We start from the raw sequence: 230,686 nt of genomic DNA on the forward strand, positions 1-230,686 counted from the left end.
AGTGTTTATTAGTTCCACCATTTTTTCTGGATTACTACAAATTATTGTACATTGTATATATGCTGAAAAGAATTTTTGAACACCTTTCATCGTCTGATTACGTACAAAACTCATTACAAGTGCATACATTACATATTTAATATCAAAAAATATCCACACTATTGTATATATTGTTATATCTTGTATTAAAAAAACTGTTGGTAGATTATATTTAAACTGCTTAGTAATAAACTTACCTGTTATATCCGTTCCACCCGTTGAAGCTCCAGCAACCAACAGACAACACATAGCTAATCCCGAAATAATTCCACAGAAGATTGCGGCTACAAGAGAATCTCCAAGGTTAACAGGAGTTATTATCTTAGGTAAATTGTTAATTAAAAAAGATGAGATACTAATTACTAATCCTGTTAGTATTACAAATTTTCTCCCAATATATTTATAGCCTAAATAAAATAATGGGACATTTAAAACAAATTGTGCAGTCCCTATTTTTATCCCAGTTATTTTATTAATTACTAAACTTAATCCTAATGCACCACCCGCACCAATATTATTAACAGGTATTAACAACCCAGCATAAATTGAGAATAATACTGTTCCTAGTATTATTAGAAATATATCTTTTGATTGTTTATGTTGATCAGTCGTATAAATCGTATCCGATAATTTCATGTTATCCTTATCCTTTATTTTTTATCCACTATATATTTTAATACAAATTAAATTTTAAAACAATTAAAAATCAACTATCTCACATGAAATATTAATAAATAATTCATTTTATCAACATTTTGTGTTAAAATTTAAGTAATAGATTTTTCTAATTATTAAAAAATTGAGAATTTTGGGAGTACATCACTTACATATTTGCCCCCAATTAAAAAGGAGCTATTTATGATTAAACTCTATAATACATTGACAAAACAAAAAGAAATTTTAAAAACAATAGAAGAAAATAAAGTACGAATGTATGTTTGTGGACCGACTGTATACAATTATATTCATATCGGTAATGCACGTCCTATTATAGTTTTTGATGTTGTACGAAAATATTTAGAACATAGTGGATATGAAGTAGATTTTATCTCTAACTTTACTGACGTTGATGACAAGATTATTAAAGCAAGTAATGAAGAAGGAATTTCTACTAGTGAACTTACAGATAAGTACATCAATGCTTTCTTTAAGGATTACGATGCATTAGGATGTAAAAGAGCAACAAAAAATCCTCGAGTTACAGAATATATGCAAGAAATAATCAAATTCATAGCTAAATTAGTTGAAGAAGGATTTGCTTATGAAGCAGACGGTGATGTTTATTTCAGAACTCGTAAAAAAGAAGACTACGGAAAATTAAGTAAACAATCTATCGATGATTTAATTAGTGGTGCTCGTATTGAAGTTGGAGAACACAAAGAAGATCCCCTAGATTTTGCACTATGGAAAAAAGCTAAACCAGGTGAAGTTAAATGGGATAGTCCATTTGGAGAAGGTCGCCCCGGTTGGCACATTGAGTGTTCTGTTATGGCTAAAGAAACACTGGGCGAAACAATCGATATCCACGCTGGTGGTCAGGATTTAACATTCCCTCACCATGAAAATGAGATTGCACAATCAGAATGTCATAACCATGCATCATTTAGTAATTACTGGATGCACAATGCATTTATAAATATTGATAATGTTAAAATGAGTAAAAGTTTAGGGAATTTCCGTTTAGTAAAAGATATTATTGCTGAAATTGATCCAATGGTACTTCGTTTATTCATGTTGACAGTTCACTATAGAACTCCAATTAACTACACATTAGAAAATATTGAATTAGCAAAAACAAACTTCGAAAAAATTAAAACTTCATATCAAAATCTACAATTCAGATTAAATAACGAAATGACTGAAGAAAAATTAGATACAGAAGTTGTAACATTAGTTACAGAAGAACTAGATAAATTTGAAGAATATATGCAAGATGATTTCAATACAGCGAATGCTCTTTCTTCATGGTATGAAATCGTAAGAATATCTAATTCTTATACAGCAAAAGAAACTGTTAATAAAGAAACATTAGAATTAATTAACGCTGCATTTGAAACATATAGTTCAATTCTTGGAATAAATGTAAAAGAAGATAATACACTTGATAGTGAACACATCGAAAGCTTAATTGCTGAACGTGAAGCTGCTCGTAAAAACCGTGACTTCGCCTTAGCTGATAAAATTCGGGATGACTTAAAAGAACAAGGAATTATCTTAGAAGATACAAAACAAGGTGTACGATGGAAAAAAATATAACATTTAAATTTACCGAAAAAAACTTCGCTAACCCTAACCAAATGCAAGCTTTAACCCTTGCCTATATTGGAGACAGTATTTACGATATTATGAGTAGAGAATATGTTATGAAAAATCACTTAGGAAAAATAAATGATCTTCATAAAACAGTTTCTACAATCGTATCTGCCAGAGCCCAAGCAAGTTTTATGGAAAACATACTAAGTAATGGAATATTAACTGAACAAGAAGAAAAAATTTATAACCGTGCAAAAAATCAAAAAAACAACTCTAAAGCAAAAAATGCAAGTATTATGGAATACAAACTTGCTACTGGACTAGAGGCAGTATTCGGTTATTTATACTTAGAAAAAAACTTTGAAAGATTGGAGGAAATGTTTAACTACATAATTAGACTATATGAAGAAAAACAATAAACACTATAAAGAATTAAGACTGAAAAACAAAGAACAAAAATCTCAAGTTCAAACTGCTGAAGTTGATTTAGATAAAGAAGTAATTGCTGGGCGTAATGCTATATTAGAAGCAATTAAATCAGGTCGTGAAATTAATAAAATTTTATTCCAAGAGGGTATAGAAAAAGGAAGATTGAAATCTATTTTCGCCATTGCAAATGAGAAAAAAATCATTTGTCAAGAAGTTCCAAAACGCAAGCTAGACAATTCAACTACTGAACGTCATCAAGGAGTTATCGCCTATGTTGCGCCATACTCTTACTTTGAACTTGATGAAGTAGTAAATAACTTAGAAATTAATAAGGACACTACCTTACTTATTTTAGATCATATTGAAGATCCACATAACCTTGGTGCAATAATTCGAACTGCTGAAGCAAGTGGTGTTAAGGCAATAATAATTCCTAAACGTCGTGCCGCTGTGGTTAGCCAAACTGCGGTTAAAGCTTCTGCAGGAGCAATCGAACACATGCCTGTTATCCGTGTATCAAACCTAACTGACGCTATTAAAAAATTAAAAGAAAAAGGATTCTGGATTGCTGGAACAACATTAGCTGAACGTTCTGAAGATTATACAAAAATCGCAAAAGATGTACCTTTAGCTATCGTTATTGGTAACGAAGGTGAAGGTATGAGTAAAGTTGTTACTAACGAATGTGATTTCTTATATCACCTACCAATGTTAGGAAAAATACAGAGCTTAAATGCCTCTGTAGCAGCTGGTATAATAATGTACGAAAGAATTAAATCTAATGATTAAAATATTAGAATCTAAAGAAGAGCTTGACCCAAAAGTCATAAATTTTCAAAAAAGTGTATATGGTAACTCATAGATGCAGTGGTTTATTGATATCTAAATTCGCTTTTTAAAAGCTTTTTAGATATCTAATAAACTGTGCGGGGGTGACTCGACAAAATCGATTTCTCTGAAATCACAATTTTTGAGTCACTCCCTTCGCATAGAAGTATTCGTTAAAGAACAAAATGTTCCTATTGAACTAGAATTAGATGAAAAAGATCATAACAAAAATACGGTTCATATTGGATATTTTAGTGATGATAAACTTATCGGAGTCGCACGTCTTATCGATATGGATAAAGATGTTATTCACATCGGACGCGTTGCTATTGATAAAGAATACCGTGGACGTGGAATTGGCCGTGAACTTATTAATGGATGCGAAAATATCACCCAGCAAATTTTAAAAAGAAAAATAATTATCGAACTAAGTGCTCAAATTCAAGCTGGGAAGTTTTACGAATCATTAGGTTATAATCAAGTTAACGATACAATCTATTTAGACGCTGGTATTGAGCATGTAGATATGAGGAAAGAAATTAATTAAATTATCAAAGGAGGACTTTTTATGAAAAAACAATATTTATTTATTGATGGTTATAATTTACTTTTTCGTATGAAAGAATATGACTTAATAAAAAGCTCTACCTTTCCTACAGAACGAGATATTCTAATTGATATGCTTCGCGAATATGCAGGAGGTAACAATTATATTGTGTACTGTATATTCGACGCTTATCTAACACGTTCAAAAGAATATATTAAAGAAGAACCACCTATCACTATTGTTTATACAAAAACTGGTGAAAGAGCTGATCAATGGATAGAAAGAAAAACTAGAGAGCTAAGAATTGATCATTTCATCGATATAATAGTTGTAAGTGACGATCATGATGAACGTGACACTACTCTTGGCTACGGAGCGATTTTACGTGATTGTCATATGTTTATAAAAGAGTTGAAAGATAGAAAACAAAATGTTTCTAAAATAACAAAAAAACATAATTCACGAGAATTAAAAAATAGACATATCCGCATGAGTGATAATGATAGAAAAAAACTAGAAAATTTCATAAAAAATGGTAGATTCTAAATATAAAAACAAAGAGATGGACTAATTAAAAATCCATCTCTTATTTTAATATTTTGAAAAATTCCTTCTCAAATCTAACTAAAGCTAATTTCAATTTTCCCTTTATCTGACACTGCTGTTATCTGTTTATCTTTAATTTCTTTTGTGTTCTTATTATAATTTATTTGATAATCTTGTTTATTTCCTTTAATTTTTGCGAAAATATCTCCAGATTCTGTGATTAAATCCATAGAATTCACTTTAGTTTGGTCTACTATAATCTTTGTATTATTTTTAGTTTCAATAATCGCTTTATTTATAGTATCCTTTGTAATCTGTACCTTTTTATTATCAGTAGCAATTTTAAGATTACCTATCTCAGCTCCATCAACTACTACCTCGTCATTACTATTAATAATTAAATTTTCTACATTTACAAATATTTTTGAAGTTGCATCTCTATTTTCCAGACTTATATTTTTATATACTTTATTAGGAAGATATACATTAAGGCTATTATCACCTAATTCCTCTGCGAAAGCAGTAATATCTAATAAATTATTATCAATAAAATACTTATAATTTCCTTTGTACTTTCCTTGTATTAAAATCGTCTCATTATCGTGATAATAAACTTTAACATTGTTTTTCAATGTGTTAATTTTAATACTATCTATCCCTTTCTTCCCAATCCATTCACTAAAGACTTTATTAGAAGATTCTTCAGAAATATTTTTTTCTTGCTTATCATTAGTATCATTACTGAATCTCACACAACCTGTGGCTATCGACACAGTGAATATTCCAATAATTATTGTTTTTAATATTTTTTTCATAATAATCCCCTCCTATGTTCAGAATACTCCTATAAAAATAGAAAGTCAATAAAAAAAATGATTGACCTAGAAAAAGGCCAATCATTTTTTTATAAAATTATCTCATTGTTACGAATTCTTCAGAACCTGTTGGGTGAATAGCTACTGTGTTATCGAAATCACGTTTTGTTGCCCCCATTTTAATAGCAACAGCAAAACCTTGAATCATTTCATCTACACCATAGCCAATTCCATGTAATCCTACAACTTTCTCCTCTTCACCAAGAGTAATAAGTTTCATAAAACAAGGTTGTCTGTGGCTAGTTATTGCTGAATACATTGGAGTGAATGATGACTTATAAACTTTAATGTTTTCTTCACCAAATTCTTTAATAGCTTGCTCTTCTGTATATCCAATAGAACCAATCGCTGGGTGTGAGAATACTACTGTAGCAACGTTAGTGTAATCTAAGTGTTCTTCAGGTTTATTATTAAATAATCTTTCTGATAATCTACGTCCTGCAGCAACTGCAACTGGAGTTAACGCTAAGCGCCCTGTTACATCACCTACTGCATAAATTCCTTCTACATTAGTATTTTGGAATTTATCTGTAGGAATAAATCCACGTTCATCAAGTTCTACTCCTGCAGCTTCTAAATTAAGATTTTCAGTTAATGGTTTTCTACCAATTGCCCAAATTAATAGGTCAACTGTAGTTTCACGTCCGTCTTCAAGCACTAAAGTAACGCTGTCATCGTCATTTTTTACAACTTTTTTAGGAATAGCATTTGTGTGAAGAGTTGGTCCTTCTTCATTTATAACTTTTACTAAAGTATCTACTATATCTCTATCAAAAGTTCTTAAAGGACGATCACGACGTACAAATAAATGAGTATCTACACCTAAACCGTAGAATACACCAGCAAGTTCAACCGCAATATATCCTGCACCTACTACTGCAATACGTTTCGGTAATTGTTTTAATGCAAAAACTTCATTAGAAGTAACACCATACTCTGCTCCCTCAACATTAGGAATAGTTGGTTGTCCACCAGTTGCTATTAAAATATGATCCGCTGTATATTGTTCACCATTTACCTCAACTGTATTTTTATTAACAAATTTAGCATATCCTCTTACTAAATCTACTTTGTTATTATTTAATCCACGTTCATAAGAACCATGAATTCTATCGATATAAGCAGAACGATTACCTACTAATTTTGAAAAATCAAATTCTAAATTTTCAAAACTAAATCCGTAGTCATTAGCATATGATTTTAAACTCTCAGAGATTTGTGACGCATGCCACATAACTTTTTTAGGAACACATCCAACATTTACACATGTTCCACCTAATTCATTTCCTTCTATTAACAATCCTTTTACACCGTACATTGCAGCTCGGTTAATTGAAGCTATTCCTCCGCTTCCTCCACCAATCGCAATATAATCATAATGTTTTGCCATGTTTTCACCTCTATAATATTGTATAGCTTTTATCAACTAAAGATTAGCATTTATATAATTATATCACATAAATCTAATCTCTATATCTCATATTATGCAACATTTAACAATTAAATTCAATATATATGCTTACATTTGTAATCAAAATTGAAAATGAAAACTTAAACTGAAAATTAGAAGCTAAGCATTCTCCATGCTAACAATTAATTTTTGTGATATAATCTTAGTCATAAATGAGGTGATTATATGTTTAATTATATAGAAAAATTAGATTCTATAGAACAATTTAAAACTTTGAAAGAAGAAAATGAAAAGATTGTCTTTGTATTTTCTGCAACGTGGTGTCCAGATTGCATCATGTTAGACCGTTACTTAGAAGAAACGATAAACAAGTTTCCTGAAATAAAATTCATCTACGTTAATCGTGATGATTATCCAGAAATAGCTCAAGCTCTTGATATTTTTGGTATTCCTTCTTTTGTAGGTTACAAAAATAATGTAGAAGTTAGTCGTTTCGTATCAAGACTAGCCAAAACTCAAAAAGAAGTAGAAGAATTTTTAGAGAAAATTTAATATCACTAAAAACTCCTATATAGATTTTTCTATATAGGAGTTTAATCGAACCCAAAAATCATTACTAGACCATTGTAGTCCCTATTTCTTTATCATAGTATATCCCCATTTCTCCTAGTTTTATTAACTGAATAATTAACTAAATTTAATAGTTGTTTTACACAAAGTTGGAATTTGAGATGAAAAATGGTACTCTTAATCCCATACTACTCCATAAATAATTATATTATTGTATTAATAATTATTCTATATCTTCACTTGATTTGATTAATACTTTTATCTCTTTTCCCGACATTACTGCTTCGAATGCTTCACGAGTTTCTTCTAACGGGAATATTTTAGTAATCATCTTATCTGTTGCAATTTTATTATTTTCTAATAAGTCTAATGCTAAATTCCATGATGATGGTTTTTGAGATCTTGATCCAATATAGCGTATTTCCCTTTGAATAATACTTTCTTGATCAAGTTCATTTATTTTTTTAGCAAATAATCCAATTTGAACAAAATCTCCTTTTTTCTTAATAAGTGGTAAAGCATTATTTACTGCAAATACTGATCCTGAACAATCAAATATTTTATCAACACCATATCCCTCTGTTTCTTTTAATATAACTTCTCTTAAATCATCAACTAAGCTGTCTACCGTTACATCAATTCCTATTTCTTTAGCTAAATCTAATCGTGGCTTATCTTTTGTAATTCCTGTAATTATAACTTTTGCTCCATTAGCTTTAGCTACTTGTGCTGCTAATAACCCTATCGGCCCTGGTCCAATAACAAGAACAGTTTCTCCATCTTTTATCGATGTTCTTTCCATAACAGAGTGCGTACAACATGCTAATGGCTCAGTTAAAGAAGCTGCTCTCAAGCTCACTTTTTCTGGTAGAACATGACAACTTTCTTCTCTTGACAATACATATCTTGCCATACTACCGTTAGCCTGTGTACCTATTCCTTTTCTATTATCACATAAGTTATAATCTTTCGATTTACAGTATATACATTGTTCACAAGTTTCAAAAGTAGTTTCACTAGTAACTCTATCTCCAATTTTCACATTTTTAACATCTGCTCCTACTTCAACTACGACTCCCGAAAACTCATGACCCAATGTGACTGGTAATCCTTTAGCATTATATTCACCTTTGAAAGTATGAATATCTGAACCACATATTCCGGTGTATGCTACTTTAATCTTTACCCTATCACCATATACTTGAGGTTCTTCAACATCTAATAATTCTAAATTATCATAACCTGCTTTTGTTTTTACTGCTGCTAACATATTATTATCCTCTTTTCTTATAATTCTGGAAGAATAAGGATTTTCCCAAACGGTTCTGTTCTTCCTAATATCATTTCAAAAGCTTTATCAACATCTTTCAATGTAAATTTATGTGTAATTAAGCTTTCTACATCAATTTTATTTTTAGAAATTAATTCTATTGCATTAGTCCATTCTCTTCCTGGGAACGGCGCTGAATAGGAATTCCAAGAACCTTTTAAAGTCAACTCTTTTCTAAATATGCTCTCAAATGCTTTTTCTTTAAGTGTTACATCTTTATAAGCAATTCCTAAATACCCAACTTTACCATGCTTCCTAGTTAATAATAAAGCTTGCTCCTGTGTAACAACACTACCCGCACATTCTAAAGAAATATCTGCACCTTTTTCATCAGTATATTCCTTTACTTTTTTTTCTAAATCTTCAGATAATGAGTTTATAGTCTGAGTAGCTCCCAACTTTTTAGCTAATTCTAATTTTCTATCATCAATATCAACAACTATCACTTTCCCAGCTCCTGCAGCCTTAATTGCTTGTAAGACTAACATTCCTATAGTTCCAGCGCCTAATACAACAACACTATCTCCTAGATTTATATCTATTCCCATAACTGCATGCATTACAACTGCTAATGGTTCAATGAAGCTTGCTTTAGTATATTCTAAATCTCCTATTTTCAAAAGATTTTCCTCAGCTATAATAGAATATTCTGCAAAACCACCAAATCTATGTGATCCAATCATAGTGTAATTTTCACACATTGAATATAAGGATTGTTTACAATACTCACATTCATTACATGGCATAAAAGGAACACAGACGACTCTGTCACCTTTCTTAAATTTTGTGACCTTATCTCCAAATCCAACTACTTCTCCACAGTATTCATGACCAATTACTGCTGGATACCCATATTTCCATTTAGTTTGCATCTTATGAATATCTGAGCCACATATTCCACAAGAATGAACTTTTATTCTTACATCATTTTCACCTAACTTATGCTCCTCTATTTCTTTATATTCAAATTTTCTATGCTCGTACATAACCGAAGCTTTCATTTTATATACCTCTTTTTTCTAATTAATACGGCACCATAATCAACTACTTTCTAATAAAGATTATAGAACTATGGTGCCATAGAAATTTATTATTAACAATTATATTTTAATAAAATAATTGTGAGAATTTTAGGATAACCCAGTTAAAGAAGTTACCACCCATGTCTAATGAACTTAAACTTGTATGTCCATGACTATATTGTTCTAATCCTTGCATCATTTGAGTATGAACCCCGATGAAGTCTGTTGCCATAAGTAATGATAAAGCAATTACCACTGTTCCAGCTAGTACTGAGTGGAAGATATTCCCTTTTCTACTTGCTACGATGAATGATACGTAGAACGGAATAGTAGCTAAGTCCCCGAATGGTAAAACTTTGTTACCAGGAATAATAATTGCTAATAGTAATGTAATTGGAACTAAGATTAATCCTGTTGATATATTAGATGGATGTCCAATTGAAACCGCAGCATCAAGACCAATGTATAGGTCTCTACCTTTATAACGTGTTTTCATAAAGTCACGTACAGATTCAGAAATTGGAATTAAACCTTCCATTAATAGTTTAACCATACGAGGCATTAATAACATGAATGCTCCCATCGCAATACCAGTTTTTAATACTAAACCAACATCTCTCCAGTTAACTAATGCTTGTAAAATCATACCTAAGAATGTACCTACTACCATTGGTTCACCAAAGATACCAAAACGTTTTTGAATTGTTTCAGAGTCTATATGAATATCTTTAATAACTGGAATTTTAGCTATCAGCCAACCAATTGGAATACCTACAAATCCGAATGCTGCTGTAGATCCTGTTGGTAATGAGATACCTTTTAGACCATATACATCTTGAACCATTTTTTGAGTTCTATCTGCCATTAATAATACCATTACTTCATATAGAACAGCACATAAAATACTGAATGACCATGAACCTCCTGATACTATGTATCCTGTTGCTCCAGCTGCAATAAAATGCCAGTAGTTCCAAATATCAATATCCAATGTTCTAGTTAGTTTTAATGCAATCATAATAACGTTAACTAAAGCACATATAGGAATTAAAATTGCTGCTACAGGTGATGCCCAAGAGCCTGCCGCTGCCCCTGGCCAGCCAACATCAATAGTACTTAATGAAATACTATATTTTTCTACTAATTGCTCTGTAATAGGGCCTAAATTAGTAGTTAAAATGCCCACAACTAGGTTAATACCTACAAACCCAATCCCTATAGTTAGTGCACTACGAACAGCTTTACCTACAGGTACTCTAAATATAATAGCTAAAATAAAGATTGCTATTGGTAAGATAACAGTAGGTCCTAAACCTAATATATAATTTGTTATATCTAATAATTTTTGCATAACTTTTCTCCTTTATTTATTTTTTAATTATCTTAAGTGACTTAAAATTTCTTCATCTAACTCTTCTTCACCGATCCCCATAATATAATTAGTTGCAATTATACTAGGAATTGAGTAGGTAGTTGGTAAAATTGTAGTTGAAACTATCAAATCCGCTTCATTTTGCAAACTAGCAGCTTCTGCTATTTTAATTTGTTTAATATCTACATCAAGATTATGTTTTTTTATCAATTCTTCAACTCTAGATACAACTATTGTTGATGTCGCTATACCTGCACCACATGCAATTAATACTTTCTTTGTCATTTTCTTAAATCTCCTTATTTTTTATAATATTTAAAATTTGCTTTTTATCAGTAACCTGTATGATTTTATTATAAAAATCTTCATCAGAAAATTTTCTTATAACACTTGATAGTACTTTTACCTGATTTTCATTTTTACTAATAAGCAGTAACAGAAAAACATTTACTTCAAGATTTTTTGAATTCGTAGCCATATCCCTGAATATTACGCTCTGTTTAGGTTTTACTACGGCTATTGCATCTTTTTTTATATATTTTGAATCTGTATGAGGAATAGCTATACAATATTTAGGAAACTCAAGCCCTGTTGGAAATATTTTTTCTCTTTCTATTACAGATTCTATATAGCCATCATTTATATATTTTTTATTGTTTAATTCTTTTGAAACATTATTTAAAACTTCCAAAAAGTTATTTCCCTCAACACCCAAATATATATTATCTTCCGAAAACAATTCATCTAACATATAAATACCTCCTTACACATATTTTGAAATCTCTTCAAATTTTTTTTTATTACTCTTTAATATTATATTTCTTTTATTTTCTATTAAAAGATTTCTTACAATATTTCTAGCCTTATTTTCAGCTTCTTTATCATTCTCTTTTATCAAAATAAACAACACATCATCTTCAAAATCATCTACTCTTACTACTATATTTTCTTTAATATTATTATTTACTAAATGTGGTAAATAAAAATTTTCATCTACCTTAATACAACCTAATTCTTCTCTAGTTTCCAAATCCTTCAAAAATATTTGCTTTGAAAATATCCATGAATTACTTTCTAAATATCTTGCTACATCAATATATATATCTTCTAACCTTACTTTTTTTTCATTATTAAACACTCTAAACTTCATCGCCATTACCATACACCTTTCTGTTAATATTCTGAATATCTTCATCATTTAGCATAACATTTACGAAAACAGCATCTTGTTTACTTTCTAATTTTACTGTAGATATTATAAAACTAATTTTACTTAAATCATAAAATTTTATATCTTTAGTAGATACAACATCTACTACTTCTATATTTTTAAGCTTATCTTCTATCCTTTTTTTTAAAAATAGAGATGTACCAAAACCACTATTACAGACTAATACTACTTTTGTCTTTAAATTATTCAATTTTAATATTGATTCAGTATATACAGTTAAATACGCTATCTCATCCTCACTTATTTTTTCTGATAATATTTTTCTTGCCAACACACTCACATCAGAAAACTGTTTCGAATAGTCTTCTTTTATTTTATTTAACAAAGGATTTTTAATGTTAATTCCATATTTTAATCGTCTCATTAATGCTCTGATATGTAGTATAAATAAATAATAAATATTATCTCTGTTTTCATTTACCTTATTATTTGTATTAGAAACAGCTTTTAGAAATTCATTAACAATATTTTCAAGTTCTTCTTTCACCTCAAAATCAACATCATTATTTAAATTCCCTACTCCCATACTAACGAGATACTGATAGATGTAATAAATTTCATTTGGTGGTAAACTTATGAAGAATTCATTTTCAATATCAGCTGCTATACTTTCAGCTTCATAATAAAATTTTTTATCAGTTATATTAGGAAATCCATTATTTTCTAAATAATTTTCACTATTTATCCTTTCTATTGCAATAAGTAAATGAACTACTAAATTAATATAATATAAATCACCTATTGTATACGGAAGATTTTTTTCGTGTTTCGATATAATTCTTTCAACTGTTTCTATTTTTCTAAAATCAAATTTAGAAGATAGTTCTTTTAATGTATTTTTTTCAATTCTATCAGAATAATATACTTCTGCATTTTCATCTTCTGTAAATGAATAATCTCGAATCAAATTCATTATATTTTTTCTAATATTTTTCTCATCTCCAATTATTTTAGTTCCTAATCTCGTTTTTTCTAATTTTATATTCTCATTAGCAAGTCTATCTTCTAAATAATTTAAATCATTTACTATACTCGATTTCCCCACAAAGTTCATTTCAGCTAGTTCTTCAATAGAAGTATAGTTTTTTGAATTTATTAATAAATAATATAATATATTAACTCTGCGTTCTTCTAAAGAATACTTAACTAATTGTTTCTGAGGAATTTTTTCAATGAGAAAATTCGAAAACAACATTTTTATTCCACTACCTTGTTTTTTTAATAGTTTAACCTCTTTTACATCCTTAACTATTTTTTCTATATCCCTGTAAACAGTTTTAGTAGATATCCCCATTTTTTCTGCAATAACATGTACAGGTAAGAAATCTTCTGCTTCTTTTAATATCTGTAACAATTCTACTTGGCGATTTTCTAATTTTCTTATCATCCTCATCCCTCCCTATTTATATTATAATACGTTTTCATAAAAGACAGAATACCATTTAATGTCTATATTAATATGGACATTAAATGGTTTTCTACTGATATACACCAATTATTATTGTATTAATATCAAGTAAATAATTATTTTAAAAAGATAATATCATATTATTTATATTATTTTTTTAAAATTTTAAAAATTGATCTTTATACAAAAATAACACTAAACAATTTTATTATACACATTATATTTTTTAATATAAGAGAAAATTAAATATATAACTTTTAAACAAAATAAAAAGATGCCTATCTCTGCTGAGCAGAGATAAGCATCCTTTTTATTATCTCATATTTAATACCATTCTTTTTATCTCAAGTAATACAATGGTCCTAAAATTTTTCTAATATTTTCTGTTGATTCAAATTTTATATCCAATGCATCATCAACAGTTTTTATTTTATTATTTTCTATCATCTCTTCAAGTGAAGATGGAACTACACTTAATTTATATACTGGTGTTATCTTTAAATCTGATGTAGGTACAACATTATACAAATCATTTTCTTGAATTTTCTGACCTGCAAATATTTCTCTAGTACCTTTGTCCATATTTACTTTTACAGTTTTATTTGCTATAAAATGAGATAATGAGTAACCTGATCTAGGAACTACTAATATTTTATTATTTTTTGTAGCATCACCAATACTATTGAATTCATCAACACGTAGTATATTAGATGAATCTTTTGAAAAATTAATATTACCGGCAAAAGTATTCTCAAATTCTACATTAAATAACTTTCTATAGACCGCATTAAATTCAATATCTTTTCCTTTTTCAGTTACAACTGCACCTAACTCATTAGTTTGAAGGAGTTTATTTTTAGATACTCTAATTTTCTCAGAATTTTCTCCAGCAATTAAATAATCACCATTCGCCTGCCAACCTAAAAATTCTTGATCCGTAACTCCTGTAGCCGTAGGTAAATTAGCCATACTATCTATTCTTGAACCAACTAGTACATCTTGACCATCTGATAAAAATTTATCTATTCCTCTTCCTACGAATTTGACATTAACCCATTCACTCTCTACTTTTTTAAAGTAAATTTCTATAATAGTTTCAGAATTAATGTATTCATCATCATTTATAACTTTTTTATTAGATCTAAATAGTACTTCGTATCCTGTACTTGGTTTAATTTTTTTACGTAGCTCAGATAACAATTCTCCAATTTTTTTTGTTTCAGGCCATTCTATATCTTTATCTCTAATACTCTCATCAACTTTACCAAAACGTTTATTATAATCATCTTGTCGTATTTTAAGAGTATTAACATTTTCTTTGTAATTAGCCTTAATAATGATACTATTATCAACCTTCTCCTCGGACAAGTCCTTTACATCTTTAATCTTAGAATTATCACTTGCATTATAAATAGAATAACTCTCTACATGATACTTCTCTTTACTAAAGAACTTAGTATCTATTTCACTTAATTTTTGACCAGTTAACAAAGTTACTTCTTTTTTTGAACTTCCATTATCTAATACTACCTTAGTATTATATTTAGCTTGGATTTTTATATTATTTCCTAATACCTGTGAACTCACTATTTCTTTATCATCAAGATAGAAACCAGAAAATTCATACTTAGCATCTTTAGATGTGATTTCCTTGATATCATTCTCTTTAACAAAACTTGAAAAAGTTGTTCCTTGTTTTATTAAATATTCTTTATTATCTTTTTTCAACTCAGATGGATATTCCACAGTTACTTTATTCCAATAATCTTTATCTTGAGCTAATTTTACTTCGATTTTCTTAGCTAGATAAGGTAATTCAATATTTTCCGAATTCGACTCTTTTCCATCAATTAAAATAACAGCTTTCCTGTAACTATAATATTTATCCGGGTTATAATACTGTTCAATCTCATATGGATAAACTGCAATCTTATCTTCTTGGGGAATATTTCTAAGTTCAATATTCCTATTTACTACTTCTTTGTTACCTTCACTTACTATTAAATTAATATTTTTCTTAGTAAAATATATTTTACTAGATTTTGAATATTCTAAATTCTTAATACTGCCATTATTGTCAATATCATAAGTCATTACATTCATTATTATTCTAGTATTCGGAGCAAAAAGTTTTAGTAAACTTTTATCAACTATTTTCCCGTTACCGCTCTTTTTCAATGGTAGTCTAAAAAGCTCATTTGGGATATTGTTACTATCTAACGAATAAAAAATTAAAAAATTATATGAATTTTTTTTATAGCTAAGTAATTCAGCGTTGTATTCAAGTTCATCCATATTACTCTGAATAACACTATTTTTTATTACAGGAAGAGAATAATTTCTATTATTATTGAATATATCAAAATTAAATATATTTTCTCTAAAAACTGTATCCGTTACTGTCGTATTGTAATCTGTAAAATAATCAGCCTTAACGTTAGAATGATTAATAGTTGCCATTCCTAAACCTAGTAAAGCAGATCCTATCAATTTACGATATTTCAATATTTCTCCTCCTTTCAACTGTATACTAATACTTATTATATCACATTCTTTAATAACAATTATATAAAAAATTGTTTAAATAAAACTAAATACATTTATATTCAAATATAAATCACTCGCACTAATTTAACTATTTAAAATAAACAAAATCTCTTTAAAAATATAATATCATAAAATTGACCCATAAGTGAAAAACACTTATAGGTCAACTTTTTTTTCAAAATGTTATATTAAGCTTCGCTTATATTTTCTAACATTATTTGATCATTAGATATACTAACTTCATCATATTCGTAGTCATCAGCAAAATCGTACGAATACTCCTTATATAGGAACATCTCGTTAGAGTAATCTAAGAATTCCTCTTCAGGAACAGAAAACTCTACTTCGTTATAACTTTCATCAGCATAATCTGATAAAATTTCATCTTCATAGTCTATTTCAGTATTGAAGTCCTGGGAATATTCATCATCTTGCCCATACCTGGGATCCGGCGACTCCAAACTAGATAAGTTCATTGTATACATAATCAATCTCCTTAAATATCTTTTTTTATTAATAATATTATACAAAATAGTCTATCATTTTACAAGTAAAAACTATAGTTTTTCCAAAATATTTTTTCTAATTTCTGCAAACGCTTCAACACTTGTTCTGTAGCGGATTAATTCTCTGTCACCTGTGAAAACTACCTCTTTTGCACTCACTTCTCCTTTAGAATAAATACCAATATATGCTAATCCTACAGGTTTTCCACTTTCATCACTATTAGGACCTGCAATTCCAGTAGTAGCAACTGCAAAATCGGCACCTAATCGGTTCGCTACTCCTAATGCCATCTCTTTAGCTACTTCCTCACTAACCGCACCAAACTTCTCTAAAGTTTCTTCATTCACTCCTAAAGTATTAATTTTTGACTTATTTGAATAACAAACTACACCTTCTAGGAATGATTCTGAAATTCCACTTTTTTCTACTAACATAGAAGAAATCTTTCCTCCAGTTAAAGACTCGGCTACTGATATAGTAAAATTATTTTCTATAAGAAGATTAGCTACCACATTATTCATTTCTGTTTGTGTTCCTGAAATATCTTCATCTCCTACAAGATATATGTACTCTCCTACTCTTTTCTCAATCTCTTTCAATTGTTCGCTTATAAGTTGTTCACATTCATTCTTATCTTCATCGCTAGCTGTTATACGAAGTAGCACTTCTCCTGTTTTAGCATAAAGTGCTAACGTAGGATTTGTTTGATTATCCATTATATCTTTAATTTTAGTTTCTAATAAAGACTCTCCTATACCATAAAATCTTACGTATTTAGATATAAAATGCTTATTACTAAATTTCTCTAAATATGGTTTTACACTTTTCTCAAACATATCACGCATTTCTCGTGGTGGTCCTGGTAATAAAATTATTCTTTTATTATTTTCCTCAATTATTATACCTGGTGCAGTTCCACAAAAGTTTTCTAATACTATTGCCCCTTCAGGAATCATTGCTTGTTTTTTATTATTTTCCGTTATAATATTTCTTCCTGATCTTGTAAGTCTTTCTAATATTTTCACCCATGAATACTCATGGAAATAAAAATCTCTACCAAAGTATTCTGCCACACATTCTTTTGTTATATCATCATCAGTAGGTCCTAAGCCACCTGTAATAATAACCGTATCATTTTCTAAAAATGCACTCTCTAAAGTTTTAATTAATCTCTCTCGATTATCACCTACAGTTGTTTGTCTAAAAACTCCAAACCCAAGAGCCGCCAACTCTTTTGATAAATAAGCTGTATTTGTATTTACTATATCACCTAATAATAATTCAGTTCCTACTGACACTAATTCAACTTTCATAATATTCGCCTCTCAATATTTTCATTATTTCTTTCAATTATATTCTACATCAAATTCATTAAAAAATAAATTATATAATCTCTTCTTATTAATTTCTCAAAATAAAAAGAGTATGATTATAAGAACTTTAAAATCCTTATAATCATACTCTTTAATTATTATTCTCTATTTGTATATGATTGATGAAGTTCTAATTGATCTCCCATTAGTTCATCAACAGTCACCATTTCAAATCCTTGTTCAGTTAAGTACTGTAATATCGATGGTAATGCATCAATAGTTGTTTGGTGAATATCGTGCATTAGGATAATTGAACCAGGCTGAGCTTTTCTAACTTCTTTCATTATAGAAGCAGTATTACGTTTTTTCCAATCTAGTGTATCAATATCCCATAAAATAAATGATTGATCGACAGCAGCTTGAATTGCACCATTTATTGCTCCATATGGAGGTCTCATAACATGAACATCTTGTCCACTTGCTTTTTTCAGTGCTTCAGTTGTATCATTAATTTGTTTTTTCGCTTTTTCTAGACCTATACTTGGTAAAACTGGATGATCCCAAGAGTGGTTACCAATTTGATGCCCTTCGACAACAACTTGTTTAATAAGATCTTCATTTCCTGCGACAGAACGACCTACCATAAAGAATGTACCTTTAGCTTTATATTTTTTCAATAATTCTAATGCTACAGGTGTTGTCTGTGGATTTGGTCCATCATCAAATGTTAATGCAACAGCTTTTCTATCTCTTTTCTTAACATATTCTTTATATTTATCTAAATCTTCTCCTTTTAGATAGCTCTCCGTTATATACTTGTGTAAGTCAGCCATAGGCACTTCTACTGAACTAACTTCTCCGACTTTAGGATCTATATTTATATTAAATTTAGAATCACCGTAAGTGAATTTCCAATCAGCCATATCTTGATCACGTAGTTTAACAATAGCATCTTTTCCTTCTGCTTCAGAAACTCCACGAACTTCTAATTGTTTTTGTATTTTAAATAAAAACTTCTTCTTAGCATCATCTGGAGAAGAAAATAGACTAGATAAGGTGAAAGGTTTCCCATCACTCGTATGGAAAATACTAGAAATATTAGATTCTGTTGCAGCTTCTACTTTTTTATCAGAAACTTTATGAGTAACTTTCTCAACACTTAATTCTGATACATTAGCAAAATTACTTTCTTTTTCTTTACTTCCGTAGAAAACAATTTCTTTAATATCTTTATTAAAGTCTAATTCTCCTTCAACTAATCCTTTTGTCTCTTCATCCAAACGTGATTTTATTTCATCTGAATTAGAAGAGTTTGAGTTTGGATAATAAACTTTTACGAATTTATCTCCTAACCACCCGCTTTTCGCACTGCTATCTTTTGCGAAATCTGATTTATCAGTAGCTTCCACCGTATCTTTAACCTGCGATTTAAAATTGTACTCTTGCCATTTTTGGTAAGCAGGTTCACCGTAGAATAATAAGAATGTACAAATAGCTATAAATAAAATACCTAAAAAGACACCTACTTTCTTCATTATTCTTATTCCCTTCTTTAAATTATTTTCTTATCACATTTTAAAAGATATAGGGAATTAATCTCGTTATAAAGAGTTCACTATATCCTTCCAAACTAATAAAAATTATACATTAGTATTATACCTTAAACTACAGAATTTCTCCAGTATATTCATTAAAAATTACATTAATAATTTTATATAACAAAAAGACATCAATCAACAGACTGACATCTTTTCCTTATTATTTGTTTTGCATTCTACGACCTTTTTTATCGAAGAATTTCTTATCTGTTCCTCTACGTTCATTACGATTTTTCTTATCTCTATTATCTGAACGTCTGCGTCTATCATTTCCTCTATTTGATCGTCTTCCACGCTCTTGTTTTCGTGGTAATGGTTTTTCAAATGATAGTTCTACATCAACATCTTTTTTATCATTGATTAATTTACTTAGTAGAATAGTGATTACTTTTTCTGCATTTGTTTCAGCTAACAATTTATTAGCCAAGCTATTAAATTCAACATGGTTATTGTCCATTTCCGAAACAACTTCATCAAATAATCTGTTATGGCGAGCTTTCTTCACTTCATCTTGTGAGTAAGGACGTAACATTTTCATTCTTTCCCCACGAGAATTTTCAATATCTTTCAGATAAGGCATCTCTACTGGATTCAGGAATGTAATTGCAACTCCAGACTTACCTGCTCGACCAGTTCTTCCAATTCTATGAGTATAACTTTCTACATCTTGTGGAATATCAAAGTTATATACATGAGTTACATCACTAATATCAATACCACGAGCTGCTACATCTGTTGCAACTAGAATTTGTAATGAATTATTTTTGAATTTACGTAGTATTTCTAAACGTTTAGATTGAGTTATATCTCCGTGTAATCCTTCAGCTAAGTATCCCTTAGCAATAAGTGCACTTGATAATTCATCAACACGACGCTTAGTTCTACCGAATACAATTGCCAAGTTAGGATTTTGAACATCTAAAAATCCAATCAACGTCTCTAGTTTTTCATTTTCTCTAGCGATTGTAGCATATTCAGTAATATCTGGTTTTAAATCTTCATCACTGATAGTTTTTATTAGTTTATAATCTTTCATGAAATCTTTTGAAAGTTCCATAATTGTCTTAGGCATAGTCGCTGAGAACAATAGCGTCTGATGTCTTGATGTTATTTTTGATAAAATAAATCTAACATCCTCTATGAATCCCATATTTAACATTTCATCCGCTTCGTCTAATACTAGATGTGTTAGTGAATCTAATTTAATTGTCCTTCTATTAATATGATCGATAACACGACCTGGTGTTCCTACTATAATTTGAGGACGTTTCTTCAAATCTTGAATTTGTCTTTCAATACTTGTTCCACCAAAAACAATGCTAACTTTTAATCCTTTTGCTCGTGACATAAGGCGAAGTTGTTCACCTACTTGTTGAGCTAATTCTCTAGTTGGGGCAAGGATTAATGACTGTAATTGATCACTTTTCCTTACTGTATCTACTAACGGTATTCCAAATGCACCTGTCTTTCCTGATCCTGTTTGTGCTTGTGCTAAAATATCAATTCCTGATAATACATATGGAATTGTTTCTGTTTGAATACCAGTTGGAGATATGAAATTCATGTTTCTTAGTGATTGAACTGTCTCCTGACTAACCCCTAATTCTTCAAATGTTGTCATTTAATTCTCCTTAATTTATCCAATTTTATATACTGTCTTATTTATATAACCTGTTAATTATAGCATGAAAATAAAAATTAATAAAGGGATAAGGGTAATCATAAAACTATACCAAAAGAGTAACTTAAAAAATAGGATTTTAAAGAAATAGAATTTCGGAGTCCGTCACTTAAGATTTATTAGATATCTAAACATCTGGTATAAAGCTAATTTAGATATAAATAAACAACCTCTTTTATGTATTGTTAAATGGATTTTCTAAAAATTTACGGCTTCCGAGTCAATCTCTTTAAAATTCACAAAAAAAGATTAGATAGTTTTTTTCTATCTAATCCTTTTATTACATATTATTGTTTGTAATTTCATCAATTTTCTTAGCAATTTCTTTTATTGCTTGTTTTGATTTATTCAACTTATTAGTATAGATTAATAACATATAATCTTTATCACCAAATACTATAGCAGTTTCATGATAATTAGCCTCTATAGCCCCATACTTACTAGCTATTTTTTTATTCGGTATTCCATCTTTTATTACTTCCCCAGCTTCAGAATCTTCTAGGTACTTAATTAACTTCGAATACTTATCACGTTCATTGTAAAGTTTTGCCCAAACTACCTCCATCATTGCCGGTGTTATTCTATTTTTTTGAGCTTCTTCCTGTGATAAATTCACACCTAAGCCATCCAAATATTTCACCAATAGATCAGCTGCAGTAGCACTATTCCCTACAAGCATATTTGTAGCTGTATTATCCGAGTACTGTATCATATTTTGAATAACATAATCTAATTTGTAGCTATTTTTCTTCTTATTATTGGTGATTTCTCCATTTCCTTCTTCTAAATGGTTCTCATTATAATATATATCAGCATCTTCTGATACTTCACCATTTCTTATGCGGTCATATATTCTCATAGCATATACTACTTTTATTGTACTTGCGGCTGTAAAGTATTTGTTTTCTTCTTGTCCATATTTATATCCCGTAGAAAAGTTCTTGTAGACAATTCCTATCTCATTGTCTCCTTTATATTGCTCTAATATGCTATCAAACGCTTCATTAAGTTCTGTCTCACTAAGTTTTGTATTTTCAGATGTTGATTCTTCTTGTTGATTTTCTTTATTTTGTTCTTGTTGTTGAGCTAATTCTTGCTGCTTAGCCGCATCCTTCTTTGCCTTAAGATGTCCACCCGCAGAAAATACTCCATATACAACCAAAATAACTGCCATCGATTCAATAACAAACTTTAAAAATCTCTTAAATTTTCTCTTCACTACAATAATCACATCCTTTTTCCGCATATTTTCTACGTTTCTTCTACTAGTTTACTACATATTAACTATTTTCTCAACAGGAAACATGGAACTTCAATATCCCTAATAATGTTTATAAAAAAGATACGACTCAAGTAATCTAATTTCGAGGAAATCATGATCTATGAGTCGTTCACTCTCTTTACAAATTATACTTTCGTTTTTAAATAAAAATTCTGTTCTGAAATTTTTGAAAATCCAATATTTTCATACATATACTTAGGCGTATCATTAGCATCAGCTACTAAAAGAACATTCTCTTTACGTTCACTCTTTATAGCGTGAGTAATAATATGCTTAGCTAGCCCACGATTTCTGTATTCAGGTGCTATATATAAATTATCTATCTCAAAGAAATTACTCTTAACTATTATATTAGCTGACCCTACTATTGTTTCTCCATCTTTTGCCACAAGTTGCTTTATATTTTCAGATCTAATATCTTCGTATAATAAACCTTGATTATGTTCGGCCCACTCTTCATTGCTAGCCTCTACATCTATTTTATACTGAAACTTCAAATATCTATTTAAATCAACTTTTTGAAGATATTCTACCTGAAATTCACTTAATTCTGGTTCTACGAAGTCTTTAATATTTAAATAATATAAAAGTAAGTTAATTTCACTAAAGCCTTCTTTCTTTAAATATCTTTTAAGCTTCCAAGATAGTTTTACATTTTCTAATGCAGCCAAATGAATAAAATTAACACCTTTATCTCTAAAAAAGTTTCTACAAGATGCAACATAATATTCAAGTTCATCTATTGAAGTTGGCTCTTTTTTCATCAATAAATAATTCCCACTAAAGTATAATTTTGACTTTAACGTTTGGTAAATTACATAACTATCAGTTTCAACTACCGACTTAGCTCTAGTATATATATCTTTAAAACTATAATCCATAACTAACACCTCCTATCCTATCTCTAATTTTTTCTTGATTCTAATGATGATGACCATGTGGTCCATGATGTTGCTCGAAATGACTGATTATATCTCTCACTCTTGCACTTCCTGTTAAGTCATAAACATTTCTTAAAGTTTCTACATATGTTGGTTCATCATGAAGTACTTCAAAATAAGTAACAACTTCTTCCTCAACAAAGTCAATATAATCCTCTTCTTCAGATAAAGCATTTAAAGCAGCACCTAAAAGGATTGGATCATCTTTTATCAATGAATTATCATTATATAAGTCATAGATTTTTTCATATTCAAATAGTGATTTAAGAGCATTTATAGTAATAAATAAAGTTTGCTCAGAAATTCCTTGAGAAGATAAGACTTCTTGCATAAGTGTACGAATGTTGTCATATTGTTGATCATCTTTATATAAAGAAATTAAATGTAAGTATGCACTAATCGCCATACCTTGTAACTCAATATATTTTTCTAAATATTCCTTAGCTTCATCACCTTTAGACATATGCCCTAAATGTAAGTATGCTTCAGTGAAGTCAGGATCTAAAGCAATAGTTTTTAATAAGTGCATTTTTGATTTTTCCAAATTCTGAATTTGATTATAAGCAAATGCTAATGAGAATAATATGCTTGCATCTTCATATCCTCTACCGTTTTGATTGTAAAAGTCAATAGCTTCTTCAAATAATCCTAAAGCAAATAAATTATCAAATGCTGTTTGGAAATTTTCTAAAGATGGCTCTTCATAGAAAATTCTTTCACTCAGATTTTTTGCTTTATCTTCTCTACCTGTTGCTAAATAAATACCAACTAACTCTTTATCGATAGCACGAATTGCCTCATTAAAATCTGTTCCAGCTCTTGCAGCCAAGAATTTATCCTCAGCAATTTCGTATAATTCATCTTCTAAATATATTAAACCTTCTTGATATAGAATTGATGGAGTTTTTGGTGAATTGTATAATACTACCAAAGCATCATCTTTTCTATCTAAGTATAATAAATTGTGAACATAACCTTCGATAGCTGTATCATCTTCTCTGTTTTGTTCATAAATAACTTTAGACAGCTCTAAACACTCATCAAATAATCCATAATCTAAAAGTATTGTACGAAATTCTTCTTGTTGTTCTCTATCTAGTGCAGTAAAATCAATATCTTTTAATTCTTCTAAAAATTGTTGTAAATCCATTTAATTATCTCTCCTTGCTAACTTATTCATTATAAAAGTCAATTCATTTTTAACTGAAATTTCTATTTTATCTATACTATTTTGTGCTTTTAGCAAATAACGTCTACTTATATCAAGAGTCTCTGATAAAATTTTCTCATTATTTTTTATATAATCAATAATTTCCGTTTTCTCTTCAGTACTCGTTTCACCAGTAAAGTTACTAAATAATTCTGAGTTTTCTTCTTTAGCAAGTAATGCAGGTAATGTGATATTCCCATTCATTAAATCCTGCCCCACTTCTTTACCAAGATTCTCAGCTCCACCAGCGAAATCTAAGTAATCATCAATAATTTGATAGCTCATTCCTAAGTAATAACCATACGAAAATGCACTTTTAATGTTTTCATCAGAAGCTTTAGAAACAATACTACCAGCAACGCAAGCAAATGCGATTAGAATCGCTGTTTTTCTCTTAATTTTCTTTAGGTAATCTATTCGTCTAGTTTTAATGTTGTATAAACCATCGGCTTGAATAAGCTCACCGATGCAAAGTTCCTTAAGAGTCTCAGCTAAATAATTATGAATTCTCTCATCACTAAACTTCGCAACCTCATTTAAAACTATCGCAAATAAGTAATCCCCTACATGTAGAGCAAATTCATTAGTATACTCTTTATTCATTGTAATACTACCGCGTCTCGTATCAGCATTATCAATAATATCATCATGAATAAGACTTGCAGTATGAATTATTTCAACTATACTAGCCATTCGAATTATATCTTTTCTATTCAATTCAAAATTTCCTAATTTAGCACACATAAGTAAAAGAAGGACTCTTACCCTCTTTCCACCATTTAAAAAATATCTTTTTATAATCTCATTTAATCTATCATCATCACATTTTGTAATATCTAAGATATCTTCTAAAACATCATGTACCAACATATCATACTGTTTTAACATTCTATTCTCCATCATTTTTATACAAAGACCACGGTTTTACTATCAGTTTCCTGGAATTCAATATCATAAAAACTAAACCATGTCTTTATTATACTTAAATAAAATTCTTCCTCACTCATCCTTTTAGTAACAAATTGAAAATATCCTACTTTCATAGTATCGGTTAAAATACTTAATTTATCCAACTCATCTTTCAATATACTATAATACTCAAAACTATAATAATCTCCAAGTAATATCGATTTTGATTCGATATTATCATAATTAGATCTATGATTATATATTGAACTTAACGCACAAAAAATAGCAGTATTGTATTTTTCATTATTAAAATTATATTTTTCTATAAAAGGAATAATATTTAATTTTTCTATTAATCTCTCATTATAATTATATTTTATCATAATAAATCCTTCATTATTTGTCTTTATAAATTATACCACAATATCCCAATTTATTGAAATTTGATAGTCTAAATTCCAGATGAAAAATTTAACATATTGGTTATCTACTAAAATCATAGAAAAAGAGTAACTTTAAAATCATGATTCTTCGAAAATCATTATCTTAAAGTTACTCTCTATTAAATTTTTCAAACTTAAATACTATTTATTTAGTTACACTCTTTCTACAATTGACTCTTCATCACTATTTTCTAATATTCTTATTGTATTTAATTCATTAATTAAAATTAAAAACATCACGAAAACAAGAATTATCTTAGTATAGATATTATCCATTTTTTCAATAATCATACCTAAAAAGACATAACAGATCATACTATTTATCCAATTAGATTTCTTCATATACTTTGAATTTTTAAAATTAATATATATATACTATATAAACCTATTAATATTTGACAAAACAATAAAATATTACTAACCATGAAGTCACCTTTTCTTTACTCATATATTTTAATAATTAGATAAATATCTATAGGTAACTAACCGTTTCTTGATATTCCTCAGGTCTTTCTTTTCTAACAAATAGCATAATCGCTACGATAAAGTAGAATAGATATACCGGAATTAATACCCCTACTGTCCCAACAGCTACTACTATTGCTAATAATAAGAAAAGTATTCCAGATAAAATACGTTTTTTCATTAAGAAGGTCGCTAATAACGCTACTACAACTAATACTGCTAACAGAACTGAATACATTTTTAAACCTTGAATTGTATAATCAAGTATTTGTTCAGCTGATAAGTTAACCCCATTTAAGTTAGCCCCATTAGGATTTTTTTCTAGTTCTGACTTAAATAAATTTAAAAACTCAGGATTATCTTTTAAAACTGAAATTTTAAAGAATGAGCTATACGCTAAAATTCCTGTTAAAACTATTAAAATGACATTAGCAATCCATGCTAACACTTTCTCCACTGTTCTTTTGAATGGTTTCATAATAAAACCCTCCTTCTATAAAATTAAAGGATTTTCCTTTTTCTAATTATAACATAAAACGTTCTCATAATATATAACAAATTACCTGAATTAGCAAATTTTACACCTGAAATGATGTTCTTAAAAATTAACTAATTAAGGATTGCATTTATCCCTTTTAATCTTTTACTTCACTTTTATTAAGATACTTTTTATTAAATATTATATGGCATGACGATACAAAAATGAACAAACTAAATAAATATAATAGACTTTTTGTAATTTGATAATCATCAATCGTTAATATAGCGACACCTAAAAGAGTTATTACCTCGACACAGTAAAATATAATCGCTATAATTCTGTGAATTCTATCTAACTTTTTTAGTGATTTTTTCGCATCACCGACAATCCCAATTAAGTAGTCAAAAAATACATCAAACATCATTTCTTCCCCTTTATTTTCCTCTATAAAAACTGATTCTCTTTCAATATTATGAATCTTTAATATCTTTCTATTTATTATATAGGTTATAGCATTATTATTTTATAATTACAAATTTTTCTATAATATTTATTATTGATGAACATATTAATTTAAAACAAAAAATAATCTCCCAAACCTCATTGGCTTGGAAGATTAACTTTTATTATAATCTTTCATCAAGTGTAAAACGCATTTCTATTTTGAAGATTCCATCTTCTGGTGCATATGCTCGAATTGTTTCTTTGTGTTTTTCTGCAATAAGTTGTGCCATAGATAATCCTATACCGTATCCTTTTATTGCGCTGTTTCTTGACTCATCTAAGCGATAAAAACGCTCAAATACTTTACTTAAATCACCTTTCTTAACCTCAGCTTTATTAGAAACTTTCAAAATAGCATATTTTCTATTTTTCTTAAGACTAACTGATATACTGCTGTCTTCTGGTGCATATTTAATAGCATTTTCTAATAGTATATCCATCAATTGTACTATTGAAGCTTCTTCTCCAAAATAGTACAGATTAGAATCTACATCTGTAACGATATTTTTTTTCTGGAAGTTTGCTAATTCATCAAAATCTTCTATTCTCGATTCCAATGCACTTGTCAAATCAAATCTTGATCTTTCTACAGTATCCTTTTCTTCCATTCTACTAAATACTACTAAACTATTAACTAAACTAGTAAGACGATCTACTTGATTATGTATATTTTGCGTCCATTTTGAATCACCATTCATCATCTCTAATACATCAGCGTTAGAACTAATTATAGCTAACGGTGTTTTCAGTTCGTGACTCGCACCTGTTATAAATTGTTTTTGTTTTATGTAAGTTTCTTGAATTGGTGCTATTACTCTTTTAGATACTAACACGATTAATACAAATACTGATGCTATAACTCCAATAGAAATTAATAAACTATTTTTTTCAAATGAATGTTGCGAATCTAATTCGCGTTGGCAATTTAAAAATAGTATTAAGTTTCCTACATTTGTTTCAGCTTTTAAGAATCTATAGCTACCAATGAATCCGCTAGTTTTTCCTTCCTTTAATGCTTCAATAACTTTACCTTGCAAAGCATCTTGATCAGGTATTAAAGTATCATCACGATATGTTTTAATTATTCTCCCAGAATCATCAACCTTCGCAATAGAAAAACCATTATAATCTGTCGTACTAGATGAATTTTTTGTAATTATTAAATCATCTCCATCTTCTGCGAAAATTTTAATCAATGCCTGAGATCTAGAAGCATCTAATAGTGTTGTGTCGATTCTCTCCTCTAATTTATAATAATTTATAAAGTTTAACGCAATAGCCAAAATAGCTATTACCACAGCTACACTCCCTACAGCCGTTGTAATAAATTTTCTTCTAAGACTCTTAAACATCAATCATCTCCAAAGTATAACCAACATTTCTAGTAGCTTTAATATGGATATTTGCGTCTAAAGCTTTTAATTTTTTTCTTAGATATGAAATATTAACCCAAACTACGTTAATTTCAGACTCACTATCATATCCCCAAATTCTTTCTAAAAATTGTTCAGTTTGAATCACATTTCCAGGATTTCTCATCAACATTTCCATCATTTGATATTCTTTATTTGATAGTCTCACTTTGTCTTTTTCTGTAGCTAATTCAAACGTATACTTACTTAAACTTACATTACCTAATTCTAATACATTACTAGTGAATGTCGCCTGTCTTCTAGTCATAGAACGAACTCTCGCTAATAATTCCTTAGTTACAAATGGTTTTGTTAGATAATCATCTGCACCACTATCTAATCCATACACCTTATCTTCAATCTCTGATTTAGCTGTAAGTAATAATACTGGTGTACTTTTTTTATTCTCTCTTAGTTTTTTCACCACAGTTACTCCATCCATCTGCGGCATCATAACATCAAGAATTGCACCATCATAGTCATCTAACATTAGATAATCTAATGCATCTTGTCCGTTATTTACTACATCAACTGAGTAATTGTTGTGTTTTAGCATTGCTTCAAGAGCGTCTGCTAAGTCTCTTTCATCTTCGGCTAATAATAACCTCATCGTCTTCCACTCCTCACTATATCTTTCCATCATATACAATTTATATCATAATAATTATACAAAGATTAATTAAAATAAAGTTTAAACAAAAATTTTAGTTTGAATTATTATGTAAATTTCCTTAAAATATATGAATTTATAACTATTATTAATTCTACTTATAATAACTACTTTCACTAAAATTCATTTCTATCTATATAATATATTATACCAAAATATAGCTATTATTTAATATTTTTCTTACTATTTATAAAAAATATTTGTTATAATAACTTTATTGTATACATTTTACTCCATTTTGCCTAGATATGTCAAAAAAATTGGCTAACGCTTTCTTCGTTAGCCAACAACATTATTTTCTTCCGATAAGCAGTCCACTTTGTATGTAATCTTTCATACCTTTTCCATATCCCCATTTTTCTGCATACTCATCTGTTACATCAGAATTAATGATTTGAAACTTCGTAAATCCTGCTTTTTTAATAATATCTACCATCTCTTCTTCCAGAAGAGCACCCGCCACTCAAGTGCAGTGCATCTGTTGAGAATTTTTCCACTCTAATGGTAACTCCTTTTTCAAGATAATATCAGATATTACAAACATACCATCTTCTTTTAAAATGCGATATATTTCATCATATACTTTTTGCTTGTCAGGCTCAAGGTTGATAACACAGTTACTAATAACTCTATCAACTGATTTATCTTCTAAAGGAATATTTATTAGTTCTCCTTTAATAAATTCAATATTATCAAATTTCTTGTTATCCCTAACTTTCTTAGCTTTTTCTAACATTGAATCTAATCTATCTAAACCATATAGTGTTCCTACTTTTGGATTTTTCATCTTTGTAATGAAAATATCCATTCCAGCTCCACACCCTAAATCAATTAAAGATTGTCCTTCCTTAATTTTCAAGTGGTTAATTGGATTTCCACAAGAAAGCCCCATATTTATCTCATCGGGAAATTCATTAATAATTTTTTCATCATATCCTAGTGATTTACTAAGTTGTTTTGGATCAATTTTTGTCTTTTGTTTATTTTTAGAAATATTATCATAAAAGTTATCAACTGATAATCTTATTTTGATATTACTATTCATTTTATCACCATCCCTTCATATTAAATAGTTGCTTGAATCAACTGATTCAAGCAACTCTCACTTATTCTTTATTTTATCATAGAAGTTTATTTTTTTCTATAATTATAGTTTAACGATTTCTCTATATCGGAATGTTGGATTTGGACGTCCAGGAATTAATGCATTTAAAGTTTCTTCTTTGTATCCCACTACGTTAAACACTCGTTCAACCTCTTCTTTTACAATTTCAACTAATTTGTCTGGGTGAACTTCTACACGCGCATTAACTGTAAGGAATACTTTCTCACTAGCATTATCTAATTTACGTAGTGTTGCAGTTTCTTTCTTACCTACAATATTTCCTACTAAGCCTTCTTCTTTACCTTGTAGAAGGAATTTTACATGACCTACGTTTAGATTTAATGAGTCGAATTTTTCTCCTAAGTTAGCTAAAAATGCAGTAGCTAATGTTTCAAATGATTCTTCTTTTTCGATAGCATAAGTTCCATTCAACCATCCGAATAATGCTTCTCCATAAGCATAAGTATCGTAATCTACTTCTACAATTCTTCTTCCTACTTCTTTTTCACTATTAATAATGTAATCGAACCACGCGTCTAAACCTTCTCCAGTTTTTACACTTGCAGTTAGAACATTTTCATTATTAAATTCTTTTTTAGTTTTTTCTACTAAATCAGCTAATTCTTCTTCTGATAATAATTCAACTTTGTTAATTAAGATAACATCCGCTTCTTCGAATTGTTTATAAATAATATAATCTCCAGGATTTGAATGATCTTTTAGTACAGCTTTTAAGCGAGTTGGATCCGCTAATGCTGTAAGTTGTTTCAAGTTAACTTGTTCATTGTATTTTTCTTTTAATGGTTGCATAATAGTTGCTGATAAGTCAGTACAGCTTCCTACTGGTTCAGCTAAAATAATATCACTGTTATTTGCTTCTTGTAGGTGAGCAATTGCATTAGCAAAGCCACCAAAGTTACAGCAGAAACAACTTCCACTTACTTCTTCAACGATGTCATTATTAGTTTCTAAAAATGAAGTATCAACTAATTCACTCGCTTGGTCGTTTGTAATTAATCCTACTTTACGTCCTTTTTCGTTTAAACGTTTCGCAACTTCCCATAGAAGACTAGTTTTCCCCGCTCCTAAAAATCCACCTACTAAAATTAAATCTGTTTTGTTTGTCATAATTCTTTTCTCCTCTAACCTTATTATATTATTTGTTTAATTCATTTTGTCTTTTTAACGCTGGTTCTAATACTTTAGTAAATAGGTATCCAGCTAATACTCCACCAACTATTGGTCCTAGTATATAAACCCAGAAGAAACCACCGCTGGCATCTGGAAATGCTGCTGATCCCCAACCAAATGCCCAAGCTACTAAACGTGGTGCAAAGTCACGAGTAGGGTTCATACCAGCTTGAGTAATTGTCGCTAATAAACATAGTAATGACCCAACTGTTAAACCTATTTGTACAGGAGCCATGTTATCACTTGGTCTACCTACATTAGCACCTTCAGTAAATAAGAATATAATTAAAACTAATAAAAACGTTCCAAGTGCTTCTGCAGCAAATGCCACTGGCATAGAAATGTTATAACCACCCGGTTGATTATAATACTCTCCGAACATTTTCGCAGTAGCAACTGATTCAAATGTTCCACGTACTATATTCTTTTTAGCTTCAAACTGAGCTATAGATGAGCTATAAATTCCATACATTACTAATGATCCTAGTAATGCTCCGATGAATTGTCCAGCAATATACGTCGGTAATCTTTTAGCACTCATTCTACCTGTAAGAACCATTGCTACTGATACTGCTGGATTAAAATGAGCATTACTTAAATTTCTAGTCATATATATACCAAAAGTTACCGCAAATGCCCATAACATACCAATTTGGAACAAACTTTGATGTGCATCATATAATACTGCTGCTGCTACAGAACCCGTTCCAAAAAGAACTAATATAAATGAACCAATAACTTCCCCCAAGAAGTCATTTTTTAATGAATATTTCTCCATGAATATCCCCCTTAATTTATTTCTATAAACATATTATAACAATATTAAAACTATATTTGAATAATTATTTTTTAATTTACGATGTATATACATCATAAATTCTAACTTTTATTTTATATTTTATATATTCTAAAACATAAAATAAATAAAATAATATTAGTTTATTATTATTATTAAATCTGTAAATAACCCCCTTTATTTATTTATTTTGTTTAGAAAATATTATTCTAAATATTTTTAGAAATTCTGTCTTGCTTCTTATGATAAAAAAATAAGCCCTAATTAGGACTTATTTTTTAAAAATTATATTAAATTATTGTATTCTTCTTCTGTTAAGTAACTTGAAATTGCACCTGTTTTTGTAGTTGTTAAACTAGCGTAGTTTGTCGCAAATTTAGCCATTTGTGCTAAATCTTCTTCAGAAATATTATTTAGATCTTCATGATTTAATAATTTTGATAAGAATGAACCTGCGAACGCATCGCCTGCCCCAGTAGTATCAACTGCTTTTATATTAGGTATTTCAGTCACTACTTTATGATTTTCATAATAAACTTCCGCACCATGCTCTCCTTTAGTATAAAGAACAACTTTCATGTGACTGAAGTCTTTTTTCAATGCTTCTTCGATATTAGTAGTTCTAGTTAGGAATTCTAATTCGTTATCAGCAACTTTTATTACATCAACATAAGGTAAGAATTCTTTAATAGTTTCAAGATATAATTTGTGATCATCCCAAAGATTGAATCGTAAATTAACATCAAAAGAAATTAACACTCCAGCTTCTTTAGCCTTTTTTAGTAACAAGTGATGACTATCTTTTGATTCTTCTTGAATAGCGATACTTGCGAAATGAATTGCTTCAATTTCAGATAAATCAACTTTTTCAACATCTTCTTTACTAATTCTTAATGTTGATGAACCTTTAAAGTAAAAACTAAATGAACGGTCTCCAGTTTCATCTAAAGAAACAAATGCTAATGGTGTAAAACTATCAGCTTTACGACTTACATATTTACAATCTACACTCTCATTTTTTAAAGTATTTTCTAGAAAATCACCAAAACCATCTTGTCCCAATGATGTTAATAAATAACTCTTATGTCCTAGTTTTTGTGCCACGCAAGCCACATTAGCTACACATCCACCAGCCTCTTTTTTAAACGATTTTACTTTATCGATTGTACCTACACCTTCTCCAATAAAGTCAATTAGCATTTCTCCTATACATAAAACTGCCATTTTAGTTCTCCTCTCTAATTTCAATTGCTCCAAGTTCTTTTGCTAAATAATCAGTGGCTAAGATATTAACATTATGATTTTCTGGATAAAATCTTGTTGAAAGTGCAAAAGATCCCTCATTTGCGAATAATTCAATAGATGAACTATCAAATACTATTTCCACATTTTCTAAATCCAGTTTATATTTTCTATCATCTCTTCCATAACCACTAGTTCCAAAAGATACTTTCAATTCTTTATTGTCATAGCTTACTTTAAAATCATCTACGCTAATTTCAAACTTATCACCATGTTCTTGTTTATAATACCATGTATTTTTGTTAAAGTCATTAGTTTTAATATCGTTACCTAATAAATCTTTCACCGATTTGTGTAACGTTTGTCTAACTTTACCACCTTTGTAATTTACTACACGTGGAACAGTTAGACAGTTTTGATAACCAAACTTCGTAGTTGGATTAGTATAGCTACTATCTGGTACATACATCCAACCGATAAGCACACGATTATCATCTTCATCTAGAAATGTTTGCGATGCATAAAAATCATGTCCATAATCTAGTAATGTGAAGTTATCTAATTTATCAACATTCTCAATTCCCTCTTCAACTACAGAATATCCAATTTGGTACATATTCCCATAATTTGGATACATTCTTGTAATACCTTGAGGTGAGAACATAAAAATTTCTTTTCCATCTACTTCGAAATAATCTGGACATTCCCACATGAATCCTAGATTTTTTTCTGAGTAAATAGTTTTATACGGTTTAAGAGTATCCTTATCGAATACTAATAAACATCCATAATCATTGCTATCTCTAGCTCCAAGAACTAAATATTTTTTTCCATTTTTTTCAAATATTTTTGGATCCCTAACATGATTTGACATATTAGGATAATCATCTGTAGTTAACAGACATTTTTTCTCAGTAAAATTAATTCCATCTTCCGTTTCAAAAGATATGGTATTATGACCACGTCCTTCATGAACGTAGTCATAATCACCTTTATATTTCACATTTCCTGTGTAGTAGAAGACTAATTTCCCATCTTCTATATTGGCACTCCCTGAATAAACACCACTTTTTTCTTCTTCTATAGTTGGTGTAAGGAATACGCCACGATCTTCATAATTTTTTAGGTCACTACTAGTATAGTAATACCATAGTTTTAATCCACCTTCTACTTCATAAGAATATTGGTGAAAAATATGATATTTACCTTTAAAGTAAGCTAATCCATTCGGATCGTTTAGCCAACCTTTAGTAGGTTCTAAATGAAGATTTTGTTTCCAGTTATTAGCTAGCATTTACAAGTTCCTTCTTAGTTTTGAAGAAGTATGCTGTTACTGAGAATGAAACGATGAATGATAATGCTAAACCAATACCAAATGTTGACCAATGGTTTGCAGGAATTGATAAGAATCCTGGAAGACCAGCTGCACCTAATGCTGATGCAAATACTTTGTTTAATCCAATCCATGCACTTCCTACTGCACTTCCTGCAATAGCTCCGTAGAATGGATATCTAAGTCTTAAGTTAACCCCGAACATAGCTGGCTCTGTAATACCTAGTAAAGCAGAAATACCAGATGCTGATGAGATTGATTTCATTTTTGTGTTTTTAGAGAATACTAATACTGCAAGAACCGCTGCACCTTGAGCTACGTTAGACATAGATGCGATTGGGAAAATAAATGTTAATCCTGTTGCAGCTAGTAGTTGAGTTTCGATAGCTGAGAAACTTTGGTGTAATCCAGTAATTACGATTGGTGCGTAGAATAAACCGAAGATTGCTGCTCCTACGAATCCGCCTTGCATGTATAACCACTGTAATCCTTGACCAAGTAAAGTACCAGCTTCACGAAGTACTGGTCCCATCCATGCGAATGTTACGAATCCTGTTACGAATAATGAAATTAATGGTGTAGTTAAGTTATCTAACCATGATGGAGTTACACGACGTAAGAATTTTTCGATTGTAGCTAATAACCAAGCAGCCGCAAGAATCGGTAATACAGTTCCTTGATATCCTACTTTAGCGATCTTAAATCCGAATACATCCCAGTACCCAAGAGTTGTAACTCTTTGAAGACCTTCTACAGCTTGACCACTTTGGTTAACGATATCTAAAGCTGGTGCAAGAAGTTGGTTTGTAGATGGATCTAATTTACCAAATGTATAGAAGTTCATTACATCTGGGTGAACCATTAACATCGCAAGTGCTGCCCCAAGATATGGGTTACCACCAAAACGTTTAGTAGCTGAGAAACCAATTAATACAGGTAAGAATACGAACGGCGCATTAGCAAATACGTTAACCATGTCTGCTAGACCTGCGATACCTGGGTTAGCTTCAATAACTGATTTACCAGTGTAGAATAAATCTTTAGCTGTTAATACGTTATTGATACCCATTAAAAGACCACCAGCAACAATCGCTGGAATAATTGGAACGAAAATATCACTTAACATTTTTACGAAACGTTGAAGTGGATTTCCTTTTGGTTTTTTAACAGTTTCAATTGAATCTTCTTCACTATTTGATGCAGCACCTTTGAATACTTCATTATATGCTGCGTAAACTTGTTGAACAAGACCACTTCCAAAGATTAATTGAAGTTGACCATTGTTAAAGAATACACCTTTAACACCTTCGATATCTTCTAATTTTTCTTTATTATATTTTTTTTCATCGTTTAATTCTAAACGAAGACGAGTTGCACAGTGAACAACAGAGCGTAAGTTTTCTTGACCACCACTATGTTCAACAACTTCTTTAACAACTTTTTTTAAGTCCATAGTTCTTTCTCCTTTTTTATTTTTTAATTTTATATAACAACTTTTAACATTCACCAAAATATAAATGGTAACGTTACTTTTTTATTGTACACCTCTTACTATCAAATTGTCAAGAGAAAAAAGTAACGTTACCATAATTTTTTATAAATAGTAGCTTCCTTGCTTCAAAGTATTATTTTTGTTATAATCTAATAACTATAAAATAGGAGGCTTATATGGATTTTTCAATTAAAAATCTATTTACTAGTGTTTCTACAAACATTAATCGATATAAATTCACATACATTTCAATAGCTGCCATAATTCAACTAATTCTTGTATGTGGTTTATGGTTAATCGCTAGAGTTTTTCAACTAGCACTTACTCTAGCAGGTGAAGAACATCTTGATAATAATAATATTCTTCACATATTAACTAATCCCTATAGTTTTATAATTCTCAATTTTTTAATACTTATCGTAGCATTTTTTATGTTTATAGAATTTTCTATACTTACATTTACAATATACGGACAACTAACAGATAAGAAATATTCATATCGAAAAATCTTAAAGAATGCATGGAATAAAACAAAAAATTTGGCAGGTTTTCAAACTCTATTTTTTATAATTTATTTCATAATTACTATTCCTACAGTAAATATAGGTGTAAGATCCGTTCTTGCTAAAAATCTCTTCATTCCAAAGTTTATTAGCAGTGAAATAATGAAAACAAATAGTGGTTTTATCATTTGGGGAATAATAATGATTGTTTTCGCCTATCTCAATCTTAGGTTGATTTTTACATTACCCCTAACTGCTGTTGGTGATGAGAATATACTCGATAGTATTAAAAGAAGTTGGGAACTTACAAAAACCGGTAAAAGAAAACTTGTATTCACTATTATCTTATTTGAAATAATATACATCATTATTGCAGTAATTTTAATCGGTGTTATCACCTTCTTATGTATTTATATTGACAAAGATGGTAATAATCCTATAGTTCAAACCTTATTTTTCTCGGCAATAAGTGCAATTATATTCTTTCTTGGAGTAATTTCAAAAGTAACGGTCATAACTTCATTAGTAACTGTACTAATAGATCAAAATGAAATATCAGAAGAACTAGTAAATAACCTTAACGAAAATAAGAATAAATCGAGATTAGTAGCAACCTTTACTACTATAATAATTATTCTTGCTTCTATTATTAATGGTTTTAATATTTATGGAAATGGAGTCAACAAAAATAGTGAAACAATCGCTCATAGAGGTTATGTCTATAAAGGTGTAGAAAATTCTATCGAAGCTCTTGAAGGTGCGGCTGAAGTCGGAGCTAATTACGTAGAATTAGATATATTGCTAACTAAAGACAATAAATTCATTGTCATGCATGACTATAACCTTAAAAGACTTGCAGGTATTAATAAACGAGTTCAAGATATGAACTACGATGAAGTTGTTGGTCTACAAATAAAACAAGGAGATCATACTAGTAAAATACCTTCTTTAGAAGAATTTGTAAATAAAGCTAAGGATTTAAATATGAATCTAGTAATAGAACTAAAACCTCATGGTGGTGAACCAAGTAACTACGTCGACATCCTTATTAAAGAGATAAAAAGATTAAAACTTGAAAATTATAAATTCATGTCACTTAATTCTAAAGTTATGGAAGAACTTGAAACAAAGGCACCAAATTTAGAAACTGGTTATGTAATCCCTCTTCAATTTGGAAACTTTCACCAAACTAGCGTCGACTTTTTCGTAATAGAAGACTTTTCATACAGAGATCGTCTAGTAGAACAAGCTAAAAAACAAAACAAAAAAGTTTTTGTCTGGACAATAAATGATCCAGCTTTAATTACTAGATACTTACAAAGCCCTGCAGATGGTATTATTACCGATGAACCTGAACTTGTAAAAGAAGAAAAAAATATCTTAGAAAATAACTACTCATATTACGATAAAATACTAAGACTTATTAATATATAAAAAATATCGACTGAAATCTGATTATTTCAGTCGATGATTTTTTTTATTTTATACTAATTTTACAAAATATCTCAATGTTCTAATTAGTTGTGCAGTGTATGACATTTCATTATCATACCAAGAAACAACCTTAACCATTTGATTTTTGCCCTGTCCAATAACTTTTGTTTGTGTAGCATCAAATAATGAACCATAACTCATTCCTATTATATCTGAAGATACTATAGGATCTTCCGTATATCCATATGATTCATTAGCTGCTTTTTTCATTACTTCATTAATTTCTTCCACAGTAGCATTTTTTTCAATAGTTACAAATAATTCTGTTAACGAACCAGTTGGAACGGGTACCCTTTGAGCTGCTCCATCTAAACGTCCATTTAACTCTGGAATAACTAATCCTATAGCCTTAGCAGCACCTGTAGTATTCGGTACTATATTTTCTGCGGCTGCTCGTCCACGTCTAAAATCCCCCTTGTTATGAGATCCATCTAAAGTATGCTGATCTCCTGTATATCCGTGGATAGTTGTCATTAAACCATGTACAATACCGAAGTTATCATGTAATACTTTTGCCATTGGAGCAAGACAGTTTGTAGTGCATGATGCACCCGAGATTACAGTCTCTTCTCCAGTTAGTATTTCATGATTAACATTATATACAATAGTTTTGACATCTGAGCCTCCTGGTGCAGAAAGTAGTACTTTTCTAGCTCCCGCTCTTATGTGTGCTTCAGCTTTATCCTTACTGTTAAAACGTCCGCTACATTCTAGAACAATATCTACACCTAACTCATTCCATGGTAAATTTTCTGGATCTGGTTCTCCAAAAACCTTAATTTCTTTACCATTTACGATAAACGCTCCCTCTCCTTCTTCTACAGTCCCTGGAAAAGGTCCTTGCGTTGTATCATATTTTAACAGATAAACTATTTGATTTATCGGTCTCATTCTTGATCTATTGACAGCTACAACCTCAATATCATCTGCGTGCTGAGCTTGAATCTGTCTTAAGACCAATCTCCCAATACGACCAAAACCATTAATAGCAACTTTTATTGTCATGTGTTTTTCCCCCTGTTAATTATTTTACTCCTATAAGATAACTCATATGCTCATCCCTTTTACAACCTGAATTTCTTTTAAGTAAAATTATATGACAAACTAAACTTTTTAATTCATTATTTAATTGTGATTATCTATAAGAAATCTTATAGTAAGCGTTTCAAAACACCTAATTTCAGTATAGCATATAAAATTCTATATTTCAATCGAGAAAATACAAATCATTATTCTTCAAATAAAAATAATACTAATTTTGTTTTATTATCATTTCATAAATCGTTTTCAACGTTAATTTAAATATTTTATATTAAAATATTTAAATTATAAATTTTAAAAAAATAATTTCATATTGAAATTTCCTAATTAATAAATTATACTTATAGTTATAGACAATAAAAGGAGCTATATTTATTATGAAAAATAAAAAATTTGTTATGACTATTTCATCAGTATTAGCTACTGTTGTTCTTGCAACAGGTTGTGCACAAAAAACTGAAGAAAAAAAAGAAGAAAATAAGAGTGGAGATAACAAGATAACTCTTACTTACGATCAACTTAGATCTCGCGAAAATACAATGGGAGCTTTATGGTATCAAAATGCAGCTGAAGTAGATGCATTATACCAACAAGGTTACAATGTTGCTACTAATAAGTTAAAAGAACTATTAAAACAGCCTACTGATAAACCATATTCTATCGTCTTAGATATTGATGAAACAGTATTAAGCAACATACCATTCCAAGTAAAAATGGTTAAAGATGGAACTGCATTCAATCCAAAATTATGGGACGAGTGGGTTCAAAAAGCAGAAGCTACACCAGTGGCTGGAGCTAAAGAATTCTTACAATTTGCTGACAAAAATAAAGTTCAAATTTACTACATTTCTGACAGAACTGATGCACAAATAGATGCTACAATTAAAAACCTTGAAGCACAAGGTCTTCCAGTTCAAGGACGCGATCACCTAATGTTCAAAAAAGAAGGTGACAAGTCTAAAGAAGGACGTCGTCAAGAAGTTATTAAACATACTAACCTAGTTATGTTATTTGGGGATAACTTAGTTGACTTCGCTGAATTCTCAACTAAATCAGAAGCTGATAGAGATAAAATGTTTGAACAATTAAAAGCTGAATTTGGGGATAAATTCATCATCTTCCCTAACCCTATGTACGGATCATGGGAATCTGCAGTATACAAAGGTGAGAAAAAAGACGGTAAAGGACAATCTGAAGCTCGTCTAAATGCACTTAAAGGATACTAATCTTATATAAAATTAACAATTTAGAGTGTCTTAATATTATCTAATAAAAGATAATATTAAGACACTTATATTTTTTTCTATTTTTTAATTCTATATCCTTGATTGATAGCGAATATCAGAGTATAATTAAGTAGCAAAGCATATAACAGCTTATTTATTATTCATTAAATTAGGAGTCAAAAATGAAAAAGAAAAATCTAAAATACGTTCTTATACCAGCATTTGCAGCTACTACACTATTTCCTGTCTTAGCAACCGATAACCAAGCCCATGCTAATGAAAACAGTGATACAGTATCTGCACCAGTTAATAATACAGCTAGCAATAACGGAACTTCAACTACTGAAACCCCAACTTCTAACACTGCTACAAATTCATCTTCAACTGCAGATGTAAAACCTAATGTAGATAGTAGTAATAATGAGGTTTCTACTACTAATACTGAAGAAAACACATCTTCTAAACCTACAATCCCATTTACTATAGCAGAGTATAAACAAAAAAGTGCTCTTGAACTTGCTAAATTAATTCGTGAGAAAAAAGTAACAAGTACAGAGTTAGTTGATCTAGCATATAAAGTTATTTCAGATGAAAATCCTAAATTAAATGCTGTACTCACTACTGAAAATGGAAAAATTCCTAAAACTATTATCGATGAAGCATATAGAACTGCTAAAGAAATAGACGAGAGAGTAAAAGCAGGTAATCTTGCCGCTAATCCTGTAAACTGGGAAGAACAACCATTTTTAGGAGTTCCTACATTAATTAAAGGATTAGATTTACTAAAAGATGGTGATGCTTCTAATGGTATCTATTTTAATAAAGGTAAGGTCTCTAAGTTTAGTGGAGCTGTCGCAAAAGAATTCGAAAAACTTGGATTTGTAATACTTGGACAAACTAACTACCCTGAACTAGGAACTAGAAATATCACAGATTCTAAATTATTCGGACCTGCTGGTAACCCTTGGGATCCAAGTCGAAATACAGGTGGTTCTTCAGGAGGAAGCGCAGGTGCTGTAGCAAGTGGAATGGTATCAATTGCAAGCGGTAGTGATGCTGGTGGTTCAATTCGTATCCCTGCTTCATGGACAGGTTTAATTGGTTTAAAACCTACGGGTCATGTAGTAAAATTCCCTCTAGTAAAAACTATCGAAGATGCTAAGGCATATTTTGACAAGACAACAATCAACAAACCTAAAACACTAGAAGAAGTTCCAACTGATTTGAAAAAATTAAAAATTGCGTATTCACTTAAAACACCATTAAGAGATGTTGAATTAAGTGAAGATGGAAAAAAGGCCGTTCTTAAAGCTGTTGAATTTCTTAGAAAACAAGGCTTCACTGTAGAAGAAATAAATGAATTCCCTATTGATGGTTACGAAGGAATCAGAACTTATACAATTGGAGCTATTGGTGGAGCATACACTGCTCCCGCAAAAGTAGCTACTGAAGATAATAAACGCGATTTAGATCCTGCAACTTATGCACTAGGAACATCGTCATATAAAGTTAAGACTGTTAACACTGATATTTCTTCTGCAAAACCAATGTCGGAATATATAAATCAAATGAACGAATTTTATAAAAAATATGATTTATTCTTAATGGCAACGAATGCTGTGACAGCACCATCTAACGATAAAAAAGTTGACCCTTATGTAGATCCAGAGGTTGAAGAAAAGCTTTATAATATTAATCAAATAAAAGATCCAAAAGAGAGATTCAATCTACTAGTAAAACAATGGGAACCAATGATGAGAAGAACACCATTTACATGGCTATTTAACTTAACAGGAAATCCTGCTATCTCTTTACCAGTTTATAAGAGTGAAAATAATCTTCCTCTTGGAGTTATGTTTGCCGCAAAAAATAATTCAGAAAAAATACTTCTGGAAATGGGACAATTATTCCAAGATAATAATCAATTCATAATGCATCCAAACATTAGAAAAACAGTTGTTGCCGAAAATGGAAATAAAGTAAGAGAAAATGAATATGGTACAAAATATGAATATTCAATTCCTAATGAATCTCCTGTTGCTGATGCTCTTAAACCTTTCACTGGTAAAGTTGACGGACTTTCTGAAAATGGTAATAAAGTAGTTGTTGATAATGACGGTAATGTTTCTGAGTTCAACACACCTACTGACGCTCCTATTGCTGAGGCTCTTAAACCTTTCACTGGGAAAATCGATGGACTTTCTGAAAATGGTAATAAAGTAGTTGTTGATAAGAATGGTAATGTTTCTGAATTCAATACTCCTACTGACGTCCCTGTTGCTGAGGCTCTTAAACCTTTCACTGGGAAAATCGACGGACTTTCTGAAAATGGTAATAAAGTAGTTGTTGATAAGGATGGTAATGTTTCTGAGTTCAACACACCTGCTGACGCTCCTGTTACTGAGGCTCTTAAACCTTTCACTGGGAAAATTGATGGACTTTCTGAAAATGGTAATAAAGTAGTTATTGATAATGACGGTAATGTTTCTGAGTTCAACACACCTGCTGACGCTCCTGTTGCTGAGGCTCTTAAACCTTTCACTGGGAAAATTGATGGACTTTCTGAAAATGGTAATAAAGTAGTTGTTGATAAGGATGGTAATGTTTCTGAATTCAATACCCCAACTGAAGTTCCTGTTGTTGATGCTCTTAAACCTTTCACTGGGAAAGTTGACGGACTTTCTGAAAATGGTAATAAAGTAGTTATTAATAAAGATGGGAATGTTTCTGAATTCAATACTCCTACTGATGCTACTGTTACCGAAGCTCTTAAACCTTTCACTGGTAAAATTGATGGACTTTCTGAAAATGGCAATAAAGTAGTAGTTAATAAAGATGGGAATGTTTCTGAATTCAATACTCCTGCTGACGCTCCTATTGCTGAGGCTCTGAAACCTTTCACTGGAAAAATTGATGGACTTTCAACAAATGGAAATAAAGTTGTTGTCGATAAAGATGGTAAAGTTTCTGAATTTAGAAACCCAGAAAGAGCACCTAGTGTTCCAAAACTTCCAGAACTAACTATTAACAAAGAAACAACAACTGTTGTAATTAAATCAAAAGATCAAAATATCAGTGTAGAACTAAACTCTAACCATGCCGAAGAAATCAGTTTTAAAGCAACTGATATTACTAATAAAATAGATTTAGAAGAATTAAAAGCAAAAATAATAAATGATAAAAATAATGGAATTAATAATAAAGATGAAATTTCATCTATTAGGGTTGTTGATTTAGAATTACAAAAAGATAATAAAACAGTTAAACTAAATGTACCAAGAACAGTACATATAGCTTTACTTCAGAATGAACAAGATAAAGAAATACTTGTATATCACTTAAAAGACGATAATTCTATTGAATTAATACCTTCAAGTACTACAGGTGGAAATTTACAATTTACTGTAAATCACTTTAGTAAGTTTGCTATTATAGCAAAAATTAAAACAGCATTAGCATCTAATGAAAAAGATATTAATACTTCTGCAGTACAAGAAGAGAAAAAATTCACAGTTATAAATGCAAAAGGAGCAAAATCAACTCCTAAAAACCCACCAAAAACACTTCCTAAAACTGGAGAAACTACTAATAAAGCTTTAACTTTATTGGGAATTTCATTATTCGCTGCAACTATACTATTAAAACGTAGAAAAAATAGCTAATACACTTTTACCTCGGGCTGACCCAAAAATTATAAATTTTAACAAGGTGTATATGAAAACTAATAGACGCAGTGGTTTATTGATATCTAAATTTGCTTTATAAAAGCTTTTTAGATATCTAATAAACTGTGCGGGGGTGACTCGACAAAATCGATTTCGAAATAACAATTTTTGAGTCACTCCCAGTTATCTCTTTAAAATTATAAAAAAAGATATAGTTCAAATGAAAGGTTGTATACTAAATCCGGGGCATGGAAAAATTCCAGCCCCGGATTTCAATTTTTATATACAAAAAGACAAATACCCAATATAATTAAAGTGTAGAAAAATAATTAACTAAGAAAGGATATTTGTCATGTCTAATTTTATCACAAATTTACTATTAATAAAAGACCAAAATATAACTATGGATGATAAACTTGATTTAATTAATGTAGACGGTCAAGATACATTCGTATTTCATGGGACTTTATCATACAATCCAAAGTGTTGTACAAACTGTGGTTGTATAAAAGAAGGAAATAATATAGTTAAAAATGGATTCACAGATCCATTAAAAGTAGCTTTATTAAAGATATCAGAATGCCCTACATATCTACGATTAAAGAAACAACGCTTTAAATGTAAAGAATGTAATTCTAAGTTTTGTGCTGAAACATTATTTGTACAAAAACACTGCAGTATATCTAAAAATCTTATATTTCACATTATGAAGAATCTTTCTAAGACAATATCATTTAAAGATATAGCTGAATTAAGTAATGTATCAGTATCTACAGTAGTAAGAGTAATGAAATCATGTAGAGAAGCCGTAGAAATTAAGACTCATTCAAACCTACCAGAACACCTATGTTTTGATGAGATAAAGTCAACTAAAGACAGTAAAAATGGAATGAGCTTCGTATTCTTAGATGCTAAAACACATGATTTTATAGATATTGTAGATGGAAGAACTCAACATATATTAAAACAGTACTTTATGAGATATCCAAGGAAAGTAAGAAAGAAAGTAAAAACAATCTGTATAGATATTTACCCTCCTTATATGAATATGATTAGAGAGATGTTTCCTAACGCTAAAATAATTATAGATAGATTCCATATGGTACAAAATATTAATAGAGAATTAAATAAAGCTAGAATAAAACTAATGAACCAATATAAGAATAAAAAAAGTTCTACTTACACTATTTTAAAGAACTTCTGGAAAGTAATATTAGAAGATAGAGATAAAGTAAATTCAACAAAAACATTCTATTCTAGAAGCTTTAAACGCTATGTAACTAGAAAAGAAGTATTAGATTATATATTAGCTATAGATGATGAATTTACACCTAGCTATGAGAGAGTGCATGAGATAAGAGAAGCTATTAAGGCTAAAGATTCTGTAGAATTAGAGAAGTATATAGATATGGATACTAGAGGATTATCTAAAGGTGTATCTAAAGCTATAAATACTATGAAAAAGCACAAAGAGTATATGCTTAATGCTGTTAAATATAAGTATTCTAATGGTCCATTAGAAGGATTTAATAATAAAATAAAACTACTAAAGAGAGTATCTTATGGATATTCTAGCTTTAGTAATTTCAGATTACGCATTTTAATTATGTCTAGATTATTTGTTTCTGAGTATAAAAATAATGTCAAACTTAAAGAAAACAAGAAAAAATCTAAGCAGCAAAATGCTGCCTAGATTTCATTTCCTATTTTTCTCCATGCCCCGAATTTGACAAAGAGCCAAATGAAATGAACTATATCTTTTTCTTTACTTTTCAGATACTTTCAGACGGGCACAAGCTTTAGCTAAAGCTAGTTCTGCACGTCTTACATCAAGACCATTTTCTTTTTTAGCAAGACGTTCTTCCGCACGTTGTAATGCTCTTCGAGCACGTTCAACGTCAATATCTTTATCTAATTCTGCTGTTTGAACTATAATAGTTACTTCGCCTTTATGTGTTTCCACAAATCCTTCACTTACAGCTAAATATTCTTCTCTGCCATCAGGAAAAACTACTTTTAATGGTCCGACTTTTAATGATGCAACCATTGGAACGTGGTTGGCCATTACCCCAACTTGTCCACTTGTAGTCCCTAATACAACCATAGAAGCCTCTTTTGCGCTATAAGCTTCTCCATTAGGAGTAACAATGCTTACACTTAAAGTATTCATTTATTTACCTCCTATTTGTATTATACTTCTACTCCTAGTTTACGAGCTTTTTCTAATACGTCTTCAATACCACCAACTAGACGGAATGCATCTTCTGGAATATGGTCATATTTACCATCTAAGATTCCTTTAAATGCTTCTACTGATTCAGATACTGGAACATATGATCCAGGTTGACCAGTGAATTGTTCTGCTACGTGGAAGTTTTGAGATAAGAAGAATTGAACACGACGTGCTCTATCAACTGTTTTCTTATCTTCATCACTTAATTCGTCCATACCTAAGATAGCGATAATATCTTGTAATTCACGATATTTTTGAAGAGTTCTTTGAATTCTAGTCGCAACTTGATAGTGTTCTTCCCCTACAATTTCTGGAGCTAATGCTCTTGATGTAGAAGCTAATGGGTCAACGGCTGGATAGATACCCATCTCTGTTAATGAACGCTCAAGGTTTGTTGTTGCATCTAAGTGAGCGAATGTTGTAGCTGGAGCCGGGTCAGTATAGTCATCGGCTGGTACATAGATCGCTTGAATAGATGTAACAGATCCTTTTTTAGTTGATGTAATACGTTCTTGTAAACGTCCCATCTCAGTAGCAAGTGTTGGTTGGTAACCAACGGCTGAAGGCATACGTCCTAATAACGCAGAAACCTCAGAACCTGCTTGTGTGAAACGGAAGATGTTATCGATGAATAGAAGTACGTCTTGTCCTTCTTCATCACGGAAGTATTCCGCCATTGTTAATCCTGTTAATGCTACACGCATACGAGCACCAGGTGGTTCGTTCATTTGTCCGAATACCATGGCTGTTTTGTTAATAACACCTGAATCTTTCATTTCATAGTAAAGGTCATTACCTTCACGAGTACGTTCACCTACACCAGTGAATACTGAAAGACCACCGTGTTGTTGTGCAACGTTATTGATAAGTTCTTGGATAAGAACTGTTTTACCAACTCCCGCACCACCGAAAAGACCGATTTTACCACCTTTAATATATGGTGCTAGTAAGTCGATAACTTTAATACCTGTTTCAAGAACCTCAACGTGTGTTGATAATTCTTCGAATGTAGGAGCTTCTTTATGAATTGAATCTTTACGAACTTCTGCTCCTGCTTCTTCACCGTGGTCAACTGCTTCACCTAATACGTTGAACACACGACCTAATGTGTAGTTACCAACAGGAACTGTAATTGGTGCTCCTGTATCTACTACTTCTGCTCCCCTATTTAATCCATCAGTAGATGACATCGCAATTGTTCTAACTACGTTATCACCAATTTCTAGAGAAACTTCAAGAACTAATTTTTCTTTTTTTCCATCACCTTTTTCTATAAATACTTCTAAAGCATTTAATAGATTAGGCATATGCCCTGATTCGAATTTTACGTCTACTACAGGTCCCATAACTTGGAGAATATAACCTTTATTCATATGTTGTTTGCTAACTTAATAGCTTCTCCTTTCTCATTACTATTTTGTTGCTGCTGCTCCACTTACAATCTCTGTAATTTCTTGTGTAATTGCAGCTTGTCTTGCACGATTGTATTTAATCGTAAGTGTATCAATAATATTTCCTGCATTATCAGTTGAGTTTTTCATTGCTGTTTTTCTTGCAGAATGTTCACTAGCCTTACTATCTAATATACTTCCGTAAATCATACTTTCAGCATATTGTGGTAGTATTACATCTAGTACTGCTGCCTCACCAGGTTCAAATTCATAAGCTCCTGTAGGTTGCTCATCAGAATTTGCGAATTGATCTGTATTTTCTATAGGAAGAACTTTACTTTCAGTTACAACCTGTTGAATCATACTAACAAAGTGATTGTAATGTATGTAGATTTCATCATATTCTTTATCTATGAAATAACCTACAACTTTATTAGTAATTTCCTTAACCTGTGTGAAACTTGGCTCATCTGGTATATCTCTATAACTATCAACTACATTATAGCCATTTTTTCTGAAGAATTCTGCACCATAGTTACCTATAGCTACAATTCCATATTCGCTATCATTATGTCTTTCGTTAACAGTATTAACAAAGTTTCTAATGATATTAGAATTGAATCCTCCACATAAACCACTATCACTAGTAATTACCACATAAAGAGTTTTCTTAGCTTCTCTTTTTTCTAACATAGGATGCTTGATATTAGCTCCTTTACCAAAAATTGTTCCCATCACTTCTTGCATTTTTTGCATGTAAGGATTGAATCTTTGTGTGTTAGATTGTGCTTTTAAAAGTTTAGAAGTGGAAACCATTTCCATCGCTTTTGTAATATGACTAGTTTTCTTTGTAGAATTGATTTTGTTTTTAATATCTCTTAGTGACGCCAATTAGTTCACCACCTTTACTCTACTACTTCTCATCTTAAGCAAAAGTTTTTTTGAATGCAGCGATTACTTCATCCATAACTTCTGTTGCTGGTAAGTCTTTTGTTTCTTTAATGTGCTTAACTGCTTCATTTTCATGAGCATCTAAGTACGCATATAATTCTTGTTCAAATCTGTGAATATCTTTAACTTCAACATCATCTAAGAATCCGTGTGTTAAAGCATAAAGAATCATAACTTGTTTTTCTACTGGAATTGGTTTGTGTAAGTCTTGTTTTAGAACTTCAACTGTACGTTTACCACGTTCTAGTTTTTCACGAGTTGCTGGATCTAGGTCAGAACCGAATTGAGCAAAGCTTTCTAACTCACGGTAAGATGCTAAGTCAAGACGTAATGTACCTGATACTTTTTTCATAGCTTTAATTTGTGCAGATCCTCCTACCCTAGATACTGAAAGCCCTGCGTTAATCGCTGGTCTGATACCTGAGAAGAATAAATCTGATTGTAAGAAGATTTGTCCATCAGTAATTGAGATTACGTTTGTTGGAATATATGCAGAAATGTCACCTGCTTGTGTTTCTACGAATGGTAGTGCAGTGATACTTCCTCCACCAAAATCTTCATTTACACGAGCTGCACGCTCTAGAAGACGTGAGTGTAAATAGAATACGTCCCCTGGGTAAGCTTCACGACCTGGTGGTCGTTTTAATAGTAATGATAACTCACGGTAAGCTGCTGCTTGTTTTGATAAGTCATCATACACGATTACTACATCTTTACCATTAAACATGAATTCTTCCGCCATAGCAACCCCTGCATAAGGTGCAATGTAAAGAAGTGGTGCTGGTTGAGATGCTGATGCTGTAACTACGATAGTGTAGTCTAATGCACCATGTTCTTTAAGTGTTTCTACAACACTACGTACTGTAGATTCTTTTTGCCCAATTGCAACATAGATACAAATAACATCTTGTCCTTTTTGAGCTAAAATTGAGTCGATAGCTACTGCAGTTTTACCTGTTTGTCTATCCCCGATAATAAGCTCACGTTGTCCACGTCCGATTGGTACTAATGCATCGATCGCTTTAATACCAGTTTGGAAAGGAACTGATACAGATTTACGTCCCATAACCCCAACTGCTGGAGATTCAATTGGACGACGTTTTGTAGTATTTACTGGACCACGTCCATCAACTGGTTGTCCTAATGGATCAACTACACGTCCTATTAATTCTTCACCAACAGGAACGTCCATAACACGTCCAGTACGACGAACTTCGTCTCCTTCTTTAATATCAGTTGTTGGTCCTAAAATTACGATACCAACATTAGTGTCTTCAAGGTTTTGAGCAAGACCCATAACCCCTGTTTTAGTGAATTCAACTAACTCACCACTCATTATTTCATTAAGACCGTATACACGAGCTATACCATCCCCTACTTCTATAACTGTACCGACATCTGTTGACTTAACTTCAAACTGATAATTTTCTATTTGTGATTTTAGTAATGAACTAATTTCTTCAGCTCTAATAGCCATTTATGTCCCTCCTTGTTTCAACTTCTTCTAGATTGTAGAAATTTTTGACTTTATAGCGTTTAATTTTGCTCTAACACTAGCATCTACTACTTTGTTATTGTAAGTAAGTTTAAGCCCACCTAGAAGACTCTTGTCTACAAGGTTATTAAGTTCTACTTTTTCTAGTTGTAACTCATTTTTAAGTTTTTCTTTTAGATTTTCTAACTGAACTTCAGTTAGTGGCGAAGCTGATTCAACTTTTACAACAACGCTATTTGAATGTTTATTAAACAATTCAGTAAATTGCTCTAAAACAAAATTTATTAATGAGATTTGCAGATTTCCTGCTAAGATTTTCACAACATTTACAACATATTTATTTACTCCTGCAAATGACGCTTCAATCAAGTTAATTTTTTTTATTTTTTCTAAATTAGGGTTGTTCATCAATGTAACAAAATCAGAGTTTCCATTAATAACTTTTGCAACTTCTGGTAACTCATTAGCTACTTGTTCTAATGCGTTATTTTCTTTTGCAACTTCAAATAATGAATATCCAATTTTATTAGCTAATACTGACTTACTCATTATTTCACCCCTACCTCTTTAATGACTTTATCAACATATTCACTTTGTGTTGAGTCATCTAATTCTTTTTCTAAAATTTTCGAAGCTACAAGCACTGATAAATCAGCAATTTGTCTGTTGATTTCTTCAAGCGCTCTTTTCTTCTCATCCTCAATATCTCTTTGAGCATTTACTTTTAATTGTTCTGCTTGTTTGCGAGCTTCTTCAAGAATAGCTTGTTTTTCAATCTTAGATTGTTCGCGAGCATCTTCCATCATAACTTTAATTTCTTGTTGAGCATTTTTTAATTTTTCTTGATTTTCTTCAAGTAAAACTAATGCTTCTTTTTGATTTCTAGCAGCATCATCAAGTTGACCTTCAACTAATCTTTGACGCTCATCTAACATATCAATAAGTTTGTCCCAAGCAAATTTTTTCAGTAATACTAATAAGATTAACACAGCTATTATGTTAATAGCCATATTTCCTAGATTAAAACCTTGATGAGAAGCGTGTTCAGTAGCTAAAAATACTAAATTTTCCATTTACTAACTGCTCCTATTTTTCTTAGTTATTTTATTTTATTACTAAAATTAACTATTTTGCTAAAATGATGAATGCAATAACTACTGCTAAGATAGGTACCGCTTCAACAAGTGCGAACATTACAAATGCATTAGATTTTAATTTAGGTTCAACTTCTGGTTGGCGAGAAACACCTTCCATAAATTTACCGAATAAATATCCGTTACCAATACCAGCTCCAATCGCTGCTAATCCTGCTGCTAATCCTGCTCCAATTAATTCTACCATAATTATATTTTCCTCCTTGGATAATAAATGAATTTTATTAATTATTAATTTTTACATAAAATTGTGTACTTATTTGAATTAATGTTCATCACTAATTTTATGTGATATATAAATAAATGATAATACCGTAAAGATATATGCTTGGATAAATCCTATAAATAGAGAGAATCCTTTCCATACTACTAAACCTGTAATACCTGCGATAGCACCGAAGACACCTGCTGTTGTTAGTGTCGCTAAAAGTGCTAACAGTACTTCCCCTGCATAAATATTACCGAATAAACGCATTGAAAGTGTCAATAAGTTTGTAAACTCTTCGATAACTTTAAACGGCGCAATACCTATACCCGAAGAAGTATATGTACCAAAGTAATGTTTAGTACCTTTATACTTAATTCCTGCATAATGAGTAAACACAATAACTAATAATGCAAGAGAGAAAGTAAATGTTGGATCGGCTGTTATAGAATTCACATATACAACTTCATTGTAACTAACTTCTATAAGCACACCAATCGTATTTGCTACAGCAATAAGTGAAATAAGTGTTAACGCTGTCGCCCATAATCCTTTACCATATTTTTTCCAACTAACGTTACCCTTAATTACATTATCACTAACGAAATAAGCAAGTAACTCAGCTGCATTTTGACGTTTACTATCTGGTCTTAATTTAATTCTACTAGTTAGAAACATCACTATAATAAAGGTAAGCAACACTGTTATTAAAGTTGTGATTACACTAGGAATATTAACCGTTATATCATAGCCAAATAATTTGGTAATAAGATATGTATGTTTTTCCATATATTCCCCTCACCTCTTTTCTTAAGTATCTTTTATATTTCTAAATCTGTTGTAATATAAAATTAGAAATACTTAATACATATTATAATATTATTTTATAATATTTGCTAGCGATTTCTTAAATTTTATATAAATTGTTTAAAAATATGTTATTAATATTTTATTATTTTGTTCCGAAGATTCTGTCTCCAGCGTCTCCTAGTCCTGGTACGATATACCCATGATCATTTAGTTTTTCATCTAATCCTGCGATATAGATATCTACATCTGGATGTGCATCATGTAAAGCTTTTACACCTTCTGGTGCTGCTATTAAACACATAAATTTAATATCGTTAACTCCACGTTGTTTTAGTGAGTCAATTGCAGCAATAGCTGAACCACCAGTTGCTAACATTGGGTCAACAACGATGAAATGACGTTCTTCTGGATTACTTGGTATTTTTACAAAGTACTCATGTGGTTGAAGCGTTTCTGGATCACGATACAAACCTACATGTCCTACTCTTGCTGATGGAATTAAATTCATTAAACCATCAACCATTCCTAATCCTGCACGAAGAATTGGAACAAAAACTATCTTTTTACCTGCAAGACGTTTACAAGTAGTAGTTTGAATTGGAGTTTCTACTTCAACATCCTCTAATGGAAGATCCCGAGTAATTTCATAAGCCATTAAAGAACCTACTTCATTAGTAAGCTGTCTAAAGTCTTTAGAACCCGTTCTCTTATCTCTAATAAAAGATAATTTGTGTTGGATCAATGGATGATCAAATACATGAACTTTTGACATAATTATAGTTCTCCTTTGTTATATTATTATATTTATTTTACTCTAATTATTTCATTTTAACAAGGGATATCCGAAAATATTTTACCTCCTTTAAAAAATATTTTTTTATTAAAACTCTTATATTACTAGACTTCTATTATAGAAAATATTACAATAATAAAAACAAGATAAACGGAGACTTTAACATGCAAAGAAAAACATTTTTAGGGATATTTTTACTTACTAGTATTTTCTACTATATTATTCCACTACTTTTTTTGAAATTCTACAATGGCACTAGTGATAAAGCTGGTTTCATTTTAATATTGGTTTATGGATTCACTTCATTTGCTATAACACTATTAATATCATACTTTATTCAAAGAACTATATTTATACCCGTATTAAGTACTATTCTAGCACTTCCTTTATTTTTCATCTTTAATTCAAGTGCTCTAGTTTTATTACTTATTATAATAGTTTTTTCATTTATAGCTTATGGTCTATCATCATTATTTAAATAATTAAGGAGAGCATATGACAATATTCAAACGTAATTTAATAATAGCTACAGGTATATATTTACTTTTTTATCTTACACCTATTTTAGCTAATCCTTTTATGGCTTTAAATTTATTAGAAGCAGCTATAGTTGGAATCTTAATTTTCGGTGGATTTTATTTAAGTTATATATTCATGTATACAAACAAAAGCAAACTCGATGAACGTACTAAAAGTACAATAATTACAATTTTAGTACTATTAATAGCATTACTGATATTTTTTAATCCTTTTAAATTTCCAACATCATTCAATATTATTATAAATAAATACTTAGCAATTCTAATTCTGATCTGACCCCAAAAAGTTAGACTTAGGATAGCGTAATAGTTATAATGACTGTTACGCTATCTTTTTTATATTTATACAGTCATATGTTTTATTCTATATTGCTTAGGACTTAACCATCCTAGTTTCTCTTTTATTCTCTCTTCATTATAGTATTTTATATATTTTTCAATAGCTAATTTCAGTTCCCTATAACTATTATATGTTGTTCCATAGTATATCTCTTGTTTTAATATTCCGAAGAAATTCTCCATTATCGAATTATCCAAACAATTTGCTTTTCTAGACATACTTTGGTAAATACGTTCTTCTTTTAACCTTTTCGAGTATGCCTTCATTTGATAAGCCCATCCTTGATCAGAGTGGAAAGTTCTCCTATAAGGGGATTTAGCTGTGACTTTAATAGCTTTTTCTAGCGCATCCATTATATTTTTAGCTGATGGGCTCTCACTTATACTATAGCTTATTATCTCACCATTATACATATCCATAAATGGATCTAAATAAAGTTTCTTTACTACTAATTTACCTCTCTCATTAACTTCATAATATTTAAATTCAGTTGTGTCTGTAGTGATTTTTTGATGTGGAATATTAGTATTGAATCGTCTTCTAATTCTATTCTTAGCTGTTTTTCCAATTTTCCCTTTATATGAATTGTATTTTCTACTTTTTCTAGTGAATGATGTAACCTGTAAGTCTAATTTTTGTATAATTCTTTGAACTTTCTTTTTATTTATTATATATCCTAAATTACGTAACGCACCATATATACGTCTATAACCATAATCTTTGTTATTCTTTCTTATTTCTAATATTTTCTCTTCAATTTCTTTATCTGGATTAACTCTATCGAATCTCTTCTGCCAGTACATATATGTTGCTTTTGGCATTTTCGCATATAAAAGAAGGTCTTTAAGTATGAATTCTCCTCGGAGACTGCTTATAATTCTCGCCTTCTTTTCATTTCTGCTTCTTCCGCTAAACGCAGTCTCCTCGCTTCTTTTAAAAATGCATTTTCTATCCTTAGTTGTAGTAATTGATCTTCTAATTCTTTTACATATTCTTTAGATATATTATCATTTGTGGTTTGACTTGTTGTTTCCTTACTTAACTTTTTAGGTGATTTAGCCATTAAGATTTTCCGACCTTTCCTTCGCTCTCTCAATGCATCAGGACCAGCTACTCTAAAGCGATTAACCCAGTTACAAATAAGTGCTGGATTATTTATACCTTCTTGTAAAGCTAAGTCATTGTATGAGAGTTCACTTGTTAAGTATAATTCTACAACATATATCTTTTTTTCGAAAGGATATTCTTCATTTTTTCTTGAACGATATAATCCATCATCTCCATATTTCTTATATTTGGCAACCCAAATTTCAATATTATTATGAGATTTTATATCATACTTTTTCGCTAACGATCTTATGCTTATGTTTTCATTTATATACTCTAGTACGACTTTCTTTTTAAATTCAAAATTATATTTAGTCATAAAAATACCGACCTCCAAAAAGTTAGATTTTTTGGTCTAACTTTTTGGGGTCGGTACATTCTTTTACTTGTATTAATATTTATAATAATACTAGCGAAAAAAATGGATAATTCTGTAATAGTAATTTTACTTTTTGCTCCGTCAATTATCCAAGGATTATTTATGAGACTTTCATATAAAGCAATGCTTTTCTACGTTGCAAATCCTAACTTCAATCTATATTTAATAGCGGCTATTTTCATTGGATACTATATTTATAACAATAGAAAGTAATCAATTAAAAAGGAATAATTAATCGTTTAGAACATCCCATATAACTATAAAAAACTGATAACCTAGATTTTCTTTCTAGATTATCAGTTTATTATTTTATTAATTATCTATCTCTACTTTTAATACTTTACCTGATACTGCATCTACTACTACATCATACTCTAATCCATTAGCACGTGCTTCTACTTTGTACACGTATAAAGATGATCCATTATTTTTCGGCGCATAGTCATCTTCGTATTTAGGTTTAATTTTTACAAAGTTAATATTTTGCTCCGATACTGATATTGCCTCTGCTACAATTGAGCGAATCTCTTGTTGTGACTTAGCATTTTGTTGTGTATTGTTGTTATTTCCGTTGTTATTTGAATCTGTTTGATTTCCTGTATTCAACTTAATATTTGAGTAAGCATCTTGAATTTTACTTCTTTGTGCAGTTTCATATTTATCATATGCATAGGCTCCTACTCCACCAGTCACCACTACAACTAATGCTCCGATAATTAATGGTTTTAAAAAATTTCTTTTTGTTTTTTTAGGTTGTTCATTATATTGGTTTTCATATTCGATATTTTCTACATAAGTTCCTTCAATTGTTTCGATTTCGTTATTATTTATATTTTTTGTCATTTTTAATTTACCTCTTTTTCTTTATATTTTTATTATATCTTCGTTTTATGAACGTTAAATGAAGATTTCATTTTTATTCTTCTCTTTCGATATTTTTATTATATCTTTATTTTATGAACGTTAAATGAAGATTTCATTTTTATTCTTCTCTTTCGATATTTTTATTATATCTTTATTTTATGAACGTTAAATGAAGATTTCACTTTTGTTCTTCTTTTAAGATATTTTTATTATATCTATGTTTTATGAATCTTAAATGAAGATTCATATTAATTTATAATTTTCTAAAATATAAAAAAGGAGTGACTCAAAAAAATCGATTTCTACATTACGATTTTCGAGTCACTCTTCCTCATTTTTTTTAAAGATTAACTACAAATTTTGTTCCTTTTGGTTTATTATCTAAAACAGCTATTTTACCATTATGTAATTCTACTATTTTTTTCGTTATAGATAAACCTAGCCCTGAAGAGTTATCTTCTGTTGTTGTCCTTGATTTATCTACTTTGTAAAATCTATCCCAAATATGTTTTTTCTCATTATCATTTATCCCTATTCCGTCATCTGTAACTTCAAGTATTATTCTATTTCTTTTTGCTAAACAAACTTTTACTTCTGTTTCCGCATATTTCAAAGCATTAGATAATAAGTTATCTATCATTCTCATAATTAACGCTTCATTAGCATTTACTATTATATTTTCTTCTATATTTAATGATAATTTTATATTCCTATTATCAAATAAGATTTTATAGTCTTCCAAAGTATATTTTATTCGATCCGACAAATTTAGTTCTTCTTTTGGAATCTCTAAACGACTATCTAATCTAGCTAATTCTAAAATTTGATTTATCATAGAAGTCATTCTCTTACTTTGTCTTTCTATAACATCAAAAGATTCCTTTGCATCTTCCACAGAATCGGTATACTTAGCTCCATATTCACTTTCTGCCATTATTACGGAAATCGGTGTTCTAAGTTCATGTGATACATCTGAACTAAATTGACGTTCTCTTTTCGAAGAATTCTCTAATGTTTCTAACATTTCATTAAAAACTTTACCTAATTTATGCACTTCATCCGCACCATCTTTTATAGTAATTCTTTTACTAAGGTCATTACTCTTTGCGATAGCATCAGCAGTTTCAGTCATATCTCTAACGGGTTTTAATGAACTCCTAATAATTAAATATCCACCATACATTATAACTATTATAACAAACGGGCTTCCTATACTTATTATTAATGGTAATATCCAACTATTAATATTATTAGTAATTTGTATTACTCCTCGGACATATTTTCCATTTCCTAAGCGCGCAGAACTTGTTTCTAAATCATAATACAGATATTTATTATTAGTAACATCTTTATACTCGGAAATAACTCCTAGACTAAAATCATTAACTTTAAAATTTCTTGGCACAGCCCCTGCAACAAGGTTCCCATCTTTATCATAAACAGATAACGTAACACCATCCTCAAAAGGAGTAAACTTATCTCTTCCAGTAGAAATTTCTGTTACTTCTTCTATCAATCTTTTCTCACTATTTTTTCCTACTACACTATCTCTAACTAAAAATGTCCCAACTATCAATGATCCTATTAATAAAACTATAAATGTTGTATACCATAAAGTGATTTTGAAAGTTAATGATACTTTTCTAAATGGAAATATCGATAATTTCTTGATTCTATTTAACAAAGTATCCTAACCCCCTTTTAGTGTAAATAATAGTCTTATCTGTACCGTTATCTAATTTTTTTCTAATATTTTTTATAATAACATCTACAATATTAGATGCCCCGTCATAATCATAATCCCAAACGTGGTTAAGAATTTGATCGCGACTTAGGATACTCTCTTTATTTTTCATAAGATATTCTAATACCTCATATTCCTTACCAGTTAAGCCAATATTTTGACCATTTCTTAACACTTGTTTCTTCGAAATATCCAAAACAACATCATCTACTTGGATAACATTAGTTGCTAAACCATAGTTACGTCTCATCAAAACTCTTATTCTAGCTAATAACTCATCAAACTCAAACGGCTTAACTATATAATCATCTGCTCCGCTATCAAGACCAACGATTTTATCTTCTAAAGTATCTTTTGCTGTTAACATTATAACAGGTGTATTATTTTTACTCTCACGAAGTCTCGCTATAAACTCATAGCCATCAACATTTGGCATCATTATATCTGTAATAATCAAATCATACTCACTATAGCTAACAAAATCCAGAGCTTCTTCACCATCAAAACAACTATCTACACTATAATTATTTTTCTTTAAATGCTTAGTTATTATTCTATTCAAATCGCGTTCATCTTCAACAACAAGTATTTTCATAACAATCTCCTCGTACTAAATTTCTACTATATTTTACTTAATTAATATGTAAATGTAAAGATAGTGACTCAAAAATCGTAATTTCGAAGAAATCGATTTTATCTAGTCACTTTCCGCAGTGGTTTTTTGGAGTCAACTCCTTTATAATTTCATTTACTATACATTCTAAAATAAAAAAATGAATCTAAAATGAAAAAAGACACCTATTCATAAATAGATGTCTTAGACGTAATAGCCAAGATTTCAACCTGAGCCTCCTCCATCAAGGCGTACTCACTCTATACTACTCCTTACGTCATTTTTATTATACCATATTAACTTTTTTCTTTCTATGTTAAAAAAGTTTGTTTAATATATAAAATATCAACGGAAAGTAAAATAAATAGAGCCTTGATTTCAAAGGCTCTATCTACTTTTATTCATTCTCTTCTAAATTATAAAGTAATTCATACAATGCTTTCGCATCCAGTTTTTCTTTTTCTTCTTTACTAATATCTCGAACTAACTCCCCACGATGTAGAACTATTATTCTGTTCCCATATTTGACTGCATCTTGAATATTGTGAGTTATCATTAAAGCTGTTAAGTTTTTCTCTTCAATCTTTTGTCGAGTAAGCTCCATTATTTTCTTCTGAGTTTTTGGATCTAGTGCAGCTGTATGTTCATCAAGAAGTAAAAGTTTTGGAGTAGTCATAGTTGCCATTAAAAGTGCTATAGCCTGACGTTGACCTCCAGATAATAGACCCATTTCACTATCTAATCTGTCTTCAAGACCTAAATCTAAAGTTGCTAATAACTTTTTAAATAGTTCTCTATCTTCTTTAGTAGTTCCTGGTTTAAATCCTCTCACTTTACCACGGCGAAGTGCTAAGGACATATTTTGTGCAACAGTCATACGAGGAGCTGTCCCATCTAAAGGATTTTGGAAGACTCTACTGATAAATCCTGCTCTCTTATGTTCTACTATACTACTTACATCTTTTCCTTCAATTAAAATCTCACCACCATCTAGTGAAAAAGAACCAGCAAGTGCGTTAAGAAACGTTGATTTCCCCGCTCCATTTCCTCCAAGAATAGTAATGAAATCACCATCTTTGATTTCAAGACTAACATTTTTCAAAGCATGTTGTTCTCTAATCGTACCTGGAAAGAACGTTTTATCTATTTTATTAATTTTTATAAATGACATGATCTATACATCCTTTCTCTTAGCTTTTAATTTTAATTGAGGCAATGTTAAGAATATGGCAATAACTAGTGCTGAAACTAATTTAAAATCATTAGCACCGATAATATTAAGTTTTAACACTCCAACTAATAATAATCTATAGATAATTGCTCCACAAATGACACATATCAATCTTGTCGTAAAAGTCACATCCTTGAAGATTACTTCACCTATAATAATTGCTGCTAAAGCTACTACTATAACTCCAATTCCGCTGTTAACATCAGAATAACCATTATTTTGTGCTAAAATTGCACCAGCTAAAGAAATAATTCCATTAGCAAGCATTAATCCTAAAATCGTCATCGATTTAGTAGAAATACCTAGAGCAGTTGCCATTTTTTCATTATCCCCCGTTGCAATTAAACTCTGACCTAATTCTGTTGAAAAGAATAAAGACATAGCGAAGATAATTAATCCAGAAAGAATAATTCCAACAAGTACAGTATCATAATGAGTTGGTAAGTTTAATCCCTGAATCTTACTAAAAATCGTATCTTTATTGATTAAACTTAAATTTGGTCTTCCCATAATTCTAAGATTCACCGATAGTAATGCAGTCATTGTTAAAATCCCAGCAAGTAAACTTGGTATCTTACAAACAGTAATTAAAAATCCTGTAACAAGTCCCGCTAACATTCCAGCTACTATTGAAATCAATGTAGCAATAATAGGATTAATACCATTATGTATACAGATTACACATACCGCAGCTCCTAATGGATACGCACCTTCAGTCGTCATATCTGCAATATTTAATACTCTAAAACTAATAAATAATCCAAGCGATAATATCCCCCACAGCATCCCCTGTGAAATCGCGGAAACAAATAAATCCATTTTACACCTCTTTTTTTATTTTTCCCTAAACTAATTTTATATAATTTAGAGCGACTCATAAACAACTATTTAGAATACTGATTTTATGAGCCGCCCCTTTAATTTATTTACTGCCTAAAATAGTTTGTTAATAATATAATATCAATAATATTATTTTTTATCTACTACTTTTGCTTTATCTTTAATTTCTTTTGGAATTTCAATTCCTAATTGTTTTGCTTTTGCTTCATTTAGATAAATTACACCTTCATTAGCAAGTACGATTGGCATATCTTTAGTGTCTGCACCTTTTAATACTTTAGCAACAACTTTAGCTGTTTCTACACCGATTTGATATTGGTCAACACCTAGTCCTAAAAGTCCTCCGTCAGCTACCATTGTGTCTGCAGATGGGAATACTGGAATTTTCTTAGCGTCTGTTACTTTTACTACTGTTGCCATTGCACTAGCGATTGTGTTATCGATTGGTACAAAAATTGCATCAGTTTGTGAAGCAAGGCTTTCTGTTACTTGTTGAATATCATTTGTGTTTGCTACTGTTGATACTTTAACTTCTAATCCTAATTCTTTAGCTAATTTTTCAGCTTCTTGAGCTTGTTTTACAGAGTTATCTTCACTTGCTGTGTATAGAATACCAACTTTTTTCATGTTAGGTAATACTTTTTTCATGATTTCAAGTTGTTGTTTAATTGGAGTTCTATCACTAACACCAGTAATATTGTTTCCTGGTTTATCTTCAGCTTTAATTAATCCTGCTTCAACTGGATAAGTAATACCACCCATAATGATTGGTTTATCTTTAGTTGCGTTTGATAGAGATAAAGTAGCTGGTGTTGTAATACCTACTAAGATATCGTTGTTATCTGTAACTAATTTTTGACCCATACTCGCTAAGTTACTTTGATCACCTTGAGCATTTTGAAGATCAATTTTTAAATTCTTACCAACTTCATATCCTTCTTTTTTAAGTCCATCTTCTAAACCTTTATAAATTTGGTCAAGCGCTGGGTGACTAAGTAATTGAAGTACCCCTACTTTTACCTCTTTATTATCAACTTTTTTAGTATCTTCACCTTTCTTACTTGAGAAGTAACCATAACCTAATACACAAACTAATAATACCGCGAATGCTACAAAAATTTTATTTATTTTCATTTTAATAATCTCCTTTTTTTCTTTAATAATATTTTTTGTAATCAAATTTTAGAAGCGTATCTATAGAAAAAGACCACTAGCATAATATCTAGTGGTCCCTCGACATTTTTTTAATATAAAAAACCACCTAGATATTTCTATGTGGTCTCATTTTTTCATCACAAATAATCCACATAGATACTTACTTCTCACCTGAGAGTCGTATCTATGTTAAAAAGAAACAAGATCGACTCAGTATCTAGTGGCTTTGCCAACGAATATTTAATTGTAGCGTGTCAACTTGATACAGTTTCATAAATCTTTTTTCTCCTTTACGTTTAATTCTTGTTTACATTATAGCAACAGTTTTTTTTATTGTCAAGATATTTTTCTAAAAAAATTAAAAGATTCTGACAATTTATCTAAAATTATTCATACCTTTGAATTTTCAGCTTGTAAAGAAAATAGTAAATACAAATATTTTCAAAAGAATATTAAAAAGATATTAATAGTGTTTTATGTATATTTGCTGTACTATAAAAACTAAGGTGTTTTCTCAATATTTTTTGAAACTTATGAAAATAATTCGTTTTCATAGCTAAAATATTGATATTTAAATATTAATACACATATAGAAACTTTCAGACTACTGTTATACAGCCATTTATTATTAATTATAATAAATAGTATTTTACATGAAAATAAAATTGAAAATATATCATTTTCATGAAAATTTACACTTGAAAATACATTTTCAGAGGAGTATGATAGATATATGTTATTAAAAAATAAGTTAGGAGAATTTTTATGGATAGCCAGATAGCTATAGAAGAAAAAGACAAATTATTTAATAAAGGATTTATAACAATAACTACAATTAATTTTATCGTATTTTTAATTTATTACTGTTTCGTAGTTATTACAGCAAAATACGCAACGTCTCAACTAGGTGCTACTGCTGCTCAGGCAGGATTCGCCGCTGGTATTTATATTATCGGTACACTTGTTGCTAGACTTTATATTGGGAAAAAATTAGAAATTGTTGGGCGTAAACAAATTTTACGTTTTGGAGCGTTAATCTATTTAATCACAACAGCAGCTTACCTAATTTCATCTAACATTGTTATTTTAGATACAGTTCGTTTCTTAAATGGATTTGCTTATGGGACTATCTCTACTGCAGCTAATGCAATAGTTACAACTTACATTCCTAAATCTCGTAACGGTGAAGGTATTAACTACTACGGATTAAGTACAAGTTTAGCAGCTGCAATCGGACCATTTATTGGTATGTTATTACTTCCTATTACAGGATTTAATGCAGTTATTATTTTAGCAATCGTATTATCTGTAGCAGTTACAATTGCTTGTTTCTTATTCCCAGTTCAAAATATCGAATTAGACGAAAAACAAAAAAAATTATTAAACAGCTGGGCTTTAAATACATTTATTGAATACAAAGTATTATTCATCTCTACTGTAGCATTCCTAGTTGGTTTAGCTTACTCTAGTGTATTAGGATTCTTATCTATCTACGCTGATAGCTTAAACTTATCTACTGCTGGAGCATTCTTCTTTGTAGTATATGCTCTTATCGTTACAGTTACTCGTCCATTCGCAGGACGCGTATTCGATGCACGTGGTGAGAATGCAGTTATGTATCCAAGTTTTGTATTCTTAACATTAGGATTATTAATGTTAAGTTTCACAAACGGTAGCTTCATGTTATTATTCTCTGGTGCTTTAATCGGTTTAGGATATGGAACATTCATGTCAAACGGACAAGCTGTTTGTTTAAAACTTGTTGATTCTACTAAAGTAGGTATTGCATTATCTACATACTTCATCGGATTAGACCTTGGTCTTGGATTTGGACCATATGCACTAGGTACTGTTCAAGGAATCTTATCATACAGAGGAATTTACATCCTTTGTGCAATAGTAACAATTGGAGTAACTGTTCTTTACGCTATGTTCTACAAAGCTAAAGAAGTACCAGTGTTAAAAACTAAAACTAGTCGATAGTAATATTAAAAACTTTAAAAAGTAGTCCTAAATTAAGGGCTACTTTTTTTATAGATATTTATTATTAATAACAAAAGGGAGTGACTCAAAAATCGTGATTTCGTAGAAATCGATTTTGTCGAGTCACCCCCGCACAGTTTATTAGATATCTAAAGAGCTTTTACAAGGCGAATTTAGATATCAATAAACCACTGCGTCTATATATTCTCATATGAACTTTGTTAAATTTTAAGACTTTTGAGTCAACCTCTTTTATTTTTCTGGATAACGTCTTGCGACATCAACTAACTTATCTTTTATAATCTTTTTAGGGTCTTCATTAAGATGATAACACATTGCTAGAGCATAGATTAACACATCTGCTAGCTCATCTTTTATCTCTTGTATATTATCTCCCTCTTCACTCCATTGAAAATGCTCTAATAGTTCTGCCGCTTCTATCGATATACTTTTAGAAAATCTTTCTAAAGTATCGTACTCTCCCCAACCTCTTTTTTCTTGAAACTCAGTTATTATAGTTTTTAATTCTTCCATCTTTTTACCTTTAAATTAAGCTGTTGTTTGTTAAATTATTATATAAATTGTAAAATTCCGCTAAACTTAGAGTTTCACTTCGTCTTCCAGGTTCAATATCACTGTCTACACAAGCATTTTGCAGATCTTGTTTCTTATCTTTACCATAACTTGAAATTAAATTATTAAGCAAAGTTTTTCTACGTTGTACAAAACATGAGCGCACGAATTTAAAGAATTTGGCATCAGTTTCAAATTCGCGAGTTTCTTTTGTCATGATTTTTACAACAGCACTCTCAACATTCGGTGCAGGTACAAATACTTTTTTCGGTACAGTAAATAAATACTCAACATCTGTATAGTAATTTAATAAAATTGTTAATGAGTTATAATCTTTTGTTCCTACCTTAGCATTTAATCTATTAGCAACTTCTTTTTGCATCATAACTACATAACCATCAATTTTCTCAGTGTTCTCAATTAAATGAGTTAAAATCGGTGTAGTAATGTAATAAGGTAAGTTAGCTACTACCATAATTTTTTCACAATCTGACATCTTCTCAGCAATTATTTTATCAACATCGACTTTTAAGATATCGTTATTGATAATCTCAACATTAGAATAATCAGCAAGTGTCTCAGATAAAATTGGTAAAAGTCTACCATCAATTTCAAACGAAATTACTTTTTTAGCTTTTTTAGCTAATGCTTCTGTAAGAGAACCTATCCCAGGCCCTATTTCTATTACTCCTATATTTTCATTTACTCCTGCTCCATCAACGATTCTATTTAAAATATTCGCATCTATCAAGAAGTTTTGTCCTAAACTCTTCTTAAATGTAAATCCGTGTTTTTTTAGTATTTCAAAAGTGTTCTTAGGTGTTCCTATCATTATTTCAATCCTTTACTTATTTTTTCCATCTCATCTAATAAACGTTCTTTAGAAATATTATACATATTAAGTTTATTTAGTAGTTGTTTTGCATTAGTATATCCTATATTTAATCTTTCACAAAGTTCTTCTCTTAGGACTTTTGACGTAGTTCCTCCTACTAAACCTAACTCTATCAATATTTCATTACTTATATCATTTTTCACCTCATCCATCGGTGTATAATAATTTTTTATAGCCGCTATAATATCTTCTTTGCTCGCAGCTTCTATTCCAATTTTCCCTTTACTATCAACGGCCTTTTTATTTGATATATATGCATGTTTTGCCGTAGGGATATTTTTTTCTATTATACTTCTAATTCTTTTCCCCGCATAATCAGGATCTGTTAGAACTATTAATCCTCTTGTTTTTTCTAAAAAGATTAATCGTTCTATTTTTTTCTTAGTAAGAGCAGAGCCATTAGTTTCAAATGTATCGCAATCTATTGCTTCTTTAACCCTATTGGTATCATCTCTTCCTTCTACTACTATTATTTCTTTGATTTTCATTTTATTATCCTTTAAAAAATTCATCAGTCTATTATAACATATTTAGACAAATTTTGCTCATGCTAGTATGAATATTTCAAATAGTTGTATAGTTCATGCGTAATTTCATGGTGAACTTTATACTTATAACCTCCGCAAAGAAATTTCTTTTTTAATTCAAACTTCTCTTTAAGCTTAATTTTTTCTCGTGCTTTTCCTTTTTTACACACTAGTATTTCCCAATGTTTTTCAAACTTAACTAAGTAGCAATCGTAAGTCCTATCTTTTCCATATTCTCCCCAAAAATATAGGAATCCAACAAATTCAAATAGTATATGCCACCATTTTACTGTTTTTCTTCTTTCCAACAAATAAACTTTCTCACTCTTAATAAGATAATTATATAATTCTTCCATAACTCCCACCTCTTTATACTAATTATAACATAAAAAAATCCTTTGCAGAAAATACTGCAAAGGAAAGTTTATTAATGTATATCTTTTTTCTTAAAGTTAGCTCCACTTACTTCACTAACTGTTCCAATCGATAGAAAGGCATTCTTATCATTTCTAAATACAATTTTTTTCAGTTTTGATTCTTCAATACGAGTGATTACACAAAAGATAATTTTTGTTTCTTGTCCTGAATAACCGCCTTCTCCGTGTAATAAAGTCACTCCACGACCAAGTCTATCTTGAATTTCTTGACTTATTACTTGGTAATTACTTGTAATAACCATAACCGATTTAGAGTCATTTAGCCCCTCAATAACGATATCCATAACTTTAGATGCGATGAAATAACTTATCATAGAATATAATGCAGCTTCCCATGTGAAAACAAATCCAGATGCAATAAAGATAACAACATTTATTCCAAGAACCATCTCACCTACAGAAATTGGTAACTTTTTAGTAGCATAGATTGAGAACATCTCACTACCATCTAATGTACCACCATTTCTAATAACTAGCCCTACTCCAATTCCAAGTATAATCCCTCCGAATATACAGGCTAAAAATGGATCTGTAACTAGTGGTGGAATGCTATGGAAGTATGATGTAGCTACAGAAAGAATAACAATACCAAAAATAGATGCTATCGAAAATCCTTTACCTATCTGTTTATATCCTAAATATAAGAATGGAATATTTAAAAGAAAGATAAATAATCCAAGTGGTAATCCTAAATAATGGCGGGCAATAATAGATACCCCAATCACTCCTCCATCTAGGATATTATTAGGAATTAAGAAAAATTCTAATCCTGCTGCAAAGATCAACGATCCTATAACTATACTAATATATTTCTTTAAAAATTCTAATCTACTATCCATTGAATCTCCTTTTTATTTTATTTTTTGACAAATAGGACAAAAATGACTAGAACGACCTTTTATTGTAACATTTTCAACATCATGACCTAATGGACAAACCTTCTTACCATAAATTTGGTGGAAATTCTGCATATTCCCTTCCCCACCATCTGTATGTACATAGTCTGAAATTGTAGACCCCCCCTCTTTTATCGCTAATTCTAAAATATCAACTAACTCTTTAAATAGACTTTCTTTTTTCTTTTTAGAAAGTTCACTCGCCTTAGTTAAAGGGTGTATTTTTTGACGATACAATACTTCACAATCATAAATATTACCACATCCGCAAAATACATTCCCTTCAAGAAGCAATGCTTTAATAGATTGATCTTTATATTTATTCTCATCTAATTTATCTAGAAAATACTTTTTAGCTTTTTTATCAAACGGTTCTGGAGCCAGATTAACAAAAGGTTTAAATTTCGTTACATCTTCTATGTATCTAAGTTCACCAAATCTTCTAATATCACTGTAGATTAATTTTTCACCAGTCGATAATTCGAAAATCACATGTTGATGTTTGAAATAGTTTTTATTAGTAATTTCTGATATGTCTTTTACTAAAAAAAATGCTCCTGTCATTCCAAAATGTGTGATAATATATCCTTCATTTAATGTAAAATATAAATATTTCCCTCTTCTAGATAATTTCTCTATAGTTTTACCTTTTACATTTTCTGAAAAATAATTTATATCCTGCTTCACTATCGCCATTTTATTCAATTTATGACTTTCTGTTACAACATTTGAATATTTCATATCTAGAATTTGCTTATTTATTACCACTTCTTCAAGTCCAAATTTTATATTCTCTACCTCAGGTAATTCTGGCATAATATACTCCTATTTTTATACTTACATTTTTATTTTAATATAAATATTTGAAAATATCAAAAATTTCCCACTTTTATTTTTCTAATTTTCAATATTTATCCCCAATTTTCACCTTTATTATGGCAACAAATTGAAATTTGTAGTATAATAAAAAAGTTATAATGTATAGAAGGGATTATATTAAATGAAAGAAAGAATATCTAGAAGAGATAGAATCAGTTCTGGATCAAGAAATGATAAACGTTCTCCTAAAAAAAGAAGTTTAAAAAAAATAATATTTACAGTTCTAGCATTGCTGTTCTTAGGAACAGGAGCTTTTGCAGCATACACGTTCTTCAACTTCTATAATTCAACTCAAAAAGGATACAAAAAAGTTGATTACTTAAAAGAAGTTGATCCTAACTTTAAGAAATTTTCAGTATTAATTTTAGGAATAGATATGAACGATGATCGTAAGGCTCAAGGTCAAACACGAGCAGACAGTCGAACAGACTCTATGATTTTAGCAACTGTTAACAAAGATAAAAAACGTATGGACATGGTTAGTATTCCTCGTGACTCACTTGCTTTAATGCGTGAAAAAAATGACGAGAATAATGATAGTGCATACTTCTATGATAAGATTACTCATGCTCATGCTTATAATGATGTAAAAGGAACAACAAACGCAGTAGAAAACTTATTAAATACACCTATCAACTTCTACGTATTAATAAACTTCAAAGCTTTTGAACAAACAGTCGATGCCTTTGGTGGAATTGATTTATACGTACCATTCGATATGGATGAACAAAACGCCAATGGTGAAGAAAACACTGTTAAATTGAAAAAAGGATGGCACACTCTAAACGGTGAACAAGCTCTTGCCTTTGCTCGTAGTAGATATTACGATAGTGATATCGAACGTGGTCAACGTCAGCTTCAAGCTATTCACGCTCTTATCGATAAAGCAAAAAGCTTAAATGCTTTAACTAAAATCAATGATGTAATTAATATCGCAGGTGATAATGTAGAACATAACCTATCAACGACAGAAATCTCTTCAGCGATAAAAATGTTCTTTAATGATGATATTCAAATCGTTTCACACAGAATCGATGGATATGATGTAATGTATAACGGTGTATATTACTACTATCCTCGTCCACTATCTCTATTATACGCATCATCTGCACTGAGAGATAATTTAGATTTACCATTACCAAAAGCGAAAGACTTACTAAACATTTACTATCAAGGTCATATAAGTATAGGATTAAAAGAATATAGAATAAATGATTTATTACCAAAAACTATATATCCTCAAGTTGGACTTACAATAATGTCACCAGAAGACTTACTGGCAAATCTTCCTGAAAGACTTACTAAAAAAGATTTAAAAAATGATATTACCGTAAGCAATGAAAACAGACCTGATGAAAATGGTAATACTGAAAACAATGCTAACAATAGCAATGAACAGCAAAATACTACAACTGGTGTCGGTACAACAAATGCTAATCAAAATACCGGAGTAAATAATAATTAAGAATAAATAATATCCCATCAAAACTAATTTTGATGGGATATTATTTATTTATTTGAAAATTTTACATTTACAGTTCCAGTAGAAGAAGATGTAAACAGCGTTTTCTTTTTATTAGAACCATTTGTGAAATTAGATTCATTATCGTTTAATTCAGCAAGAATATTACCAGTTGAAGATTTTAGAGAAATAGAGTTATTTGCTGTAAGATTGAATAATGAAATATCCCCTGTATTGGTTTCTAAATTAATATTATCTGTTGATTCATTAGGTAAATTATTTAATGTTATATTTCCAAGTTTATTAGATATATTGATATTTTTTATAGTTGATGATGATAAATCAATATCTCCAGTATTATTATCAATATTTAGATTGCTAATACCGCTAATATTATTTAGTTTTATGTTTCCAGTAGCAGTCTTTATTTTTAGAGAATTATTTTTACTATTTAAGTTATCTATATTTAAATTTCCAGTTGCTAAATTAATATCAGCATCTAAAGCTGAAATATTAGTTATATATACATCACCTAGTTTACTATTAATTATAAGAGATTTAATATCTAGATTCTTGATAAAATAATCTCCTATTTTATTAACTGAATTGATATCGATATTAGAAGATTTAGGTATTTTTATAATAAGTTTTCTTTTTTCAGTAAAGAAATTAAAATTAATACTCACAATATTTTCATTTTCTTTTATAGATAACTTATTTCCTGTGTGCTCTATATTAACTTTACGTTCTAGAGCAGTATAGTATTCTATTTCTATATTTTTAGAAGCAGTATTCTCTTCTATTGTTACATCGGAATCAATGATATCTATATCTAAGTTTTTAACATCATTAACTGAGACAGTATAATTCTTTTTCTCAGAATTAGAAGAAAATCTAGGTATATTACCATTATTTAAGTATGTTGCAAAACCTATTAGTATGAAACCAGTAATTATCAGGCTAAAGGCGATTTTAATAAATTTATTCATTGATATACACCTCTTTTTTGAAAACTTTCACAAACATTTTTTTGAAACTCCAACCATTTTTCCTTACTTTTTTTAATGATTTTAATAAATAATAAATTCCTATTAAACCAATTCCTGTAATAATAAAACCAAAGCCTAAAGTATCTAAACAATAAGCTATGTTCTTTTCATATATAAGGTAGAAGGGTGCTTTAAATATAAGAGCAATCCCCCCAACGAAAAATGAAATTACAGCAAGTACCAAACTGAATATTAAAGACACAAAAGCTATAAAAAAGCTAGCTACTAAAGAAAAAATAGTAATCCAAATAGGGAAAAGTAGTATAGCAATAATTATATTAGCTGCTGAGGGTGTTTTTTGTGGTATAAATCTCCATACTAATTTTTTCTGTCTTTTTTTTATATTATGTTCATCTAAAATTTGGCCAACAATATCGTCTATATTACCTAATTGCGATACAGCTTGTTCTTCGCTTAATCCTTCATCAACACGATCGTCAATCATTTCTTTGAAAAAATTAAGAGTCTTATATACTTCTTCCGAAGATAAATATATTCTTAATTCATTTTCCAAAAGAGTACAAAACTGTTTTTTATTCATGTTGTTCATCTCCTAAAATATATTTATGTGCATTACTAATCACTTGCCAGTCAATAAGAAATTCTTGAATTTTGTTAAGACCAATATCTGTGATTTTATAATATTTTCTTAGTCTACTATTGTGTTCTACAGAATAAGAAGTAACACAATTATTCGCTTCTAAACGTTTTAAGATAGGATATAATGTTGATTCTGATATTGGAATTACATCTGATACATCTTTTATAATTTTATAACCATATGATTCGGAATTACGTAAAGTAGCGAGGACACAGATTTCCAATAATCCTCTTTTTAATTGAGATTCCATACAAATATCTCCTTTCATATTATACTATACATTACATAGTATAATCTGTCAAGTAGTATAATGAGAAATACATTCTAATTATTGACATTTTATTTATAATACATCATAATTAATATAGTAAATTTAGCAAATTATAAATTATAAAGGAGGTACTATGGCGAAAAAATTTATTACAATCAAAGAAGATTCATACGATGAATTTGTAGAGAAAAAATCTACATTCATTACTCATCTTATAAGAATTAGTAGCGAAGAAGAAGCACGAGAGTTTATTCAAAAAATGAAGAAAAAACATTATGATGCTACACATGTTTGCTCATGTTATGTAGTTGGTGATAATAACGAAATAACTCGTGCTAATGATGACGGAGAACCTAGTGGAACTGCTGGCGCTCCAATGCTAGACGTACTAGTAAAAAACGAAATAAAAAATGTCTGTGCTACAGTTATCAGATACTACGGTGGAACTAAGCTAGGAACTGGTGGTTTAGTTCGTGCATATGGTGGTGGAGTAATTAACGCGCTAAAAAATGCAACATTAGTAGAAAGAAAAGATGCTTTTGAAGTCAGATTAGAATTAGACTATAGTCTAAACGGAAAAATAGAATATGAAATTGGAAAAACTAATTTCATCGTGAACAACTTAGAATACACTGACAAAATCATTTATACAATTTATGTAATGCAAGAAGACTACGATAGCTTTGAAAATTGGATTGCTAACCTAACTAACGGTCAATTCAAAATTCTATCTTCAAAAGAAAAACAACTAGAATTTGATATTAAATAAAACTAAGAAGGAATCAGAAACCATATTAAACAGTCTCTTATTCCTTCTTAGCTTATTTTTTATTCTTTCTCGAAAATTCTTCTATCCACTCTTTTAACACAGAGATACCCTTCTCTACTATCTTTTCTTTATTATTGAATGCTAAATCCAAGCCCTCTACTCTTATAACTTTAACTTTGTCTATTCCTAGGACGCTAAAAATTCCTCTCACATATTGAACTGCAAAGTCTAGATTAGTATATTGGATATGTTTATCAGATTCTCCCCCACTAGTAATGACAAAGGTTATTTGTTTATTAGAAGGATCTAATCCTATTAGAGACTCTACCTCACATTTAAAAGTTTCATTTACTATCATTATATTGTCGACATAATCTTTGAATTTTGATACTACATTAAAATTGTGAAGCGGCATATAAATAAACACTGCTTCAGCACTTTTCCATTGTTCTAACAGTTCTTTTTGTCTAATTTTATCTTTCTGTTCTCTATCTGTTAATAGTGCTCCCTCATAATTAAACATAAACTTATCCATCACGGGAATGTGAGTACTCGGATTATATAAATTTATCTTTTCGATATTGTTAAAACCTTCTTCTATTAATTTTTCTTCACCAATTTTTGCTAAAATATTAGAAATTCTATGCTTTCCATCAAAATCTGGATGACACATAATCTGTAAAATTTTCATACTTCACCTCATAAAATAAAATATTATAAAAAATGACTTCTTATCTAACATCAGATAAGAAGCCATTTATATTATTTAAATTCTGAATAAATAGTGTTTATAGTTTTTTCGTAATCATCGTTATGAACACCAACGATAATGTTAATCTCATCATTAGTTTGTGAAATTAGTGCAATATTTACTCCAGCTTCCCCTAGTGCTTTAAATAATCTGCCAGATAGTCCTTTTGTATTTTTCATTTTTTCCCCAACTGTAGCAATTAAAGAAATCTCATGAGTTACATTTACCTCATCCGCATCTAAAACAGCTTTAATTTTTGCTACTAGCTCATGAATAAATGGTCTAACATTACCTGTTTCAACAACTACAGAGAATGAGTCAATTCCACTTGGAATGTGCTCGATACTAACATTAAAGTCTTCAAAAATTTTAAGAGCTTTACCAATTAATCCAACTTCATTTGCCATGTGACGTTTTTTAATAGTAATAATAGAGAAATCTTTTTTCCCTGCAATACCTGTAACTATTTGTTTCTCATCTAGGTGTTTATTATCTGAGATAATAGTTCCTTCTGCTGTTGGATCATTTGTGTTACGAATCTGGATTGGAATGTCTTTATCACGAACTGGGAAGATTGCTTCTTCATGAAGAACACTTGCACCCATATATGAAAGTTCACGAAGTTCTGTATAACTAATTACTTTAATCTCATGTGGATTGTCAATAATACGAGGATCTGCCATTAAAATTCCAGATACGTCAGTCCAGTTTTCATAAACACTCGCATTAGCAATATTAGCAACAATCGCTCCACTAACATCTCCTCCACCACGAGTCATAATTTTAATTTCCCCATTTGGTCTACTTCCATAGAACCCTGGAATAAGAAGACGATCATATTCTTTTACAATTGCATCAAAAGCTGCTTGAGTTTTTTCAAAATCAATCTCACCTTGGTAGTTGTAGAAGATTAAGTCTTTAGCATCTACAAAGTGATATCCTAAATACTCTGCCATTAATAAAGCTGTTAAATATTCACCACGGCTTACTAAATACTCTTCATCAATTCCTTTGCTGATTTCAGATTTTAATTTAGTAAGTTCACCTTCAATATCAAATTTTAAGTTTAATTCATTTTTAATAGCAATAAATTTATCTTCAATCATTTTAAAGATATTATCAAAATTTATATTGTATTTAGTATGTGCATAGCATAAATAAAGTAAATCTGTAACCTTATTATCTTCTTTATTCGCCTTACCAACAGCACTCACTACAACAAAACGACGTGCATCGTCTAATTCTACAATATTTTTAACTTTTTTAAATTGTTCGGCACTTGCTACCGAGCTTCCTCCAAATTTTGATACTCTAACCATCGTAACTCCTTTTTCTAATTCATGTTATTTGTATTTTTGTTACTAATATATATTATATAACTATCTGTAGAAAAATCAATAAATTTTCTGAAAAATCTAACATTTATTTTTAATAATCACTTTATTCCTTATTTTTAATTATTTATGAAACTTAGCAACTACAAATTTACTATCTTTCTCTTTTACTTCATCAACTAAAGAACTTAATTGTTTTAATGAAATTTCTTTTGTTTTTACATAGTAGTTTTCTCTATATTGTTCAACACTCTCTACTAATTCACCAGATAATTCAACTGATGAACGTACTAAGTAATTTCTTCTAGTTAATTCTTCTGAATAAGATAAATCATTCTTAATTACTACATCAACTCGAGTTGAACCTTCATTAATATCAACTATATCTTGAACAATAGCATTTCCTGTTGGAAGTTTTCCAGCTCCTTGTCCATAAAACTTTAGTTCTCCGATAAAAGAACCATCTAAAGTAATAATATTATTGTTTAAAGGTACAGCCGCTTCTTGAGATTCTTTTCCAAATATAGAAAGCATTACAGAAGTCTCATACTCCCCATTTTCTACATTTGTTTCTCCAATATATTTAACAGCTAGGTCATACTGTTTTAAATAGTCTATATCATTTTTTGTAATATTTCTCATAGAGTATGTAGGAAATTCAGGTTTAACGTGAATATCAAAAGCAAGTGCATTACTTAAGATTATTTTGTTCACAACATCCCCACCGTCTACATCAGCACTTGGATCAGCTTCAGCATATCCTAAATCCTGAGCAGTTTTTAAAGTAGAATCAAATTCTTGATCATTTCTATACATATTATCTAAGATATAGTTACTTGTACCATTAAAAATACCATATACTCGTTTTACTTCATCAACACGTCTAGTTCTTTCTAAGTTTACAAGCCATGGAATTCCTCCACCAACACTAGCCTCAAAAATAAACTTAACATTATTCTTCTCAGCTAAAGCAACAAATTCATCTAAATGCTTCGCAGCTACTGCTTTATTCGCAGTAACAACATGTTTACCATTTTCTAAAGATCTTTTAATGAAATCATACGCAGGATTTAATCCACCTAAGCACTCGACTACAACCGAAATTTCTTCATCATTTAAAATTTCATTAAAATCGTCTGTAGCAAGATGCATCTTATCACGACTTCTTGCGAAAACACTCTTTACTTCAATTTTATCTAATTCTTCAGTTTTACCGTTAGTAATAATATCATATACCCCACTACCAACAGTTCCATATCCTAAAATCGCAATCTTCATAATTATTTTCTCCTAAGTTCATTATTTATTTTCAATTATATAGTTAAAGTTTATCAAGTATTTTATTTATGTCAAATAAATCAATTTGAAAATTTTCAAAAAATTTCAATTTTTTGATTATTTCGACTGTTTTTATAACTTATTTTGGTGTAAAATTATAGTTATAAAAATTAATTAAGTTCTTTTTGTAAAAAACACTTGTATTTTTATAGAGAACATTGTATCATATATACAACGATAAAGCAAGGAGATTTTAAATGATTTACGAAAGTACAAGAGATATTAATAGAAAATTAAATCCGAGTGAAGCTATTCTTCAAGGTTTAAGTGAAGAAGGTGGACTTTTCGTTTTAAGAGATTTAGGAAAAAATAAATTAGATTTAGAGAAATTAATCGGAAAAAGTTACTATGAAGTAGCTGAAGCCGTGTTACGTCTTTTCGTAGACTTTAGCGATGAAGAAATTAAAAAATGTGTAGAAGAAGCTTATAGAGGAAAATTCTCTCACGAGAATATTACCCCTCTAGTAGAATTAAAAGATAGCTACGTTCTTGAATTATTCAATGGACCTACTAGTGCATTTAAAGACGTAGGTCTTTCACTTCTTCCACAACTTACAAAAACGGCACTTACAAAAGTAGAAGACAAAAATGACATTCTTATCTTAACAGCGACTAGTGGAGATACAGGTAAAGCAGCACTAGAAGGTTTTAAAGATGTAGATAGAACAAAAATTATGGTCTTCTACCCTAACGATGGTGTAAGTACAGTACAAAAAACACAAATGCAAACTCAAGAAGGTAAGAATACAAAAGTTTGTGCAATTCACGGAAACTTTGATGATGCTCAAAGTGGGATTAAAGAACTATTCGTTGATGAAGAATTCAAAAAAGAATTACTTTCTAAAAACATTAAGTTATCAAGTGCAAACTCAATCAATATCGGGCGTCTTATCCCTCAAGTAGTTTACTATGTTGTTTCTTACTTAGACTTAGTAAATACAAACAAAATTAAATTAAATGATAAAGTAAACTTTGTAGTACCTACTGGAAACTTCGGTAATATTCTAGCTGGTTACTACGCTGAACAAATTGGTTTACCTGTAAATAAACTAATCTGTGCAAGTAACAACAATAATGTACTTTATGATTTCTTAACAACTGGTGTTTATGATAAGAATAGAGACTTCTTAAAAACAGTATCACCAAGTATGGATATCTTAATTTCTAGTAACTTAGAACGCCTGCTTTACTACATTAGTGGTTGTGATAATGCATATATTGCTAAACTTATGAAAGACTTAAAACAAGCTGGTCGCTTTGAAGTTACAGGTGAAGTATTAGCTAAGATAAAAGACAAATTCCAAGCTGGGTTTGCTGATGATGAACAAACTAAAGAAACTATTAAAGCTATCTATGAAAAAGATAACTATCTATTAGATACTCATACTGCAGTAGCTTACAAAGTTCTTCTTGATAATTTAGATAATGAGCATGCTAGTATTGTATTATCAACAGCATCTCCATATAAATTTACAGAAAGTGTCTACTCTTCTCTATTCGAAACTCAAGGTGAGGACGAGTTTACTCTTATGAATAAACTTCATGAACAAACAAAAGTTGTTATCCCTGAGAATTTAAGAGATCTTGACAAAAAAGAAATTAGACACAAAGATGTAATTAATAAAGAAGATATGAAGAAATACATCTTAGAGAAACTAGGTGATTTATAATGATAAGTGTTCGTGTACCTGCCACTTCTGCAAACGTAGGATGTGGTTTCGATAGCCTTGGTGTTGCTTTAACACTTTACACTACTTTTAAATTCGAAAAATTAGACAATGGTCTAGAATTCGTCGGATTTGAAGAACGTTTTTCAAATGAAAACAACCTAGTTTATCAAACATTACTAACTACACTAAAAAAATTAAACAAAGAAATTTCAGGTGTTAGAATATCAATCGATAATGATGTACCTATTAGCCGTGGTTTAGGTAGTAGCTCTACTTGTGTAGTCGCTGGAATATACGGTGCGTACTTACTAACTGATACACCTATTGATAAACAAGAAATCTTTACAATAGCTAATGAAATTGAAGGTCATCCAGATAATGTTTCGCCAGCTATTTTCGGAAGTCTAAGTTCATCTTGTACTACTGATAGTAAAGAAGCGGTAACTGTAAGATATGAGGTCGATGAGAGATTTAATTTCCTGGCGTTAATTCCAAACTTCGAAACTTCTACTGAAGAAGCTAGAAAAGTAATGCCAAAAGAAATTAAGCTTCAAGATGCAATCTACTCATTATCACGTATCGGATCGGTTATTAAAGCATTTGAAACTTATGACTTAGAACTTCTTAATAAGGTTATGGGGGATAAAATCCACGAACCTTACAGAAAAGAAATAATACAAGAATATCACGAAGTTAGAGAAATTTGTGAGAAAATTGATAGTTCAGCATTTTTCATTTCTGGAAGTGGTTCTACACTTATGAATATAGTTAGCGATACTAACAATATTGAAAAAATAAAAACTGAACTTGCTAAATTAAAATATGACTGGCAAGCAATTTTACTAAAAGTTGATAAAGAAGGAACAGTAGTTCTAAATTAATATGTTAATAATTTTTGAACTTCTTCTTTTATTGCAGAGAAGAAGTTCATTTTGAAATAATTTTTATACAAATAAAGGAGAGATTTATTATGCAAAAATCAAGAGTAGCCGTATTAGGGGCAACAGGAATGGTAGGACAACGTTTATTAGTATTATTAGAAAATCACCCATACTTCGACGTAGTTAAATTAGCAGCATCACCTCGTTCTGCTGGTAAAAAATATGGAGAACTTATGGAAAGTCGTTGGAAATTAGATCACGCTATTCCTGAATACACAAAAGAGTTAGTTGTTGAAGACTTATATAAAATTGACGAAGTTTCTGAAGGAATTGATATGGTATTCTGTGCTATCAACCTTGATAAAGAAGCTTTAATTAAACTTGAAGAAGACTATGCTAAACGTGAAGTTGTTGTTGTATCTAACAACTCTGCAAACAGAAACAAAGATGATGTACCGATGATTATCCCAGAGATTAACTCTGCTCACCTAGGTGTTCTTCCTGCGCAAAGAGAACGTCTTGGAACTAAAAAAGGATTCATCGTTACAAAACCTAACTGTTCAATTCAAAGTTATGTTCCTATCTTTGAAGCAATTAAAGAGTACGGTGTTAAAGAAGCATCTATCTGTACTTACCAAGCTATCTCAGGAAGCGGAAAAACTTTCAACGAATGGCCTGAAATGATCGAAAACATCATTCCTTACATCGGAGGAGAAGAAGAGAAAAGTGAAAAAGAACCACTTAAAATCTTTGGTAAAGTAGTTGATGGAAAAATCGTTCCAGATGATTCTATGAAACTATCAGCTCAATGTATTCGTGTTCCAGTTCTTGATGGGCACCTTGCTTGTGTATCATTCAATTTAGAAAATGACCCAGGATTAGAAACTTTAGTTGAAAAAATCAAAAACCATGTTCCTGAAATTGCTAAATACGACTTACCACTAGCACCAACTCCATTCATTAAATACTATGAAGAAAACGATCGTCCACAACCAGTTCTAGATCGCGATAACGAAAAAGGTATGCAAATTACTGTAGGTCGTCTTCGTGAAGATAACCTATTTGATTACAAATTCGTAGGACTTTCTCACAACACATTACGTGGAGCAGCTGGTGGAGCTGTATTAACTGCGGAACTAATTAAAAAACTAGGATACTTAGATTAATTGTCTATTAGTATTCCTTAATACCATTATAAATATTATTTTAAATTATCCAACAAAGGACCTTTACAATAAACCAATAAATCACCCTCGAAATATATCGAGGGTGATTCTTTATTTTAGACTGATGATTAAATCTTAGTCTTCTTTTTTTCGTTTTCTGATTGCCGCTGCAATTCCTGCAAGTAATACACTGAATCCTGCTGCCGCTGTGTTAGATGTTTCGCTACCTGTGTTAGCTAAACGTTTAACTTGTGCTTTAGGAGTAGCTGCTGTTACTTTTCTGAAGATGTGACGTACATTTCCATTTTCGTCTACTACAGTTCTTACGAACTCGTATCCTTCAAATGTTCCTTCACCTTTAGCTCCATTTTCAGATGGTTTTAATGGGTTACCATTTTCATCTGTCCATGTTGTAATTACTGTTGCTGGTGTTGGAGTTGTTACTTTTTCGTATACATGTTCTACATCTCCGTTTGGAAGAGTCTTAGTTTCTACAAATCTGTATCCTGGGATATCTTTCTTAGGTGTTGTTCCTTCTTCTGTTGGATTTCCTGGAATTTCTTTTCCTTCTTTATCCTTGAATGAAGTTGTTACTTTTTCGTATACGTGTTCGATATCTCCGTTTGGAAGTTTCTTAGTTTCTACGAATCTGTATCCTGGAATATCTTTCTTAGGTTGTTCACCTACTTCTGTTGTTGTTCCTGGGATCACGTTTCCGTCTTTATCTTTGAACACTGTGTTTACTTTTTCGTATACGTGTTCTGTATCTCCATTTGGTAGTTTCTTACTTTCTACGAATCTGTACTCTGGGATGTCTTTCTTATCTACTGTTCCTGGCTCACTTGGATATTTCGGAATCTCATTTCCTTCTTTGTCTTTGAAGAATGTATTTACTTTTTCGTAGACATGTTCTGTATCTCCGTTTGGTAATTTCTTACTTTCTACGAATCTATACTCTGGGATGTCTTTCTTATCTACTGTTCCTGGCTCACTTGGATATTTCGGAATCTCATTTCCTTCTTTGTCTTTGAAGAATGTATTTACTTTTTCGTAGACATGTTCTGTATCTCCATTTGGTAGTTTCTTACTTTCTACGAATCTGTATTCTGGAATGTCTTTCTTATCTACTGTTCCTGGCTCACTTGGATATTTCGGAATCTCATTTCCTTCTTTGTCTTTGAAGAATGTATTTACTTTTTCGTAGACATGTTCTGTATCTCCGTTTGGCAGTTTCTTACTTTCTACGAATCTGTATTCTGGGATGTCTTTCTTATCTACTGTTCCTGGCTCACTTGGATATTTCGGAATCTCATTTCCTTCTTTGTCTTTGAAGAATGTATTTACTTTTTCGTAGACATGTTCTGTATCTCCGTTTGGTAGTTTCTTACTTTCCACGAATCTGTATTCTGGGATGTCTTTCTTATCTACTGTTCCTGGCTCACTTGGATATTTCGGAATCTCATTTCCTTCTTTGTCTTTGAAGAATGTATTTACTTTTTCGTAGACATGTTCTGTATCTCCATTTGGCAGTTTTTTACTTTCTACGAATCTGTATTCTGGGATGTCTTTCTTATCTACTGTTCCTGGCTCACTTGGATATTTCGGAATCTCATTTCCTTCTTTATCTTTGAAGAATGTATTTACTTTTTCGTAGACATGTTCTGTATCTCCGTTTGGCAGTTTCTTACTTTCTACGAATCTGTATTCTGGGATGTCTTTCTTATCTACTGTTCCTGGTTCACTTGGATATTTCGGAATCTCATTTCCTTCTTTGTCTTTGAAGAATGTATTTACTTTTTCGTAGACATGTTCTGTATCTCCATTTGGCAGTTTTTTACTTTCTACGAATCTGTATTCTGGGATGTCTTTCTTATCTACTGTTCCTTCTTCTGGATCAAATCCTGGAATTATATTTCCTTCTTTGTCTTTGAAGTAAGTCTTAACTTTTTCGTAGACATGTTCTGTATCTCCATTTGGCAGTTTCTTACTTTCTACGAATCTGTATTCTGGGATGTCTTTCTTATCTACTGTTCCTGGTTCACTTGGATATTTCGGAATCTCATTTCCTTCTTTGTCTTTGAAGAATGTATTTACTTTTTCGTAGACATGTTCTGTATCTCCGTTTGGCAGTTTCTTACTTTCTACGAATCTGTATTCTGGGATGTCTTTCTTATCTACTGTTCCTGGCTCACTTGGATATTTCGGAATCTCATTTCCTTCTTTGTCTTTGAAGTAAGTCTTAACTTTTTCGTAGACATGTTCTGTGTCTCCATTTGGCAGTTTTTTACTTTCTACAAATCTGTACTCTGGTACTTCTTTCTTGCCTACTGTTCCTTCTTCTGGATCAAATCCTGGAATTATATTTCCTTCTTTGTCTTTGAAGTAAGTCTTAACTTTTTCGTAGACATGTTCTGTGTCTCCATTTGGCAGTTTTTTACTTTCTACAAATCTGTACTCTGGTACTTCTTTCTTGCCTACTGTTCCTTCTTCTGGATCAAATCCTGGAATTATATTTCCTTCTTTGTCTTTGAAGTAAGTCTTAACTTTTTCGTAGACATGTTCTGTGTCTCCATTTGGCAGTTTTTTACTTTCTACAAATCTGTACTCTGGTACTTCTTTCTTGCCTACTGTTCCTTCTTCTGGATCAAATCCTGGAATTATATTTCCTTCTTTGTCTTTGAAGTAAGTCTTAACTTTTTCGTAGACATGTTCTGTGTCTCCATTTGGCAGTTTTTTACTTTCTACAAATCTGTACTCTGGTACTTCTTTCTTGCCTACTGTTCCTTCTTCTGGATCAAATCCTGGAATTATATTTCCTTCTTTGTCTTTGAAGAATGTATTTACTTTTTCGTAGAAGTGTTTTGTATTACCTTTTTCATCCGTTTCAGTCTTAATAACTCTATATCCTTCTATTTTCTCTTCTGGATACTTGCCATCTTTTGTAGGGATTAACTCTGTTTCTTTTCCATTATTTTCTACAGTAACGTATTTAGTTTCTGGACGAACAGTCGGTGTATACGTTGCTTTAATAGTTCTTCCATTTTTATCCTTACGAACTACCTCTACTGCAGTTGCTGTTCCCACATAATCTTTTTCTGGTGTAAATGTTACTACACCTTCATCATTAATAGTATATGTCCCTTGACCTGAAATTACTTTTTCTTTAGTTTTATCTTCGAATGTAGGAGGTACTGTAGTATCGATATCCCCTTTAAATAATGGAGTATTAGACTGAGGTTGATTTTTAGCACCTTCTGATATTACATTTTCTGTAGTAGTTTTTCCTAGTACTGTCGGTGTATACGTAGCTGTTACTAATGTTCCATTTTTATCTACACGTTTAACGGTTACTCCTGTTGCTACTCCTACAAAATCATTTTCTGGTGTAAATGTTACTTTACCAGTCGCATCGATAGTGTATATACCTTCTTTTGGTATTACAACTTTTCCTTCTTCATCTGCACCTTCAAGTCTTGGAGCAACATTTTCATCGATTGGAACTTCTACTTTTTCATTATTAATAGTTGTACTTCCCGCTTTAAATACAGGTGTTCCAAATTGTTTTTCTCCTTTATCCCCAATTGATGTTACATCCTTAGATGTTGGTGTTACACCTTTAACAGTTGGTGTATATTTAGCATTAACTGATGTACCATTTTGATCTTCACGCTGAACTTCAACACCGTTCGCTACTCCTGTAAACTGTGGCTCTGGCGTAAAGGTTACTTTACCATTTTCATCAATTGTATAAGTCCCCTCATTTGGCACTTTTATAGATTTTTCATCTATCGGTAATCCTGTCTCAGGATTCACTAATTTAGGTGCTTTAGTACTAAGTGGTACCTCTACCTCTTCACCATTAATCATAGCTTTTCCTGCCGTAAATATTGGAGTCCCTTCTTGAGGTAATCCTTGAACCCCTATTGATCTTACTGGAGTTGATATTGGTCTAACAGGTACTATTGTAGGTGTATATGTTGTTGTCACTTTTGAACCATTTGTATCTTTCACCTGAATAGTTACTTCTCTAACTTCTCCCGTATATGTTTTATCTGACGGAGTAAATACTACTAAAGGTTTATTATCTACTACATTTATCCTGTAAGTCCCTATTTCTTTTAATCCATCTGAAGATTTTGCTGGAACAGAATCTCTCTCCTGTCCATTTTCATCTAGCAACTTAAAGGTACTACTATCTAATGGAACTTCTTTATCTACACCATCAATAGTCGTTTTACCGGGTTTAAACAATATTTCTTTCGTTTGCTCCTTCCCTTGTATATCTTTTGAGACAGCGGGTTTTGCCGTTGGAGAAACACCTAAAATATGTGGAGTATATGTTGTTCTTACTTTTGTTCCATTCTCATCTTCAGCTTGAACATCAACTGGTAATACAGTTCCTGTGTATGTTTTATCTGTTGGTGTAAAGATTACTTTATTAGTTCCAGGAGTAATACTATAAGTTCCTACTTGTTTTACACCATCTTGTTTTACACCATCATTTGCATAAGCTGGAACTTCCGTTACTTCTGTTCCATCGCTACCTATTAACTTACTTGAACCAACTTTAATCGGTACAGATTTCTCTACATCTCCAATTACTGCTTTTCCTCCGGTAAATGTCACTGTTCCTTCTTGAATTTCTCCTTGAATTCCAGTTGAAGTAGCAGGCGATGCTTGTGGTTTTACTCCCACAATAGATGGCGTATATTTTGTTTCAACTTTAGTTTCATTTATATCTTTTGCTTGGACACGAGCTGGCACAACTGTTCCAATATATGATTTATCTGTAGGAGTAAATGTTACAATACCAGTACTAGAGTCTACTGTGTATTTTCCTACTTCCTTGTTCCCTTCTCCTAATGCAGGAGTCTCTGTTACTTCATCACCATCCGAGTTTAGTAATTTAATTGAATTTTCTTTAATTGAAACTTCTTCATGACCTTTCTTAAATATTGGTTTCCCCGTTTGAACTTCACCTTGAATTCCAGTTGAAGTAGCTGCTTCAGCAGTTGGACTAACAGCAATTACTGTTGGTATATATTTTGCTCTTGCTGTTGATAAAGAAGGAACTCCATCTTTATCAAATCCCACAGGTCCTGTCAATTCTACAGTAACTCCTCCTGCAGTACCTTTAAATGATAATAGTGGTTGAAATTTCACTTCTCCAGTCTCAGGTACAATTGTATATGTTCCCTCATTCTCTACAGTGATAGAGGTTTCATTAATTATACTTCCTGATTTTGGATCTACTAACTTAGCTATATATTGAGTACTTGGACTAACTATTCTCTCTGCTTCTCTTCCTGCATTTACCTTGAATAACGGTATTCCTTTTTGTTCTTTACCTTGAAGTCCTGTTGTCTCTTTCGAATGCCCCGTCATTTCTTTTGGTTCTACAATTGGTACATATACTGCATCCATAGATTTATTATTTCCTGCAGAATGCCCCCCGTTATTAGTGTTTGTTAATACATCCCCATCTGTTACTGCTTCCCAACCAGTACTTTGTCCATTTGCATCTACAGCACGTAATACAACTCCACTTGCTTTCCCTACAAATGCTGGATCTGGCGTAAATGTAACAGCTGTATCCGAAACTTCATATGTACCTTGTCCTGGAACATTTAGGTTAGTAACAAGTTGTCCTGTTTCATTAACAATTCTTACCCCACCTTGTGCTGTTTTAGTTGTTTCAGCAGTAATAGAATTTCGTTCCTGTGTATAGTCTATTTTTCCATATGAATTAAATGTAACACTACCATTTTTAGACCCTAAGTCTCCCGGCTCATCACCTTTATTATGACTAATATATTCAAAAGAAATTCTTTGTTTATCACCTTGTTTCCCTGTGGTTTCCTCATAATCCCCACGTGGTGGATTAGTAACCTGGACTTGATTATCCTCTACCTCTCCTGAATATGCAATCCCTGTTGGATTTTCAACTTGAGTTCTATCGGTAGCTATACGTACCCTGAATTTTATAATATCATTATTTTCATCTATTACATGCGTATTATGGAAAGTAAGTTCAACTATTTGATTATTACCTGTTACTTCTTTGATATCCGATTCTTCACCTTGATCAAACTTACCATTATTATTGAAATCAATGAAACCACGAACATAAGCTTTTTCTAATGGACCATTAAAATTTTCATTACCATTAGCTGAAGCCTTTATTTTGATTTTATGTGTATTATTTGGACCTAATATTGGTCTTATCGCAGATAATCCTGTCTCTTTATTTCTTACAATAAAATCCGAAGGCATTAACTGATCTACACCTTCATCAGCATAATCTGTCTCATCATCAGAATTTTCTCCAGATATATTTCTTCCCGGAGTGGATTCAGGATCAGCTTTTACTGTTCCTAGATATGGCTGTTGAATCTGCTTTTCTGCTCCTGTAACAGAATCTAGTGTCTTAGTTTTTAAATAATGCTCTACTTCTCCATACGATTCTGGTAAATCTCCATAATCAGAAATTTTAATTCCCAGCATAGATGATTGCTGTCCTGTAGTCAGCAAATAGAAACCTACTTCTGTTACATTACTTGAGGATACAATCGGCGTTGCTCTTCCATCTATATTTGTATATCCACCAAATACTTGAGATCCTAATCCTGCCGTAGCAGAGTCTGGCGTAGCAAACTTTCCAGCAGCCAAAGCATCTACAAACGCTTTATCTCCAAGACGTTCCATACTTCTTAGATCAAATAGTCTATTAAACTTATTTAAAGGTAGGTAATGTTTAGCTTGCCCATGCCCTATCAAAGCAAGAAGATCCCAAGGTGTACCATTAGTTGTATAAATTTCAGTTTCATGCTCCGCAATTTGTTCCCCTGAAGTCATAACAATACTTGGTTTTATAAGTTTCCCATTATATTTAGCTTCTATTGTAAATTTTACACCAGCTACAGTTCCATTCTGACCGTCACCATTAGCACCAACACCACCAATTGTTGTTTTTGCTTTTCCAGTATCCAATCCTGATTTTTTAGTTTCTGACCAATATCCTTGAGGCACACCGCCTATACCAGTTACTGTTGGCCTCCCATTATTTGCATCTACTCTATTTTCTCCATCCGGTTTATAGCTATTTTGATATACGGTCCCTGCCACACGTCTTTTATATACATCAGTAGCATCAAATGGTTTTAATTCTTTTACAGTTAATTTAACTGTATATCCTGGGATTATTTCTTTTTCAAAAACTGATCCTACTTGAAGTTGACCATTTTCTTTAAGTTTAGTCCATGCTTTCTTATCCCCAAAATCTAACCATTGAATCTGTCCATTAAGATTCTTAATTTCAGCACCATTTCTTTCCTTTGTTTTAATTGGAATATCTGTTAATGAAGTGTATCCATGATCCGCTAACCATTTTTTCCCTGTTTCTGTAGATGCATCCTGCAAATATTCAGTTTCAACTTCTGCTAATGCCACATCGAATTTGCCGTTACGTTTAGCTCCAGCGTTCTCTAATTGAGTATAAACAGCTTTGATAGAGTTGCTTAATTCTGCTAAACTTTTAGCGATTTGTTCTGTAGTCGCTTTGTCGTTTCCTAATAATTCTTTAGCTACTTTTAATGCTTCTTCGTTTTTCACTACTGCAGCTTGTACTGCTGGTTTTGCTTCTACTTTTAAGTCTTTTTTGCTTAATTCAGTTTTAGCAAGTGTGTTAGTTACTTCTGCTTCTGAAGCTACTTGAGTTAATTCTTTTTTAGCTGCTGCTACTTCTTTTTCTTCTTTTGTAGCTTTTGCTTCTTTTTCTTTTTGATAAGCTTCTTTTTTCTCTTCTAATTTTTTGTCGAAAGCTTGAGTTTTAGCTTCTGTTACTACTTGGCTTAAAGCTTGCACTGCTTGTGCTTGTGCATCTACTTCTGCTTGTGTAGCTTCTTCATTAGCTAATACAGCTTTAGCTGTTGCTAATGCTTCTTTTGCTGCTTCTACAGCTGCTTTGTCAGCATCTTGAGCTGATTTTAATTTTTCTTCTAATGTTGCGATGCTTGCTTTTAAGATTTCTTTCTTAACTTCAGCTTTTGGAGTTTCTGCTCCTACTTTTTCTGCTACTGCTGCTGCAACATTTTCTTTTGTAGTTTCTACAACAGGTTTTGCTTCTGCTTTTGGTACAGCTTCTGCTTTTCCAGCTTCTTTTGTTGTATTATCTACAATTGTGCTGTTTGATACTTCTTCAGCAGCTTGTACTGCTCCAGCACCAAAAAAGATACTCGCACCGATTACTACTGATGCTGTACCAACTTTAAACTTCTTGATAGAATAAGATTCTACTTTAGTTCCTTTTTTTACTTCGAATAAATAACTATTATTTTTACCTATCATATATTTCCTCTTTAAATTCAATATAAATAATGATATACATGAATAAACATTTCAAAAAACATATTACTTATACTAAATATAACTTCCTTATAAAATTTTTATAAAAATAAAAAAAATAAAATAATCAATTTTATTTTTTTTTATCAATCCCAAAATATAATTTTAATTAAAATAACTAAATAAAAACCACTCGAAAAGATTAATGAAGACACTAACAAACTAGGGCCAATTATTATTTTACATAATTTAACTATATTTGTCTAGAGAAATACATTTATAGAATTAATAAATATTTTTAAACCTCTACTTATACATGATCTATATTTTTTATAAGAAAGCTAGTTATAACCACTTTAAAGTTAAAAAACTATAATAGTCTTCATAAAAATTTTCTACATTATATATAATTAATATCCATAATTTTATATTATCTAACCTAATAGATTTAGAATCTTTGTCAAGTTCGGGGCATGGAGAAAAATAGGAAATAAGATCTAGGCGGCATTTTGCTGCTTAGATTTTTCTTACTTTCACTAAGTTTAACATTATTTTTATATTCAGAAACAAATAATCTAGACATAATTAAAATGCGTAATCTGAAATTACTAAAGCTAGAATATCCTTATGATACTCTCTTTAGTAATTTTATTTTATTATTAAATCCTTCTAATGGACCATTAGAATACTTATATTTAACAGCGTTAAGCATATACTCTTTGTGCTTTTTCATAGTATTTATAGCTTTAGCCACACCTTTAGATAATCCTTTAGTATCAATATCTATATACTTCTCTAATTCTACTGAATCTTTAGTCTTAATAGCCTCTCTAATCTCATGTACTCTCTCATAGCTAGCTGTAAATTCAGCATCTATAGCTAATATATAATCTAATACTTCTTTTCTAGTTACAAAACGTTTAAAGCTTCTAGAATAGAATGTTTTTATTGAATTTACTTTATCTCTATCTTCTAATATTACCTTCCAGAAGTTTTTTAGAATAGTGTAAGTAGAGCCTTTTTTATTCTTATATTGATTCATTAGTTTTACTCTAGCTTTGTTTAATTCTCTATTAATATTTTGAACCATGTGAAATCTATCTATAATTATCTTAGCGTTAGGGAACACCTCTCTAATCATATTTATATAGGGTGGGTAAATATCTATACAGATCGTTTTTACTTTCTTCCTTACTTTTCTTGGGTATCTCATAAAGTATTGTTTCAATATATGTTGTGTTCTACCATCTACAATATCTATATAATCGTGTGTTTTAGCATCTAAGAATACGAAGCTCATACTATTTTTACTATCTTTAGTTGATTTTATTTCATCAAAACATAGGTGTTCTGGCAAGTTTGAATGAGTCTTAACTTCTACTGCTTCTCTACATGATTTCATTACTCTTACTACTGTAGATACTGATACATTACTTAATTCAGCAATATCTTTAAATGATAGTGTCTTAGAAAGATTCTTCATAATGTGGAATATAAGATTTTTAGATATACTACAGTGCTTTTGTACAAATGATGTTTCAGCACAAAACCTAGAATTACATTCTCTACATTTGAAGCGTTGTTTCTTTAGTCTAAGGTATGTAGGGCATTCTGACATCTTTAATAAAGCTATTTTTAATGGATCTCAAAATCCATTTTTAATTATATTATTTCCTTCTTTTATACAACCACAGTTTGTACAACACTTTGGTTTATATGATAAAGTCCCATGAAATACGAATGTATCTTGACCATCTACATTGATTAGATCAAGTTTATCCTCCATAGTTATATTTTGGTCTTTTATTAATAGTAAATTTGTGATAAAATTATTCATGACAAATAGCCTTTCTTAGTTAATTATTTTTCTACACTTTAATTATATTGGATATTTGTCTTTTTGCATATAAAAATAAAAAACCCTAAGGACACCTCCTTAGGGTTTGGTAATATTTAAATTATTTAACGTCTAGAACTTGTCTACCTTTGTACATACCAGTTTTTCTATCAACACGGTGACCCATTACGTAGTTACCAGTTGTTGCATCGATAGTAATTGATGGTGCAGATAGTTTTTTGTGAGTTCTTCTTTTTCTTTTAGCTGTTTTTGATGTTCTTCTAAAAGGAACTGCCATAGTTAATTTCCTCCAATTATTTTAAATAATTCTTATTGTTCTTTAAATAATCCATTAAGAGCTGCAAATGGTGATTCTTTCTTTTCTTTAACATCAGTTAAAGACTCTTCAGAAACTAATTCCCAGTCGTTACCAGAAACCATCTCAAGCTCTTCTTCATCAGAAGTAGTTATTGGAATATTTAAAATTATAAGCTCATTCACTAAAGGTGTTAAATCAATATACATATCCATTAAATTAACATCGGATATCTCTTCACCTGCAAATACAGATTTATCAACGTATTCTTCTTTCTCTTCGACTTCAAATGGAACAACAACTTCTTTTAGTGTTTTTCCTGAAATCATTTCGAAGTTACCTTTAATTAATAGATCGGCATAGATTTTATCTTGTCCACCTCGAGTTAATTTTCCACTAACAACAACGTCTCTAATATCTTTTAGAGAGCTATCATAGTGTGCTACTTTAACATTTATATTTTCTTCAAAAACAAAAGTATCACTATTATTTTTGAATAACGAAGATCTTAACCATTTCATTAAATATCACCTCATAAACACATTATTTATTATATATCTTTTAGTTTGAGATGTCAACAAAAAAAGTTGACTCTTTTAATATTTTTTAATTCATTATATATTTCAGTATATTTGCTAACGACATAATGAATCCTACAAAAATCGTTAACTTAGCTGTTAGCACCATATACGGTGCCATTGTTTTTTTGTGATTGTTCGCACTGAAACCTTTAATTATTTTTATCGCTAAAGGAATAGTAACGAGCACTAGCAGATTCCACCATGAAGCATATTTAGTAACTATAAATAAAATATTTAGTAAATATACCACGATGAAGCTACCTGCCATTGTTTTAATCGCATTATTTCTTCCAACTAATATTGCATAGGTTCTTCTTCCAGATTCTTTATCATTATCTAAGTCACGTATATTATTCGCTAATAAAATAGCTCCTATCATGATGAATAAAGGCAATGAAACGACAATAATATCAGCATTAACATATCCGGTTTGGAAATAAAACGATAAAGCTATTATTATTGTTCCCATGAAGAATCCAGAGACAACTTCTCCAAACGGAGAATAAGCTATCGGATACTTTCCTCCAGTATAAAAATATCCAGCAAGCATACACACTAGACCAACCACTAGTACATACATACTAGTCATAAAAGTTAATATTAACCCCAGTACAAATGCTAGTGCATATAATACTAAGGCTCCTACCATAACCTCTTTAGGTCTTAGATTCCCCTTCACTATCGAACCAGATATTCCTTCTGAATCGACCTTGTCCAATCCATGTTTGTAGTCATAATACTCATTGAATAAATTAGTCGCAGCTTGAATTAACAAGCATGCTAGTAAAAACAATATAAATTTTAAAATTGAGAATTTACTCTCATATCCCAATGCATACGTAGCCCCGAACAAAACTGGTGCTATCGATGCTGGATAACTATGTGGTCTTGTACACATAAAAAATTCTTTTAATTTACTTTTATTCACAACATCCTCCTAGTTATCTTATTACTTTGAATATTATATCATATATTTCTCTTCGATGTTATTAAAATTCTTTCCCTATTTATTCAAACAACGAATTATAACGTTTTCAATTTTTATGGTATAATTAAAAAAGAAATATTATTATACATGGAGGAACTCATTATGAAAATTGCATGGATTGGAACAGGAGTTATGGGTGAGAGCATGGCTGGACACTTATTAGATGCAGGTCATGAACTTTTCGTCTACAACAGAACAAAGAGTAAAACTGACAACTTAGTAAAACGTGGAGCAACTCTTCTTAAAGAGATTAAAGATGCATCAGTATTTGCCGAAGTCATATTCACTATGGTTGGTTACCCTAAAGATGTTGAAGAAGTATATTTAGGTAAAGAAGGATTAATTACGACAGCTAAAAAGGGGCAAGTCTTCGTAGATATGACTACTTCTTCACCTACACTCGCTGAAAAAATCAGTGTCGAATTTCTAAAAGTTGGAGGATACGCACTTGATTTACCAGTTACTGGAGGAGATATCGGAGCAAAAAATGCTACATTGTCTATCATGGCTGGTGGGGACAAGAAAGTATTTGAAAAAATCGTTCTTCCATTAGTTGAAAAACTAGGTAAAAACATTACTTATTTCGGAGATGCAGGAAAAGGGCAATATACAAAACTTGCTAATCAAATTGCTATAGCTACTACTATGATTTCTGTTGCAGAAAGTTTCAAATTTGCTAAGGAAGTTGGTCTAGACTTGGACTCGTTCTTCAAAACAGTATCAACAGGTTCAGGCGGAAGTTTCTCAATGACTTCATATGGACCACGTATCCTAAACGGAGACTTCAAACCGGGATTTTTCACTCACCACTTTATTAAAGATATGAAACTTGCTTTAGAAGAATGTGAAAAAATGAATATCAAACTCCCTGGACTTGAGACAGCCTACAAAATTTACAACGAATTAGAAGAAGAAGTTCGTAACACAAACGGAACTCAAGCAATTTCTAAATGGTATAAACTATAAAAAAGATGAGTTGATCGCCTAGATCAACTCATTTTTAATATATATTTTTCCTCCAAGTTTTAACGCTTTTGAATCTTTTGCGTGTCCAACCTCTTGAGTTTTTGCTACTGATAAAGAAGATGGTATATACTCCTGAATAATTTCAAATATTTCTTCAACAGAAAATTCTTTTTCAATTTTTGTGAAAGTTCCTATTAATAATCCTGAAATTTTATCAAATACTCCTAGTTGTTTCAATTGAGCAAGATGTGTTAGTAAACCTTCTATTGAGCTACCCAATCCTTCTATGAAAAGCACCTTGTTTTCTACTTTTGGAAAATACTCTGTCCCAGCTAATTTCAAGAAGCATCTAATATTTCCTCCAACAATTTCACCTTCAATTTTTGTTCCTTGTAAAAATCTCCAGTTAACATCAAATAAAGAGTTTTGTTTCTTCAAAAATGTATTCTCAAAACTTGTTCGTATTTCTTCATTTTCTATAATATTTAAAATCTGATATAAATAATTTATCTTATCTGTTTTGCATACTAATGCATTTAACACTGTAGTTAAATCACTATATCCAAAAAATTGTTTATAGTTTTCTTTTATTACGTCATAATCTATATATTCCAAGACATCATTAGCAATATCTCCACCAGAAATATCAAAGATTGCTTTAATCTCATTATTTCTATAAAACGACATTAGTTCATCCGCTCTAAGTTGTGGACTTGCGGCACGCCCATACTTATCTCTATAGATATATTTAGTAAAGACAGGTACTAAACCCATCTCAACTAAAATACCCTCTAATTTTTCTAATCTCGCTTTATCTTCAATTTTTTTTCCGTTTGAGCAAACTACTAATGCTATTTTATCATTTATATTTAATATCATACCTTACTAGTCTTCCTTATCATATATATATAGTAAAAGACAGGACTTAATCCTATCTTCTACTTTTTATAATATTTTTATAACCTATTTACTTACGCTTTCTACATAATATTTAGATCTACTTTGTCCGCCTTCATATTTTTTATTATTTAGACGTAGTACCATTTGTCCTGATTGTCTTCCACCACTTGAGGTATCAATTAAAGGTACGATAACTTTATCACCTTCTATTTTAAATTTATCTGGTGTTGCAGGAGATATTGGATTCATTCCTCCGATTCCACCAAATACAGCAAGGTACATCTTATCTTTCTTGAAGTAAACAACTTCTCCGTTTCCAACACTCTTATTGTATTTGGCTTCATTTCCTTTATAACTATCATCAATTTCTTTATATTTAGCATATTGTAATGATGTTACTTTTTTATAAACTTGTTCAGCACTAAATGTTTCCGCAGAAGCAGTATTATAAATATCTGTTATTTCTGCTAATGACATTGGCACAACATTCATACCTAGTTGAGCATCTCTTACATGTTTACTGAAATCTGATAAATAACCAAATAATCCAATCATATTATCTATACCTCCACCTAAACTAACGCTAAAGTATTTATCAGCAATAGCTTTTGCAGCATCTTTATCATGGTCTTTGTTATTTACGTTTATGTTATTCCATTTTAACTTATCATTACCATTAACTTTAGAACCTATCTTATCTAAGTCATCTCCTGTTGATGTTAATTTTCCACCATCAACTTTATAAGAACCGATAATTTTATTTACATCATTAACTTGACGATTAGCATAATATCCACCTAAACGGAAATAGATTACATCATATCCTTCACTGTTATCTACCGCATAACTTACAGTCGGTGCATATTTTTTCAAGATATCAATTACAGCTTGTGATAAGTGTAATTCTGAATTAAGAGCATCGATATCATTTAATGTTGAAAGTTTTTCAATAATTATTGTAGTCTCTTTATCCAATTGTTTTCCATCTACACTTCCTAAGTTAGCACTATTATTAGTTGTACTTCCTTCTTGCATTTCTTCGTATTTGATAATTCCAAACACACATATTACAGCCGCAACGAAAACCGCAGCAAAACCTAATATATATTTTATTCCTTTGTTCATACTTTCTTTTCTTTCTATAATTTTTTTCTTTAATTATCTTCTCTATCAAACGTAGGGACGTAGAAATGTCTTCCTTCTAGTCCAAATAATTTATCACTAAATGTTCCAGGCTCTACATTCGCTAAGTTTTTCTCAAACATCATCATTCTAGCATCGATATTATCAATAAAATGAATAATCTCCGCTTCTTTAATCATAGGTAGTTTTGGTGAACCAAATTCATACTTACCATGATGCGCAAGAATCATATGTCTAAGTAATGTAATTTCTTCAGCTTCAATACCTAATTTATCAGCCATTCGAGCTACTTCATCACTCATAATAACTATATGCCCTAATAGCTCACCTTCTAATGTATAAGAAGTTCCTACAGGTCCACTAAGTTCTATAGTTTTCCCTAAATCATGTAAAATAATACCACTATATAATAAATCCTTATTTAACGATGGATAAATTCCCACCAATGCTTTTGCTATTTTCAGCATTGTTGTTGTATGGTAAATCAGTCCTGAATAAAAATCATGATGCATTGATTTAGCCGCAGGGTAACTTATGAATTGTTTTTTATATTTATTTAACAATTCAATTGTTACTGTTCTTAAGTTCTCATTACTTATTTCTTTTAAGAAATAATTTAATTCATTTATCATTACATCTTTTGGTACTGGTGCTGTTTGAATATAATCTTGTATATCAATGTTGTCATTTTCTGTAGCCATTCGATAATTTTTAATTTTCAACTGTAGTTTTCCACGATAATCTAAAACCGTCCCTTCTACATAAACCATCTTACCAGCTTTTAAGTTTTCACTATCTTCTTCTTTAACTTCCCAAATTTTCCCATCAATGCTACCAGTTTTATCTTTCAGATATAATGTTAAATACGGTTTCCCACTTGTCGCAATTCCACGAATTACATTATCCAATAATAAAAACATACTAATCTCTTGATCAGTCTTAAAATCGCTTATGAACATTTCCTCACTCCTTCTTTTGTATATTATATATCCATATTATATTTTACTTTGTATTACAAAAAAATTCAAATAAATATAGTATAATACTCTATAAAATAGAAAAAAAGCCCAGAAATTTCTGAGCTTTTCATCTTATTAGTCAAATAGATCTTTTGCTTTTCTACTTACCTTATCCAGGAAGCTTTCCTCTTCTTCAACTTTTTCATTATTTAATTTAGCAAGTTCTAAGTATAACTCACGTTCTTTTGTTGATAGGTTTTTAGGAATTTCAATAGATACAACGATATAGTGATCCCCTTGACCATATCCCATAACGCTTTTAACACCTTTACCTGCTAGACGGAATTTACGTCCGTGTTGTGTTCCTGCTGGAACATTTAGTTCAATTTCACCTGTTAATGTACGAACATCAACTTTTGTTCCTAAAGCAGCCTGTGCTGGAGAAAGTTTTAATTCAGTGTAGATGTCATCATCTTCTCTGTGGAAGTATGAATCCTCAGCAACGATTACCTCTATGAATAAATCACCTGCTGGACCTCCATTTTCTCCTGCTCCACCTTTACCACGAAGGCGAACACGTTGTCCTGAACTAATTCCTTCTGGAATTTCTACTTCGTATTCTACTTCACGGTTATTATATCCTTTACCGAAACAATGAGCACATTTATCTTTAATGATTTTACCTCGTCCTTGACATTCAGAACATGTACGTTGACTTTGCATACGTCCGAATGGAGTATCTTGAATTACCGCTTCTTGTCCACTACCATTACATCTGTGACAAGTGTTTACAGATGAAGAATCTTTCGCTCCACTTCCGTGACAGTGGTCACATTCTACATCTTTACGAATTTTAATAGTTTTTTTCGTACCGAATACGGCATCCTCAAAACTTATACGAATTCGGTGTAATAAGTCTTCTCCTTGACGTGGGGCATTCGGATTACGACGTGATCCTCCACCACCGAAGAAACTTGAGAAAATATCTCCAAGGTCATCAAAACCACCTGAGAATCCAGAGAAACCTCCACCGAAGCCACCAAATCCACCTTGACCGGCTCCACCTTCAAATGCTGCGTGACCAAATTGATCATATTGAGCTTTTTTAGTATCGTCACTCAGTACTTCGTACGCTTCTGAAATTTCTTTGAACTTATCTTCAGCGCCTGGCTCTTTGTTGATATCTGGGTGATATTGTTTTGATAATTTACGATATGCTTTTTTAATTTCAGCTGCACTTGCGCTTTTACTTACGCCAAGTACCTCATAATAATCTCTTTTAGCCATCTTAATCTCTCCTATAATTATTTAACAAAGGGAGTGACTCAAAAATCGTGATTTCGGAGAAATCGATTTTGTCGAGTCACCCCCGCAAAGTTTATTAGATATCTAAAAGCTTTTATAAAGCAAATTTAGATATCAATAAACCACTGCGTCTATGAGTTCCCATATAAACTTTTTCAAAATTTATAACCTGTGGGTAACTCCCTTAGACTATTTATTTAATTATTTTTTCTCAGTGAAGTCTGCATCGATTGTATCATCATCGTTGTTAGATGAAGTTGCTCCTGCATCTGCTCCTTGAGCTCCAGCTGCAGCATTAGCTTGCTCGTAAAGTTTCATAGTCATTTCTTGAACAGCTTTGTTTAATTCATCTTTAGCAGCTTTAATTTCTTCTAAGTTATTGTTTTTAATAGCTTCTTTTAATGTATCGTTTTTAGCTTTAATGTTATCTAATAAGCTTTGGTCTACTTTATCTTTAGCTTCTTCTAATGCTTTATCTGCTTGGAATGAAAGTTGATCAGCTTCATTACGTACATCAGCTTCTTCTTTACGTTTAGCATCAGCGTCAGCATTAGCTTCTGCTTCTTTAACCATTCTATCGATATCTTCATCTGTTAATGAACTACTTGATTCAATAGTAATTTTTTGTTGTTTTTGAGTTCCAAGATCTTTAGCTGTAACATTTACAATACCATTTTTGTCGATATCGAATGTAACTTCGATTTGAGGTACTCCACGTGGTGCTGGTGGTATATCTGAAAGTTGGAATCTTCCAAGAGTTTTGTTGTCAGATGCCATTGGACGTTCACCTTGTAATACGTGGATATCTACTGCTGGTTGGTTATCTGCAGCTGTAGAGAATATTTGTGATTTAGAAGTTGGGATTGTAGTATTTCTTGGAATTAATACTGTCATAACTGATCCCATTGTTTCAATACCTAATGATAATGGAGTTACGTCTAATAATACTACGTCTTTAACGTCCCCTGTAATTACTCCACCTTGGATAGCAGCACCCATAGCTACTACTTCGTCAGGGTTTACTCCTTTATGAGGCTCTTTACCCATTTCTTTTTTAACAGCTTCTTGTACTGCTGGGATACGAGTAGATCCACCAACTAAGATTACTTGATCGATCTCACTTGGATTTAATCCAGCATCTTTAAGAGCTTGACGAGTTGGAATTAATGTTCTTTCTACTAAGCTGTGAGTAAGTTCATCAAATTTAGCACGAGTTAATGTGTTTTCTAAGTGAACTGGTCCGTTAGCTCCAGCTGAGATGAATGGTAGTGAAATTTGAGTTGAAGTTACACCAGATAAGTCTTTTTTAGCTTTTTCTGCTGCATCTTTAAGACGTTGCATTGCCATTTTATCTTGTGATAAGTCAATAGCTTGTTCTTTTTTGAATTCATCTACAAGGTAGTCGATAATAGCTTGGTCGAAGTCATCTCCACCTAGTAAGTTATCTCCTGATGTAGCTAATACTTCGAATACTCCATCTCCTAATTCTAAGATAGATACGTCGAAAGTACCACCACCTAAGTCGAATACTAATACTTTTTGATCTACATCTGTTTTTTCTAATCCGTATGCTAATGCTGCTGCAGTAGGTTCGTTGATAATACGTTCTACTTCTAATCCAGCGATTTTACCAGCGTCTTTAGTTGCTTGACGTTGAGCGTCGTTGAAGTAAGCTGGTACTGTGATAACAGCTTTAGTTACTTTTTCACCTAAGTAGGCTTCAGCAGTTGCTTTTAAGTTTTGTAAAATCATTGCTGAGATTTCTTGTGGTGAGTATTTTTTACCATTTACATCTTCTTTGTAATCTGTACCCATGTGACGTTTGATAGAAATTACTGTGTTAGGGTTAGTAATTGCTTGACGTTTTGCTACTTCCCCTACTTGAATTTCATCACCTTTGAATGCTACTACAGAAGGTGTAGTTCTGTTACCTTCTGGGTTAGGGATTACTTTAGCTTCCCCACCTTCTAATACTGATACACATGAGTTAGTTGTTCCTAAGTCGATACCTATAATTTTTGACATATTCTTGTCCTCCTTAAATTTATAATAACTATATTTTCAAATTTATTTGTTAAAATGATTATTTCACTCTAACAAAGTCTTATATTACTTTTTTAAATGCTTTTCAGCTTTACACTGAAAATATTCTACGCAGTGGCTACATACCAATCATTTCGTTGCTACGCTCCTCATTCTTGGTGTAGCTGTGCGATTCTTACTCCTAACTTTTTTCTTCACCTTCTAGGTTCCAAAAAACTAAGGATTAATAATTACGAGTTAACCTTAACCATTGCTGGTCTGATTACTCTATCTTTTAGTTTGTAACCTTTTTGGAATGTATCTAAGATTACTCCGCTTTCTTTGTCACTTTCTTCTCCTTGCATTACTGCGTGGTGGAAGTTTGGATCGAACTGAGCATTTTCAGTTTCTACTAGTTCAACACCTTCTGATTTAAGTACTGCTTGTAATCCTTCGTATACCATTTGTACACCTTTTAAAACTGTTTGTACTTCTTCATTAGTTGACTCAACTTGTAAAGCACGTTCTAAATTGTCCAAACTTGGTAAGATTTCTGTAATTACTTTTTGACTCTTATAAGCATTTATAGTTTCAATTTCTTGATTCTTACGTCGTTTAAAGTTTTCAAATTCTGCGTAAAGTCGTAAGTATTTGTCTTCTGACGCTTTTACTTCTTCTTGCAGTTTTTCAATTTGTTCTTGCAATAACTCTTCTGCAGTTTTTTCAACTACTTCTTCAGAGTCTGTCGTTTCTTCAGTCTCAACAGTTTCTTCTGCTGTTACTTCTTCTTGTAGAGTTTCTTTTTGTTCTTCAGTAGCCATCTCTACCTCCTAATTATTTTAAATTATTATTTAAATTATCACGAACACAAGCTATAAGTGTCATGATTTTCGAATAGTCCATTCTCTTTGGTCCAAATACGGCTATTACACCTTGACCTTTAGATGTGTTATAACTACTAGACACTAATGAAAGATCATCTATATTCCCAAGCTTAAGCTCAGTTCCTATTTTAATAGATGGTTTGTCTGTTACTTCATTATTATCTAGAAGCTCGACTATCTTATCATCTTCTAAGAGCGATACTACTTCTTTTAATTTTTCTACATTGTCTATATCGGGTTGTTTAAGTAAATTGTACTTACCCCCTAATGCTACAGTCTTTTTAATTTTATTTTGCAACAATCTGTTTAAAGCTACCACTATCATATCGTAGTTGTTAACTTTATTCTTTAGATATTTTTCTAACTCACCGTGAATCATTACGTGAGCTGTTGCCATATCCACATCATAGAAGTAACTTTGAAGAAGTTTATTAATCTCCCCTATATCTTCTGCGGTGAAATCTGCATCAAGTTTATAGTTTTGTTGGAATACCTCTCCTATATTTGTTACTAAAATAACGAGAATACTACGACTACTCAGAAGAATAACCTCTATCTTATTAATGCGCCTATCCGTTTTTGTCGGGGCTAGTATCACCGCCGTACAATCAGTTAAGTCCGATAGTACTATTGCATTTTTTTCTAGATAGTTATTTTCTGAGACTATATCATCACCAGAAAGTTGTTTAAGTTTTTCATTCTCACTATTCGATAGTTCATAATCTTTTTTTATATAATCTACATAATAGCGATAACCTTTTTCCGAAGGTACTCGACCTGATGAAATATGAGTCTTTTTAATCAATCCTTCTTTTTCTAACTTACTCATATCATTTCTTATCGTTGCCGAACTGAAATCAATATTTTGAGCAATTTGCTTAGAACCTACAGGTTGATTAGTCGTAATAAAATTTTCGACTATAGATTGAAGAATGAGTACTTGTCTATCTATTAACATCGTCATCACCTATTCTCCAATTTTGTGTTTTAGCACTCTAAGTATCTGACTGCTAATCACATATATAATAATATCATTAAGGTCAAAATAAGTCAATAGGTTTTCGAAAAGTTTTTTGACTTTTTTTGACTTTTGTTTTTTATGCAACAAAAACTTGAAATAACTGTTCTTGTAATTTTAATTTATATTATTAAATTAAAGTTAAAAAGTAAATCAACGTTTTAACTTATTATTTTCACTTATTATTTTAGTGTGATATAATAGATACTAATACAATAGAATAAGAGGTGTTATAATGAAAAAAATATTAAAATTCTGTGCCTTACTTTTATCTTTTGCACTATTATTAACAGCTTGTGGTAGCGAGGAAAAGACAAAAGTTTATACAGAAACAAGTAATAATCAAGAACATGTATCTACTATTTATTATAAGGGCGATACAGTGAATAAAGTCATTACTGTTTCAACTCTAAATGATAATGTTTCAAACCTAGATAGCGCTCTAGAAACAGTCAAAAAATCTTTTTTAAAGAAACCAAATTTCGATGGATATACGCGCTCTGCTGAAATTAAAGATGGAAAAATTGTTCTTACTACTGAAACTGACTACAATAAACTAGATTTTGAAACATATAGAGGAAGAATCCATCTATCAGGTTCTGCCACACTTGAAAATGAAAGAAAGTTAAGTAACGTAGAAAATAATCTTAAAAAAGAAGGAGCTACTGAGAAAAAATAATACAAATTATATTAAGGTGAAAAAATGAAAAAAATATTAAAATTAATTACACCATTACTTGCAACACTATTCTTGCTTACAGCGTGTTCTAGCGAAAAAACAAAAGTATATACTTCAACTTTTAATAATAATCAAGAAAATGAAACAACTATTACTTATAAAGGTGACGTTGTAAATAAAATAAAAACTGTAGCTAATATTAAAGATCTTGGTACAGATACAGAGTCTGCTTTTGAATATATCAAAAAAACAGTTAATGAAAAAAACAAAGATATCAAAGGTGTTACATACAATGTAGAAAGAAAAGGTGACAAGGTCATAATCACTTTGAATTTAGACTTTGACAAAATAGACTTCGATAAAGATAAAGATCGTCTAGAATTTAAAACTTCTTCTTTAGATGAAGCAAGAAAATTAAGTTATGTTGAGGAAAATATCAAAAAAGAAGGCGCTACTGAGAAAAAATAATACAAATTATATTGAGGTGAAAAAATGAAAAAAATATTAAAATTAATTACACCATTACTTGCAACATTATTCTTACTTACAGCATGTTCTAGTGAAAAAACAAAAGTATATACTACAACTTTTGGAAATGGTCAAGAAAATGAAACAACTATTATTTATAAAGGAGATGTTGTAAACAAGATAATAACTATATCTAATATTAAAGAACTTGGAGCGGATAGTAATTTTGCTTTTGAATCTATCAAAAAATCAATTGATGAACAAAATAAAGATATCAAAGGTCTTACGTATAATGTAGAGAAAAAAGACGACAAAGTAGTTATTACATGGGATTTAGATTTTTCTAAAATAGATTTTGATAAAGATAAAGATCGTCTACATCTTAAAGGTTCTTCTTTAGGTGAAGAAAGAAAATTAAGCTACGTTGAGGAAAATATCAAAAAAGCTGGTGGCGTAGAGAAAAAATAACAATTTATTAGCGTTTGAAAAGTTAGAATTAATAGTCTAATTTTTTGAACGCTTTTTATTATATAAGTAAAAATGGTTTTTATTCTCAGCTTTCTTGTATATTCAGAGAAATTCTTGTATAATATTAAACGAAATACAGTGAGGTAAATAAATTTGGAACTTATAGAACTTAAAAAAGAATTGGAAGAAGTAAATAAACAAATATCAGAGTTCAAAACTTCATTAAAGATAGAAGAAAAAGAGCAAAGAGTAGCTGAAATTGAAAATATGATGCTAGAGGCTGATTTTTGGAATGATAGTGAAACAGCCAGTCTATTAGTTACAGAATCAAAAAGTATAAAAAAAGAACTTGATGAATTTAGTGAAATGATAGACTATCTAGAACACTCTGAAGAGATGGTTGAATTTCTAAAAGATGAAGATGACGAAGAAATTTATCAAGATTTACTAGAAACAGTAGTCAACCTTAAATCAAGCGTTGAAGATTTTAGCTTTAGATTATTATTCTCAGAAGAATACGACAATAATACTGCTATTTTAGAAATACATGCTGGGGCTGGCGGTACTGATGCTACAGACTGGTCAGAATTAATGTTACGTATGTATGAAAGATTCTTCACAAAGCAGGGGTTAAAATACAGCTATTTAAACTATCAATCTGGTGATATCACTGGTGTTAAATCAGCAACTATAAAAGTTGAAGGTGACTTTGCATATGGATTACTAAAAGGAGAAAAAGGTGTTCACCGGGTTGTTCGTATCTCACCTTTTGATCCGTCTGGAAAAAGACATACATCGTTCGCTTCAATCGATGTAATTCCAGAATTTAACGATGATGAAATAAATATCGAAATCAATAATGAAGATTTAAAAATAGACACATACAGAGCTCAAGGGGCTGGTGGACAACATATTAACACTACAGATTCAGCGGTTCGTATTACCCACCTTCCTACTGGCATCGTAGTTCAATCACAAGCTGAACGAAGCCAAATTAAAAATAAAGATGCTGCTATGAAAAACTTAAAATCAAAACTTTATCAACTTGAAATAGAAGAAAAAGAAAGAGAATTAGCCGCGATTCGTGGTGAACAAAAGGACATTGGTTGGGGTTCTCAAATTCGTTCTTATGTATTTACTCCATATACAATGGTAAAAGATCACAGAACAAACTACGAAGTATCTACAGTAGACAAAGTAATGGATGGTGAAATAATTGATTTTATCGATGCTTATCTACATTACAATATGAAAGAAAAAGAAGTACTATAGAAAATGGACCTACCGGTGTGAACCGATAGGTCTATTAATTTTTATTTCTTCTCATCAAATCTTTCTTCTATAAGTTTTTCTTCTGTTTTTTTCAAACTTACTTTTTCATTTCCTACACCTACACCTGGTAACCCTGATAGTTCATGGACATTTGCAATAGAATAATCAACCGTTACAGTTTCTATAGCAACTTTATCTTGATAATCAACCTTGTCTTCTAAACCTTTTATATCTTTGTATCTTTGACCAAGTTTCTCAGCTTGTTGTTTAAAGGCTTCTTTTGTTGTTTTTAATTCAGAATAAGTAATAATATTTTTGGCTGTTTGTTTTGTTACAACATCACCTTTATAATAAAGTGTAATTTCCATTTGTACACCAGGTTGTTTCTTAACATAAACCTTACTACCTTCTTTTTCAGAACATCCGACTAAAAATACTAATAAAAAAACTGATATAATTTGTAATATCTTTTTCATTTTATAAACTCTCCTATCCTTTAGATAACAATATTATACCACAGTTTAAAAACAATGCAAATGTTATTAAAAAAGCGATACAAAATTGTATCGCCTTTTCTAATTATAGTTTTTCGTATTCAGCTGGTACATCAAATGGATTTTCTTTATTAATATGATCGTAGAACATAACTCCATTTAAATGATCAATTTCGTGTTGGAAACAAATTGCTGGTAAGTCTGTTAAAGTTAAAGTAACTTTCTCATCATTTTCATTATAACCAACTACTTTAATTTTTGAATAACGAGGAACATATCCTTTAATTTCTTTATCTACTGATAAACATCCTTCTCCACCAGCTAAGTAACATTTTGCAGCTGAATTTGAGATGATTTTTGGATTATATAATGCATAAGAAACTGTATCTTCTGGGAACTCCTCATCTGGAATGTGCACTGCGATCATTCTTTTTGAAACGTTAATTTGCGGTGCCGCTAATCCTATCCCTGGTTTTAATCCTAATTTTTCTGCTTTCTCATCATCTTGAGAAGCTATAACATATTCTAATAATCCACGTAAAATAGCTTTATCTTCGTCTGAAATCGGACTTTTTACTTCTTCAGCACGTGCTCTAAGTGTCGCATGTGGATCAATAATTATATCTTTAGTTGTTATCAATTTTTTTCTCCTTTATTTCTAATTATTTCTCTCGATCTTTCATCCTTATTTTATTATTTCATAAATAGCTCAGAATGTCAAAGTTTCCTACCCGACAGTTTTTTAAAATTCTTTTTTACGAAACATATTAGTATAATTTTCAATCTTTGTTTTAGAATTTTCTGAATTTTATTTTTGTGTTTTTCTATATTTCATGATATCATAGTAATATTGATAATTTATAAATAAGTTTTTTAGGAGGCTGTATTATGACTTTTGAAAATTACCAATATACTAGACCAGATACTGATCAAATAAAAAAACAATTAGAAACATTAATAGAAAAATTAAATTCGGCAAATACTGTCGAAGAAACTTTAGAAATTTTTAACGAATACAACAAACTTCGTAATAGCGTTGAAACATTAGCTCAGTTAGTAGAAATCCGTGCAACAATCGACACTACTGATAAGTTTTATGAAGCTGAAAGAGATTTTTGGGATGACTTCAATCCTGAATTAACTTCTCTTCTTAGCAAATTCGACAAAGCAATATTCGATTCTAAATTCAAAGAAGAATTAAAAAAAGAAATTGGAGAACACTACTTTAACCTAATTGAATCTTCTCTTAAAGTATTTAGTGATGAAATCATCGAAGACTTAAAAGAAGAAAATAAACTTACTTCTGAATATACTAAGCTTACTTCAAGTGCTAAAATTCCATTTGATGGTGGAATTCACAACTTAAGCGGTATGGCTAAATATACTCAAGATGCAAACCGTGAGACTCGTCTATTAGCAAGTCAGGCTGTTGCAAAATTCTTCAAAGAAAACTTAGAACAATACGATAGCATTTACGACCGTATGGTTAAAGTTCGTACTCGAATTGCGAAAAAACTTGGTTTTGATAACTTCGTAGAAGTTGCTTACCTTCGTCTACGTAGAACTGACTACAATGCAAAAGACGTAGCAAACTACAGAAAACAAATTTTCGAAGAAATCGTACCTATAGTTGAAGAACTTAAAAAAGCACAAGCTAATCGTCTAGGACTTGAAAAACTTTCATTCCATGATGAAGGTGTAACATTCAAATCTGGTAACCCTACTCCAAAAGGTGACCGTCCTACACTTGTTGATTATGCTAAAACAATGTATAAAGAATTATCACCAGAAACTGATGAATTCTTTACATTTATGACTGAAAACAACTTATTAGACTTAGATACAAAACCAGGAAAAGCTGGTGGTGGTTACTGTACATTTATTCCAGATTACAAAGCACCATTTATCTTCGCTAACTTCAACCAAACTCCACATGATGTTACGGTCTTAACTCATGAAGCTGGACATGCTTTCCAAGTTTTCCAAAGTAGAAATCATATGCCAGATTACGTTTGGCCAACATTCGAAGCTTGTGAAATTCACTCAATGAGTATGGAATTTTTAACATGGCCATGGATGAACCTATTCTTCAAAGAAGATACTGATAAATTCAAATACTACCACATGACTACAGCAATTAAATTCTTACCTTATGGTGTTACTGTAGATGAATTCCAACACGAAGTATACGAAAATCCAGAATTAACACCACAAGAGCGTCGTATGAAATGGTTAGAAGTAGAAAGAAAATACTTACCATCACGTTACTACGAAGAAATTCCAGAACTTGATGAAGGATTATTCTTCTATAGACAAGGACACTTATTTAGTGTACCATTCTACTACATTGACTATACTCTAGCTCAAGTCTGTGCCTTCCAATTCTGGAAAAAAGCTAACGAAAATAGAGAAAAAGCATGGGAAGAATATCTACACCTATGTAAACAAGGTGGAACTAAACCATTCTTAGAATTAGTTAAAGAAGCAAATCTAGAAAATCCATTCAAAGACGGAACTATTTCTAATATTGTGCCAGAGCTTAAAAAATACCTTGACTCTGTAGATGCTACAAAATTCTAAACCTTATACTTAAAGGGGCTAACCCAAAAGACCTAAATTTTAACAAAGTGTATATGAGAACTCATAGACGCAGTCGTTTATTGATATCTAAAATCGCTTTAGAAAAGCTTTTTAAATATCTAATAAACTGTGCGGGGGTGACTCGACAAAATCGATTTCTTCGAAATCACGATTTTTGAGTCACTCCCTTAAACATAAATAATCATTGATTTAGGAGGAAAAATATGAAAGAAAAGAAAATAGCTGCATTTTTTGATATTGATGGAACTCTATATAGAGATTCTCTAATGACAGAACATTTTAAAAAATTAATAAAATATGAAGTTGTAGATGAAAGATATTGGATAAACGGTGTAAAAGATACATACATCAACTGGGATAAACGTTTTGAAGATTATGACAACTATCTATTCGGTGTATCTGAAGCTTACGTTCAAGCAATAACAGGTCTTCATAAAAAATATATTGATTTCGCTACTGAACAAGTAATGAAACTTAAAGCAGATCGTGTTTATAAATTTACTAGAAATATTATTGAAAAACATAAAAAGAATGGTCATTTAATTATTTTCATTTCTGGTAGTCCTGACTATCTTGTTGAAGCTATGGGGAAAAAACATCATGCATTTCTTGCGATTGGTAGTAAATATATTATAGAAGATGATAAATTTACAGGTGAAGTAATTCCAATGTGGGATGCAGATAGTAAAAACAATATGATTGATAAATTGGTAGAAGAATATAACATAGATCTTTCTGAATCATTCGCTTACGGAGATACTAATGGGGATTATAATATGCTAAGACGTGTCGGCAATCCCGTTGCAATGAATCCGAGTCGTGAACTTCTTAGTAAAATCAAAGAAAACAAAGAGCTAGCTGAAAAAGCTACTATTTTAATCGAAAGAAAAGATGTTATTTATAAAACACGAGCAACTATCGACATTGTTGAAATATAAAACACAACAAGAGCCTGACCTAATCGTCGGACTCTTGTATTTTTTATTCTATTCAATCATTTTCTTCAGACTATTCTTCTGAATCTTTCCACACAAATAGTGCTCCAACACTGTTGATAATGTAGAAGATATATTTACCAACATTAGCAAAATTCCCTTGAACAATTGCTTTTGTAAGTTGAACAAAATTATATAGTAACCAGAATGGCCATTGTGTCGTTAACTTGAATGTATTTAATCCATTACCCATTAATGAAAATGCAAACGCAATTGTAGTAATATACGCAAGAGTACTCATTTTACCATGATATCCAATGTAGTTTGTCGCATAAGAAAATACAAATGAAAGAACTGCAATTGCTGTTAATACTGAATATAATTTCGCTTTAGACATTGTATTTGGTTTGTCTGTAGACTTATTCCACACATAGATTGCACCTAGATAGATTAAAAATGTCACTGGATATGTAATAATTGCCGCCTTATTTCCTAAAATATAATCAATCACTCCCGATAACACTGCATTAATAATACCTAAATAGTTTCCAAGCTTACTTAATTTTCCTGTAAATCTTGTCGATAACATCGAAATACCAACATTAATAACAGAAATAAGTCCAAATGGTACAAGTGCAGTCCACGGTCCCCAATCAACGAATTTATCCAATCTCGTTGCTAAATAACCTGATGCAATAGCTATGCTAATTACTAAAATAACTCCTAATAAATCAAACCATTTTGATGTTGCAAATATTTTTAACTTTTGTTTCATAAAGTATTTTATTCCTTTTTTTAATTATTACATTTTTATTATGTAATCCTAATTTTTTAGGTTCTTAGTAACTTTTTTATACCGCTTACTAAAAATCTTATTTTCATTATACATCAAACATTTTCAACTTTCAATAAAATTATTTTCACGCTTTCACATAATTATTATATAACATAAATAATTTCTTAATAGATACTGACTACATTTCCTCTATTAAAGTTTTTAATCTAATACATAAAAATCATTTATTTTTTTACTTCATTAGAAATTTTTTTATTTTTATCATAAAACTTTTATTTTTTAAAAAATTTCTTTCTAATTACTTTACTTTCTAATTGATAATGATTATAATTTATAATAGAACAAATATTAATCATGAAAGTGAGTTTAAATTAATGAAGAAAAATAAATTATTTTTAGCACTAATGGCTGGAACTATCGTAATTAGCGGATGCTCTGCTAAATCAGAAAAAAAAGAAGAAAATAAATCAGCACAAGTTGATACATCAAAAGGAACAAAAGAACAACTTAAACAAGCTACTGAGCTTTACAAAAAATTCGTAGAAAACCAAGTGGATACTCTACTTAAAGACACAGAAAAATTTGCTGAAACTATTAAAGCAGGAAATCTGGAAGAAGCTAAAAAACAATACCCACTTATTCGTATGGCATATGAACGTTCAGAACCAATTGCAGAAAGTTTTGGAGAATTAGATGTTAACATCGACTTCCGTCTTGCTGACTACTTAGAAGAAAATAAAACTGAAGACGGATGGCGTGGATTCCACAGAATAGAAAAGATTATGTGGGAAAAAAATACTACTAAAGGTACTGAAGAATATGCAGACCAATTAGTAAAAGACGTTAAAGAACTAAAAGCAAAAGTTGCTACTGTTGAAGTTACACCTGACTTAATGGTAACTGGAGCTGTTGACCTACTTAACGAAGTTGCAACACAAAAAATTACAGGTGAAGAAGAAATCTTCTCTCACACTGACCTTTACGACTTCAAAGCTAATATCGAAGGTGCTGAAGAAATCTTCAAAATCTTTAAACCTTTAATCGAGAAAAAAGACAGCAAATTAGCAAAAGATTTAGTTGAAAAATTCGCTACAATCAACAGTCTATTAGATAAATACAAAACTGATGACAAAAATTATAAACTATATACTGACTTAACAAAAGAAAATACAAAAGAACTTTCTGAAGCAGTAACAAAATTAGGTGAACCACTTTCACAAATGGGTGTAATTTTAGACGAAGAGGCTAAGTAATATGGAAGAATCTGGTAAAAAATGGATTGACAAAAAAATAACAAGACGTGATTTCCTAAAGAAAGCAGGAATGACTGGAGCTGGTGCCGTTGTCGGAGCCTCTGCTCTTGGAGGATTTTTCGCTAACAAAGCTGAAAATAACAGAGTTATTGCTGATGGAGACGAAAAGATTACATTCTACGGTAAACATCAAGCTGGTATTACTACTCTTATGCAAAAATGTGTTTATTTCGTAGTATTAGATTTACACTCTACTAAACGTGATGATGTTATTGAGATGTTCAAAGAATGGACAAAATACAGTGAAAAATTAATGAACGGCGAATTAGTCGAACCTGCGCTTAAAAACCATTATTTACCACCAAAAGATACTGGAGAAACGGTAGGACTAAACCACTATCGTTTAACCCTTACATTCGGAATTAGTCCAAGTTTTCTAAAAAAAATGAACTTGGAAAATAAAAATCTTGAAGAGTTTAAAGACCTACCACCTTTTGCTAGGGAACAACTTAAAGAAAAATATACTGGTGGAGATATATGTATTCAAGCATGTGCAGATGATGAACAAGTAGCCTTTCACGCTGTTCGTAACCTAGTTAGAAAAGCTCGTTCTACAGTAACTATGAAATGGAGTCAATCAGGTTTTGCTGCAATTGGAAATCGAGTTGAAACACCTCGTAATCTTTTTGGATTTAAGGACGGTACTGCCAACGCTACTAAAGAAGAACAATTTGATAAAATCGTATGGTGTGATAAAGATAACTGGATGAAAAATGGAAGTTATATGGCTGTTAGACGTATTCAGATGCACCTTGAAACTTGGGATAGAACAAATTTAAATGAACAAGAAAATACCTTTGGAAGATATAAAGAAAGTGGTGCTCCTTTCGGTGAGACTGATGAATTCGCACCTATAGACCTTAACAAAAAAGGTCCGGATGGAAAACCTTTAATACCTGTAACTTCACATGTCCATTTAGCTCATAAACCTGGTGTTGAATTACTTAGAAGATCGTATTCTTATTCAGACGGCATAAATGAAACTACAGGTCAATTTGACTCAGGTCTCCTATTTATTTCTTTTCAAAAAGATCCAAAACAATTTATTACAATTCAAAACAGCTTAGGAACTGAAGATAAAATGAATGAATACATAACTCATATAGGTAGCGGCCTATTTGCATGTTTTGGAGGAATTAAGGAGGGTGAATATATTGGCCAAAAACTTTTTGACTAAAATTATTTTAGCCTTTATCGTGATTCTTAGTTTCAGCTCACCGTATTTAAAAACTATTGTAGCTAAAGAATCGTATAGTAATCCTTTCATAAAAATTACAGATGCCAACACCGCATTAACAAACAATGATAAAGATAAAGCTAAAAAATTAATAGATGAATTTAAAACAGAATTTGAGTCTACAAAAAATTCAGATTCTGAAGCTGGAAAAAAAGTTAAACAAACATTAAAATCAAACGACATCAACGAAGATCAACTTAGAGAATTATCAACTGCCCTACTTGCTTTTGAAAATGAACAAAATCCTCTTGATGTTGAAGCAGAAAAGAAAGCTTTTAAAACAAAACTCTTTCCTGCTTTTGATAAATTAGAAAAAGCAATTGATACTAAAAATGTAGAAACTATGAAAGCAGAGTATGTAAAATACAACGCTGCTTGGGTTAGAAATGAAGGTATCGTAAGAACACTTGAACCTGCTTACTATGGAAAAGTCGAAACAACAATGTCATTTCTTCGTAGTTCAATGGAAGTTGAACCTTACGACTATCAAACTACAAAAATGTATTTAACAGATTTAAAAAACTACCTTGACGATTTTCTAGCTGGTAAAAAACTAGAACAATCTTCAGATGTAAAAACACTTGAACAAGGTATAAAACTTCTAGAAGAAAGTTACTCAGCATTCAAAGATGGTAACAAAGCTCAAGGTTCTCAAAAAATGAAGAAATTCATTGAAGTTTGGCCTGTTATCGAAGGAGAAGTCCGTACACGTAACGCTTCGTTATATACTAAAGTAGAGAGTGAAACTCCTATAATAATGGTTAAAGGTAACGAGCAAAAATATCAAGACCAACTTAAAAACTTGATTTCAGAGCTTTCTAAAATCGATACGAAGTCTAACTATACTGCATTAGGTTCTATGCTAATTTTACTTCGTGAAGGTGTGGAAGCACTTATTATCGTTCTTTCATTAGCCAGCGCCTTAAAAGCAGCAAAACAAAGAAAAGGTTTAATTTGGATATACGCAGGAGCTGTAGTAGGTATTCTTTCTAGTATTCTTGCAGCTGTAATCTTAAAATATTCATTCCCAGCTCTGTCATCTGGTACTAACAGAGAAATTATCGAAGGTGTTGTTGGTATCTTCGCAGTAGTAATGATGATAGGTATCGGAATTTGGCTACATAGTAAAAGTTCTGTTAAAGCATGGAAAAAATATATGGACACTAAACTAAATCTAGTACTTTCAACTGGAAGTTTCATATCTATGTTCACACTTAGCTTCCTAGCTGTATTTAGAGAAGGTGCCGAAACTATTCTATTCTATGCTGGTATCATGCCACTTATTTCAACAACTAACTTATTAATCGGTATAGTGCTTGCTGTTGTTGCATTGATTATTATCGGTATAATCATGGTAAAAGCTTCAGGAAAACTTCCTATCAGTAAAGTATTCCTAGTACTATCTTGGTTAATCTATATTCTAGGATTCAAGATGCTTGGAGTAAGTGTACATGCTCTACAAATAACTGATATTGTTTCAAATCATATTATAGACTACTTACCTACTATCGAAATCTTAGGAATTTATCCTAGTTACGAAGTAGTAATAGCTCAACTAATTTATATCGTCGTTGTAGCTATTAGTATATTCTATGAAAAATCTAAAAATAAATAGGTAACAAATGATGAAATATGGAGATAAAATATCTACCGTAGATCATCTAACTGAACTAAGAAAGAGACTAATACTAAGCCTTGTGTTTTTTATTGTCTCTTTCATAGTGAGTTTATTATGGTCTGCGGATATTTATAAATTTTTAACTAGTAATTTTAATAATAAATTGATTGTTCTTGGACCTAATGATATACTATGGATATATCTAACACTCGCAGGTATTTGTGCCTTCACTTTTTCGATACCATTTATCTGTTATCAAATTTTGGCATTTATAAAACCTGCACTAGAAGAAAAAGAAGCCCGTGCATTACTAGCTTATATACCAGCTGTATTCATTTGCTTCATAGTAGGTTTAATCTTCGGGTTCTTTCTAGTAACCCCAGCTATTTTAAATGTGCTTCTTTCTATTGGTGATGACTTGTTCAATACACAATTAACAGCTCAAAATTATCTATCGTTTGTTATTAATACTACGATTCCGATAGCAATACTTTTTGAATTCCCTGTTGTTGTAGCATTTTTAACATCATTAGGTATTCTAACACCATCATTTTTAACACGTAATAGAAGATATGCATATTTTATACTAATCGTAATAGCTGTTGTTATTACACCCGCTGACTTTATCAGCGACATCGTTATGTCTATACCATTAATTTTAATTTATGAAATTAGTATCGTTATTAGCAAGTATATTTACAACAAAAGAGGTGAAAAATAATGGGATTTTTACGTGATATCGGGGCTCCTGGAGTTATAGTTCTTATTATAGCTGCTCTAATCATCTTCGGTCCTAAACGTCTACCTGAACTTGGAGAATCAATAGGAAAAATGTTTACATCATTTAAAAAATCAATTTCGGGACTGACTGAAGAAGAAAACTCAACAAAACAAGACGAAAAAAAAGAAAACTAAAAATAGACTTTACAATATGTTTAAAAGCATATCTGTAAAGTCTATTGTTTTGTCTTTATTTTGATAGTTCAGTTAAATCATATGGTGTTTGTTGATAAACTTGGTTTAACCAGTTGTGATAGAATAAGTAAGCTACACCTCTCCATCTATTTTTAGGAGTTTTTGTATCATCATTTCCTGGGTAATAATTCACCGGAACTTCTATTGGTAGATTACTATTTTTATCACGAACATACTCATTGTGAAGTGTATCAGCATCATATTCAATGTGCCCTGTCACAAATACTTTTCTTAAATCTTTAGTTGCTGCAAGAAGTGTTCCAACCTCTTCTGATCTAGCTAGTACATCAAGCTCAGAAATAGTAGGAAGTTTTTCTTCCTCTATCTTAGTATGTCTAGAATGAGGAGCTAAGAATGTATCTGTAAATCCTCTAGTTAGTGTGTGATTTTCTATAAGAACATCGTGTTCAAAAACCCCAAATATCTTATCATCAACTTGCTCTTTTTTTACACCAAAATGGTAATATAAACTTGCTTGTGCAGCCCAACATATATTTAATGTTGAAAATACATGCGTTTTACTCCAATCAAAAATTTGATTTAACTCTCCCCAATAGTTTACATCTTCGAATTCTAAATGTTCAATTGGCGCTCCCGTAATAATTAGCCCATCATAATAGCTGTATTGCACTTCATCAAATGTTTTATAGAATTTTTCTAAGTACGATTGTGGCGTATTTTTTGCCACGTGACTAGTAGTATGTAAAAATTCTACTTTGATTTGAAGTGGAGAATTCCCTAAAAGCCTTAATAACTGACGTTCTGTTTCTTCTTTCTTCGGCATTAAATTCAAGATTAGTATTTTTAAAGGTCTAATATCTTGGTTTTTCGCCCTATTTTCCTCTATTACTACTACCCCTTCTTCCAATAATTTATTTTTCACTGGTAATTCATTTTGTATACATATTGGCATTGTCTATCTCCTTAACTACTCTTTTTCTTAAATAAAAAAACTCGCCACTATTACAAACTTATGTAATAGGGACGAGTCTATCGTGTTACCACCCATGTTCGTGAATATATTTATTCACCTTTATCGATACGTGTTCATATCGTTGTGCTGTATCGCGCACTTACGTAATTACCTATTAGATAATTATTACTCCGAGACCATTTTCAATTATATCTTTTCTTACTTTCTTCCACCAACCGAAAGTTCTCTGCTTTGAATCAATTATAACCTACTTATCTCTTCAATGTGTTTCATATTAGTTTACTTAACATTATAAAGAATTTAACACTATTTGTCAATAGAAAGCGCCTTAAAAATCTTAAAAGCAAAGAAATCTATGATTCTCCATTACCGATGAATTATTTATTAAATTCAATAAGTTCAAACTTTTCTCCATCATAGTCAAGAACACTAACAGAAGTATTTACTATTACTCCACGCCCTACATCTTTAATACCTTTTTGAGTTAAGAAAGAGCGAATTAATCCACCATGACATACTGCCAACATAGTTTTATCTGGGTGTTCCTCATATTTTTCTTTAAAGAATGCTTCTACTCTGTCTGCGGCATCTGTATCTAACTCCATACCTCTTGTTTCACCCGCTTTAAGACCAGCACCATATTCAGCAAAAGATACGCCTTCATATTCTCCATATGATTTTTCTATTAATCTTTTATCTTTGATTACTGATAATTTCTTATTATCTTCACTATTTGAATTGTCTAGCATATATCTCGCTGTATCATATGCTCTATCTAAAACACTACTATAAGCTATATCAATATCATATCCTTCAATTTTCTTACCTGCAGCAATCCCTTGACGGATTCCTTCTTTATTCAATGGAATGTCTGTATGTCCTTGAACTAATTTATTTTTATTATAATCTGTTTCTCCGTGTCTCGCTAAAATAATACGCATGATCTCATCTCCTTACTAAAAAATAGGGAGCGGCCAAATAAAATCAATTTTTATAAAACTATGATTTCTTAGCCGTTCCCTTAATAATTTTAAATATTAAATTTCTCTAATATATAGTCTTTTCCGTCATAGTGCAGCACGTTTAACGCTGTGTTGTTAATCAACATATTAGATTCAGGATATAATCCTAATGTACGTAAAAATATACGAATAAATGCACCATGACAAACAACTAAAATTGTTTCATCTTTGTGATTTAAATATTTTTCATTGAAAAATGAACTTGCTCTTTCATAAACATCTTCGTCTTTTTCTATAGACTCTAAACCAGATTGAGCTTCTAATGCTGAAAAATATTCATCAAAAGTACTCTCTTCGAAAACACCGAAGAATTTCTCTATTAAACGAGCATCTTCAGTAATTTCTTTATCTATATTAATCTCATTGTTAGAATTATCAAGCATAAGTCTAGCTGTCTTTACAGCACGTTTTAACGGGCTACTAAAGGCAAAATCAATGTCATACTCAGTTAACTTTTGACCTGCATTTCTCGCTTGACCTCTACCAGTTTCATTTAATTCAATATCACTATGTCCTTGAATTAATTTATTTTTGTTATAATCAGTTTCACCATGTCTTACTAATAATATTTTCATGATTTTTACCTATTCAAAAATGAAATCTTCATCTTCAATTGATTCAACATTCATACTTACAACATATCCATCACCTTTAACACTGAAGAAGTCATGGTTTTTAGTGTTAGTATTCATTGCATTTTCAATGATTGGATTAATTTCTTTATCTTCGAAGTATCCAGGGTATCCTAAGTTAGCTAAAGCACGGTTAGCATTATACTCTACGTAGTCTTTAACATCTTCATATAGACCAATCTCGTCGTAAATATCTTTAGTATATTTTAATTCATTTTCATATAAATCTAATAATAATTTATACATTTCTTTCTCAGCACGCTCTTGCTCTTCTGGAGTTAAAGTTTTGAATAATTCTTGTGCATCAAATCCAGTAAAACTTCCGTGAATAGTTTCATCTAATAAGATTTTACGGATAATTTCTCCAGATGTCGTTACTTTACCTTGCCCAGCAAGATATAATGGATAGAAGAAACCACTATAGAAAATATAACTTTCTAAGAATACTGAAGCTACACGAGCCATATATAAGTCATAAGTTGGAACTTCTGGTTTAAATAACTTCATATAATAATCTTCAATTAATTTCGCTTTGAATTGAAGCTCTGGATTACTTGGAACCCATTCGTCTAATAAGTAATCTGTTTCTTGTGAAGGGATTAATGATGTAAAGATTGTTGAGTAACTTTTCGCGTGAATTTGCTCCATCATTCCCATAAAGCTGTACACAGCTTGTTTTCTCATATCTTCAGTATGTAGAGATACAAGTGGCATACCTTTATCACCTTGTTGAGTATCAAGACCAGTTAAACCAGCTAATACTTTTTTGTAAGCTTCGCGTTCTTTATCATTTAAATCTTCGTTCCAGCTCTTAATATCTTTTGACACTTTAAACTCAGTATCAACCCAAAATTGAGCAATATTTTGACGCCAATACATAAATGTTAAATCATCTTGTTTATTCCAGTTTACAGCTTTCATAATTAGTAATTTTTCCTCTCTTTTCTATATAGCACATGAAGTACATTCTTCAACAGAAAGTAGTTTGTTTCTTGTGTAATATAGTGATTTCAATCCTTTGTGATGAGCATAAATATAATATCTAGCAAGTTCTCTTGTTGTGATATCAGAATTTACGAATAAAATCACAGAAATACCTTGGTCTACGTGTTCTTGAATAACTGCCATTAAATCAATAAGTTTCATTTGATCAATAGTAAATGCAGATTTATAGAACCATTGAGTTTTTGGACTTAAGTAAGGCATTGGGTAGAATGTTTCAGCATTCCCATAACTTCTACGTTCAATTTTATCAACGATCGGTAATACACTTGATGTTGAGTTTTGAACATAAGAAATACTTTGTGTTGGTGCAATCGCCATTCTATATGCGTGATATAGTCCATTTTCTTTTACTCTATTTTTTAGACTTCTCCAGTCTTCTCTTGTTGGAATATGAATTCCTTCAAATAACTCTTTTACTTTATCAGTTACTGGTAAGTAGTCATTTTCAATATATTTAGTGAAGTATCTACCATTGTAGTAATCTGATTTTTCAAAATCTTTAAATGTTTCATTACGTTTTTTAGCAATTTGCATTGAACGTTCTAATGTATAGTAATTCATCATCATGAAGAATACATTTGCGAAATCTTTTGCTTCTTCACTCTCATAAGCGATTAGGTTTTTAGCTAAATATCCATTTAAGTTCATTGCTCCTAATCCAACAGAGTGGAACTCATCATTAGCTTTTACTACACCTGGTGCATTTTTAATCTTAGTAGAATTACTTACGAATGTTAATGCATCCATACCTGAGTAGATAGATTCTTTGATTTTTTTACTTTCCATTACATTTACAATGTTTAATGAAGCCAAGTTACAAGAAATATCACGTTTAATAATATCATCTTCACCGTAGTCTTTGATTATTGAAGTTTCTTGTAATTGGAAAATCTCAGTACATAAGTTACTCATTTTAACCTGTCCAATTTCACGAAGTGCGTGATCTTTGTTCGCGTTATCTTTGAACATTAAGTATGGGTACCCTGATTGTAATTGAGTTTGTGCGATTAAGTTAAGCATATCACGAGCATCGAATTTACGTTTCATGATGTTTTCGTTCGCTACAAATTCGTCATAATATTTAGCAATATCAATATCATCAAGGACTAATCCATACTCTTCATAAATTGAGTGAGGTCCAAACATATAGAAATCTTTGTTCTCACGAGCTAAATCGAAGAATAATGATGGTACGATAATACCTGTAGAAATTGTTGGAAGACGTAATTCTTCATCGGCATTAACCTTCTTAGTATCTAAGAATTCTAATACGTCATAGTGGAAAATGTTTAAGTAAACAGCTCCAGCTCCTGGACGTTGTCCTAGTTGATCAGCATATGCAAAACCTTGTTCTAAAGATTTAGCTACAGGAATAACACCTTTAGCTACCCCTTTAATACCTTTAATACTCTCACCACGCGCACGAAGTTTTGACAAGTTAATCGCAACCCCTCCACCAATTTTTGAAAGTTGTTTAGCTGTAGAATCGATGTAGTTAATTGAGTTAAGTGAGTCACCTACTTCTAATAAGAAACATGATACTAACTCACCACGACGACTTCTTCCAGAGTTTAAGAATGTTGGTGTCGCTGGTTGTAATCTTTGCTCAAGCATTGAAATCATAAGCTCTTTAGCTAAAGCAACATCTCCATCAGCTAAATACATGGCAACGATGAATACGTGTTGATTAAAGTTTTCTAAATATTGTTTTTTATCATTTGTTTTTAATGCATAATCTTTATAGAATTTACTTGCTGCCATGTAACTTTTGAATTCGAATTTAAAGTTTGCAGCTAATTCTAGACATTCTAGGATTTCATCTTCAATATATTTATCAAAGATATTATAGTAGAAATTCTCCTCTACTAGATATCTAAGTCTTTTCATTTCTGAACTAAATTTTACAGTTCGAAAGTCTACTTCACGAAGAAATTCTTCTATAGCTTCAACATCCTTTTCTAATTTGAAAAATCCATTGTCGCCTCTTTTTGTCACTTCATTATTTAGTTCAATATGGTTAAATTTCTCCATTCTTTACACTCTCCAAATATATTTTTTTAAATTTTATTAAGTCTTTTGTATTACCGTGTAATTCTATTTTCATAAGTAATGGTACATTATACTTCTCGCTAATCGTCTCTGAAGCTTTAGCAAATCTATTACCCCAGTTTTTATTTCCACTACCTACTACTCCTTTTAAGTGCTTGTGATTAGTTTCTAAAAACTCTTCTACACCATCAGGAACTTGTCCAAAACCGATCGTAGGCGTTATTAAAATATAATCAAAATCAACTTCATAATCGATATCAAATAGGTCAATAACATCCTCTTCGGGAATCTTACACATATCTACAAATCTCTTGCAATTTCCAGTTAATGAAAATACAATTATCTTCATTCTCTCTCACGCTCCCACAAAAATATTTCCAAGATTATTTCCTGGAAATTTAAGACTTATATTAATTATACACTTTATTTTATTATTTTTCAATCATTATTTTTCCCATGAACAGGCTTCAAATCTTTTTTGGAAATTTGTATATCTATTTAATATTTCGGAATACTATTAGTAACTTTACACACTACAAAGATTAAAATCATTATAAGAAAAAATTTTTTTTTCCTTTTATTTTTCTCAATTTCACATAAAAAAACTTTAAACAAAATTACCCTGTTTAAAGTTTTCTTCTATAATATGTTTAGTTTATTCTATCGCTTTTTCTTCTCGCAAATTCAGAAAAATAGAATTTATCAACTCTATGACGACTCTCTGTATAATGTAGGAAATCTGTTCCTTCTGTGTATACATCACTTCGTAAAACTGCAATATGTTTGTGACCATTCAAATCAATATATGTTGAATCTTCCTCATTAGCAGGTTCAATTTTAAAATCCTTATTTCCATAAGAAATCTTAATACCTAAATCCTGTTCTAAATACTCATATAACGATTCCTCAACGCGATTAGTAGGAAGGTCTCCTATTGTATTCTTTCTTATATAATCTTTGTCTAATATTACTGCTTCTCCATCAACGATTCTTTGACGCACCAGATAGATTAGTTTTTCATCTGGCTTAACTAGACCAAGTCTTACTAAAAAATCTGGAGCATCTACTTCTTTATTCACTAACACTTTAGTCGTAGCTTCAACATCTTGATATTGACGGCGTTCTTTAAAACTTAATATCCCCGTAACAGGTAATCTAAATCTGTGAACATCTAGTACAATAGATCCCTTACCTTGAATTTTGTGGATATAACCATTCTCTAATAATAGAAATAATGCTTTTCTTATAGTTTCCCTAGAAACATTATATTCTCTTGCGAGTTCATTTTCACTTGGTAAGAGAGAGTTAGACCTGTATTGCCTATTCTCTATTTTTTCTCTTAGCTCTAAATAAATCTTAAAAAACTTATTCATGATTTCCCCCAAAATAAATAACTATATGTGTATATTTTACCATAATTCATCTAAATATTAAATGTTTTTTACTCAAAAACTTTTATAATTCTTACTATTTTTGTTAAATTGTGTAAATATGTAAACCAAATATTGTATAAACCTAATTACTTCAGCTATATTTATGTGTTATAATGATAATTGGAGGTGTAATAATGAGAAAACATATTATACAATTTCTTATTGTTTTAGAAAATTTTTCACTATTTATTAGTGGGATACTCGCCATAATATTTTACAATTGTTTTAATTTATATTTTTATAAAAACTTCTATCAAAAAGAAAATTTAGCCCCTAAAATAGGAACTACATATGAAGAATTAATAACAAATACCACTAATTTATTAGATTATCTTAATCATAAAGCAATGTTAAATCTTGATTGGTATACAGATAAAGATATACTTCATATGCAAGACGTTAGGACACTATATAGTTTAAGTTACAAAACAATGATATTTTTTATAGTAGTTTTTACTATTTCTACTATATTACTGATAATACTTTGTAAGAAAAGAACTGTTTTCTATATAACAAATACATTTAACAAAGTACTACTTGCATTTATTATAGTAATAGGTATCCTATCTTGTATTATTTCATATAATTTTACATCTTTTTGGATAAAATTCCATCAGTTGCTATTTTCAAACGATCTTTGGTTACTTAGTCCTGATGAATCGAACTTAATTCAAATGGTGCCTGAAGAATTCTTCATAAGTCTTATTACAACAATAATCTTACATATCTTTATACTATTTATTTCATTGTTTATATTAAATACTATAGTAAAAAAAAGAATAAAAAATAATTAATCTTAAAGATGATATTAAAAATTTAATTTCTTATAATTATGTGATATAATTAATTTTAGTTTCAAATAAATAAATTACGAAAGGATAAATTATGGCTCAAAATGATAAAAATGTTGTTACTGAAGATAAAGTAACATTTAGATTATGTGATGATTGCCTTGGTGTAAATCTTAAAACTTTGATTCCAAAACTAAAAAAGAAAGCACCTAATGCAGAATTTATCATAGGATGTCAATCTTATTGTGGACCTGGAAGAACTCAGACATTCACGCTTGTTAATAGTAGAATTTGTATAGCAGATACTGAAGTCGAACTGATGCCTTTAGTTGATGAAAAACTTAGAGATCGAATGAGTGCCGAAGACGAAGAAAAATACAGAAAACGTCTTGAACGTCGTCTAGAACGTACTTTCTACTTCATTATACCTGAAAATATAACGATTAAAGTTGGTGAAGAAGTAGATGTCGATAAAGAAGGCGTGATCGCTCGTAAAGCAGGAAAATCTTATCTTGATGATCTTATTATCGAAGGAGAAGTTGATAATACTAAACCTGGAACTTATGAACTTGTATATCGTGTTAATATCGATAATAAAGAACATAAGAGAAAAAGACTTATCACTGTTGTTGATGAAAACGTATAATCAATATTCATGAAATTATCAAAATATAAACCTAGAAGTTAAAAGCTATACATACCGCTACTTCTAGGTTTTTTCTCTATTTTCATGAAAAATATTTATACTGTTTTTTTGAAAATAACGTTTACTTTTTTTGTAAATATGATATAATATAAGTAAAGAAATAGAAGTCGGAGGTTATGATCATGGAAAATAAATATTCTAAAATTTTAGTCGCAGTAGACGGTTCAAAACAAGCTGAATGGGCTTTTAAAAATGCCGTTGCCATTGCTCAAAGAAACGAGGATGCAGAGTTATACATCGCGTCTGTTATTGATGCGACAATCGCAACTTCTGGTTTATCAGATCCCTACATTTTCAACTCTTTCTACAAACGTACTAAAGAATTAGTTGATAGCTATGTAGAATCTGCTAAAGAAGACGGATTAACTAAAGTATTCGGTATTGTTGAACAAGGTATTCCTAAAATTGTTCTTAGTGAAGATATTGTTGACGAAAAAGGTATCGATCTTGTAGTTTGTGGATCTTCTGGTTTAACTGGATTCAAACGTATGCTTATGGGATCAGTGTCTGAAGGTATCGTTAGATATGCTAAATCTGACGTAATCATCATTAAACAACGTTCTATCCCAGCGGATTTCGAAGCAACTATCGCTAAAAAATTCCAAGAAGAACAAGAAAAATAAGCATCTCTAAATTAGATTTAGATTAATATATTTTAATTTAAATTCATTTAAAATTTTTCCTTTTTATAATGAACGACGCATACATTATATGCGCCGTTCGTTTTTTATTAATATATCTTCTTAACTTTTAAACTATTATAATTCAAAGCTGCAAGTTGCACAGAATTCGGTCCAAAATACTTAGTATAATCATGAAGTTGCTGCTTATCATCATAAATATAAACTCTATCTCCGATACTTTCTTCTTCACCTATTTCTACTACTAGGTGACTCATCATCGTTGAGTAAATATTTCTCTCTTTACCATTAATTATACAAGTTTGCCCTTTTAATCTATCTCTTAGTATTCCATCACCATAACCAATATTAACAACCCCAACCTTCTTCTTAGCATCCGCTATATAAGAATTAGAGTACCCAATACATTCACCTTTATTCAAGGTTACTATATTAATTATTTCACCATAAACAGTAATTGGATTTTTTATAATCAAATCTTTTAAGGCCACTGGATTTTCCTTCACATTATAAGGCATAGCTCCATAAAGAATAATCCCTAATCTCTGATGTGTTGTTTTCTCAAAAACACCATCTCGTAAAAACGAAGCACTATTTTGTAAGTGAATTACTTCAAAATCATGATGTTTCTGTGCTTCATCAAGAACTTTCAATACCAATTCTTTTTCTTTTTCATAGAAACCATCAAACTCATCAGCAAATGAAAAATGAGACCAGAATCCTTTTAATTTTAGGGTGTTTTCTTTACAGAAATTTATAATTTCTAGTACTTCTTCCAGATTTCTTGCTCCAGCACGTCTCATACTACCCGCAAATTCCAATTGTAACGTTAAGTCTCTAACATTTTCAAGATTTTCTTTTAAATATTCAAGACTCGCTATATTTATCTCAACATTGTATTCTCTAACTAAATCAAAGTTATAAGTTGGATTTAAAAGAAAAATATTAGCATCTTCTCCTAATGTTTCTCTTATTACTTTACACTCTTCTTCTTTAGTCGTTGCAAAGTAATTTATCCCTACTTCTGAGTATAATTTTACACATTCTCTTAAATTTAAATTATACGCATTATTTTTAACTACAGCTATTATGTCCTGTGATCGTTCTTTTAAATTTATTGCATTTTGTCGTATGTTATTATAATTTAACTCAATTGTTGCCATAAAAATCCTTTCTTAGATAAAAGGGAGTGACTCAAAAATCGTGATTTTAGAGAAACCGATTTTTTAAAGCCACCCCCGCAAATTTCATCAGATATCTAGAAACTCTTATAAAGTAAATTTAGATATCTATAAACCACTGCGTTTATGAATTTTCATATAATCTTTTTAAATTTAGGACCTTTAAATCAGCCCTTTTTATATTACTTAAAATCAACAAAGTTATTTATTGTAATATCTCAATATTCCTAGGTAATATTTAACCCCTACTTTTAATATTTTTTCATCGAAGTTGAAAGTTGGTGTATGTAATCCTGAAACATAGTTTTTCTCTTCATTTCTTAAACCTAAAAAACTATAGTTTATAGGAGATAATCTACTAAAGAATGAGAAATCTTCCCCGTATAGATAAGCTTCTTCTAATTCAATATAATCAATGTTTTCTTTTTCTATAACTTTTTTAATTACTTGATAAGGAAGTTCATCATTAATTACCGCTGGATATCCTTCAGCAAAGTCAACACGAATACTTGCACCAGTAAGATGTTCAAGCCCTACACGCGTATTTTCAATTGCAGCTTTGATTGTAGCTAAATCTTCCATACTGTATGTTCTAATAGTTCCTTCTAGGTATGCATTCTCCGCAACAACATTCATAGCATCTCCACCGTACATTTTACCAATATGAATAATATTAGTATTACGAGCTTTTGTATGTAATGCATTAAGTTTTAACATCTCTTGGAAAAACATTGTAGCCACATTAAGAGCATCGATTCCAGTATTTTTTAAACCAACATGAGCTGCACGTCCTTTAATATAAATTCTATATTCATTAGCACTAGCCATGATTTCCTTTGGTTTAGAAACTATATGCCCTTCTGGATAATCAGGATTCATATGCAGGGCATAACTTGCTAAAATATTATACGGTGAAAAATCAAAATCATTAATTAATAAATTACCGCCACCGAAAGTCTCTTCAGCTGGTTGAAATACGAAAATACTATTCACCTTCGTACTATTATTTTTGTAATAATCAGCCGCTTCTATAACACTTCCTAAAAGCATAGTAGTATGTCCATCATGTCCACAAGCATGCATCACACCATCGTTATTAGATTTAAAATCAACATCATTTTCCTCTGTAATAGGTAATGCATCAATATCAGCTCTAAATAAAATCGTATCTTTAGTTTCTACGCTTGCTTTAAAGATTACCACCAACCCTGTCTCAAGAGTTTCTTGATATTCTATACCATATTCATTTAAGACACTAGCGATAAATTCTTTAGTTTTATGCTCTTCCAAAGATAACTCTGGATTTTGGTGCAGATGTCTACGCCATGATGTTAAATTCTCTTCAGTAATTACTTTCATCTTCTCTTCCTACTTTATTATAAGTTTCTTAATTCTGCGATAATATCTACTTTTTCTTCAGCAACTTCACTACGTGTTTTGATTACTCGCGCAGGAACTCCCGCTACTACATCTCCACTAGCTACATCTTTTGTTACTACACTTCCAGCTGCAACAACAGCGTTGTCTCCGATTTGCACACCTTCTAAAATAACAGCATTAGCTCCAATAAGAACATTGTTACCTACGCGTACTGGTGTAGCGTTAGCTGGTTCAATAACTCCTGATAACACAGATCCAGCACCAACGTGAGAGTTTTCTCCAACTTCCGCACGTCCACCTAAAATAGCATTCATATCGATCATAGTGTTTTTACCAATTTTAGCACCGATATTAATAACAGCACCCATCATAATAACCGCATTATCTCCGATACTAACGTGTTCGCGAATTGAGCAACCTGGCTCGATACGAGCGTTAAACTGAGTTAAATCAATCATCGGCACACCACTATTACGGCGGTCATTTTCTACACGGTGATTTAGTACTGCAGCTTTATTAGCTTCGTAAAATTCCACCCAATCAGTGAAATCCGCAAAAATAACTCTTGAGTTCCCTTCACCATAAACTTCTAAAGTTTCTGGAAATTCTACATCAGCGCTAAAATTAACATAAACTTTAACCGGTGTTTTCTTTTTAGATGTCGCTATAAATTTAATAATCTCTTCTGTTGATTTCATTTCTTTCTCCTATTATCTATATGATTTTTTTTCTATTTTATATCTAATTTTTACATATGTCAAACTAACTTTATTATAATATTCTTTGTTTAAGTAGAATACCCATCCACTTTCTTCATTAATCTAGTAATAAACTCTCAATTATACCTGTATGACTCATTTGAGTCGCTTCTGACTTTATTATTTAATACCTAATACATCTTTCATAGAATATAATCTAGGTTCTTCTACACCATTAAGCCACTGTGCAGCTGTAACAGATCCTTTTGCGAACATTTTTTTACTTAGAGCTGTATGTTTAATCTCGATTACCTCATCTTCTCCAGCAAAAATCACTTCATGTTCCCCTACTATAGTTCCACCACGAACCGCGTGAATTCCAATCTCTTTTTCTTGGCGTTTCATATCCCCGTGACGACCATAAATTCTATTATAATCTTCTACGTCTTTAACCGCATCTACTAACATTTTTGCAGTTCCACTAGGTGCATCCACTTTTTTATTATGGTGTTTTTCAATAACTTCGATATCATATCCTAGTAGTAATTCACTAGCTTTTTTCACTAATTCTACTAAGACATTTACTCCTAAGCTGTAATTCCCTGCATAAACTACACCTACTTGCGTAGCTAGTTCATCGATTAATTCCAATTCTTCTGGAGTGTGTCCAGTTGTCGCAATTACAACTTTTGTTGCTGTACGTTTTGCATATTCAACTAATTCAGCAGTTCCAGCATGATGTGAAAAATCAATAATCACATCTGCAATCTTTTCTAATTCTTCATATGAAGTATAAGTAGGAAATTTCTCTTCTAATAATTCACGGCCTACACCTGCAACAATTTCTAAATCAGTACTATCTTGAATATAGTTTTTTAGAACTTGTCCCATCGTTCCATTATAACCACTTAATAAAACTCTCATTTTTACTCTCCTTGTAATGAATTAAGTTTTACAATCTCTTGCTCTAATTTTGTTGCTAATGTTGGCGCAACGTGTGTCATTGGTAGACGATAGTGACAAGCTGATTTTCCAATTAATTCTACACATTTTTTAACTGGCATTGGGTTTGGTTCAGCAAATAACATGTGGATGAAGTCTAAATATTTAAGTTGTAATTCAAACGCTTTGTCCACTTGTCTCTCTAAAGCATATTTACACATTAAGTGAGTTGCTTTTGGATAAATATTAGCTAAAACAGAGATTGTCCCTTTACCACCAGCTAAAATAATAGGTACATTGATGTCATCATTTCCTGAGTAAATATCAATTTTATCCCCTACTAAGTTTCTAACTGCTAAAGTATGAGCGATATCCCCTACAGCATCTTTGTACGCCACGATATTTTTGTGTTGAGATAAGTGTAAAATAGTTTCAGGCGCCATAACTTGTCCAGTTCTTCCTGGTACATTGTAAAGAACGATTGGTAAATCAACACTATTCGCGATTGCTTCAAAGTGTTCGATTAAACCTTGTTGGCTAGTTTTAATATAATAAGGTGTTACTACTAATAACGCATCTGGTCCTAATTTTTCAATTTCTTTGCTTAATCTAATTGAGTGAGCTGTATCGTTAACCCCACTACCTGCGATAACAGGTACACGTCCTGCTACTCTATCAATAGCGAATTTAATTACCGCTACTTGCTCATCGTCAGGCATAGTTGAACTCTCACCAGTAGTTCCCGCTACGATAATCGCATCTGTACCTTCACTAATTTGGAATTCAATTAATTCTCCAAAAGTCTCATAATCTACACTTCCATCCTCGAAAAATGGTGTTACTATTGCTACTCCGCTTCCTGTATAAATTGTCATAATCTTGTTCTCCTTGTTTCTATCTTTTATTGTTTTTGTATTAAAATTAAATATCTTGTCTAATTAAATCTTCTAAAGTCTCACCTTTTACTACTAGGCGACTAGTTCCATCTTTTACAAACACAACCGGTAATTTTGGTAATCTATTGTAATTGCTACTCATACTGTAGTTATACGCTCCTGTCGATGATACTAATAGTAAGTCACCTTGCTCAGCTTTAGGTAATTTCGCATCCATTACTAGCATATCTCCAGATTCACAACACTTACCAGCAACTGTATAAGTTGTATCAGCTTCTTCATTCATCTTGTTGGCTAACATCGCTTCGTATTTTGCTTTATATAATGCATAACGAGGATTATCTGCCATACCACCATCAACGAACACATATTCACGACCTGCAAAAGTATTCTTAACTCCACCAACACTGTATAATGTGCTACCAGCATTACATGTTAAACTTCTACCAGGTTCAATAACTACCTTAGTTAAATCTAAACCGAAATTATCACTTTCACGTTCAACTACTTCTATATACTCTCTTAAAAATTCAGCAAGTTCAAAAGGTCTATCTTCTTCAGTATAATAAACTCCGAAACCTCCACCTAGATTAAGAACACTTATAGTTAAACCTAATCTTTCTTGAACTTTTTTCGTGAATTCCATTACTACTTTTACTGCTTCGAAAAATGAAGTTTTCTCGAAAATTTGTGATCCGATATGTGAGTGGAATCCTACAAAATTAAGATTACTTTGATTATTAATATCTGCGATTAACTCATAAATTGTTTCATCGTATACTGAGTAACCAAATTTCGAGTCATCTTTTGCTGTTTTGATGTATTCATGAGTATGAGCGTCGATTCCTGTATTAATTCTTAATAATACGTCTACTCTATTTCCACTCTCTCTTACGATTTCATTAATCATTTCATATTCATAGTCATTATCTATGACGATAGTTCCTACACCAACTTCAAGAGCATATTGTAGTTCCTCGCGAGTTTTATTATTTCCGTGGAAATAAGCTTTCTTCATATTATATCCAGCTTTGTACGCTGTATGAATCTCTCCGAGTGACACTACATCAACACCTAAGCCCTCTCTACTAGCAATTCTCAACACCTCTAAACAACTAAAAGCTTTCGATGCAAAAAGAACTTCTGTATTGAACTTCGAACTTTTAAAGTTATTAATAAAAGTTCTACATTGGTTCACTAGCATATTCTCATCATAGATATAAAGTGGTGTCCCGTATTGAGCCTTTAACTCACTAACTCCAACTCCCGAAATATTCAGTTCACCATTTTCTACCGTCATACCATCAAATAATCTCATTACTTTCTCCTTCATAAAATGTTATAAAAAATAGACTACAAGAACAAAAGGTCCTTGTAGTCTAGCTTATATTTCTATCCTATTCCTCTTGCCCTTATTATAAAAAGCTCACCATGAAGAAAATGGGCATTTTCTAATGACAGTGCTATGCCTATTCGACATAACCCCAGTGAAATTAATCACTTCGGCGATGCTACCTTTTAAATTAGTCATCGCGGCCTCTTTTTATAATACTTATCTATTTACGTTGTATAAATAATATCATGTTTTAAAACTATTGTCAATAGTTTTCAGAAAATTTTTATAATATTCTAGTTTTGGTGTTTACATATACACAATTAGTATTGGTTGTAATTACTCTTTAAAACAACTATAATATACTCATATTAAAAGAAGATTGCACAATATACTCTTCTTAATATAAAAATAAAGGATTATAAAATATGATTGAATTCACAAAAAATGACGACTTAAATAAAATTATCAATGACAATGACATAGCGATTATTCAATATGGCACTGCTACATGTATGCCATGTCACTCAATAAAGAACAGAATTACTACATGGCAAGAAGATCACAAAGACGTCGTAGCATACTACATTTCATTAGAAGAAAATATGGAAATTGCTGCTCAGCACGGTATCCTTTCTTCACCTACTGTAGAAGTATATATCGAAGGAAGACTATCTATTCAAAAAAGCGGCTACTTTAGTCTAGATGAAATTCTAGAAAAAGTTAGCACTGTAAGTGAACAAATGAAATAAAAAATAAGAGCGATTCAAAGTTATTTTTTTCGAATCGCTCTTATTGTTAATTATTAATTATTTTGCTAATATATCTACAGGTTCTTCACCCAGTAACAGTTTTACATCATTAATGTCAACAATTCTAAAACCTTTAATTTTTGATTCCAATTGCCTTACTGACTTAGTCACCCTAGATGTATCAACAAGTAAAATTCTCTCAACTCCAGGTAAAGCTTTTTCTGCTCTCTTAAGGAAGATTTCAACATGTTCAGGATGAAGATATGAATTTCCTCTATAAGATTTTATCTCAATAACATATTTCTTACCATTTTTTTCAAGACATAGATCAAAATCCCTACTTCTATTTTTCAGTTCTTGAACATCATAACCAACTTTTCTAAATGCATATGCAAGTAATAACTCTTTCCCAATTGGCGAAGCTAATTTTTCTAAGGCTACAAGTAATGGTTTTGGTTTAATCTTAATAATAGCTTTCCTCAACCCCTCAGGATCTTTTGAAGAGAGTTTCAGATTAAATCCAATTATATAATCTTCTACTATAGCAAAATGTCCATGTGCTATAGAGTTTCTAATAGCTGTTAGTAAAGCATTAATTTTTGAAAAAGTAGTATACTTCGCAACTATTATTTTTTGACAATTAGGACAAATATTCCCCTCAAAAAATTTCCAATCATCATTACTTATTACATCCTTCGAACCTATCCACTTCACATCACGACTTTCATTCATTCCCATTTGATCCATAACATAGGTAAATGAAAATTCATCATATATCTTATCAGAAACTAATTCATTTTTAATAGATTGATATGAATCAATATTAGGAGTATACCAAAGTAAATTTTTTATTACCTTATCCATATCATCTGAAAGCTTAATCGGTCTAGGGCTGTGTTCTATTTTATAATCTAGCTCTTTTCTATTGCCGCAACATCTTTTAAACATATCCTTCTCCTCAAGTTAGTAATAATTTGAAATCAGTTTATATCAATTTTATTATAGCATATATCATATACATAAAAAAAGACACGTATAGATTATATAAATGTTTTTAGGAAGGAATACTAAGGTTTTAAAACCTAAAGATTTTTGATTAGCTTTTGTCTCTCATTTACATAGTCTTAAAAATATAATTTTAATTCTAAATATTGTAAGAATATCTTTTCTGACAAGATTTCTAGTGCTATAATAAAAGTAGGCTACTAGCCCGGAAGGGAGGTGTTTATATGGTTGATATATTCATCCAAGTTCTTGTTGGGCTATTTGTGGGAGTTATTCTCCTATTTATAGAATATTTTTATTTCCTAAATGATAAAAACAACAAGAAATAGTAGTCTTATTTAGGCACGACGTATATGTATCACTTCATGTATGAATATATATTAGCCTATTAAAATGAGTACGCTAATACATATAAAAAAGCAACTGAAACACCACTTCAGTTGCTTTTCGTGTTTATATGTGAATATATTCATCCAATTCACTTACTTACATTTTAACACGTCCATTTTCTTCTTGTCAATTAATTTGAAGGAAAGGATATAGTAAAATTATTACAAATAATTTATTCTACAACTACTATAATTTCTACGAATGTAATGAGTTAAGAAATTATTAGTAAAGTCAATATACCCGACTACCCTTACTTTTCAAATACTAATATAAATCTATATTAATTTTGTTAGCTAACTTTTACTATATTATCTTATTATCTTTACTCCACAACAAACCTACTCCATAATTTATAGACTTGTTTGATTTCCTTAGTTTCTAAGTTCCAAGTTCTCAATTCTTCTTTTATTAGTTCTGGAAATTTTCTACTTATATCTCTTAATGCATTCCCTACTGATTTTCTTACATATTCACTAGCATCTTCTTTTAATGCTGCTATTCTTTTTATTGCTTCTTGTGGATTTTCTTTGAAATAAGGTCTACTAGTCCATATTCGTAATCCTTCTGTGACAGCTCTTCTAATATTAGGATTATCGGAGTTTAACCACTCGTCAATTATAGGTATTGAATTTTCATAACCTTTATTTTTACAATATTCATCAAATGATTTCGCTAATACCTCTTGTACTCTCCAATTGTCATCTCTAGATACTTCATCTCTCATAAAAGTTAAAATATCACTATCATCAGATAAGTATCCAAAGAGAAATACACCGTACATTCTAACTTGATATACTTTAGACTCATAGGATAAGAAAGCTAACTTCTTAATATAAACTCTATCGTTATTTTTATAGTCAGCTAAGGCTCTTTTCTCTTCTTCCTTGAATCCACTCTTTATTAACGAGAACTCTTTCTCTAGGCTTTTAATATATTCTTTCAAATTTATTCACCACCATATTATTCCTAAAAAAAGCATATAGAATGTAAAACACTCTATATGCTTAAGGATGAATTGCTAAAATTAGTTGTTAGCTTTTAAGAAATCAACAGTTTTTTGGATTACTAACTCCCCACGTAAGTCTTCAACACTAATACGTTGTTTGATTCCTTCTTCAGTCATGTTGTACATAGTAGCAAGTTCTTTAACTTCTGCATCGATATCAGCGTCTGTTACTTCAACTTTTTCTACTTCAGCGATTTCACCTAATACGAATGAAGTTTTGATTTTGTTTTCTGCGTCAGATTTCATTTCAGCTTTAAGTTCAGCTTCCCCTTTTCCTGTGAATTGTTGGTATAAATCAAATGATAATCCTTGACGAGATAAGTTTCCAGTGAATTGTTCAAACATAGAGTTAACTTCTTGTTCTACTAATTTTTCTGGTACAGAAAGTTTTGCATTTTCTACAGCTGTAGAAATTACTTTATCAGAATAAGATTTTTCTGCTAAGTTTTCTTTTTCTAATTTGATTTCTTCTTTTAATTTTTCTTTGTATTCAGCTACTGTTGAAGCTGCTTCTTTAGAGAATTCTTTAACGAATTCGTCAGTTAATTCTGGTAAAACTTTTTCTTTTACATCGTGAACTGTAACTTCAAATTTAGCTTCTTTACCAGCTAGGTCAGCTACTTGGTAGTTTTCTGGGAATGTTACGTTAACAACTGTGTCAACTGGTGCAACTTTTCCTTCTAATTGTTCTTCGAATCCAGGAATGAATGAACCTGATCCTAATTCTAATTCGTAACCTTTAGCTTCTCCACCTTCGAAAGCTTCATCTCCGATAAATCCTTTAAAGTCGATAACTACGATATCACCTTTTTTAGATTCTCCTTCTTTGATTTGCCATTCAGCTTGACGGCTTAATAAGCTATCTAATCTTTCTTCTACATCAGCATCAGTTACTTCTACTGAGTCTTTTTCTAATCCAAGGTTTTTGTATTCACCTAATTCAACGTTTGGTTTAACAGTAACAACTGCTTCGAATTTAACACCTTCTTCTTTGCTGATTTCTTTAACATCGATATCAGGCATAGCTAATGGTGAAACTTCTAATTCGTCGATAGCTTTAGTGTAAGCTCTTGGTAATACATAATCAACTGCATCTTGGTATAATGCTTCTTCACCGTACATTTTGTTGAATACGGCTCTTGGTAATTTACCTTTTCTGAATCCAGGTGCGTTAACACGTTTAACTGCACGTTTGAATGCTTGGTCTAATCCTTTCGCAAATTCTTCTTTTGTTGCTGAAAAAGCGATAACTACTTTTCCATCTTCTTTATTTAAAATTTGTGACATTTATTTTTCCTCCAAAAATACTTTTAAGCATCATCAAAAATGTTAGTATAAAAATACTAAAAACTCTTGATTAATTATATAGTAAATAGCGTAAAAAGTCAATAATTACACATCTAAATTATTGTTTTCAAAAGTAATTTCCATACTTTCAAAAAATTTTCTAACTATAGATAATTTAATACTAAATTACAAAAAAATTGTAATACTTCTTGCTTTTTTATTATCTACCTACTATTTTTTTACTAAATTCTTTTATTAATTTATCATTCTCTCTAAAGTTTGGGTAATATTTTCCTAACAATGCATAAAATCTAGGTGTGTGATTCGTTTCTAGTAAATGAGTAAGCTCATGAACAACTATATGTTCTAAACACTCAATCGGATATTTTACAAGTTCATAGTTTATCCAGATTCTTTTCGCTTCAATATTGCAAGTTCCCCAGCGTGTTTTCATCTTTTTAATTCTTAGTTGTTCAGCGCGGACACCCATGATTTTTTCGTATTTATTACTAAACTCTAAAGCTTTGTTATAAAGAACTTTTCTCAGATAACTTGTAACTATTTGTTCTCTGTCTTGATCTTTATCCTTTATAACTAAAATGATTTTATCATCGGATAATCTTACTACATTCTTATTTCCTAATTTTACTTCTAAAACAAATTCTTTTCCGAAAATAATATGTTTTTCACCAGTTACATACTGTTTCATAGTATAGTCATTCATTAATATATTGTTTCTTCTTAATTTAATTTCATCGATATTGTCTCTAATTAATTTTTTAATAAGATAGTTAGGTGTTCTTGGCGGGGCACTTACTACTACATCAGCGTTTTTTTCGACTTTTAAATAAATGTTTTTCATATTTTTTCTGTATTTAATCGTAACGACTAAATCATCCACATTTATTACTTTTTTCATACTACCCCTCCTCATATTATTATTTTAATTCACAACCTACTAAAGCAGTCCCAACTCGAATATGAGTCGCTCCTTCTTCAATCGCAGTTTTATAATCATTACTCATACCCATAGATAAAAATTCACACGGTGCATATGGCAATTCAAGTTCTTTTACTTCATCACGAAGCTGTCTTAATTTTCTAAAACAATTACGCAACACATCTTCATCATCAACAAAAGGCGCCATTGTCATTAAACCTACAACTTTAATTTTTGAATATTGTTCTAATGATTTTATAAAATCTACTGTTTCATCCGCTGTTAATCCATGTTTACTTTCTTCACCAGAAACATTAACCTGCACGAAACAATTGATTTCTTTTTCCGCACGTTTTTCGATTTCCTTTGCTAAGCTATCTCTATCTAGAGCATGGAAATAGTCAACCTCGTTAATTACATCACGTACTTTTCTAGTTTGCAAACTTCCTATTAAATGCCAAGCCTTATCAGAATATTTACTTTTTCTCTCAACATAATTTTGAGGACGATTTTCAGCAAAATCTGTAATTTTCGCTTCTATCGCTTCTTCAACTCTAGCATCTGTAACATATTTAGTTACAGCTATTAGTTTCACTTCATCGGCATTTCTACCGACTTTTTCACAAGTTTCAGCTATTTCTTTTGTTATAGTCTCAAAGTTTTCTCTAACGTTCATTTTCTCTCCTACTTACTCTATATTTAATTGCTATATTATAATTATAACATGATGATAATTATTTTGTTATTAATTCAATAAAAAAAGACACCTATTAAATAGATGTCACAACAAGTAGTCGGACGGAGTCGCACCGCCATTTCTCTTTTCAGAGCGTATTCCTTATTCAAACCACAGCCCTACTTGTTACCCTAATTATATCAACTTTCTTTTCTCTATTCAAATTATTTCTATAGTATTCTACTATACTTTTTTTATTAAAAAATTGAAAGTAACAAGAAAACCTTATTACTTTCAATTTATTTTATTATTTTTTAGGTACTAGTTCCAATACTTTATCCTTAGGAACATTTCCTATAGATTCACTCGTATATTCTCCTTTTACCCATTTTTCTATTTGGTCATCATAATTATCACTCAAGAAATGACCACTTTGACCAGGTCCTACAATATGATGTCCAGTTTTAGCCTCAAAGTCATAAACAAATCTCCAAGAAGCACCGTGATTTACAAGTCCTTCTTCGTTTTGTTTCGCTGCTTGAACTGTAACTTTAGAACCTGAAATTGGATATTCTTTCGGATTTAAAAAGAATGCTAACAGTGCTGAAGATTTAGAAAGTGGATGTCTGAATCCTAATTTATGCGCCTCTCCCCATTTCCATTTAGATACGTTTGTTCCATATTTCCCTTCTAGTTCATTTATAGTTTCATTTAAACTATTAGTTAATACTTCTTGAAGACCATTTTTCTCCTCAATAAGATTTACTTTTTTACCATTTATGCTATCTCTAAGTATCTTATCTACATAACTTTCTTTATGTGGCATAAATTTATATACATCTGCTGCCATCTTATCTTTTAGTATATAAGATTGGATTTTTTTCGTCCACAGATCGAAAATTAAAGGAGCTGCTTCATCTTTCTCATCTACATTATTCCATGATTTTAGTTTATCAACTATTTCTTTTTTAGAAATTTTATCAACATTTATATTTTTTAAAAAGTTTGATAAAAACTCTTGAGAATATAGATTTTTTGTATCCATTTGAAGTTTCTTCATATCATCAACTGTTAAATTATTTTTCTTTGATAATACCTCATCGATTCGTGCTTTTCTAAATGGTTGTGCCCAAACATTTGATGTGTGATAATCAGTTTTCACAGTTTCAGTGTTTGCTGTCGCTATAAAGCCTTCTTCTGGATTAACAAGCTTCGGCAATTTATCATAAGAGATATATCCACTCCAACCATAATCACTACTATATCCTGGAACAGGAAGATTACCATCACCTTTTTTCCTAATCGGTACATTCCCATTTGATTTATAAGCTATATTTCCATCATTATCCGCAAAAACAAAGTTTTGAGCAGGTGCTTTGAATTTTTCCAATGATTTCTCAAATTCTTGCCAATTTTTCGCTTTATCCATATTTAAGATAGCTTCTAGTTCTTGTGTAGATTCAAGTGCTGTCCACTGCATTGAAAAACTCGTATCTTTATTTCCTAATGGTTTCAACAGTTGATCAATTATTGGACCATGCTTCGTATTGACAACCTCAAAATCAACAGCATCTTTTCCTTTTACTTTTATTGAATACTTATCAACTTTAGCATCATAGTATTCATTATCATACTTAAATTTATACGGATTATTCTCTTGTCGTTTTTCAATATAAAGGTCTTGAACATCAGGTCCAAAATTCGTAACTCCCCATGCGATATGTTCATTATGACCAAGAATAATACCCGGTACCCCTGGGAAAATAACCCCTGAAACTTTGTTATTCGGTGTTGAAAGCGACATCTGATACCAAACTGATGGAGTGCCTAATCCTAAGTGAGGATCATCTGCTAATAATGGCTTACCAGATTTAGTTTTCTTACCAGAAACAACCCAATCATTGCTACCATTTTCCATCGGTGGTCGCTCAGCCCTAGCTGTATTCTTATCTATACTCACATCTATACCTTGATTTGCTTTTATAATTTCTTCAGTATCTTTATTTTTTGAAAAACTTTCAGGAAGTATCTGTTTTAGATTTTCTTCACCTAAATTGTTTAATATCCAATTATTAAATCCTAGATGATCCCAGTGTCCACCTAAATCATAAGCCATATACTTCCCAACTGTTAATGAATCAATAGGACTCCAATTTTCCGGAGAATATCCTAATAAAGAAAACTCATAAGGTAATTTATTATCTCTCTTAGCTTCTTCAATAAATGCATTTACTCCTTGAGCATAATTTTCTAATATTTTTTTAGCTTCTTCTGAGTAATCCTTATAAGATTCTTCTGCTGCTTTTCTTAAAGAAAAAACTAGAAATTTCTTATCATTTTCTAATGCTGCTTCACCAACTACTTCAGAAAGTCTACCACTCGCTTGTCTTCTCGCTAAATCCATCTGAAATAATCTATCTTGAGCATGAATATAACCCTGAGCTTTGTATAAATCATTATCATTTTCAGCTTCAACTGTAGGAATTCCATTTTTATCTCGAGATATTTTCACACTCTTGTCTAATATCTTTAATTCTGTCTTCCCTTCTACTGTCGGTAAAGATTTATGAACAAAGTAATAACCATAACCTCCTACCAACAATAGCAAGGTTACTAACACTATTGCTAATCTTTTTAAAATCTTAATAACTTTATTTTTCATAAGTCCTCCTAAAAAATAAATTATACTAAGAATTATATTAGCTTTATCAACTTTTTGCAAACTGATATTTCCTAAAAAAACTCTAAATAAGTATAGTATTTTTTTTACTTTTATTTAATAATTATTATTTGATAGATACTGTCTATCTCTAAAGAATACTAGCAATATAGACCTAATGTATTTAACTTTACTATTTACCTAATAATGAATTTTCTTGTCAGATTTCTTGATATTTTTTAATATTTTACTATCTCATTACTTCAATATACTTATATTTTTATAAAAATTTCATAAAAAAATTTCCGAAGAAACTGAATTCCTCGGAAATTACGCTTCACGCTTATATTTTTCTGAATTTCTTATTAATATTATTCTTAATCCCAAGAAGAAATATATTATACAACTAATAAATAATATACCTAAACTAAAGATCAATAATAAAATACTATACACTAAAAATAGGAATGCTACAATATTGTGATTGATTCCTTTTTTTAGAATCACAAATAATAATAGTAAAAACAAAACTATTAAAAGTGCGAAATATACCCAAGCCAGTTGTCCCATCACCTGGAAGATAAAGTGAATATCCTTCGTAGAAACATTGGCACTATCTTGAGTAAGACGCGTTTGTTCACGAATTTGATCAACTATCTTATTTCTTAAATACTCGTTTCCTACATATCCTCGAAATAGATTAATCATCCCACCAACAAATGCAATATATACAATATAAACTATACTAGAGATAAGTAATAATATCTTCTCTAATTTATCAAAATACATTAATTCTCACCTTTATTTTTGCAGTTAGCACAAGTTCCATAAAATGATAACGAGTTATCTTGAACCTCAAAAGAATATTCTTTTTTCATATATTCAATAAGTTTATTAAATATTGGGTTAGATACTTTTTCAATACTATTGCAGTTAGTACATATTAAATGATGATGAAGTTCGTCATCTACAGATTGTCTCAAATGATATTTTGAAACACCATTACTGAAAGATATTTTCTCTAAGATTTTTAATTCATAAAAAATATCTAGAGTTCTATAAACGGTAGCTATACCAATGTCTGGTGTCTTTTCTTTCAGAATAAAATACAGTTCCTCTGCACTAAGATGTTTATCTTCATTTTCTACTAAAATCTCTACGATTTTCTCCCTTTGTGGAGTTAATTTATATGGAGATTTTTGAATAATTTTAATTATTTCATCATAAATACTCATATACTATTTCGCGCCTTTCCTATTTTTTAAGTAAGCTAATGCAAGCATAGTCTTACTATCAGTAATAACATTATCATCTAAAAGCTTGAATGCTTCTTCGATTTTATATTTTCTTAAATTAATAAATTCATCATCATCTGGATCAATTTCTCCAGCATATTCTAAATTGTCAACATAGTAGATCGTGATTAATTCAGAGCTATATCCTAATGCTACGTGAATATCGCATAGTTTTTCCAGTCTTTCTTCCTCTACTACATATCCAGTTTCTTCACGTAATTCTCTAATTGCAGATAATTTCTTATTATCTTCACCTGGTTCTAGTTTTCCTGCAGGAATTTCTAAAGTCACTGCTTCTATAGCTTTTCTATATTGTTCAACAAGAACTACTTCATCATTTTTTGTTAAAGCTAATATTGCTACAGCACCCCTATGATTTATCAGCTCACGTTTTGAAGTTTCTCCATTAGGCAAAGTTACCGTATGTACTTCTACATCTAAAACTTTCCCCTTAAATATTTTTTCAACTTCAATAGTTTTTTCTTCTAAATTCATTTCCACAATCTCCTCTACATTTTTATAAACTATATTCTTCCAGATCATGTGCTATCTTCACATTACATTTATCATGCAATGATTCTATAGCCTCTTTTTCAATATTTCTATCATATCTAGCACTAATATGTGTCAGGAATAAACTCTCAACCTTACTTTGTGCTATTATTTTCTCAATATCTAAAATACTTAAATGATAGTTTTTTCTCGCATGGTGTGCATCTTCTTTAAGTAAATAAGTGCACTCTGAAATAATAATATTACTGTTTTTAACAAACTCCCCTAAACCATCAAAGTATCTAGTATCTGGTATAATCGAAATCTCTTTTTCAGGCTTATCTTCAGATAAAAATTCACTTGAATTATACATTATTCCATTAAATTCAAAAGTATCTGCTTCTTTAATTTCTCTATAAAATGGTCCTGGCATAATCCCTAATTCTTTCAGTTTGTTTGCATCCAAGCTCCCTTTTTGTTTTTTGAATAAAATTTTATATCCAAAACATTCAATATTATGAGCTAAAGGATAACTAAAAACAGCTACAGATTTATTATCTATTATACACTGTTCACTAGAAATTTCAATATATTCTACGCTATAAGAAAGTGAACAATGTGTGAACAACAAATTGTTTTCTATAAAATCTTTAATACCCACTGGTCCATATATAGTAACATCCGAAGCATTTGTGTCTAAAAGGAAACTTCTAGATGATAAAAACCCTATTAATCCAAGGACATGATCTGCATGAAGATGGCTTATAAAAATTTTAGTTATTTTTGTTGGCTTAATATTTGTTCTTAAAATTTGATGCTGTGTCGCTTCTCCACAATCAAACATCCAACACTCTTTCAATTCTTGCATAAAATTAAAAACAAAGCTCTGTGTATTTCTAAATTTTCCAGGAAGCCCTGCTCCTGTACCTAAAAATTGTACTTCCATCGTATTCCTCAATTCAATTTTCTAAAATAATAGTGGCCTAAAAAGAAACCAATTTAAGCCACCTTATGTAATTTATAGTTTAACTACAAAAATCTGCGCATCTTGTAGACATGTAATCACATGCTCTACTCCTGCTGGGATTTCTAATAGTTCAAATTCATTTACAGTTTCTACTTCTTCTTCAAAAGCTACTGTAATTTTCCCACTAATGTTTAGTAATAAAATATTTTTATCATTACTATATGAGTCTGTTTGGTTCCCTGTTTTCAGATTCATGTGCACTACTTGATATCTATCGTTTTCTAAAACAATTCCACCTAACAATGCATTTTTATCTAATTTTATTTTTTTCATAGTCTTATCTTCCTTTGCGTTTGTATAACCCATCTTCTTCAATCATAATTAATTTATTCTTGAATAGTCTTCCTACAGCACGTTTAAAGCTTCCTTTACTCATTCCAAATACTGCTTTAATCTCTTCTGGATCAGATTTGTCAGTAAATTCGCAATAACCATTATTTTCAATATAGTCCATTATAGCTTGACCATCGCTATCCATTCTTTCGTGTGCACGAGGTAAGAATGAACCGTTGATTTCACCATTATCTTTAACTCCTATAACACGTAGAGTAACTTTCTCTCCAAGGCGTGGTTCTTTCTCACGTTCACTTTCATGAACGAAAACTTTGTAACCATCTTTTGTTAGTAAGAATGTTCCTACACGCATTAAACGATAAGGATAAGCTTCAATATCCTTGTTCTTCATACTCTTAGTAGCCTTTGAATATAATGATGCTACGATAGTTTCTGTCGCTAAACGAGCGAATAATTGTCCGCTGAAATCACGACGAAGTGTAATAAATAGCTCATCCCCTTCTTTTGGCCATACACTTCTTAACTTAGGTAAATCTTCTCCTAAAAGTGGGATTTCACGAGAGAACCCAATATCAAGCCCTATCCTATCTTCCTCAACTTTTACAACTTTACTAAATGCATAATCACCATAAGTTACTTCTGGTATATTTGGTGTAGCGAATAATTTCCCACTACGTGAAGGATATACGAACATTGAATACTCTTCTCCAATTTCGTAATCATCTAAACTTTCAACGTCAGATTCGTTACAGCTTATTTCTTCATCATTCGGTCCTTTAAAAACTAATGATGAACTTTTCTTTTCTACTAACTCTAAGAAATGAATTTCTCCAGTAATAAATTTTATATCTTCTCTTTCCATCAAGTACCTCTTTCTTTTATTTTTGTTAAATGGGAGTGACTCAAAAATCGCGATTTTGAAGAAATCGATTTTGTCGAGTCACTCCCGCAAAGTTTATTAGATATCTAAAAAGCTTTTATAAAGCGCATTTAGATATCAATAAACCACTGCGTCTATGAGTTTTCATATGAACTTTGTTAAATTTTAGAGCTTTTGGGTCAGCCCCTTTCTCATAAAAAAAGGCTGATACCTAATATCAACCTTTAAATTAATCGGTAAAAGTAGTATCAGGGCGTACTTACTTAACCATATTTTTTATTTGTTTTAATTGATTTACTCTTATTTCCTTTGGAAGGAATCTTCTTATTTCATCTTCATTATACCCAACTTGTAATCTCTTATCATCAACAATGATAGGTCGTCTAAGCATTCCTGGATTATCTTGAATAACTTTATATAACTCCTGAATAGACATACTTTCGATATCCAAGTTTAATTTTTGGAACGTTTTTGATCTAAAGGAAATTATATCTTCTGTTCCGTGCTCTGTGATAGATAAAATGTCTTTAATTTCATCTGTTGTTAGAGCTTCTGAAAAAATATTTCTTTCCACAAAGTCTATATCATTTTCTATAAGCCAAGCTTTTGCTTTTCTACAAGAAGTACAACTAGGCGATGTAAACAACGTAACTACCACCAGCACTCACACTCCTTTATAAAAATAACATTAATATTTTTATAATTCTATATACTACTATATTATACTACATATATTATCGTTTTACAATATACTATTAATAAAAATATTTTAATTTGTCAACTAAAAACACTTATTTTACATTGTTTCACGCTTGACTATCCTTGTAAACACAAGAATAATGTTACACCCTTACATTTTTTATTTGATTAGTTAAAATAAATTATATAATAATAAACTCATAAAACACTTCTTTACATAATCTAACTATCATATTATACAATCTAAAACTAAAACATAAATAAAATCTATCAAAATTCTCTAATTTTTCCCTAAAATTATTATCTAGAGCGGCTACTTTATACCTTATACTGAAATTGACAAAGTATTTTATGTGTGTTATCATAGACATATGCCAGCATGGCGGAATTGGCAGACGCACTGGACTCAAAATCCAGCGATGGCAACATCGTGCCGGTTCGACCCCGGCTGCTGGTATATCATTAAAGACAAGGTTTTTAAGCCTTGTCTTTTTTATTATTTATACTTTTTTCGGAATAAAAGTTACTAGAAATAACTTAGTAAATTTTTTATTAAACTATCTCAACGGATAATAATCTAAATAATATATGTATTATGAATATTAACTCAACAATTGAATTAATAAAAAAACCCATAATAATCCAACTTGGAAAAGCTGCTGGTAGTATTGCAATTGAGGCCACGAAAAATAAATTGAATATAAAAGTATAATAGCAAATTGAAATCAACCTGTGCCAAAGCGATTCATAACCCTTATATTTCTGATCATATAGCAGAATTCTCAACGAAGAAGAAAATATTATCGCAATTGCTGATAAAATAAAACCAATAATAACTGTCAGTATTGTAATTATGGATTCAGTTTTTATATAAAAAAAACTACTTGAAAAATAAGATACTAATAAACATACAACTACTACAATCAAAGATACATTTCTATCCTTTTTACTTAGCCCTATCATTAGCAAGCTCCTTAATCTCTCTTTGAAGATTTACTTTAACATCTTCCGCATCAAATTTACCTGAATTTTTTTCTGCACTAATATCTATTTTCATAATAAAATTTTCTTGATTATAAATACATTCAAATCCCTTCTCGTCTTTACCTCGTATTAACAATCCACTAAGAGCATACCTATCTTCTTCCTCCATTAGTTCTTTTATTAATTTTATAGGACGAAATCTATGTGAATTAGCTTTTATATCTAATGTTAAATCTATATCATCTGTTACTCCAGTTAAATCTACTAAGGCAGTCTTTTTTTTCGAATCCGTTGAAAAAAGATTATTTTGAGTTGAAAATTTAATTTCCTCAACTGTTTTAATAATATCTAAAAAGGTATCTTTCCCCTTATACATACCTTTTAATATATAATTATTTCCTGTAATTTTATGTATAATGTGTTCAAAATGTTTTTTAAATCGTATATCTGATAAATACAATAAATTTGTTTTAAAATCATAATATACAAATAATTGTTTTAATAATTCAATTTCTGTTTCTTTTCTAGGGTTTTCTCTTTTCACTTTTGAGTTTATATCTATAACAAAATCATCTCTAGGTTCTGCACTTCCTGACTCAATAGCGAAAAACACACCATCCCCTTCTCTTCTTACTAATATATGATCTATCCCTTTTGGTGAATCCTCATTCTCATCTAACTCTTCTGGGAAATCTTCTTTATTTGGATACTCCCATCTTAGTCCAGAGTTTATATTTTCTTTTAATAATCTCCAAATCGAAAAAGTAATTGTAGCCATACTTATTCTCCTTTATTTTTTATTATATTATATCATTTTTTTAACAGTAAATCATTAGATTCAATAAATACACAATAGTTTAATATAAATTTACCCATATATTATCTTCACTTACTTTTTATACAGATAATTTTCTCAGCGAATTTATAATCTTACATATCACTATTTTGCTTTACAAGATACCTTTACTATGGTACTATTATGTATAACAAGATAGCGTGAATTTTTAGCCTTTATACTAATAACTAAAAACTAAGAAAGGAGGTTTCAAAATGGAAATTAATACTTCTCAAATACTAAAAGGCACATTAGAAGCATGCATTTTACAGCTAATTAAAAACAAAGAAATGTATGGCTACGAGATAACTGAACAACTCTCCAATTATGGACTTGATATGGTTGCTCAAGGAACTATATACCCCCTACTATTAAAACTAGAAAAAGAGAATTTAGTTACTAGTTATTTGAAAGAAAGTAACTTTGGACCTCCGAGAAAATATTATTCTATTACTGATCAAGGTAAAGAATATATAAATTCATTTAAAGATATATGGGGAAATATAAGTACAACAATTACAGAGATTATGAAAGATAAATAATATAAGCAAGGAGGATGCATTATGAATACAGCTGACCTACTAAAACATAATAATGAACTCAGACTACAACTTAATGAAGAAAATAAGAAATATTATGAGGAGCTTCTAGTCGCTTGTCGGATAAAAAATACTGCGAAAAATGAATCTGCTCTAGAAATTCAATTACTAGAAATATTACAAGATTTGATTTTATATCAAAAACAAGGAAAGAGCTTTATCGATGTTTTTGGAAATGATATAAACAAATTATCTTCATCAATAATTGCAGAACTACCAAAGGAAAACAAAATGAAAATATTTAGATTTTCTTTAGTTTATCTTTTAATTCTGATTATTAGTTCTTTAGCACCTTCAATATTTTCTAGAACTATCCAACCAATTCTAACAATATTATCTATAGTAGTATTAGTCTTAGGTTCTTTGATTTGCTTATACCTACTAATTTATAAAAAAACAGATAAAAATAAGTGGTTTATATATATTTCATCATTAATAATATTTGAAGTATCATTTGGTCTAATACCTATCTTAGATAAATTGGGAATAATTCCAAAGTACCTTTCTCAAAAAGTAACAATATCAACTAACTTCTTATACATCTATGGAATTTTTAGTGCACTTTCTTACATATACATTTTTTTAACTTTCAAAAAATACTACTCTAAAAAGATATAATAAAACTACCCGACTAAATCTTTAGTCGGGTGTTCCTTCGTTAAAGTTCACCTAAGAGAAATAATTTTAATTCAAAAATAACATTTTTTCTATTGAATAATTTTTTTAAACCTGTTATAATGGTAAAACATTATTTTAGGAGGAAGCCATGAATAATTCGATTTTCGATAAATTAAAACGCGCTGAACAAGGTGCCAAACTTAGTATTCTGTCATATTTATTGCTGACCGTTTTAAAACTTTGCGCTGGTCTGTTTTTTAAATCTTCAGCCTTAGTTGCCGATGGTATTAACAACGCTACCGATGTAATTTCATCAGTATGCGTACTTATCGGTTTGAAAATTTCTAGAAAACCAGCTGATGAAGATCATTTATACGGTCACTTCAGAGCTGAATTAATTTCAACATTAATAGCTTCATTCATTATGTTATATGCAGGAATCGAAGTAGTAATGTATGCAATAAAAAAAATTATTTCAGGAAGCTACGAGCAACCTAGCCTACTATCTGCCGTTGTCGCTTTTATAGCGAGTGCCATTATGCTTGGGGTTTATTTCTATAATATTCGTCTAGCTAAAAAAATCGGAAGTAAATCTCTTAAAGCTGCAGCCCTTGATAATCTTAGTGACGCTTTTGTTTCTATCGGAACATTAATAGGAATCATCGCTACATATATCGGACTTCCAATAGCTGATTCAGTAGTCGCAATAATCGTCGGATTACTTATTATTTACACTGCTGTTAGTATTTTCAAAGAATCTACACACGTTCTTACTGACGGCGTTGATACTGAAGTGATAGATAAGGTTAACGATATTGTAAATGATATTAAAGGTGTAACATCAATAGTAGATACGAAAGGTAGAACTCATGGCTTACTATACTTTATCGATATTACTGTTACAGTTGAACCATCATTAAATGTTAAACAAAGTCACGACATTACCGTAAAAATTGAAAAAGCATTATCTAAAGAATTCTATTATTGTGAAACTTTAGTACACTTAGAACCGCATGGTATTGCTTGCCATTCACATTAAAATATTTCAAGATGAAATTGTACTTCTTTTAACTTAAGTTACTTCTAGTATAATTTCATCTTTTTTTACTGCACCGATGTTTGACAAAAACAAATACTAAAAGTATAATTATTGTACGTATAAAAGTATTTTTAACTATTAATTATCTTTTAATTAAATAGTATAAAATACTACTTAAATATAAAATTGGAGTTTTTAAATTTATGACGCACGCAAAAGCAATATTCTTTGGTGAACATGCAGTCGTTTACGGATACAAAGGAATTACTATTCCACTTCCACAAATGAATGTAGAAGTCACTTTAGAAGAAACAGATACAATTCAACAAAGAGATGAAATTCTTAGCTTCATCGCTGATTCATGTGGAATTGATAATAAAACAAAAATTAATATTACTAGTACCATCCCTGTAGGGCGTGGACTAGGTTCTTCTGCTGCGCTGAGTATCGCTATTGCACGTGCAAAAAAACTCCCAAACGTTAGAGAAATAGCTAATAAATGTGAGAAATTTATCCACGGGAATCCTAGCGGTATTGATGTAAATCAAGTACTTAGTGACACTCCCCTTTTATTTTCAAAAAAAGACGGAGCTAGTGAGTTAAATTTTAATCTAAATAGTTATTTACTGATTATCGATACTGGTGTTGTTGGAATTACTAAAGAAACTCTAAAACACATAGCTGATAATTATGTTGAATACGAGAAATATATTACTGAATTAGGTGGAATCACCAATTTAGTAATCGAACCGTTAAAAAATAAAAACATCGATCTTGTCGGACAATATATGTATAAAGCTCATGATTTATTGCGAAAACTTGGAGTAAGTCACGCGAGCAACGATGAAGTCGTAGAAATTTGTAAAAACAATAATGCAATCGGTGCTAAGCTAACTGGCGGTGGTGCTGGTGGATGTTGCATTAGCCTTAGTAAAACAAAAGAAAATGCGTTAGAAATTCAAAACGCACTAAAAGAGAAAGGATATTCATCATGGATAGTTACAGTTTAGGTTATGCTAATATTGCCCTAGTTAAATACTGGGGGAAAAAATCTAAAGATCCTGTCTTACCTTATAATCCTAATATTTCTTTAAGATTAGACAATCTTTTATCAAAAACAAAAATTGAGAAAAACGATAATAATGTTGATGAATTTTATATCAATGACGAAAAACAAAGCCAAGAAGAAGTCGATAAAATGATTAAATTCATCTCTAAATTCACACCAACTGAACGTGAAGCTATAACTATTAGAAGTTATAATACTGTTCCTACTGCTGCTGGGCTTTCTTCAAGTTCTAGCGGAACTATGGCATTAGTACTTGCTTGTAATGAATATTTCAAATTAAACAAAACTACTAAAGAATTAGTTGAAATAGCTAAAGAAGGTTCTGGTTCTTCATGCCGAAGCTTCTATAAACTTGCTGCTTGGCTTGAAGATGGAAGTGTTGAAGAGTTAGAATGCTCTCTAGACTTTGGAATGATGGTTCTTGTTGTTAATGAAGATAGAAAGAAAATTTCTAGTCGTGTCGCAATGGAGCGCTGTGTTCAAACATCGACAACATTCGATGCATGGGTAGAAAAAGCTAAAAACGATTTTGTATTAATGAAAGAAGCTCTAAAGGAAGCTGACTTCGAGAAAATTGGTGAGATTACAGAAAGTAACGCACTAGCTATGCATGGTACAACTTCTACATCTACTCCAAGTTTTTCATTCTTAACTGAAGAAAGCCATATGGCTATGGATATCGTAAAAGAATTACGTTCTAAAGGTCATAGATGTTACTTCACTATGGATGCTGGCCCAAATGTGAAGGTGTTATACTTAAGGGAAGATCAAGACAAATTATATGAGGAAATTTCAAAATTATGGAAGAAAAAAATAATTTTGTGCATGGAGTAGCATACGGTAAACTCTATCTCGCTGGTGAATATGCGATTTTAGAAGATTACGCTTCTGCACTAATAACAAGTGTCCCTAAAAAAATTACAGTATTTGTAGAAGAAAGTGATAAAACTACTATATTCGACACAATTAATAAAACTTCTGTTGGCCTTTTTGAAGAAAATAGTAACTTCACACTAGTTCAACAATTTATCCAATTTTTAACAGAATATACAATTAGTAATAAGACCTTCGCTTTAACTATTTTCAATGAACTTCATAGCGATGATAAAAAATACGGTCTAGGTTCATCTGGTGCTGTTCTTGTCGCTATAGCTCGTGCAATCTTATCATTTGAAAATATCCCTTATAATAATTTAACTATTTTCAAATTAGTCGCCCTATTTAATATTAAACATAATCTAAGCGGATCCATGGGGGATGTTGCTGCGAGTATCAACGATGGAATCACCTTCTATCAAAAATTTAATGCCGAGTTCGTTAATGAAATGATTCACCAAGACAAAACTGTTAAAGAAATAATTAACACAAATTGGGATGGACTTCTTATTGAAAAAATACATCCTAAAGCTGATTTAAGCATCTTAGCGCGTTGGACTGGTGAAGCTGTTGATACGAAAGAGCACGTTAAACTTTGGAAAGAACATAAAGATAATTACAAAGAAGAATTTAGAGTTTTTGTTGAAACTTCAAATACTCTAGTTAAAACATTGAAAAAGAATTTAAATGAAACAGATGCATCAAATGCATTAAATACAATAAATAAACTTAGAGAAAATCTATTATATTTAGAAAGTTTCTCTAAAATACCAATGGAAACAAGTACGATGAAAAGCTATATTGAATCACACTCAGCTGGTAAGCAAAGCGGTTCTGGAAGTGGTGATTTTGTACTAGGATTCGAGAAAAGTAACGATAAGTATCAGCTACAACTGAACTTAGAAAGATTATAATACACTACGAAAGGATTAATTATGAGAAAAAAAGATCATATTAGATTAGCGCTTGCTGATAAAACAAAAGTAACTAGCTTGGACTCATACGCAATTGATTACAACAGTATTCCACTTTTTGGATTAGATGATGTGGACACTTCGACATCAGTTTGTGGAGATCGTTGGGAATATCCATTCTTCATCAATGCTATAACTGCTGGTGGAGAAGATTGTAACAAAATTAATCAAGATTTTATGGAAGTTAGTAAAAAATGTGGAATTAATTTTTTCCCAGGATCATATTCTCCAGCTCTTAAGAGTAAAGAAGACGAAGAAGCTTATCCTAAAGGTTATTCGGTAAACTTAGGTTTAGATAAAGATCCACAACTTGTTTTAGAAGCAATTGAAAAATCACAAGCAAAATACATTCAACTTCATACTAATCCTCTTCAAGAAATCGTTATGCCAGAAGGTGATCATAACTTCGAAAGTTGGTACGCTAACCTAAAAGAAGTCAGCTCTAAATCTCCTATTCCTGTAATCTTAAAAGAAACAGGTTTTGGTATGAACGAAGCGACTATCAAACTAGCTATCGATTTAAATATACCAGCCGTTGATATCAGTGGTATGGGTGGAACAAACTTCGCAAGAATCGAAAATGGTCGAAGAACTGATAAATCAACTTACCTTGAAGCAATTGGCTACACTACTGCAGAAAGCTTAGAAATCGCCTACTCTTATAAAGATAAAATCGATATTATCGCAAGTGGAGGTATTCGTAATCCACTAGACGTTGTAAAATGTCTAGCATTAGGAGCTAAAGCGGTTGGTGTTTCTAAAATTTTCTTAGAAATTCTTGTAAATGAAGGAAAAGCTGCTCTTATTCAAGAAATTGAAAAATGGAAAAAAGAAGTTAAGTTCTTAATGATATTAATGAACGCTAGAAATATAGCTGAATTAGATAAAAAAATAAGAAAAGTAGAATTTTAAAAAAATAAGATTCCGTCCGGCTTGGATGGATTCTTATTTTAGTTTATGCGGTATCTCTATACTCAAAACTACTACTTTTGAGACTCTTCTAGTGCTGATAATCTTTTTATTGCTTTATTTAAATCGTCTTGTAGAGCATTAATTTTATTTTTATTCTTTTGATTTTCAGCAATTAAGTACCAACATGAAATTAATAACATAATATTTAAACAAATTATTGCAAACATACTATTCTCCTAATGATAATAATTAAAATAAGAATAACACAATTTTTCACTTTTAACAAGAGTAGGCCTACTCCATTATATAAATATAAAAAAAACCTCATCTTACGATGAGGTTCTTATTTTTAAATAAATCTAAAAGAGGGAAAGTTTTTTAGATTTTATTAATAAATTGCGTGTTAATTACCAATTATTAATATTTACGTTTTCTAGCCGCTTCAGATTTTTTCTTACGACGAACGCTTGGTTTTTCATAAAACTCACGTTTACGAACTTCTTGGATAGTTCCGTTTTTAGAAACAGCACGTTTGAAACGACGTAGTGCATCTTCTAGTGATTCATTTTTACGAACTACAGTTTTTGACATTGGATTTCCCTCCCTCCGATACTACAAAATCTTAATTTAATACTTAATTAAATGTTTAGAATGTAAAATAAATACAAACATTCTATCATTAAGACCGCTCTTTAAGCAATCTACTTACATATTGTATTATATTCTAACGTTCTTGTCAACCTTTAATAGCAATTTATTAACATATTTCTACGAAAATAACCTTTTCATTTATACATTAATGATACTATTTTTCAGATAACCAATTTTTAAATTCTTCAATAAAATTAGCATAACCTTCTTTATTTTTATGACTAGGTACTTGAGCTAAAAATACTTGATTTGGCAATTTAGTTTGACCTTTTTTAGTTATTAAAATAATAGCTTTTTGTTGTGAGGCATTTTTAAACATCTCATCAGGTAAAGTAATTACCGCATTTAAATTAATATCTTCTTCTAAGAACTTCTTAAAATTATCTTCAAGCTCAAGAACTTTCTTAGGTACTACTAATACCCCTACACCACTATCATTTAAGTAATTAGCCGCTTGTTCAATGAATAGTAAGGCATTCAAGCTATATCCTTCAGCACTGCAAAGTTTATAGTTTAAACTGTTATCCTCATCAGCATAATATCCAAAAGGCACATCACTGATAATGACATCTTGCTTTTTAATATTTAAAGGCTTAAGCGCATCTTGATTAATGATCTCAACATTAGTTTCTAATAAATTGAAAATATTTTGTTGTAATCTAGCATAGTTATTATCAACATCTACAGAAGTTAACTCATAGTCACCTTTTGATAAGGCAGCTAAGTTGATTAAGAAGTTCCCACTTCCACTAGCAAAATCAGCTACAGAAATCTTCTCGTTATTGTATAAACACTCTAAAATGTGAGATGCATACATAGTAATAACTTCTGGTGTAATATCGTAACTAGGATTATTCAACTCTTTAAGAGCTTTTAAAAGTAAAAACTGATAAGCTTTTTTAATATCCTCTTTAGAGAAATTGTCGACAATATCAAAATAATCTTCATCATTCTCCAAAGTTAAGTAATTCACTAAAGAGTCAAAATACAACCCTCCACCTTTATTCTCTTCTACCTGTTTATCTATCTTAAAAAATAATTTTTCTAAATCTGACATGGTTCCTCCTATATATTAGTATTCATTTATTTTTTTCTCAGTAAAAACATACAATAACTCTCTTAACATCTTTTTCTCAATATTCTTTAAATAATTATCATCGAATTCACGAATTATTATTTCATACATTTTTTCATTTTTAAAGAAGTTTGAATATGAAGTGATTTTTTCTGATCCTTTCTTTATTTCATAAATTTTTTGTAATTTTTCAATAATAAAGCTAAATAAATCTTCTAATTTCAAAATTAAATCATCTTTGGGATAATCCGTAAATAATAGCCCTGTTAAATTATCTTTATATACCTCTTCACTAGTATAATCGATTACTTCTCTTTTTTGTTTTTTTATTAAGTAACAAACTATAGCTAGTATTGTCAACTTACCATTCCTCATTATACCTATAGTATCAAGATCATTCATTTCTTTAATCTCTCTATTTGAGTATTCAGTATAAATATTACCTAATCTTACTAAATCGTATAAAGTATCAAAATCATGATCTCTTACAAACACTTGTGTATATAGTTTTTTTGATGAAAAAATTGTATTTTTACTATTTCTTGCTAAGCCAGGTTTTTGAAGAATACAAGATAATATCAATTGTCCTATATATTCGTTGGTTACACGTTGCCATTTTTCTCTTACTTTATTATAATTCTTAGCTTTTACTCCTCGCTTTATTTCTATTGCTAACGGATATTTATTACTTGCTGCACCACGTTCCAACTTTAATTGTTGTAAATCGTTAGATTTTAAATCGCGCAATTTTATAGGCTTTTGAGAATTTGACGCCTCTGAAATTTTACTTATAAAATTTTTAGTCTCTTCACTGATCAAATCTGATTTCACAATTTTACAAACTAAAGAAAAGTCATGTTTCCCGTCTATTAATTTACTTTTCCCCAGTTTAGTAGTTGTTTGCGCACCATTTATAATAGAAAAATTGTATAATTTTATTTTATCACCATCTTTTCGAAAATCTTCACATCCTATTGTGATTCCATTATTATAGAACCAAAAATTATCTTTATCATTTTTTATTGTTTGTTCTATTCCTTCATCTACACTTTTATCAGCTACATGCTCCCTTAGATTATAACTAAACAATCCATTTTCTGAATGCTTTTCATATAACGATTTTATAGATGTTGCTTTTACATTTACTATTATTCCATTCTCACCATATGCTAACATATCATTTTTATTACCATTATTCAAAAATATCTTTATAGCATCCTCTTCAACTAAGTCCCTATCTGAATAAGATATTACCTCATGTCTATTAATATCCTCTTTATCATAAATTGTAATATCAAAAGATGAAAATTCTTTTTTATTTTTTAATTCATCTATTTTTTTAAGAATGCTCTCATTTAATTTTGTATTAGTAAATAAAACAAATTCAATATTTTTATCATTATCAAGACCATCATATGCATTTTTATAAATAGATTTTAATTTTTTTGAATACTGGGCATAACTTTCATTTTCAAAATTTTCAACTGTATTTTTTATTTTATAAAAAACATTACTAATATCTTCTATAGTTAAATTCTCTGATGACTTCCCTTGAATCAAATACATAACTTCATCATCTGTATAAATAAAGTCAATACCACCATCTCCAGTTCCATCAGTAAAACCTGTTTTTATGTCAATTTTTCCTATATTACCTTTATAATAGAATAAATTCACCATTTCTAAAGTGAATAAATACTCCTCTGTTTGTTTCCCTTCCGCCAAATTCAAGTCTTGACACAAACTTAATATTTTTTCCTTTCTTTGTTCCATACTAATTTTCTCCTCATATCATTTTACATAATTATATCATATTTTACAGTATGTGTATTATTTATTATATCTCTTTTATGGTATTGCTTTGGAATTATTTAATGGAGAATAAAAGATAATATCTCAATCATTTTAAAATCCACAAACTAACTAATACTTAGTTTTTATTTAAAATATATTGCAGTATAATAAACTATTTTATTCACTTTTCTTCCGTAAAAAAATCATTTAAAAGATTTATATCCTCATTCTCATAATATTCTTGATATAATTTTTCTAATACTAATTCATCTTTTATATTTTTCTCAATATAAATCATCGCTTTAATAAATTCTTTATAATCTGAATCCATTATGTTATCTATAATTTTTACTATCTCTAAATATTTCACAATATTTCTTCCTTTAATTTTTATATAATAGATCCTAGCATTTATTTATTCAAGTGTCAAAACATAGAAAAAACAGGTTTTACAAAATTTAGGACTGATTTTTTCCATGCCCCGGATTTAGTATACAACCATAAAAAGAAAGATTTATATAATCAAACTTAATCAATATCTCCAAGCATTTTCTAGGAAATAATAAATACATTTGATTATATAAATCTTATTTTAAAATTATCCGAAAGTAAGCTAAAGCGTCAAACTTCTGTCTAAACACTTTTATTTTAATACTTTTATAAATCTTTTCTGAACTTTATCACAGGTATACCCGATATGTTCATAGAATTTATGTGCTTCTTCACGTTTCAATGCAGAATTTAACCTAATAAAGCTAATATTATTATCTACATTATAGTTTTCTAACTTACTCATAAGTTCTCTACCTATTCCCCTTCCTTGAAAATCAGGATTAACAGCAAGTCCTAAAATATTTAATCCTAGATCACTATAGAAACTTTCATACATTTGAGCATGAACAAATCCTATAATCTTCCTTGTGTTTTCATCTTCATAACCGATAATAATATGTTGTTTCTTGTCATTAGTTAACTTCACTATTTGTTTTTCTACATTTTCAACATCTACATCGTAACCTAATGCTGCTTTACAAATTTCTGCTACTTCTCGTGCATCTTCTATATTTATTTCCCTAAACATATACTCACCTTCTGGTTTTATCAAATATTATTTAACGTGCAACTTACTGCAACTTAAATTCTAATTTACTTCGCGACTTCTATTAAAGCTTGTTTGACTAAATCAAATTCTCTAGTACGAAGAGTTCTCATATCAAAAATTAATTCATTATCTTTAATTCGTGTAATAATAGGTATTTCTACTTCTAAAAGTCGTCTTTCTAATTCTGTAGCACTTAGTCTTGGATGTTCTAATTTTACCACAACACTTTCTAAGTAACTTGCTGGGTAGCTTCCTCCACCGACTTCTGCCTTATCTTCAGCTATTGTAATCTTGAAGTCTAAGTCACTAAGTCTTGTTTTTAGGACGTCTGCTTTACCAAATAAACGCTCTTTTGATAATGAAATCATGTGTAATGTAGGAATGTGTTCTAACGCTTCTTTCTCGTCTAAGTATAGTTTTAATGTAGCTTCTAATGCAGCTAAAGTCATCTTATCTACACGTAACGTACGAGTAAGCTGATTCTTTTTCATTTTTTCTATATATTCTTTTTTACCAACGATAATACCTGCTTGTGGTCCTCCTAGCAGTTTATCACCGCTGAAAGTCACTATATCAATACCACTATCAAGCACTTCTTTTACAGTTGGCTCGTATGGTAATCCATATTTAGAAAAGTCTACGAACTGCCCGCTTCCTAAGTCGTTTATAGACACTAGTTCGTTCTCACGAGCAAGGTAAGATATCTCTTCATTAGATACTTCTTTAGTAAATCCTACAATCTTATAGTTACTAGTATGAACTTTTAACAATGCTCCTGTATTGTCATTAATAACATTCTCATAGTCTTTCAAGTGTGTTTTGTTCGTAGTCCCTACTTCGATAGGTGTTCCACCACTTAGTTTTATAATTTCAGGAATTCTGAATGCTCCACCAATTTCTACCAGCTCTCCACGAGAAACTACTATTTCCTTGTCTTTAACTAGCGTATTTAATGTTAATAATACTGCAGCAGCGTTGTTGTTAACTACAAGTACATCTTCTGCACCTGTTAATTTTTTGATAATATCAATAAGGTGAACATAACGACTTCCACGTTTTTTATTATCGATATCAAACTCAAGATTAGAATAGTTAAATGCTACACTCTCAATATTTTCTTTAATCTTCTGACTTAATAAACTACGCCCTAAGTTTGTGTGTAAAATTGTCCCAGTTGCATTTATAACTCGGCGTAAAGAATTTCTATCTTCTTTTTTTACTATTTGTGTAACTTCTACTACAATTTTCTCTAAACTTGGAACTTCGAATAATTCTTCATTTAGTATTTCTTGTTTAATTCTATCAATATATTCTTTTATCGCTGATTTCACCGCTACTTCTGAATACTCATTTATCAATGATTTTACTTCATCTATTAATAAAATCTTATTTATTGCGGGAATTTGTGATAATAATTGTTTTGACATAATAATTCTCCTAAATTTCTTTTGCTAATGTTTTTATAGCATTAATAGCATAGTCTACTTCTTCTTCAGTATTCATACTAGAAAAAGAGAATCTCACTATACCTTGTTCTTTTGTCCCTAGTGCCTCATGCATTAGAGGTGCGCAGTGTGCTCCAGGTCTAACAGCAATATCATATTCTTCAGCAAGTACGTCTGCAACATCCGAAGCTGAAATACCTTTAAAATTCAATGAAACTACTGCTGTACGTTCTTTTGCAAAATCTCCATAAAACTCTAAACAGTCTAAGTCTTTTAATTCGTTATAGAATTTGTTCGCAAAGTCCATTTGTTTTTTATAAAGATTTTCTATTCCTTGTCTATTTATATATTTTATTCCCTCATGTAATCCTAAGATTCCTGCTGTGTTAAGCGTACCTGCTTCTAAGCGCAGTGGATATTCTCCTGGATGCTTCTCATCAAAAGTTCTAACTCCACTTCCGCCAACTTTAAATCTCTTAATTTCAGGTTCTTTAAGTCTTACACATAGACCCCCAATACCTTGTGGTCCGTATAAACTTTTGTGTCCAGTAAAACATAGGACATCTATTCCTAGTTCATCTATATTAATAGGAACTACTCCAGCAGTTTGCGAAGCATCAACAACTGAAATAAGATTATGTTTTTTACAGATAGCAGCAACTTTTTCCAAGTCTACTATATTTCCTGTAACATTCGAACCATGAGTGATAGCGATCATTTTTGTATTAGGTTTGATAGCTTTTTCTAACTCCTCATAGTCGATTAATCCTGTTTTTCCAGCTCTAACAATCGTATAATCACATCCAATTGTTTCATGAGCTAAATAAACTGGTCTTAATACTGAATTATGTTCCATTGAAGTCGTAATTACATGATCGTCTTTTTCTAATAATCCTAATATTGCTATATTTAGACTTTCTGTAGAATTACTCGTAAATACTACTCTATCTTCATCTTTTAAACCGAAAAATTTTGCAATATCATTTCTTGCTTCAAACACTTCACGAAAAGCGTTATTCGCTTCATAATAACTACCTCTTGATGCATTTGCATATTTCGCCGATGATAGCACTTCGTAGACTTTGTCCGCAACTTCTTTCGGCTTTTTAAGCGATGTTGCACCGTAGTCGAAATAATAACTCATATCCCTTACCTTACCTAAGCCACTTTTATACTATGACTTAACTCCCTTCTTTATTTATTTTTTCGCTAATACTCTATAGTTTTCTACACGTCTAGTTATTCCTAGCTTATCGATATATTCTAGAATAGCCATAGAATATTTTCTACTAGAACCTGTCATATCTCTAAATTCGGCTAATCCCATTTGTTCATTCACACTAAAGTGTTCTTCTACTTTTTGAATAGCTTCTTTTAATACATCTGCATGTAATACTAAATCTGCATCTAGTCTGACTATCGTATTATCTATTAGAGATTCTAATATTTCAACTTTCGGTTTTTCTCCGTTAGTTAAATCTTTAATAGTCGGTGGTGTGAATCCTCCTTCTAGTAAAGCCTTCTCTATTCTTTCTTTTTCAGCCAATTGTTTCTTATCGTAATTAACTACGAAATCTTTTTCAGCTACTAAGTTACCTTCTAATCGAATTTCGTTGTTTTCTATAAATAGATCAAGCATCTCTAATGTTTCTTTTTGAGAAAGTTTAAACTTAGAAAGCACCTCAATTTTAGGAATACCCACTTTCAATTTGAATCTATTGTGATATTCTACTAATAATTTTTTCAGTTTTTCTAATACTTCTTCATATTTTTTCTTATGAATATATCCTAATTTAGTCTCATAAACTGTAGCTGTTTCTACTAATTGTGCTATTGACTCTACTACCTCTTCTTCTGGGAGTTGTAAATCTTTTACGATACTGTCTTTAGAAACTAAATAGTTATTGTGAGATAGTATGTAGTTAGCTATTAAATCTGATGTATTCCCTTCAAGTTGCACTTTAAGTTTTTCAAGAATTTCTTCATTAAATCTACTATGTTTTTTCGGACTAGCATCAAGAATTACCCCTCCACCTATTGTAATCATTGGTGAATAAGTACGAATGATGAATTTATCATAATTTTTAACCGCTATTTCATCTTCAAGTCTAAGTTGAGCAAAACTACTCTCTCCTGCCTTTAATAAGTCTGTTCCAAGTGGTACAACCCTTGCCATGACTTCTTCAGTACCTATGTATACACGTACTCTATCCCATAATTCAAGATTATCTCTCTCATCATTGATTAATTTAATCTCACTATCTAGCATATAAGTTTTTGTTAATGAATCTGCAGTCGCTAAAGTGTCTCCACGTTTTACATCATCAAACTTGATATTCGCTAAGTTTATCGCGGTTCTTTGACCTGCGTAGGCTCTTTCTACATCTTTTGCGTGAACTTGTATATTTCTTACTTTTGTTTTTATTCCTTTTGGATAAATAACTAGTTCATCACCTACATTTACTACACCTTCTGTAAGAGTTCCTGTAACAACAGTTCCGAATCCTTTTACCTGGAATGAACGGTCAACATTAAGTCTAGCATTTTTCTCAATATTTTTCGCTTCGATATCTTCTGTTTTCTTATCAATCGTTTCTAAAAGTTTATCTAATCCTTTTTTACTAATTGAGTCTACTTCTATAATTGGAGAGTTCTCAAGAACTGTTCCAGCGATGAATTCTCGGATATCTTCTTTAACAAGTTCACGATATTCTTCTTCAACTAAGTCTATTTTCGTCATTACGATAATGTAGTTCTCAATTCCTAGTAACGTTAATATATCAATATGCTCTTTTGTCTGAGGCATTATACCTTCTCTTGAGTCAACTAGTAATAATACTAAGTTTATTCCACTAACTCCAGCTAACATATTTTTTATAAATTTTTCATGTCCTGGAACATCAACTACACCACATCTTTTTCCACTTGGTAGATCAAAATAAGCAAATCCAAGATTTATCGACATTCCTCTGTCTTTTTCTTCTTGAGTAGTATCTGTTTCAATACCACTTAGAGCTTTTATCAGGGTTGTTTTCCCGTGATCTATATGCCCTGCAGTACCAATAATTACATTGTTGTTCATACAATTCACCTTTACACATTATATTAAGAATAGAGATTATGCGAGAGAACTTTACAAAATAGATTTTAAACTTTCTCTATAATAACCTCTATCCAAAATTTTATTTTAATTTATAATCTTTTAATTCTGTTATTATTCTTCTGATTCCAGCTTTTCTAGAATAATACAAACCACGATATTCGATTTTTTCATTTTCTAACATTTTTACAACATTATCGAAATTATCCCAAGCTGTTTTTAGCATAAATCCACAACCTACACCTATAGATGGATGTGTTGGAATAAGTGACGCTCCCATTTCTCTTTCTAGACAAATATTATCCGCCTTTATTGAATCGTGTGTACTATTAAAAACTACTAATCCTTCTTCTACCATGCTTCCTCCTACGGTTGAATTACTTTGTTAGCTTTTCTCATGTCTTCTACGATGAAGTACATATTCGTTGGATTCCCAACTGCTAAATCAATTTTGTGATAATCGATACATGCTCCACAGCAAACTATCTCTACTCCACCCTCTTCTAGTGTTTTTAGCTCTTCTAGTACGTGACTTCGAGTTTTATCTACTAAAATTCCACCATTATTGTAGAAAATAATTTTTTTAGGAAGAACTTCTTGTTCACCTAAAGCATAAAGATATGCTTTAATTAATCTTTTACCTAGTTCTTCACTACCGTGTCCCATTTGATCTTTGTTAATCACAACGATATAGCTGTCATCTTTAACTACTGGTAAAGCTTCTAATTGCGGAGTTTCTTCTCTTGTAATTTCAACTTTGAAGCCACCTTCAATATCAGAAACTTTAAACTCATAACTATTTTTATCAGCAAATTTTCTAAGACTTTCTACACTGTCTTCAGTTTTTACTAATAAAGTTACTTTCGTATCTTCTTCTAGTGCACGTGTAGCTTGAGTCACAGGAACAACACATTTATCACATAATGTATCCACTACTACACCTTCGCTCGCTTCTCCCTTAGAAATAGTAACGATATATTTATCTTTTGCTTCTTCTTTCACCGAGAAATTGAACCCTAATTGTGTAGCCATTTTTTCTAAGTTTTGAGTAGCTATAAAATTGTCTACGATTGTTTCTACTACATCATTTTCTAGTAATAATTTTTTTGTTTGAATAACTGGCATCGGACAAGCTAAGCCCTGTGCATCTAAAATTTCTTTTTTCATACTTATATTCTCCTAATGTTTTCTGAGTTATTTAATAATAACTGCCTTTTCTTGTTTTTCTATAACTTTTCCTACTATAGCACTCTTAATTTCGAGAGTGTTTAGTTTTTCTAATAACTCGTACGCTTCACTTTCTGGTAAACTTATTAAAAGTCCTCCAGATGTTTGTGGATCATACATTATTTCTTCTAATGCAAAGTCTTTAATCTGATATTCTACATTTGGCTCAATGAATGTTCTATTAAGTTGCCCCCCTGCAGTAATAACAAATTCATTTGCACATTTATAAGCTTCTTCGATATATGGAATATCTTTCGAATATACTTCTGCTGAATGTTTGCCATCCAACATTTCTACAAGATGTCCTAAAAAACCGAATCCAGTAATATCTGTACAACTGTTAACATTAAAATCTTTCATCATTTGAGCAGAATATTTATTAAGTGTTGTCATTTGTTTAACGCTTTGAGCAAATGCTTCTTCTGAACATTCTTTTACCATGTGAGCTGTATTAATAATACTTACTCCTAATGGTTTTGTTACGATTAATAAATCTCCTACTTTACAATTGTTATTTTGTAATATTTTATCAGGATGAACAATTCCTGTTACTGATAATCCATATTTTGGTGTAGCGTCATGAATAGAGTGCCCTCCTGCAAGAACCCCTCCTGCTTCATGAACCTTTTCCGCTCCACCTTTTAGTATTTGATGTAAAATTTCTAAGTCTATATTCTCTGGGAAAGCTACTATATTTAATGCTGAGATAACTTCTCCACCCATAGCGTAGACGTCACTTAGCGCATTAGTCGCTGCAATTTGTCCATATAAATATGGATCATTTATCATTGTTGTAAAGAAATCTAATGTTTGAATAATCGCCTTATCTTCGGAAATTTTATAAACGGCTGCATCATCCGAAGATTCATACCCAACTATTAAATTTTTATCTTCTTTTTTTGGAAGGTCTTTTAGTATATCTGATAAGGCTCCCGGCCCTATTTTCGAGTTTCAACCTCCGCAAACTATCATGTTCATTTTCTTCTCTGACATATTTACCTCCTATACTACTACTTATCTATAATTATACTACTTCACACTATAATTTAAAAGTATTATTTAGTTTTTTAATGTAAATTATCCTTGTTCTATTAGACATCTAGCAACCTGCTCTCCGTTAACTCTCCGACTTTTAAATACTCATGAATTTATAGAATTTTTCTGTAGTTTCTTTACTTTTTTCATCTGTAATATGAGTGTATGTATTCAATGTAGTTGTTATATCTTTGTGACCTAATCTATTTTGAATTTCTTTCGCACTCAAGTCACTTTCAAATAATAAAGTTGCGTGAGTATGGCGGAAACCGTGCGGGGTTATCTGTTTTAGTTTTGGAAAATCTCTGTATATCCTTAGTAACATACCATTAAAATAGTGTCTTGAGTTTTTTATAAATATTCCATTATTAATACTTATAAAGTTATCTAGTTCTCTATAACTCTTCAATTCTTTAATGGTTTCATCATCAAGAAATATAATTCTTTCACTTGATTTTGTTTTAGTCGTTGAGATTTTCGACTTACTTCCGATATTCATCATATTTTTACTAATAGTTAATGTTTTTTTCTTAAAATTAATATCTTTCCATGTTAAAGCCCTCAACTCTCCTAAACGAATACCAGTAAAAGCTAGTATGCGAAAAGCTACATAAGTTTCACTTGAATAATTTTCCTTAACTATTTTTAAAAACTGTAACAATTCTTTTTTAGTGTAATAATTCTTTTTCTTTTCTTCTATCTTCTTAGGTACTTTAGTTAATTTCATATAGTTGGTAGGTATTATCTCCATCTTAACAGCATAATCTAAAATTTGAACTATAGTACCTTTTATTAAAGTTACATAGCCTTTTTTATAAGTTTTTGAAACCTCATTTATAAAGTTTTGGCAATATGGCAACTTAATATTAATGATTTTTAATTCTTTAAAAACTGGTAGTATCCTTTTATCTAGAATAGTTTTTATAGTATGATAGCTACTTTCTTTTACTTGTGTTTTGTGTTGTTCTTCCCAAAGTTTGTACACATCACCAAAAGTAATATTTTCACTTCGTAGAAAGTTACTACCATTTAAAAACTCGTTCTTAGCCTTAACTATATAATTTTGTGCTTCTCTCTTTGTTCTAAACCCTTTTTTAGAAATTCTTTTTTCTTTTCCTGTGTAAACATTTTTACCAAGGTATTCATTTTTTACCTCGTAATATTTTTTATTGTCTTTACTGTTAATGTATTCTTTTATCATTTTCTCTCATTCCTCTCACTAGTGCCAGTAGTTTTATAAATAAATGAAAATGTTAGCTACATTATGTAAGATATGATATAATGAAATTATCTTTATTAGATGTATTCAAAACATCATTTTCAATTAAAATCACTGGTTTAATTCAGTGATTTTTTTATTTTGTCAAATAAAGTTAGCTTTCTCATAAAAAAACACCTTATATTTTAAATGATACAGCCTTTAAAAAGATTTTTAGGGTTATTACTCCAAAAGATAAAGAAACCTTTCAGAAGCCGTTTAAATGGCTAATATAAGAATGTAGTTTACATAACTATATAAATTTGTGTTTATATGCTATTTTTTCTTAAATCAAGTAGCAAAACACAAGAATACCGCTTCTTTCTCCAGTTAAGCAACAGATTTACTAAAAATTCAAGTGGTTGTAAAATATTAGTTGATAACCATTAGAGATATTGATAATGGAAAAAATCTCTAAATTTTCCATTTTGAGTTACTAAATTATTTCCATAATGGAAAAATCACCTGTATTTTCCATTTTGAACTGTAAGCTATTGATTTACTGTTCAAACTCAATTTTAACAATCTATCATACTAATGTATTTTTCAAGTTCTTCAATTTCATAATTCGCTATTAAGTCAGTTAAGTAATCAGCATTGTTATTAATATGATATTCATCAAAACTATTGTAGTACTTTTCTCTATCTGTAAATTTAATATTTACAGGTAGCAATCCATGTTTTATTAATTCAAAATTAAGAAGAAGTCTTCCTGTTCTTCCGTTTCCGTCTATAAAAGGATGAATACTTTCAAATTCTAAATGTAACAATGCTATAGCTTTAATAATATGATGTTCTTGTTTCCACTCCTCATATTTAACTAGCAATTCATCAATATTACTTTCTATTTCTTGCGGTTCGCTAGTCTTATGACTAGAACCTAATATTTGAACGTTAACACGTCTAAATACTCCTTTATTCTCTCTATCATGCATTAAAACCAAGCTATGTATATCTTTTATAACTTGTTTTGTCAATGGCTCGTTAACAATATCTAGAATATAATAAAAAGCGTCCTTATATCCTATTACCTCTAAATGCTCACGTACCTTTTTACCTTGAATGGTAATTCCTTGTTGTAGTATTAAAGCCGTTTCCCTTAAAGTAAGAGTGTTTCCCTCAATAGCGTTAGAGTTATACGTATTCTCTATAATAAAATTTTCTCTTAGCTTTTCAAGTTCAGTCTTGTTTAAAGGTCGAAGCTTTGCTATTTTCTCCTGTAACTTATCAATCTTATCAAACATTGTTTCACTTCCTTTTAAAAATCTGTAGTTAGTTTCACTTCATATTACTATAATCAGATACTAATACCGTTCTATCTATTCCATTTTACCTAATATAGGGGCTAGATACTTACAATCGGGCTTTTCAGTTATCTTAGATATGAAGTAAGAATTATCATAGTTTAAGATGAAGTATTGTGCTTCTGTATTTAGTGGAACATCTTCTATACATGGATAATGAGCTAAATAATATAGTGTATCTTCATTTTCTATAAATATTCCTGTAATTCCTTTAAAGCCTTTTATATCATACTTATTTTCTTTTAATACTATTGTTGTATCTTGAATTTCATGCGATTTACTTATATAAGAATATAAATTATCTTCACTTGAAACCTCAACAGTTGTTAGTTTGTTCAATTGAAATACTACTAAATTTGTTTTTATAGTTAAAAAATGATTTTCCATTTCTCTTCTAAGAAATTCATTCAACATTTTTAAACAAGGGAAATACAATAGTTTAGTTTCTATATCATCGCTACTAGAAAGTTTTAAAAGATATTCTAAATATAAAAAGGGGCTTGTAACCTTTTTATTCTTCTTAAATTCCTTATTATCTGTACTAATATCTTGACTATCCATCATTATAGCCAGTTGAAAATTTACAAAGTAGGATGTATATTTTTTTATACATTTCTCCGCTACTTCTTTATTGTGTACTATTTTATTTCTTAGTTTACTGTATTCTTCTGAAACTTCACTAATAATACTTTCTAGTACTGAATTAAACGCTTTTTCTATGCTAGAAATATCATTTATTGATATTTTACCAATATTAATACTATTAATATTGTCTATGTAGATTAAGCAAGCTTCTTTTAATTCATAACTTTCAAAAATAGAAGTATATGGATACTTACTATTCATCAATAGTACTTCAATATTATTTTCTAAAAACTCATCAATAGAACCGTACAACAATTCATTAACCGTAATACCTGCTATTTTGCTGATATTTACTAACCTTTCCTTATTAGGCAATGCCTTTCCATATTCCCACGCTTGAATATTTCCACGGCTTGCCCCAAAAAAATCACCAAATTTCTCGTAAGTATAGCCACCATTTATTCTAATCTGTCTAATCCTTTGACCTACAGCTATTTTATTTATTATGATTTTCATTTTTTCAGCTCCTTTATATTGATTATATTACATTTACCAAAAAAAATAAAGAATTTTTACCAAAAAAATACAAAATATTGCTTGACATTTTTAAAAGATGGTAATATAATAAAATTAAAGTTACCAAATAACGACTAAAAAAATAAAACAAAAATATCATATTATATTTTTTTTTATTAGTTATTACCTAAAAAATACAAAAGGTGGTGAGAAGATGAAGCTTACTGTAAATGTTGAGAAACTACAAGAGTTATTAGCTTTAAAAGGGTATAATAAATATTCTTTTTCTCGTGCTAGTGGTATTAGTGATGAAACACTAAGAAAAATATTAAAAGATGAAGTATCTAGCCCAAAAATGGCAAAACGTATTTCAGAAGCTCTTGAAATCGACTTAACGGAAGTATTTTCGTTAGCATGAAAACAAGATACTACAAATAAAAAAGCTTTGCATTAAATTAAAATGCGAGTCAGTCTAAATAAAAAATTCTTATCTAAAACTATTTGTTAAATCAAACAAATGGAGTGTTCAAAATGAGCAAATGGAAATATTCAAAATGAGCAATTCTGAATTGTTCAAAATGAGCCAACCAATACATAAGAATAAAAAAGAGAATAAATAAAGATATATATAACATCATTCATCATAATATATATTATATATAGGGTGGACAAAATAGGAACATCGAAGTAGACAAAATGACCACTTCACAAGTGGACAAAATGACCATATCTGAAATGGACAAAATGACCACACCTATACCAAATAATAAAAAATAATAACAATGATTTATATTATATCATCATTCATCATAATATATATAGGGGGTGATTTGACTGAATGAGAGATAAAAAAAGAACCTTATAATAACTAAGAACAACGACCAAGAAGACTAGTTATATAAAGGTTTAAAGAAAGCTATTTATTAATAATAACTTACTTTTATTATATCGTAAGAACCCTTATTAGTAAATAGCAAATCTCAAAATAAATATAGCTATCTAAATTTGTTGAATAGATTTTCTAATGAGTTTAAACCTACTCTACAGATTTAAAGAACACGTTAGAGTTTATATAAACATTTATTTAGCGAACAGTATTTATTTTGAAAAGAATAGAATTACTATACTCTATTCATCTATTTAATTTAATAAGGGCTTTTTGTCACGCCCTAGAAACGAGGTAAAAGACAATGACAAACACAAATATAATAAAAATTGATGGCAATACAGTAGAGGTAATAAGTGAAACATTACATATTACTGATATTAATAATAAAACAGAGTGGACTAGCGTTGAACTTGTAGACGTTATAAACCATTTTAGAACTCTAGACGGAAAGAAAACAATGTTACAGCATAAAACTTTACTTGAAATTATACGTGATGAATTTAACGAAGAAATCAACGAGCAAAATTTTCTGCCCGTTAACTTTTATACAGATAAAAAAGGCGAACAACGTCCAATGTATAAACTTTCAAATTCACAAGCCAAACAGATATTAGTAAGAGAAAGCAAAGCTGTAAGGCGTGCGGTTATCAACCTACTAGAGTACCTAGAGCAACATAACGAGCATAATCTTAATGTTTTAAATGAGCGTGAAGCTTATTTATATGAGCAAGGCTTAATTATTGATACTGTTGATAAAATGGCGGATTTGATAAAGAAAACTAAAGAACTTAGCAATAAAAAAGATATTTGCCAAAGAATTATCAATCTTATCAATGCTAGTCAAAGTAGTGTACCATTGCCAACTAGAACGCATTACACTACTACTTATAATTAAAAGGCGGTAAAGTATTATGAAACAAACAAAAATGAATAACGAGCACAAAGAAATGTACATTAATACTTTATGTTTAGCATTGGTAGGGTTTCCGTTAGTGTATGCTTTCACCTACATTATAGCCCGATTTATGGACGTATTTTATTAAAGAAAGGTAACAATAGATTATGGAAGTTGTTTTAACTGAAAATCAAAGTTTGAAGATTAAAGAGCAAATTGCTAATTTAATCAATGAAGTTATACAGGAAAAAATGAACACTATAAACCCCGAAAAAAGATACTTTACACGTACCGAACTACAAAAGTACCTAAGTATAGGAGCTAGTAGCATGGAGCAACTACAAGCGTTAGGGCTTCATTATGTAAAGGTTGGTAATAGACATTTATTTGATATTCAAGAAGTATATGATATTTTTGAAAATCACAAAGTAAGATAGTTAGCTAGAAGATATGAAAGTATCACTACAAAATATTAATAGATTATCGAAAGATATTCTGTAATTGGCATAGACCATTTACGAGATAAAACAATTTTAAAAAAAATAAAATAAAGTTCCAGTAGTTTTATAAGTAAATGAGAATGTAGCTATTTAAAGCACGTATGAGCCTTTTAAAGTATTTCTTAGGTGAAATCATATCAAAGGAAATTTAACGGCTTGTACGTGCGTTTATTTTAATCTACACAAGCATTTATTTAGAATATCGCTTCTCTACTTGTACTAGTGAAATAAAATGAAGCGAAGTAAAATTTATTCATAAGGAGAAAGTAAAATGAACAAATTAGAAAATATAACAAAAGGCGGTTTAAACAACCTCCAAGAGAAAGCTAACCATATCATGAGTGAACATAACTCAACACCTAGTAATAATGAGGAAGTTTACAAACAGTATCTAGCATTACTAGATTTTTTAAAAGATTTTCTAACACTAAGCCCTATCTTAGAAACAACTATTGAAACGGCAGTTAAGATACAAGATAGTGAAGTATTTAGAAATAAGATTATCGATAATGAAATTGATACTTTGAGAAAAACTCTAAAAGAATATGAGGTTAAAGATTTGAATGATAACTCAACAGAAATAGAGCTATTAAAATATCATTTTCATAATATTATCGACTTTAGAATAAAAGTTTTGGATAAGGTCAAAGAAACTTATTCTAAAAATGAAGATACATTAATAATTAAATTTTAAGAGGTAAAACCATGGAAATAAAAGACTTTAAAGAACACGTACTTAAAACTTTGTTAGAGTATGAACAGCTAAACAAAGAATTACAAACAGTTAGAGAAACTTATATTACAGCCTTATCTAATTTTTACAAAGATAATAGAGTATTTTTTTGTACAGATAAAGAGGAACTTGTAAGAGAATTTTTTAACAGTGAAATTTTTAATCAAGCCCACTTTTTAACAATTCATAAATCACTAATTAATGAAGTTGAAACAAATGTGAAAATTAAACACACTGAACTTGTAGAAGCGTTCAACATGTTAGATAAGTTATGGGAGAGAAAAGAAAACTAGCTTGTATTAGCTAATATTTTGCTTGTTAAAGCTCAAGAATAAATAAAATGGTATATTTTCACCAAAAAAGAAAATAAACAGCTTAGAAGTCGTTTAAATAATTCTGAATTTTAAGTACAGAAAATTTATTTCTTGTGTACAAGTCGAGATTAGACAACTTAAACGATATTGTAAGCTAGAAAGGAACAAATACAATGTATTACGTAGAACCGTTAAAGAACAAGGAAGATATAAAAATCCTTGATAGTTATTTTAAACAGCAAAATTCTAGAAATCACTTGTTATTTAACTTAGGTATTAATACACCTATGAGAGTTAATCAATTAGTAAAGTTAAAGGTACGTGATGTGCTAGATAAGGAAGAAATAACAGTAACAGTTGGTAGAAAGGTCATATCATTTCCGTTAGGTAAAAAACTACAGAAATTGATAAAAGATTATTGTTTAGATAAAGAAACTAATGACTTTCTTTTTAAATCTTTGAGACTAAAAAGAGGTTATAAACCACTAACAGAAAACTATGTAAACAAAATTATAAAAAATGCAAGTCAAGAATGTAATATAAATAATATTGGTGCTAGTTCATTGCGAAAAACATTCGCATATTTCTATTATGAGCGAACTAAAGATATTCGTAGTTTAATGAAACTACTAAACCACCATGACCAATATTTTACTTTGCAATACATAGGAAAAAACGAGCGTTTCTATAATGAAAATTTCATAGAATGGGAAGAACTTTAACTATAAAAATAAAAAATATTTTTGTTCATTCCTCTTGTAGGTGATATGTGGAATAAAAATAAGTAAAAGTTGTTGAATATCTTGAAGAGAAAAGAAAAAACTATATATATAGCTATGTGTCACTTTATAAGATATGGTACATAGTGAACGACTAAAATATATATTTTTAATATTTGTCAGTCAGTCAATCAACAGTCAGTCAATCAATAATAATGCTAGCTAAACTTATTTCATTAATTGTTAAAATTGATTTTATATCTATTGGAACAATAAAAATAAATTCAAGAAAGGAGTTGTTACTTTGATTTATACACAAACAGGAACAGTAACAAACAAACTTAAAAAAGTAAAAAGTCAGTCTTCCCCTTTTGATACCTTAGCAATAACACCAGTAGACATCATAGGAGATAACGAAGACAAAGAGCATTATAAACGTTATAAAGCTACTCAATTCGTAAGTGGTGAATTTAGCGAGGAAGAACACAAGCCGATAATCAGAAATAACGAGAATTTATATTATAGAGATTTAATAATAATCGATATTGATGAAATAGAGCTTAACAGTACTCAAGCAATTAATTTAATTGAACGTGAACTACAGGAATTTAAATATTTATTGTATGCTACTCTTAACCATACAGAAGAAAAACCACGTTTTAGGCTTGTTTTAGAGCCAACAAAGAAAATGAATGAGAGTGAGTATAAAACTACTATAATTCATGTTATGACTTTGTTAAATATGAATTTTGATGAACATAGTTTCACATGGTCACAACCGCAAGGAGCACCGATAACCACTAAGAGTAATAGTAATAACTATATTTTCATCAAGAACGTACAAGGAAATAAATTTCCAGTACAAAAACAAGAACAGGTTTATATTAATGAGAATAAAAATATATTAATTTCTCATGATATAGCAATTAAAGGAGTATGTGAGTATGTAGCAAAAAATAGTTCTAATTTACAAAGTAGAACTAATTTTCTTTCTTGTATTATGGTACTTTGTAAAGCCGTTTTAAACAAAGAAATAGAATATAGTACGGGGCTTGAGTGTAGTAGACTGTTAGCAACTATTCCTAATAGTTTTCCAAAATGGGAGCAAGAAAACCAACAAATTTTCATTGATGAATTAAAAAGGTCAAAAGGTAATGTTAATTATTTTAAAACGCCATACAACTTTACTGATAGATTTTTATATAAATTCGATAAGAAGCAAAATAACAAAAGTAACGAAAAAAAGAAAGGAGATTTTACATTGTTTGATTTAATGAATACAATAGAAAATTTAAGAGAAATTAAATTTAATGAGGTGAAAGATTTAATAGAAATCAAGAGAGAGGGAAAATTTGAAACACTAAACAATAAAGATATAAACTTATTAAGGCTAGATTTATCAAAACTGAAAAAAGTTAATTTTTCATCAGAGGATATTAAAACCGCATTATATGGAGTAAGTGATAAAAATAAATATCACCCTATAAAGCAACTTATAGAGCCTGTAGAATGGGATGGAATAGAACGAGCGGAAACATTTTTTATAGACTGTTTAGGAGTTGAAGATAACGCAGTTAATAGAGAGGTTTCTCGAAAATGGCTGTTAGCTTGTATTACTAGACTGTACAAAAAAGGGTGTAAATTTGATGAAATGTTAATATTATTCGGTGGTCAAGGTATTGGGAAAAGTACTACTCTTGAACGTTTAGCACTAGATACATTCTATACAAAAGTTACAGGTAAATTAAACGATAATACCATTTTACAAACTTCACAAAGTTGGCTGGTTGAATTAGACGAGTTAAGCACCTTATTAAGAACACCTACACAAGAGTTTAAATCGTGGTTATCTTCAAGAAAAGATACTACTAGAGCACCATACGAAGCCCAACCAACAGATTTTTATAGAGGGTTTGTAGTCTTAGGTACTACTAATGATAACAAGATATTAAAAGACCATACAGGTAACAGAAGATTTTGGATATTAGAGTGCAATGAAGATAAAATTAAAAAATCAATTTTCAACGTAGAAGAAAAAGAAATACTTCAAATATGGGCGGAAGTCAAAACATGGTATAATAAAAATGAAAGTCTTTTATTAAGTGAAGAAACTAAAAAGCTAATGGAAGAAAAAACAGAAAACTATGTTATACCTATTCCATATACTGATGAAATAAAGAATATTACTAATATAAAATTTCCTCGTAACTGGAAAGAAATTGTACATGGTAAACACAAGTTTAGGTTACATAGATACGTTTCAGATATGTTAAACGCTGGAACAAGTACAGAAGATATTTCTCAAGATGTATTACTAGATGATATTACTACACAAGAACTTTTCTTCTTACTAACTGGAAACTACAAAACAACTTTAAATGGTGTACAAGCTACTAAAGATTTTAGTAATGTTTTTAGTAAACTGGAAAATTGGAGATATTCTAAAAATATTGCAAGAGGAGAAAAAAGTAATTTAAGAGGTTATAAGAGAACACCTTAATAATGGCAATTAAAGACATTAAAAAATAAGCTAACGCCATTGATAAAATGTTGTTATATCAACGATAAATGACATTAGGGCGTTAAAAGCATTATTCCTATATATATAATATAAATAATAAATATATATATTATATAGTATATATTCCCTCTAAGTAGAAACAAGATAACGCCAGTTAATGCTACAATGTCCTAAGCCTTTTATATCAACGATTAATAGAAAGCGTTAGAATAAAACTCAAACGGTATTTTTAACGCCCACTATAAATATCTTGAAAATTAATATGTAGTAACTAGCAAATATTACACATTAATCCTCTTGAATAAAGAAAGATATTACACAATTAATAAAAATAGTTCTTCAAGAGTATTTTTCAAAAATTTACAATGATATATTTTAGAAAGAAAGCTAATCAAGTTAAGATAACAAGATTAGTTTTCTTTATTTTGCTATTATTTTAAATGCTAACAGCTTTTAAGAGGTAGAAAGGTATAATTGTACCAAAATAAAAATAGAATGCTTATACACCGTTAAAATGGCTCTTGATTTTAGGATAAGAACTTGAAACAGAAAAATATATAGTATATCATTAGATTATTAAAAGAGAGAGGTTAACTCATTATGAATGATAACTCACCGAAGCAATATGATATTGAATGTTTAGAAGATATACATGATTTAATAATAATGAATGAGTATGAAGAAAGAAAAGCAAATAATGAAGTTGAATATATATCTTTTGAAGAGATGAAAGAAGTACTTGATATATAGAGATTATTGCAAAGAACAAGTACTGATTTAAGTTTTTATTTCTTACTATATTTAAGTAAAAATTCCTTGTAATTACACAAAATATTATTTACAATAAAGGTATAAGATAACATTTTTAAAAGGGAGTAGATTTATATGTTAGAATTAAAAATATTTTATAGAACTGGTGTAGAAACATTTTATTGTACAAATTACAATGCTATGTTAGATACAATATCAGATGAAGTTAGTAAAGATATTATAAATGACTTGCTAATATACATTGAAGATATTGTTTTACTTGAGAATAAGGGAGTTATGAACGAGAAACTTTATAATAAATATTTACGTAGACTAAAAGAACAGCAATACAAAGAAATAATATTACTATATCTTGAGAAATTAGGGTTAGATTATGAGATTAATAAATTAAAACGTTCTGAAAGTAAATAACAGAAATTAGTAATAGCTATTTGAAATAATTTTAAATTATTAGAAATGAAATCAGATGAAGATTAAAAAAATTCTAGTAATTAAGATTAAGTCAAATAGCCCTTTTTTTATCATCTTTAAATACGTAATTTAATTTATAAGCACTCTAGAGCCTTGATACACTTGACTTTTTAAAAATACTCTCCGAAAACTCTCCGAAGTTAGAGAAAAAAACCTATTTTTTGGTGAAAATTATTTTAGAAACTGAAAAGCAAAATAGAAATATTTTAAGATAAACAAATTTAATTGTTAGTAAAAATATACACATTCAAAAGCTAGATATTTTAAATACTGGTATGTGCATTTTTTACACATACCATACTACATTATTTATTTAAAGTGAATTAATAGAGATTAATATAAATCGCATAGAGCTAAGTTAATATAGGTTGGTGCATTTTGCACTAACTCTATTATTTAAGTTGGTGTATTTTGCACTAACAAACAAAATATTAAACCCTCTGTATACCTTTTGTATACCCTCTACTCTACATACAAAACCTAGCAATTATACAAGGTACATTTAGTATACTGGAGTATACAGGAGCTTTCTTATTCTACCTAATTTTAATAAAAGGTATTTATCTTTAAAGAATATCTAAATAAGAATTAGAAGAGTACAGATATTCAAGGGAAGTAATATTATATGGTGGTAATTGTGTACACTACATTAATGCTCAAGATAGCTAAGTACATATACTAATATCATATACAAGTAATTAAGATTATGTATAGAAATCTAAATAGGTTGATTAATCGTATCAGATACTAGAGGATAAGCAACACTAATATATATTCATTCGGTTATATCATATCATTATATATTCATAGATAGCTAACTAATGTAGATTGATATGTACTATACTATTGGGCTTATTCCAGTTACCTAATCACCTTATACCATATGGCTATATACTTGATACAAGTATCATGATTGAATAGGTTTGTTATAAGTGATAGATAGATAGATACATCAAGTAAGTAGTGATAATGAACTAAGATGTAAAGATAGTGTGATAGTAGATTAGATTAATATGTTATCAATGAATGTAATATGATTATGAAAAGAATAAATAAAAGATTAAATGATTTAAACAAAAGAATAAATATTAATTAGTTTAATTGTATTTAACATTAAAGATAAAAGATTGAAAGATACAAAGGCATGAGCCAAGCCAAGGGCTAAGGGTAGCATAAAGATATATTACTACAAAAGGTATGAGGTGTACTTCCCTTAATTGAGAAGACCGCCCCCCCTATTAAAAATCTTGAAAAATAAAAAATCTTAAAGACCAACCTGCCCTCATTCATTCACAATAGCACGAACTCATTAACGATTATTGGAAAAAATCAAGACAAAAAAAAGAACCTCTCACTTAATTTTGAGAAGTCTTCCAATGTTTGCTAAACTTATTACTACAGTAATTATAAACCATTAAAAATAAAAAATCAATAGTTATTCTTTCTTAAAATTCATCATAAAAAATATAGAAAAATGTAGTTAAAAATACTTACTATAAATTTAATAAAAAAAGAAAAACGCTAAGGGGGGCAACCCAAAGCGTAATAAATAAGCATATATCTGCAAAGATGGGCGACCTGTACCGTCCATCTTCCTTAAAATTATTATAACATATACTTCTAAAGAATAAAAGTTATAATGTAGTTACAAAAAATAAAAAAGCCTAGTGCCACAAACACTAAGCAAAAATAGAATTCATTCTTTAAGCGAGCATGTTCCCGCAAAAAATATTATAACATAGCTCTACAAAGAAAGTAAAACGATATACTAGAAATATTCAAAATTCTTGTTAAACTACTTTAATTTCATAATAAAAAACAGATAGTGAAATACTACCTGTTGTCTCATTTATTTATAGAACTACTGGCACTTATTTTATGTGTTTTTGTTTCCGAAAACTCTCCGAACTCTCTCCGAAAACTCTTAAAATTTGATATTGTATAGAAATCTATTTACTTAATAAGATACTATTATATCAATGGTTAGAAGTATTTTACATTAAAGTGAAATAGTATCATTATCAAAAGTATTATTTAGTTTTTTAATGTAAAATAGACAACCAACAGATAGTAATTTTCATCTGTTAATTGTCTATAATTTTATTTATTATTTTTTAAAACTTACGTGAACGTGGTCATAGTGGTTCGCAGTTACTCCACCACGGTCAGGCATAATATTCCATGTATTGGCTGGTCCATAGATATTATTTTGTGTCATATAGTATTTTTGTTTCCAGATAATGTAATAAACCCCAAGTTCATCCATGTGCTTAGTTAAATACTCCGCAAGTTGATCACCTTGTGCTGAGTTTACAGGCACCATGAAGTCTACAGCCATACCTTAGTTATGTCCGTGACCAGTTCCATCATCATCACCCGCTCTAAATAGTGAGAAGCTCTTAATTCCAAATTTTTTCGCTAAAGCTACTTTCATTTTTTTAGTATGTGGAGTTAAACCATTCATCGCAGGATCTGCTAATTCTGCAGCAGTTACTTCTGGTAATCCTCCAGCTACTGTAGTTGTTTGTTTTGCTTCAGCTGCTTTTTTAGCTTCGGCTTCTTTCGCTACTTTTGCCTTCGCTTCAGCTTCTTTTGCTGCTTTTGCTTCTGTTTCTTGTTTTAATTTAGCGTCAGCCGCTGCTTTTGCTTCTGCTGTTTTCTTAGCTTCTGCTTCTTTCGCTACTTTTGCTTTCGCATCCGTTTCTTGTTTTAATCTAGCATCTTCAGTTGCTTTTGTTTCTGCTGCTTTCTTAGCTTCTGCTTCTTTTGCTGCTTTTACTTTTGCATCTGCTTCTTGTTTTGCTTTTGCATCCGCTACTGCTTTTGCTTCAGCTGCTTTCTTAGCTTTTGCTTCTTCTTTAGCTTTTTGTTCAGCTGTTACTTCTCTCTTCTCAGCAAGTTGATCTAAAGTTGTTTTCTTTTCAGTATTTTTATCTACTGGCTTAGTCGCTTGTTCTTGAGAATCAGCAACCTCTACATCATAGCTCACAACAGCGTTGAAAGTGTGATCCCCTAAAGTTACAACAGATTTAACAGTTTCTCTTTTAACTGCAGTATGTGGTAATTTTCTAGTAGGTACATCAGCATTTATGTCGATTTCATACTCTACTACTTCTCCTACTTTAATAGTCTCTTTTTTAACTACATATTCTTTTCTATCTTCTGTAGTTACTCGTGCAACTACATTAGTAACATTTTTAGCTGTTGTAAGTTTCACATAGTAGTGTCCATCTTTTTCATAAACACTAGCTTTTACATCTTTTTTATTAACATTAACTGCTGCATTATTAACTTCATTGGCAACTGTAACTGCTCCAGATGCTCCAACTAATAATACTAACCCTGTTAATATTCTTCTAGTCAATTTCGTCTTACTCATTAAATTTCTCCTAAAATTTATTGTTGAGTCAATTATATCTAATTTACGTATTTTAATCAATAGAATTTCTGATTTGTAATAAACCCCAACTTTCATTACATTTTCGTTACAACTTTTTATTAAATCACATTAGCATTAGAATAAGTTTTAATAGGGTATAATTAGTTACAATTGTAGATGAGTATGACAATAATATCTTCAAATTGTAATATAAAAAACTAACTAACATCTAATTTTAGAAATCTAATTAGATTTTCTATAATCTTGATGTTAGTTAGCTTAATATATTTAGTTTAGTATTTTTTATTTACCATTTAGAAAAACTTTTGTTGATCCATCTAAATATTTACCTGGTTTTGGAGTAGTTCCATTAAACGCTCCACTAGAGCTTTGGTGTTGTACAAGATATACTTGACCATTTTTTATAGTTACTCCCGCACCTACATCTTTAGCAGTTGCATCTAATAAAGTATTTCTGTGCCCATATGGATATGCCGCAACTACATTACCTATTTCTTTGAATAAAATATCAAATAATTGTTGTGCAACTTGTTCAGGTGTTCCCGAATCACTAGTTATTGCAATATTTGCTAAAATGTAGTTAGCATATCCTGCCGCTCTTGCCGCATTTGTTTCATATTGAATTGATCCATTTGGTCCATGAATATTCCCGTCAATTGCACGTGTTGTTACATCTGAACTTCTAAATTTAGAAGAAGAATTTAATGCTGCATTTTCAGATAAAGCTGGTAATCCATTAATGCTTCTTAATTGTGCAACTTTCGCTAAGAATGCTTTTCTTATTTGCTCTTCTCTAGTTCCTGCTGTTGGTGTTGCAGGTGTTTGTTGTTTTGCTTTTTCAGCTTCGGCTTCTTTTGCTGCTTTTGCTTTTGCCTCTGCTTCTTTAGCTGCTTTTAGTTCTGCAACTTTCTTAGCTTCTGCTTCTTTAGCTGCTTTTGCTTCTACTTCTTGTTTTACTTTAGCATCAGTCGCTGCTTTCGCGTCCGCTTCTTGTTTTATTTTAGCGTCAGCTGCTGCTTTTGCTTCTGCTTCTTTCTTAGCTTCTGCTTCTTTAGCTGCTTTTGCTTCTGCTTCTTGTTTTAATTTAACGTCAGCCGCTGCTTTTGCTTCTGCTTCTTTCGTCGCTTTTACTTCAGCTGCTTTCTTAGCTTCTGCTTCTTCTTTAGCTTTTTGTTCAGCTGTTACTTCTCTCTTCTCAGCAAGTTGATCTAAAGTTGTTTTCTTTTCAGTATTTTTATCTACTGGCTTAGTCGCTTGTTCTTGAGAATCAGCAACCTCTACATCATAGCTCACAACAGCGTTGAAAGTGTGATCCCCTAAAGTTACAACAGATTTAACAGTTTCTCTTTTAACTGCAGTATGTGGTAATTTTCTAGTAGGTACATCAGCATTTATGTCGATTTCATACTCTACTACTTCTCCTACTTTAATAGTCTCTTTTTTAACTACATATTCTTTTCTATCTTCTGTAGTTACTCGTGCAACTACATTAGTAACATTTTTAGCTGTTGTAAGTTTCACATAGTAGTGTCCATCTTTTTCATAAACACTAGCTTTTACATCTTTTTTATTAACATTAACTGCTGCATTATTAACTTCATTGGCAACTGTAACTGCTCCAGATGCTCCAACTAATAATACTAACCCTGTTAATATTCTTCTAGTCAATTTCGTCTTACTCATTAAATTTCTCCTAAAATTTATTGTTGAGTCAATTATATCTAATTTACGTATTTTAATCAATAGAATTTCTGATTTGTAATAATTCCCAATTTTCATTACAATTTTGTTACAACTTTTTATTTAATTATATTATTATTATAACGCGGTTTCACAGAATATAATTAGTTACAATTGTAGATATCAATAACACTAATGTCTTCAAATTGTAATATAAAAAAGCTAACTAACATCTAACTTTAGAAATCTAATTAGACTTTCAAAATCTTGATGTTAGTTAGCTTAATATTTTTAATTTTTTATCTTATACTGGTTGACCATTTCTGTAAATAGTATTTAATCCATCTAAATATTTACCTGCTTTTGGAGTAGTTCCATTAAATGCTCCATTAGAGCTTTGGTGTTGTACAAGATATACTTGACCATTTTTTATAGTCACTCCTGCACCTACATCTTTAGCAGTTGCATCTAATAAAGTATTTCTGTGTCCGTATGGATATTTAGCTACTACATTACCTTTTTCTTTGAATAAGATATCAAATAATTGTTGTGCCACTTGCTCTGGTGTTCCAGAATCACTTGTTATTGCAATATTTGCTAAAATAGAGTTAAGATATCCTGCTGCTTTTGCCGCATCTTTTTCATATTGGATTGATCCATTTGGTCCGTGAATATTTCCATCGATTCCACGAGTTGTTACATCAGCACTTCTATATTTTGAAGAAGAATTTAATGCTGCATTTTCTGATAAAGCTGGTAATCCATTAATATTTCTTAATTGCGCAACTTTTGCTAAGAATGCTTTTCTTATTTGTTCTTCTCTACTTCCTGTTGCTGGTGCTGCTGGTGTTTGTTGTTTCGGTTTTTCAGCTTCTGTTTTTGTAGTTGTAGCTGCTTTTTCCTCTTTAACTGCTTGTTTTTTTGTTTCAGCAGCTTTAGTATCTTCTTTAGCTGGAGTCGCTACTGCACTTCTGTCTGTTCCAGCAACTGGTATTGTTGGTTTTTCAGCTAAATCAGCTGGTTTATCAGATGGTTTCTCATTGTCTGAAGTATTTGGTCTAGCAACAGTTGTTTCAGCTGCTTTTGGAGCTTCAACTGGTTTTACATCTTCTGCAGGTTTAGTTGTATTTTCTGCAGGAGCTGTTGCTACTGGTTGTTCTGATTTAGTTGCAGCTTCATTTCCTTTTTCTTCATTATTAGTAGATGAAGCTGTTGGAGTTTCAGCCGCAGGAGGGTTAACAACTTTTTTATTTTCCTCTTGTTTTGCTTTTACTTCATCAGTTGCGATTTCATAACGAACATTAATATTAAAAGTATGTGTTCCTACTTTGTTAACTGCAGTAAATCCTTCTCTTTTAACTTCTGTACTAGGTAGTTTTCTTGTTGGAGCTTTCGCTGTCATATCTAATTCTACTACAACTTCTTCCCCAGCTTTAATAAGATCTTTTTTTAATACAAACTCAGATTTAGTTTCAGTTGTAATACGAGCAATAACATTTGCTACTTCTTTATCTGCTACTAGTTTTGTATAATAATGACCATTTAATTCATATACTTTTGCTTTTACGCTAGCTTTATTTACATCAACAGCTGCAGTCTTAACTTCAACTGCATTTGTTGGTAATGATGTTATACCTGTTAATAATACTAATCCTGTTAAAACTTTACTCGTTAACTTTATACCTTGTTTTTTCATTGATATATTCTCCTTATTTCATCGAAATCGTTTTAATTCTTAATTTAATAATTACTTCTACTTAATTATAATCATTCTAAATTTTATTATCAATAGATTTTGTATTTTGTAATACAAAATACATTTTGTAACAATTTAGAAATATTTAAAAATGAAGATAATAATTCAAATCAATGCAAACAACTTAATTACTTTATTTTTATTAGTTACTTTTAACTTCCATTTCTTTTGAAAATAAGAATTATTGTTCAAAAACGCTATTAAATTAATTTTTCAGATATTTATTAAATCTTTTTACTTAAAACTAAATTTAAAGTATATTTAAGGCTCAAGACTTATAATGTATTCATAACTAGTAAATAGTTATAAACTTCATAAACTTTCCTTTTCTATAAGAGACCGAGACAAATGTGCTCGGTTTTTTTTGTTTGCAAAGAAGGATAGAAGCTGATTTCATCAACTCCTATCCTTCTTTATTATAATATATATCCTCTTCTAAAATCTTACTTTGTTTGATTATTAATTCAGATTCTTCTATTACTACTATATTTAATTTACCTCCATAAACACAGCCACCATCAATATTTATTCGATTATCTTTTATTTCATAATAAGGATCTTCTTTAACAGGGCTGTGTCCATGAAATACTTTTTTATTATATTTCATCTCACTTGTTAAAAATGGTTCTCTTATCCAAACCATGTCACGATGTGTTTGATTCCAAAAGTTTTTATTAAAATCTACACCAGCATGCACAAAGTAATAATCTTCACTCTCGTACCTCGTAGGCAGATTTTGCAACCATTTTCTTAGATTTTTTTTATCTCTAGCAAATTTTTGAAAGTATTCTCTTCGTGATTCCGTTGTTGCTTCTGGATAAAAAGACTGTAATGTTGTTAATCCATTATTTCTAAAATAGTGGTTTTGTCTTTTTGAAGATGTATTGTCATACATTGCTTCTTTTATCGCTAAATTAAACATGTCTTCATGATTTCCCAATAAAACTACATGTTGTTTGTGAGCTTTTTGTAAATTATAAAAATATTCCCAAACTAATTTGGTGTTCCTACCTCTATCACACATATCGCCTAAACAAATTAGTTTATCTTTATTACTGTTGAATTCTACTTCGTCTAGTAGTTTATTCATCGTATAAAAACATCCATGTATATCTGAAATTACTATTGTTCTCATAAAAACACCTACTTCTTCATTTAATTCTTATATCTATAATAATAGAAAATAACTATAATGTAAATAGTATTGTTTTATTAACACTATTGAATTACATCGTTTACAATTTAATGCTTATTCTATAGGATATCATTTTTAATTAAACTTTTCACATGATATAATATTAGTAAATTACTATGAAAGGCGCAGCTTATGGAGAATAATTTACTTTGTTTTAAACGTACTTCAAACCTTACTGCTCTATCTCTTCCAAAAACCTATAGAGAGGGATTTTATACTAAACAAGGTGTTTGGACTAAGATGATAATAGTTAAAGGAAAAATGAAATTAAGCTTTCTAGATATAGAGAACAGCGTAATTAAACAGTGTTCTTTAAATAAAAATAGTGAAATTAGTCTCATTGAACCAGAAAGCATATTTAGAATTCATCCTAATTCTACTGACCTACAGTTTCACCTAGAGTTTTACTGTACAGCTGAGAATTACTTTTTTAACAAGTACGACCTAAGTCCGGCTCATCCGGAAATTGTTGCTGCAATGAAATACATAAAACCTTGCAAAACGTTAGACTTAGGTGCAGGTCAAGGAAAAAATTCATTATACCTTTCTTCATTAGATTTTAAAATTACTGCGGTCGATATTGATGCGAAATTCTTACAAGATCTTGCCGACATATCAATTAAAGAAAAGCTAAATCTTAATGTTTTTAAACACGATATCGTTGAAGCAAATATAAAGGATACATATGACTTTATATTCGCTACTGATGTATTTATGTATTTGAATCCAACAAGGATACACAGCATTATTGCTAATATAAAAAAACAAACTAATGATGGTGGATATAACTTGATTGTGAGCGCATTAAACAAAGCAGGTCATAGATGCCCTCCATTCCCATTTACTTTTATCGAAGGTGAGTTAAAAAACTATTATAATGACTGGAAGATAATTAAATATAATGAAAATCTTTCCGCTTCTCCTTACCCATACGCTATAATTCTTGCTCAAAAAATATCAGAATAAAAACTATCCCCACAAGAATATTCAAATTTTCTTGTGGGGCTCTTTTTCTATTCAATATTCTCTCTAATATCTTTTTGGTACCATACAACGTCATACCAACGATTAAATTTATAACCTACTTTTTCAAAGTGAGCTACTTTTCTAAATCCTCTCTTCTCATGAAATGATACACTACCTTCATCAGGATATGCTATACACGATGTTAATCTGCATATTCCTCTATCGTAAAGTTGTTTTTCAAGTTCACTATACAACTTCTCTCCAACACCTTTTCCACGAGCCTTTTCATCTAAATAAATCGTAATTTCAGCTGTCCATTTGTATGCTTCTTTCGGATAAAACTCACTAGCATATGCGTATCCTAATAAATCATCTCCTTCTTCAGCTACCAAAAATGGATAACTTTGAATTGATTTTGAGATTTTTTCTTCGAATTCGTGTACACTTGGTACAGTACAATCAAAAGTAATAGCCGTATGTTCAACATATGGTCTATAAATATTTACTAAATTTTCGGCATCTTGTAATTCAACCGTTCTAACATTTACCATTACTTATCTCCTTAAAACTTACTTCCTATAACTTCGTATAATTAAAATTATTTCCATAAGTGTTCATTCTTTTATAGATTTTCTTTCTTTATTTTTTCTAACAAAGCTGTGCATCCTTTAGTTACATCTTTAAATGTTGTTTTGAAGTCTCCTGTATACCACGGGTCGTCTATAATTCTATCTTCTCCAGCGTATTCTAGTAATTTTTTAACCTCACCAGCGTTTCTTCCTGCGATAAATTTCTTAATATTTTCTATATTACTATCATCCATTCCTACGATATAGTCTGCTTCTAAGTCATCATCGTTAAGAATACGAGAATACATTCCCTCTACTCCAATTCCAATTTTAGCAAGCTCTTTTCTAGTTCCACTATGAACAGGATTACCGTGTTCCCAACTACTAGTTGCTGCTGAATCTATTTGAATTTTTTCGCTTAGTCCTTCTTTTTCTACCATATCTCTAAATATTACTTCTGCCATAGGTGAACGACAGATATTTCCTAAACAAACAAATAATACTTTTACCATTTTTTCATTACCTCATTAATAATTAGTTTCTATTTTATTATAACATAAAGAGCTAAAATCGACATAATAAAGACATAAGCTCTTAACTCTCCTATTATTTAATTTTTATATTTTACGTGATATAATTAACTTAAACTTAGTCGTTAATAAGGAGATTAAAATGACAGAAAACTTAGTATGCTATAAAAGATTACCAAATTGGACTGCTCAAACACTTCCTGAGCCTTTTAGACATAAGCACAACACTAGAAAAGATGTATGGGCTAAATTAACTATTCTTAAAGGAAAACTACAATTTACAGAATTAACTGAAGATAACGAAGTTGTGAAGGAGCATATATTAACACCTAAAAGTAAGATTCCTTTCGTTGAACCACAAGCATGGCACCGCGTTGCACCTTTAACTGATGATTTAGAATGTTTCTTAGAGTTTTATTGCGAACCAAAAAATTATTTCGCAAACAAATATGATATTAATCCTGCTCATTCTGAAGTGGTAGAAGCCATGGAAACTATCAAACCTTGTAAGACATTAGATTTAGGATCTGGTCAAGGTCGTAACTCTTTATTCCTCTCTAAACTTGGTTTCGAAGTCACTGCGGTTGATAGTAATATTCCTGCTTTAGAATTTTTAATGGAGACTTCTAGAATTGAAAATCTAGATATCAAAATCGGTAGTTACGATATAAATACAGCAGCTCTTAGAAACACCTATGATTTCATACTTTCAACTGTTGTTTTAATGTTTATCGAAGAACGATCTATTCCGAGTGTAATAAAAAATATGCAAGAACAAACTAAAATCGGTGGTTATAATTTAATTGTTGCTGCTATGTCTACAGAAGATGCTCCTTGTCCTCTTCCTTTCCCCTTCACTTTTAAAGAAAATGAGCTTAAAGAATATTACAAAGACTGGGAATTTATTAAATATAATGAAGATTTTGGGCAACTCCACAAAACAGATGCTAATGGAAATAGATTTAAACTGCGTTTTGCTACTATGTTAGCTAAGAAAATTAAATAATTTTCTTTTGTAAGCTAGTTTTTTGACACCGTTATTAGTGGATGTTATAATTTTAATTAATCATTAAAACATTTGGGGTGCTTTTAGCTGAGATTATACCCATGAACCTGATGTTGTTAGTACAGCCGTAGGAAAATGTTTATATAACTATGTTTATTTTTAAGTATATGAAATTTAAAAGTACCTCTTGTTGTTTTAATGAATAAAATAACAGGAGGTTTTTCTTATGAAAAAATGGTCTACAAAAGACATAATTATTATAGCTTTAATAGGTTTCTTATTCGGAGGTATTTTTCTTGCAACAAGTTTAGTTTATGTTCCATTAAAAGCCGCTCTTGGAGCAATAGGGTACGCTCCTTTCGCAAACTCAATTTTATTTGGATTATGGGTAATGGCTGGTCCAGTAGCAGCGGCACTTATTCAAAAACCAGGAAGCGCAACTCTTGGGGAAGTTCTAGGCGCTCTAGCAGAAATGTTATATGGTTCATACTTTGGAGCTGCTGTTCTTATTTCAGGATTAGTTCAAGGCGTAGGCTCTGAAGTTGGTTTCTTCATAACTAGATACAAACGTTATGATACATTTTCTTTATTTCTTTCTGCTGTAGGCATTACACTATTTAGTTTCGCTTACAAATATTTCCAAGCTGGATACGAAGCATTTTCTGTACAAATGATTCTGGCACTTCTTTTAGTGAAATTTATCTCTGTATTCTTCTTTGGTGTTGTTTGTGTAAAACTAATTTTAAATATTGTTAATAAAGTACAAAAAAGCGGTAATAAATAATGAATATTATAGGAATCGATAATTTTTCTTTAAAAATTAAAGATAAAGTCTTATTTGATAATGTTAGTTTAAAAATAAAAGAACATAGTTGGTTAGTTTTAACTGGTAATATTGGTAGTGGTAAATCTACCCTACTTCGTACTATTTGTAAATTATATAAAGATAAATATGAGGGAGTTATTACATATAAAGAAAAAAATATAGCTGATATACCTATGCAAGAACATGTGAAGAATATAGGATATGTAATGCAACACGCTATAAATCAATTTGTCATGCCCACTTTAGAAGAAGAGATAATCTTTTCATTAGAAAATTTATGCTTAGACTCACAAGCGATTAACGAAAAACTGGAGTATGCTCTAGCAATTACAAAAACAAAAGATCTTGCGCACAAGCATATACATACACTATCAGGAGGAGAAAGACAACGCGCTGCATTCGCTGTAGCTTTAGCAATGGGCAGCGAAATATTAATATTAGATGAACCTTTTGCCAATGTTGATAAGAAAACTCGCAACTCTCTATTAACCTTACTTAAAGACTTGAACAACCATGGTGTGACAATAATAGTTTGCGATCACGAGTATCAACTGTATTTAAACTATGCAGATACTTTCTATCGCTTAACAAATGGGAATCTAGAATTAATAAAAAATCCTAGCTTTACACCTAAAAACTTAAATTTATGTAATAATATTAAAACGGATCAAATTCTGAGACTAGAAAATTTTAGGATTAGTCAAGGTAACAAAAAATTATTAAACACAACAGATTTCAAAATACACAAGGGAATTACTACCCTAACTGGGGATAATGGCACTGGAAAAACAACCTTATTACATGCTATTTCTCAACTTATAAAATATGATGGAAATATATACTTCAATAACTCAAAAATAAGAAAATCAAGAAAATTATACAAAAAAATAAGCACTTGTTTACAAGATGCATTTCAGCAGTTTATTAGTTTAATGCCTCGTGAAGAAATTTCTATACAAAAAGACATTTGGAATCATGCTACCTTATGGCAAGAACGACTTTTAAAAGAATTCGACTTAGAAAAAGAACTCGATAAAAGTTTATATTATTATAGCGGTGGACAAAGAAAACTTATTCAACTTATGTGTTTATTAAGTCAAAAAACTGAGTTGTTACTATTAGATGAACCCTTTACTCATCTAGATGAAAGAGCTTGTTCATTCATCATGGATTGGATAGAAGAGAATAAGAGACTTGTGGGACAGTCAGTTATTATTGTTAGCCATAGATTAGAACCACTAAACAATAGAAGTGATTATCATATCGAAATTTCGGGAAATACTTTACATTACTTAAAGGAGGATTATTATGCAGAAGAAAATAATTAGTCCTATTTTGGCCTTAATAATAGTAATATTAACTATTTGGATCTCTTTTAGTAAATTATTGGTTCTAAATTTCGTAATTATTGGTTCAACAATCTTATATTTTTGTCTATCAAGGCATTGGAAAAAGCTACTATATTTTATTCTTGTTCCTCTATTACCAGCATTGGGATCTGGATGGGCTATCATTGTTCATAGTTCTAATTATAAATTTGCTCTATTAATTTTTTCTAGAACATACAGTTTTGCTGCTTTAGGATTGAGTTTAGCAACATACGTATCTTTAGTAGAATTACTAAAGTACTTCGAACAACATGGACTCTCTTCAAATATAGTTTACGGACTCTTAGTAGTTATTCAAGCTTTACCAAGAATACAATACGAAACACAAATGATTACAAAATCAAGTCGTCTTAGAGGTGTCTTCTTACCTTTTTGGTCACCCTACTACTATGCAAAAGCTATATTTATAACTTTAACTTGGCAACCTCAAATCTCTGAAGCAATGACAGTGCACGCCTATGAGGATAATAAACAACGAACTCACTATAATAAATATGTTATTGATAAAAATAAAAGTATACTTATTATAGTACTTTTCACATTACTTTCTAGCACATTATTATTACTAAATAAATAGAAAGATGCCATCATGAATTTAATCCATGATGGCATTTTTATATTCAAAAAATAAAAAAAACTGGCGGGAATGTGTGGGAATCGAACCCACCCAAGAGGCTCTTAACCCCTCATACTAGTTTTGAAGACTAGAGAGCACACCAGAACTCATCCACTCCCAGGTATGTTTATATTATACAATAAATACTGCAAAAATGCAAGATGATATGTTAACGTATACAGAATGCTATTCCATTTATGAAATCACAATTATTCTCATATACCATAGTTATACCACTTACAACTAGTTTTTTACCACTTACCTAAAAGCTATTAATTTTTACGTTGAAATAATATATAATATAGCTATAAACATTTAGAAAGGAGACAATATGAAAATTAATATCGAACTAGATTCATCTCTTAAAGACATCGAACTTGTTATTAAAACACCTGACTTAAATAATGATGTAATATTAATTAAAGAATTAGTTGAAAAAGCTTTATTAAATTCTCAAAAAATAATTTTCTATAAAGGTGACTCAGAATATTTCATCCCGCTTGAATCAATATTATTTTTTGAGACTTCTGATAATAAGGTCTATGCTCATACTACAGATGAATTCTTCGAAGTGAAGTTTAAATTATATGAATTAGAACAGATAATTCCATTTTATTATTGTCGAATTTCTAAGAGCTCAATAATAAATACAAAAGTAATTTATTCGCTAGAAAAATCTTTTTCTGGTTCTAGTACCGCTTCTTTTTATGATTCTAAGAAGCAAGTCCATATATCAAGACATTACTATAAAATATTAAAAGACAAATTAAAAGAAATGAGGTAAAGAAAATGAGAAGAAATTTTATTGGATTATTTTTTATAATACTCGCTATAACTACTATACTTGATGGATTCAGTATTTTTCCAAACGGATCAATCTTCTTAGCTATATGTACAGTAGTTCTTGGATTTTTTGCAATTCGAGGTTTAATGGATTTTGATTCTTTTGGAACAATATTTCCACTAGCATTATTATTTTATGTTTATAATAAAAATTATCACTTTGCGAACATATCAGGATGGAAAATATTCTTAGTTGCTATTTTCCTTAGCATAGGTATTTCTATGATTTTACCTAGAAGATATAAATATAAAGAATTCAGAAAGATTTACAGAAAAAAAAGCTATCAAAAAATACATAATGGACACGATTATTCTGATGTAACATTTGGTGAAAATACACAGTATATAGATATAACTAAATCTGATTCTTTCACTACTTCTACTAAATTCGGAAGTACAAGTATCTATTTTGAAAAACTAGATACCTATCCGATAAAAAACTTTGAACTAAATGTATCTGTATCTTTTGGAGATTTAAAAATATATATTCCAAAAGAATGGGCTATTAAAAATAATACAAATAGTTTTTTAGCTAAAGTTCCAACAGATTCTAACAGCACTGCTAATGATGTTAAAATTATACTAAACGGTTCTGTTAATTTTGGAGAAGTTCATATTATTCAAATATAAAAAATAAACTCTCAAGATTGAAAACATCCTGAGAGTTTATTTTTTTATTCATTTGCAGATTTTTTTTGTTGTTCTCTTTTTTCTACTAATTTAGATAAGTAGATAGAACCAACCGTCAATAAAATTACTAATAATGATGCTATTAAAAATTCTTTACTAAAGACATTTGTACTAGTAGCTCCGAAGTTTAGAAATACTACTGTCCCTGGAATTATCCCAAGTACACTCGCAATCATATATTTTGTTAAACTTATATTAGTTAAACCATATCCATAATTTATCATATTATACGGTACTAATGGAATAAGTCTCAAAATTACTAGACTCATCATCAACTTTTCATCACTAACATTAAAAATTCTATCGTGTTGCTTCGGTGTCATTTTTTTCTTAAGGTAGTTTTTCACCCATTCACGCCCAAAACGACGAGAAATTACAAACATAATATAACAATTTAATGAAGCTCCAACGAAAGTTAGTAAACTTCCCTCAACAAAACCAAACGCTACTCCTCCAGCAACAGCAAGTATTGGAACCGGAAAGAAAAATACCGGTAAGAACATAAACATTAACACATAAATAATAGGTGCTAAAACACCAAAACTTTGAATAAACTCAGTCATTACTCTCCTCCTATTTAAAGTATACTGATACTTTTTCTAAAAATTCTAATTCTATATATGAGGATATTTTTTTAAAGGTACTATCATCCATCAGTATTTTATCATTTTCACTATACTGTCTAAATGCCATACTACACCAAGTAACTCCTCTCAGACAATTAAATATTAGATATCTTTCAAATCTTTCTCGATCAAAAGTGCGATATTTATTATACTCTTCTAGGAATTCATCAATTTCTTCTTTCAATAAAATAATATCAGTCTTCCAAAATGTTGTCGTCGGTGCTAGGAAGTGAGCTAAATCTTGTTCACACTCTCCTATTAATGCCTTCTCCCAATCAATAACATAACTATCTTCTTTTCCTTCTCCAATTAAGAAATTCCCTGAATTTAATTCTGTATTTATAATACATGGATTGGCTATACTATACTTTTCAGGTATAAGTGTCAGGCACTTTTCTAAGAATCTATTAATATAAGAACTAACTTTCTCATCAGCCTTATCCCAAGCTAAATATTCACCTGCCATTTGTTTACATTCATCAAACATTAATTGAAATGGATTTGCTGCATTGATTAAGTTATTGTCTCCATATGGTGTATTGTGAACCTTACTTAATAAATAAGCTGCAATATGCATATCTGTTTTATAATTAAGTGCTCTACCTTTTAAAAATTCCATCGTTAAATATTTATATGGCAGTAAACTTGTTTCTGTGACTAGTTCATAAGGTTTTGGTGTAACTCCACTATCTTTCAACAATTGTAGAGTCTCATATTCATACTCTATTTGATTTTCAAGATTCATCTGGCTCTTCATATTTATTCTAAGAACTTTTTTAAAATTCTTATCGTCAAAGGTAAAGTTAATATTATATTCTCCCGCACCTAGTAACTCAATATTCTCATAGCCTGATTCTGCAAGTAGAAGGTCTTCTTTTGTATCGATATCAAGTCCACTTTCACCTAGATAATAACTTAATCCTTGTTCTTTACAAACAGCAAGCAGATTCTCTAAAACACTGTTATCTCCGTAACTAGGAAGATCAAATACTTCTTTAATGGCTTTCTTCATACCTATTAAAAAGTACCCACCATCAATACTAGGGTTTATAACAATATCAAAATTATCTAATTTCTCAAAAGCAGTATTAATCATATCTTTTTTTAAATTATAGATATCAGAACCTAATAAAATCACCTTGTCACTAGTTTTTAATTCTTGTTCAATAGCATTATACATCTTATCACCAAGTGTTTTTCCTTCTTGATAAGAAAATTCTCTATTTTCTAAAATATCCTTCATCGTATTATCGTCACTAATCTGACCATCGTGATAAACTACTAATTCTTCTCCGCTTTCTTTTAAAAGTCTATAATTCAATTTCATTAATTTTTTTTGAATTTCAATAGCATTTTCTGGTGAAACAAAGTCATATAACCTTGTTTTTGTTGTACCCATCTTCGGTACTCTTGTAAAAAATATTATTTTGTTTTTCATCTCTGAAATTTTTCCTTTAATTTAATCTCTAAAATTATTCTAAATTTATAATCGATATTATATATAAAAAAGGATGACTCAATAACAATATTTCTAATTGAAATTTCGATTTTGAGTCACCCTGTACTTTAAATATTAATGATTATGCCCTGAATGATCATCTTTCTTATCTGAAGAGTGATTGTGTCCAGCATGTTCATCTTTCTTGTCTGAAGAATGATTATGTCCTTCATGACCATTATGTTCCCCATGTCCATCTTTACAATTTTCACAGTGACCTTACTTATGCTCTGCACCTTTTACTGCGTCACTTGGATCTTTACAGCAATCTGCAATTTCAAATTTATAACTGTGTTTTTTAGTTCCATAAATTGCATTACATACATTTTTGTATCCTAAATCAATAAGTTTTTGAGCTACTACTGAAGAACTATTTCCTGTAGAACTATATACATATATTGGTAATTCTTTGTTTTCTGGTAAAATTGATTTTAAATCATCTAATTTTTTAACATCGATATTTTTTGCTCCAGCTGCGTGACCTTTTTCAAAATCAGCTTTATCTCTTACATCTAAGAACACATTGTTTGCAACTGTGTCTAATAATGCATCTTGGAATTTACCGCTACTTAATGATGAATATTTTACAAGATCATAATTATAATCTTTTAAATTTTGAGCTCCAGAAACATCTTTAAACCCTTGTTTTGTTAGTTTTTCTACAGCATCTTTTGTTTTATCAGATTTATCACTATAAATAACTACTTTCTTCTCTCTCCATGTACGAATTTCTTCTATACTTTTATCTATTTTTGACAATGGAATATTAATTGCATGTTTAAGGTGTCCTTCCTTATAAGAAGCCTCATCTCTTACATCAATAACTAGATAGTTTTCTTTTTCCTTATCATCTTTTTGAATTTTGTTTAACTCTTCACCTTTCAATTCTTTTGCAGACGAAGTAGTTGAACATCCTACTAAAGCTAATGATAAGACCGCTGACATACTTACAGCTAAAAACTTATTATATTTCATTTATTTTTCTTCCTCTCCTTATTTAATAAAAGACAAGGTAGTACCTTAAATTTTTGTGTATTTACGTAGAACCTCATCTTATATTAGTATAACTTAAAAATAGTTTTTTTTCTAATAAATAATTTTATTTTTTACTGTTTTTTATAATATTTCTTTAAAATTTATAATCGTGTTCTTTTGTACCATCCCATGCATTATACACATTTGTATAACCAAGTTCTACTGCTTTTTGAGCTGCTTTTGAAGAACGGTTTCCGCTATAGCAGTATGTATAAACTGGTGCATTTTTATCGGCTGGTAATAATGCTGCTAAGTCTTTATCAATGTTTTTAACATCAATATTTTTCGCTCCAGATACGTGCCCTTTTTCATAATCTTTTGCTTCACGAACATCAATAAATGTTCCTTCTTTTTTATCGATTGCAGCTTGGAAGTCACCTGCTAATAATGTTGTAAATTTAACTATTTCATAGTCTTTATAGTCTTTGACACCTTGTGCATTAGAAACTTTTTTAAATCCTGCTTTTACAAGTTTATCAGCAGCTTCTTTACTTTTCTTACCAGTATTACAAACTGTTACTACTTCTTTATCTTTCCATGCACTTAAGTGTTCTGCATGTTTTTCAATATCAGCTAATGGAATATTGATTGCGTGTTTTACATGACCTTCTTTGTATTCTTTAGCATCTCTTACATCGATAACAAGATATTTTTCTTTTTCTTTGTCATCTTTTTCTATTTTATTTAATTCTTCCCCTTTTAGTTCTTTTACAGCAACTGTCCCATTGTTACTGCTTGAGCTACTATTCGAAGCTGAAGAACAACCTGCTAAAGATAAAGATAATACGGCTGCCATACTGACAACTAATAATTTATTGTATTTCATAATTTTAACTCCTTTGTTATTGCTTTCATACATAGTATAACAAATCAAATTCATTCAATCAACATTACAAATTAGAGAAACAAAGAAATATTTTACTTATTTATCAAAATTCCAGCTTTACATAAAAATAAAATAAAGCCTATAAATAAAACATTTATAAACTTTATTGAACACCTTATTTTTTTAATACTTTCTTTATATTCAGAAAAATAATAATATTTTTTATAACTTATCTAATTCTGTAAAAAATTGTTTTATATCCTTAACTTTATATCCAGTATAAGCCGCTAACTCATCATCGAAATGCCATTTTTTCTCAATCAAACATGTTTTTAAACCTAATTTTTTAGCTGGTTTTATATCATGATATAATGAATCACCTATCATCATCGTTTCCTCAGGTAATAATTCTTCAGATTCAAGAACATTTATAAAAGCTCCTTCTTTGGGCTTACTTATATGGGTTTCTCCTGAAATATATAGTTTAAAAACTCCTTCTAAGCCTAATTTTTTCAATTTCAATCTTTGTTCCTGCGATTTTCCATTCGTTAAGATAATCATATTATATTTTTCTTTTAATTTATCTATCCACATATTCACCTCTTCATCAGGTTCTATCAATGCCAAGATAAATTCAAATTGCTTATCATAATAAAACTTACAATCTTCATTACTAAGTTCCACACCAAGTTTTGTCAAAGTTAATTTTAATCGTTTATTTCTAAGCTCTATCAATCTTAATTTCCCTTGAACTACTTCTTTAACCAACTTGTTATTTATGCTTTTGTAAAGTTTGAAAAAATCATCATAATTTATTAGCTTATTGTATTCTAAATACTCAAATACTAATTTATTTGATTTTTTCCATATATCACTAAAATCATATAGAGTATTATCTAAATCGAAAATTAAATTTTTTATCTTAGTCATCAATTTCACCTCCATTCTTTATGATGAATATAATCTATATTGTACATTTGAAAAAGCTAAATTCCAAGTAAAATCACTTGGAATCTAGCTTTTATTTATCTTCTTCTAAATATCTTATTACAGGCCTTGCTTCATAAACTATAGTTCCATCTGGAACACTATGTTTTACTACTGCATTAGCTCCAATTTTAGAATTTTTTCCTATTGTTATATTTCCTAAAACCTTCGCCCCTGCACCTATCATAACATTATCTCCAATAGTCGGATGCCTCTTTATGGGATCTAATGTAGTACCTCCTAAAGTAGTTCCATGATACATGGTAACATTATCTCCAACTATCGCAGTTTCTCCTATTACTACGCCCATTCCATGATCGATAAATAATCCTTTACCAATTTCTGCTCCAGGATGTATTTCAATTCCAGTCAATCTTCTCGCTCTTTTTGATAAAAGGCGAGCCATTGTATGCCATCCTTTTTTATACAATTTATGTGAAAAGTAGTGATAATTTAGAGCCTTTATGTGAGGATATGTAAGATAAATCATTAGTTTCGACTCTGCTGCAGGATCGTCTTTTAAAACTCGATTTAAATTGTAATTTAAATTCTCAAAATAACCCATTACACTTCTACATGTGTAACATCTTCGAAATCAAGGACAGATAAATATTTATCAACCCCATCAGGTAAGATAGTTACAATGTTTTTACCTGGATATTTTTCAGCTGCTTTCTTAGCTCCAACAATTGCAGCTCCAGATGAAATACCAATACCTATTCCAGTAGAACGTAAGAAGTTTTTAGTTTCTTCTATTGCTTCATCACTTGTTACTGTAAATATATCATCCATATATTCTTTTTTGAAGTTTTCTGGAATAAACCCTGTTCCAATTCCTTGGATTTTGTGCGGCCCGCCATGACCTTCACTAATAGCTGGTGATTCTGCTGGTTCTACAGCAATTGATAATACCTCTGGTTTATTTTCTTTTAAATATTTAGCAACACCTGTAAATGTTCCTCCAGTTCCAACTCCAGCAACAAAGATATCAATATTAGGTACTTGTTCTAATATTTCACGTCCTGTTGTTTTGTGGTGATATCCTGGGTTAGCAGGATTATCAAATTGACTTAGAGAAATAGCATTGCTATATTTTTCACGAATTTCTGCAGCTTTTTCGATTGAACCTTTAATTCCTAATTCTTTTGGTGTTAAAATTAATTGTGCTCCGTATGCTTTAATAATATTACGTCTTTCAATACTCATGCTTTCTGGCATAATTACCACAGCTTTTAATCCTAAAACAGAAGCTAAAATAGCTACAGCTATACCTGTATTACCACTAGTTGGTTCAACAAGGATAGTATCTTTATTAACCGCACCTTGAGAAATAGCTTCTTCTAACATACCAAGCACAGCTCTATCTTTAACGCTTCCTCCTAGATTGTATTTTTCTAGTTTCACAAAAATATTTGTGTTATCTAGTTGATATACGGGTGTGTTACCCACGAATTTTAATGATGATGAAATCATAAAATCCCTCCTCTTCTGACTTTATAATAAATAACTTTTGTTATTTGAATAAGATTATAACATAAGTTCTTAATGAAAACAAAGTAATTAATCTGACTTTTTTTATCGTTTTCATTTCAATTTTATTATTTGATTTTTAAAAAATATGATAATACTAATATTCAAAATTTATAAAATTCCAATTTACAGTATATTTTACCTAATAACTATTTATATAAATTACTACAATATCGCTAAAATAATAACTAAAAATATATAAAAAAAACATAACAAGTAAAAATAATTACTCATTATGTTTAATAATATTGCTCATATCATCTGGTAAATTTGTACATACATTTACCTTTTCTCTAGAAATTGGATGGATAAACGCTAAGTTACTACAATGAAGTGCTTGCCTACTTATTAAGCTAATATCTCCACCATACAACTCATCACCCAGAAGTGGATACCCTAAGTATTTCATATGTACCCTTATCTGGTGAGTTTTTCCTGTATAAAGCTTCAATCTAATAACATTAATATCATTTTTAATATTGTGTTTTTCTGACCAATATTCAGTCTTAGCATACTCTCCGCCTTCTCCCACCTCACGTTCTATAATACTAGAACTCACTCGACGTATAGGAGCTTCAAGAATACCATGATCTTTTATTTTCCCATTTATTAACGCCGTGTAATACTTATCTATCTCCATATTACTAAATAATGCATGGATATGTCTATGTTTAGCTATTAATACTAAGCCGGATGTGTTTTTATCAAGGCGTGTTACTATATGAGGAATTGAATTAATATTTTTTTCTCTAAAATAGTAATTGACTCTTTCTAATAAAGACTCGTCTTCAGCATTTCTAGATGGTATTGAAGGTAGATTAATTTCTTTGTTCACAACTAAAAAATAGTCATCTTCATACACAATATCGATAGGTTTATCTATAAATCTAACAAATTCACTATAGTTTTCACTAGGAAGTGTAATCTCTACAATGTCACCTTCTTTTAAGATATATCTAACATTTTCTTCCTTGCTATTTACTTTTATACTGCCATCATTATCGAACTTTATTCTCGTAAGAGTTTTTCTTGAAATATTGTTTTCCAGAAGAAATTCTCTTAATACTTGTTCATTTTTAACTACATACTTCAAAATAATATTAGTCATTTTTTATAAATGATCTCTTCACTCGTTGCCAAAAACTGTCATCATTATAACGAATAAAAGAAACTTTCTTATCCTTTGCTAAAGTAATTTTTATTTTTGAAACACTATCATAATTAAAATGCATATGATCTACTGTAATACGATGATTTTCCTTATCTATCGGTTTAATCATAAGTTCGTCATCTTGAGATAATATTAAAGGATTTCCTAATGTTCTATAAACAAGATTATTTAATGCTGCTATTTCGGTTACTTGATACAATGGTAACTGTGGGTGAATTACCGCTCCACCTAGACTCTTGTTATATGCAGTTGAACCTGTAGGCGTACTAATACATAGCCCATCTCCTCTAAAACTTTCAAAGTGCACACCATTAATATATACCTTAGCTGAATATGTGCTTCCAGTATGATTATTAACTGTAATTTCATTTAAAGAATAATAATCTGAAACTAAATCTCCATTTGAACAATATGCTTTTACTCTTAATAAAGGATATTCTTCAATTTTCGGTTTTAAAGCTAACATATCAAAAAAGATTCTTTCGTAGTTTTGAACTGAGTAGTCCGTATAAAATCCTAAGTGTCCTGTGTGAATAGATAAGAATTTGATATTATCTAAATTATCCATATACTTATTAAATGTTCGCAGTACGGTACCATCTCCACCAACAGCAAAAACATAATCAGGATTCTCTTTATCTTCTTTCATATCACTAGATAGAAGAAACTCTTTTAACTTCAAACCTATCTTTTCTGATATTTCGTCATGTCTGACCTCTACACTAAATTTACCTTCTAACATTTTGATCTTCACCCATTATTTTTTCATAGTTTTCTAACCATACATCTGCAAAATCTGGTGCAAGCGCTCCGTGATTTTTATCAATCCATTCTTGAAGTTTGTTTACATTATATTTTAATATTTTATCTATTTTTTCTCCATACTGATAACGTGCTTTATTTTGATTATATTCGTCTTCATCTAGTAGGAAATATTTTCCATCTGGATATTTTTTTATGTCCAAATCATAGTCAATATATTTTACTCCATCAACGTCATAAGCAAATGGACTACTTAAATTTGAATAATAGTGAACTCCATCTTCTCTAAACATGCAAATTATATTAAACCAACATTCATTATGGAAATAAACTAGTGCTATCTCTTTTGTAACCCATGTTCTTCCATCACTTTCTGTCACAAGTGTTCTATTGTTTGCTAAAATTAGAACTTGTTCATCCGCTTCTAGTACAACATTCTTGTGCCAAATTCTATGAATAGATCCATCATGTTTATACGCTATAATTTTTACTACATCACCTTTTTTAGGCTTTTCTCCTCTGTACATAGTGCCTCCTTTCATACTCATTTTTAATGTCTTTTTAATTATAACACATTTAATATATTTCATTCTACTGTAATAACTATTTTTTTATAAATTTCTAAAACTAATGGATCTCTGTTTTATTAATAACAAAAAAGCAACTTCAAAATTTTTCTTAAACTCAATTTTGAAATTGCTTTTTGTATTTATATTCTATTCATAATCAATGACACCAAGAGCAATCTTAGCATATCGTGACATTTTATCTTTAGTCCATGCTGGTTCCCAAACTATATTTACATCTACTTTCTCTATCTCATCGACACCTAGCATAGCTGTTTCCACTTGCTCGATGATAATAGGAGCTAAAGGACACCCCATAGATGTTAAAGTCATATCGACTATAGCGTGCTTATTGTCATCGCTCATCTTAACATCATATACTAATCCTAAGTTCATTATATCAATACCAAGCTCAGGGTCTATTACATTTTCTAACGCTTCTATTACTCTATCTTTTAATGTTTCCATTTCTTACACCTCTTCCTTATTTTTAAAAATCATATTCTACTTCTTTTTCATATTGCTCTTTTAATATTCTTCCTAATTCAGTAATATCTGCCATTACATCATTATAATGCGAACACATTTTTATTACTTCATTTGATTCAAATTCTCTTTGAATTTCCGCTGTATAGTCAACAACTCTATTTTTCGAATCTCTTACATCGCTAAAAGTAATCTTCGAAAATCCTGATAATAATTGAAAATTAAACACCCCGCCATAAAATACTAATGCATCTTTATATATTAAAACTCTTAAATTTTTATTTATATATTTTGCATCTCGTATTAAAATATCTACATCGTGTTCTGTCTCTGGATATTCAATGAATAATTCTTCATATTCATCTCTAGCTTTTCTAATTCCTTTTATTATAGATCTAATTAAAAATAATGTAGCCAAAACAATAGCCGCAGAAAATCCATAAGTACCTAAGTAATATAAAGTTCCAGGTACTTTTATATAGACATTTGAAATAAAAGGTTTTTCTTGTAATTTACTTTTATAATTAGCTTTTGTCTTATCTAATCCAAGGTCTTTAATTACCTCTAGGATTCTAACTTTAATCAAAGTACTATGTTCTGCAGCAGCATTGAATTTATCTAACAATTCAGAAGAAATATTTGTTCTTCCTTTTCCTCCTTTTTCTCCAATTACATCTATGCGAGAATAAAGATTTTTATCTTTCAGATTTATAATCTTGCTTTCTGGAACATCACTACTTTGGATTAATTTCTTAATATCTTTTTGTGTAGCCTTTAATATTACAAAACCATTTTCGTGTTGAACCATATAAAATTTTTCATCGTCAGCTAATTTTTCATCTACTATATCAAGTTTTTCGAGAGCTTCTAATTTAATATAAGTAATTCCGGAATAATTCCCCGTGAATTGATCACCTTCATTATATAACGTTTCAGCAGACTTTGTATAGCTATTATATGAAGCTCTAGTAGCGATCAAACTAACAAAAATCAAGTTTATAGCAATGAATATTTTTAACCTTGTTCCTCTTAAATAACTCTTCTTCATAACTTCACTTCCTTTTTTTATTTAGACTTTTTTACACACTAAGATATTTATAACATATTCTGTCTTTATATATTCAATGACAAGTTTTTTCATATTAACCTCTAGATTTTCTAACATTTTTTATTATAGAAGTTATCAAAAATAATGTACCTAGAACAAAAATCGTAGTGAATCCATAAGTGCCTATGTAATATAAATAACCAGGTACTGTTAGATATACGTTAGAAACAAAAGGTTTTTCTTGTAATTTTTTATAGTAAGCTTCTGTTTTATTTGAGCCCTCTTCTTTTAATACATCTGAAACTCTGTTCTTAATCAAAGAACTATGTTTTGCTGCATCATTGAATTTATCTAATAATTCAAAAGAAATGTGAACTCTTCCTCTACTACTTCCTTTTTCCCTTTTTACATCAACACGAGAATAAATATTTTTATCTTTTAGATTTATTATTTTCCCCTCTGGCACATCACTACTGTGAATTAGTTTCTTAATATCTTCTTGTGTAGCTTTTAATATTACAAAACCATTTTCGTGTTCAACCATGTAAAATTTTTCGTCTTCGTCTAGTTCTTTATCTACTATATCTAGTTCCTCAAGAGCTTCCAATTTAACATATGTAATCCCTATACTTTCACCTTCAAATTGATCACCTTTTTCATATGACCTTTCAGGAGAGCTTATGGTGTTACTATATGTTGATCCAACAGCTATAATACTAACAAAAATAAACATTATAGCAAAAACTAATTTTAACCTTATACCTCTTAGTTTCCTTTTCTTCATAACTTTCCTTCACGTCCTTAATTATTTGGATTTTCTATAATTATACTTTTTGTTTTCATTATAAATTTTTGAAATACCCTCTATTCGCTATCTTCAGGTATTCTCTTAGCGTTCTAATGTTTTTATATTTTTTATCAATAATTATATCTTACTTTTTTTCCGAAAGTTTCTTTTAATGTTTTCCCTAATTCATCAATATCTTCTCTTGAATTTTTATAGTTCGAGCAGACTTTTACTTTTTCATCTGTTTCAAAATTATTGTGGAAGTGTGCTATATAGCTTACAACTCTAACTTTTCGAATTTCTCTATCAAAAGTTACCTTTGAAAAACCTGATAATAATTGGAAATTAAACCCTTTGCCGTATAATATTAATGCATCTTTGTATATTAAAACCTTTAGTTTTTTGTTTATATATTTTGCTTCTCGTACTAAAATATCTAAATCTCGTTCTGTCTCCGGGTATTCAATGAATAATTCTTCGTACTCAGCTTTATTTTTTCTAATATTTTTTATTACAGATTTAATTAAGAAAAACGGAATAAGAAGAAATACTACTTCCGCTCCATAAGCTCCAATATAATATCCTATACCAGGTACTACTAAATAATAGTTCGAAAGAAATGGTTTTTCTCGTAATTTACTTGAATAATCATCTAATACACTCCCTCTAAATATTAAACTGTGCTCAGCAGCATTTTCAAATTTTTCTTTTAATTCTGGAGAGATATTTATTTCCCACTTACTTTCTCTTTCAAATATAGCATTAACACGAGAGTAAATATTTTTATCCTTTAAATCTATTATTTTGTTATTTGGTATATCGTTACTTTGAATTAATTTTTTAACATCATCCTTAGAAGCTTTTAACATTACAAAACCATGTTCATGCTGAAGCATATAGAATTTTTTATTATCCTTTAAGCTATCATCTGTAATATCTAATTCTTCAAGGGCCTCTACCTTAATAAAAGTATACCAACTAGCTTTTGGAAATTGTTTTCCTTCTTTATACTGAACTTCTGCTGATCTTATATGATTTTTATATAGTCCTATGGTTGCTGCGATGCTAAACAAAACAAACAATATTGCAAAGAATATTTTTAACCTTGTTCCTCTTAAATAACTCTTCCTCATAACTTCCTTCATGTCCTTAATTATTTAGATTTTCTATAATTATACTTTTTATTTTCTTTATATATTTTTAAAATACTCTATATACCGTATTTACGTGTATTGCCTTAGTTTTCTAATATTATTACATTTTTATCAAAAATTATACCTTACTGTTTTTCCAAAGGTTTGTTTTAATGTTTTTCCTAATTCGTCAATATCTTCTCTTGAATTTTTATAGTTCGAGCAGACTTTTACTTTTTCGTCTGTTTCAAAATTATTGTGGAAGTGTGCTATATAGCTTACAACTCTACCTTTTCGGATTTCTCTATCAAAAGTTACCTTTGAAAAATCCGATAACAATTGGAAATTGAACCCTTTGCCGTATAATATTAATGCATCTTTGTATATTAAGGCCTTTAATTTTTTATTTATATATTTTGCTTCTCGTACTAAAATATCTAAATCTCGTTCTGTCTCCGGATATTTAATGAATAATTCTTCGTATTCAGCTTTATTTTTTCTAATATTTTTTATTACAGATTTAATTAAGAAAAATGTAATAAGAAGAATTACTACTTCCACTGCATAAGTTAAAAAATAATATCCTTTACCAGGCACTGTTAAATAAAACTGTGAAGTAAATGGTTTTTCTCGTAATTTACTTGAATAATCATCTACACTTTTCTTTATTACAATTTCATTAACTATATCTGAAACTCTTGCTCTAATTAGTGAACTATTCTCTGCAGCATTTTTAAATTTTTCTTTTAATTCTGGAGAGATATTCTTTCTCCCCTTGCTTCCTCTTTCAAAGATGGCATTAACAGGAGAATAAATATCTTTATCCTTTAAATCTATTAATTTTTCATTTGGTATATCATTACTTTGTATTAATTTCTTAACATCTTCCTTAGAAGCTTTTAACATTACAAATCCATGTTCATGCTGGAGCATATAGAATTTTTGATTATCTTTTAAGCTATCATCTGTAATATCTAACTCTTCAAGAGCTTCTACCTTAATAAAAGTATAACCTTTAGATTTTTGGAATTGTTTTCCTTCTTTATACTGTACCTCTGCTGATTTTGTTCTATCATCATAAAGGCTTTGGATCCCCCCGATACTCATCAGAACGAACAATATTGCAAAGAATAGTTTTAACCATGTTCCTCTTAAATAACTCTTCCTCATAACTTTCCTTCACGTCCTTAATTATTTGGATTTTCTATAATTATAGCACCATCTTCTGTTCCTTTAATGCATAGTTTACACATATTTAAAAATAGACCATGCTCTACTACTCCAACTATGCTTTCTAGTTTTTCTTTTACAGCTTTAATATCAAATCCATAACCCAAGTGTAAATCCACTATAAAATTGCTGTTGTCAGTTATAAGAGTAGCACCATCTTTTAATCTTAACACTGGATTTAGACCCGCTTCTTCCATTTTTCTTATAGTATGACTATAACCAAATGGTAATATTTCTACAGGTAGGTTAAAGTTCCCAAGTTTTTCTACATCTTTACTCTCATCATAGATCCAGATTACTTCACAAGCAATATCAGCAACTATTTTTTCTCTAAATAATGCTGCTCCTCCACCTTTTATCGCATTAAAATCCTTATCGATTTCATCTACTCCATCAACAGCAAGATCAATATGATCAATCTCTTCTAGTTCTTTGATTTTAAGCCCCAAGCTCTTAGCTAGTTCAACCGTTTGAATCGACGTTGATACCATTTCAACATTCAATCCTTCTTTTACTCTATCAGCTAGTGCGTGCACAAAATAGAATACTGTCGATCCTGTCCCTAAACCAACGACCATACCATCTTTTACATATTCTACAGCTTTTTTACCAACAACTTCTTTTAGATTCATTTCAGTTCCCCTTTTAATGTATATGTTACTTTTAAATTATTTATATTCAACTAATAGATATTTTTTCTTACCGCGTCTAAGTACTGTAAATCCATCTTCTAATCTGTCTTTAGCTTCTACAACATATTCTAAGTCTGTAACTTTATCCCCATTCACATAAACAGCACCATTGTTTACATCTTCACGTGCTTGACGTTTTGATTGAACTAGATTGCTTTCAACTAGGAAATCTACAATATTGTATTCTTTTTTCTCTAATTCAGATTTTGGCATACCTTTAACAGCTTCTTTTAATTCATCGTGAGTTAGTTCTTTAATGTTTCCTGAGAATAATGCTTTTGTAATGTTTAATGCACTCTCTAACGCTTTTTCACCGTGAACAATTTTCACCATTTCTTCTGCTAATGCTTTTTGAGCTAAACGTAGGTGTGGTTCTTTTTCAGAACTTTCTCTTAATGCTTCAATTTGGTCTTTTTCTAAGAATGTGAATTTTTTAAGAGCCGAAACTACTTCTGTATCCGCAGTGTTGAACCAGAATTGGTAAAATTCATAAGGTGTTGTTTGTTCTGGATCTAACCATACTGCTCCACCAGTAGATTTACCAAATTTAGTTCCATCAGATTTTAACATTAATGGAATAGTAAATCCGTATGCTTCAACATCTCCACGAAGTTTTCTCATGATTTCTAGACCAGTAGTAATGTTACCCCATTGGTCTGAACCACCAATTTGTAATTTAACATTGTGGTGTTCATTTAAGTATGCATAGTCAATACCTTGTAGTATAGTATAGCTGAATTCTGTAAATGATAATCCGTTATCTAGGCGACTTGAAATTGAGTCCTTCGCTAGTAAGTAATTGATATTTACTAATTTTCCGTAATCACGTAAAAATTCAATCATAGATAATTTTCCTAACCAGTCACGGTTATTTACAAATTCAATATTATCATCTCCACGGAAAATATTACGAAGTTGCCCTTCAAGACGACTAGCATTATCTTCGATTACCTCTAGACTTTGTAATTGACGTTCTTCACTTCTTCCTGATGGATCACCAATAATCCCAGTTCCTCCACCTACTAAAATAACAGGTTTATGCCCGTGTTGTTGAAATCTTTTTAATGTTAAAAATGGTAGTAAGTGCCCAATGTGTAGTGAATTACCAGTTGGGTCTGTTCCACAGTAAATAGACACACTTTCTTTCTCTAATAATTCTTTAATTCCTTCTTCATCTGTTTGTTGATAAACTAAATCTCTATATTTTAAATCTTCTAATAATTTGCTCATTAAAATACCTCCATATCAATTTTTATACACTTAATTCAATTATATCATATTTTTATTTTTTCTTTTATCTTTTTCTTTTATTTTAAATATAAAATCTATTATTCACTTGCATATGATTTAGTCTTTCATATAAAAATATGGTATAATATAGCTAATAGTATGCAATCTAAGGAGATTACAATGAAATTTAAGAAGATATTAACTTCTATGACTCAAACCCTTCTTCTTTCAATTGGACTGCTAATCAGTCTAAGCATGGGACTTGCTATTGGCTATATAGGTGGCCTTGTAAAAGATCAACCCGTATTAACTCAAAAAGAAATGAAGGAACAAATAAATAACATTAGTAAGAACAGTGAAGTATACTTTGGTAGTGGAGAAAAATTAGGTACAATAAACTCCGAATTAATTAGAAAAACTGTTACTTACGAAGATTTAGGAGACAATGTCAAAAATGCAATAATTGCGAGTGAAGACTCTAACTTCTACTCTAATAGCGGAATTAATATTTTTGCTATACTAAGGGCAGCACATAGTGAAGCTACGGGAGCTAGAACATCTGGAGGAAGTACAATTACTCAGCAATTAGTAAAAAATCAGCTTCTTGACAATTCTAGATCTTATGAAAGAAAAGCGAAAGAAATATTACTAGCACTACGTGTAGATAGTCACTTCTCAAAAAATGAAATTCTTGAGAATTATCTAAATGTTGCTCCATTTGGAAAAAACAGTTTAGGTCAAAATATCAGTGGTATAGAAACTGCTGCACAAGGTGTTTTCGGTGTTCATTCTAAAGATTTAAATGTGGCACAAGCTGCATATTTAATCGGATTTGTTCAATCACCATATAAATACACACCTTTTGATGCGGCTGGTAATGTTCGACCTGATGAAGAACTTCAAGCTGGTCTAGATAGACAAAAATATGTACTTGATAGAATGGTTGCTAATGACTTTATCACAAAAGAGCAAATGGAAGAAGCTAAGCAATTCGATATTAAAGGTGCATTCACTAAACAAAAATATTCTGAATACACCGACTATCCATACATTCGTGATGAGGTTACTAGTTCAGTTGCTGAAATTCTAGCTGAACAAACAGCAGCAAGAAATAATAGACAAGAAGACTTTAAGACAAATTCTGACTATAGAAATGAATTAATAGAAAAAAGTCGAATCAAATTTATTACTGGTGGATATAAAGTAAAAACAACACTCGATAAGAAACTTTACGATACACTCCAAGAAACGAAAAAACAATTTGCTTCTTACCCTACTTATTCTTATGGGGGAGTTGTTTATCCATTAGAAATTGGAGCCTCAGTAATAGAAAATAATAGTGGTAAGATTCTAGCGTTTATCGGTGGTATGGATTACAATAAACAACAACTTAACCATGCTACAAGGACTCGTCGTTCTCCAGGTTCTACGATAAAACCATTATTAGTTTATGGACCTGCAATAGATAAAGGTTATATTACACCGAATTCAACGCTTCTAGATAAACGTTTCAACTACAACGGTTGGCGTCCTGAGAACTATGATAATTCACAACACGGTTATCTTCCAGCAAGACAAGCATTAGGAGGATCTCTTAACTTAGCAACAATAAGATTGTATTCTGCCTTCCAAAAAGAAGAACCTGTAAAGAATTACTTAGAGAAAATGGATATCGGTGGCCTTACAGACAGTGATAAAGAAAACCTACCAACCGCTATTGGTGGTATGACGTATGGCTTTTCTGTAACAGAAAATACAAGCGCATTCTCTACTTTTGGTAATAAAGGGGAACATAAAAAAGCACACATCATTGAAGAAATTGAAAATAATGATGGTGAACTTGTTTACAAAGCTGATTTTTCACCTGTCAAAATCTATGAAGAATCGACAAGTTACTTAATCGTTGATATGCTTGGAGATGTTATTAATAAGAGCTATGGTACATCTAGAGATATGCCAAGCAAACTAAAATTTAGCTCGAAAAATCTATTTGTTAAAACAGGGACATCTGAATACTATAAAGACCTTTGGGTTGTTGGTGGTACTACTAAGGTAACTGTTGGACTATGGAATGGTTATGACAATCCTGCAAGAGTGCCTAGTTATGATTATGCGCAAAGAAGCTGGGTGGCTATTATGAATGCTATATATGCATTAGATAAGAATATTCTTTCACCTGATACGGCATTCACGCGACCTAGCTCAGTTACTGAGTCTAGCATTAATCCTTACAACAATGCTAAAGGTGGAACAAAAGATCTTATCCCTACTGGATTTAAAGAACTATCTAAAGAAAAAACATTGGCTAAATTAGGTTCTAATATAGATAAGGCCATTTCATTCGGAGATCCAGCAAAAGTAGTAGTTAAGAAACAAGAAGTTAAAAAAGAAGATAAAGAGAAGAAAGAAGACAAAGAGAAAAAAGAAACAAATAATAGTTCAGCCACTACAACTCCATCTTCTCCACCTCCTATCTTGAAACCAGTTGCACCTGGTGATAATTCAGATTAAACTAAAAAGTCAACATGAATGACATTTTCATGTTGACTTTTATTATTTCACTTTTGCTAGTACATCATAAAAAGATGGTAAATCATGTGCTTCAGCTATTTCTGACCAATTTCCTACATCGTCTAAACCTTTAGCATGAGTTAGCGTATAAATTGCCTTAGTTAATGTGTAAAATTCCTGTAATGGTTTTAATAAATTTTTAAGATTGGATTTGCTAGCATCTCCCATTACTTTTTCATAAAGTGTTGTCGCTTTTTTACTATCATTACAATTTATTACATCATCTGATATGATTCCTGAGTGCGCTAAATACAATAGATAATTATAAACTGCCTTAAACGTTCTGTATGAATCTGTAATTCCTACTTCACTAGAAGTTTTTACTCCTTTTTTATATGAAAAATTACTTATTTGTTGTTGAATTGGTGTTTTTATTTTTTCTACAATCAACCCTATAAATTCATCCGTCACCTGTTTTTGATTTTCTACTACATCATCTGGTGTAATATTTTTATCAATTAACCTATTATAATAATCACTGAAAATTTTATCCAGTTCATAAGTATCATCTTCTGTTAAATACTCTTCAGGCGCAACAAAGTTCTTTATTATCTCAGGAAACTCTATAGTTTTTCCTACATGAAATGTTCCTACTGTCATATTTAACGATTGTATAAAATCATTTTTTCTCACAAAATTATATATGTGATGGGCATTTTTTGCATAATAATTAGAAGTAAAATCCTGAAGTTTATTAGTCTCTTCTAAATCTTTTTCTAAAAAATACTCTTCCAATTTTTTATTAAATTTTTTATCATATTTTCTAAGTTGTTTTAACTGAGGTAAAGCTGTATTAAATGTGTAAACTCGTTGATATGTCTGTTTTAATAGTTCAACAGTAATTGCTATATGACCTCCAAGAGAGTGTCCAGCAGCAACTTTATAACAAGAGTCAAAGCTTACAATCTTTCTTTTTAAAAACTTAGTAAATTTACATGCAGAATCTATTTGACTAGTATTCTCACCTGAAACGATTCCTGTATAATTATAAAACCAATCGCTAATATCCTCACTCTCACTACCTCTATAAATGACAAGAAGCTCATTTATCCTTGGAATGTATATCGCCGTAGCTTGGAAACCATTTTTTGTAATCTTTGGAACTGATAGCCCACTATTATATACTTCAATATCCTCAAAAACTTCTCCAGTAACATCTTTTAAAATTCTTTTTATTTTATATTCTACTGTACTCTGTTTTTTATTTCCTTTAATTAAATACTCATACTCTGTTAATTTAGCTACAAGTAGTGGATTATGGAAAAATCTTAACATAGTAAAATCACCTCTTTTATATAAAAATAATTATAACACATTTTATAGAGAATATAAAAATTCTATATCTTCCCAGTTAATGAGAAAATATAGAATTTTATTTTTATTATACGTTAAATCTAAATAACATGATGTCGCCGTCTTTTACTTCGTACTCTTTACCTTCAAGACGTACACGACCTGCTTCTTTAGCTTTTGGCATACTTCCATATTCAACTAAGTCATCATAACTTACAGTCTCAGCACGGATAAATCCACGTTCGAAGTCTGAGTGGATAATTCCAGCACATTCAGGAGCTAACATACCTTTTTTGAATGTCCATGCACGTACTTCTTGTACACCTGCTGTGAAGTATGTTGCTAATCCTAATAGGCTATAACTTGCTTTAATTAGTTTATCTAATCCACTTTCGTCAATTCCTAACTCTTCTAAGAACATTGCTTTTTCTTCATCTTCTAATGAAGCCATTTCTTCTTCGATTTTTGCACAAACTACGATAACTTGGCTTCCTTCACTTGCAGCAAATTCACGAACACTTGCTACGTGTTTATTAGCATCAACGTCAAGTAGATCATCTTCACTTACGTTAGCAACATAAAGCATAGGTTTCATTGTTAATAAATGTAATCCTTTTGCGATTTTTTGCTCTTCTTTATCGAATTCTAAAAGTCTTGCTGGTTTTTCTTCTTTAAGAATATCACGCACTTTAGAAAGTACAGCAAATTCTGCAACAGCATCTTTATCTTTTTGTTTAGCTTGTTTTTCAACACGTCCGATACGTTTTTCAACACTTTCTAAGTCAGCTAAGATTAACTCTAGGTTAATAACTTCAATATCGTATAATGGATCTACTCCACCAGCAACGTGAGTAATGTTTTCATCTTCAAAACATCTAACAACTTGACAAATTGCATCTACTTCACGAATGTGACTTAAGAATTTATTCCCTAATCCTTCACCTTTAGATGCACCTTTTACGATACCAGCAATATCAGTAAACTCGAATGATGTTGGTACTGTTTTTTTTGGTTCTACTAATTCTGTTAATTTATTTAATCTGTGGTCTGGTACTTCTACAATCCCTACGTTTGGATCAATTGTTGCGAAAGGATAGTTCGCAGCTAATGCTCCTGCTTTTGTAATTGCGTTAAAAAGTGTACTCTTTCCTACGTTTGGTAATCCTACTATTCCGGCTGTTAATGCCATAGTATCAATCACTCCTTTTCTTCATTAATTTCTTATATTACTTAGGCCTTGCCTACTCAACTTAACCATTATATCATAAAACGCAAAACTTATCATTTAATATTATGCTATTTAAAAATATTTTTGGTAATAATCATTAATTTCATTCATTAGTATATAAAAAGATACTAACTATTATAAAAGTACGTACTTTACAAAAAAACATTTTAGTATGTAAAATATATTACAAGAGATAAAATCTATAAAAAAAAATACTAATAGGATGGTAAAAACTTATGAAAAAATATAATTCAAACATTAAACTTGGAACTGCTACGCTTAATGTTGTAAACTTTGACAGACAACTCAAATTTTATACTGAAGTTATGGGAATGACTGTAATTTCTAAAAATGATATAGAGGCTACTTTAGGAACTTCAGATAATACTCCGCTTCTTCACTTGAAAAAAGTTGATGGCCCTCTAGTTCATTCATATGGACTATATCACATAGCTTACCTAGTTCCAGATGAACAAAGTCTAGCGAATATCTTACGTCATTTTATTGATTCTAACGTTCCTTTAGATGGTGGATCTGACCATGGTTATAGTAATGCTCTATACCTAAGTGATATAGAAGATAATGGAATTGAAGTTTATTACGATAAAGATGAAAGTATTTGGGATAGAAAAGAAGACGGTAAAATCATAGGAGTAACTGAACCTATAGATGCTACTCACCTACTTGATATTTCTGAAACTGTAGTACCTTATGTTTTACCAGTAGGAACTATCATTGGTCATGTTCACCTGAGTGTTCAAAACTCTACAGTTTCTTCTAATTTCTATCAAGATGTGCTGGGATTTAGTGATAAATTTACTGTAGCTAGTGCAAGTTGGATTGCTTATGGTAATTATCATCATCACTTAGCTGTTAACCACTGGGGTGGCCCTAACTTAAGTCTTAGACAAAAAGGAACTCCTGGTTTAGATTATTTTGAAATAATATTTATTGATGACATTGCTTACAACAAAATTGTGGAAAATATAAAAAATAATAACACTAAAATCATTAGTGAATATGATAATAAAATCATTATCAATGATCCAAATGGAATCGAAGTACACTTAATAAAAGAAATATAATATCAAAAAACTTGAGAGGGATGACTCAATAAAATCAATTTCTTTGAGTCATTCCCTTTAGTTATTAGTCGCTTATTTCCATAGCTTTATGATATAATAAGAATATTATTTTATCAGAAGGAGGACCTATGCAGGATTTTATAGCACAATTTGGTAGCTTTGCACCTATAGTTTTTTTAATACTAGCATCTATATTACCAATATTTTTATTTCCACCAGGGATATTTTCTGCGATTGGTGGTTATTTATTTGGTTTTACTCATGGTTTTATCCTTTCAATAATTTCTTCAATAATCTATACTAGCGCTATGTTTATCATCTCAAGATACTTCGCAAGTGATTACGTTGAAAAATACTTAGCTAAAAAACTATCAAAAAAACAATACGATACGATTTTTGGTATAAGTGAAAATAAACTTATGATATTTTTAATAATTTACAGATTAATCCCAGTTCTTCCAAATAGTGTTATTTGTTACTCATATGGTTTAACTAAGATATCGTTTAAAAAGTATTTTATAGGTAATATTATAGGTTTAATTCCTGGAAAAATGATTTGGCTACACTTCGGAACTACTCTAAATAATATTGGAAGTATGGAATTTTTATATGGAATAATTATACTTTTATCATTTATTTTTATCAGTTCAAAAATATCGAAAAAATTTAATAAGTAACAAAAAGCTAGTAAATCTTAACTCAAGATTCACTAGCTTTTTATATTATGAATGTTTTTCAACTATTTTTTTAATTTTTTTGTTAAACTCACGTCTCGGCATCATAATGTTATTATCACACTTCAGGCATTTTATCTTTATATCTGCCCCCATACGTGTAATTTGCCATCTATTTGTGCCACAAGGGTGTTGTTTTTTCATTTCAACTATGTCATTTAATTCATATTCCATAAGCCAACCTCCTATTTTTCTTCATTTGAAGTGAGTAGTGATTCAAACTCTTTATAAAAATCACGTCTTAACATTGTTTCCACTTTATTTTTTTTACCAACTTTCGCCTTACCAACGACTTTTATTGTAATAACATTATCAGCTATATTTTCTATATTATCTATATGTAATTTATCATTTTTATATAATAATTCTCGGTATTCTTTACTAGAATTAGCTGAGTTTATTACTTTATTTACGCGCTCCTCACTTTTTTCAATAGTTTCATCGATTTTTATCGGCAACTCTACTAAGGCTAAATTATACATTAATGAATAGTTTACAACCTGATTAATAGTTCCATTAGGAATGAAATATACTTCTCCATCTTTTGATCGTATTTTCGTAGAGCGTAAGCCAAGTGACATAACGTCCCCTCCAGCAATAAAAGCTGCCTGGTTGTATATTTTAACATTATCTCCTACATCAAATTGTCCTTCAAGAATGATAAAGAACCCCGAAATAATATCCTTAACTAAGCTCTGAGCACCAAAACCAATAGCAACAGAAGCAATCCCAGCACTAGCAACTATACTCGTCGTATTAACTCCTAAAATAGACAAAACTTGAAAAAAAGCAATAAAATAAATTGAATAACGAACTGCGCTTTTTACAAGCTTATGTAACGTCTCTGATCGTTTCTCATTAAACTTTATATTGAATTTCTTATTAGCATTATCTCTAGTCGTCATAACATAATCGATAATCTTATTAAATATTCGCACTAATATCGATGCTACAATGAAGATACCTATTATAATTAGAAATTTTTCTAAAATTGTAATCAATAAATCTGTATTATTTATTGTACCTTTAATTTTTTCAATAAAATTCATAATTATTCATCCTTGAATAATGAAATAATACGTTCAAACTCATCATTATCTTTGAACTCAATTTCAATCTTACCTTTTTTATTACGACCTTGTTTAATAGTTACAGAAGTTCCTAGGAGTTTTTTAAGATTGTTTTCTTGTTCTTCTATAAAAATATCCTTAACTTTTGGTTTCTTAACTTCTTTTGGTTTTAATAACTTCGCTACATATTCTTCTAACTCACGAACTGACATTTTTCTATCAATTACTAAAGCACAAACTTCTTCCATAGCTTTTTTTGTTTTTAATGAAAGTAAAGTTCTTGCGTGAGCTGCACTTATTAACCCTTGCTCAAGCTTATTTTTTATTTCTGCAGGTAATTTTAATAGTCGTAAACTATTGGCGATATATGGTCTACTTTTTCCAAGTTTCTTAGCCAATTCTTCTTGAGTTAATGACATTTTATCCATCAGATTTTTATAACTTTCTGATTCTTCTAATGCTGATAAATCCTCACGTTGTAAGTTTTCTAGGACCGCAAAGATCATCATTTCTTCATCAGTCATTTCTTTAATAATAGCTGGAATTTCTTTCTTACCTAGCAGTTCAAAAGCTCTATATCGACGTTCACCAGCTATGATGTAATAACCTTTTACTGCTTTTTTTACAATAATAGGCTGTAATAATCCATTTTTTTCAATAGATTCTTTTAATTCATTTAACTTCTCTTCGTTGAAATAAGTACGAGGTTGATATGGATTTTTCTTAATCTCTTCTAATGAGATTTCTACTATTTTATCATTATCAGTAGTTAATTCTACATTTTCAGTAGCAAAAATTGCATCAAGACCACGACCTAATCCCTTACCTAGTTTCTTAGCCACGCTCAATCACCTCTTTAGCTAATGATAAATATTGTTTTGCACCATTAGAATTTTTAGCATATTCAATAATTGGTTCACCAAAACTTGGCGCTTCGCTTAAGCGAACAGTTCTAGATATAACAGTATCAAATGCTTTATCTTTAAAGTGATCTCGAACTTGTTCAGCTACTTGATTAGATATATTAGTTCTACTATCTGTCATAGTAAGCAAGACACCAAAAATATCTAATTTAGAGTTCAAGTGCTTTCTAACTATATTAAATGTATTCATAAGCTGGCTAAGCCCCTCTAGAGCGTAATATTCAGTCTGCACTGGAATAATTACTCCATTAGCTGCAGTTAAAGAATTTAACGTAATTAGACCTAAAGACGGTGGGCAGTCGATTACTACATAGTCATACTCACCTTTAATTTCTGAGATTGCATTTTTCATACGTTGTTCACGACTAATCGCTGAAACTAGTTCAACTTCTGCACCTGCTAATGCTATGCTAGAAGGAACTATGTCTAGGTTCTCATAAGCTGTTTTTTGAATAACATCATTAATATTAACTTCGTCAACAAGTATATTATAAATTGATTGTTCTATAGCCGCTTTATCTACACCTACACCACTCGTAGCATTAGCCTGTGGATCAGTATCTATTAATAATACTTTTTTCTTTAAATGTGCTAAAGACGCAGCTAAATTTATTGAAGTAGTTGTTTTTCCCACTCCACCTTTTTGATTACATATCGCTAAAATTTTCATCTTTTACCTCTTTATTTACATATCTTGGTATGGTAACTTTGATAACCACACTATCCATATTTTCTTCTTCTTCTTTATTAAGACTAATATTATACTTTTCTTCTAATTTTGCTATTTCTTTTGTAAGTTTTGCTATAACTTTTTGACCATCATAATTTACCACAGTATTGAAAACTTTAATATCTTTTTTAATCTTCAAATAAGTATCAATTTTTTCCTCAGTTTGAGAAACATTTAAATTTTGTGATAAAATCTGAACTAAAAGTTTTTCCTGAGCAGAAGCATCTAATTTTACCATAGCACGCCCATGTCGCTCAGTAATTTTCTTAGTGTTAATAGCATCAATTACTTTATCACTTAATTTCAATAATCGTAACTTATTAGCTACAGTAGCCTGTGTTTTTCCTAAAGATTTTGCTAGTTCATCTTGAGTTAGTTTATTTATACTTAGAAGCTCTTGATATGCATGTGCTTCTTCTATAGGCGTTAATTCTTCCCTTTGTATATTTTCAATTAAAGCCAAAGTCGCCATTTGTTCATCCGTTAACTCTTTTACAATCGCCTTAGTTGTTGGATACTGTAAATACTTAATAGCTCTTAGCCTTCTTTCACCAGCTATAAGCTCGTAAAAGCCATTCCCTATATCACGAACTGTAATAGATTGAAGTAATCCATTTTGTTTAATAGACTCAGCCAATTCTTTAATTTTTTCTTCTGTAAATTCTCTTCTAGGCTGATATTTATTAGGAACAATCTTTTCAACTAATATTTCTCTAAGGACATCATCATCTGAAATACCGACTTTCTCAGCTCTTTGTGTTAAATCATACAGTTTACTAAATGGTTTTACACTTTCACTCATATTTTACCTCCTATGGCACTTATATACATTAATACAATAACATAATTAATATCTTTTGTCAAAAGTATTTCCCAAAAAATAAAACACAATAAGCTTTATATTTTAGGCATTTTAAAGAATATTTCCTGAGAATATTAGTTATTTAATAAATTTTTTGCATAAAAAAAGTGCAATCATAAATGATTACACTTTAAACAGGGACGGCAGGAATCGAACCCACACCAAAGGTTTTGGAGACCTTTGTTCTACCGTTAAACTACGTCCCTAAGAATGGTGGGAAGAAGTGGATTCGAACCACTGAACCCTAAGGAGCGGATTTACAGTCCGCCGCGTTTAGCCTCTTCGCTATCTTCCCAAATATAAAAAAATGCCGGCCAGAGGACTTGAACCCCCGACCTACTGATTACAAGTCAGTTGCTCTACCAACTGAGCTAGGCCGGCAACATGGTGCCTCGAGACAGAGTCGAACTGCCGACACATGGAGCTTCAATCCATTGCTCTACCAACTGAGCTATCGAGGCATTATTAAATTTTTACATAAAAAAATGGCGGTCCCGACGGGAATCGAACCCGCGATCTCCTGCGTGACAGGCAGGCGTGATAACCGCTACACCACGGGACCTAGTTATTAAAAATTGCGGGAGATGGATTTGAACCATCGACCTTTGGGTTATGAGCCCAACGAGCTGCCAGACTGCTCCATCCCGCGATAATAAAAATGGAGGAGGAAAGGGGATTCGAACCCCTGCGAGCTTTTACACTCCTGTCGGTTTTCAAGACCGATCCCTTCAGCCGGACTTGGGTATTCCTCCTTGATAAATGGTGGACTCTGCAGGACTCGAACCTGCGACCGATCGGTTATGAGCCGATAGCTCTAACCAACTGAGCTAAGAGTCCGTGTTCCTAGAGAATTCACTAACTATTATTGGTGGCGGCAGAGGGGATCGAACCCCCGACCTTACGGGTATGAACCGTACGCTCTAGCCAGCTGAGCTACGCCGCCAATAAAGGCTTAAATTCATTATTTAAAATGGTGGAGCCTAGCGGGATCGAACCGCTGACCTCCTGCGTGCAAAGCAGGCGCTCTCCCAGCTGAGCTAAGGCCCCAAATCAATAATGTTTATATATTCTTTTCAATGGTCGGGAAGACAGGATTCGAACCTGCGACCCCTTGGTCCCAAACCAAGTGCTCTACCAAGCTGAGCTACTTCCCGTTTACTTAAATGGCGCGCCCAAGAGGAGTCGAACCCCTAACCTTTTGATCCGTAGTCAAACGCTCTATCCAATTGAGCTATGGGCGCTAATATAATGGTGCCGAGGACCGGAATCGAACCGGTACGGTATTGCTACCGCAGGATTTTAAGTCCTGTGCGTCTGCCAGTTCCGCCACCCCGGCACTATATTAACTATTGGAGCGAAAGACGGGATTTGAACCCGCGACCCTCACCTTGGCAAGGTGATGTTCTACCCCTGAACTACTTTCGCGAATATTTAGAAATGGTGCGGGTGAAGGGAGTCGAACCCCCACGCCGTGAGGCGCTAGATCCTAAGTCTAGTGCGTCTGCCAATTCCGCCACACCCGCAAAAGAATGGTGAGCCATGAAGGACTCGAACCTTCGACCCTTTGATTAAAAGTCAAATGCTCTACCAACTGAGCTAATGGCTCTAAATAAATGGTGCCGGCCAGAGGACTTGAACCCCCGACCTACTGATTACAAGTCAGTTGCTCTACCAACTGAGCTAGGCCGGCATAAATGGTGGAGGTTAACGGGATCGAACCGCTGACCCCTTGCTTGTAAGGCAAGTGCTCTCCCAGCTGAGCTAAACCTCCGAATCAAAAGCCTGGCAACGTTCTAGTCTCACAGGGCGTAAGCCCAACTACATTCGACGCTAAAGAGCTTAACTTCTGTGTTCGGTATGGGTACAGGTGTGTCCTCTTCGCTATCGCCACCAGACGAAAACTTCATATACATATTATATCATCTTTTTTCTTTTTGTCAACAGTTACCTTCAAAGAACTTTCACTTGATTAAGTCCTCGACCTATTAGTATTAGTCAGCTGAACACGTTACCGTGCTTACACTCCTAACCTATTCTCCTTGTCGTCTTCAAGGGGTCTTAATATCCGTGGGAAATCTCATCTCGAGGGGGGCTTCATGCTTAGATGCTTTCAGCTCTTATCCCTTCCGTATTTAGCTACCCAGCTATGCCACTGGCGTGACAACTGGTACACCATTGATACGTCCATCCCGGTCCTCTCGTACTAAGGACAGCTCCTCTCAAATTTCCTACGCCCACGACGGATAGGGACCGAACTGTCTCACGACGTTCTGAACCCAGCTCGCGTACCGCTTTAATGGGCGAACAGCCCAACCCTTGGGACCGACTACAGCCCCAGGATGCGATGAGCCGACATCGAGGTGCCAAACCTCCCCGTCGATGTGGACTCTTGGGGGAGATAAGCCTGTTATCCCCAGGGTAGCTTTTATCCGTTGAGCGATGGCCCTTCCATGCGGAACCACCGGATCACTAAGTCCTGCTTTCGCACCTGCTCGACTTGTAAGTCTCACAGTCAAGCTCCCTTGTGCCTTTACACTCTGCAAATGATTTCCAACCATTCTGAGGGAACCTTTGAACGCCTCCGTTACTCTTTGGGAGGCGACCGCCCCAGTCAAACTGCCCACCTGACACTGTCTCCCGGTTTTCTATGCCGAGGGTTAGAATTTCAATACAGCAAGGGTAGTATCCCAACAACGCCTCCTCATACACTGGCGTGCATGATTCTTAGGCTCCTACCTATCCTGTACATACTGCATCAAAATTCAATATCAAGCTACAGTAAAGCTCCATGGGGTCTTTCCGTCCTGTCGCGGGTAACCTGCATCTTCACAGGTACTATGATTTCACCGAGTCCATCGTTGAGACAGTGCCCAAATCGTTACGCCTTTCGTGCGGGTCGGAACTTACCCGACAAGGAATTTCGCTACCTTAGGACCGTTATAGTTACGGCCGCCGTTTACTGGGGCTTCAATTCATACCTTCGCTTACGCTAAGCACTCCTCTTAACCTTCCAGCACCGGGCAGGCGTCAGCCCCTATACTTCACCTTACGGTTTTGCAGAGACCTGTGTTTTTGTTAAACAGTCGCTTGGGCCTATTCACTGCGGCCTACTCTCGTAGGCACCCCTTCTCCCGAAGTTACGGGGTCATTTTGCCGAGTTCCTTAACGATGGTTCTCTCGCTCACCTTAGAATTCTCTTCCCAACTACCTGTGTCGGTTTGCGGTACGGGCACCTCTTATCTCGATAGCGGCTTTTCTTGAGAGTTTGGCTTCATTGACTTCGCTACTATATTTCGCTCCCCATCACACTTCAGTCTTACGAGCAGCGGATTTGCCTACTACTCAACCTTTGTGCTTAGACGTCCTATTCCATCAGGACGATCAATTAGCCTCCTCTGTCCCCACTTCTCTCAAACGATATTTGGTGGTACAGGAATTTCTACCTGTTGTCCATCGGCTTCACCATTCGGCTTCACCTTAGGTCCCGACTTACCCAGAGCGGACGAGCCTTCCTCTGGAAACCTTAGTCATTCGGTGGATAGGATTCTCACCTATCTTTCGCTACTCACACCGGCATTCTCACTTCTAACCTCTCCACCTCGCCTTACAGCTCAGCTTCTATGATGTTAGAACGCTCTCCTACCATATAACATTAGTTATATCCGCAGCTTCGGTTGTATGTTTAGCCCCGGTACATTTTCGGCGCGATGTCACTCGACCAGTGAGCTATTACGCACTCTTTAAATGGTGGCTGCTTCTAAGCCAACATCCTGGTTGTCTGTGCATCATCACATCCTTTTCCACTTAACATACAATTTGGGACCTTAGCTGGCGGTCTGGGCTGTTTCCCTTTCGACTACGAACCTTATCACCCGCAGTCTGACTCCCGTTGATATTTATCTGGCATTCGGAGTTTGTCTGAATTCGGTAACCCGGGATGGGCCCCTAGTCCAAACAGTGCTCTACCTCCAGTAAACTCACAACGAGGCTAGCCCTAAAGCTATTTCGGAGAGAACCAGCTATTTCCAAGTTCGATTGGAATTTCTCCGCTACCCACAGCTCATCCAAACACTTTTCAACGTGTCCTGGTTCGGTCCTCCATTCAGTGTTACCTAAACTTCAACCTGGCCATGGGTAGATCACTTGGTTTCGGGTCTACTCCATCATACTATTTCGCCCTATTAAGACTCGCTTTCGCTTCGGCTCCATGTCTTCCACTTAACCTCGCATGATAAAGTAACTCGCCGGTTCATTCTACAAAAGGCACGCCATCACCCACAAAGGGGCTCTGACTACTTGTAAGCACACGGTTTCAGGTTCTCTTTCACTCCCCTCCCGGGGTTCTTTTCACCTTTCCCTCACGGTACTGGTTCACTATCGGTCACTAGGTAGTATTTAGCCTTACCAGATGGTCCTGGTAGATTCCGACGGAATTCCTCGTGTTCCGCCGTACTCAGGTGCTCTCTCTCGCCAACTTAGCATTTCGTATACAGGACTTTTACCTTCTACGGTCTAACTTTCCAGCTTGTTCTACTATACTTCGTCATACGATTTGTTGAGAGTCCTACAACCCCAATATGCAAGCACATTGGTTTGGGCTCCTTCCTTTTCGCTCGCCGCTACTAAGGAAATCGATTTTTCTTTCTCTTCCTACAGGTACTTAGATGTTTCAGTTCCCTGCGTTACCTCGCTTTCGCGTACCGCCCTTTTAAAAACGGTGGGTTCCCCCATTCGGATATCTACGGCTCTTTGCTTACTTACAGCTCCCCGTAGCATTTCGTCGTTTGTCACGTCCTTCATCGGCTCCTAGTGCCAAGGCATCCTCCGTGCGCCCTTTACTACTTAATCGTGTGTAGCTTTTACGCTTCGTTCTTTTCCTTGAACTCTTTGTGAATAAGTTTTACAACTTACTTACTTTTTTCTCGGTTTTGTAAATCTGTTTTTAATTTATAGAAAATTATTTTTGATCTAATATATATATTCAGTTTTCATTGTGCTTGAGTATTCTTTGAACACTCAAAACTAAACGAATTATCAACGTATTCCTTATCCTTAGAAAAGAGGTGATCCAGCCGCACCTTCCGATACGGCTACCTTGTTACGACTTCACCCCAATCATCTGTCCCACCGTGACCGGCTCCCTCCTAAAAGGTTAGGCCACCGTCTTCGGGTGTTACAAACTCTCGTGGTGTGACGGGCGGTGTGTACAAGACCCGGGAACGTATTCACCGCGACATTCTGATTCGCGATTACTAGCGATTCCAGCTTCATGTAGTCGAGTTGCAGACTACAATCCGAACTGAGAATAGTTTTGTGAGGTTTGCTTACTCTCGCGAGCTCGCTTCTCTTTGTTCCTATCCATTGTAGCACGTGTGTAGCCCAAGTCATAAGGGGCATGATGATTTGACGTCATCCCCACCTTCCTCCAGTTTATCACTGGCAGTCTATCTAGAGTCCCCATCTTACTGCTGGCAACTAGATATAAGGGTTGCGCTCGTTGCGGGACTTAACCCAACATCTCACGACACGAGCTGACGACAACCATGCACCACCTGTATCTGTGTCTAACCAAAGGTCAGAACAACACAATCTCTTGTGTCCTCACAGTATGTCAAGACTTGGTAAGGTTCTTCGCGTTGCTTCGAATTAAACCACATGCTCCACCGCTTGTGCGGGTCCCCGTCAATTCCTTTGAGTTTCAACCTTGCGGTCGTACTCCCCAGGCGGAGTGCTTAATGCGTTAGCTGCAGCACTGATCTCTTATGAGACCAACACTTAGCACTCATCGTTTACGGCGTGGACTACCAGGGTATCTAATCCTGTTTGCTCCCCACGCTTTCGCGCCTCAGTGTCAGTTACAGGCCAAAAAGCCGCCTTCGCCACTGGTGTTCCTCCTAATCTCTACGCATTTCACCGCTACACTAGGAATTCCACTTTTCTCTCCTGCACTCAAGTTTAACAGTTTCCAATGACCCTCCACGGTTGAGCCGTGGGCTTTCACATCAGACTTATTAAACCACCTGCGCGCGCTTTACGCCCAATAATTCCGGACAACGCTTGCCACCTACGTATTACCGCGACTGCTGGCACGTAGTTAGCCGTGGCTTTCTGGTTAGGTACCGTCTCTACTGTGTATAGTTACTACACAATCATTCTTCCCTAACAACAGAGCTTTACGAACCGAAATCCTTCTTCACTCACGCGGCGTTGCTCCGTCAGGCTTTCGCCCATTGCGGAAGATTCCCTACTGCTGCCTCCCGTAGGAGTCTGGGCCGTGTCTCAGTCCCAGTGTGGCCGATCACCCTCTCAGGTCGGCTATGCATCGTCGCCTTGGTAGGCCTTTACCCCACCAACTAGCTAATGCACCGCAAAGCCATCTCATAGTGTTAGCAAAACCAACTTTTAAACATCAACCATGCAGTTAATGCTGTTATCCGGTATTAGCTATCGTTTCCAATAGTTGTCTCAGTCTATGAGGCAGGTTCTTTACGTGTTACTCACCCGTTCGCCGCTAAGTTTTTCTAGTGCAAGCACCAGAAAAACTTCGCTCGACTTGCATGTATTAGGCACGCCGCCAGCGTTCGTCCTGAGCCAGGATCAAACTCTCCAAATAAATTTGTTAGCTTGATTAGCTCATCAAAAAGTTTTATAGTTTCTTTTTAAAACTGTCCTTTTTTGGAATTAACGTTGACTTAATTCGTTTAGTTTTCAATGTTCAAATCGTTGCGATTAACAACTTTTATATTTTAACATTTTTAAATTTCTTTGTCAAGTCTTTTTTATAACTTTTTTAAAAATGTTTTTTCATCTTCATCAGAAGACTTTAATTATTTTATCATTTTTTCGAATGTTTGTCAAGAAGTTTTTTATATTTTTTTTTGAACTTTTTAACCGTTTACTTCGTTGAAATAATAAGCATTGTCTTTCTTAAAGACTTTTATAAGTTTAACATTTCTTTTTTATTTTGTCAAGAAGTTTTTTCAATTTCTTAACATTCATTATTTTGAAATGTTTTATTGTTCGTCTTCTCTATCAGAAGACTTTTTCTATTCTATCATTTAGTTCTAATTATGTCAAGCTTCTTTAAAACTTTTTTAAAAAGAATTTGTATAAATAGTTATCCTCCATCAGAAGACTTTTTCTATTCTATCATCCTAGTTCGATTATGTCAACATCTTTTTTACTATTTTTTTTATTAATTAATCGTTTAATAATTGTAAAAGAGAATACTATTCTACCATAGTATCCTCTTTCCTCTGTTTTATTTTCTTCTATATATTGTAAAAATCAAATACTGTAACCGGAAGATTACGTTTATGCTCTGATTTTATATAGTGTCCTTCTATTATCTCTCTAATATCATCAGGTACATTTTTACCTTCTAGATAGTCATCAATATTATCATATGTTACACCAAGGGCTACTTCATCTGCTAGAGCTGGTCTATCTTCTTCTAAATCTGCAGTTGGTTTTTTCAAATATAAGTGTTCTGGGCAATCTAAAGCTTTTAATATTGCCTTACCTTGTCTTTTATTTAATCTATATAATGGTACTATATCTGCTCCACCATCACCGTGTTTTGTAAAAAATCCTGTAATTGCTTCTGCTGCGTGATCTGTTCCAACAACTATACCTTTATTCATTGTAGCAATTGAATATTGAACTTTCATTCTTTCTCTTGCCTTCTCATTCCCTTTAGCGAAATCTGTAATGTCTACTCCTGCTATTTTTAATGAATTAACACTAGCATCTACTGCATCTTTAATATTCACTGTATATACCTTATCAGGATTTATAAATTGTAATGCATCATTACAATCAGCTTCATCAAATTGCTCACCATACGGAAGTCTCACTGCAATAAAAGTATATTCTTCTCCCGTTTCTTCTTTCAATTCATTAATAGCCATTTGACATAACTTACCACACAACGTTGAATCTTGACCGCCTGATATACCTAAAACTAGACTTCTTATAAAACCATTTTTCTTAATATAGTCTTTTAAAAAGTTAATAGTTAGTCTAATCTCCTCATCAACATTAATTTCAGCCTTACATCCTAGTTTTTTTATTACTTCTTGTTGTAATGTCATATTTTCACCTATTAATTTGATTTCTTTGTTACTTTTTTCAATATTGTGTTTCTATTTTCCCAACATTCTGTACTTAAATCTACTGGATAAAATTCAGGGTTTAATAAACGTAAGTACTCGTTCCATAGTAACTTTTTATTTTCTTTGAAATATTTTGCACTTTCTTGCACAGTTGGAACCTCATAGACTTGTTTACCATCCTTAAATATATCTACTTGTAAATCTCTTGCTTCAAAGTTTTTAACTTCTTTTTCTAAATATGTGTGCGTCGGGTGGAATAATTTTATACTCGGCTCTGCACTCACATCTTCTTTTTCTAAGGCAATGTAGTCACCTGCTGCCATACCTGTATCTTTATTTATTATTCTATAGACTTTTTTAATACCTGGGATAGTTAATTTACCTGGATTTTCAGAGACTTTTAGTCTATCAATCATCTCTCCATTAGCATTTTCTAAACATGCAAGTTTATATACTGCACCTAATGCTGGATTATCGTAAGCAGTTATAAGTTTTGTACCTACACCCCATGCATCTATTCTAGCGCCTTGTTGTTTAAGGTGAGTAATAGTATCTTCATCTAAATCATTAGAAGCTACTATCTTAGCATTCGGGTATCCCGCTTCATCTAGCATTTTTCTAGCTTCTTTTGAAAGATATGCAATATCTCCTGAGTCTAATCTAATACCTAAGAAATTAATTTCATCTTTTAATTCATCTGCAACTTTAATCGCTGTCGGAATTCCTGAACGTAATGTATCATAAGTATCAACCAAGAAATAACAATCTTTATGTGCCGCAGCATATTTTTTAAATGCAATTTCTTCATCCTCATACGCTTGAACAAATGAATGAGCATGCGTTCCACTACATGGAATATTAAATAGTTTCGCCGCTTTTACATTACTTGTTGCTTCGAATCCTCCAATCACAGAAGCACGAGTCCCCCAAATTGCAGCATCAAACTCATGAGCACGACGTGTTCCGAATTCCATACAAACTTCATCTGGACATAAGTGCTTAATTCTGGCAGCTTTTGTCGCTATAAGTATTTGATAGTTAACTATATTTAATATTGCAGTTTCCATAATTTGAGCTTGAATTAGAGGTGCCTCAATTCTTAAAAGAGGTTCATTACCAAAAACAATCTCGCCTTCCTTCACACAACGAATATTTCCTGTAAACTTCATTTTACTTAGGTAGTCTAAGTAATCCTCTGCATAGCCTAATTCACGTAAAAAATCTATGTCAGATTTTGAAAACTCAAACGAATTAACATAATCAATAATTTTGGCAAGTCCAGCGAACACTGCATATCCTCCACCAAAAGGTATTTTTCTAAAATACACATCAAAATATGATTTTCTCTCATGTATTCCATCTTTGAAATACGCATATCCCATGTTAATTTGATAAAGGTCGGTATGCAATGCATCACCTTGATATTTATTCATAATTTCCTCCGATTTATGTATCATTAAATTTGTTATCTATATATTAACATTTTAACAACTTTTTAACAAATATTTATACTTAAATATACACAATTAAATACTACTAAATTAACCCTTATATACCTATACATTATGTATATCGACTATTCATACTATTAATAATAAAAAGTATTTTTTTATAATATATTTTTTAAAATCCTACTCAATATAAAAAAGAAGTAACAAGTATTACTACCCGTTACTTCTTCGATTATTAGTGTTTGAATTTCTATTAGTTGTCCTTTGAGCTTGAGTTTGAGTTTGCTCATTGTTATTAGCGACTTCTTCATTTTTATCACTTTCTTTTTCAGAAGATTTATCTTCTGAATTCTTTGTATCGCTAGTTTTTTTCGTATCATTAGTTTTCTTATCCGTTGTTTTGCTATCTTCCGCTTTAGTAGATTTCTTATCATCTTTTTTTGCTAACTCAGGAATTTTACTATCATCAATTCGTCCATTATTATCTTCTGTTTTTTCTAAATTACCATCCATAATAGATTTTATCGCAGCTTGAAGAAAATTCTCCTGTAATGGAATATTAAAAATTAATTCGCCTTGATAACTAAGACCATACTCTTGTCTTACTAAATCAGTAATAAAATATGGATCTTTTAACTTATCAATCACTAGCTCGTTAACTTTATTTTCTTTATCTAGATTTTCAATCATTTTATTCTGCTCTGCTAATTGCGAATTAATTTGTTTTTTATCACGTATGTACAGAAATGTTTGCAACAATGTTACAGATAATGCAAAAGTCATAATAACTAATATAATAAACTTACGACGTTTTCTATATTTCGCCTTAGCTTTTAGCACATCTTTTTTAAATTGGCTATTCTGTTCTCTCATTTTCTAGTTCTCTTGATTTTTCTGAAAGAATTTTAAACATTTTTGTTGCATCTTCTTTTTTAGTGCTGCCTTTTAATTCCAACACCTCATACTCTACTTCTTTTTTCGCAAAATAAATAGTAATTTTATCCCCTATTTTTAAAGTACTAGATGGTTTTGCTTTTTTCCCATTAATAGCTATGTGCCCTTCTGATGATATCTCATTAGCAACTGTTCTTCTCTTAATAATTCTTGATACTTTTAAAAATTTATCCAAACGCATTTAATCACCCCTAAACATTAGTACATTCTATTATCACATATTTACTTACTTTTCGCAAATAAAATCCTCGATAAATATTTCAAATTTTAAAATCAGCTATTTTATCCTATAAAAAAATGAGAGCGACTTAAAATCTTGATTCCACAGAAATCAATACCTCTAAGTCAGCCCTCTACATTTGTTAAAGTACTAAAGATTTAATAAACTACTTTATTATCATAAATAGAATAATCCTACTATGCCCAGTTTCCATCTTTGAAAATAGCTATTTCTTTACCATCTTCTGTGTAACCAGTAATATTTGTTGTTGCTTCACCTATCATAAAGTCAACGTGAATTAAACTATCGTTAGCTCCCGCTTCTGCTAATTGTTCATCAGTCATTTTAGGACCACCTTTAACACATGTTGGATATGCTTTTCCTAATGCGATATGGCAAGCTGCATTTTCATCAAATAATGTTTCTAAGAATAATATTTTCGTATTAGATATAGGAGAATCAAATGGAACTAATGCCATTTCACCAATTCTTCTTGCTCCTTCATCAGTGTCTAATAAATTCTTAAGAACATCATAACCACGCTCTGCTCCGAAATCTACTACTTTACCATTTTCAAATTTCAACCAGAAATTATCAATTAGTACCCCACCGTAGTTTAAAGGTTTTGCATTATACACAATACCACTAGTTTCATCTTTGTGAGGCATCGTAAATACTTCTTCAGTTGGAATGTTTGCTACAAAACGATCAGCTTTTTTAGCATAACTTCCGGCACTTTGCCAAATATGGTTTTTCGGAAGACCTACATATAGGTCTGTTCCTAAATCATTTGTAATATGTAGTTTCACCAATTCATTTTCATGTAAGAATTTAGCTTTTTCATCTAGAACTTTAATATGTTCTTCCCAATCTGCAACTGGATCATCACCAGTTGAGCGACAAGCACTTAGGATTTGATCCCAAAGTTTTAAGTATGCTTCTTCATCACCTAGTTCAGGATATAGTCTTTTCGCCCATCCAACTGTTGACGCAGACACAACACACCAAGGACATTCGTCACTCATGATAGATTTCATGTAGTTACGCATCGCTTTAGAACGACCTACCATAGAAGCTTTTAATTTTGCACTATCCACTCCCGCTAATCCATCTGGATCATCTCCGATAATAGATAAGAATGCTGCTCCTTCATCTAGTTCGTCTTGATATTTATCAATATACCATTGTCCTACTGTACTTAAAGTTTCTTCCGTTTGATAATTCAAGTGTAATTTTGTTAACTCTTGATCACGCCATTCTACAGAGACCCTTTTAGCCCCTAATTCATAACACGCTTCTACTACTTTAGCAACAAAATCACGTGTTTCTGTACTAGCTCTTACTAAAACTGGTTGATCTTTTTGAATATTTAATCCAACTTTAGCTATAAGTTGTGCATATTTTTTTAATTGAGTGTTTAAATCCATATGATTTACCTCGATTTTCAGACTAAATTTTGAAATAATCGCCAAATTTATTTCAATAATATATATTATATCACTTTTTACAAAATATTAATAGAAGGTTCCAAGCGAACTTGAAACCTCCTGTTAAAATTATACTTCTCTAGTAGCTTGTTTTAGCCATTCTAATTCTTCACCTTCAAAGTGTGGTGCTAAAACTTCAAATACTTTTTTATGGTAATTGTTTAACTCATATTTATCTTCACTTGTAAGAATAGATACATCAATAGCTTCTAAATCCCAAGGAACGAAAGTCATTACTTCAAATTCCAAGAATTGACCATATTCGTTTTTAACAGTGTTTCTAATAATTAATTCATTTTCTAAACGAATACCATGTGAACCTGAAATGTATAATCCTGGTTCATTAGTCATAGTCATACCGTGTTTAAATGGTTCTGATGCACGATAAATTCCCCAGTGGATTCCTTGAGGTCCTTCATGGATATTTCCTAGGTATCCTACCCCATGTCCAGTACCATGGTTGAAGTTTTCATAATCATACCATAATGGAGCACGAGCAAATAAGTCTACGTTTGCTCCAGAAATACCTTCCATAAATTTAAGTCTTGATAGACGTAGGTGACATTGAAGTACTCTAGTATAATCTCGTTTTAATCTATCACTAACTTCACCCATAGCTGTCGTACGAGTAATATCAGTTGATCCTTCTTCATAATGTGCTCCAGTATCAGTTAAGAAGAAAGTACCAGTGCGTAATGGAATAGATGTTTCCTTAGAAGATGAGTAGTGTACGATTGCCCCATTTTCCGCATGTCCGCAAATTGGTGCGAAACTTGGACAGATAAATCCACCTTGTTCTTTTCTAAATTCTACAAGTTTATCTGATGCAGAAAGTTCATCTTCTTGCTCACTAATACCTTGTTTAACCAATTGTTTTAGCCAGTATATAAATTTAGTATGAGCAATACCATCTTTTACATGAGCTTTAATTGTGTGTTGTAATTCAACTTCATTTTTTATAGCTTTCATTAAAATTGTAGGATTTCTACGTTCTACCAATGTTATTTCTTTTGGAATATTGTTGAATACTGCATAGTTTAAGCAATCCGGGTCAACTAAAACAACGTCATTTCCTGAGAATTTTTTCACATCTTGGTAAACATCGTTATATGGTTTAATGTGAACATTATTTTCAGCTAAATGTTTTTTAATTTCATCAGATAATTTTCTTTCATCAACATATAAATCTACTTTATCTTCATAAACAACAGCATAACTTAATAGTAATGGGAAGAAATCTACATCCATACCACGAATATTTAATAACCAACCAATATCGTCAAGAGTAGTAATAACGTGGATGTTTGCTCCAACTTCACTCATTTCTTTACGTACTCTTTCAAGTTTACTAGCGACAGATTCCCCAGCACGTTCTAAGTTTAAATAGAAAGCAGGTGCTTCTGATAACGGTGGACGGTCTGTCCAAATTTCATCTACTAAATCTACTTCATATTTTACAGTAGCATTTTTACGTTTTAATTTTGTAGCAAGGTTTTTACCTTCTCCAAAAGTTACTACACGACCATCGAATCCTAACACACCATTTTCTGGAGTATTTTCTGTGATAAATTCTGCGATAGTTGGAACTCCTGGTTCACGCATTTTTTGTAATTCGATACCAGTTCCTTCTAATTGTTTTTCACCTTGTAAGAAATAACGACCATCTGTCCATAACCCTGCAAAGTCTTTTGTTACTACCAATGTCCCTGCAGACCCTGTAAATCCACTCATGAACGCACGAGCTTTGAAATGTTCCCCTACATATTCACTATTATGAAAATCAGCTGTTGGAACCATATAGACATCAATTCCATTTTTTTCCATCAATTCTCTTAGTTGAGCTATTCTTTCTTTTACTGCCATTTCCCTTACTCCTTTGCTATTTGTATTATATTTTCTGCAACTTTTAAATTTAGACGTAGCAGTTACATATTTACTACATTTATTTAATTATTACACTTATTATTTTATCATATAATGAAGCGTTTTTCATTATCAATACGAGTCATTAGTTATATTTTTTATTAAACTTACAACTTTAATATATTTGATTTAATTAAACGATTAGACTCGAACCATCATTTCCATGTCTAACTATTATCTATACTATTTTAATAGTTCTTTAAAGTAATCAGTTGATTTAACTAAAGAATCTACAATTGCAGGTTCCCCTGATGAATGACCTGATACAACAATATCTAATTTACAATTGTTTAATTTTTTACTTAATTCATATGCTCCTATAGCACGACAGTCAACGTCATAACGACCATGAGCTATTGTAGTTGGAATATCTTTAATAACATCAATATTATTTAAAATCCAATCGTCATCATCCCAGAACATATTATTCATCCAGAAATGACATTCAATTGTTGCCATAGAAATAGCATAATTAATTTCACCAAAACTTTGTTCAAGATTTGGGTCAGGATATAAAGTTACTAAGCTTCCTTCCCACATACTCCATTCTTTTGCTGCTACTTCTCTCGTTTCTCTATCTTCACTTGTAAGTCGTTTGTAATATGCACGAATCATATCATGACGTTCTTCTTTTGGAATAATACTTTCATATCTTTCAAAAGATTCAGGGTGAATATTACTTGCTCCACCTTTTTCATAAATCCAAAGTATATCTTCCCTACGACCTAAGAATATTCCACGTAATACCAATCCTAAA

Annotated in this window: 218 protein-coding genes, 20 tRNA genes, 3 rRNA genes, 2 pseudogenes, 2 riboswitches and 1 other annotated feature (2 of these 246 only partly in view); of the genes and pseudogenes, 63 read left to right on the forward strand and 180 right to left on the reverse strand. The window is 30.9% G+C overall.

The features are described from left to right. Positions 1-675, reverse strand: the 5' portion of a protein-coding gene (locus FOC48_RS06300) for a YitT family protein (protein ID WP_003147170.1). Its footprint begins 204 nt before the window's first position; only the first 675 of its 879 coding nucleotides appear in the window; it begins with the start codon at positions 673-675; the stop codon falls past the left edge of the window. Between the two features lie 222 nt (positions 676-897). Here FOC48_RS06300 and cysS point away from each other — a divergent pair, with 222 nt between their 5' ends. The 5 genes from cysS (at position 898) to FOC48_RS06325 (ending at position 4,642) form a co-directional block, all read left to right on the forward strand. Next, a complete protein-coding gene (gene cysS / locus FOC48_RS06305; RefSeq protein ID WP_003147171.1) occupies positions 898-2,295 on the forward strand; it encodes a cysteine--tRNA ligase in 1,398 nt (465 codons plus the stop codon). After that, a complete protein-coding gene (locus FOC48_RS06310; RefSeq protein WP_003147172.1) occupies positions 2,280-2,711 on the forward strand; it encodes a Mini-ribonuclease 3 in 432 nt (143 codons plus the stop codon). The genes cysS and FOC48_RS06310 overlap by 16 nt, the downstream gene beginning before the upstream one ends. Further along, positions 2,695-3,510, forward strand: coding sequence for a 23S rRNA (guanosine(2251)-2'-O)-methyltransferase RlmB (rlmB, locus tag FOC48_RS06315; protein ID WP_003147173.1), 816 nt, complete (start codon positions 2,695-2,697; stop codon positions 3,508-3,510). Before FOC48_RS06310 ends, rlmB begins: the two co-directional genes overlap by 17 nt. Before the next feature lie 181 nt (positions 3,511-3,691). After that, a complete protein-coding gene (locus tag FOC48_RS06320; RefSeq protein WP_003147174.1) occupies positions 3,692-4,096 on the forward strand; it encodes a GNAT family N-acetyltransferase in 405 nt (134 codons plus the stop codon). Positions 4,097-4,117: 21 nt separating this feature from the next. Continuing rightward, a complete protein-coding gene (locus tag FOC48_RS06325) occupies positions 4,118-4,642 on the forward strand; it encodes an NYN domain-containing protein (protein WP_003147175.1) in 525 nt (174 codons plus the stop codon). A 74-nt stretch (positions 4,643-4,716) separates the two neighbouring features. Here FOC48_RS06325 and FOC48_RS06330 read toward each other — a convergent pair whose 3' ends face one another. Both FOC48_RS06330 and gorA read right to left on the reverse strand, forming a co-directional pair. Continuing rightward, positions 4,717-5,457: a hypothetical protein gene (locus FOC48_RS06330; RefSeq protein WP_003147176.1), complete on the reverse strand. Its 741-nt coding sequence runs from the start codon at positions 5,455-5,457 to the stop codon at positions 4,717-4,719. 97 nt (positions 5,458-5,554) lie between these two features. After that, positions 5,555-6,907 carry a glutathione-disulfide reductase gene (gorA, locus tag FOC48_RS06335; RefSeq protein ID WP_003147177.1) on the reverse strand — a complete coding sequence of 451 codons (1,353 nt, stop codon included), beginning with the start codon at positions 6,905-6,907 and terminating at the stop codon, positions 5,555-5,557. Positions 6,908-7,153: 246 nt separating this feature from the next. On the opposite strand from gorA, the gene FOC48_RS06340 reads away from it, so the two are divergent. Further along, positions 7,154-7,480 carry a thioredoxin family protein gene (locus FOC48_RS06340; protein WP_003147178.1) on the forward strand — a complete coding sequence of 109 codons (327 nt, stop codon included), beginning with the start codon at positions 7,154-7,156 and terminating at the stop codon, positions 7,478-7,480. 241 nt (positions 7,481-7,721) lie between these two features. Here FOC48_RS06340 and FOC48_RS06345 read toward each other — a convergent pair whose 3' ends face one another. The 29 genes from FOC48_RS06345 to FOC48_RS06485 form a co-directional block, all read right to left on the reverse strand. Beyond that, positions 7,722-8,768, reverse strand: coding sequence for a zinc-binding dehydrogenase (locus FOC48_RS06345; RefSeq protein WP_003147179.1), 1,047 nt, complete (start codon positions 8,766-8,768; stop codon positions 7,722-7,724). Between the two features lie 17 nt (positions 8,769-8,785). Beyond that, positions 8,786-9,829, reverse strand: coding sequence for a galactitol-1-phosphate 5-dehydrogenase (locus FOC48_RS06350; RefSeq protein ID WP_172497897.1), 1,044 nt, complete (start codon positions 9,827-9,829; stop codon positions 8,786-8,788). Between the two features lie 106 nt (positions 9,830-9,935). Then, a complete protein-coding gene (locus FOC48_RS06355; protein ID WP_003147182.1) occupies positions 9,936-11,201 on the reverse strand; it encodes a PTS galactitol transporter subunit IIC in 1,266 nt (421 codons plus the stop codon). A gap of 27 nt (positions 11,202-11,228) precedes the next feature. Then, positions 11,229-11,507, reverse strand: a complete 279-nt coding sequence (locus FOC48_RS06360) for a PTS sugar transporter subunit IIB (RefSeq protein WP_003147183.1) — start codon at positions 11,505-11,507, stop codon at positions 11,229-11,231. A 4-nt stretch (positions 11,508-11,511) separates the two neighbouring features. Then, positions 11,512-11,973, reverse strand: a complete 462-nt coding sequence (locus FOC48_RS06365) for a PTS sugar transporter subunit IIA (RefSeq protein WP_003147184.1) — start codon at positions 11,971-11,973, stop codon at positions 11,512-11,514. Between the two features lie 12 nt (positions 11,974-11,985). Continuing rightward, positions 11,986-12,378 (reverse strand): hypothetical protein, encoded by a 393-nt coding sequence (locus tag FOC48_RS06370; protein ID WP_003147185.1) that lies wholly within the window; start codon positions 12,376-12,378, stop codon positions 11,986-11,988. Then, complete coding sequence (locus tag FOC48_RS06375) at positions 12,362-13,840, reverse strand: BglG family transcription antiterminator (protein WP_003147186.1); 1,479 nt, start codon at positions 13,838-13,840, stop codon at positions 12,362-12,364. The genes FOC48_RS06370 and FOC48_RS06375 overlap by 17 nt, the downstream gene beginning before the upstream one ends. 360 nt (positions 13,841-14,200) lie before the next feature. Further along, on the reverse strand, positions 14,201-16,366 hold the full coding sequence (locus FOC48_RS06380; protein ID WP_254263171.1) for a hypothetical protein: 2,166 nt from the start codon (positions 16,364-16,366) through the stop codon (positions 14,201-14,203). Positions 16,367-16,596: 230 nt separating this feature from the next. Further along, complete coding sequence (locus FOC48_RS06385; RefSeq protein ID WP_003147189.1) at positions 16,597-16,893, reverse strand: DNA topoisomerase IV subunit A; 297 nt, start codon at positions 16,891-16,893, stop codon at positions 16,597-16,599. A 72-nt stretch (positions 16,894-16,965) separates the two neighbouring features. Continuing rightward, on the reverse strand, positions 16,966-18,228 hold the full coding sequence (locus tag FOC48_RS06390; protein WP_003147190.1) for a competence/damage-inducible protein A: 1,263 nt from the start codon (positions 18,226-18,228) through the stop codon (positions 16,966-16,968). Between the two features lie 158 nt (positions 18,229-18,386). Next, a complete protein-coding gene (locus tag FOC48_RS06395; RefSeq protein ID WP_003147191.1) occupies positions 18,387-19,763 on the reverse strand; it encodes a polysaccharide deacetylase family protein in 1,377 nt (458 codons plus the stop codon). Positions 19,764-19,986: 223 nt separating this feature from the next. Continuing rightward, complete coding sequence (locus FOC48_RS06400) at positions 19,987-21,447, reverse strand: DEAD/DEAH box helicase (protein WP_003147192.1); 1,461 nt, start codon at positions 21,445-21,447, stop codon at positions 19,987-19,989. 340 nt (positions 21,448-21,787) lie between these two features. Then, positions 21,788-22,681 carry a serine hydrolase gene (locus tag FOC48_RS06405; protein ID WP_254263172.1) on the reverse strand — a complete coding sequence of 298 codons (894 nt, stop codon included), beginning with the start codon at positions 22,679-22,681 and terminating at the stop codon, positions 21,788-21,790. Positions 22,682-22,914: 233 nt separating this feature from the next. Then, positions 22,915-23,670, reverse strand: coding sequence for a GNAT family N-acetyltransferase (locus tag FOC48_RS06410; RefSeq protein WP_003147194.1), 756 nt, complete (start codon positions 23,668-23,670; stop codon positions 22,915-22,917). Between the two features lie 40 nt (positions 23,671-23,710). Continuing rightward, positions 23,711-24,880 carry a tetratricopeptide repeat protein gene (locus FOC48_RS06415; protein ID WP_003147195.1) on the reverse strand — a complete coding sequence of 390 codons (1,170 nt, stop codon included), beginning with the start codon at positions 24,878-24,880 and terminating at the stop codon, positions 23,711-23,713. Further along, the gene (locus tag FOC48_RS06420; protein WP_003147196.1) at positions 24,881-25,828 is read right to left on the reverse strand and encodes a polyprenyl synthetase family protein; all 948 of its coding nucleotides are present in this window, start codon (positions 25,826-25,828) and stop codon (positions 24,881-24,883) included. Positions 25,829-25,845: 17 nt separating this feature from the next. After that, positions 25,846-26,232, reverse strand: coding sequence for a hypothetical protein (locus FOC48_RS06425; RefSeq protein ID WP_003147198.1), 387 nt, complete (start codon positions 26,230-26,232; stop codon positions 25,846-25,848). Between the two features lie 213 nt (positions 26,233-26,445). After that, positions 26,446-26,634: a hypothetical protein gene (locus FOC48_RS06430; RefSeq protein WP_172497901.1), complete on the reverse strand. Its 189-nt coding sequence runs from the start codon at positions 26,632-26,634 to the stop codon at positions 26,446-26,448. Between the two features lie 130 nt (positions 26,635-26,764). Next, positions 26,765-27,235 (reverse strand): DUF4064 domain-containing protein, encoded by a 471-nt coding sequence (locus tag FOC48_RS06435; RefSeq protein WP_003147200.1) that lies wholly within the window; start codon positions 27,233-27,235, stop codon positions 26,765-26,767. Between the two features lie 157 nt (positions 27,236-27,392). After that, complete coding sequence (locus FOC48_RS06440) at positions 27,393-27,659, reverse strand: hypothetical protein (protein WP_003147201.1); 267 nt, start codon at positions 27,657-27,659, stop codon at positions 27,393-27,395. A gap of 205 nt (positions 27,660-27,864) precedes the next feature. Then, entirely contained in the window at positions 27,865-29,094 is a 1,230-nt protein-coding gene (locus tag FOC48_RS06445; RefSeq protein ID WP_003147202.1) for a sensor histidine kinase, read from the reverse strand. After that, a complete protein-coding gene (locus FOC48_RS06450) occupies positions 29,087-29,764 on the reverse strand; it encodes a response regulator transcription factor (protein ID WP_003147203.1) in 678 nt (225 codons plus the stop codon). The genes FOC48_RS06445 and FOC48_RS06450 overlap by 8 nt, the downstream gene beginning before the upstream one ends. 352 nt (positions 29,765-30,116) lie before the next feature. Next, positions 30,117-30,260, reverse strand: a complete 144-nt coding sequence (locus tag FOC48_RS06455; RefSeq protein WP_035467073.1) for a hypothetical protein — start codon at positions 30,258-30,260, stop codon at positions 30,117-30,119. 27 nt (positions 30,261-30,287) lie between these two features. Beyond that, positions 30,288-30,869, reverse strand: a complete 582-nt coding sequence (locus FOC48_RS06460) for a methyltransferase domain-containing protein (protein WP_003147204.1) — start codon at positions 30,867-30,869, stop codon at positions 30,288-30,290. Positions 30,870-30,971: 102 nt separating this feature from the next. Beyond that, positions 30,972-32,057 carry a GTP-binding protein gene (locus tag FOC48_RS06465; protein WP_003147205.1) on the reverse strand — a complete coding sequence of 362 codons (1,086 nt, stop codon included), beginning with the start codon at positions 32,055-32,057 and terminating at the stop codon, positions 30,972-30,974. A gap of 28 nt (positions 32,058-32,085) precedes the next feature. Then, positions 32,086-32,898, reverse strand: a complete 813-nt coding sequence (locus tag FOC48_RS06470) for an MIP/aquaporin family protein (protein WP_003147206.1) — start codon at positions 32,896-32,898, stop codon at positions 32,086-32,088. 303 nt (positions 32,899-33,201) lie between these two features. Next, the gene (locus tag FOC48_RS06475; RefSeq protein ID WP_003147207.1) at positions 33,202-34,140 is read right to left on the reverse strand and encodes a carbohydrate kinase family protein; all 939 of its coding nucleotides are present in this window, start codon (positions 34,138-34,140) and stop codon (positions 33,202-33,204) included. Position 34,141: 1 nt separating this feature from the next. Beyond that, positions 34,142-35,452, reverse strand: a complete 1,311-nt coding sequence (locus tag FOC48_RS06480) for a glycoside hydrolase family 32 protein (RefSeq protein WP_003147209.1) — start codon at positions 35,450-35,452, stop codon at positions 34,142-34,144. Continuing rightward, entirely contained in the window at positions 35,442-36,944 is a 1,503-nt protein-coding gene (locus FOC48_RS06485) for a sucrose-specific PTS transporter subunit IIBC (protein ID WP_003147211.1), read from the reverse strand. Before FOC48_RS06485 ends, FOC48_RS06480 begins: the two co-directional genes overlap by 11 nt. Before the next feature lie 215 nt (positions 36,945-37,159). Between FOC48_RS06485 and FOC48_RS06490 the strand changes: the two genes are divergently transcribed. Further along, positions 37,160-38,920 carry a glycerophosphoryl diester phosphodiesterase membrane domain-containing protein gene (locus tag FOC48_RS06490; protein ID WP_003147213.1) on the forward strand — a complete coding sequence of 587 codons (1,761 nt, stop codon included), beginning with the start codon at positions 37,160-37,162 and terminating at the stop codon, positions 38,918-38,920. A 48-nt stretch (positions 38,921-38,968) separates the two neighbouring features. Here FOC48_RS06490 and gap read toward each other — a convergent pair whose 3' ends face one another. Next, positions 38,969-39,985, reverse strand: a complete 1,017-nt coding sequence (gene gap / locus FOC48_RS06495) for a type I glyceraldehyde-3-phosphate dehydrogenase (protein WP_003147214.1) — start codon at positions 39,983-39,985, stop codon at positions 38,969-38,971. Positions 39,986-40,398: 413 nt separating this feature from the next. Between gap and FOC48_RS06500 the strand changes: the two genes are divergently transcribed. The 3 genes from FOC48_RS06500 to FOC48_RS06510 all read left to right on the forward strand — a co-directional run bounded on the left by FOC48_RS06500 (position 40,399) and on the right by FOC48_RS06510 (position 46,605). Beyond that, positions 40,399-41,247, forward strand: a complete 849-nt coding sequence (locus tag FOC48_RS06500; protein ID WP_172497903.1) for a 5'-nucleotidase, lipoprotein e(P4) family — start codon at positions 40,399-40,401, stop codon at positions 41,245-41,247. A 182-nt stretch (positions 41,248-41,429) separates the two neighbouring features. Next, positions 41,430-44,909, forward strand: coding sequence for an amidase family protein (locus FOC48_RS06505; RefSeq protein ID WP_003147217.1), 3,480 nt, complete (start codon positions 41,430-41,432; stop codon positions 44,907-44,909). Between the two features lie 355 nt (positions 44,910-45,264). Continuing rightward, positions 45,265-46,605, forward strand: a complete 1,341-nt coding sequence (locus FOC48_RS06510) for an ISL3 family transposase (protein WP_003148113.1) — start codon at positions 45,265-45,267, stop codon at positions 46,603-46,605. Positions 46,606-46,677: 72 nt separating this feature from the next. On the opposite strand, the gene FOC48_RS06515 is transcribed toward FOC48_RS06510, so the two are convergent. The 9 genes from FOC48_RS06515 to upp all read right to left on the reverse strand — a co-directional run bounded on the left by FOC48_RS06515 (position 46,678) and on the right by upp (position 53,923). Then, positions 46,678-47,082 (reverse strand): F0F1 ATP synthase subunit epsilon, encoded by a 405-nt coding sequence (locus FOC48_RS06515; RefSeq protein WP_003147220.1) that lies wholly within the window; start codon positions 47,080-47,082, stop codon positions 46,678-46,680. 20 nt (positions 47,083-47,102) lie between these two features. Continuing rightward, positions 47,103-48,518, reverse strand: a complete 1,416-nt coding sequence (gene atpD / locus FOC48_RS06520) for a F0F1 ATP synthase subunit beta (protein ID WP_003147221.1) — start codon at positions 48,516-48,518, stop codon at positions 47,103-47,105. Between the two features lie 39 nt (positions 48,519-48,557). Further along, on the reverse strand, positions 48,558-49,427 hold the full coding sequence (gene atpG / locus FOC48_RS06525; protein ID WP_003147222.1) for an ATP synthase F1 subunit gamma: 870 nt from the start codon (positions 49,425-49,427) through the stop codon (positions 48,558-48,560). Positions 49,428-49,461: 34 nt separating this feature from the next. After that, complete coding sequence (gene atpA, locus FOC48_RS06530) at positions 49,462-50,964, reverse strand: F0F1 ATP synthase subunit alpha (RefSeq protein ID WP_003147223.1); 1,503 nt, start codon at positions 50,962-50,964, stop codon at positions 49,462-49,464. Positions 50,965-50,991: 27 nt separating this feature from the next. Continuing rightward, entirely contained in the window at positions 50,992-51,531 is a 540-nt protein-coding gene (gene atpH / locus FOC48_RS06535; RefSeq protein ID WP_003147225.1) for an ATP synthase F1 subunit delta, read from the reverse strand. Then, positions 51,531-52,055: a F0F1 ATP synthase subunit B gene (gene atpF / locus FOC48_RS06540; protein ID WP_003147226.1), complete on the reverse strand. Its 525-nt coding sequence runs from the start codon at positions 52,053-52,055 to the stop codon at positions 51,531-51,533. The genes atpH and atpF overlap by 1 nt, the downstream gene beginning before the upstream one ends. A gap of 52 nt (positions 52,056-52,107) precedes the next feature. Continuing rightward, complete coding sequence (gene atpE, locus FOC48_RS06545; RefSeq protein WP_003147228.1) at positions 52,108-52,323, reverse strand: F0F1 ATP synthase subunit C; 216 nt, start codon at positions 52,321-52,323, stop codon at positions 52,108-52,110. 78 nt (positions 52,324-52,401) lie between these two features. Next, on the reverse strand, positions 52,402-53,130 hold the full coding sequence (atpB, locus tag FOC48_RS06550) for a F0F1 ATP synthase subunit A (protein ID WP_003147230.1): 729 nt from the start codon (positions 53,128-53,130) through the stop codon (positions 52,402-52,404). Positions 53,131-53,293: 163 nt separating this feature from the next. After that, positions 53,294-53,923 carry a uracil phosphoribosyltransferase gene (gene upp / locus FOC48_RS06555; protein ID WP_003147232.1) on the reverse strand — a complete coding sequence of 210 codons (630 nt, stop codon included), beginning with the start codon at positions 53,921-53,923 and terminating at the stop codon, positions 53,294-53,296. Positions 53,924-54,108: 185 nt separating this feature from the next. Here upp and FOC48_RS06560 point away from each other — a divergent pair, with 185 nt between their 5' ends. Together FOC48_RS06560 and FOC48_RS06565 are read left to right on the forward strand one after the other, a co-directional pair. After that, complete coding sequence (locus FOC48_RS06560) at positions 54,109-54,426, forward strand: hypothetical protein (protein ID WP_003147233.1); 318 nt, start codon at positions 54,109-54,111, stop codon at positions 54,424-54,426. A 13-nt stretch (positions 54,427-54,439) separates the two neighbouring features. Continuing rightward, positions 54,440-54,760, forward strand: a complete 321-nt coding sequence (locus FOC48_RS06565) for a hypothetical protein (RefSeq protein ID WP_003147234.1) — start codon at positions 54,440-54,442, stop codon at positions 54,758-54,760. Between the two features lie 65 nt (positions 54,761-54,825). On the opposite strand, the gene FOC48_RS09785 is transcribed toward FOC48_RS06565, so the two are convergent. Next, positions 54,826-55,803 carry an IS3 family transposase gene (locus tag FOC48_RS09785; RefSeq protein ID WP_331271073.1) on the reverse strand — a complete coding sequence of 326 codons (978 nt, stop codon included), beginning with the start codon at positions 55,801-55,803 and terminating at the stop codon, positions 54,826-54,828. Continuing rightward, positions 55,695-56,249, reverse strand: coding sequence for a helix-turn-helix domain-containing protein (locus FOC48_RS09990; protein WP_003148112.1), 555 nt, complete (start codon positions 56,247-56,249; stop codon positions 55,695-55,697). Before FOC48_RS09990 ends, FOC48_RS09785 begins: the two co-directional genes overlap by 109 nt. Positions 56,250-56,351: 102 nt before the next feature. Here FOC48_RS09990 and FOC48_RS06580 point away from each other — a divergent pair, with 102 nt between their 5' ends. Then, the gene (locus FOC48_RS06580) at positions 56,352-56,522 is read left to right on the forward strand and encodes a hypothetical protein (RefSeq protein ID WP_216842911.1); all 171 of its coding nucleotides are present in this window, start codon (positions 56,352-56,354) and stop codon (positions 56,520-56,522) included. Positions 56,523-56,621: 99 nt separating this feature from the next. On the opposite strand, the gene FOC48_RS06585 is transcribed toward FOC48_RS06580, so the two are convergent. The 6 genes from FOC48_RS06585 to trpX form a co-directional block, all read right to left on the reverse strand. Further along, a complete protein-coding gene (locus tag FOC48_RS06585) occupies positions 56,622-57,152 on the reverse strand; it encodes a PepSY domain-containing protein (protein WP_003147237.1) in 531 nt (176 codons plus the stop codon). 361 nt (positions 57,153-57,513) lie between these two features. Further along, on the reverse strand, positions 57,514-58,857 hold the full coding sequence (locus FOC48_RS06590; RefSeq protein WP_003147238.1) for a sensor histidine kinase: 1,344 nt from the start codon (positions 58,855-58,857) through the stop codon (positions 57,514-57,516). Beyond that, positions 58,847-59,512, reverse strand: a complete 666-nt coding sequence (locus tag FOC48_RS06595; protein WP_003147239.1) for a response regulator transcription factor — start codon at positions 59,510-59,512, stop codon at positions 58,847-58,849. Before FOC48_RS06595 ends, FOC48_RS06590 begins: the two co-directional genes overlap by 11 nt. A 415-nt stretch (positions 59,513-59,927) precedes the next feature. Continuing rightward, on the reverse strand, positions 59,928-60,701 hold the full coding sequence (locus FOC48_RS06600) for an ABC transporter ATP-binding protein (protein WP_003147241.1): 774 nt from the start codon (positions 60,699-60,701) through the stop codon (positions 59,928-59,930). Between the two features lie 3 nt (positions 60,702-60,704). Continuing rightward, a complete protein-coding gene (locus FOC48_RS06605) occupies positions 60,705-61,580 on the reverse strand; it encodes an ABC transporter permease (protein WP_003147242.1) in 876 nt (291 codons plus the stop codon). A 150-nt stretch (positions 61,581-61,730) separates the two neighbouring features. After that, positions 61,731-62,735: a tryptophan ABC transporter substrate-binding protein gene (trpX, locus tag FOC48_RS06610; RefSeq protein WP_003147243.1), complete on the reverse strand. Its 1,005-nt coding sequence runs from the start codon at positions 62,733-62,735 to the stop codon at positions 61,731-61,733. Between the two features lie 786 nt (positions 62,736-63,521). Between trpX and FOC48_RS06615 the strand changes: the two genes are divergently transcribed. Further along, the gene (locus FOC48_RS06615) at positions 63,522-64,739 is read left to right on the forward strand and encodes an MFS transporter (RefSeq protein ID WP_003147244.1); all 1,218 of its coding nucleotides are present in this window, start codon (positions 63,522-63,524) and stop codon (positions 64,737-64,739) included. Positions 64,740-64,991: 252 nt separating this feature from the next. Here FOC48_RS06615 and FOC48_RS06620 read toward each other — a convergent pair whose 3' ends face one another. The 6 genes from FOC48_RS06620 to mutM all read right to left on the reverse strand — a co-directional run bounded on the left by FOC48_RS06620 (position 64,992) and on the right by mutM (position 68,883). After that, complete coding sequence (locus FOC48_RS06620) at positions 64,992-65,273, reverse strand: nucleotide pyrophosphohydrolase (protein WP_003147245.1); 282 nt, start codon at positions 65,271-65,273, stop codon at positions 64,992-64,994. A 10-nt stretch (positions 65,274-65,283) separates the two neighbouring features. Beyond that, a complete protein-coding gene (gene rsmA, locus FOC48_RS06625; RefSeq protein WP_003147246.1) occupies positions 65,284-66,144 on the reverse strand; it encodes a 16S rRNA (adenine(1518)-N(6)/adenine(1519)-N(6))-dimethyltransferase RsmA in 861 nt (286 codons plus the stop codon). Then, the gene (gene rnmV / locus FOC48_RS06630; RefSeq protein WP_003147248.1) at positions 66,144-66,695 is read right to left on the reverse strand and encodes a ribonuclease M5; all 552 of its coding nucleotides are present in this window, start codon (positions 66,693-66,695) and stop codon (positions 66,144-66,146) included. Before rnmV ends, rsmA begins: the two co-directional genes overlap by 1 nt. Positions 66,696-66,757: 62 nt before the next feature. Next, complete coding sequence (locus FOC48_RS06635; RefSeq protein ID WP_003147249.1) at positions 66,758-67,090, reverse strand: hypothetical protein; 333 nt, start codon at positions 67,088-67,090, stop codon at positions 66,758-66,760. Positions 67,091-67,161: 71 nt separating this feature from the next. Beyond that, the gene (locus tag FOC48_RS06640; protein ID WP_003147250.1) at positions 67,162-68,010 is read right to left on the reverse strand and encodes a YitT family protein; all 849 of its coding nucleotides are present in this window, start codon (positions 68,008-68,010) and stop codon (positions 67,162-67,164) included. Positions 68,011-68,022: 12 nt separating this feature from the next. After that, positions 68,023-68,883 (reverse strand): bifunctional DNA-formamidopyrimidine glycosylase/DNA-(apurinic or apyrimidinic site) lyase, encoded by an 861-nt coding sequence (gene mutM, locus FOC48_RS06645; protein ID WP_003147251.1) that lies wholly within the window; start codon positions 68,881-68,883, stop codon positions 68,023-68,025. 184 nt (positions 68,884-69,067) lie between these two features. On the opposite strand from mutM, the gene FOC48_RS06650 reads away from it, so the two are divergent. After that, positions 69,068-70,411, forward strand: coding sequence for an LCP family protein (locus tag FOC48_RS06650; RefSeq protein WP_003147252.1), 1,344 nt, complete (start codon positions 69,068-69,070; stop codon positions 70,409-70,411). A gap of 44 nt (positions 70,412-70,455) precedes the next feature. On the opposite strand, the gene FOC48_RS06655 is transcribed toward FOC48_RS06650, so the two are convergent. Genes FOC48_RS06655 through FOC48_RS06665 form a run of 3 tightly spaced genes read right to left on the reverse strand, consistent with a single transcriptional unit; the run spans position 70,456 to position 72,308 of the window. Continuing rightward, positions 70,456-71,397: a DUF4097 family beta strand repeat-containing protein gene (locus tag FOC48_RS06655; RefSeq protein WP_003147253.1), complete on the reverse strand. Its 942-nt coding sequence runs from the start codon at positions 71,395-71,397 to the stop codon at positions 70,456-70,458. Next, positions 71,390-71,998: a DUF1700 domain-containing protein gene (locus FOC48_RS06660; protein ID WP_003147254.1), complete on the reverse strand. Its 609-nt coding sequence runs from the start codon at positions 71,996-71,998 to the stop codon at positions 71,390-71,392. The genes FOC48_RS06655 and FOC48_RS06660 overlap by 8 nt, the downstream gene beginning before the upstream one ends. After that, positions 71,991-72,308 (reverse strand): PadR family transcriptional regulator, encoded by a 318-nt coding sequence (locus FOC48_RS06665; protein ID WP_003147255.1) that lies wholly within the window; start codon positions 72,306-72,308, stop codon positions 71,991-71,993. Before FOC48_RS06665 ends, FOC48_RS06660 begins: the two co-directional genes overlap by 8 nt. A gap of 154 nt (positions 72,309-72,462) precedes the next feature. Between FOC48_RS06665 and FOC48_RS06670 the strand changes: the two genes are divergently transcribed. Continuing rightward, positions 72,463-73,098 carry a YigZ family protein gene (locus tag FOC48_RS06670; RefSeq protein ID WP_003147256.1) on the forward strand — a complete coding sequence of 212 codons (636 nt, stop codon included), beginning with the start codon at positions 72,463-72,465 and terminating at the stop codon, positions 73,096-73,098. A 52-nt stretch (positions 73,099-73,150) separates the two neighbouring features. Here FOC48_RS06670 and FOC48_RS06675 read toward each other — a convergent pair whose 3' ends face one another. The 3 genes from FOC48_RS06675 to FOC48_RS06685 form a co-directional block, all read right to left on the reverse strand. After that, the gene (locus FOC48_RS06675; protein ID WP_003147257.1) at positions 73,151-73,789 is read right to left on the reverse strand and encodes an NAD(P)H-dependent oxidoreductase; all 639 of its coding nucleotides are present in this window, start codon (positions 73,787-73,789) and stop codon (positions 73,151-73,153) included. 71 nt (positions 73,790-73,860) lie between these two features. Further along, positions 73,861-75,168, reverse strand: coding sequence for an aspartate kinase (locus tag FOC48_RS06680; protein WP_003147258.1), 1,308 nt, complete (start codon positions 75,166-75,168; stop codon positions 73,861-73,863). A 138-nt stretch (positions 75,169-75,306) separates the two neighbouring features. Beyond that, positions 75,307-76,461, reverse strand: coding sequence for a homoserine dehydrogenase (locus FOC48_RS06685; RefSeq protein WP_003147259.1), 1,155 nt, complete (start codon positions 76,459-76,461; stop codon positions 75,307-75,309). 257 nt (positions 76,462-76,718) lie between these two features. Between FOC48_RS06685 and thrC the strand changes: the two genes are divergently transcribed. The 3 genes from thrC to asd all read left to right on the forward strand — a co-directional run bounded on the left by thrC (position 76,719) and on the right by asd (position 80,238). Continuing rightward, the gene (gene thrC / locus FOC48_RS06690; RefSeq protein ID WP_003147260.1) at positions 76,719-78,191 is read left to right on the forward strand and encodes a threonine synthase; all 1,473 of its coding nucleotides are present in this window, start codon (positions 76,719-76,721) and stop codon (positions 78,189-78,191) included. Next, a complete protein-coding gene (gene thrB, locus FOC48_RS06695; protein ID WP_003147261.1) occupies positions 78,191-79,072 on the forward strand; it encodes a homoserine kinase in 882 nt (293 codons plus the stop codon). The genes thrC and thrB overlap by 1 nt, the downstream gene beginning before the upstream one ends. An 89-nt stretch (positions 79,073-79,161) precedes the next feature. Further along, positions 79,162-80,238: an aspartate-semialdehyde dehydrogenase gene (asd, locus tag FOC48_RS06700; protein ID WP_003147262.1), complete on the forward strand. Its 1,077-nt coding sequence runs from the start codon at positions 79,162-79,164 to the stop codon at positions 80,236-80,238. A gap of 135 nt (positions 80,239-80,373) precedes the next feature. On the opposite strand, the gene FOC48_RS06705 is transcribed toward asd, so the two are convergent. The 5 genes and pseudogenes from FOC48_RS06705 to FOC48_RS06725 all read right to left on the reverse strand — a co-directional run bounded on the left by FOC48_RS06705 (position 80,374) and on the right by FOC48_RS06725 (position 92,243). Beyond that, positions 80,374-88,584: a MucBP domain-containing protein gene (locus FOC48_RS06705; protein WP_172497911.1), complete on the reverse strand. Its 8,211-nt coding sequence runs from the start codon at positions 88,582-88,584 to the stop codon at positions 80,374-80,376. A gap of 494 nt (positions 88,585-89,078) precedes the next feature. Then, positions 89,079-90,418, reverse strand: a pseudogene (locus tag FOC48_RS06710) (ISL3 family transposase). A gap of 121 nt (positions 90,419-90,539) precedes the next feature. Continuing rightward, positions 90,540-90,716, reverse strand: a complete 177-nt coding sequence (rpmF, locus tag FOC48_RS06715; protein ID WP_003147267.1) for a 50S ribosomal protein L32 — start codon at positions 90,714-90,716, stop codon at positions 90,540-90,542. A 32-nt stretch (positions 90,717-90,748) separates the two neighbouring features. Beyond that, on the reverse strand, positions 90,749-91,255 hold the full coding sequence (locus tag FOC48_RS06720; RefSeq protein WP_003147268.1) for a YceD family protein: 507 nt from the start codon (positions 91,253-91,255) through the stop codon (positions 90,749-90,751). A gap of 85 nt (positions 91,256-91,340) precedes the next feature. Then, positions 91,341-92,243 (reverse strand): 1,4-dihydroxy-2-naphthoate polyprenyltransferase, encoded by a 903-nt coding sequence (locus tag FOC48_RS06725; protein ID WP_003147269.1) that lies wholly within the window; start codon positions 92,241-92,243, stop codon positions 91,341-91,343. 162 nt (positions 92,244-92,405) lie between these two features. Between FOC48_RS06725 and FOC48_RS06730 the strand changes: the two genes are divergently transcribed. Next, positions 92,406-93,269 (forward strand): NAD(P)-dependent oxidoreductase, encoded by an 864-nt coding sequence (locus FOC48_RS06730; RefSeq protein WP_003147270.1) that lies wholly within the window; start codon positions 92,406-92,408, stop codon positions 93,267-93,269. Between the two features lie 18 nt (positions 93,270-93,287). Here the strand turns inward: FOC48_RS06730 and FOC48_RS06735 are convergent, their stop codons facing one another. The 7 genes from FOC48_RS06735 to hrcA form a co-directional block, all read right to left on the reverse strand. After that, on the reverse strand, positions 93,288-94,148 hold the full coding sequence (locus FOC48_RS06735; protein WP_003147271.1) for a S66 family peptidase: 861 nt from the start codon (positions 94,146-94,148) through the stop codon (positions 93,288-93,290). An 84-nt stretch (positions 94,149-94,232) separates the two neighbouring features. Then, positions 94,233-95,294: a hypothetical protein gene (locus tag FOC48_RS06740; RefSeq protein WP_003147272.1), complete on the reverse strand. Its 1,062-nt coding sequence runs from the start codon at positions 95,292-95,294 to the stop codon at positions 94,233-94,235. 29 nt (positions 95,295-95,323) lie between these two features. Then, complete coding sequence (locus tag FOC48_RS06745) at positions 95,324-96,271, reverse strand: HD domain-containing protein (protein WP_003147273.1); 948 nt, start codon at positions 96,269-96,271, stop codon at positions 95,324-95,326. A gap of 135 nt (positions 96,272-96,406) precedes the next feature. Further along, on the reverse strand, positions 96,407-97,558 hold the full coding sequence (dnaJ, locus tag FOC48_RS06750) for a molecular chaperone DnaJ (protein WP_003147274.1): 1,152 nt from the start codon (positions 97,556-97,558) through the stop codon (positions 96,407-96,409). Positions 97,559-97,777: 219 nt separating this feature from the next. Continuing rightward, positions 97,778-99,601, reverse strand: coding sequence for a molecular chaperone DnaK (dnaK, locus tag FOC48_RS06755; RefSeq protein ID WP_003147275.1), 1,824 nt, complete (start codon positions 99,599-99,601; stop codon positions 97,778-97,780). A gap of 248 nt (positions 99,602-99,849) precedes the next feature. Next, positions 99,850-100,419, reverse strand: a complete 570-nt coding sequence (gene grpE, locus FOC48_RS06760) for a nucleotide exchange factor GrpE (protein WP_003147276.1) — start codon at positions 100,417-100,419, stop codon at positions 99,850-99,852. A gap of 13 nt (positions 100,420-100,432) precedes the next feature. Beyond that, entirely contained in the window at positions 100,433-101,446 is a 1,014-nt protein-coding gene (gene hrcA, locus FOC48_RS06765) for a heat-inducible transcriptional repressor HrcA (RefSeq protein WP_003147277.1), read from the reverse strand. A 289-nt stretch (positions 101,447-101,735) separates the two neighbouring features. Between hrcA and FOC48_RS06770 the strand changes: the two genes are divergently transcribed. The 4 genes from FOC48_RS06770 (at position 101,736) to prfB (ending at position 104,387) form a co-directional block, all read left to right on the forward strand. After that, positions 101,736-102,179, forward strand: coding sequence for a DUF1307 domain-containing protein (locus tag FOC48_RS06770; RefSeq protein ID WP_003147278.1), 444 nt, complete (start codon positions 101,736-101,738; stop codon positions 102,177-102,179). 24 nt (positions 102,180-102,203) lie between these two features. Beyond that, entirely contained in the window at positions 102,204-102,647 is a 444-nt protein-coding gene (locus tag FOC48_RS06775) for a DUF1307 domain-containing protein (protein WP_003147279.1), read from the forward strand. 24 nt (positions 102,648-102,671) lie between these two features. Next, a complete protein-coding gene (locus FOC48_RS06780; protein WP_003147280.1) occupies positions 102,672-103,115 on the forward strand; it encodes a DUF1307 domain-containing protein in 444 nt (147 codons plus the stop codon). A 153-nt stretch (positions 103,116-103,268) separates the two neighbouring features. Then, entirely contained in the window at positions 103,269-104,387 is a 1,119-nt protein-coding gene (gene prfB, locus FOC48_RS06785) for a peptide chain release factor 2 (RefSeq protein ID WP_003147281.1), read from the forward strand. Between the two features lie 41 nt (positions 104,388-104,428). Here the strand turns inward: prfB and FOC48_RS06790 are convergent, their stop codons facing one another. Further along, on the reverse strand, positions 104,429-104,863 hold the full coding sequence (locus FOC48_RS06790; protein ID WP_003147282.1) for a DUF1307 domain-containing protein: 435 nt from the start codon (positions 104,861-104,863) through the stop codon (positions 104,429-104,431). A gap of 103 nt (positions 104,864-104,966) precedes the next feature. Continuing rightward, positions 104,967-105,521, reverse strand: a complete 555-nt coding sequence (gene def, locus FOC48_RS06795; protein WP_003147283.1) for a peptide deformylase — start codon at positions 105,519-105,521, stop codon at positions 104,967-104,969. 248 nt (positions 105,522-105,769) lie between these two features. On the opposite strand from def, the gene FOC48_RS06800 reads away from it, so the two are divergent. Next, positions 105,770-107,461: a M3 family oligoendopeptidase gene (locus FOC48_RS06800; protein WP_003147284.1), complete on the forward strand. Its 1,692-nt coding sequence runs from the start codon at positions 105,770-105,772 to the stop codon at positions 107,459-107,461. 224 nt (positions 107,462-107,685) lie between these two features. Then, the gene (locus tag FOC48_RS06805; protein ID WP_003147285.1) at positions 107,686-108,420 is read left to right on the forward strand and encodes an HAD family hydrolase; all 735 of its coding nucleotides are present in this window, start codon (positions 107,686-107,688) and stop codon (positions 108,418-108,420) included. A 70-nt stretch (positions 108,421-108,490) separates the two neighbouring features. Here the strand turns inward: FOC48_RS06805 and FOC48_RS06810 are convergent, their stop codons facing one another. Further along, positions 108,491-109,192 carry a nicotinamide mononucleotide transporter family protein gene (locus tag FOC48_RS06810; protein ID WP_003147286.1) on the reverse strand — a complete coding sequence of 234 codons (702 nt, stop codon included), beginning with the start codon at positions 109,190-109,192 and terminating at the stop codon, positions 108,491-108,493. A 395-nt stretch (positions 109,193-109,587) separates the two neighbouring features. Here FOC48_RS06810 and efeO point away from each other — a divergent pair, with 395 nt between their 5' ends. From efeO to FOC48_RS06835, 5 genes are read left to right on the forward strand one after another with little or no spacing between them, the layout of a single operon-like run. After that, positions 109,588-110,466, forward strand: a complete 879-nt coding sequence (gene efeO / locus FOC48_RS06815) for an iron uptake system protein EfeO (protein WP_035467012.1) — start codon at positions 109,588-109,590, stop codon at positions 110,464-110,466. 1 nt (position 110,467) lies between these two features. Beyond that, positions 110,468-111,703, forward strand: coding sequence for an iron uptake transporter deferrochelatase/peroxidase subunit (gene efeB / locus FOC48_RS06820; RefSeq protein WP_003147289.1), 1,236 nt, complete (start codon positions 110,468-110,470; stop codon positions 111,701-111,703). Beyond that, positions 111,696-113,378: an FTR1 family iron permease gene (locus tag FOC48_RS06825; RefSeq protein ID WP_254263173.1), complete on the forward strand. Its 1,683-nt coding sequence runs from the start codon at positions 111,696-111,698 to the stop codon at positions 113,376-113,378. The genes efeB and FOC48_RS06825 overlap by 8 nt, the downstream gene beginning before the upstream one ends. Before the next feature lie 10 nt (positions 113,379-113,388). Then, positions 113,389-114,102 carry a twin-arginine translocase subunit TatC gene (gene tatC / locus FOC48_RS06830; RefSeq protein ID WP_081459788.1) on the forward strand — a complete coding sequence of 238 codons (714 nt, stop codon included), beginning with the start codon at positions 113,389-113,391 and terminating at the stop codon, positions 114,100-114,102. Then, positions 114,102-114,296 carry a twin-arginine translocase TatA/TatE family subunit gene (locus tag FOC48_RS06835; protein WP_003147294.1) on the forward strand — a complete coding sequence of 65 codons (195 nt, stop codon included), beginning with the start codon at positions 114,102-114,104 and terminating at the stop codon, positions 114,294-114,296. The genes tatC and FOC48_RS06835 overlap by 1 nt, the downstream gene beginning before the upstream one ends. A 55-nt stretch (positions 114,297-114,351) precedes the next feature. Here FOC48_RS06835 and FOC48_RS06840 read toward each other — a convergent pair whose 3' ends face one another. From FOC48_RS06840 to treR, 7 genes are all read right to left on the reverse strand, one after another. Continuing rightward, complete coding sequence (locus FOC48_RS06840) at positions 114,352-115,269, reverse strand: homoserine O-succinyltransferase (RefSeq protein WP_003147296.1); 918 nt, start codon at positions 115,267-115,269, stop codon at positions 114,352-114,354. A gap of 64 nt (positions 115,270-115,333) precedes the next feature. Then, positions 115,334-115,562, reverse strand: a binding site (T-box leader). 105 nt (positions 115,563-115,667) lie between these two features. Then, positions 115,668-116,231: a histidine phosphatase family protein gene (locus FOC48_RS06845; RefSeq protein ID WP_003147297.1), complete on the reverse strand. Its 564-nt coding sequence runs from the start codon at positions 116,229-116,231 to the stop codon at positions 115,668-115,670. 89 nt (positions 116,232-116,320) lie between these two features. Next, positions 116,321-116,887, reverse strand: coding sequence for a histidine phosphatase family protein (locus FOC48_RS06850; protein ID WP_003147298.1), 567 nt, complete (start codon positions 116,885-116,887; stop codon positions 116,321-116,323). 9 nt (positions 116,888-116,896) lie between these two features. Continuing rightward, positions 116,897-117,865 (reverse strand): class 1b ribonucleoside-diphosphate reductase subunit beta, encoded by a 969-nt coding sequence (gene nrdF / locus FOC48_RS06855; RefSeq protein ID WP_003147299.1) that lies wholly within the window; start codon positions 117,863-117,865, stop codon positions 116,897-116,899. 24 nt (positions 117,866-117,889) lie between these two features. Then, positions 117,890-119,980: a class 1b ribonucleoside-diphosphate reductase subunit alpha gene (gene nrdE, locus FOC48_RS06860; protein ID WP_003147300.1), complete on the reverse strand. Its 2,091-nt coding sequence runs from the start codon at positions 119,978-119,980 to the stop codon at positions 117,890-117,892. After that, on the reverse strand, positions 119,967-120,347 hold the full coding sequence (nrdI, locus tag FOC48_RS06865) for a class Ib ribonucleoside-diphosphate reductase assembly flavoprotein NrdI (RefSeq protein WP_003147301.1): 381 nt from the start codon (positions 120,345-120,347) through the stop codon (positions 119,967-119,969). The genes nrdE and nrdI overlap by 14 nt, the downstream gene beginning before the upstream one ends. Before the next feature lie 301 nt (positions 120,348-120,648). Beyond that, entirely contained in the window at positions 120,649-121,371 is a 723-nt protein-coding gene (treR, locus tag FOC48_RS06870; RefSeq protein ID WP_003147302.1) for a trehalose operon repressor, read from the reverse strand. 194 nt (positions 121,372-121,565) lie between these two features. Between treR and FOC48_RS06875 the strand changes: the two genes are divergently transcribed. The 4 genes and pseudogenes from FOC48_RS06875 (at position 121,566) to FOC48_RS06885 (ending at position 123,551) form a co-directional block, all read left to right on the forward strand. Next, positions 121,566-122,225, forward strand: a complete 660-nt coding sequence (locus tag FOC48_RS06875; RefSeq protein ID WP_003147303.1) for a TIGR01906 family membrane protein — start codon at positions 121,566-121,568, stop codon at positions 122,223-122,225. Between the two features lie 91 nt (positions 122,226-122,316). Beyond that, positions 122,317-122,631 (forward strand): annotated as a pseudogene (locus FOC48_RS10205) (immunoglobulin-like domain-containing protein); the annotation flags it as partial. A 33-nt stretch (positions 122,632-122,664) separates the two neighbouring features. Continuing rightward, positions 122,665-122,868 carry an immunoglobulin-like domain-containing protein gene (locus tag FOC48_RS10210; RefSeq protein WP_419470980.1) on the forward strand — a complete coding sequence of 68 codons (204 nt, stop codon included), beginning with the start codon at positions 122,665-122,667 and terminating at the stop codon, positions 122,866-122,868. Positions 122,869-123,050: 182 nt separating this feature from the next. Continuing rightward, on the forward strand, positions 123,051-123,551 hold the full coding sequence (locus FOC48_RS06885; protein ID WP_003147306.1) for a universal stress protein: 501 nt from the start codon (positions 123,051-123,053) through the stop codon (positions 123,549-123,551). Between the two features lie 107 nt (positions 123,552-123,658). Here FOC48_RS06885 and FOC48_RS06890 read toward each other — a convergent pair whose 3' ends face one another. The 6 genes from FOC48_RS06890 to lysA form a co-directional block, all read right to left on the reverse strand. Then, entirely contained in the window at positions 123,659-124,732 is a 1,074-nt protein-coding gene (locus FOC48_RS06890) for an alanine racemase (protein WP_003147307.1), read from the reverse strand. A 219-nt stretch (positions 124,733-124,951) separates the two neighbouring features. Then, positions 124,952-126,109: a M20 metallopeptidase family protein gene (locus tag FOC48_RS06895; protein ID WP_003147308.1), complete on the reverse strand. Its 1,158-nt coding sequence runs from the start codon at positions 126,107-126,109 to the stop codon at positions 124,952-124,954. 17 nt (positions 126,110-126,126) lie between these two features. Continuing rightward, positions 126,127-126,828, reverse strand: a complete 702-nt coding sequence (gene dapD, locus FOC48_RS06900; RefSeq protein WP_003147309.1) for a 2,3,4,5-tetrahydropyridine-2,6-dicarboxylate N-acetyltransferase — start codon at positions 126,826-126,828, stop codon at positions 126,127-126,129. Between the two features lie 180 nt (positions 126,829-127,008). Continuing rightward, the gene (dapB, locus tag FOC48_RS06905) at positions 127,009-127,752 is read right to left on the reverse strand and encodes a 4-hydroxy-tetrahydrodipicolinate reductase (protein WP_003147310.1); all 744 of its coding nucleotides are present in this window, start codon (positions 127,750-127,752) and stop codon (positions 127,009-127,011) included. Positions 127,753-127,754: 2 nt separating this feature from the next. Further along, positions 127,755-128,645 (reverse strand): 4-hydroxy-tetrahydrodipicolinate synthase, encoded by an 891-nt coding sequence (gene dapA, locus FOC48_RS06910; protein WP_003147311.1) that lies wholly within the window; start codon positions 128,643-128,645, stop codon positions 127,755-127,757. A gap of 46 nt (positions 128,646-128,691) precedes the next feature. Then, positions 128,692-129,999: a diaminopimelate decarboxylase gene (lysA, locus tag FOC48_RS06915; protein WP_254263174.1), complete on the reverse strand. Its 1,308-nt coding sequence runs from the start codon at positions 129,997-129,999 to the stop codon at positions 128,692-128,694. 81 nt (positions 130,000-130,080) lie between these two features. Further along, positions 130,081-130,216: riboswitch (Lysine riboswitch) on the reverse strand. A 211-nt stretch (positions 130,217-130,427) separates the two neighbouring features. Here lysA and FOC48_RS06920 point away from each other — a divergent pair. Continuing rightward, positions 130,428-130,751: a thioredoxin family protein gene (locus tag FOC48_RS06920; RefSeq protein WP_003147313.1), complete on the forward strand. Its 324-nt coding sequence runs from the start codon at positions 130,428-130,430 to the stop codon at positions 130,749-130,751. Between the two features lie 57 nt (positions 130,752-130,808). On the opposite strand, the gene FOC48_RS06925 is transcribed toward FOC48_RS06920, so the two are convergent. The 13 genes from FOC48_RS06925 to spxA form a co-directional block, all read right to left on the reverse strand. Further along, positions 130,809-131,699 carry a restriction endonuclease gene (locus tag FOC48_RS06925; protein ID WP_003147314.1) on the reverse strand — a complete coding sequence of 297 codons (891 nt, stop codon included), beginning with the start codon at positions 131,697-131,699 and terminating at the stop codon, positions 130,809-130,811. A gap of 769 nt (positions 131,700-132,468) precedes the next feature. Continuing rightward, the gene (locus FOC48_RS06930) at positions 132,469-133,089 is read right to left on the reverse strand and encodes a DNA alkylation repair protein (RefSeq protein WP_003147315.1); all 621 of its coding nucleotides are present in this window, start codon (positions 133,087-133,089) and stop codon (positions 132,469-132,471) included. A gap of 81 nt (positions 133,090-133,170) precedes the next feature. After that, on the reverse strand, positions 133,171-134,439 hold the full coding sequence (gene tig, locus FOC48_RS06935; protein ID WP_003147316.1) for a trigger factor: 1,269 nt from the start codon (positions 134,437-134,439) through the stop codon (positions 133,171-133,173). 220 nt (positions 134,440-134,659) lie between these two features. After that, positions 134,660-135,358 carry a M48 family metallopeptidase gene (locus tag FOC48_RS06940; protein WP_003147317.1) on the reverse strand — a complete coding sequence of 233 codons (699 nt, stop codon included), beginning with the start codon at positions 135,356-135,358 and terminating at the stop codon, positions 134,660-134,662. A 19-nt stretch (positions 135,359-135,377) separates the two neighbouring features. Beyond that, positions 135,378-136,055: a YggS family pyridoxal phosphate-dependent enzyme gene (locus FOC48_RS06945; protein ID WP_003147318.1), complete on the reverse strand. Its 678-nt coding sequence runs from the start codon at positions 136,053-136,055 to the stop codon at positions 135,378-135,380. Between the two features lie 307 nt (positions 136,056-136,362). Continuing rightward, positions 136,363-138,717, reverse strand: coding sequence for a penicillin acylase family protein (locus FOC48_RS06950; RefSeq protein ID WP_035467016.1), 2,355 nt, complete (start codon positions 138,715-138,717; stop codon positions 136,363-136,365). A gap of 327 nt (positions 138,718-139,044) precedes the next feature. Continuing rightward, positions 139,045-139,503 carry a DUF4064 domain-containing protein gene (locus tag FOC48_RS06955; protein WP_003147320.1) on the reverse strand — a complete coding sequence of 153 codons (459 nt, stop codon included), beginning with the start codon at positions 139,501-139,503 and terminating at the stop codon, positions 139,045-139,047. After that, a complete protein-coding gene (locus FOC48_RS06960) occupies positions 139,503-139,949 on the reverse strand; it encodes a Fur family transcriptional regulator (protein WP_003147321.1) in 447 nt (148 codons plus the stop codon). Before FOC48_RS06960 ends, FOC48_RS06955 begins: the two co-directional genes overlap by 1 nt. Before the next feature lie 3 nt (positions 139,950-139,952). After that, on the reverse strand, positions 139,953-140,504 hold the full coding sequence (locus FOC48_RS06965; protein WP_003147322.1) for an NUDIX hydrolase: 552 nt from the start codon (positions 140,502-140,504) through the stop codon (positions 139,953-139,955). Between the two features lie 22 nt (positions 140,505-140,526). After that, entirely contained in the window at positions 140,527-141,447 is a 921-nt protein-coding gene (gene rnz / locus FOC48_RS06970; protein ID WP_003147323.1) for a ribonuclease Z, read from the reverse strand. Between the two features lie 72 nt (positions 141,448-141,519). Then, complete coding sequence (locus tag FOC48_RS06975; RefSeq protein ID WP_035467019.1) at positions 141,520-141,801, reverse strand: hypothetical protein; 282 nt, start codon at positions 141,799-141,801, stop codon at positions 141,520-141,522. A 4-nt stretch (positions 141,802-141,805) separates the two neighbouring features. Then, positions 141,806-142,684: a CvfB family protein gene (locus tag FOC48_RS06980; protein ID WP_003147325.1), complete on the reverse strand. Its 879-nt coding sequence runs from the start codon at positions 142,682-142,684 to the stop codon at positions 141,806-141,808. Between the two features lie 277 nt (positions 142,685-142,961). Beyond that, a complete protein-coding gene (spxA, locus tag FOC48_RS06985) occupies positions 142,962-143,360 on the reverse strand; it encodes a transcriptional regulator SpxA (RefSeq protein WP_172497960.1) in 399 nt (132 codons plus the stop codon). Between the two features lie 414 nt (positions 143,361-143,774). On the opposite strand from spxA, the gene FOC48_RS06990 reads away from it, so the two are divergent. Then, a tRNA-Leu gene (locus tag FOC48_RS06990) sits at positions 143,775-143,858 on the forward strand. Positions 143,859-143,953: 95 nt separating this feature from the next. Here the strand turns inward: FOC48_RS06990 and FOC48_RS06995 are convergent. Further along, positions 143,954-144,364 (reverse strand): hypothetical protein, encoded by a 411-nt coding sequence (locus FOC48_RS06995; RefSeq protein ID WP_003147327.1) that lies wholly within the window; start codon positions 144,362-144,364, stop codon positions 143,954-143,956. After that, positions 144,348-145,163: a hypothetical protein gene (locus FOC48_RS07000; protein ID WP_003147329.1), complete on the reverse strand. Its 816-nt coding sequence runs from the start codon at positions 145,161-145,163 to the stop codon at positions 144,348-144,350. The genes FOC48_RS06995 and FOC48_RS07000 overlap by 17 nt, the downstream gene beginning before the upstream one ends. A gap of 272 nt (positions 145,164-145,435) precedes the next feature. Here FOC48_RS07000 and FOC48_RS07005 point away from each other — a divergent pair, with 272 nt between their 5' ends. The 7 genes from FOC48_RS07005 to fni all read left to right on the forward strand — a co-directional run bounded on the left by FOC48_RS07005 (position 145,436) and on the right by fni (position 151,307). Next, complete coding sequence (locus FOC48_RS07005; RefSeq protein ID WP_003147331.1) at positions 145,436-145,762, forward strand: PadR family transcriptional regulator; 327 nt, start codon at positions 145,436-145,438, stop codon at positions 145,760-145,762. Positions 145,763-145,783: 21 nt separating this feature from the next. Further along, the gene (locus FOC48_RS07010) at positions 145,784-146,437 is read left to right on the forward strand and encodes a DUF1129 domain-containing protein (protein WP_003147332.1); all 654 of its coding nucleotides are present in this window, start codon (positions 145,784-145,786) and stop codon (positions 146,435-146,437) included. Positions 146,438-146,585: 148 nt separating this feature from the next. Next, entirely contained in the window at positions 146,586-147,476 is an 891-nt protein-coding gene (locus FOC48_RS07015; protein WP_003147333.1) for a cation diffusion facilitator family transporter, read from the forward strand. A gap of 203 nt (positions 147,477-147,679) precedes the next feature. Then, entirely contained in the window at positions 147,680-148,486 is an 807-nt protein-coding gene (locus FOC48_RS07020; protein ID WP_003147334.1) for a mevalonate kinase family protein, read from the forward strand. Beyond that, on the forward strand, positions 148,468-149,379 hold the full coding sequence (gene mvaD / locus FOC48_RS07025; RefSeq protein WP_003147335.1) for a diphosphomevalonate decarboxylase: 912 nt from the start codon (positions 148,468-148,470) through the stop codon (positions 149,377-149,379). The genes FOC48_RS07020 and mvaD overlap by 19 nt, the downstream gene beginning before the upstream one ends. Further along, on the forward strand, positions 149,346-150,335 hold the full coding sequence (locus FOC48_RS07030) for a mevalonate kinase family protein (RefSeq protein WP_003147336.1): 990 nt from the start codon (positions 149,346-149,348) through the stop codon (positions 150,333-150,335). Before mvaD ends, FOC48_RS07030 begins: the two co-directional genes overlap by 34 nt. Before the next feature lie 21 nt (positions 150,336-150,356). Further along, the gene (gene fni / locus FOC48_RS07035; RefSeq protein ID WP_003147337.1) at positions 150,357-151,307 is read left to right on the forward strand and encodes a type 2 isopentenyl-diphosphate Delta-isomerase; all 951 of its coding nucleotides are present in this window, start codon (positions 150,357-150,359) and stop codon (positions 151,305-151,307) included. 71 nt (positions 151,308-151,378) lie between these two features. On the opposite strand, the gene FOC48_RS07040 is transcribed toward fni, so the two are convergent. The 15 genes from FOC48_RS07040 to FOC48_RS07110 form a co-directional block, all read right to left on the reverse strand. After that, entirely contained in the window at positions 151,379-151,534 is a 156-nt protein-coding gene (locus tag FOC48_RS07040; protein ID WP_003147338.1) for a hypothetical protein, read from the reverse strand. Between the two features lie 190 nt (positions 151,535-151,724). Beyond that, on the reverse strand, positions 151,725-151,898 hold the full coding sequence (gene rpsU / locus FOC48_RS07045) for a 30S ribosomal protein S21 (protein WP_003147339.1): 174 nt from the start codon (positions 151,896-151,898) through the stop codon (positions 151,725-151,727). A gap of 214 nt (positions 151,899-152,112) precedes the next feature. Then, positions 152,113-153,015, reverse strand: coding sequence for a class I SAM-dependent methyltransferase (locus FOC48_RS07050; RefSeq protein ID WP_003147340.1), 903 nt, complete (start codon positions 153,013-153,015; stop codon positions 152,113-152,115). A 15-nt stretch (positions 153,016-153,030) separates the two neighbouring features. After that, positions 153,031-154,806 carry an AIPR family protein gene (locus tag FOC48_RS07055; protein ID WP_003147341.1) on the reverse strand — a complete coding sequence of 592 codons (1,776 nt, stop codon included), beginning with the start codon at positions 154,804-154,806 and terminating at the stop codon, positions 153,031-153,033. A 202-nt stretch (positions 154,807-155,008) separates the two neighbouring features. Then, positions 155,009-155,197 carry a hypothetical protein gene (locus tag FOC48_RS07060; protein WP_003147343.1) on the reverse strand — a complete coding sequence of 63 codons (189 nt, stop codon included), beginning with the start codon at positions 155,195-155,197 and terminating at the stop codon, positions 155,009-155,011. 273 nt (positions 155,198-155,470) lie between these two features. Further along, on the reverse strand, positions 155,471-155,908 hold the full coding sequence (locus tag FOC48_RS07065; protein WP_003147344.1) for a GNAT family N-acetyltransferase: 438 nt from the start codon (positions 155,906-155,908) through the stop codon (positions 155,471-155,473). A gap of 65 nt (positions 155,909-155,973) precedes the next feature. Beyond that, positions 155,974-157,356: an L-seryl-tRNA(Sec) selenium transferase gene (gene selA, locus FOC48_RS07070; protein WP_003147346.1), complete on the reverse strand. Its 1,383-nt coding sequence runs from the start codon at positions 157,354-157,356 to the stop codon at positions 155,974-155,976. A 10-nt stretch (positions 157,357-157,366) separates the two neighbouring features. After that, a complete protein-coding gene (locus FOC48_RS07075) occupies positions 157,367-158,518 on the reverse strand; it encodes an aminotransferase class V-fold PLP-dependent enzyme (protein ID WP_003147347.1) in 1,152 nt (383 codons plus the stop codon). 54 nt (positions 158,519-158,572) lie between these two features. Beyond that, a complete protein-coding gene (gene selB / locus FOC48_RS07080; protein WP_003147348.1) occupies positions 158,573-160,456 on the reverse strand; it encodes a selenocysteine-specific translation elongation factor in 1,884 nt (627 codons plus the stop codon). A gap of 100 nt (positions 160,457-160,556) precedes the next feature. Further along, entirely contained in the window at positions 160,557-160,832 is a 276-nt protein-coding gene (locus tag FOC48_RS07085) for a putative Se/S carrier protein (protein ID WP_003147349.1), read from the reverse strand. A gap of 8 nt (positions 160,833-160,840) precedes the next feature. Continuing rightward, complete coding sequence (gene yedF / locus FOC48_RS07090) at positions 160,841-161,641, reverse strand: sulfurtransferase-like selenium metabolism protein YedF (RefSeq protein ID WP_003147350.1); 801 nt, start codon at positions 161,639-161,641, stop codon at positions 160,841-160,843. 27 nt (positions 161,642-161,668) lie between these two features. Beyond that, positions 161,669-162,643: a selenide, water dikinase SelD gene (gene selD, locus FOC48_RS07095; RefSeq protein WP_196792848.1), complete on the reverse strand. Its 975-nt coding sequence runs from the start codon at positions 162,641-162,643 to the stop codon at positions 161,669-161,671. A 190-nt stretch (positions 162,644-162,833) separates the two neighbouring features. Beyond that, entirely contained in the window at positions 162,834-163,937 is a 1,104-nt protein-coding gene (locus FOC48_RS07100; RefSeq protein ID WP_003147352.1) for a tyrosine-type recombinase/integrase, read from the reverse strand. Positions 163,938-164,512: 575 nt separating this feature from the next. Beyond that, the gene (locus FOC48_RS07105) at positions 164,513-165,238 is read right to left on the reverse strand and encodes a Fic family protein (RefSeq protein ID WP_003147353.1); all 726 of its coding nucleotides are present in this window, start codon (positions 165,236-165,238) and stop codon (positions 164,513-164,515) included. Positions 165,239-165,313: 75 nt separating this feature from the next. Continuing rightward, a complete protein-coding gene (locus tag FOC48_RS07110; protein WP_003147354.1) occupies positions 165,314-166,399 on the reverse strand; it encodes a helix-turn-helix domain-containing protein in 1,086 nt (361 codons plus the stop codon). A gap of 214 nt (positions 166,400-166,613) precedes the next feature. Here FOC48_RS07110 and FOC48_RS07115 point away from each other — a divergent pair, with 214 nt between their 5' ends. The 9 genes from FOC48_RS07115 to FOC48_RS07155 all read left to right on the forward strand — a co-directional run bounded on the left by FOC48_RS07115 (position 166,614) and on the right by FOC48_RS07155 (position 174,152). Further along, positions 166,614-166,817, forward strand: coding sequence for a helix-turn-helix domain-containing protein (locus FOC48_RS07115; RefSeq protein ID WP_003147356.1), 204 nt, complete (start codon positions 166,614-166,616; stop codon positions 166,815-166,817). Positions 166,818-167,589: 772 nt separating this feature from the next. Beyond that, the gene (locus FOC48_RS07120; protein WP_003147357.1) at positions 167,590-168,183 is read left to right on the forward strand and encodes a hypothetical protein; all 594 of its coding nucleotides are present in this window, start codon (positions 167,590-167,592) and stop codon (positions 168,181-168,183) included. 167 nt (positions 168,184-168,350) lie between these two features. Further along, on the forward strand, positions 168,351-168,620 hold the full coding sequence (locus FOC48_RS07125) for a hypothetical protein (protein WP_003144050.1): 270 nt from the start codon (positions 168,351-168,353) through the stop codon (positions 168,618-168,620). Positions 168,621-168,954: 334 nt separating this feature from the next. After that, entirely contained in the window at positions 168,955-169,377 is a 423-nt protein-coding gene (locus FOC48_RS07130; protein ID WP_003147359.1) for a hypothetical protein, read from the forward strand. Positions 169,378-169,388: 11 nt separating this feature from the next. Next, positions 169,389-169,709 (forward strand): hypothetical protein, encoded by a 321-nt coding sequence (locus tag FOC48_RS07135; protein WP_003147360.1) that lies wholly within the window; start codon positions 169,389-169,391, stop codon positions 169,707-169,709. 194 nt (positions 169,710-169,903) lie between these two features. Next, positions 169,904-170,452, forward strand: coding sequence for a tyrosine-type recombinase/integrase (locus FOC48_RS07140; protein ID WP_003147362.1), 549 nt, complete (start codon positions 169,904-169,906; stop codon positions 170,450-170,452). A 301-nt stretch (positions 170,453-170,753) separates the two neighbouring features. Then, complete coding sequence (locus tag FOC48_RS07145; RefSeq protein WP_003147363.1) at positions 170,754-172,949, forward strand: virulence-associated E family protein; 2,196 nt, start codon at positions 170,754-170,756, stop codon at positions 172,947-172,949. Between the two features lie 621 nt (positions 172,950-173,570). After that, entirely contained in the window at positions 173,571-173,720 is a 150-nt protein-coding gene (locus FOC48_RS07150; RefSeq protein ID WP_003147366.1) for a hypothetical protein, read from the forward strand. 135 nt (positions 173,721-173,855) lie between these two features. Beyond that, positions 173,856-174,152, forward strand: a complete 297-nt coding sequence (locus FOC48_RS07155) for a hypothetical protein (RefSeq protein ID WP_003147367.1) — start codon at positions 173,856-173,858, stop codon at positions 174,150-174,152. A gap of 2,167 nt (positions 174,153-176,319) precedes the next feature. Here the strand turns inward: FOC48_RS07155 and FOC48_RS07160 are convergent. From FOC48_RS07160 to FOC48_RS07180, 5 genes are all read right to left on the reverse strand, one after another. Then, entirely contained in the window at positions 176,320-176,550 is a 231-nt protein-coding gene (locus tag FOC48_RS07160) for a VldE C-terminal domain-containing protein (protein WP_003147368.1), read from the reverse strand. A gap of 3 nt (positions 176,551-176,553) precedes the next feature. Next, positions 176,554-177,591, reverse strand: a complete 1,038-nt coding sequence (locus FOC48_RS07165) for a hypothetical protein (RefSeq protein ID WP_216842912.1) — start codon at positions 177,589-177,591, stop codon at positions 176,554-176,556. 303 nt (positions 177,592-177,894) lie between these two features. After that, positions 177,895-179,295: a CAP domain-containing protein gene (locus tag FOC48_RS07170; RefSeq protein ID WP_172497913.1), complete on the reverse strand. Its 1,401-nt coding sequence runs from the start codon at positions 179,293-179,295 to the stop codon at positions 177,895-177,897. Between the two features lie 301 nt (positions 179,296-179,596). Continuing rightward, positions 179,597-180,988 (reverse strand): CAP domain-containing protein, encoded by a 1,392-nt coding sequence (locus FOC48_RS07175; RefSeq protein ID WP_003147373.1) that lies wholly within the window; start codon positions 180,986-180,988, stop codon positions 179,597-179,599. Between the two features lie 463 nt (positions 180,989-181,451). Continuing rightward, positions 181,452-182,183 (reverse strand): metallophosphoesterase family protein, encoded by a 732-nt coding sequence (locus tag FOC48_RS07180; protein WP_003147374.1) that lies wholly within the window; start codon positions 182,181-182,183, stop codon positions 181,452-181,454. A 192-nt stretch (positions 182,184-182,375) separates the two neighbouring features. On the opposite strand from FOC48_RS07180, the gene tehB (FOC48_RS07185) reads away from it, so the two are divergent. After that, positions 182,376-183,209, forward strand: coding sequence for a tellurite resistance methyltransferase TehB (gene tehB / locus FOC48_RS07185; protein WP_003147375.1), 834 nt, complete (start codon positions 182,376-182,378; stop codon positions 183,207-183,209). A 47-nt stretch (positions 183,210-183,256) separates the two neighbouring features. Here the strand turns inward: tehB (FOC48_RS07185) and FOC48_RS07190 are convergent, their stop codons facing one another. Then, positions 183,257-183,760 carry a GNAT family N-acetyltransferase gene (locus FOC48_RS07190; RefSeq protein WP_003147376.1) on the reverse strand — a complete coding sequence of 168 codons (504 nt, stop codon included), beginning with the start codon at positions 183,758-183,760 and terminating at the stop codon, positions 183,257-183,259. A 71-nt stretch (positions 183,761-183,831) separates the two neighbouring features. Next, the gene (locus FOC48_RS07195) at positions 183,832-184,290 is read right to left on the reverse strand and encodes a low molecular weight protein-tyrosine-phosphatase (RefSeq protein ID WP_003147377.1); all 459 of its coding nucleotides are present in this window, start codon (positions 184,288-184,290) and stop codon (positions 183,832-183,834) included. A 160-nt stretch (positions 184,291-184,450) separates the two neighbouring features. On the opposite strand from FOC48_RS07195, the gene tehB (FOC48_RS07200) reads away from it, so the two are divergent. The 4 genes from tehB (FOC48_RS07200) (at position 184,451) to FOC48_RS07215 (ending at position 188,105) form a co-directional block, all read left to right on the forward strand. Continuing rightward, on the forward strand, positions 184,451-185,314 hold the full coding sequence (gene tehB / locus FOC48_RS07200; protein ID WP_003147378.1) for an SAM-dependent methyltransferase TehB: 864 nt from the start codon (positions 184,451-184,453) through the stop codon (positions 185,312-185,314). Between the two features lie 63 nt (positions 185,315-185,377). Further along, positions 185,378-185,465: riboswitch (TPP riboswitch) on the forward strand. Positions 185,466-185,540: 75 nt separating this feature from the next. After that, complete coding sequence (locus FOC48_RS07205) at positions 185,541-186,098, forward strand: ECF transporter S component (protein WP_003147379.1); 558 nt, start codon at positions 185,541-185,543, stop codon at positions 186,096-186,098. After that, on the forward strand, positions 186,098-187,468 hold the full coding sequence (locus tag FOC48_RS07210) for an ABC transporter ATP-binding protein (RefSeq protein ID WP_003147380.1): 1,371 nt from the start codon (positions 186,098-186,100) through the stop codon (positions 187,466-187,468). Before FOC48_RS07205 ends, FOC48_RS07210 begins: the two co-directional genes overlap by 1 nt. Next, positions 187,449-188,105: an energy-coupling factor transporter transmembrane component T gene (locus tag FOC48_RS07215; RefSeq protein WP_003147381.1), complete on the forward strand. Its 657-nt coding sequence runs from the start codon at positions 187,449-187,451 to the stop codon at positions 188,103-188,105. The genes FOC48_RS07210 and FOC48_RS07215 overlap by 20 nt, the downstream gene beginning before the upstream one ends. A gap of 61 nt (positions 188,106-188,166) precedes the next feature. Here FOC48_RS07215 and FOC48_RS07220 read toward each other — a convergent pair. Continuing rightward, a tRNA-Sec gene (locus FOC48_RS07220) sits at positions 188,167-188,263 on the reverse strand. 212 nt (positions 188,264-188,475) lie between these two features. Here FOC48_RS07220 and FOC48_RS07225 point away from each other — a divergent pair. Beyond that, the gene (locus tag FOC48_RS07225) at positions 188,476-188,928 is read left to right on the forward strand and encodes a LytTR family DNA-binding domain-containing protein (protein ID WP_003147382.1); all 453 of its coding nucleotides are present in this window, start codon (positions 188,476-188,478) and stop codon (positions 188,926-188,928) included. Between the two features lie 5 nt (positions 188,929-188,933). Then, a complete protein-coding gene (locus FOC48_RS07230) occupies positions 188,934-189,617 on the forward strand; it encodes a LiaF transmembrane domain-containing protein (RefSeq protein ID WP_003147383.1) in 684 nt (227 codons plus the stop codon). Positions 189,618-189,661: 44 nt separating this feature from the next. Here FOC48_RS07230 and FOC48_RS07235 read toward each other — a convergent pair whose 3' ends face one another. The 17 genes from FOC48_RS07235 to tyrS all read right to left on the reverse strand — a co-directional run bounded on the left by FOC48_RS07235 (position 189,662) and on the right by tyrS (position 205,284). Then, entirely contained in the window at positions 189,662-190,240 is a 579-nt protein-coding gene (locus FOC48_RS07235; RefSeq protein ID WP_003147384.1) for a TVP38/TMEM64 family protein, read from the reverse strand. A 10-nt stretch (positions 190,241-190,250) separates the two neighbouring features. Then, the gene (locus tag FOC48_RS07240) at positions 190,251-191,741 is read right to left on the reverse strand and encodes a TIGR04282 family arsenosugar biosynthesis glycosyltransferase (protein WP_003147385.1); all 1,491 of its coding nucleotides are present in this window, start codon (positions 191,739-191,741) and stop codon (positions 190,251-190,253) included. Between the two features lie 279 nt (positions 191,742-192,020). Further along, positions 192,021-192,776, reverse strand: coding sequence for a rhodanese-like domain-containing protein (locus tag FOC48_RS07245; protein WP_003147386.1), 756 nt, complete (start codon positions 192,774-192,776; stop codon positions 192,021-192,023). 154 nt (positions 192,777-192,930) lie between these two features. After that, the gene (locus FOC48_RS07250) at positions 192,931-193,662 is read right to left on the reverse strand and encodes a rhodanese-like domain-containing protein (RefSeq protein ID WP_003147387.1); all 732 of its coding nucleotides are present in this window, start codon (positions 193,660-193,662) and stop codon (positions 192,931-192,933) included. Between the two features lie 222 nt (positions 193,663-193,884). Then, a complete protein-coding gene (locus tag FOC48_RS07255; protein ID WP_003147388.1) occupies positions 193,885-194,592 on the reverse strand; it encodes an HAD family hydrolase in 708 nt (235 codons plus the stop codon). Between the two features lie 91 nt (positions 194,593-194,683). Beyond that, positions 194,684-195,214 (reverse strand): serine O-acetyltransferase, encoded by a 531-nt coding sequence (cysE, locus tag FOC48_RS07260; RefSeq protein ID WP_003147389.1) that lies wholly within the window; start codon positions 195,212-195,214, stop codon positions 194,684-194,686. Further along, complete coding sequence (locus FOC48_RS07265; protein WP_003147391.1) at positions 195,214-196,122, reverse strand: PLP-dependent cysteine synthase family protein; 909 nt, start codon at positions 196,120-196,122, stop codon at positions 195,214-195,216. Before FOC48_RS07265 ends, cysE begins: the two co-directional genes overlap by 1 nt. A gap of 283 nt (positions 196,123-196,405) precedes the next feature. Further along, on the reverse strand, positions 196,406-197,287 hold the full coding sequence (locus tag FOC48_RS07270) for an RluA family pseudouridine synthase (protein WP_003147392.1): 882 nt from the start codon (positions 197,285-197,287) through the stop codon (positions 196,406-196,408). Further along, positions 197,280-198,092 (reverse strand): NAD kinase, encoded by an 813-nt coding sequence (locus FOC48_RS07275; protein ID WP_003147393.1) that lies wholly within the window; start codon positions 198,090-198,092, stop codon positions 197,280-197,282. Before FOC48_RS07275 ends, FOC48_RS07270 begins: the two co-directional genes overlap by 8 nt. Beyond that, entirely contained in the window at positions 198,079-198,639 is a 561-nt protein-coding gene (locus FOC48_RS07280; RefSeq protein WP_003147394.1) for a DUF402 domain-containing protein, read from the reverse strand. Before FOC48_RS07280 ends, FOC48_RS07275 begins: the two co-directional genes overlap by 14 nt. A 189-nt stretch (positions 198,640-198,828) precedes the next feature. Continuing rightward, positions 198,829-199,146: a metal-sulfur cluster assembly factor gene (locus FOC48_RS07285; RefSeq protein ID WP_003147395.1), complete on the reverse strand. Its 318-nt coding sequence runs from the start codon at positions 199,144-199,146 to the stop codon at positions 198,829-198,831. A 22-nt stretch (positions 199,147-199,168) separates the two neighbouring features. Further along, the gene (locus tag FOC48_RS07290; protein WP_003147396.1) at positions 199,169-200,212 is read right to left on the reverse strand and encodes a hypothetical protein; all 1,044 of its coding nucleotides are present in this window, start codon (positions 200,210-200,212) and stop codon (positions 199,169-199,171) included. Positions 200,213-200,306: 94 nt separating this feature from the next. Then, positions 200,307-200,996, reverse strand: a complete 690-nt coding sequence (locus FOC48_RS07295; protein WP_003147397.1) for a hypothetical protein — start codon at positions 200,994-200,996, stop codon at positions 200,307-200,309. A 134-nt stretch (positions 200,997-201,130) separates the two neighbouring features. Next, a complete protein-coding gene (locus FOC48_RS07300) occupies positions 201,131-202,132 on the reverse strand; it encodes a hypothetical protein (RefSeq protein ID WP_003147399.1) in 1,002 nt (333 codons plus the stop codon). A gap of 132 nt (positions 202,133-202,264) precedes the next feature. Further along, positions 202,265-203,302, reverse strand: coding sequence for a hypothetical protein (locus FOC48_RS07305; RefSeq protein ID WP_003147400.1), 1,038 nt, complete (start codon positions 203,300-203,302; stop codon positions 202,265-202,267). A 17-nt stretch (positions 203,303-203,319) separates the two neighbouring features. Then, positions 203,320-203,994, reverse strand: a complete 675-nt coding sequence (gene rpiA / locus FOC48_RS07310) for a ribose-5-phosphate isomerase RpiA (protein WP_003147401.1) — start codon at positions 203,992-203,994, stop codon at positions 203,320-203,322. Between the two features lie 36 nt (positions 203,995-204,030). After that, complete coding sequence (tyrS, locus tag FOC48_RS07315) at positions 204,031-205,284, reverse strand: tyrosine--tRNA ligase (RefSeq protein WP_003147402.1); 1,254 nt, start codon at positions 205,282-205,284, stop codon at positions 204,031-204,033. Positions 205,285-205,464: 180 nt separating this feature from the next. Here tyrS and FOC48_RS07320 point away from each other — a divergent pair, with 180 nt between their 5' ends. Then, positions 205,465-207,795, forward strand: a complete 2,331-nt coding sequence (locus FOC48_RS07320; protein ID WP_003147403.1) for a transglycosylase domain-containing protein — start codon at positions 205,465-205,467, stop codon at positions 207,793-207,795. 42 nt (positions 207,796-207,837) lie between these two features. On the opposite strand, the gene FOC48_RS07325 is transcribed toward FOC48_RS07320, so the two are convergent. Together FOC48_RS07325 and ychF are read right to left on the reverse strand one after the other, a co-directional pair. After that, on the reverse strand, positions 207,838-209,130 hold the full coding sequence (locus FOC48_RS07325) for a DUF6792 domain-containing protein (protein ID WP_003147404.1): 1,293 nt from the start codon (positions 209,128-209,130) through the stop codon (positions 207,838-207,840). Positions 209,131-209,236: 106 nt separating this feature from the next. After that, positions 209,237-210,337, reverse strand: coding sequence for a redox-regulated ATPase YchF (gene ychF / locus FOC48_RS07330; protein WP_003147405.1), 1,101 nt, complete (start codon positions 210,335-210,337; stop codon positions 209,237-209,239). A gap of 275 nt (positions 210,338-210,612) precedes the next feature. Here ychF and FOC48_RS07335 point away from each other — a divergent pair, with 275 nt between their 5' ends. Next, positions 210,613-211,461 (forward strand): VOC family protein, encoded by an 849-nt coding sequence (locus FOC48_RS07335; RefSeq protein WP_003147406.1) that lies wholly within the window; start codon positions 210,613-210,615, stop codon positions 211,459-211,461. Between the two features lie 128 nt (positions 211,462-211,589). Next, positions 211,590-212,138 (forward strand): TVP38/TMEM64 family protein, encoded by a 549-nt coding sequence (locus FOC48_RS07340; protein WP_003147407.1) that lies wholly within the window; start codon positions 211,590-211,592, stop codon positions 212,136-212,138. Between the two features lie 45 nt (positions 212,139-212,183). Here FOC48_RS07340 and FOC48_RS07345 read toward each other — a convergent pair whose 3' ends face one another. From FOC48_RS07345 to pip, 33 genes are all read right to left on the reverse strand, one after another. After that, entirely contained in the window at positions 212,184-212,369 is a 186-nt protein-coding gene (locus FOC48_RS07345) for a DUF951 domain-containing protein (RefSeq protein ID WP_003147408.1), read from the reverse strand. Between the two features lie 11 nt (positions 212,370-212,380). Beyond that, a complete protein-coding gene (locus FOC48_RS07350) occupies positions 212,381-213,244 on the reverse strand; it encodes a mechanosensitive ion channel family protein (protein WP_003147409.1) in 864 nt (287 codons plus the stop codon). Positions 213,245-213,246: 2 nt separating this feature from the next. Then, positions 213,247-214,107 (reverse strand): ParB/RepB/Spo0J family partition protein, encoded by an 861-nt coding sequence (locus FOC48_RS07355; RefSeq protein WP_003147410.1) that lies wholly within the window; start codon positions 214,105-214,107, stop codon positions 213,247-213,249. Continuing rightward, positions 214,100-214,858, reverse strand: a complete 759-nt coding sequence (locus tag FOC48_RS07360; protein ID WP_003147411.1) for a ParA family protein — start codon at positions 214,856-214,858, stop codon at positions 214,100-214,102. The genes FOC48_RS07355 and FOC48_RS07360 overlap by 8 nt, the downstream gene beginning before the upstream one ends. Then, complete coding sequence (locus FOC48_RS07365) at positions 214,836-215,720, reverse strand: ParB/RepB/Spo0J family partition protein (RefSeq protein WP_003147413.1); 885 nt, start codon at positions 215,718-215,720, stop codon at positions 214,836-214,838. Before FOC48_RS07365 ends, FOC48_RS07360 begins: the two co-directional genes overlap by 23 nt. 195 nt (positions 215,721-215,915) lie before the next feature. Next, positions 215,916-215,986, reverse strand: a tRNA-Trp gene (locus FOC48_RS07370). Between the two features lie 5 nt (positions 215,987-215,991). Further along, positions 215,992-216,075 (reverse strand) — tRNA-Tyr (locus tag FOC48_RS07375). 13 nt (positions 216,076-216,088) lie between these two features. After that, a tRNA-Thr gene (locus FOC48_RS07380) sits at positions 216,089-216,161 on the reverse strand. A 4-nt stretch (positions 216,162-216,165) separates the two neighbouring features. Next, positions 216,166-216,241, reverse strand: a tRNA-Phe gene (locus FOC48_RS07385). A gap of 25 nt (positions 216,242-216,266) precedes the next feature. After that, a tRNA-Asp gene (locus FOC48_RS07390) sits at positions 216,267-216,342 on the reverse strand. A gap of 13 nt (positions 216,343-216,355) precedes the next feature. Next, positions 216,356-216,429, reverse strand: a tRNA-Met gene (locus FOC48_RS07395). A 10-nt stretch (positions 216,430-216,439) separates the two neighbouring features. Continuing rightward, positions 216,440-216,532: transfer RNA gene (locus FOC48_RS07400), tRNA-Ser, on the reverse strand. Positions 216,533-216,540: 8 nt separating this feature from the next. Beyond that, positions 216,541-216,617, reverse strand: a tRNA-Ile gene (locus FOC48_RS07405). A 29-nt stretch (positions 216,618-216,646) separates the two neighbouring features. After that, positions 216,647-216,723, reverse strand: a tRNA-Met gene (locus tag FOC48_RS07410). A 28-nt stretch (positions 216,724-216,751) separates the two neighbouring features. Next, positions 216,752-216,827, reverse strand: a tRNA-Ala gene (locus tag FOC48_RS07415). Between the two features lie 30 nt (positions 216,828-216,857). Then, a tRNA-Pro gene (locus FOC48_RS07420) sits at positions 216,858-216,934 on the reverse strand. A gap of 10 nt (positions 216,935-216,944) precedes the next feature. Continuing rightward, positions 216,945-217,021, reverse strand: a tRNA-Arg gene (locus tag FOC48_RS07425). An 8-nt stretch (positions 217,022-217,029) separates the two neighbouring features. Next, positions 217,030-217,116: transfer RNA gene (locus FOC48_RS07430), tRNA-Leu, on the reverse strand. 14 nt (positions 217,117-217,130) lie between these two features. Continuing rightward, positions 217,131-217,205, reverse strand: a tRNA-Gly gene (locus FOC48_RS07435). A 13-nt stretch (positions 217,206-217,218) separates the two neighbouring features. Further along, a tRNA-Leu gene (locus FOC48_RS07440) sits at positions 217,219-217,303 on the reverse strand. A gap of 7 nt (positions 217,304-217,310) precedes the next feature. Next, positions 217,311-217,386: transfer RNA gene (locus FOC48_RS07445), tRNA-Lys, on the reverse strand. 8 nt (positions 217,387-217,394) lie between these two features. Next, positions 217,395-217,470: transfer RNA gene (locus FOC48_RS07450), tRNA-Thr, on the reverse strand. Positions 217,471-217,475: 5 nt separating this feature from the next. Beyond that, positions 217,476-217,551, reverse strand: a tRNA-Val gene (locus tag FOC48_RS07455). A gap of 9 nt (positions 217,552-217,560) precedes the next feature. Then, a 5S ribosomal RNA gene (gene rrf / locus FOC48_RS07460) occupies positions 217,561-217,675 on the reverse strand. A gap of 70 nt (positions 217,676-217,745) precedes the next feature. Next, a 23S ribosomal RNA gene (locus FOC48_RS07465) occupies positions 217,746-220,628 on the reverse strand. 208 nt (positions 220,629-220,836) lie between these two features. Then, positions 220,837-222,393, reverse strand: a 16S ribosomal RNA gene (locus FOC48_RS07470). The 16S, 23S and 5S rRNA genes sit together here with 18 tRNA genes alongside, the layout of an rRNA operon. Before the next feature lie 658 nt (positions 222,394-223,051). Beyond that, a complete protein-coding gene (gene nadE, locus FOC48_RS07475) occupies positions 223,052-223,873 on the reverse strand; it encodes an ammonia-dependent NAD(+) synthetase (protein ID WP_003147854.1) in 822 nt (273 codons plus the stop codon). An 11-nt stretch (positions 223,874-223,884) separates the two neighbouring features. Beyond that, positions 223,885-225,327: a nicotinate phosphoribosyltransferase gene (locus FOC48_RS07480; RefSeq protein ID WP_003147853.1), complete on the reverse strand. Its 1,443-nt coding sequence runs from the start codon at positions 225,325-225,327 to the stop codon at positions 223,885-223,887. Positions 225,328-225,558: 231 nt separating this feature from the next. Next, positions 225,559-226,218, reverse strand: a complete 660-nt coding sequence (locus FOC48_RS07485; protein ID WP_003147852.1) for an FtsB family cell division protein — start codon at positions 226,216-226,218, stop codon at positions 225,559-225,561. Then, a complete protein-coding gene (locus FOC48_RS07490; protein ID WP_003147851.1) occupies positions 226,202-226,480 on the reverse strand; it encodes an RNA-binding S4 domain-containing protein in 279 nt (92 codons plus the stop codon). Before FOC48_RS07490 ends, FOC48_RS07485 begins: the two co-directional genes overlap by 17 nt. A 236-nt stretch (positions 226,481-226,716) precedes the next feature. Continuing rightward, positions 226,717-227,946 carry an aminopeptidase gene (locus FOC48_RS07495; protein WP_003147850.1) on the reverse strand — a complete coding sequence of 410 codons (1,230 nt, stop codon included), beginning with the start codon at positions 227,944-227,946 and terminating at the stop codon, positions 226,717-226,719. A gap of 129 nt (positions 227,947-228,075) precedes the next feature. After that, positions 228,076-229,869 (reverse strand): aminopeptidase P family N-terminal domain-containing protein, encoded by a 1,794-nt coding sequence (locus tag FOC48_RS07500; RefSeq protein WP_003147849.1) that lies wholly within the window; start codon positions 229,867-229,869, stop codon positions 228,076-228,078. 243 nt (positions 229,870-230,112) lie between these two features. Continuing rightward, positions 230,113-230,686, reverse strand: the 3' portion of a protein-coding gene (gene pip / locus FOC48_RS07505) for a prolyl aminopeptidase (protein ID WP_003147848.1). It continues 389 nt past the right edge of the window; only the last 574 of its 963 coding nucleotides appear in the window; its start codon lies beyond the right edge, outside the window — the gene reads right to left on this strand; the stop codon is at positions 230,113-230,115.

Origin of the sequence: Gemella haemolysans (assembly GCF_012273215.1) — a bacterium.
GTDB classification, from domain to species: domain Bacteria; phylum Bacillota; class Bacilli; order Staphylococcales; family Gemellaceae; genus Gemella; species Gemella haemolysans_A.

Excerpts from the sequence above, each read along its gene's own strand:
- FOC48_RS06500 (WP_172497903.1), top strand. The coding sequence starts at position 40,399 with ATGAAAAATAAAAAATTTGTTATGACTATTTCATCAGTATTAGCTACT.
- upp (WP_003147232.1), bottom strand. The coding sequence starts at position 53,923 with ATGTCAAAAGTTCATGTATTTGATCATCCATTGATCCAACACAAATTA.
- dapB (WP_003147310.1), bottom strand. The coding sequence starts at position 127,752 with ATGAGAGTTTTATTAAGTGGTTATAATGGAACGATGGGACAAGTTCTA.
- FOC48_RS07345 (WP_003147408.1), bottom strand. The coding sequence starts at position 212,369 with ATGGAATATGAATTAAATGACATAGTTGAAATGAAAAAACAACACCCT.
- FOC48_RS06350 (WP_172497897.1), bottom strand. The coding sequence starts at position 9,829 with ATGAAAGCTTCGGTTATGTACGAGCATAGAAAATTTGAATATAAAGAA.
- dnaK (WP_003147275.1), bottom strand. The coding sequence starts at position 99,601 with ATGTCAAAAATTATAGGTATCGACTTAGGAACAACTAACTCATGTGTA.
- FOC48_RS06850 (WP_003147298.1), bottom strand. The coding sequence starts at position 116,887 with ATGAAAATATTATTAGTAAGACATGGTGAAACTGATTATAACAAAAAT.
- FOC48_RS07190 (WP_003147376.1), bottom strand. The coding sequence starts at position 183,760 with ATGGTAAATGTTAGAACGGTTGAATTACAAGATGCCGAAAATTTAGTA.
- FOC48_RS06510 (WP_003148113.1), top strand. The coding sequence starts at position 45,265 with ATGTCTAATTTTATCACAAATTTACTATTAATAAAAGACCAAAATATA.
- rnz (WP_003147323.1), bottom strand. The coding sequence starts at position 141,447 with ATGGAAGTACAATTTTTAGGTACAGGAGCAGGGCTTCCTGGAAAATTT.
- FOC48_RS06450 (WP_003147203.1), bottom strand. The coding sequence starts at position 29,764 with ATGAGGTTATTATTAGCCGAAGATGAAAGAGACTTAGCAGACGCTCTT.
- lysA (WP_254263174.1), bottom strand. The coding sequence starts at position 129,999 with ATGAAGGAGAAAGTAATGAGATTATTTGATGGTATGACGGTAGAAAAT.
- FOC48_RS06705 (WP_172497911.1), bottom strand. The coding sequence starts at position 88,584 with ATGATAGGTAAAAATAATAGTTATTTATTCGAAGTAAAAAAAGGAACT.
- treR (WP_003147302.1), bottom strand. The coding sequence starts at position 121,371 with ATGAATAAGTTTTTTAAGATTTATTTAGAGCTAAGAGAAAAAATAGAG.
- selA (WP_003147346.1), bottom strand. The coding sequence starts at position 157,356 with ATGTCAAAACAATTATTATCACAAATTCCCGCAATAAATAAGATTTTA.
- FOC48_RS07275 (WP_003147393.1), bottom strand. The coding sequence starts at position 198,092 with ATGTTAGAAGGTAAATTTAGTGTAGAGGTCAGACATGACGAAATATCA.
- FOC48_RS07170 (WP_172497913.1), bottom strand. The coding sequence starts at position 179,295 with ATGAGTAAGACGAAATTGACTAGAAGAATATTAACAGGGTTAGTATTA.
- FOC48_RS07150 (WP_003147366.1), top strand. The coding sequence starts at position 173,571 with ATGAATGATAACTCACCGAAGCAATATGATATTGAATGTTTAGAAGAT.
- FOC48_RS07110 (WP_003147354.1), bottom strand. The coding sequence starts at position 166,399 with ATGAAAATCATAATAAATAAAATAGCTGTAGGTCAAAGGATTAGACAG.
- rsmA (WP_003147246.1), bottom strand. The coding sequence starts at position 66,144 with ATGATAGGAACACCTAAGAACACTTTTGAAATACTAAAAAAACACGGA.
- FOC48_RS07360 (WP_003147411.1), bottom strand. The coding sequence starts at position 214,858 with ATGAAAATTTTAGCGATATGTAATCAAAAAGGTGGAGTGGGAAAAACA.
- atpE (WP_003147228.1), bottom strand. The coding sequence starts at position 52,323 with ATGGTAGAATTAATTGGAGCAGGATTAGCAGCAGGATTAGCAGCGATT.
- rpmF (WP_003147267.1), bottom strand. The coding sequence starts at position 90,716 with ATGGCAGTTCCTTTTAGAAGAACATCAAAAACAGCTAAAAGAAAAAGA.
- FOC48_RS07040 (WP_003147338.1), bottom strand. The coding sequence starts at position 151,534 with ATGTTTGCAATAATTTGTTTAAATATTATGTTATTAATTTCATGTTGG.
- atpA (WP_003147223.1), bottom strand. The coding sequence starts at position 50,964 with ATGGCTATTAGAGCTGAAGAAATTAGTTCATTACTAAAATCACAAATA.
- FOC48_RS07210 (WP_003147380.1), top strand. The coding sequence starts at position 186,098 with ATGAATATTATAGGAATCGATAATTTTTCTTTAAAAATTAAAGATAAA.
- FOC48_RS06390 (WP_003147190.1), bottom strand. The coding sequence starts at position 18,228 with ATGAAAGTTGAATTAGTGTCAGTAGGAACTGAATTATTATTAGGTGAT.
- FOC48_RS06475 (WP_003147207.1), bottom strand. The coding sequence starts at position 34,140 with ATGGCAGTTTTATGTATAGGAGAAATGCTAATTGACTTTATTGGAGAA.
- FOC48_RS06975 (WP_035467019.1), bottom strand. The coding sequence starts at position 141,801 with ATGAAAAAAATAAAATTAGATAAAAATGCATTGTTAGGTGGAATTGTT.
- FOC48_RS06515 (WP_003147220.1), bottom strand. The coding sequence starts at position 47,082 with ATGAATACTTTAAGTGTAAGCATTGTTACTCCTAATGGAGAAGCTTAT.
- FOC48_RS06355 (WP_003147182.1), bottom strand. The coding sequence starts at position 11,201 with ATGCAAAAATTATTAGATATAACAAATTATATATTAGGTTTAGGACCT.
- fni (WP_003147337.1), top strand. The coding sequence starts at position 150,357 with ATGAGAAAAAAAGATCATATTAGATTAGCGCTTGCTGATAAAACAAAA.
- FOC48_RS07085 (WP_003147349.1), bottom strand. The coding sequence starts at position 160,832 with ATGGTAGAAGAAGGATTAGTAGTTTTTAATAGTACACACGATTCAATA.
- FOC48_RS06375 (WP_003147186.1), bottom strand. The coding sequence starts at position 13,840 with ATGATAAGAAAATTAGAAAATCGCCAAGTAGAATTGTTACAGATATTA.
- FOC48_RS06505 (WP_003147217.1), top strand. The coding sequence starts at position 41,430 with ATGAAAAAGAAAAATCTAAAATACGTTCTTATACCAGCATTTGCAGCT.
- FOC48_RS07290 (WP_003147396.1), bottom strand. The coding sequence starts at position 200,212 with ATGAAGAAGAGTTATTTAAGAGGAACAAGGTTAAAAATATTCATTGCT.
- atpB (WP_003147230.1), bottom strand. The coding sequence starts at position 53,130 with ATGGAAAAACATACATATCTTATTACCAAATTATTTGGCTATGATATA.
- gap (WP_003147214.1), bottom strand. The coding sequence starts at position 39,985 with ATGACAATAAAAGTTGCTATTAATGGTTTTGGTCGTATTGGGAGATTG.
- FOC48_RS06635 (WP_003147249.1), bottom strand. The coding sequence starts at position 67,090 with ATGGAAGAATTATATAATTATCTTATTAAGAGTGAGAAAGTTTATTTG.
- trpX (WP_003147243.1), bottom strand. The coding sequence starts at position 62,735 with ATGAAAATAAATAAAATTTTTGTAGCATTCGCGGTATTATTAGTTTGT.
- FOC48_RS07140 (WP_003147362.1), top strand. The coding sequence starts at position 169,904 with ATGTATTACGTAGAACCGTTAAAGAACAAGGAAGATATAAAAATCCTT.
- efeO (WP_035467012.1), top strand. The coding sequence starts at position 109,588 with ATGAAGAAAAATAAATTATTTTTAGCACTAATGGCTGGAACTATCGTA.
- FOC48_RS06995 (WP_003147327.1), bottom strand. The coding sequence starts at position 144,364 with ATGATAGGGCTAAGTAAAAAGGATAGAAATGTATCTTTGATTGTAGTA.
- FOC48_RS07130 (WP_003147359.1), top strand. The coding sequence starts at position 168,955 with ATGAACAAATTAGAAAATATAACAAAAGGCGGTTTAAACAACCTCCAA.
- FOC48_RS07325 (WP_003147404.1), bottom strand. The coding sequence starts at position 209,130 with ATGTTAAGATTTTTCCATAATCCACTACTTGTAGCTAAATTAACAGAG.
- tyrS (WP_003147402.1), bottom strand. The coding sequence starts at position 205,284 with ATGAGCAAATTATTAGAAGATTTAAAATATAGAGATTTAGTTTATCAA.
- efeB (WP_003147289.1), top strand. The coding sequence starts at position 110,468 with ATGGAAGAATCTGGTAAAAAATGGATTGACAAAAAAATAACAAGACGT.
- FOC48_RS06600 (WP_003147241.1), bottom strand. The coding sequence starts at position 60,701 with ATGTCATTTATAAAAATTAATAAAATAGATAAAACGTTCTTTCCAGGT.
- FOC48_RS07480 (WP_003147853.1), bottom strand. The coding sequence starts at position 225,327 with ATGAATAAATATCAAGGTGATGCATTGCATACCGACCTTTATCAAATT.
- FOC48_RS07245 (WP_003147386.1), bottom strand. The coding sequence starts at position 192,776 with ATGAAATATAATAAGTTTTTAGCTGTAAGTATGTCAGCGGTCTTATCA.
- FOC48_RS06780 (WP_003147280.1), top strand. The coding sequence starts at position 102,672 with ATGAAAAAAATATTAAAATTAATTACACCATTACTTGCAACATTATTC.
- FOC48_RS07235 (WP_003147384.1), bottom strand. The coding sequence starts at position 190,240 with ATGACTGAGTTTATTCAAAGTTTTGGTGTTTTAGCACCTATTATTTAT.
- FOC48_RS06955 (WP_003147320.1), bottom strand. The coding sequence starts at position 139,503 with ATGTATTTTGATAAATTAGAGAAGATATTATTACTTATCTCTAGTATA.
- FOC48_RS07020 (WP_003147334.1), top strand. The coding sequence starts at position 147,680 with ATGACGCACGCAAAAGCAATATTCTTTGGTGAACATGCAGTCGTTTAC.
- gorA (WP_003147177.1), bottom strand. The coding sequence starts at position 6,907 with ATGGCAAAACATTATGATTATATTGCGATTGGTGGAGGAAGCGGAGGA.
- thrC (WP_003147260.1), top strand. The coding sequence starts at position 76,719 with ATGATTTACGAAAGTACAAGAGATATTAATAGAAAATTAAATCCGAGT.
- FOC48_RS06615 (WP_003147244.1), top strand. The coding sequence starts at position 63,522 with ATGGATAGCCAGATAGCTATAGAAGAAAAAGACAAATTATTTAATAAA.
- FOC48_RS06980 (WP_003147325.1), bottom strand. The coding sequence starts at position 142,684 with ATGGAAAGAGAAGATATAAAATTTATTACTGGAGAAATTCATTTCTTA.
- FOC48_RS06685 (WP_003147259.1), bottom strand. The coding sequence starts at position 76,461 with ATGAAGATTGCGATTTTAGGATATGGAACTGTTGGTAGTGGGGTATAT.
- FOC48_RS07280 (WP_003147394.1), bottom strand. The coding sequence starts at position 198,639 with ATGTACAGAGGAGAAAAGCCTAAAAAAGGTGATGTAGTAAAAATTATA.
- FOC48_RS06835 (WP_003147294.1), top strand. The coding sequence starts at position 114,102 with ATGGGATTTTTACGTGATATCGGGGCTCCTGGAGTTATAGTTCTTATT.
- FOC48_RS07155 (WP_003147367.1), top strand. The coding sequence starts at position 173,856 with ATGTTAGAATTAAAAATATTTTATAGAACTGGTGTAGAAACATTTTAT.
- FOC48_RS06720 (WP_003147268.1), bottom strand. The coding sequence starts at position 91,255 with ATGAAATGGTTAAGATCTTCGTTATTCAAAAATAATAGTGATACTTTT.
- FOC48_RS07305 (WP_003147400.1), bottom strand. The coding sequence starts at position 203,302 with ATGAGGAAGAGTTATTTAAGAGGAACATGGTTAAAACTATTCTTTGCA.
- FOC48_RS06465 (WP_003147205.1), bottom strand. The coding sequence starts at position 32,057 with ATGACAAACAAAACAGATTTAATTTTAGTAGGTGGATTTTTAGGAGCG.
- FOC48_RS06790 (WP_003147282.1), bottom strand. The coding sequence starts at position 104,863 with ATGAAAAAGATATTACAAATTATATCAGTTTTTTTATTAGTATTTTTA.
- FOC48_RS07215 (WP_003147381.1), top strand. The coding sequence starts at position 187,449 with ATGCAGAAGAAAATAATTAGTCCTATTTTGGCCTTAATAATAGTAATA.
- FOC48_RS06340 (WP_003147178.1), top strand. The coding sequence starts at position 7,154 with ATGTTTAATTATATAGAAAAATTAGATTCTATAGAACAATTTAAAACT.
- nrdE (WP_003147300.1), bottom strand. The coding sequence starts at position 119,980 with ATGGAGAAATTTAACCATATTGAACTAAATAATGAAGTGACAAAAAGA.
- cysE (WP_003147389.1), bottom strand. The coding sequence starts at position 195,214 with ATGGGTTATTTTGAGAATTTAAATTACAATTTAAATCGAGTTTTAAAA.
- FOC48_RS06440 (WP_003147201.1), bottom strand. The coding sequence starts at position 27,659 with ATGTTTGATGTATTTTTTGACTACTTAATTGGGATTGTCGGTGATGCG.
- FOC48_RS06485 (WP_003147211.1), bottom strand. The coding sequence starts at position 36,944 with ATGGACTTAAAAAAAGTTGTTAAAGAAGTTGTTGAACATAGTGGTGGT.
- FOC48_RS06385 (WP_003147189.1), bottom strand. The coding sequence starts at position 16,893 with ATGTATACAATGAACTTATCTAGTTTGGAGTCGCCGGATCCCAGGTAT.
- FOC48_RS06480 (WP_003147209.1), bottom strand. The coding sequence starts at position 35,452 with ATGCTAGCTAATAACTGGAAACAAAATCTTCATTTAGAACCTACTAAA.
- FOC48_RS06560 (WP_003147233.1), top strand. The coding sequence starts at position 54,109 with ATGCAAAGAAAAACATTTTTAGGGATATTTTTACTTACTAGTATTTTC.
- FOC48_RS06950 (WP_035467016.1), bottom strand. The coding sequence starts at position 138,717 with ATGAAAAATAAAGTTATTAAGATTTTAAAAAGATTAGCAATAGTGTTA.
- rpsU (WP_003147339.1), bottom strand. The coding sequence starts at position 151,898 with ATGTCAAAAACTGTAGTTCGTAAAAATGAATCACTAGAAGATGCACTA.
- FOC48_RS06620 (WP_003147245.1), bottom strand. The coding sequence starts at position 65,273 with ATGGAAGAATTAAAAACTATAATAACTGAGTTTCAAGAAAAAAGAGGT.
- FOC48_RS06925 (WP_003147314.1), bottom strand. The coding sequence starts at position 131,699 with ATGTTTAAAAGATGTTGCGGCAATAGAAAAGAGCTAGATTATAAAATA.
- FOC48_RS07000 (WP_003147329.1), bottom strand. The coding sequence starts at position 145,163 with ATGGCTACAATTACTTTTTCGATTTGGAGATTATTAAAAGAAAATATA.
- FOC48_RS06605 (WP_003147242.1), bottom strand. The coding sequence starts at position 61,580 with ATGGATTTATTTGTTTCCGCGATTTCACAGGGGATGCTGTGGGGGATA.
- atpF (WP_003147226.1), bottom strand. The coding sequence starts at position 52,055 with ATGGAAAATTTAGTATTTTTAGCTACTGAACACGCTTCTCATCAAGGT.
- mvaD (WP_003147335.1), top strand. The coding sequence starts at position 148,468 with ATGGATAGTTACAGTTTAGGTTATGCTAATATTGCCCTAGTTAAATAC.
- FOC48_RS07270 (WP_003147392.1), bottom strand. The coding sequence starts at position 197,287 with ATGACTAATATTATTTTGAAGTATGTAGTTAAAAATGAACAAGTATTA.
- FOC48_RS07255 (WP_003147388.1), bottom strand. The coding sequence starts at position 194,592 with ATGACTAAGATAAAAAATTTAATTTTCGATTTAGATAATACTCTATAT.
- FOC48_RS06405 (WP_254263172.1), bottom strand. The coding sequence starts at position 22,681 with ATGGCAGTTATTTTGGTTGTATATGGAGTATTTTCTGCGGGTGGACAT.
- FOC48_RS06370 (WP_003147185.1), bottom strand. The coding sequence starts at position 12,378 with ATGGCGATGAAGTTTAGAGTGTTTAATAATGAAAAAAAAGTAAGGTTA.
- FOC48_RS07195 (WP_003147377.1), bottom strand. The coding sequence starts at position 184,290 with ATGGTAAAAGTATTATTTGTTTGTTTAGGAAATATCTGTCGTTCACCT.
- FOC48_RS07105 (WP_003147353.1), bottom strand. The coding sequence starts at position 165,238 with ATGTTTGATAAGATTGATAAGTTACAGGAGAAAATAGCAAAGCTTCGA.
- FOC48_RS07050 (WP_003147340.1), bottom strand. The coding sequence starts at position 153,015 with ATGTCAGATTTAGAAAAATTATTTTTTAAGATAGATAAACAGGTAGAA.
- FOC48_RS06435 (WP_003147200.1), bottom strand. The coding sequence starts at position 27,235 with ATGAAACCATTCAAAAGAACAGTGGAGAAAGTGTTAGCATGGATTGCT.
- FOC48_RS07175 (WP_003147373.1), bottom strand. The coding sequence starts at position 180,988 with ATGAAAAAACAAGGTATAAAGTTAACGAGTAAAGTTTTAACAGGATTA.
- FOC48_RS06345 (WP_003147179.1), bottom strand. The coding sequence starts at position 8,768 with ATGTTAGCAGCAGTAAAAACAAAAGCAGGTTATGATAATTTAGAATTA.
- rpiA (WP_003147401.1), bottom strand. The coding sequence starts at position 203,994 with ATGAATCTAAAAGAAGTTGTTGGTAAAAAAGCTGTAGAATATGTAAAA.
- rlmB (WP_003147173.1), top strand. The coding sequence starts at position 2,695 with ATGAAGAAAAACAATAAACACTATAAAGAATTAAGACTGAAAAACAAA.
- FOC48_RS06650 (WP_003147252.1), top strand. The coding sequence starts at position 69,068 with ATGAAAGAAAGAATATCTAGAAGAGATAGAATCAGTTCTGGATCAAGA.
- FOC48_RS06665 (WP_003147255.1), bottom strand. The coding sequence starts at position 72,308 with ATGGAATCTCAATTAAAAAGAGGATTATTGGAAATCTGTGTCCTCGCT.
- FOC48_RS07340 (WP_003147407.1), top strand. The coding sequence starts at position 211,590 with ATGCAGGATTTTATAGCACAATTTGGTAGCTTTGCACCTATAGTTTTT.
- FOC48_RS07295 (WP_003147397.1), bottom strand. The coding sequence starts at position 200,996 with ATGAAGAAAAGGAAACTAAGAGGTATAAGGTTAAAATTAGTTTTTGCT.
- FOC48_RS06770 (WP_003147278.1), top strand. The coding sequence starts at position 101,736 with ATGAAAAAAATATTAAAATTCTGTGCCTTACTTTTATCTTTTGCACTA.
- FOC48_RS07160 (WP_003147368.1), bottom strand. The coding sequence starts at position 176,550 with ATGGCTGTAGACTTCATGGTGCCTGTAAACTCAGCACAAGGTGATCAA.
- FOC48_RS07495 (WP_003147850.1), bottom strand. The coding sequence starts at position 227,946 with ATGGATTTAAACACTCAATTAAAAAAATATGCACAACTTATAGCTAAA.
- tig (WP_003147316.1), bottom strand. The coding sequence starts at position 134,439 with ATGTCACAAATTTTAAATAAAGAAGATGGAAAAGTAGTTATCGCTTTT.
- FOC48_RS06655 (WP_003147253.1), bottom strand. The coding sequence starts at position 71,397 with ATGAATAAATTTATTAAAATCGCCTTTAGCCTGATAATTACTGGTTTC.
- FOC48_RS06805 (WP_003147285.1), top strand. The coding sequence starts at position 107,686 with ATGAAAGAAAAGAAAATAGCTGCATTTTTTGATATTGATGGAACTCTA.
- FOC48_RS06735 (WP_003147271.1), bottom strand. The coding sequence starts at position 94,148 with ATGATATTAAATATAAATGATAAAATAGCATTAGTAGTTTGCTCAAAC.
- FOC48_RS06360 (WP_003147183.1), bottom strand. The coding sequence starts at position 11,507 with ATGACAAAGAAAGTATTAATTGCATGTGGTGCAGGTATAGCGACATCA.
- FOC48_RS07230 (WP_003147383.1), top strand. The coding sequence starts at position 188,934 with ATGAGAAGAAATTTTATTGGATTATTTTTTATAATACTCGCTATAACT.
- thrB (WP_003147261.1), top strand. The coding sequence starts at position 78,191 with ATGATAAGTGTTCGTGTACCTGCCACTTCTGCAAACGTAGGATGTGGT.
- dapD (WP_003147309.1), bottom strand. The coding sequence starts at position 126,828 with ATGAAATCAACAGAAGAGATTATTAAATTTATAGCGACATCTAAAAAG.
- FOC48_RS06840 (WP_003147296.1), bottom strand. The coding sequence starts at position 115,269 with ATGCCAATATGTATACAAAATGAATTACCAGTGAAAAATAAATTATTG.
- FOC48_RS06330 (WP_003147176.1), bottom strand. The coding sequence starts at position 5,457 with ATGAAAAAAATATTAAAAACAATAATTATTGGAATATTCACTGTGTCG.
- FOC48_RS06490 (WP_003147213.1), top strand. The coding sequence starts at position 37,160 with ATGGATTTTTCAATTAAAAATCTATTTACTAGTGTTTCTACAAACATT.
- FOC48_RS06455 (WP_035467073.1), bottom strand. The coding sequence starts at position 30,260 with ATGGTAGATATTATTAAAAAAGCAGGATTTACGAAGTTTCAAATCATT.
- FOC48_RS06470 (WP_003147206.1), bottom strand. The coding sequence starts at position 32,898 with ATGGAGAAATATTCATTAAAAAATGACTTCTTGGGGGAAGTTATTGGT.
- dapA (WP_003147311.1), bottom strand. The coding sequence starts at position 128,645 with ATGACAATTTATACAGGAAGCGGAGTAGCAATAGTAACACCATTTTTC.
- cysS (WP_003147171.1), top strand. The coding sequence starts at position 898 with ATGATTAAACTCTATAATACATTGACAAAACAAAAAGAAATTTTAAAA.
- nrdF (WP_003147299.1), bottom strand. The coding sequence starts at position 117,865 with ATGAAAGCTGTAAACTGGAATAAACAAGATGATTTAACATTTATGTAT.
- FOC48_RS06800 (WP_003147284.1), top strand. The coding sequence starts at position 105,770 with ATGACTTTTGAAAATTACCAATATACTAGACCAGATACTGATCAAATA.
- selB (WP_003147348.1), bottom strand. The coding sequence starts at position 160,456 with ATGAACAACAATGTAATTATTGGTACTGCAGGGCATATAGATCACGGG.
- FOC48_RS06395 (WP_003147191.1), bottom strand. The coding sequence starts at position 19,763 with ATGAAGAAAGTAGGTGTCTTTTTAGGTATTTTATTTATAGCTATTTGT.
- FOC48_RS07490 (WP_003147851.1), bottom strand. The coding sequence starts at position 226,480 with ATGCGTTTGGATAAATTTTTAAAAGTATCAAGAATTATTAAGAGAAGA.
- FOC48_RS07205 (WP_003147379.1), top strand. The coding sequence starts at position 185,541 with ATGAAAAAATGGTCTACAAAAGACATAATTATTATAGCTTTAATAGGT.
- FOC48_RS07320 (WP_003147403.1), top strand. The coding sequence starts at position 205,465 with ATGAAATTTAAGAAGATATTAACTTCTATGACTCAAACCCTTCTTCTT.
- FOC48_RS06310 (WP_003147172.1), top strand. The coding sequence starts at position 2,280 with ATGGAAAAAAATATAACATTTAAATTTACCGAAAAAAACTTCGCTAAC.
- FOC48_RS06640 (WP_003147250.1), bottom strand. The coding sequence starts at position 68,010 with ATGGATAGTAGATTAGAATTTTTAAAGAAATATATTAGTATAGTTATA.
- FOC48_RS07120 (WP_003147357.1), top strand. The coding sequence starts at position 167,590 with ATGACAAACACAAATATAATAAAAATTGATGGCAATACAGTAGAGGTA.
- FOC48_RS07165 (WP_216842912.1), bottom strand. The coding sequence starts at position 177,591 with ATGAGTAAGACGAAATTGACTAGAAGAATATTAACAGGGTTAGTATTA.
- FOC48_RS06945 (WP_003147318.1), bottom strand. The coding sequence starts at position 136,055 with ATGAACGTTAGAGAAAACTTTGAGACTATAACAAAAGAAATAGCTGAA.
- FOC48_RS07030 (WP_003147336.1), top strand. The coding sequence starts at position 149,346 with ATGGAAGAAAAAAATAATTTTGTGCATGGAGTAGCATACGGTAAACTC.
- FOC48_RS07005 (WP_003147331.1), top strand. The coding sequence starts at position 145,436 with ATGGAAATTAATACTTCTCAAATACTAAAAGGCACATTAGAAGCATGC.
- FOC48_RS06965 (WP_003147322.1), bottom strand. The coding sequence starts at position 140,504 with ATGAATTTAGAAGAAAAAACTATTGAAGTTGAAAAAATATTTAAGGGG.
- FOC48_RS07125 (WP_003144050.1), top strand. The coding sequence starts at position 168,351 with ATGGAAGTTGTTTTAACTGAAAATCAAAGTTTGAAGATTAAAGAGCAA.
- FOC48_RS06775 (WP_003147279.1), top strand. The coding sequence starts at position 102,204 with ATGAAAAAAATATTAAAATTAATTACACCATTACTTGCAACACTATTC.
- FOC48_RS06740 (WP_003147272.1), bottom strand. The coding sequence starts at position 95,294 with ATGAACAAAGGAATAAAATATATATTAGGTTTTGCTGCGGTTTTCGTT.
- FOC48_RS06660 (WP_003147254.1), bottom strand. The coding sequence starts at position 71,998 with ATGAATAAAAAACAGTTTTGTACTCTTTTGGAAAATGAATTAAGAATA.
- FOC48_RS06585 (WP_003147237.1), bottom strand. The coding sequence starts at position 57,152 with ATGACAAAAAATATAAATAATAACGAAATCGAAACAATTGAAGGAACT.
- FOC48_RS07065 (WP_003147344.1), bottom strand. The coding sequence starts at position 155,908 with ATGTTTAGGGAAATAAATATAGAAGATGCACGAGAAGTAGCAGAAATT.
- FOC48_RS06670 (WP_003147256.1), top strand. The coding sequence starts at position 72,463 with ATGGCGAAAAAATTTATTACAATCAAAGAAGATTCATACGATGAATTT.
- FOC48_RS06885 (WP_003147306.1), top strand. The coding sequence starts at position 123,051 with ATGGAAAATAAATATTCTAAAATTTTAGTCGCAGTAGACGGTTCAAAA.
- FOC48_RS06960 (WP_003147321.1), bottom strand. The coding sequence starts at position 139,949 with ATGAGTATTTATGATGAAATAATTAAAATTATTCAAAAATCTCCATAT.
- FOC48_RS06595 (WP_003147239.1), bottom strand. The coding sequence starts at position 59,512 with ATGAAAATACTTGTTGTTGAAGATGAACGCGATTTGAATAGAATAATA.
- FOC48_RS07265 (WP_003147391.1), bottom strand. The coding sequence starts at position 196,122 with ATGATTTCATCATCATTAAAATTCGTGGGTAACACACCCGTATATCAA.
- FOC48_RS06920 (WP_003147313.1), top strand. The coding sequence starts at position 130,428 with ATGATTGAATTCACAAAAAATGACGACTTAAATAAAATTATCAATGAC.
- FOC48_RS07015 (WP_003147333.1), top strand. The coding sequence starts at position 146,586 with ATGAATAATTCGATTTTCGATAAATTAAAACGCGCTGAACAAGGTGCC.
- FOC48_RS07100 (WP_003147352.1), bottom strand. The coding sequence starts at position 163,937 with ATGATAAAAGAATACATTAACAGTAAAGACAATAAAAAATATTACGAG.
- FOC48_RS09990 (WP_003148112.1), bottom strand. The coding sequence starts at position 56,249 with ATGACTAAATATAATTTTGAATTTAAAAAGAAAGTCGTACTAGAGTAT.
- FOC48_RS07365 (WP_003147413.1), bottom strand. The coding sequence starts at position 215,720 with ATGAGTGAAAGTGTAAAACCATTTAGTAAACTGTATGATTTAACACAA.
- atpD (WP_003147221.1), bottom strand. The coding sequence starts at position 48,518 with ATGAATAAAGGTTATATTCTCCAAGTTATGGGACCTGTAGTAGACGTA.
- hrcA (WP_003147277.1), bottom strand. The coding sequence starts at position 101,446 with ATGACGATGTTAATAGATAGACAAGTACTCATTCTTCAATCTATAGTC.
- FOC48_RS06415 (WP_003147195.1), bottom strand. The coding sequence starts at position 24,880 with ATGGATTTACAACAATTTTTAGAAGAATTAAAAGATATTGATTTTACT.
- FOC48_RS06845 (WP_003147297.1), bottom strand. The coding sequence starts at position 116,231 with ATGCGTATTATTTTAGCGAGACACGGAGAAACAGATTATAATAAAAAT.
- FOC48_RS06425 (WP_003147198.1), bottom strand. The coding sequence starts at position 26,232 with ATGATAAAATATAATTATAATGAGAGATTAATAGAAAAATTAAATATT.
- ychF (WP_003147405.1), bottom strand. The coding sequence starts at position 210,337 with ATGGCATTAACAGCCGGAATAGTAGGATTACCAAACGTAGGAAAGAGT.
- FOC48_RS07250 (WP_003147387.1), bottom strand. The coding sequence starts at position 193,662 with ATGAAATACAATAAATTATTAGTTGTCAGTATGGCAGCCGTATTATCT.
- FOC48_RS06875 (WP_003147303.1), top strand. The coding sequence starts at position 121,566 with ATGAGAAAACATATTATACAATTTCTTATTGTTTTAGAAAATTTTTCA.
- asd (WP_003147262.1), top strand. The coding sequence starts at position 79,162 with ATGCAAAAATCAAGAGTAGCCGTATTAGGGGCAACAGGAATGGTAGGA.
- FOC48_RS06745 (WP_003147273.1), bottom strand. The coding sequence starts at position 96,271 with ATGTTCATAAGCGATTTTAAGACTGATCAAGAGATTAGTATGTTTTTA.
- FOC48_RS06810 (WP_003147286.1), bottom strand. The coding sequence starts at position 109,192 with ATGAAACAAAAGTTAAAAATATTTGCAACATCAAAATGGTTTGATTTA.
- FOC48_RS07180 (WP_003147374.1), bottom strand. The coding sequence starts at position 182,183 with ATGAGAACAATAGTAATTTCAGATATACATGGATGTTTTTATACGATG.
- FOC48_RS07135 (WP_003147360.1), top strand. The coding sequence starts at position 169,389 with ATGGAAATAAAAGACTTTAAAGAACACGTACTTAAAACTTTGTTAGAG.
- atpH (WP_003147225.1), bottom strand. The coding sequence starts at position 51,531 with ATGAGTAAGTCAGTATTAGCTAATAAAATTGGATATTCATTATTTGAA.
- FOC48_RS06565 (WP_003147234.1), top strand. The coding sequence starts at position 54,440 with ATGACAATATTCAAACGTAATTTAATAATAGCTACAGGTATATATTTA.
- FOC48_RS07485 (WP_003147852.1), bottom strand. The coding sequence starts at position 226,218 with ATGAGAGAACAGAATAGCCAATTTAAAAAAGATGTGCTAAAAGCTAAG.
- FOC48_RS07010 (WP_003147332.1), top strand. The coding sequence starts at position 145,784 with ATGAATACAGCTGACCTACTAAAACATAATAATGAACTCAGACTACAA.
- FOC48_RS07240 (WP_003147385.1), bottom strand. The coding sequence starts at position 191,741 with ATGAAAAACAAAATAATATTTTTTACAAGAGTACCGAAGATGGGTACA.
- FOC48_RS06460 (WP_003147204.1), bottom strand. The coding sequence starts at position 30,869 with ATGAATAGTAATATCAAAATAAGATTATCAGTTGATAACTTTTATGAT.
- mutM (WP_003147251.1), bottom strand. The coding sequence starts at position 68,883 with ATGCCAGAATTACCTGAGGTAGAGAATATAAAATTTGGACTTGAAGAA.
- FOC48_RS06730 (WP_003147270.1), top strand. The coding sequence starts at position 92,406 with ATGAAAATTGCATGGATTGGAACAGGAGTTATGGGTGAGAGCATGGCT.
- FOC48_RS07500 (WP_003147849.1), bottom strand. The coding sequence starts at position 229,869 with ATGGCAGTAAAAGAAAGAATAGCTCAACTAAGAGAATTGATGGAAAAA.
- FOC48_RS07300 (WP_003147399.1), bottom strand. The coding sequence starts at position 202,132 with ATGAGGAAGAGTTATTTAAGAGGAACAAGGTTAAAAATATTCTTTGCA.
- FOC48_RS07225 (WP_003147382.1), top strand. The coding sequence starts at position 188,476 with ATGAAAATTAATATCGAACTAGATTCATCTCTTAAAGACATCGAACTT.
- FOC48_RS06940 (WP_003147317.1), bottom strand. The coding sequence starts at position 135,358 with ATGAAAAAAGTAATAAATGTGGATGATTTAGTCGTTACGATTAAATAC.
- FOC48_RS07055 (WP_003147341.1), bottom strand. The coding sequence starts at position 154,806 with ATGGAACAAAGAAAGGAAAAAATATTAAGTTTGTGTCAAGACTTGAAT.
- FOC48_RS06420 (WP_003147196.1), bottom strand. The coding sequence starts at position 25,828 with ATGTTAAAACAGTATGATATGTTGGTACATGATGTTTTAGAAGATATC.
- FOC48_RS06400 (WP_003147192.1), bottom strand. The coding sequence starts at position 21,447 with ATGACAACATTTGAAGAATTAGGGGTTAGTCAGGAGACAGTTCAATCA.
- grpE (WP_003147276.1), bottom strand. The coding sequence starts at position 100,419 with ATGGCTACTGAAGAACAAAAAGAAACTCTACAAGAAGAAGTAACAGCA.
- FOC48_RS07115 (WP_003147356.1), top strand. The coding sequence starts at position 166,614 with ATGAAGCTTACTGTAAATGTTGAGAAACTACAAGAGTTATTAGCTTTA.
- tatC (WP_081459788.1), top strand. The coding sequence starts at position 113,389 with ATGAAATATGGAGATAAAATATCTACCGTAGATCATCTAACTGAACTA.
- FOC48_RS07285 (WP_003147395.1), bottom strand. The coding sequence starts at position 199,146 with ATGGAAACATTAAAAGATAGAGTAATAGAAGCGTTAGAAAATGTAATA.
- FOC48_RS06580 (WP_216842911.1), top strand. The coding sequence starts at position 56,352 with ATGGATAATTCTGTAATAGTAATTTTACTTTTTGCTCCGTCAATTATC.
- nadE (WP_003147854.1), bottom strand. The coding sequence starts at position 223,873 with ATGACATTACAACAAGAAGTAATAAAAAAACTAGGATGTAAGGCTGAA.
- FOC48_RS06410 (WP_003147194.1), bottom strand. The coding sequence starts at position 23,670 with ATGGATTATAGTTTTAAAGATATATATACTAGAGCTAAGTCGGTAGTT.
- FOC48_RS06675 (WP_003147257.1), bottom strand. The coding sequence starts at position 73,789 with ATGAAAATTTTACAGATTATGTGTCATCCAGATTTTGATGGAAAGCAT.
- tehB (WP_003147378.1), top strand. The coding sequence starts at position 184,451 with ATGACAGAAAACTTAGTATGCTATAAAAGATTACCAAATTGGACTGCT.
- yedF (WP_003147350.1), bottom strand. The coding sequence starts at position 161,641 with ATGAAAAAAGAAATTTTAGATGCACAGGGCTTAGCTTGTCCGATGCCA.
- FOC48_RS07335 (WP_003147406.1), top strand. The coding sequence starts at position 210,613 with ATGAAAAAATATAATTCAAACATTAAACTTGGAACTGCTACGCTTAAT.
- FOC48_RS06445 (WP_003147202.1), bottom strand. The coding sequence starts at position 29,094 with ATGTTTAAGAGTCTTAGAAGAAAATTTATTACAACGGCTGTAGGGAGT.
- tehB (WP_003147375.1), top strand. The coding sequence starts at position 182,376 with ATGGAGAATAATTTACTTTGTTTTAAACGTACTTCAAACCTTACTGCT.
- FOC48_RS06430 (WP_172497901.1), bottom strand. The coding sequence starts at position 26,634 with ATGAAGAAATCTAATTGGATAAATAGTATGATCTGTTATGTCTTTTTA.
- FOC48_RS07350 (WP_003147409.1), bottom strand. The coding sequence starts at position 213,244 with ATGAATTTTATTGAAAAAATTAAAGGTACAATAAATAATACAGATTTA.
- FOC48_RS07075 (WP_003147347.1), bottom strand. The coding sequence starts at position 158,518 with ATGAGTTATTATTTCGACTACGGTGCAACATCGCTTAAAAAGCCGAAA.
- FOC48_RS06325 (WP_003147175.1), top strand. The coding sequence starts at position 4,118 with ATGAAAAAACAATATTTATTTATTGATGGTTATAATTTACTTTTTCGT.
- dnaJ (WP_003147274.1), bottom strand. The coding sequence starts at position 97,558 with ATGGCTAAAAGAGATTATTATGAGGTACTTGGCGTAAGTAAAAGCGCA.
- FOC48_RS06890 (WP_003147307.1), bottom strand. The coding sequence starts at position 124,732 with ATGGCAACAATTGAGTTAAATTATAATAACATACGACAAAATGCAATA.
- rnmV (WP_003147248.1), bottom strand. The coding sequence starts at position 66,695 with ATGAAAATCAAAGAAATAATAGTAGTAGAAGGAAGAGATGATACCAAT.
- nrdI (WP_003147301.1), bottom strand. The coding sequence starts at position 120,347 with ATGAAGATAATTGTATTTTCATTAACTGGAAATTGCAAGAGATTTGTA.
- FOC48_RS06895 (WP_003147308.1), bottom strand. The coding sequence starts at position 126,109 with ATGAAAGTAATTACTGAAGAGAATTTAACATCATGGCGTAGACATCTG.
- FOC48_RS06365 (WP_003147184.1), bottom strand. The coding sequence starts at position 11,973 with ATGTTAGATGAATTGTTTTCGGAAGATAATATATATTTGGGTGTTGAG.
- FOC48_RS06680 (WP_003147258.1), bottom strand. The coding sequence starts at position 75,168 with ATGGTTAGAGTATCAAAATTTGGAGGAAGCTCGGTAGCAAGTGCCGAA.